General features: G+C 51.8%; 205 protein-coding genes, 4 tRNA genes, 1 other RNA gene, 1 pseudogene and 1 other annotated feature (1 of these 212 only partly in view). Of the genes and pseudogenes, 99 read left to right on the forward strand and 112 right to left on the reverse strand.

Annotated elements, in window-relative coordinates; translation table 11 throughout:
* Positions 1 to 20: 20 nt before the first annotated feature.
* Together mog and tal are read right to left on the reverse strand one after the other, a co-directional pair.
* A complete protein-coding gene (gene mog / locus RAHAQ2_RS18730; RefSeq protein ID WP_015698726.1) occupies positions 21 to 608 on the reverse strand; it encodes a molybdopterin adenylyltransferase in 588 nt (195 codons plus the stop codon).
* Between the two features lie 125 nt (positions 609 to 733).
* Positions 734 to 1,687 (reverse strand): transaldolase, encoded by a 954-nt coding sequence (gene tal, locus RAHAQ2_RS18735; protein ID WP_015698727.1) that lies wholly within the window; start codon positions 1,685 to 1,687, stop codon positions 734 to 736.
* A gap of 275 nt (positions 1,688 to 1,962) precedes the next feature.
* Here tal and RAHAQ2_RS18740 point away from each other — a divergent pair, with 275 nt between their 5' ends.
* Both RAHAQ2_RS18740 and yaaA read left to right on the forward strand, forming a co-directional pair.
* Positions 1,963 to 3,390 (forward strand): alanine/glycine:cation symporter family protein, encoded by a 1,428-nt coding sequence (locus RAHAQ2_RS18740; RefSeq protein WP_015698728.1) that lies wholly within the window; start codon positions 1,963 to 1,965, stop codon positions 3,388 to 3,390.
* Between the two features lie 112 nt (positions 3,391 to 3,502).
* Positions 3,503 to 4,276 (forward strand): peroxide stress protein YaaA, encoded by a 774-nt coding sequence (gene yaaA / locus RAHAQ2_RS18745; RefSeq protein ID WP_015698729.1) that lies wholly within the window; start codon positions 3,503 to 3,505, stop codon positions 4,274 to 4,276.
* A gap of 67 nt (positions 4,277 to 4,343) precedes the next feature.
* Here yaaA and thrC read toward each other — a convergent pair whose 3' ends face one another.
* The 5 genes from thrC to RAHAQ2_RS18765 form a co-directional block, all read right to left on the reverse strand.
* The gene (gene thrC / locus RAHAQ2_RS18750; RefSeq protein ID WP_015698730.1) at positions 4,344 to 5,633 is read right to left on the reverse strand and encodes a threonine synthase; all 1,290 of its coding nucleotides are present in this window, start codon (positions 5,631 to 5,633) and stop codon (positions 4,344 to 4,346) included.
* 24 nt (positions 5,634 to 5,657) lie between these two features.
* Positions 5,658 to 6,587, reverse strand: coding sequence for a homoserine kinase (gene thrB, locus RAHAQ2_RS18755; protein ID WP_015698731.1), 930 nt, complete (start codon positions 6,585 to 6,587; stop codon positions 5,658 to 5,660).
* Between the two features lies 1 nt (position 6,588).
* A complete protein-coding gene (gene thrA, locus RAHAQ2_RS18760; RefSeq protein ID WP_015698732.1) occupies positions 6,589 to 9,048 on the reverse strand; it encodes a bifunctional aspartate kinase/homoserine dehydrogenase I in 2,460 nt (819 codons plus the stop codon).
* Positions 9,049 to 9,082: 34 nt separating this feature from the next.
* Positions 9,083 to 9,199: a sequence feature (Thr leader region), on the reverse strand.
* On the reverse strand, positions 9,138 to 9,206 hold the full coding sequence (gene thrL / locus RAHAQ2_RS25165) for a thr operon leader peptide (protein WP_071823645.1): 69 nt from the start codon (positions 9,204 to 9,206) through the stop codon (positions 9,138 to 9,140). It overlaps the preceding feature by 62 nt.
* Before the next feature lie 216 nt (positions 9,207 to 9,422).
* Positions 9,423 to 10,109 carry a tRNA/rRNA methyltransferase gene (locus RAHAQ2_RS18765; RefSeq protein ID WP_015698733.1) on the reverse strand — a complete coding sequence of 229 codons (687 nt, stop codon included), beginning with the start codon at positions 10,107 to 10,109 and terminating at the stop codon, positions 9,423 to 9,425.
* Positions 10,110 to 10,775: 666 nt separating this feature from the next.
* Between RAHAQ2_RS18765 and arcA (RAHAQ2_RS18770) the strand changes: the two genes are divergently transcribed.
* Positions 10,776 to 11,492, forward strand: coding sequence for a two-component system response regulator ArcA (gene arcA / locus RAHAQ2_RS18770; RefSeq protein ID WP_013577079.1), 717 nt, complete (start codon positions 10,776 to 10,778; stop codon positions 11,490 to 11,492).
* A gap of 97 nt (positions 11,493 to 11,589) precedes the next feature.
* On the opposite strand, the gene creA is transcribed toward arcA (RAHAQ2_RS18770), so the two are convergent.
* The gene (creA, locus tag RAHAQ2_RS18775) at positions 11,590 to 12,072 is read right to left on the reverse strand and encodes a protein CreA (RefSeq protein ID WP_015698734.1); all 483 of its coding nucleotides are present in this window, start codon (positions 12,070 to 12,072) and stop codon (positions 11,590 to 11,592) included.
* Between the two features lie 208 nt (positions 12,073 to 12,280).
* On the opposite strand from creA, the gene robA reads away from it, so the two are divergent.
* Complete coding sequence (robA, locus tag RAHAQ2_RS18780; protein ID WP_015698735.1) at positions 12,281 to 13,144, forward strand: MDR efflux pump AcrAB transcriptional activator RobA; 864 nt, start codon at positions 12,281 to 12,283, stop codon at positions 13,142 to 13,144.
* A 12-nt stretch (positions 13,145 to 13,156) separates the two neighbouring features.
* On the opposite strand, the gene gpmB is transcribed toward robA, so the two are convergent.
* A complete protein-coding gene (gpmB, locus tag RAHAQ2_RS18785; RefSeq protein ID WP_015698736.1) occupies positions 13,157 to 13,804 on the reverse strand; it encodes a 2,3-diphosphoglycerate-dependent phosphoglycerate mutase GpmB in 648 nt (215 codons plus the stop codon).
* Between the two features lie 51 nt (positions 13,805 to 13,855).
* Between gpmB and yjjX the strand changes: the two genes are divergently transcribed.
* Entirely contained in the window at positions 13,856 to 14,389 is a 534-nt protein-coding gene (yjjX, locus tag RAHAQ2_RS18790) for an inosine/xanthosine triphosphatase (protein WP_015698737.1), read from the forward strand.
* Between the two features lie 23 nt (positions 14,390 to 14,412).
* On the opposite strand, the gene trpR is transcribed toward yjjX, so the two are convergent.
* Both trpR and sltY read right to left on the reverse strand, forming a co-directional pair.
* Positions 14,413 to 14,748 (reverse strand): trp operon repressor, encoded by a 336-nt coding sequence (gene trpR / locus RAHAQ2_RS18795; RefSeq protein ID WP_015698738.1) that lies wholly within the window; start codon positions 14,746 to 14,748, stop codon positions 14,413 to 14,415.
* Between the two features lie 56 nt (positions 14,749 to 14,804).
* On the reverse strand, positions 14,805 to 16,724 hold the full coding sequence (sltY, locus tag RAHAQ2_RS18800) for a murein transglycosylase (protein ID WP_193785530.1): 1,920 nt from the start codon (positions 16,722 to 16,724) through the stop codon (positions 14,805 to 14,807).
* 594 nt (positions 16,725 to 17,318) lie between these two features.
* Here sltY and RAHAQ2_RS18805 point away from each other — a divergent pair.
* The 3 genes from RAHAQ2_RS18805 to ettA all read left to right on the forward strand — a co-directional run bounded on the left by RAHAQ2_RS18805 (position 17,319) and on the right by ettA (position 22,930).
* Complete coding sequence (locus RAHAQ2_RS18805; RefSeq protein ID WP_015698740.1) at positions 17,319 to 20,057, forward strand: cation-transporting P-type ATPase; 2,739 nt, start codon at positions 17,319 to 17,321, stop codon at positions 20,055 to 20,057.
* Between the two features lie 321 nt (positions 20,058 to 20,378).
* Positions 20,379 to 21,059, forward strand: coding sequence for a transcriptional regulator RcsA (gene rcsA, locus RAHAQ2_RS18810; RefSeq protein WP_015698741.1), 681 nt, complete (start codon positions 20,379 to 20,381; stop codon positions 21,057 to 21,059).
* 203 nt (positions 21,060 to 21,262) lie between these two features.
* Positions 21,263 to 22,930 (forward strand): energy-dependent translational throttle protein EttA, encoded by a 1,668-nt coding sequence (ettA, locus tag RAHAQ2_RS18815; RefSeq protein WP_072010228.1) that lies wholly within the window; start codon positions 21,263 to 21,265, stop codon positions 22,928 to 22,930.
* Between the two features lie 64 nt (positions 22,931 to 22,994).
* On the opposite strand, the gene RAHAQ2_RS18820 is transcribed toward ettA, so the two are convergent.
* Positions 22,995 to 23,903, reverse strand: coding sequence for a LysR family transcriptional regulator (locus tag RAHAQ2_RS18820; protein WP_015698743.1), 909 nt, complete (start codon positions 23,901 to 23,903; stop codon positions 22,995 to 22,997).
* 99 nt (positions 23,904 to 24,002) lie between these two features.
* On the opposite strand from RAHAQ2_RS18820, the gene RAHAQ2_RS18825 reads away from it, so the two are divergent.
* Positions 24,003 to 25,004 carry a zinc-binding alcohol dehydrogenase family protein gene (locus RAHAQ2_RS18825; protein ID WP_015698744.1) on the forward strand — a complete coding sequence of 334 codons (1,002 nt, stop codon included), beginning with the start codon at positions 24,003 to 24,005 and terminating at the stop codon, positions 25,002 to 25,004.
* A gap of 82 nt (positions 25,005 to 25,086) precedes the next feature.
* On the opposite strand, the gene RAHAQ2_RS18830 is transcribed toward RAHAQ2_RS18825, so the two are convergent.
* From RAHAQ2_RS18830 to serB, 5 genes are all read right to left on the reverse strand, one after another.
* The gene (locus RAHAQ2_RS18830; protein WP_015698745.1) at positions 25,087 to 25,944 is read right to left on the reverse strand and encodes a DUF2950 domain-containing protein; all 858 of its coding nucleotides are present in this window, start codon (positions 25,942 to 25,944) and stop codon (positions 25,087 to 25,089) included.
* Between the two features lie 17 nt (positions 25,945 to 25,961).
* A complete protein-coding gene (locus tag RAHAQ2_RS18835; RefSeq protein ID WP_015698746.1) occupies positions 25,962 to 27,509 on the reverse strand; it encodes a DUF3300 domain-containing protein in 1,548 nt (515 codons plus the stop codon).
* 344 nt (positions 27,510 to 27,853) lie between these two features.
* On the reverse strand, positions 27,854 to 29,113 hold the full coding sequence (gene nadR, locus RAHAQ2_RS18840) for a multifunctional transcriptional regulator/nicotinamide-nucleotide adenylyltransferase/ribosylnicotinamide kinase NadR (protein WP_015698747.1): 1,260 nt from the start codon (positions 29,111 to 29,113) through the stop codon (positions 27,854 to 27,856).
* Between the two features lie 72 nt (positions 29,114 to 29,185).
* On the reverse strand, positions 29,186 to 30,568 hold the full coding sequence (gene radA, locus RAHAQ2_RS18845) for a DNA repair protein RadA (protein WP_015698748.1): 1,383 nt from the start codon (positions 30,566 to 30,568) through the stop codon (positions 29,186 to 29,188).
* Positions 30,569 to 30,588: 20 nt separating this feature from the next.
* Positions 30,589 to 31,557: a phosphoserine phosphatase gene (serB, locus tag RAHAQ2_RS18850; RefSeq protein WP_015698749.1), complete on the reverse strand. Its 969-nt coding sequence runs from the start codon at positions 31,555 to 31,557 to the stop codon at positions 30,589 to 30,591.
* A gap of 246 nt (positions 31,558 to 31,803) precedes the next feature.
* On the opposite strand from serB, the gene RAHAQ2_RS18855 reads away from it, so the two are divergent.
* Positions 31,804 to 32,592 carry a YtjB family periplasmic protein gene (locus RAHAQ2_RS18855; protein ID WP_015698750.1) on the forward strand — a complete coding sequence of 263 codons (789 nt, stop codon included), beginning with the start codon at positions 31,804 to 31,806 and terminating at the stop codon, positions 32,590 to 32,592.
* 1 nt (position 32,593) lies between these two features.
* On the opposite strand, the gene yjjJ is transcribed toward RAHAQ2_RS18855, so the two are convergent.
* The 15 genes from yjjJ to RAHAQ2_RS18930 form a co-directional block, all read right to left on the reverse strand.
* Positions 32,594 to 33,940: a type II toxin-antitoxin system HipA family toxin YjjJ gene (gene yjjJ, locus RAHAQ2_RS18860; RefSeq protein WP_015698751.1), complete on the reverse strand. Its 1,347-nt coding sequence runs from the start codon at positions 33,938 to 33,940 to the stop codon at positions 32,594 to 32,596.
* Between the two features lie 196 nt (positions 33,941 to 34,136).
* Complete coding sequence (gene deoD / locus RAHAQ2_RS18865; protein WP_015698752.1) at positions 34,137 to 34,856, reverse strand: purine-nucleoside phosphorylase; 720 nt, start codon at positions 34,854 to 34,856, stop codon at positions 34,137 to 34,139.
* An 83-nt stretch (positions 34,857 to 34,939) separates the two neighbouring features.
* Positions 34,940 to 36,163: a phosphopentomutase gene (deoB, locus tag RAHAQ2_RS18870; protein ID WP_015698753.1), complete on the reverse strand. Its 1,224-nt coding sequence runs from the start codon at positions 36,161 to 36,163 to the stop codon at positions 34,940 to 34,942.
* Positions 36,164 to 36,251: 88 nt separating this feature from the next.
* Complete coding sequence (gene deoA, locus RAHAQ2_RS18875) at positions 36,252 to 37,580, reverse strand: thymidine phosphorylase (protein WP_015698754.1); 1,329 nt, start codon at positions 37,578 to 37,580, stop codon at positions 36,252 to 36,254.
* Between the two features lie 90 nt (positions 37,581 to 37,670).
* Positions 37,671 to 38,450, reverse strand: coding sequence for a deoxyribose-phosphate aldolase (gene deoC / locus RAHAQ2_RS18880; protein ID WP_015698755.1), 780 nt, complete (start codon positions 38,448 to 38,450; stop codon positions 37,671 to 37,673).
* Between the two features lie 548 nt (positions 38,451 to 38,998).
* Complete coding sequence (locus tag RAHAQ2_RS18885) at positions 38,999 to 39,784, reverse strand: TatD family hydrolase (protein WP_015698757.1); 786 nt, start codon at positions 39,782 to 39,784, stop codon at positions 38,999 to 39,001.
* Positions 39,781 to 41,055, reverse strand: a complete 1,275-nt coding sequence (locus RAHAQ2_RS18890; RefSeq protein ID WP_148267140.1) for a patatin-like phospholipase family protein — start codon at positions 41,053 to 41,055, stop codon at positions 39,781 to 39,783. The genes RAHAQ2_RS18885 and RAHAQ2_RS18890 overlap by 4 nt, the downstream gene beginning before the upstream one ends.
* A gap of 170 nt (positions 41,056 to 41,225) precedes the next feature.
* Positions 41,226 to 41,387 (reverse strand): DUF1328 domain-containing protein, encoded by a 162-nt coding sequence (locus tag RAHAQ2_RS25175; protein WP_013577105.1) that lies wholly within the window; start codon positions 41,385 to 41,387, stop codon positions 41,226 to 41,228.
* 318 nt (positions 41,388 to 41,705) lie between these two features.
* A complete protein-coding gene (osmY, locus tag RAHAQ2_RS18895; RefSeq protein WP_015698759.1) occupies positions 41,706 to 42,299 on the reverse strand; it encodes a molecular chaperone OsmY in 594 nt (197 codons plus the stop codon).
* 424 nt (positions 42,300 to 42,723) lie between these two features.
* Entirely contained in the window at positions 42,724 to 45,279 is a 2,556-nt protein-coding gene (locus RAHAQ2_RS26150) for a PKD domain-containing protein (protein WP_015698761.1), read from the reverse strand.
* 411 nt (positions 45,280 to 45,690) lie between these two features.
* The gene (prfC, locus tag RAHAQ2_RS18910; RefSeq protein WP_015698762.1) at positions 45,691 to 47,280 is read right to left on the reverse strand and encodes a peptide chain release factor 3; all 1,590 of its coding nucleotides are present in this window, start codon (positions 47,278 to 47,280) and stop codon (positions 45,691 to 45,693) included.
* A gap of 160 nt (positions 47,281 to 47,440) precedes the next feature.
* Positions 47,441 to 48,700 carry a type II toxin-antitoxin system HipA family toxin gene (locus RAHAQ2_RS18915; protein ID WP_015698763.1) on the reverse strand — a complete coding sequence of 420 codons (1,260 nt, stop codon included), beginning with the start codon at positions 48,698 to 48,700 and terminating at the stop codon, positions 47,441 to 47,443.
* 2 nt (positions 48,701 to 48,702) lie between these two features.
* Positions 48,703 to 49,026 (reverse strand): helix-turn-helix domain-containing protein, encoded by a 324-nt coding sequence (locus tag RAHAQ2_RS18920; protein ID WP_015698764.1) that lies wholly within the window; start codon positions 49,024 to 49,026, stop codon positions 48,703 to 48,705.
* Between the two features lie 163 nt (positions 49,027 to 49,189).
* A complete protein-coding gene (rimI, locus tag RAHAQ2_RS18925; RefSeq protein ID WP_015698765.1) occupies positions 49,190 to 49,633 on the reverse strand; it encodes a ribosomal protein S18-alanine N-acetyltransferase in 444 nt (147 codons plus the stop codon).
* Complete coding sequence (locus RAHAQ2_RS18930) at positions 49,602 to 50,015, reverse strand: DNA polymerase III subunit psi (RefSeq protein ID WP_015698766.1); 414 nt, start codon at positions 50,013 to 50,015, stop codon at positions 49,602 to 49,604. Before RAHAQ2_RS18930 ends, rimI begins: the two co-directional genes overlap by 32 nt.
* 139 nt (positions 50,016 to 50,154) lie before the next feature.
* Here RAHAQ2_RS18930 and rsmC point away from each other — a divergent pair, with 139 nt between their 5' ends.
* Positions 50,155 to 51,201 (forward strand): 16S rRNA (guanine(1207)-N(2))-methyltransferase RsmC, encoded by a 1,047-nt coding sequence (rsmC, locus tag RAHAQ2_RS18935; protein WP_015698767.1) that lies wholly within the window; start codon positions 50,155 to 50,157, stop codon positions 51,199 to 51,201.
* Positions 51,202 to 51,205: 4 nt separating this feature from the next.
* Here the strand turns inward: rsmC and RAHAQ2_RS18940 are convergent, their stop codons facing one another.
* The gene (locus RAHAQ2_RS18940) at positions 51,206 to 52,198 is read right to left on the reverse strand and encodes an aldo/keto reductase (RefSeq protein ID WP_015698768.1); all 993 of its coding nucleotides are present in this window, start codon (positions 52,196 to 52,198) and stop codon (positions 51,206 to 51,208) included.
* A gap of 125 nt (positions 52,199 to 52,323) precedes the next feature.
* On the opposite strand from RAHAQ2_RS18940, the gene RAHAQ2_RS18945 reads away from it, so the two are divergent.
* From RAHAQ2_RS18945 to RAHAQ2_RS18960, 4 genes are all read left to right on the forward strand, one after another.
* Complete coding sequence (locus RAHAQ2_RS18945; protein WP_015698769.1) at positions 52,324 to 53,262, forward strand: LysR family transcriptional regulator; 939 nt, start codon at positions 52,324 to 52,326, stop codon at positions 53,260 to 53,262.
* A 194-nt stretch (positions 53,263 to 53,456) separates the two neighbouring features.
* A tRNA-Leu gene (locus tag RAHAQ2_RS18950) sits at positions 53,457 to 53,542 on the forward strand.
* 36 nt (positions 53,543 to 53,578) lie between these two features.
* Positions 53,579 to 53,664: transfer RNA gene (locus tag RAHAQ2_RS18955), tRNA-Leu, on the forward strand.
* Positions 53,665 to 53,705: 41 nt separating this feature from the next.
* Positions 53,706 to 53,792: transfer RNA gene (locus RAHAQ2_RS18960), tRNA-Leu, on the forward strand.
* A 114-nt stretch (positions 53,793 to 53,906) separates the two neighbouring features.
* On the opposite strand, the gene RAHAQ2_RS18965 is transcribed toward RAHAQ2_RS18960, so the two are convergent.
* Entirely contained in the window at positions 53,907 to 54,191 is a 285-nt protein-coding gene (locus RAHAQ2_RS18965; RefSeq protein ID WP_015698770.1) for a DUF1435 domain-containing protein, read from the reverse strand.
* A gap of 302 nt (positions 54,192 to 54,493) precedes the next feature.
* On the opposite strand from RAHAQ2_RS18965, the gene RAHAQ2_RS18970 reads away from it, so the two are divergent.
* Positions 54,494 to 55,588, forward strand: a complete 1,095-nt coding sequence (locus tag RAHAQ2_RS18970; protein ID WP_015698771.1) for a GGDEF domain-containing protein — start codon at positions 54,494 to 54,496, stop codon at positions 55,586 to 55,588.
* 602 nt (positions 55,589 to 56,190) lie between these two features.
* The gene (rhaT, locus tag RAHAQ2_RS18975; RefSeq protein ID WP_015698772.1) at positions 56,191 to 57,225 is read left to right on the forward strand and encodes an L-rhamnose/proton symporter RhaT; all 1,035 of its coding nucleotides are present in this window, start codon (positions 56,191 to 56,193) and stop codon (positions 57,223 to 57,225) included.
* A 28-nt stretch (positions 57,226 to 57,253) separates the two neighbouring features.
* On the opposite strand, the gene rhaR is transcribed toward rhaT, so the two are convergent.
* Both rhaR and rhaS read right to left on the reverse strand, forming a co-directional pair.
* The gene (rhaR, locus tag RAHAQ2_RS18980; RefSeq protein WP_015698773.1) at positions 57,254 to 58,126 is read right to left on the reverse strand and encodes an HTH-type transcriptional activator RhaR; all 873 of its coding nucleotides are present in this window, start codon (positions 58,124 to 58,126) and stop codon (positions 57,254 to 57,256) included.
* 84 nt (positions 58,127 to 58,210) lie between these two features.
* The gene (gene rhaS, locus RAHAQ2_RS18985; protein ID WP_015698774.1) at positions 58,211 to 59,038 is read right to left on the reverse strand and encodes an HTH-type transcriptional activator RhaS; all 828 of its coding nucleotides are present in this window, start codon (positions 59,036 to 59,038) and stop codon (positions 58,211 to 58,213) included.
* Positions 59,039 to 59,377: 339 nt separating this feature from the next.
* On the opposite strand from rhaS, the gene rhaB reads away from it, so the two are divergent.
* The 5 genes from rhaB to rhaM all read left to right on the forward strand — a co-directional run bounded on the left by rhaB (position 59,378) and on the right by rhaM (position 64,715).
* A complete protein-coding gene (gene rhaB, locus RAHAQ2_RS18990) occupies positions 59,378 to 60,862 on the forward strand; it encodes a rhamnulokinase (protein WP_015698775.1) in 1,485 nt (494 codons plus the stop codon).
* Positions 60,859 to 62,115: an L-rhamnose isomerase gene (locus RAHAQ2_RS18995; protein ID WP_015698776.1), complete on the forward strand. Its 1,257-nt coding sequence runs from the start codon at positions 60,859 to 60,861 to the stop codon at positions 62,113 to 62,115. Before rhaB ends, RAHAQ2_RS18995 begins: the two co-directional genes overlap by 4 nt.
* Positions 62,116 to 62,167: 52 nt before the next feature.
* Positions 62,168 to 62,992 carry a rhamnulose-1-phosphate aldolase gene (gene rhaD / locus RAHAQ2_RS19000; protein ID WP_015698777.1) on the forward strand — a complete coding sequence of 275 codons (825 nt, stop codon included), beginning with the start codon at positions 62,168 to 62,170 and terminating at the stop codon, positions 62,990 to 62,992.
* Positions 62,993 to 63,127: 135 nt separating this feature from the next.
* On the forward strand, positions 63,128 to 64,276 hold the full coding sequence (fucO, locus tag RAHAQ2_RS19005; protein WP_015698778.1) for a lactaldehyde reductase: 1,149 nt from the start codon (positions 63,128 to 63,130) through the stop codon (positions 64,274 to 64,276).
* Between the two features lie 124 nt (positions 64,277 to 64,400).
* The gene (gene rhaM, locus RAHAQ2_RS19010) at positions 64,401 to 64,715 is read left to right on the forward strand and encodes an L-rhamnose mutarotase (RefSeq protein WP_013577125.1); all 315 of its coding nucleotides are present in this window, start codon (positions 64,401 to 64,403) and stop codon (positions 64,713 to 64,715) included.
* On the opposite strand, the gene RAHAQ2_RS19015 is transcribed toward rhaM, so the two are convergent.
* The gene (locus RAHAQ2_RS19015) at positions 64,690 to 66,864 is read right to left on the reverse strand and encodes a YgiQ family radical SAM protein (RefSeq protein WP_015698779.1); all 2,175 of its coding nucleotides are present in this window, start codon (positions 66,862 to 66,864) and stop codon (positions 64,690 to 64,692) included. The genes rhaM and RAHAQ2_RS19015 overlap by 26 nt on opposite strands.
* 429 nt (positions 66,865 to 67,293) lie before the next feature.
* Between RAHAQ2_RS19015 and RAHAQ2_RS19020 the strand changes: the two genes are divergently transcribed.
* A complete protein-coding gene (locus RAHAQ2_RS19020; protein WP_037040402.1) occupies positions 67,294 to 68,769 on the forward strand; it encodes a SulP family inorganic anion transporter in 1,476 nt (491 codons plus the stop codon).
* A 72-nt stretch (positions 68,770 to 68,841) separates the two neighbouring features.
* Here the strand turns inward: RAHAQ2_RS19020 and RAHAQ2_RS19025 are convergent, their stop codons facing one another.
* From RAHAQ2_RS19025 to RAHAQ2_RS19035, 3 genes are all read right to left on the reverse strand, one after another.
* Entirely contained in the window at positions 68,842 to 70,494 is a 1,653-nt protein-coding gene (locus RAHAQ2_RS19025; RefSeq protein WP_015698781.1) for a dihydroxyacetone kinase subunit DhaK, read from the reverse strand.
* Between the two features lie 153 nt (positions 70,495 to 70,647).
* The gene (locus RAHAQ2_RS19030) at positions 70,648 to 72,015 is read right to left on the reverse strand and encodes an L-serine ammonia-lyase (protein ID WP_015698782.1); all 1,368 of its coding nucleotides are present in this window, start codon (positions 72,013 to 72,015) and stop codon (positions 70,648 to 70,650) included.
* A 102-nt stretch (positions 72,016 to 72,117) separates the two neighbouring features.
* A complete protein-coding gene (locus tag RAHAQ2_RS19035) occupies positions 72,118 to 73,401 on the reverse strand; it encodes an HAAAP family serine/threonine permease (RefSeq protein WP_015698783.1) in 1,284 nt (427 codons plus the stop codon).
* A 585-nt stretch (positions 73,402 to 73,986) separates the two neighbouring features.
* On the opposite strand from RAHAQ2_RS19035, the gene yfiR reads away from it, so the two are divergent.
* From yfiR to RAHAQ2_RS19055, 4 genes are all read left to right on the forward strand, one after another.
* Positions 73,987 to 74,574, forward strand: a complete 588-nt coding sequence (gene yfiR, locus RAHAQ2_RS19040) for a regulatory sequestration protein YfiR (protein ID WP_047605921.1) — start codon at positions 73,987 to 73,989, stop codon at positions 74,572 to 74,574.
* 2 nt (positions 74,575 to 74,576) lie between these two features.
* A complete protein-coding gene (dgcN, locus tag RAHAQ2_RS19045; RefSeq protein ID WP_015698785.1) occupies positions 74,577 to 75,857 on the forward strand; it encodes a diguanylate cyclase DgcN/YfiN in 1,281 nt (426 codons plus the stop codon).
* Between the two features lie 15 nt (positions 75,858 to 75,872).
* Positions 75,873 to 76,370, forward strand: a complete 498-nt coding sequence (gene yfiB, locus RAHAQ2_RS19050; RefSeq protein WP_015698786.1) for an outer membrane lipoprotein YfiB — start codon at positions 75,873 to 75,875, stop codon at positions 76,368 to 76,370.
* 133 nt (positions 76,371 to 76,503) lie between these two features.
* Positions 76,504 to 80,115, forward strand: coding sequence for an AAA domain-containing protein (locus RAHAQ2_RS19055; protein WP_015698787.1), 3,612 nt, complete (start codon positions 76,504 to 76,506; stop codon positions 80,113 to 80,115).
* Positions 80,116 to 80,120: 5 nt separating this feature from the next.
* On the opposite strand, the gene RAHAQ2_RS19060 is transcribed toward RAHAQ2_RS19055, so the two are convergent.
* Complete coding sequence (locus tag RAHAQ2_RS19060) at positions 80,121 to 80,993, reverse strand: LysR family transcriptional regulator (RefSeq protein WP_015698788.1); 873 nt, start codon at positions 80,991 to 80,993, stop codon at positions 80,121 to 80,123.
* Between the two features lie 102 nt (positions 80,994 to 81,095).
* Between RAHAQ2_RS19060 and budA the strand changes: the two genes are divergently transcribed.
* From budA to RAHAQ2_RS19080, 4 genes are all read left to right on the forward strand, one after another.
* Positions 81,096 to 81,878 carry an acetolactate decarboxylase gene (budA, locus tag RAHAQ2_RS19065; RefSeq protein WP_015698789.1) on the forward strand — a complete coding sequence of 261 codons (783 nt, stop codon included), beginning with the start codon at positions 81,096 to 81,098 and terminating at the stop codon, positions 81,876 to 81,878.
* A 27-nt stretch (positions 81,879 to 81,905) separates the two neighbouring features.
* Complete coding sequence (gene alsS, locus RAHAQ2_RS19070; RefSeq protein ID WP_015698790.1) at positions 81,906 to 83,582, forward strand: acetolactate synthase AlsS; 1,677 nt, start codon at positions 81,906 to 81,908, stop codon at positions 83,580 to 83,582.
* 222 nt (positions 83,583 to 83,804) lie between these two features.
* Entirely contained in the window at positions 83,805 to 85,229 is a 1,425-nt protein-coding gene (locus RAHAQ2_RS19075; protein ID WP_015698791.1) for a DNA cytosine methyltransferase, read from the forward strand.
* 5 nt (positions 85,230 to 85,234) lie between these two features.
* Positions 85,235 to 85,705, forward strand: coding sequence for a very short patch repair endonuclease (locus RAHAQ2_RS19080; protein WP_015698792.1), 471 nt, complete (start codon positions 85,235 to 85,237; stop codon positions 85,703 to 85,705).
* Positions 85,706 to 85,725: 20 nt separating this feature from the next.
* On the opposite strand, the gene RAHAQ2_RS19085 is transcribed toward RAHAQ2_RS19080, so the two are convergent.
* A complete protein-coding gene (locus RAHAQ2_RS19085) occupies positions 85,726 to 86,943 on the reverse strand; it encodes a type II restriction endonuclease (protein ID WP_015698793.1) in 1,218 nt (405 codons plus the stop codon).
* A gap of 470 nt (positions 86,944 to 87,413) precedes the next feature.
* Here RAHAQ2_RS19085 and RAHAQ2_RS19090 point away from each other — a divergent pair, with 470 nt between their 5' ends.
* The gene (locus tag RAHAQ2_RS19090) at positions 87,414 to 87,635 is read left to right on the forward strand and encodes a hypothetical protein (RefSeq protein WP_015698795.1); all 222 of its coding nucleotides are present in this window, start codon (positions 87,414 to 87,416) and stop codon (positions 87,633 to 87,635) included.
* A 126-nt stretch (positions 87,636 to 87,761) separates the two neighbouring features.
* Here the strand turns inward: RAHAQ2_RS19090 and tnpA are convergent, their stop codons facing one another.
* Positions 87,762 to 88,220, reverse strand: a complete 459-nt coding sequence (gene tnpA, locus RAHAQ2_RS19095; protein ID WP_014333746.1) for an IS200/IS605-like element IS1541D family transposase — start codon at positions 88,218 to 88,220, stop codon at positions 87,762 to 87,764.
* A gap of 193 nt (positions 88,221 to 88,413) precedes the next feature.
* Positions 88,414 to 89,550, reverse strand: a complete 1,137-nt coding sequence (locus RAHAQ2_RS19100) for a porin (RefSeq protein ID WP_015698796.1) — start codon at positions 89,548 to 89,550, stop codon at positions 88,414 to 88,416.
* Between the two features lie 630 nt (positions 89,551 to 90,180).
* Here RAHAQ2_RS19100 and RAHAQ2_RS19105 point away from each other — a divergent pair.
* Positions 90,181 to 90,516, forward strand: a complete 336-nt coding sequence (locus RAHAQ2_RS19105; protein ID WP_015698797.1) for a hypothetical protein — start codon at positions 90,181 to 90,183, stop codon at positions 90,514 to 90,516.
* Here RAHAQ2_RS19105 and RAHAQ2_RS19110 read toward each other — a convergent pair.
* Complete coding sequence (locus RAHAQ2_RS19110) at positions 90,494 to 91,414, reverse strand: alpha/beta hydrolase (RefSeq protein WP_015698798.1); 921 nt, start codon at positions 91,412 to 91,414, stop codon at positions 90,494 to 90,496. The genes RAHAQ2_RS19105 and RAHAQ2_RS19110 overlap by 23 nt on opposite strands.
* A gap of 249 nt (positions 91,415 to 91,663) precedes the next feature.
* On the opposite strand from RAHAQ2_RS19110, the gene RAHAQ2_RS26025 reads away from it, so the two are divergent.
* The 4 genes from RAHAQ2_RS26025 to RAHAQ2_RS19130 all read left to right on the forward strand — a co-directional run bounded on the left by RAHAQ2_RS26025 (position 91,664) and on the right by RAHAQ2_RS19130 (position 94,432).
* The gene (locus tag RAHAQ2_RS26025) at positions 91,664 to 91,807 is read left to right on the forward strand and encodes a hypothetical protein (RefSeq protein WP_231572374.1); all 144 of its coding nucleotides are present in this window, start codon (positions 91,664 to 91,666) and stop codon (positions 91,805 to 91,807) included.
* A gap of 254 nt (positions 91,808 to 92,061) precedes the next feature.
* The gene (locus RAHAQ2_RS19120; RefSeq protein WP_015698800.1) at positions 92,062 to 92,784 is read left to right on the forward strand and encodes a hypothetical protein; all 723 of its coding nucleotides are present in this window, start codon (positions 92,062 to 92,064) and stop codon (positions 92,782 to 92,784) included.
* A 2-nt stretch (positions 92,785 to 92,786) separates the two neighbouring features.
* Positions 92,787 to 93,413, forward strand: coding sequence for a hypothetical protein (locus RAHAQ2_RS19125; RefSeq protein WP_015698801.1), 627 nt, complete (start codon positions 92,787 to 92,789; stop codon positions 93,411 to 93,413).
* A 146-nt stretch (positions 93,414 to 93,559) separates the two neighbouring features.
* Positions 93,560 to 94,432, forward strand: coding sequence for a phosphorothioated DNA-binding restriction endonuclease (locus RAHAQ2_RS19130; protein ID WP_015698802.1), 873 nt, complete (start codon positions 93,560 to 93,562; stop codon positions 94,430 to 94,432).
* 527 nt (positions 94,433 to 94,959) lie between these two features.
* Here the strand turns inward: RAHAQ2_RS19130 and RAHAQ2_RS19135 are convergent.
* Entirely contained in the window at positions 94,960 to 95,589 is a 630-nt protein-coding gene (locus RAHAQ2_RS19135; protein WP_015698803.1) for a hypothetical protein, read from the reverse strand.
* A 435-nt stretch (positions 95,590 to 96,024) separates the two neighbouring features.
* Between RAHAQ2_RS19135 and RAHAQ2_RS19140 the strand changes: the two genes are divergently transcribed.
* On the forward strand, positions 96,025 to 96,825 hold the full coding sequence (locus RAHAQ2_RS19140) for a sce7726 family protein (RefSeq protein WP_015698804.1): 801 nt from the start codon (positions 96,025 to 96,027) through the stop codon (positions 96,823 to 96,825).
* 31 nt (positions 96,826 to 96,856) lie between these two features.
* Here the strand turns inward: RAHAQ2_RS19140 and RAHAQ2_RS19145 are convergent, their stop codons facing one another.
* The 4 genes from RAHAQ2_RS19145 to RAHAQ2_RS19155 all read right to left on the reverse strand — a co-directional run bounded on the left by RAHAQ2_RS19145 (position 96,857) and on the right by RAHAQ2_RS19155 (position 100,002).
* Positions 96,857 to 97,918: a beta family protein gene (locus RAHAQ2_RS19145; protein WP_015698805.1), complete on the reverse strand. Its 1,062-nt coding sequence runs from the start codon at positions 97,916 to 97,918 to the stop codon at positions 96,857 to 96,859.
* A gap of 1 nt (position 97,919) precedes the next feature.
* Positions 97,920 to 98,333: a protein gop gene (locus RAHAQ2_RS26030; RefSeq protein WP_015698806.1), complete on the reverse strand. Its 414-nt coding sequence runs from the start codon at positions 98,331 to 98,333 to the stop codon at positions 97,920 to 97,922.
* 868 nt (positions 98,334 to 99,201) lie between these two features.
* The gene (locus tag RAHAQ2_RS25190) at positions 99,202 to 99,378 is read right to left on the reverse strand and encodes an ogr/Delta-like zinc finger family protein (protein WP_015698808.1); all 177 of its coding nucleotides are present in this window, start codon (positions 99,376 to 99,378) and stop codon (positions 99,202 to 99,204) included.
* A 539-nt stretch (positions 99,379 to 99,917) separates the two neighbouring features.
* Positions 99,918 to 100,002, reverse strand: a tRNA-Leu gene (locus tag RAHAQ2_RS19155).
* Between the two features lie 218 nt (positions 100,003 to 100,220).
* Here RAHAQ2_RS19155 and ampH point away from each other — a divergent pair.
* Positions 100,221 to 101,360 (forward strand): D-alanyl-D-alanine-carboxypeptidase/endopeptidase AmpH, encoded by a 1,140-nt coding sequence (gene ampH, locus RAHAQ2_RS19160; protein WP_037040419.1) that lies wholly within the window; start codon positions 100,221 to 100,223, stop codon positions 101,358 to 101,360.
* Between the two features lie 79 nt (positions 101,361 to 101,439).
* Here ampH and lptG read toward each other — a convergent pair whose 3' ends face one another.
* Positions 101,440 to 102,510: an LPS export ABC transporter permease LptG gene (gene lptG, locus RAHAQ2_RS19165; RefSeq protein WP_015698810.1), complete on the reverse strand. Its 1,071-nt coding sequence runs from the start codon at positions 102,508 to 102,510 to the stop codon at positions 101,440 to 101,442.
* A complete protein-coding gene (lptF, locus tag RAHAQ2_RS19170) occupies positions 102,510 to 103,604 on the reverse strand; it encodes an LPS export ABC transporter permease LptF (protein WP_015698811.1) in 1,095 nt (364 codons plus the stop codon). The genes lptG and lptF overlap by 1 nt, the downstream gene beginning before the upstream one ends.
* A gap of 279 nt (positions 103,605 to 103,883) precedes the next feature.
* On the opposite strand from lptF, the gene pepA reads away from it, so the two are divergent.
* From pepA to RAHAQ2_RS19185, 3 genes are all read left to right on the forward strand, one after another.
* Positions 103,884 to 105,395, forward strand: a complete 1,512-nt coding sequence (gene pepA, locus RAHAQ2_RS19175) for a leucyl aminopeptidase (protein WP_015698812.1) — start codon at positions 103,884 to 103,886, stop codon at positions 105,393 to 105,395.
* Positions 105,396 to 105,511: 116 nt separating this feature from the next.
* Positions 105,512 to 105,997, forward strand: coding sequence for a DNA polymerase III subunit chi (locus tag RAHAQ2_RS19180; RefSeq protein ID WP_015698813.1), 486 nt, complete (start codon positions 105,512 to 105,514; stop codon positions 105,995 to 105,997).
* A complete protein-coding gene (locus tag RAHAQ2_RS19185; protein WP_015698814.1) occupies positions 105,990 to 108,845 on the forward strand; it encodes a valine--tRNA ligase in 2,856 nt (951 codons plus the stop codon). The genes RAHAQ2_RS19180 and RAHAQ2_RS19185 overlap by 8 nt, the downstream gene beginning before the upstream one ends.
* Before the next feature lie 85 nt (positions 108,846 to 108,930).
* On the opposite strand, the gene RAHAQ2_RS19190 is transcribed toward RAHAQ2_RS19185, so the two are convergent.
* Positions 108,931 to 109,962 carry a LysR family transcriptional regulator gene (locus tag RAHAQ2_RS19190; protein WP_231572372.1) on the reverse strand — a complete coding sequence of 344 codons (1,032 nt, stop codon included), beginning with the start codon at positions 109,960 to 109,962 and terminating at the stop codon, positions 108,931 to 108,933.
* A 602-nt stretch (positions 109,963 to 110,564) separates the two neighbouring features.
* On the opposite strand from RAHAQ2_RS19190, the gene RAHAQ2_RS19195 reads away from it, so the two are divergent.
* From RAHAQ2_RS19195 to RAHAQ2_RS19210, 4 genes are all read left to right on the forward strand, one after another.
* A complete protein-coding gene (locus RAHAQ2_RS19195; RefSeq protein ID WP_015698816.1) occupies positions 110,565 to 111,068 on the forward strand; it encodes a GNAT family N-acetyltransferase in 504 nt (167 codons plus the stop codon).
* A 44-nt stretch (positions 111,069 to 111,112) separates the two neighbouring features.
* Positions 111,113 to 111,853, forward strand: a complete 741-nt coding sequence (locus RAHAQ2_RS19200) for a MurR/RpiR family transcriptional regulator (RefSeq protein WP_015698817.1) — start codon at positions 111,113 to 111,115, stop codon at positions 111,851 to 111,853.
* Positions 111,854 to 112,000: 147 nt separating this feature from the next.
* Positions 112,001 to 113,533 (forward strand): PTS transporter subunit EIIC, encoded by a 1,533-nt coding sequence (locus RAHAQ2_RS19205; protein ID WP_015698818.1) that lies wholly within the window; start codon positions 112,001 to 112,003, stop codon positions 113,531 to 113,533.
* Between the two features lie 64 nt (positions 113,534 to 113,597).
* Positions 113,598 to 115,031: a 6-phospho-beta-glucosidase gene (locus tag RAHAQ2_RS19210; protein ID WP_015698819.1), complete on the forward strand. Its 1,434-nt coding sequence runs from the start codon at positions 113,598 to 113,600 to the stop codon at positions 115,029 to 115,031.
* Positions 115,032 to 115,069: 38 nt separating this feature from the next.
* Here RAHAQ2_RS19210 and RAHAQ2_RS19215 read toward each other — a convergent pair whose 3' ends face one another.
* From RAHAQ2_RS19215 to rraB, 3 genes are all read right to left on the reverse strand, one after another.
* Positions 115,070 to 116,629 carry a glycoside hydrolase family 43 protein gene (locus RAHAQ2_RS19215; protein WP_015698820.1) on the reverse strand — a complete coding sequence of 520 codons (1,560 nt, stop codon included), beginning with the start codon at positions 116,627 to 116,629 and terminating at the stop codon, positions 115,070 to 115,072.
* Positions 116,630 to 116,642: 13 nt separating this feature from the next.
* Positions 116,643 to 118,073, reverse strand: coding sequence for a glycoside-pentoside-hexuronide (GPH):cation symporter (locus RAHAQ2_RS19220; protein ID WP_015698821.1), 1,431 nt, complete (start codon positions 118,071 to 118,073; stop codon positions 116,643 to 116,645).
* A 199-nt stretch (positions 118,074 to 118,272) separates the two neighbouring features.
* A complete protein-coding gene (rraB, locus tag RAHAQ2_RS19225) occupies positions 118,273 to 118,698 on the reverse strand; it encodes a ribonuclease E inhibitor RraB (protein WP_015698822.1) in 426 nt (141 codons plus the stop codon).
* Positions 118,699 to 118,866: 168 nt separating this feature from the next.
* Here rraB and argF (RAHAQ2_RS19230) point away from each other — a divergent pair, with 168 nt between their 5' ends.
* Both argF (RAHAQ2_RS19230) and RAHAQ2_RS19235 read left to right on the forward strand, forming a co-directional pair.
* Positions 118,867 to 119,874 carry an ornithine carbamoyltransferase gene (gene argF / locus RAHAQ2_RS19230; RefSeq protein ID WP_015698823.1) on the forward strand — a complete coding sequence of 336 codons (1,008 nt, stop codon included), beginning with the start codon at positions 118,867 to 118,869 and terminating at the stop codon, positions 119,872 to 119,874.
* Between the two features lie 161 nt (positions 119,875 to 120,035).
* On the forward strand, positions 120,036 to 121,838 hold the full coding sequence (locus tag RAHAQ2_RS19235) for a sugar phosphorylase (protein ID WP_015698824.1): 1,803 nt from the start codon (positions 120,036 to 120,038) through the stop codon (positions 121,836 to 121,838).
* On the opposite strand, the gene RAHAQ2_RS19240 is transcribed toward RAHAQ2_RS19235, so the two are convergent.
* Positions 121,819 to 122,289: a NanQ anomerase/TabA/YiaL family protein gene (locus tag RAHAQ2_RS19240; RefSeq protein ID WP_015698825.1), complete on the reverse strand. Its 471-nt coding sequence runs from the start codon at positions 122,287 to 122,289 to the stop codon at positions 121,819 to 121,821. The two genes, RAHAQ2_RS19235 and RAHAQ2_RS19240, sit on opposite strands and share 20 nt — an antisense overlap.
* A 687-nt stretch (positions 122,290 to 122,976) precedes the next feature.
* On the opposite strand from RAHAQ2_RS19240, the gene arcA (RAHAQ2_RS19245) reads away from it, so the two are divergent.
* The 8 genes from arcA (RAHAQ2_RS19245) (at position 122,977) to ridA (ending at position 130,306) form a co-directional block, all read left to right on the forward strand.
* Positions 122,977 to 124,197 carry an arginine deiminase gene (gene arcA / locus RAHAQ2_RS19245; RefSeq protein ID WP_015698827.1) on the forward strand — a complete coding sequence of 407 codons (1,221 nt, stop codon included), beginning with the start codon at positions 122,977 to 122,979 and terminating at the stop codon, positions 124,195 to 124,197.
* 22 nt (positions 124,198 to 124,219) lie between these two features.
* Positions 124,220 to 125,131 carry a carbamate kinase gene (arcC, locus tag RAHAQ2_RS19250; protein WP_015698828.1) on the forward strand — a complete coding sequence of 304 codons (912 nt, stop codon included), beginning with the start codon at positions 124,220 to 124,222 and terminating at the stop codon, positions 125,129 to 125,131.
* A 36-nt stretch (positions 125,132 to 125,167) separates the two neighbouring features.
* The gene (argF, locus tag RAHAQ2_RS19255; RefSeq protein WP_015698829.1) at positions 125,168 to 126,175 is read left to right on the forward strand and encodes an ornithine carbamoyltransferase; all 1,008 of its coding nucleotides are present in this window, start codon (positions 125,168 to 125,170) and stop codon (positions 126,173 to 126,175) included.
* Positions 126,176 to 126,227: 52 nt separating this feature from the next.
* On the forward strand, positions 126,228 to 127,631 hold the full coding sequence (locus RAHAQ2_RS19260; RefSeq protein WP_015698830.1) for a YfcC family protein: 1,404 nt from the start codon (positions 126,228 to 126,230) through the stop codon (positions 127,629 to 127,631).
* Positions 127,632 to 127,692: 61 nt separating this feature from the next.
* On the forward strand, positions 127,693 to 128,199 hold the full coding sequence (locus RAHAQ2_RS19265) for an arginine repressor (protein WP_015698831.1): 507 nt from the start codon (positions 127,693 to 127,695) through the stop codon (positions 128,197 to 128,199).
* A gap of 245 nt (positions 128,200 to 128,444) precedes the next feature.
* Entirely contained in the window at positions 128,445 to 129,380 is a 936-nt protein-coding gene (gene pyrB / locus RAHAQ2_RS19270) for an aspartate carbamoyltransferase (protein WP_015698832.1), read from the forward strand.
* A gap of 19 nt (positions 129,381 to 129,399) precedes the next feature.
* Positions 129,400 to 129,864: an aspartate carbamoyltransferase regulatory subunit gene (gene pyrI / locus RAHAQ2_RS19275; RefSeq protein ID WP_015698833.1), complete on the forward strand. Its 465-nt coding sequence runs from the start codon at positions 129,400 to 129,402 to the stop codon at positions 129,862 to 129,864.
* Positions 129,865 to 129,919: 55 nt separating this feature from the next.
* A complete protein-coding gene (ridA, locus tag RAHAQ2_RS19280) occupies positions 129,920 to 130,306 on the forward strand; it encodes a 2-iminobutanoate/2-iminopropanoate deaminase (RefSeq protein WP_015698834.1) in 387 nt (128 codons plus the stop codon).
* Positions 130,307 to 130,413: 107 nt separating this feature from the next.
* On the opposite strand, the gene RAHAQ2_RS19285 is transcribed toward ridA, so the two are convergent.
* The 5 genes from RAHAQ2_RS19285 to RAHAQ2_RS19305 all read right to left on the reverse strand — a co-directional run bounded on the left by RAHAQ2_RS19285 (position 130,414) and on the right by RAHAQ2_RS19305 (position 137,699).
* Positions 130,414 to 131,445, reverse strand: a complete 1,032-nt coding sequence (locus RAHAQ2_RS19285; protein ID WP_015698835.1) for a hypothetical protein — start codon at positions 131,443 to 131,445, stop codon at positions 130,414 to 130,416.
* Between the two features lie 88 nt (positions 131,446 to 131,533).
* Entirely contained in the window at positions 131,534 to 132,589 is a 1,056-nt protein-coding gene (locus RAHAQ2_RS19290; protein ID WP_015698836.1) for a hypothetical protein, read from the reverse strand.
* Between the two features lie 89 nt (positions 132,590 to 132,678).
* Positions 132,679 to 133,728, reverse strand: a complete 1,050-nt coding sequence (locus RAHAQ2_RS19295) for a hypothetical protein (RefSeq protein ID WP_015698837.1) — start codon at positions 133,726 to 133,728, stop codon at positions 132,679 to 132,681.
* Positions 133,728 to 135,188 (reverse strand): hypothetical protein, encoded by a 1,461-nt coding sequence (locus RAHAQ2_RS19300; RefSeq protein WP_015698838.1) that lies wholly within the window; start codon positions 135,186 to 135,188, stop codon positions 133,728 to 133,730. Before RAHAQ2_RS19300 ends, RAHAQ2_RS19295 begins: the two co-directional genes overlap by 1 nt.
* A gap of 15 nt (positions 135,189 to 135,203) precedes the next feature.
* Entirely contained in the window at positions 135,204 to 137,699 is a 2,496-nt protein-coding gene (locus RAHAQ2_RS19305; RefSeq protein ID WP_015698839.1) for a type VI secretion system Vgr family protein, read from the reverse strand.
* 394 nt (positions 137,700 to 138,093) lie between these two features.
* Here RAHAQ2_RS19305 and RAHAQ2_RS19310 point away from each other — a divergent pair, with 394 nt between their 5' ends.
* The 5 genes from RAHAQ2_RS19310 to RAHAQ2_RS19330 all read left to right on the forward strand — a co-directional run bounded on the left by RAHAQ2_RS19310 (position 138,094) and on the right by RAHAQ2_RS19330 (position 143,163).
* A complete protein-coding gene (locus RAHAQ2_RS19310; RefSeq protein ID WP_015698840.1) occupies positions 138,094 to 139,545 on the forward strand; it encodes a circularly permuted type 2 ATP-grasp protein in 1,452 nt (483 codons plus the stop codon).
* Positions 139,539 to 140,480: an alpha-E domain-containing protein gene (locus RAHAQ2_RS19315; protein WP_015698841.1), complete on the forward strand. Its 942-nt coding sequence runs from the start codon at positions 139,539 to 139,541 to the stop codon at positions 140,478 to 140,480. The genes RAHAQ2_RS19310 and RAHAQ2_RS19315 overlap by 7 nt, the downstream gene beginning before the upstream one ends.
* A complete protein-coding gene (locus RAHAQ2_RS19320; RefSeq protein ID WP_015698842.1) occupies positions 140,480 to 141,274 on the forward strand; it encodes a transglutaminase family protein in 795 nt (264 codons plus the stop codon). Before RAHAQ2_RS19315 ends, RAHAQ2_RS19320 begins: the two co-directional genes overlap by 1 nt.
* 26 nt (positions 141,275 to 141,300) lie before the next feature.
* Positions 141,301 to 142,032: a proteasome-type protease gene (locus RAHAQ2_RS19325; protein WP_015698843.1), complete on the forward strand. Its 732-nt coding sequence runs from the start codon at positions 141,301 to 141,303 to the stop codon at positions 142,030 to 142,032.
* A 99-nt stretch (positions 142,033 to 142,131) separates the two neighbouring features.
* Entirely contained in the window at positions 142,132 to 143,163 is a 1,032-nt protein-coding gene (locus RAHAQ2_RS19330) for a LacI family DNA-binding transcriptional regulator (RefSeq protein WP_015698844.1), read from the forward strand.
* Positions 143,164 to 143,209: 46 nt separating this feature from the next.
* Here the strand turns inward: RAHAQ2_RS19330 and RAHAQ2_RS19335 are convergent, their stop codons facing one another.
* From RAHAQ2_RS19335 to uxaC, 15 genes are all read right to left on the reverse strand, one after another.
* Positions 143,210 to 144,220: an OmpG family monomeric porin gene (locus RAHAQ2_RS19335; RefSeq protein WP_015698845.1), complete on the reverse strand. Its 1,011-nt coding sequence runs from the start codon at positions 144,218 to 144,220 to the stop codon at positions 143,210 to 143,212.
* Between the two features lie 99 nt (positions 144,221 to 144,319).
* Positions 144,320 to 145,408 (reverse strand): ABC transporter ATP-binding protein, encoded by a 1,089-nt coding sequence (locus tag RAHAQ2_RS19340; protein ID WP_015698846.1) that lies wholly within the window; start codon positions 145,406 to 145,408, stop codon positions 144,320 to 144,322.
* Positions 145,409 to 145,417: 9 nt separating this feature from the next.
* On the reverse strand, positions 145,418 to 146,101 hold the full coding sequence (gene pgmB / locus RAHAQ2_RS19345; RefSeq protein ID WP_015698847.1) for a beta-phosphoglucomutase: 684 nt from the start codon (positions 146,099 to 146,101) through the stop codon (positions 145,418 to 145,420).
* Entirely contained in the window at positions 146,091 to 148,337 is a 2,247-nt protein-coding gene (locus RAHAQ2_RS19350; protein WP_015698848.1) for a glycoside hydrolase family 65 protein, read from the reverse strand. The genes pgmB and RAHAQ2_RS19350 overlap by 11 nt, the downstream gene beginning before the upstream one ends.
* A complete protein-coding gene (locus RAHAQ2_RS19355) occupies positions 148,334 to 149,392 on the reverse strand; it encodes a Gfo/Idh/MocA family protein (RefSeq protein ID WP_015698849.1) in 1,059 nt (352 codons plus the stop codon). Before RAHAQ2_RS19355 ends, RAHAQ2_RS19350 begins: the two co-directional genes overlap by 4 nt.
* A gap of 15 nt (positions 149,393 to 149,407) precedes the next feature.
* Positions 149,408 to 150,199, reverse strand: a complete 792-nt coding sequence (locus RAHAQ2_RS19360) for a sugar phosphate isomerase/epimerase family protein (protein ID WP_015698850.1) — start codon at positions 150,197 to 150,199, stop codon at positions 149,408 to 149,410.
* Between the two features lie 12 nt (positions 150,200 to 150,211).
* Positions 150,212 to 151,264, reverse strand: a complete 1,053-nt coding sequence (locus RAHAQ2_RS19365) for a D-guloside 3-dehydrogenase (protein WP_015698851.1) — start codon at positions 151,262 to 151,264, stop codon at positions 150,212 to 150,214.
* A gap of 44 nt (positions 151,265 to 151,308) precedes the next feature.
* Positions 151,309 to 152,154, reverse strand: coding sequence for a carbohydrate ABC transporter permease (locus RAHAQ2_RS19370; protein WP_015698852.1), 846 nt, complete (start codon positions 152,152 to 152,154; stop codon positions 151,309 to 151,311).
* Positions 152,141 to 153,022: a carbohydrate ABC transporter permease gene (locus tag RAHAQ2_RS19375; RefSeq protein WP_015698853.1), complete on the reverse strand. Its 882-nt coding sequence runs from the start codon at positions 153,020 to 153,022 to the stop codon at positions 152,141 to 152,143. The genes RAHAQ2_RS19370 and RAHAQ2_RS19375 overlap by 14 nt, the downstream gene beginning before the upstream one ends.
* A gap of 30 nt (positions 153,023 to 153,052) precedes the next feature.
* Complete coding sequence (locus RAHAQ2_RS19380) at positions 153,053 to 154,345, reverse strand: ABC transporter substrate-binding protein (RefSeq protein ID WP_193785531.1); 1,293 nt, start codon at positions 154,343 to 154,345, stop codon at positions 153,053 to 153,055.
* 105 nt (positions 154,346 to 154,450) lie between these two features.
* Positions 154,451 to 156,130, reverse strand: coding sequence for an alpha-amylase family glycosyl hydrolase (locus tag RAHAQ2_RS19385; RefSeq protein WP_015698855.1), 1,680 nt, complete (start codon positions 156,128 to 156,130; stop codon positions 154,451 to 154,453).
* Between the two features lie 189 nt (positions 156,131 to 156,319).
* The gene (locus tag RAHAQ2_RS19390; protein ID WP_015698856.1) at positions 156,320 to 156,874 is read right to left on the reverse strand and encodes a YgjV family protein; all 555 of its coding nucleotides are present in this window, start codon (positions 156,872 to 156,874) and stop codon (positions 156,320 to 156,322) included.
* Between the two features lie 96 nt (positions 156,875 to 156,970).
* Complete coding sequence (locus RAHAQ2_RS19395; protein ID WP_015698857.1) at positions 156,971 to 158,461, reverse strand: UxaA family hydrolase; 1,491 nt, start codon at positions 158,459 to 158,461, stop codon at positions 156,971 to 156,973.
* 10 nt (positions 158,462 to 158,471) lie between these two features.
* Positions 158,472 to 159,923 carry a tagaturonate reductase gene (locus tag RAHAQ2_RS19400; protein WP_015698858.1) on the reverse strand — a complete coding sequence of 484 codons (1,452 nt, stop codon included), beginning with the start codon at positions 159,921 to 159,923 and terminating at the stop codon, positions 158,472 to 158,474.
* Positions 159,924 to 160,066: 143 nt separating this feature from the next.
* A complete protein-coding gene (gene uxaC / locus RAHAQ2_RS19405) occupies positions 160,067 to 161,479 on the reverse strand; it encodes a glucuronate isomerase (protein WP_015698859.1) in 1,413 nt (470 codons plus the stop codon).
* Positions 161,480 to 162,463: 984 nt separating this feature from the next.
* Here uxaC and RAHAQ2_RS19410 point away from each other — a divergent pair.
* From RAHAQ2_RS19410 to RAHAQ2_RS19455, 10 genes are all read left to right on the forward strand, one after another.
* Positions 162,464 to 163,756, forward strand: coding sequence for an MFS transporter (locus RAHAQ2_RS19410; protein WP_015698861.1), 1,293 nt, complete (start codon positions 162,464 to 162,466; stop codon positions 163,754 to 163,756).
* A 190-nt stretch (positions 163,757 to 163,946) separates the two neighbouring features.
* Entirely contained in the window at positions 163,947 to 164,723 is a 777-nt protein-coding gene (gene exuR / locus RAHAQ2_RS19415) for a transcriptional regulator ExuR (RefSeq protein ID WP_015698862.1), read from the forward strand.
* A gap of 383 nt (positions 164,724 to 165,106) precedes the next feature.
* A complete protein-coding gene (locus RAHAQ2_RS19420; protein WP_015698863.1) occupies positions 165,107 to 165,790 on the forward strand; it encodes a DedA family protein in 684 nt (227 codons plus the stop codon).
* Positions 165,787 to 166,167, forward strand: a complete 381-nt coding sequence (gene mzrA / locus RAHAQ2_RS19425) for an EnvZ/OmpR regulon moderator MzrA (RefSeq protein ID WP_015698864.1) — start codon at positions 165,787 to 165,789, stop codon at positions 166,165 to 166,167. Before RAHAQ2_RS19420 ends, mzrA begins: the two co-directional genes overlap by 4 nt.
* A 134-nt stretch (positions 166,168 to 166,301) precedes the next feature.
* Positions 166,302 to 166,679 (forward strand): DUF1090 domain-containing protein, encoded by a 378-nt coding sequence (locus RAHAQ2_RS19430; protein ID WP_015698865.1) that lies wholly within the window; start codon positions 166,302 to 166,304, stop codon positions 166,677 to 166,679.
* 147 nt (positions 166,680 to 166,826) lie between these two features.
* Positions 166,827 to 167,129, forward strand: a complete 303-nt coding sequence (locus RAHAQ2_RS19435) for an ElaB/YgaM/YqjD family protein (RefSeq protein ID WP_013577208.1) — start codon at positions 166,827 to 166,829, stop codon at positions 167,127 to 167,129.
* Between the two features lie 2 nt (positions 167,130 to 167,131).
* Positions 167,132 to 167,539, forward strand: a complete 408-nt coding sequence (locus RAHAQ2_RS19440; RefSeq protein ID WP_015698866.1) for a phage holin family protein — start codon at positions 167,132 to 167,134, stop codon at positions 167,537 to 167,539.
* Positions 167,536 to 167,820 carry a YqjK-like family protein gene (locus tag RAHAQ2_RS19445; RefSeq protein WP_015698867.1) on the forward strand — a complete coding sequence of 95 codons (285 nt, stop codon included), beginning with the start codon at positions 167,536 to 167,538 and terminating at the stop codon, positions 167,818 to 167,820. The genes RAHAQ2_RS19440 and RAHAQ2_RS19445 overlap by 4 nt, the downstream gene beginning before the upstream one ends.
* A gap of 239 nt (positions 167,821 to 168,059) precedes the next feature.
* Positions 168,060 to 168,452 carry a DoxX family protein gene (locus tag RAHAQ2_RS19450; protein WP_015698868.1) on the forward strand — a complete coding sequence of 131 codons (393 nt, stop codon included), beginning with the start codon at positions 168,060 to 168,062 and terminating at the stop codon, positions 168,450 to 168,452.
* Positions 168,453 to 168,699: 247 nt separating this feature from the next.
* On the forward strand, positions 168,700 to 169,683 hold the full coding sequence (locus RAHAQ2_RS19455; RefSeq protein ID WP_015698869.1) for a glutathione S-transferase family protein: 984 nt from the start codon (positions 168,700 to 168,702) through the stop codon (positions 169,681 to 169,683).
* Positions 169,684 to 169,724: 41 nt separating this feature from the next.
* Here RAHAQ2_RS19455 and RAHAQ2_RS19460 read toward each other — a convergent pair whose 3' ends face one another.
* Positions 169,725 to 170,630 carry a LysR family transcriptional regulator gene (locus RAHAQ2_RS19460; RefSeq protein WP_015698870.1) on the reverse strand — a complete coding sequence of 302 codons (906 nt, stop codon included), beginning with the start codon at positions 170,628 to 170,630 and terminating at the stop codon, positions 169,725 to 169,727.
* Between the two features lie 110 nt (positions 170,631 to 170,740).
* On the opposite strand from RAHAQ2_RS19460, the gene RAHAQ2_RS19465 reads away from it, so the two are divergent.
* Entirely contained in the window at positions 170,741 to 171,445 is a 705-nt protein-coding gene (locus RAHAQ2_RS19465; RefSeq protein ID WP_015698871.1) for a pirin family protein, read from the forward strand.
* Between the two features lie 173 nt (positions 171,446 to 171,618).
* On the opposite strand, the gene rnpB is transcribed toward RAHAQ2_RS19465, so the two are convergent.
* Positions 171,619 to 171,997, reverse strand: an RNA gene (gene rnpB / locus RAHAQ2_RS24695) — RNase P RNA component class A.
* A 25-nt stretch (positions 171,998 to 172,022) separates the two neighbouring features.
* Entirely contained in the window at positions 172,023 to 172,892 is an 870-nt protein-coding gene (gene rsmI, locus RAHAQ2_RS19470; protein ID WP_015698872.1) for a 16S rRNA (cytidine(1402)-2'-O)-methyltransferase, read from the reverse strand.
* A 61-nt stretch (positions 172,893 to 172,953) separates the two neighbouring features.
* On the opposite strand from rsmI, the gene RAHAQ2_RS19475 reads away from it, so the two are divergent.
* The 4 genes from RAHAQ2_RS19475 to dolP all read left to right on the forward strand — a co-directional run bounded on the left by RAHAQ2_RS19475 (position 172,954) and on the right by dolP (position 176,630).
* Positions 172,954 to 174,990: a penicillin-binding protein activator gene (locus tag RAHAQ2_RS19475; protein ID WP_015698873.1), complete on the forward strand. Its 2,037-nt coding sequence runs from the start codon at positions 172,954 to 172,956 to the stop codon at positions 174,988 to 174,990.
* Between the two features lie 65 nt (positions 174,991 to 175,055).
* On the forward strand, positions 175,056 to 175,424 hold the full coding sequence (locus RAHAQ2_RS19480) for a YraN family protein (protein ID WP_015698874.1): 369 nt from the start codon (positions 175,056 to 175,058) through the stop codon (positions 175,422 to 175,424).
* A gap of 30 nt (positions 175,425 to 175,454) precedes the next feature.
* On the forward strand, positions 175,455 to 176,045 hold the full coding sequence (gene diaA / locus RAHAQ2_RS19485; RefSeq protein ID WP_013577230.1) for a DnaA initiator-associating protein DiaA: 591 nt from the start codon (positions 175,455 to 175,457) through the stop codon (positions 176,043 to 176,045).
* Between the two features lie 9 nt (positions 176,046 to 176,054).
* On the forward strand, positions 176,055 to 176,630 hold the full coding sequence (gene dolP / locus RAHAQ2_RS19490) for a division/outer membrane stress-associated lipid-binding lipoprotein (RefSeq protein WP_013577231.1): 576 nt from the start codon (positions 176,055 to 176,057) through the stop codon (positions 176,628 to 176,630).
* 64 nt (positions 176,631 to 176,694) lie between these two features.
* Here the strand turns inward: dolP and mtgA are convergent, their stop codons facing one another.
* Both mtgA and arcB read right to left on the reverse strand, forming a co-directional pair.
* A complete protein-coding gene (gene mtgA / locus RAHAQ2_RS19495; protein WP_015698875.1) occupies positions 176,695 to 177,417 on the reverse strand; it encodes a monofunctional biosynthetic peptidoglycan transglycosylase in 723 nt (240 codons plus the stop codon).
* A gap of 896 nt (positions 177,418 to 178,313) precedes the next feature.
* Positions 178,314 to 180,653 (reverse strand): aerobic respiration two-component sensor histidine kinase ArcB, encoded by a 2,340-nt coding sequence (gene arcB / locus RAHAQ2_RS19500; RefSeq protein WP_015698876.1) that lies wholly within the window; start codon positions 180,651 to 180,653, stop codon positions 178,314 to 178,316.
* 872 nt (positions 180,654 to 181,525) lie between these two features.
* Between arcB and gltB the strand changes: the two genes are divergently transcribed.
* Positions 181,526 to 185,983 (forward strand): glutamate synthase large subunit, encoded by a 4,458-nt coding sequence (gene gltB, locus RAHAQ2_RS19510; protein ID WP_015698877.1) that lies wholly within the window; start codon positions 181,526 to 181,528, stop codon positions 185,981 to 185,983.
* A 9-nt stretch (positions 185,984 to 185,992) separates the two neighbouring features.
* Positions 185,993 to 187,411 carry a glutamate synthase small subunit gene (locus RAHAQ2_RS19515; RefSeq protein ID WP_015698878.1) on the forward strand — a complete coding sequence of 473 codons (1,419 nt, stop codon included), beginning with the start codon at positions 185,993 to 185,995 and terminating at the stop codon, positions 187,409 to 187,411.
* A 188-nt stretch (positions 187,412 to 187,599) separates the two neighbouring features.
* Here RAHAQ2_RS19515 and sspB read toward each other — a convergent pair whose 3' ends face one another.
* The 5 genes from sspB to zapE form a co-directional block, all read right to left on the reverse strand.
* A complete protein-coding gene (gene sspB / locus RAHAQ2_RS19520) occupies positions 187,600 to 188,103 on the reverse strand; it encodes a ClpXP protease specificity-enhancing factor (protein WP_015698879.1) in 504 nt (167 codons plus the stop codon).
* A gap of 3 nt (positions 188,104 to 188,106) precedes the next feature.
* Positions 188,107 to 188,748 (reverse strand): stringent starvation protein SspA, encoded by a 642-nt coding sequence (gene sspA / locus RAHAQ2_RS19525; protein ID WP_015698880.1) that lies wholly within the window; start codon positions 188,746 to 188,748, stop codon positions 188,107 to 188,109.
* A 334-nt stretch (positions 188,749 to 189,082) separates the two neighbouring features.
* Positions 189,083 to 189,475: a 30S ribosomal protein S9 gene (gene rpsI / locus RAHAQ2_RS19530; RefSeq protein ID WP_015698881.1), complete on the reverse strand. Its 393-nt coding sequence runs from the start codon at positions 189,473 to 189,475 to the stop codon at positions 189,083 to 189,085.
* Positions 189,476 to 189,491: 16 nt separating this feature from the next.
* Positions 189,492 to 189,920: a 50S ribosomal protein L13 gene (rplM, locus tag RAHAQ2_RS19535; protein WP_013577239.1), complete on the reverse strand. Its 429-nt coding sequence runs from the start codon at positions 189,918 to 189,920 to the stop codon at positions 189,492 to 189,494.
* A 319-nt stretch (positions 189,921 to 190,239) separates the two neighbouring features.
* Positions 190,240 to 191,379, reverse strand: coding sequence for a cell division protein ZapE (zapE, locus tag RAHAQ2_RS19545; RefSeq protein WP_015698882.1), 1,140 nt, complete (start codon positions 191,377 to 191,379; stop codon positions 190,240 to 190,242).
* A 285-nt stretch (positions 191,380 to 191,664) separates the two neighbouring features.
* Here zapE and zapG point away from each other — a divergent pair, with 285 nt between their 5' ends.
* From zapG to degS, 3 genes are all read left to right on the forward strand, one after another.
* The gene (gene zapG / locus RAHAQ2_RS19550; protein WP_015698883.1) at positions 191,665 to 192,066 is read left to right on the forward strand and encodes a Z-ring associated protein ZapG; all 402 of its coding nucleotides are present in this window, start codon (positions 191,665 to 191,667) and stop codon (positions 192,064 to 192,066) included.
* Positions 192,067 to 192,220: 154 nt separating this feature from the next.
* Entirely contained in the window at positions 192,221 to 193,588 is a 1,368-nt protein-coding gene (gene degQ / locus RAHAQ2_RS19555; protein WP_015698884.1) for a serine endoprotease DegQ, read from the forward strand.
* An 87-nt stretch (positions 193,589 to 193,675) separates the two neighbouring features.
* Positions 193,676 to 194,743 carry an outer membrane-stress sensor serine endopeptidase DegS gene (gene degS / locus RAHAQ2_RS19560; protein ID WP_037040435.1) on the forward strand — a complete coding sequence of 356 codons (1,068 nt, stop codon included), beginning with the start codon at positions 193,676 to 193,678 and terminating at the stop codon, positions 194,741 to 194,743.
* A gap of 76 nt (positions 194,744 to 194,819) precedes the next feature.
* On the opposite strand, the gene murA is transcribed toward degS, so the two are convergent.
* The 7 genes from murA to mlaF form a co-directional block, all read right to left on the reverse strand.
* The gene (gene murA / locus RAHAQ2_RS19565; protein ID WP_015698886.1) at positions 194,820 to 196,079 is read right to left on the reverse strand and encodes a UDP-N-acetylglucosamine 1-carboxyvinyltransferase; all 1,260 of its coding nucleotides are present in this window, start codon (positions 196,077 to 196,079) and stop codon (positions 194,820 to 194,822) included.
* Positions 196,080 to 196,146: 67 nt separating this feature from the next.
* Entirely contained in the window at positions 196,147 to 196,401 is a 255-nt protein-coding gene (ibaG, locus tag RAHAQ2_RS19570) for a BolA family iron metabolism protein IbaG (RefSeq protein WP_013577246.1), read from the reverse strand.
* Positions 196,402 to 196,569: 168 nt separating this feature from the next.
* Positions 196,570 to 196,884, reverse strand: coding sequence for a lipid asymmetry maintenance protein MlaB (mlaB, locus tag RAHAQ2_RS19575; RefSeq protein ID WP_015698887.1), 315 nt, complete (start codon positions 196,882 to 196,884; stop codon positions 196,570 to 196,572).
* Positions 196,881 to 197,516, reverse strand: a complete 636-nt coding sequence (mlaC, locus tag RAHAQ2_RS19580; RefSeq protein WP_015698888.1) for a phospholipid-binding protein MlaC — start codon at positions 197,514 to 197,516, stop codon at positions 196,881 to 196,883. The genes mlaB and mlaC overlap by 4 nt, the downstream gene beginning before the upstream one ends.
* 41 nt (positions 197,517 to 197,557) lie before the next feature.
* A complete protein-coding gene (gene mlaD / locus RAHAQ2_RS19585) occupies positions 197,558 to 198,118 on the reverse strand; it encodes an outer membrane lipid asymmetry maintenance protein MlaD (RefSeq protein ID WP_015698889.1) in 561 nt (186 codons plus the stop codon).
* A 3-nt stretch (positions 198,119 to 198,121) separates the two neighbouring features.
* Complete coding sequence (gene mlaE, locus RAHAQ2_RS19590) at positions 198,122 to 198,904, reverse strand: lipid asymmetry maintenance ABC transporter permease subunit MlaE (RefSeq protein WP_015698890.1); 783 nt, start codon at positions 198,902 to 198,904, stop codon at positions 198,122 to 198,124.
* 15 nt (positions 198,905 to 198,919) lie between these two features.
* Positions 198,920 to 199,723 (reverse strand): phospholipid ABC transporter ATP-binding protein MlaF, encoded by an 804-nt coding sequence (gene mlaF / locus RAHAQ2_RS19595; RefSeq protein WP_015698891.1) that lies wholly within the window; start codon positions 199,721 to 199,723, stop codon positions 198,920 to 198,922.
* 307 nt (positions 199,724 to 200,030) lie between these two features.
* Here mlaF and RAHAQ2_RS19600 point away from each other — a divergent pair, with 307 nt between their 5' ends.
* The 11 genes from RAHAQ2_RS19600 to npr all read left to right on the forward strand — a co-directional run bounded on the left by RAHAQ2_RS19600 (position 200,031) and on the right by npr (position 208,037).
* The gene (locus RAHAQ2_RS19600) at positions 200,031 to 201,008 is read left to right on the forward strand and encodes a calcium/sodium antiporter (RefSeq protein WP_015698892.1); all 978 of its coding nucleotides are present in this window, start codon (positions 200,031 to 200,033) and stop codon (positions 201,006 to 201,008) included.
* A 19-nt stretch (positions 201,009 to 201,027) separates the two neighbouring features.
* A complete protein-coding gene (kdsD, locus tag RAHAQ2_RS19605; RefSeq protein ID WP_015698893.1) occupies positions 201,028 to 202,014 on the forward strand; it encodes an arabinose-5-phosphate isomerase KdsD in 987 nt (328 codons plus the stop codon).
* Positions 202,015 to 202,030: 16 nt separating this feature from the next.
* A complete protein-coding gene (gene kdsC, locus RAHAQ2_RS19610; protein ID WP_015698894.1) occupies positions 202,031 to 202,597 on the forward strand; it encodes a 3-deoxy-manno-octulosonate-8-phosphatase KdsC in 567 nt (188 codons plus the stop codon).
* Positions 202,594 to 203,163: an LPS export ABC transporter periplasmic protein LptC gene (gene lptC, locus RAHAQ2_RS19615; RefSeq protein WP_015698895.1), complete on the forward strand. Its 570-nt coding sequence runs from the start codon at positions 202,594 to 202,596 to the stop codon at positions 203,161 to 203,163. The genes kdsC and lptC overlap by 4 nt, the downstream gene beginning before the upstream one ends.
* Positions 203,141 to 203,698, forward strand: a complete 558-nt coding sequence (gene lptA, locus RAHAQ2_RS19620; protein ID WP_015698896.1) for a lipopolysaccharide ABC transporter substrate-binding protein LptA — start codon at positions 203,141 to 203,143, stop codon at positions 203,696 to 203,698. Before lptC ends, lptA begins: the two co-directional genes overlap by 23 nt.
* A gap of 6 nt (positions 203,699 to 203,704) precedes the next feature.
* Complete coding sequence (lptB, locus tag RAHAQ2_RS19625; protein ID WP_015698897.1) at positions 203,705 to 204,430, forward strand: LPS export ABC transporter ATP-binding protein; 726 nt, start codon at positions 203,705 to 203,707, stop codon at positions 204,428 to 204,430.
* Between the two features lie 101 nt (positions 204,431 to 204,531).
* Entirely contained in the window at positions 204,532 to 205,965 is a 1,434-nt protein-coding gene (rpoN, locus tag RAHAQ2_RS19630) for an RNA polymerase factor sigma-54 (RefSeq protein WP_015698898.1), read from the forward strand.
* Between the two features lie 23 nt (positions 205,966 to 205,988).
* Positions 205,989 to 206,276, forward strand: coding sequence for a ribosome hibernation promoting factor (gene hpf / locus RAHAQ2_RS19635; RefSeq protein ID WP_013577259.1), 288 nt, complete (start codon positions 205,989 to 205,991; stop codon positions 206,274 to 206,276).
* 98 nt (positions 206,277 to 206,374) lie between these two features.
* Positions 206,375 to 206,857, forward strand: a complete 483-nt coding sequence (gene ptsN / locus RAHAQ2_RS19640) for a PTS IIA-like nitrogen regulatory protein PtsN (RefSeq protein ID WP_173362074.1) — start codon at positions 206,375 to 206,377, stop codon at positions 206,855 to 206,857.
* A gap of 56 nt (positions 206,858 to 206,913) precedes the next feature.
* Positions 206,914 to 207,768 carry an RNase adapter RapZ gene (rapZ, locus tag RAHAQ2_RS19645; protein ID WP_013577261.1) on the forward strand — a complete coding sequence of 285 codons (855 nt, stop codon included), beginning with the start codon at positions 206,914 to 206,916 and terminating at the stop codon, positions 207,766 to 207,768.
* On the forward strand, positions 207,765 to 208,037 hold the full coding sequence (gene npr, locus RAHAQ2_RS19650) for a PTS phosphocarrier protein NPr (protein ID WP_013577262.1): 273 nt from the start codon (positions 207,765 to 207,767) through the stop codon (positions 208,035 to 208,037). The genes rapZ and npr overlap by 4 nt, the downstream gene beginning before the upstream one ends.
* Before the next feature lie 25 nt (positions 208,038 to 208,062).
* Here npr and RAHAQ2_RS19655 read toward each other — a convergent pair whose 3' ends face one another.
* The 9 genes from RAHAQ2_RS19655 to RAHAQ2_RS19695 form a co-directional block, all read right to left on the reverse strand.
* A complete protein-coding gene (locus tag RAHAQ2_RS19655) occupies positions 208,063 to 209,982 on the reverse strand; it encodes a BglG family transcription antiterminator (RefSeq protein WP_015698899.1) in 1,920 nt (639 codons plus the stop codon).
* A gap of 217 nt (positions 209,983 to 210,199) precedes the next feature.
* The gene (gene dagF, locus RAHAQ2_RS19660; protein ID WP_015698900.1) at positions 210,200 to 210,940 is read right to left on the reverse strand and encodes a 2-dehydro-3-deoxy-phosphogluconate aldolase; all 741 of its coding nucleotides are present in this window, start codon (positions 210,938 to 210,940) and stop codon (positions 210,200 to 210,202) included.
* Positions 210,937 to 212,064 (reverse strand): DgaE family pyridoxal phosphate-dependent ammonia lyase, encoded by a 1,128-nt coding sequence (locus RAHAQ2_RS19665; protein WP_015698901.1) that lies wholly within the window; start codon positions 212,062 to 212,064, stop codon positions 210,937 to 210,939. Before RAHAQ2_RS19665 ends, dagF begins: the two co-directional genes overlap by 4 nt.
* A complete protein-coding gene (locus RAHAQ2_RS19670; protein ID WP_015698902.1) occupies positions 212,054 to 213,187 on the reverse strand; it encodes an amidohydrolase/deacetylase family metallohydrolase in 1,134 nt (377 codons plus the stop codon). Before RAHAQ2_RS19670 ends, RAHAQ2_RS19665 begins: the two co-directional genes overlap by 11 nt.
* A gap of 69 nt (positions 213,188 to 213,256) precedes the next feature.
* Positions 213,257 to 213,904, reverse strand: a complete 648-nt coding sequence (locus RAHAQ2_RS19675) for a DUF4310 family protein (protein ID WP_015698903.1) — start codon at positions 213,902 to 213,904, stop codon at positions 213,257 to 213,259.
* Between the two features lie 12 nt (positions 213,905 to 213,916).
* Complete coding sequence (locus RAHAQ2_RS19680; protein ID WP_015698904.1) at positions 213,917 to 214,693, reverse strand: DUF4311 domain-containing protein; 777 nt, start codon at positions 214,691 to 214,693, stop codon at positions 213,917 to 213,919.
* Positions 214,694 to 214,725: 32 nt separating this feature from the next.
* Complete coding sequence (locus tag RAHAQ2_RS19685; protein ID WP_013577269.1) at positions 214,726 to 215,025, reverse strand: DUF4312 family protein; 300 nt, start codon at positions 215,023 to 215,025, stop codon at positions 214,726 to 214,728.
* Positions 215,025 to 215,390, reverse strand: coding sequence for an SFCGS family glycine-rich protein (locus RAHAQ2_RS19690; RefSeq protein ID WP_015698905.1), 366 nt, complete (start codon positions 215,388 to 215,390; stop codon positions 215,025 to 215,027). Before RAHAQ2_RS19690 ends, RAHAQ2_RS19685 begins: the two co-directional genes overlap by 1 nt.
* 35 nt (positions 215,391 to 215,425) lie before the next feature.
* Entirely contained in the window at positions 215,426 to 215,776 is a 351-nt protein-coding gene (locus tag RAHAQ2_RS19695; RefSeq protein ID WP_015698906.1) for a PRD domain-containing protein, read from the reverse strand.
* A 399-nt stretch (positions 215,777 to 216,175) separates the two neighbouring features.
* Here RAHAQ2_RS19695 and rnk point away from each other — a divergent pair, with 399 nt between their 5' ends.
* The 3 genes from rnk to RAHAQ2_RS19710 all read left to right on the forward strand — a co-directional run bounded on the left by rnk (position 216,176) and on the right by RAHAQ2_RS19710 (position 217,737).
* A complete protein-coding gene (rnk, locus tag RAHAQ2_RS19700) occupies positions 216,176 to 216,586 on the forward strand; it encodes a nucleoside diphosphate kinase regulator (protein WP_015698907.1) in 411 nt (136 codons plus the stop codon).
* Positions 216,587 to 217,183: 597 nt separating this feature from the next.
* Positions 217,184 to 217,534: a hypothetical protein gene (locus RAHAQ2_RS24680; RefSeq protein ID WP_238532045.1), complete on the forward strand. Its 351-nt coding sequence runs from the start codon at positions 217,184 to 217,186 to the stop codon at positions 217,532 to 217,534.
* Positions 217,531 to 217,737 carry a helix-turn-helix domain-containing protein gene (locus tag RAHAQ2_RS19710; protein ID WP_015698909.1) on the forward strand — a complete coding sequence of 69 codons (207 nt, stop codon included), beginning with the start codon at positions 217,531 to 217,533 and terminating at the stop codon, positions 217,735 to 217,737. Before RAHAQ2_RS24680 ends, RAHAQ2_RS19710 begins: the two co-directional genes overlap by 4 nt.
* 312 nt (positions 217,738 to 218,049) lie before the next feature.
* Here RAHAQ2_RS19710 and cybC read toward each other — a convergent pair whose 3' ends face one another.
* Entirely contained in the window at positions 218,050 to 218,436 is a 387-nt protein-coding gene (gene cybC, locus RAHAQ2_RS19715; RefSeq protein WP_015698910.1) for a cytochrome b562, read from the reverse strand.
* 147 nt (positions 218,437 to 218,583) lie between these two features.
* Entirely contained in the window at positions 218,584 to 219,924 is a 1,341-nt protein-coding gene (gene pmbA, locus RAHAQ2_RS19720; RefSeq protein WP_015698911.1) for a metalloprotease PmbA, read from the reverse strand.
* 226 nt (positions 219,925 to 220,150) lie between these two features.
* Here pmbA and yjgA point away from each other — a divergent pair, with 226 nt between their 5' ends.
* A complete protein-coding gene (yjgA, locus tag RAHAQ2_RS19725) occupies positions 220,151 to 220,702 on the forward strand; it encodes a ribosome biogenesis factor YjgA (RefSeq protein ID WP_015698912.1) in 552 nt (183 codons plus the stop codon).
* 52 nt (positions 220,703 to 220,754) lie between these two features.
* Here yjgA and RAHAQ2_RS19730 read toward each other — a convergent pair whose 3' ends face one another.
* The 3 genes from RAHAQ2_RS19730 to RAHAQ2_RS19740 form a co-directional block, all read right to left on the reverse strand.
* Positions 220,755 to 221,048, reverse strand: a complete 294-nt coding sequence (locus RAHAQ2_RS19730) for a barstar family protein (RefSeq protein WP_015698913.1) — start codon at positions 221,046 to 221,048, stop codon at positions 220,755 to 220,757.
* A gap of 5 nt (positions 221,049 to 221,053) precedes the next feature.
* On the reverse strand, positions 221,054 to 221,503 hold the full coding sequence (locus RAHAQ2_RS19735; protein WP_015698914.1) for a ribonuclease domain-containing protein: 450 nt from the start codon (positions 221,501 to 221,503) through the stop codon (positions 221,054 to 221,056).
* Between the two features lie 78 nt (positions 221,504 to 221,581).
* Positions 221,582 to 223,042 carry an NAD-dependent succinate-semialdehyde dehydrogenase gene (locus tag RAHAQ2_RS19740; RefSeq protein ID WP_015698915.1) on the reverse strand — a complete coding sequence of 487 codons (1,461 nt, stop codon included), beginning with the start codon at positions 223,040 to 223,042 and terminating at the stop codon, positions 221,582 to 221,584.
* Between the two features lie 413 nt (positions 223,043 to 223,455).
* On the opposite strand from RAHAQ2_RS19740, the gene RAHAQ2_RS19745 reads away from it, so the two are divergent.
* Positions 223,456 to 225,054 carry an APC family permease gene (locus tag RAHAQ2_RS19745; protein WP_015698916.1) on the forward strand — a complete coding sequence of 533 codons (1,599 nt, stop codon included), beginning with the start codon at positions 223,456 to 223,458 and terminating at the stop codon, positions 225,052 to 225,054.
* 152 nt (positions 225,055 to 225,206) lie between these two features.
* A pseudogene (locus tag RAHAQ2_RS19750) lies at positions 225,207 to 225,458 on the forward strand (DapH/DapD/GlmU-related protein); the annotation flags it as partial.
* Positions 225,459 to 225,465: 7 nt separating this feature from the next.
* On the opposite strand, the gene aaeB reads toward RAHAQ2_RS19750, so the two are convergent.
* From aaeB to aaeX, 3 genes are read right to left on the reverse strand one after another with little or no spacing between them, the layout of a single operon-like run.
* Positions 225,466 to 227,424 (reverse strand): p-hydroxybenzoic acid efflux pump subunit AaeB, encoded by a 1,959-nt coding sequence (gene aaeB / locus RAHAQ2_RS19755; protein WP_015698917.1) that lies wholly within the window; start codon positions 227,422 to 227,424, stop codon positions 225,466 to 225,468.
* A 10-nt stretch (positions 227,425 to 227,434) separates the two neighbouring features.
* Complete coding sequence (gene aaeA / locus RAHAQ2_RS19760) at positions 227,435 to 228,370, reverse strand: p-hydroxybenzoic acid efflux pump subunit AaeA (protein ID WP_015698918.1); 936 nt, start codon at positions 228,368 to 228,370, stop codon at positions 227,435 to 227,437.
* A gap of 7 nt (positions 228,371 to 228,377) precedes the next feature.
* Positions 228,378 to 228,581 carry a p-hydroxybenzoic acid efflux pump operon protein AaeX gene (gene aaeX / locus RAHAQ2_RS19765; RefSeq protein ID WP_015698919.1) on the reverse strand — a complete coding sequence of 68 codons (204 nt, stop codon included), beginning with the start codon at positions 228,579 to 228,581 and terminating at the stop codon, positions 228,378 to 228,380.
* Between the two features lie 273 nt (positions 228,582 to 228,854).
* Here aaeX and aaeR point away from each other — a divergent pair, with 273 nt between their 5' ends.
* Entirely contained in the window at positions 228,855 to 229,793 is a 939-nt protein-coding gene (gene aaeR / locus RAHAQ2_RS19770; RefSeq protein WP_015698920.1) for an HTH-type transcriptional activator AaeR, read from the forward strand.
* A gap of 46 nt (positions 229,794 to 229,839) precedes the next feature.
* Here the strand turns inward: aaeR and tldD are convergent, their stop codons facing one another.
* Positions 229,840 to 230,686: the 3' portion of a metalloprotease TldD gene (gene tldD, locus RAHAQ2_RS19775; RefSeq protein WP_015698921.1), read on the reverse strand. Its footprint extends 599 nt past the window's final position; only the last 847 of its 1,446 coding nucleotides appear in the window; its start codon lies beyond the right edge, outside the window; its stop codon occupies positions 229,840 to 229,842.

Consider the following 230,686-nt stretch of genomic DNA (forward strand, 5'->3'; position numbering starts at 1 on the left):
ATTTCAAAAAGGAACGGTATTCAGTTTTTTATCTCGCGGCGGGCACTTTTCGGCCGGAAAGCTGCTACCACATGCTCATGGGTTTCGATATAAGGTCCGTCGAGCAACTGGATGCAATAAGGCACGCTGGCAAAGATACCGGAAACTATCACTTTACCGTCGCTATCCTTCAGCCCTTCCAGCGTTTCCTGAATAGATTTCGGCTGGCCGGGTAAATTCAGGATTAAAGCCTGTTTGCGGATCACCCCAACCTGACGCGATAAAATTGCCGTCGGCACAAAGTGCAGGCTGATCTGGCGCATCTGTTCGCCAAAGCCGGGCATTTCACGATCGGCAACAGCCAGCGTGGCATCCGGCGTGACATCACGACGCGCGGGCCCGGTTCCCCCTGTGGTCAGCACCAGATGACAGCCGCTTTCATCAACCAGTTCACTGATCGCCTGTTCAATCAAAGGCTGCTCGTCCGGGATCAGTTTTTTTTCCAGTTTAAAGGGCGTAATGAGCGCTTTTTCCAGCCATTCTTCCAGCGCCGGAATACCCTTGTCCTGATAAACACCACTCGACGCGCGATCCGACACCGATACCAGACCAATCCGTAATGTATCCATGCTATTTCTCCACAGCATTTTCTTCGTAGTCACAGCACTCAGTATATCGGTAACCGGCCGGGGGTTTTATCACAGGTACAAAAAAAGCGGCTGATTAGCCGCTTTATGCTGAAACTGAGCGCTGATTACAGCAGATCAGAAATCATTTTTTCCAGTTTACCCTGGTCAACTGCAAACTTACGGATACCGTCGGCCAGTTTGTCGACAGCCATCGGATCCTGGTTGTGTTCCCAGTAGAACTGAGGTTCAGTCAGTGGCGCAGGACGTGGTTTGGTTTCACCCGAGAAGGACAGTTTACGTTCCAGCGGACCTTCGCTTTCTGCCAGCTCTTTGAGCAGCGCAGGGGCGATAGTCAGACGGTCACACCCCGCCAGTTCGATGATTTCGCCGATGTTACGGAAGCTTGCGCCCATCACGACGGTTTCGTAGCCGTGTTGTTTGTAGTATTCGTAGATTTCGGTCACAGACACAACGCCCGGATCTTCATTCGGCGCGAACTCTTTCTTATCGCCATTGGCTTTGTACCAGTCGAGGATACGGCCAACGAATGGAGAAATCAGGAACACACCTGCTTCTGCACAAGCGCGAGCCTGCGCGAAAGAGAACAGAAGGGTCAGGTTACAGTTGATGCCTTCTTTTTCCAGTTTTTCCGCAGCGCGGATACCCTGCCAGGTAGAAGCCAGTTTGATCAGGATACGGTCGTTGGTGATGCCCGCATCGTTATACAGTTTGATCAGGCGTTTGGCTTTGGCCACGCTCGCGTCAGTGTCGTAAGACAGACGGGCATCAACTTCTGTTGAAATGCGGCCCGGGACCAGTTTCAGAATTTCCAGACCGATGTTCACTGCCAGTTTGTCAGCTGCATCAGTAATCTGCTGGTCGTGATCGCTGCTCTGGTCACGTGCCCAGGCGATTGCTTCGTCGATCAATTTACGGTATTCAGGAATTTGCGCAGCGCTGAGGATCAGTGACGGGTTAGTGGTCGCATCCTGCGGCTGGTACAACTTCATTGCCGCGATATCTCCGGTGTCAGCTACAACCTGAGTCATTTGGCGTAGGGAAGTCAGTTTATCGGTCATTTGGGCATATCTCATCGTTTGGACGTTTTCGTATAGGCATTTTCATGCCTTGCCTTTGGCTGATGATAACATGCAAAAAGCCAGGCGCAAGGCGCATATCACGGCATGCTCGGCTACGAACATCTATGGATTTCTCACCTTCCAAAACACGCAAAATTAGCCAAAATGCATATGTCACCCGTTCGATAAAAAAGGTATGTTAGCCACCCAAAGTGGTCATTGCCCGCAAGCAAACAAATAAAAACGATGAAGGGCAAATCAACCAAGGACAATGCATGAACGACCTGCTGGATTTTTTCGACACCATTCTCTGGAGTTCCATCCTGATTTACCTGCTGTGCGGCACCGGCATTTATCTCACGTTCCGTCTTGGCTTCCTTCAGTTCCGTCATTTTGGCCACCTTTTCTCCGCCACACTGTATAAGCAAAAACACACCGCACGTGGCATTTCCCCGTGGCGTGCGCTGTGTCTCAGCCTTGCGTCGCGTATTGGTACCGGGAATCTCACCGGTGTCGCCATCGCCATTACGATCGGCGGCCCTGGCGCTATTTTCTGGATGTGGATTATTGCGGTTTTCAACATGGCGACAGCAATGATAGAAAACACGCTGGCGCAGGTTTACAAAGGCAATGCAGCCCATGAAAAATTTCGCGGCGGCCCGGCGTATTACATGGAGAAAGGGCTCGGAATGCGCTGGATGGGCATCCTGTTTTCCTTTCTGATGGTGATTTCCTGCGGCTTTATTTTCAGCGCATTGCAGGCCAACTCCATTGCTCAGGCGTCTTTCCATCTTCTGCATGTACCGGCGCTGTCCACCGCCTGCATTTTATCCGTGCTGGTCGCGATACTGATTTTTGGTGGTATACGCGCCATCACCTGGCTTTCAAAATGGCTGTTGCCACTGATGGCCTTCGCGTATCTGCTGCTGGCCATCTGGGTTATTGGTCATCACATTGAAAAGTTGCCACAAGTACTGCTGCTGGTATTCAAAAGCGCCTTTGGCTTACAGCAGGCCGCATCCGGCGCACTGGCATATGGCATAACGCAGGCCATCACACAGGGAATGCAGCGCGGCGCCTTTGCCAGCGAAGCCGGCGTTGGTTCTTCACCCAATGCCGCGGCGATGGCAGGGGTCAGCCATCCGGCAATGGCAGGGTTCAGTCAGATGTTCGCGGTATTCATTGATACCATGGTGATTTGTACCGCAACCGCGTTGATCATCCTGACGTCAGGATCCCTTGATCAACCTGACGCACCGATGGGCATCCGGCTGATACAGCAATCGATTATGCCGGTGACCGGGGGCTGGAGCCATGGGGTTCTGGCCATTCTGGTTTTCTCTTTTGCGTTTACGTCGATTGCCGGAAACTATGCCTACGCCGAAAACAATCTGAATTTCTTTCACCGTTCTTCGCCCGTTAAATTATTGATTTTCAGGTTGCTGGTTATCAGCATGGTGTTCTGCGGATGCCTGATGGAACTTCAGTTGTTGTGGAAACTGGCCGATATCGTCATGGCGCTGATGGCAATACTCAATCTCACCGCACTGTTGCTGCTTTCGGGCATCGCGGTCAGCGTGGTGAAAGATTATGAGCGTCAGCGACGGATGGGGAAAACGCCGGTGTTTAATCCTGATCACTACCCTGAATTACGCGGTCAGCTCCAGCCCGGCGTCTGGGATAAAAAAAGGCCTCCGCGCTGATTTCCTGCGCTTTTACCTATCGATATCATGCCTCCACCGCAGTGACTTTTTTGCTACAGTAAGGCAACAAAAATTCCTGAATTTGAACCGTCACTGACCAACGGACGAGACTATGTTAACCATTATTTCACCTGCCAAAACGCTCGATTACGAAAGCCCGCTTGCGACAACGCGCTATACCCAACCGGAGTTGCTGGATAAATCCAGTCAGTTGATCACCGTGGCGCGCAAAATGTCCCCTGCGCAGATCTCTTCACTGATGGGGATCAGCGATAAACTGGCGCATCTGAACGCAGAACGTTTCAATGACTGGCAGCCGGATTTCACCCCGGATAACGCCCGTCAGGCTTTGCTGGCCTTTAAAGGCGATGTGTATACCGGGCTGCAGGCGGAAGATTTCAGCGAAAAAGATTTTGATTTTGCCCAGAAACATCTGCGGATGTTGTCCGGCTTATATGGCCTGCTGCGCCCGCTGGATCTGATGATGCCTTACCGTCTGGAAATGGGTATCCGGCTGGAAAACCCGCAGGGTGCCAATCTGTACGCCTTCTGGGGAGATTTGCTGACAGAAAAACTCAACCTGCTACTCAGCGAACAAAAAAGCAACGTTCTGGTGAATCTGGCGTCCGATGAATACTTCAAAGCCGTGAAACCTAAACTGCTGGATGGCGAAATTATCAAGCCGGTATTCCTCGACGAGAAGAACGGCAAATACAAAGTCATCAGCTTCTACGCCAAAAAAGCGCGCGGCCTGATGAGCCGCTTTATCATCAAAGAACGTCTGGATAAACCGAAACAACTTCAGGATTTCAATCTTGAAGGCTATGCCTTTGATGAGTCACGCTCACAGGGTAATGAGCTGGTGTTTACCCGACCCGAACGCTGAATGACCTGATCTGCGGATATAAAAAAGCCCTCGCGAAGAGGGCTTTTGCCTGTCTGAAACACACGCTTTATTCAGGCAGCGCCATCAGGAATGCGCGGATTTCGCTGAAATCAGCCGGAAGGTTATGCGACAACAATGGCAGATCAGCGCGATCAGCCAGTTCTTTCGGCAAACCGATATCCTGATCCAGAATCGCTTCCACGCTTTCCTTGAATTTCGCCGGATGCGCCGTCCCGATGAACAGGCCGAATTCACCCGGTTGCAACTGATCGCGCAGCACACGGTAAGCAATCGCCGCGTGAGGTTCAGAGATATAACCGATATTTGCCAGCTCACGCATCGCATCTTCGGTGGTGTCATCGCTGACTGCGCCAAAGCCCAGATCTTTCAGTTGCCAGGTTTTACGACGATACAGTTCTTCCACGCGCGGCCAGTTGTTGGGCTGGCTGACATCCATGGCGTTCGACAGGGTCGCAACGGTTTTCTTCGGTTGCCACTCGCCGTCAGTGAGAAAACGCGGCACGGTGTCATTGGCGTTGGTCGCAGCAATAAAGCGTTTCACCGGCAGGCCGAGAGATTTCGCCAGCAGACCTGCCGTTAAATCACCAAAGTTACCGCTTGGCACGGAAACCACCAGCTGATTGCGCGCTTCCTGTGGAAGCTGGGCAACCGCTTCAAAGTAGTAACAAATCTGCGCCAGCAGGCGGCTGATATTGATGGAGTTCGCCGAGTTCAGTTTCAGCGCGTGTTTCAGTTCTTCATCATCGAACGCCTGTTTCACCAGCGCCTGACAGGCATCAAAGTCACCGTCGATGGCGACAGTATGAATGTTGCCACCCAGGGTGCAGAACAGTTTTTCCTGTAACGGACTGATTTTGCCGCGCGGGTACAGAATCACCACACGAACATTTTTCAGGCCGTGGAAGGCATGCGCTACTGCCGCGCCGGTATCACCGGACGTCGCGGTCAGAATGGTCACCGGCTGGTCGCCCGATACCTGAGTCAGGATCTGCGCCATGAAGCGGCCACCAAAATCTTTAAAGGCCAGAGTCGGACCGTGGAACAGCTCCAGGCAGGCAATGTCTTCTTCCACTTTGGCAACCGGTGCCGGGAAGGCAAAGGCATTTTTCACGCGCTGATATAACGCTTCTTCCGGAATTTCATCGCCGATGAAAGCAGAAAGAATACGGCTGCTGCGGGTGACGAAATCCAGTTCCAGCAAGCGGTCGATTTCAGTCAGTTCAAACTCAGGCAATTCCAGCGGGAAGAACAATCCCTGCTGTTTTCCAAGACCTTGTTTGACGGCCTGAGCAAAGCTGACCTGCTCGTTGTGATCCTTCAGGTTGTACAGTTTCATTAGTTATCCCAATAAATTATCGAGTTATGCCAATACCCGCGCGCCTGCGGTATCAAGACGGCAAATATGAACAAAGCCTTCGTCATTTTGCAGATAGTGCGTCTGCAACCAGTCAGCCATACGTTTCGCTGTCGCGCTGTCATTGCACACCGCAAACAGCGTCGGGCCGGAACCGGAAATCCCGCAAGCCAGTGCGCCAATTTCATCTGCGGCACTGCGCGCTTCGGCAAAGCCCGGCAGCAGACGGGTGCGGTAAGGTTCAGCAATCACATCTTTCATCAGTTTTGCAGCCAGCGCAGGTTGCTGAGTGTGGCAGGCATGAATAAAGCCCGCCAGATAACGTCCGTGGCTGATGCAATCCTGACGGCGATACTGCGCGGGTAAAATGGCACGCGCCTCGGCCGTCGACACTTTGATCCCCGGATACGCCATTACCCACAGCCAGTCGTCAAAACCTGGCACGTTCTGGCTGATGATATCGAGCTCTTCCAGCATCAGCTGAATGCCACCTAAATAGCATGGCGCCACATTATCGAAATGCACACTACCGGAAATGCGCCCTTCCAGCTCGCCCATCAGCAGCAGCATCTGGTTTTCATTCAGCGGCTTACCGCAAAATTCATTCATTGCCATCAGACCGGCGACCACCGAACAGGCGCTGGAACCCAGACCTGATCCGATCGGCATGTTTTTTTCCAGCGTCATCGCCACTGGCACTTCCCTGCCGATTTCCTGACAGAAACGCTGCCAGCACTGATAAACAATGTTGTCTTCCATGCGATCCGGCAGTTTAGACACAAACTTGCCTTCGTTTTTCAGGCTGAACGCTGTGGCCGCCTCAACGGAAACACAGTCGCCCAGCAACGAACCATCTAGCGGAGACACAGCCGCGCCCAGAACATCGAAGCCTACGCTGACATTCCCGATTGAAGCCGGGGCATACACCTTAACCATATTAAACTCCTAACTTCCATGACAGCGTTCTCAAAAGATCGGCAAACACACCTGCCGCCGTCACATCATTACCGGCACCGTAGCCACGCAGAACCAACGGCAACGGCTGATAATAGCGGCTGTAAAACGCCAGCGCATTCTCCCCATTTTTTACTTTATAAAGCGGGTCATTACCATCGACGGCATCGATTTTTACCTTGCACTGACCGTCTTCGATAGCACCGACGTAACGTAAAACTTTACCTGCTGCGGTGGCATCGGCAACACGCCGGGCAAATTCGGCATCCAGTTCCGGCAGACGCGCCACAAATTCATTCACACTGCCCTCTGAATTGAAGGACGGCGGCAAAACGGATTCCACATTGATATCCGTCAGTTCAAGTTTGTAACCGGCTTCGCGCGCCAGAATCAGCAACTTACGGGCGACGTCCATACCGGAAAGGTCATCACGCGGATCAGGTTCGGTATAGCCCATCTCTTTCGCCTGCAATGTTGCAGCAGATAACGACATCCCTTCATCCAGTTTCCCGAAGATGAAGGACAGCGAGCCGGACAAAATACCGGAGAAACGCAACAACTCATCCCCTGCATTCAGCAGGTTTTGCAGGTTCTCGATGACCGGTAAACCCGCGCCGACGTTGGTGTCGTAGAGGAATTTACGCCGGGAGCCATCCGCTGCTTTACGCAGTTGATAGTAATAATTCATCGACGAAGTATTGGCTTTTTTATTTGGCGTCACAACGTGGAAACCGTCGGCCAGGAAATCAGCGTACTGATCAGCGACTTCCTGACTGGAAGTACAGTCAACAATCACCGGATTCAGCAGATGATATTCTTTCACCAGACGGATCAGACGACCCAGATTCAGCGGCTCTTTCGCCGCACCCAGTTCATCACGCCAGGTTTCCAGCGCAATGCCGTGAACATTGGTCAGCAATGCGCGGGAGTTGGCGATACCGCACACGCGCAGATCAATATGTTTGGTTTTCAGCCACGCCTGCTGACGGCGGATCTGTTCGATCAACGCCCCGCCCACACCGCCGACGCCGATCAGGAAGACCTCGATAACCTGATCCGTGTTAAACAGCATCTGGTGACTGACCCGTACGCCGGTGGTCGCATCGTCGTTATTGACCACAACGGAGATGGATCGCTCGGAAGAGCCCTGGGCAATCGCCACGATATTGATATTGGCGCGCGCCAGTGCCGAGAAGAATTTCGCCGAGATACCGCGCAGGGTACGCATACCGTCACCGACCACAGAAATAACCGCCAGCTTCTCCATCACATCCAGCGGCTCAAGCAGACCGTCTTTCAGCTCGAGGTAGAACTCATCCTCCAGCGCCTTACGGGCGCGCTCCAGCTCGCTCTGCGGCACGCAGAAACTGATGCTGTATTCAGAAGATGACTGGGTGATCAGCACCACGGAAATACCCGAACGGGACATCACCGCAAACACGCGTGCCGCCATGCCGATCATCCCTTTCATTCCCGGACCGGAAACGTTGATCATCGCCATGTTATTCAGATTGGTGATGCCTTTCACCGGTGTGTTATCGCCGAGACTTTCGCTGCCAATCAGGGTACCGGGTGCCTGCGGGTTGGTGGTATTTTTAATCAGGCAAGGGATCTGGAACTGGGCAATCGGCAGGATGGTACGCGGATGAAGCACTTTCGCACCAAAGTACGACAGCTCCATCGCTTCCTGATAAGACATGGATTTCAGTAAGCGGGCGTCCGGCACAATGCGCGGATCACAGGTATACACGCCGTCAACATCCGTCCAGATCTCACAGCAGTCGGCGCGTAAACAGGCAGCCAGCACGGCGGCAGAATAATCGGAACCGTTACGTCCGAGCACCACCAGTTCGCCCTGTTCGTTACCGGCAGTGAAACCGGCCATCAGCACGATGTGATCGGCTGGAATAGCGCTGGCGGCGATACGGCGGGTGGATTCATTGATGTCCACGGTCGATTCGAGGTAATGCCCCTGAGCGAGCAGTTTTTCGACCGGGTTAATGACGGTCACGCCAAATCCTTTGGCAAGGAACACGGCTTCCATAATGGCGATAGAGAGCTTCTCGCCACGACAGATAATGGAGGCATTTACGCTGTCCGGGCATTGTCCCAGCAGCGCAATACCGTGCATCAGCTGTTTAAGCTGAGCGAATTCATGATCGACAAACGCTTTCACTTTTGGCAAATCAAAGCCCGGCTGCGCGGCAGCCAGACCGGTGATTAGCTGACCAAAAATGTTTTCCGCATCACTCATGATGGTCTGGATATCCTGCCCTGCGACCGTCCGTTCAATCATAGCGACCAGATAGTTGGTGATTTTGGCAGGTGCGGATAATACCGTCGCGACCTGTCCCTGACGTGCATTGCTTTCCATAATGTCCGCAACCCGCAAGAAGCGTTCTGCGTTTGCTACCGAGGTCCCGCCAAATTTCAACACTCGCATTTCTGGTTCTCTCCTGAAGCTCTCGTTTAAATGTAAAAAAAAAGCCCGCACTGGTTAGGTGCGGGCTTTTTTTCTTTTTCCTGTACGCGTCAGCCCGCCCCGTTACCTGTGGTATCGGTGGTGGTAATAATTGTTGTGTTCAGGCTGATGATTCGCATTTTTATTTTCTGTCTGTCTTTAGGTTTGTACTCTGTCTGCCTCTATTAGCTAAAGCATAAGGCACAATAAGTCAATTTTTTTCTGTTTTCAGCCGGTTAATCACGGACAGAATGAAATGGATAATTCTCTGCCTTTAAAACCAATTCCAGTGCAATCGGTAACTCTGTTCTCATCACACCGGATATCGAACTGTTGCGGTCAGGATTCCCCTCACATCATTGGGTCAGCTTTTTTTCGATGTCATGCAGCAAAGTATGCAGCATTGCCGCGTCGCGCTGCTGCAAAAGACCGAGGCGCTGATGCAGCCAGTCGGACAATTTTTGATCATCTTCTGCCCCGATATTTTCCAGTAATCGCCCGACCCGCGCACGCAATGCCAATAACTGACCTGCTTCGGCATTTTCAGGTTTCACTGCGGTCACCTGATTAAGCGTCGATAACTGATAACAGAACACCATCACGGCCTGCCCCAGATTCAGCGAAGGGTAATCCGCCACCATCGGTACACCGGTCAGCACGTCAGCCAGTGCCAGCTCTTCATTGGTCAGCCCGGAATCCTCACGGCCAAACACCAGCGCGGCATGATTCACCCACTGGCTTTTCTCTTCGAGCTGCTCCTGCACTTCCTGAGGCGTGCAGTAATAGTGAAATTTAGCCCGGCTGCGGGCCGTCGTCGCGACGGTAAAATCAATGTCAGCCAGGGCTTCCGCCAGTGTGTTGAAATGCAGCGCATTTTGCAGGATTTCCTGCGAACCATGTGCTACCCAGCCTGCTTCTGGCTTGAGATGCGCCTCGCTGTCCACAATACGCAAGGAAGCAAAGCCCATGGTTTTCATGGCACGGGCCGCCGCACCGACATTTTCCGGGCGAGCCGGTGACACTAAAATAATATGAAGTTGCATATCACGCCTTTGCAGGAAGGGGGAAGAATTTGTCGCCTGTATTTCAGCGATGAAATTTTATCCTTTTTCAGATCTATTCATCGCTTATATTCTTCACAAGAACTTAACAGCTGACCGGATGTATTCCTTTATTTTATCGGAAAAGCTTAACCGACAGGGAAAAAAGCTGCTGGTGCGGTTAAGCACATTACCTTAAAAAATTAGTCATTATTTTTCATATGGATATATAATAATGATACATACAAATTTTGCATTTATCTTTCGTTTCCTGAGGATTTGCTGAATCGTGTACAATAAAGGACGAAATGTGACGCAAGCGTGCATTCTTGTAAGTGTTTTTCACTGTTCTGTTACCGTGCTACAATTGAACTTGATATATGTCAACAAAGCGTAATTTTGTTGGGTGGTAATTTCGGCACTCGCTGTTATATTGCTGTTAATAGGGTTAGGATATGCGCCGCTTTAGGACCCCGTGGAACTGCAGAAAGTGGAATCCCTGACCAAGCTTGCGATGTTGTTGCCGTTGATGGAAATTGCATCGAGAACGCGTTTACGTACTTTAGTCATGTAACGAGTGAGATGGCCAATAAGGCATCATAATTCATTGGGATAACAAGGACTTCTGTACTCCTATTTTCTATTTGTTGGCAATCTTAGGTAGCAATCATGCAGACCCCTCACATTCTGATCGTCGAAGACGAGTTAGTGACACGTAATACGTTAAAGAGCATTTTTGAAGCAGAAGGCTACATGGTTCATGAAGCCAATGACGGCGCTGAAATGCACCACATCCTGTCCGAAAATGATATCAATCTGGTGATCATGGACATCAACCTGCCAGGCAAAAATGGCCTGCTGCTGGCACGCGAACTGCGTGAACAAGCCAGCGTTGCCTTGATGTTCCTGACCGGCCGCGACAACGAAGTTGATAAAATTTTGGGTCTTGAAATCGGCGCTGATGACTATATCACCAAGCCATTCAACCCGCGTGAACTAACCATCCGCGCACGCAATCTGCTGTCCCGCACGATGAACCTGGGTACTACCGGTGAAGAACGTCGTCTGGTTGAAAGCTACAAATTCAATGGCTGGGAACTCGATATCAACAGCCGTTCACTGATAAGCCCGCAGGGCGAACAATACAAATTACCGCGCAGTGAATTCCGCGCCATGCTGCATTTCTGTGAAAATCCGGGCAAAATCCAAACCCGTGGCGACTTGCTGAAGAAAATGACCGGCCGTGAGCTGAAACCTCATGACCGCACCGTTGACGTGACCATCCGTCGCATCCGTAAGCATTTCGAAGCGACGCCGGATACGCCGGAAATCATCGCCACTATCCATGGCGAAGGCTACCGTTTCTGCGGTGATCTGGAAGACTGATACAGAAGGTTGCCAACCGCTCTGTCGTCGAAGTGATAAAACGTCAAAGGCCAGCGAAAGCTGGCCTTTTCTTTTGATTGGGATCCCTCACTGAAACTCAGGGTTCAGCATGTCCCCACGGAATGATCGGCACCGCACTGAGTGCGTTTTTCGGTGAACCGTCCACGACTTTATCGGAATAGCTCAGGTAGATAAGCGCATTGCGTTTCTCATCATAAAAACGCACGACCTGAAGCTTTTTGAATACCAGAGAGGTACGTTTCTGGAAAACCACTGTGCCTTTGTCTTTCCCCTGCTTAATCTTATCGCTCAGATCGATAGGCCCTACCTGCTGACAGGAAATCGCCGCATCCGACGTATCTTCGGCCAGACCTAATCCGCCCTTGATTCCGCCGGTTTTGGCACGACTGATATAACAAGTTACATTTTTAATGTCAGGATCATCAAAGGCCTCGACCACAATTTTATGGTCCGGACCGAATAATTTGAAGACAGTATCTACCGATCCTACTTGCTCTGCATGGGCAACAGCGGAACAAAAAACAAACATCCCAAAAACAAAAATCCAACACTTATTCATTAAGTTACTCCACGTCATCAGCATGACGTTGTTTTCTAAAGAAACCCCACTCAGAACGTGTGCATTCACACTTTCGAAATGAAATACTCTGTAACACCTGTAAATAGCACAGATAGCCAAAAAATTCTTAAGAAGTCTTATCGGGAAAAAGTTGCTATTATGCCGCCCATCATTCTGTGCATTTATCTTAGTTCAACGAGGACGATCTATGGATCAAGCAGGAATCATTCGTGACCTTCTTAGCTGGTTAGAAACCCATTTAGACCAGCCCTTGTCACTCGACAATGTCGCAGCCAAGGCCGGCTATTCCAAGTGGCACCTGCAGCGCATGTTTAAAGACGTCACGAATAATGCCATTGGCGCTTATATTCGTGCCCGTCGTCTGTCGAAAGCGGCTGTCGCTTTACGCCTCACCAGTCGCCCGATTTTAGATATCGCCCTTCAGTACCGTTTTGACTCTCAACAAACGTTTACCCGGGCTTTCAAAAAACAGTTTGCCCAGACGCCAGCACTGTATCGCCGTGCTGAAGACTGGCATTCGTTTGGTATTTGCCCGCCTATCCGGTTGGGTGCATTCATTCTGCCGCAACCCGAGTATATCTCGCTGCCGGAACAGCATCTGCTCGGTATAACGCAAAGCTATTCATGTACGCTTGAGCAAATCACCACGTACCGCAACGAGATGCGTCGTCATTTCTGGCGCCAATATATTGGCGAGGTGAAAACGCTGCCACCTATTCTTTATGGCCTGCACCATTCGCGTCCAAGCCAGGAGAAAGATGACGAGCAGGAAGTCTTGTACACGACAGCGCTGGAAGCTCAGCATCTGCCGGAAAACGTTGAAGGTCAGCCTATTGTGTTGCAGCAAGGTGAATATGCCATGTTCCACTACAATGGCACGCCGGAGCACTTACAGGAATTTATTCTGACGTTGTACAGCACCTGTCTGCCGACATTGAAACTGACCCGCAGAAAGGGACAGGATATCGAACGCTTTTACACGAATGGCCGTGCTCCCGGCACCGCGCCAACCGAAATACAGTGTGATTACCTGATCCCAATCCGCCGCTAACGCCTTCTGGCGTTAGCGTTGCAACTCGTCTAACGCGGGCAGATCAAGATGTGATACATCGCCCGCCGTTTCCACAATCCAACCATTTGCCAGCCAGGCGCTTTGCTGGTGATCGACTCGCGACAATGAACAGTTACGCAGGCGCAGACGGCGTTCCGCATACGCAGGCAATCCGAGGATCGTACTGATCAGACAACCCAGCGCAATGCCGTGGCTGACCAGCAACGGTTTGCTTCCCGCCGGTAAATCCAGACAACTGTCGAGCGCGGCACGCATACGCACAGCCAGTTCAGTCATCGTTTCACCTTCGGGAATACGTCCTTTTGGTGAACCATCGACCATCTGTTTACGCCATATTTCTTCCTGCTCCGTCAGACCATCCAGAATACGTTCTTCCAGCACGCCCATGTGCAGTTCGCGCAAACGGGGCTCGTCGATCACTTCACACCCACAGGCATCCGCAATAATCTGCGCCGTGTGGCGGGTCCGCCCTAAATCACTGGTGATAACGTGAGTGATCCCTTCATTACGCACGCGCTCAGCAACCTGACGGGCCTGGTAAAGACCTTTGGCCGTCAGCGGGCTGTCTGACTGCCCCTGAATACGGCGGGCGGCGTTCCATTCTGTTTCGCCATGACGGACGAGATATACCTGTAACATGAGTGTTTTCCGTTATACTGCGTGAAATTTGCTAAAGGATGCTAAAACTCTATGTATCATGTTGTCGCTGCAACCACTAACCCGGCAAAAATCAAAGCTATCGCCATGGCTTTTGAAGACATTTTCGGCGCTGAGGCATTTCGCATTGAAGGCGTTGACGTCGACAGTGGCGTTCCCAATCAACCTATCGGCAGTAATGAAACCCGGACCGGTGCACGCCATCGTGTTATCGGCGCACGTCAGGTTCGTCCCGAAGCAGACTTCTGGGTCGGCGTGGAAGCGGGTATCGAAGACAATATGACATTCGCCTGGATGGTGATTGAGAATATGCACCAGCGCGGCGAATCACGTTCAGCCAGTTTAATGTTACCTGAAATTATTTTACAGGGGATCAACCAGGGCAGTGAATTGGGGGATGAGATGGAAAAACTGACGGGTATCGCAGAGGTGAAGCGTAAAGGCGGCGCCATCGGCATTTTTACCGCCGGGAAACTGACCCGCACCAGCGTCTATCATCAGGCACTGGTACTGGCTTTAGCACCTTTCCATAATCCGGTTTATCAAACCCGCACCCAGACCCATTGAAATTTCAGACTGAGACGGGTGCATCAGTCGCCCGTTTTGTCTGTCAGCAGTTGCCCGTTCAACCAATCCTTTAGCGCTGCCGGTGCTGTTTTCAGGCCATTCGATCCCCGGGTTATCGTGGCGATACCGGCACCCAGCTGGCTCTTCAGCTCACGCTGACTCATCTCTCCCCGCATCAGTTCCTGAATAATACGTACCCGCGTTCCCAGCGCCGCGCGCTCGTCGGGTGTCAGAAGCAGTTGCAGCAGATCCTGATGCAAATTTTCAGCAAAAGATTGCTGTAGCAGTGCCAGAAAGCACTGCCAGTCCTCATTGCCTTGTTGGGAAAGAGCAGGGTCAGTGATGGGTCGTTGAGTCATGAGTGGGCTGCCATACTATTAAACTAGTACAGCAGCTTATCATAAACGTTCCAGGATCAGTAACGCCTCTGCCATTCGGCATCCGTCAAAATTTTGGCCGGTTGATGTAAAAAATAGCGATAAAACGCATCATATGCCAACACATTTTTAACATATCGGCGAGTTTCGGAGAAAGGGATACTCTCAATGAACGCGACCGAATCCACCCTGCCCGCACTGTTACCCAGCCAGGTATTCACACGGGAAGGTCCGGCGTTGTAGGCGGCGCTGGATAAAATACGGTTGCGGCCAAACATCTGATAGACGTATTCCAGATAGCTGGTGCCGATCGTGATGTTCATTTGCGGATCCAGCAACTGAGCCGGATTGCTGTAGCCCTGCAAACCAAACATGTCCACAGTATGCTGCGCTGTCGCAGGCATTACCTGCATCAGACCTGACGCCCCTACCGGCGAACGGGCTTTCGGGTTCCATGCGCTTTCCTGACGGGCAATCGCCATTGCGTAGCTTTGCGTGATGCCCTTGTCATTAGTGGCACGGCGGAATTCATCGGGCCAGGCCAGCGGGAAACGTTCTTCGAGATAATCCCAAAGCTTGCCGGTAATGGTCGCCTGCACGCTGAGATCGGGCCATTTCTGCTCAAAAGCGTAACGCGCCAGTGCCGACTGCTGAGATTCAGAACGACTGCTGACCAGATAGCTCCATTCAGTGCGTGCAAGATTGTCCATCTGCCAGTACATCAGTTCACGAACGCGGGCGACTTCCGGCAATTTCGCCATGCTGGCATCAGGCTTCGCAGCCACAGAAATTTGCATCGGATAAGCAACATTCAGCTTTTGTGCCGCAGCCATCGGATAGAATCCGCGCCCCTTCATTAATGTGCGCAGCATCGCTTCACCCTGTGAGCGCTGACCGTTGTCGATCATGACTGACGCACGCCAGTACTGCCATTCATCTTCCTGCAGGGCATCCGGCGGCAAACGATCCAGCCACTGTCTCAGGCCCTGACGATCACCAGCGGCCAGTGCCATACGGATGCGACGTTCCACCAGCGTGGTGGAATGGCTGCGCAGAATGACGTTATCGCGCCATGCCGCCTGTTCCGGTGTGGCGTCGCTGCCCATATAGCGCCAGGCGACGGCTTCTTCCAGATCCAGACGTTCGCTGTCACTCATCTTTTGCAGACGCACAAGAACCGGGATCATCGAACGGGCATTTTCAGCATCATCACGGGCGATACGCGCAAAGGTAATACTGGTGGCATTGCGGGTAAAATCAGTCGGCCCGACGCTGCGCGCAAAGCTTTCGATGGTATTCGGGTTATTTTGTAAATCCAGCAGCGCATCGCGCATAGTCTGGTAATCCGGCGGTAACTGCTTCGCCAGGAAGTTCACCAGATTCGTATTGCCGGTTTTCATCGCCAGACCGATGCGTTGCAGCGTGGTCAATGCGGTCTGATTACCTGCGCCCTGCCAGACGGAGAACAGTTTGTCGCAGGTATTCGGCAACGAGGTGCCGGTCAACCAGATATCTTTCGCGCCATCAAAGGCTGCTTTCTGATCGCCGGTGGCCCATTTGGCATAATAGTAGTTGCAACGTGCAGCGACCGGTTTCGGCGGCTGCGGGCTGAAAGACAGCAAACTGTTCCAGTCCTGTCGACGCGCCAGTTCATTGACAAAGCGGGCCGGCAGGGAGCGCGCCGGCGGCAATGTCGGGTTCGCTTTTACAAACGCATTAACCTGCGCCGGCGTCGCGTCGCCCAGTTCCTGCGTCAGTTGCCGGTATTCCAGATAAGGATAAAGCGGATAATCTTCCAGCGTGGGCATCAACTCGCTGACAACATCCATCTGATTATTATCCCACGCCTGTTTAATCTGCATATAGTGCTGGCGTTGCGCGTCCAGCGAGTCAGCTTTCGCCACGCCCGATACTGTTACCAGCAACACGCTCATTGCCAGAGAGTGCCATTTGTCCACCTTGACCATACTTACCTTTATCCTCACGGGTTGTGCCGAAACTGTTTTGCATTCTGTAGACAGCCACTACGCTAATCGATTCATTTTTAAAATTGAAGCGATGCGGGGACAGCATCACAAACTTTACACAGTGTGGTGCAAGCGGCGGACAGTTACCAGACAGCGGCAGATCTATTTTCTGTCACAGAACGTAGCGGCGGGAATAATTTCTCAGGGTTTAATATCCGCAATTAAGTAGCGGGTATTATGGTGTAAGATGCCAATAGATAGCACCCTTACAATTTCAATCTAAATAACCACACTGACAAAACTAAAGCTTATTTACCTCAATTTACGGAGATATTTAATTCCTAAACAAAACCTAAATGAAACGTAATTAATACCGAAATTCCTAAATCATGCATTTCCTTGTTTTATATACATAAAAATTATTATCATGGATACAAAAAAGTATTTATTAGCTCAGATCAAACTTATTTCCGGATAAATAATTATGATCACACCCTATCGTAAAATTGTTTTTTGATATTCGCTATTTCGCCGTCAGGATTGAAATATTAATAGCAGTTCAGTTCATCGCTTATGGAAAAGTATATGACTCACTCAACTTCATCTGTAAAAACCAATGCCAGCCCTTCTTCTTCTGCCGCGCCAGAAAACAAAAACTGGTATCAGATTAGTGGTAACGACGCCCTGCAGCGTCTGGGAACCGGCGAAAATGGCCTGACCCGGCACGATGCCAGCGAGCGTCTGAAGAAATATGGCCCGAACGCCTTACCGGAAAAAGCCGCCAAAAGCGCACTGATGCGTTTTCTGGCACACTTCAATGATGTCCTGATTTATATCCTGCTCGCGGCTGCCATCGTGACCGGTGCCATGGGACACTGGGTCGATACGCTGGTGATTCTGGGCGTGGCCGTCATCAATGCGCTGATTGGTTTTTTGCAGGAAAACAGCGCCGAGAAATCGCTGAAAAGCATTCAGAATATGCTGTCAAGTCAGGCCGTTGTCATGCGTGACGGACAGGTACAAACCATCAATGCTGATCAGCTGGTGCCCGGCGATATCGTGCAGTTGCGCCCGGGTGACAAAATCCCGGCGGACTTGCGTATCATCAGCGCGCATAACCTACAGGTCGAAGAAGCCATTCTGACCGGCGAATCTACCGTGGTGGTCAAAAACGCCCAGATCATTAACGGTGAAGTCATGATCGGCGACCGCCATAACCTGTTGTTCTCCGGCACCATGATCAGCGGCGGTACCGCGACAGGTGTGGTTTATGCCACCGGTAAAGACACGGAGCTGGGCCACATCAATCAGATGATGTCGTCGATTACGCCACAGCGCACACCGCTGTTGCAGCAAATCGACAAACTGGGCAAAGGCATTTTTGCCCTGATTCTCCTGATGATGGCGTTCCTGTTTGTTTTCGCCTTCATCTTGCGCGACATGCCGCTGGGAGAACTGCTGCTGTCGCTGATTAGCCTGGCCGTGGCCTCCGTGCCGGAAGGTTTGCCGGCAATTATTTCCATTATCCTTTCTCTCGGCGTGCAGTCGATGGCGCGTAATCACGCCATTATCCGTAAGCTGCCGACGGTCGAAACACTCGGCTCAATGACAGTTATCTGCTCGGATAAAACCGGCACGCTGACCATGAATGAAATGACCGTGAAAGCCGTCATTCTGGCAGACCGTGCTTATCAGGTCGAAGGCGAAAGCTATCAGCCAAAAGGCCGGATCGTTGATGCACAAACACAGAAACAGATTGATGTCATCAATACCCCTGTACTCAACACCTTCATCACCGCCGTGGATTTATGTAACGACAGCCAGCTGATGCAGGACGATAAAGGCCACTGGGGCATAACCGGCGGCCCGACTTCCGGCGCGCTGAAAGTGCTGGCAGCAAAGTCAAACCTGAATACCGGTAAAGTCGAACCGCTGGATAAAATTCCGTTCGATTCCAAACATAAATACATGTCCACGTTGCAACGCATCAACGGCAAAACCCGGTTGTTCGTGACCGGCGCACCGGACGTACTGTTCTCTTTAGCCTCGTTTGAACTGACCGAAAACGGCGTACAGCCTTTCCGCCGTGAATACTGGGAAGAAGAGATGGCGCGCTATGCCCGTCAGGGTCTGCGCATGGTGGCTGCGGCACTGAAAGATGAGCCTGAAATCGACGGCGACCTGAACCACAATCATTTGCAAGAAGGTCTGATTTTTGCCGGTATCGCCGGCATGATGGATCCGCCGCGCCCGGAAGCGATTGACGCCATTGCCCAGTGCCAGCAGGCCGGGATCCGCGTGAAGATGATCACCGGCGACCATCAGGAAACCGCGATGGCCATCGGCAAAATGTTAGGGATTGGCAACAGCAGTGATTCCATCACCGGTTACCAGCTCGAGCATATGGATGATGCCGAACTGGCCGCTGCCGCCAGCCAGTATGATATTTTCGCCCGTACCAGCCCTGAGCATAAATTACGTCTGGTGAAAGCATTACAGGATACCGGCGAAGTGGTCGGGATGACCGGCGACGGAGTCAACGATGCGCCCGCGCTGAAACAGGCTGATGTCGGTATCGCCATGGGCATTAAAGGCACCGAAGTGACCAAAGAAGCCGCTGACATGGTGCTGACCGATGATAACTTCGCGACCATCGCCAGCGCGGTCAGGGAAGGTCGTCGCGTTTACGACAATCTCAAGAAAACCATTCTGTTTATTCTGCCGACCAACCTTGCGCAGGGGCTGCTGATTATCCTGGCGATTCTGGCCGGTGCGGTTATCCCGCTGACGCCGGTTCAGATCTTATGGATGAACATGGCGACGTCAACCACGCTGTCCTTCGGTCTGGCCTTTGAGCCGGGTGAGAAAGGTATGATGAGCCGCCGTCCGCGCGCACCGGGTCAGCACGTTCTCGACCTGCATGCTGTCTGGCGTATCGCCTTCGTGGGTATTCTGATTGCCTGCAGTGCCTTTGTGCTGGAAGCCTGGATGCAACCCCGTGGCTACAGCAGCGATTTGATCCGCACCGTGCTGTTACAGACGCTGGTCACCGCGCAGTGGGTATATATGTTTAACTGCCGCGTAATGGACCGTTTCCCGCTGACGCGCGAAGTGTTCGTCAATAAAGGTTTATGGATTGTATCCGGTGTCTTACTGCTCCTGCAGCTGGCGCTGATTTATCTGCCAGTCATGAACCAGCTGTTCGGTACCGTGCCGATGCCGCTGAAATTCTGGGGTATCACGCTGTTAGTCGGCGCGATGATCTTCGTGATTGTCGAAATCGAGAAATGGCTGGTTAACCGCTTCATCCGTAAGAAAGTTTGACGATTTAATCTGATGCCGGGTTACCTTCTGTAGCCCGGCGTTTTACGATAAAAAACGTCACAATTCTGAAACTTTAGTCTTTCCCGCACTCAATTCGTCTCAAAGATCTCACAAAACGTCCCAAAGCCCATTTTGCTGATTTACATCAATTCCTTACCCCCTTATTACTCTCTCCAGGGGTATCCCTTTTCACAGCAATGCCCGTTTTGCCAGTGACCGGCAATTTTTACGGGAATGCCCTATCGCTACACGATCAGTTTCATAAAAACGAGCTCTCTGGCTGTTTGCAGCCAAACAGAGGCCAACAGACAGGTAAACACAATGTCATCGCTCATTGTAGATAAATGCTATTACACACAGCTGGCATTGCATTCGCTATTGCAATTAAACGGACAAAACCAGAAAGACATTCTTTCGCTCAAGGACATCAACGAACTGCAAGCGACATGCAATTCCCTGACGCCTGAAATCATCTTCGTGAATGAAGATTGCTTTACGTCTGATGCACAATCAGGTCACGCCCTGCGGAAAGTGATCGACGCGCATCCCGGCACGCTTTTCTTTATTTTTATTTCCAAAGAAAATCTGAATTATCAGAACTATGTGCCGATCCGTAAAAACATCATTATTTTGTCCAAATCCATCAGGACAACCACGATTTATCAGCTGATCGCCCATAACCTGTTGCTGTCGCGCTCGGCAGAAGTGGAACAATTGCTGGATCTCACACCGGTCAGCCTGAGCCGGACTGAATCCAGTATCCTGAAAATGTGGATGTCGGGGCTGAACACGCAAAACATTTCCCAGCACCTGAATATCAAGCAAAAAACGGTGGCGTCACACAAAGGAAATATCAAGCGTAAAGTGAAAACTCAAAATAAACAGGCTATTTATCATGTTGTTAAACTCACCGATATTCTGACGTCCGGAATGTTTGTCGGCCGCACTCAGCCACTGCGCCCGACCAGCGAACCGGATGAATTCAGCGTTCCGTTCGGCTGATCTCTCCGCCCCCGGCTGCCCGCCAGCAACATTCTTGCCTTACTGTGAACCTGATGGTTGGGAACCCGACTGAAACACGCTAAACTTCGCAGTCGGAACCCTTATCAGTCATGCCGCAGTCAGGCGGGGCTGGCTTTAATTTGTCGCAGCGCCTGCCCTTCGCAGACAGCGCGCGGCCCGCAGAGAAAGAGGCTCAAAACAACGTGGCTCAATACGTATATTCCATGCATCGCCTCGGCAAAATCGTTCCGCCGAAGCGTCATATTCTTAAGAACATCTCCCTGAGTTTCTTCCCTGGCGCCAAAATCGGTGTTCTGGGTCTGAACGGTTCAGGTAAATCCACCCTGCTGCGCATCATGGCCGGTATCGATACCGACATCGAAGGTGAAGCACGTCCGCAGCCTGATCTGAAAATCGGTTACCTGCCGCAGGAACCGCAGCTGAACATGGAACACACCGTGCGTGAGTCCGTGGAAGAAGCCGTTTCTGAAGTCGTTGGCGCGTTAAAACGTCTCGATGAAGTCTATGCACTGTACGCAGAGCCGGAAGCTGATTTCGATAAACTGGCGGCCGAACAGGGCAAGCTGGAAGAGATCATTCAGGCACACGATGGCCACAACCTTAACAGTCAGCTCGAACGTGCCGCCGATGCGCTGCGTCTGCCAGACTGGGATGCGAAAGTCGCAAACCTGTCCGGTGGTGAACGCCGCCGTGTGGCACTGTGCCGCCTGCTGCTCGAAAAGCCCGACATGCTGCTGCTCGACGAACCGACCAACCACCTGGATGCCGAATCCGTGGCCTGGCTGGAACGTTTCCTGCACGACTTCGAAGGCACCGTTGTGGCGATCACCCATGACCGTTACTTCCTCGATAACGTGGCGGGCTGGATCCTCGAACTTGACCGCGGTGAAGGTATTCCGTGGGAAGGCAACTATTCCACCTGGCTGGAACAGAAAGACGCACGTCTGGCGCAGGAAGCCTCTTCCGAAGCCGCACGCCGTAAGTCTATCGAGAAGGAGCTGGAGTGGGTTCGTCAGGGTGCGAAAGGCCGCCAGTCTAAAGGCAAGGCCCGTCTGGCACGCTTTGAAGAGCTGAACAACACCGAATACCAGAAACGTAACGAAACCAACGAACTGTTCATTCCACCGGGTCCGCGCCTGGGTGACAAAGTTGTCGAGGTGAAAAACCTGAGCAAGTCTTACGGCGATCGCGTCCTGATCGACGACCTGTCCTTCTCCGTACCGAAAGGCGCGATCGTCGGGATTATCGGCCCGAACGGCGCCGGTAAATCCACGCTGTTTCGTATGATGTCAGGTCAGGAAGAAGCCAACAGCGGCACCATCGAGCTGGGCGATACCGTGAAACTGGCGTCTGTGGATCAGTTCCGTGATTCCATGGATAACAGCAAAACCGTATGGGAAGAAGTGTCCGGTGGTCAGGACATCATGCGCATCGGCACCACCGAAATGCCAAGCCGCGCCTATGTGGGCCGCTTCAACTTCAAAGGTGTTGATCAGGGCAAACGCGTTGGCGAACTGTCCGGTGGTGAACGTGGCCGTCTGCATCTGGCAAAACTGTTGCAGGTTGGCGGTAACATGTTGCTGCTCGATGAACCAACCAATGACCTCGACATCGAAACCCTGCGCGCACTGGAAAACGCCTTGCTGGAGTTCCCGGGCTGCGCGATGGTCATTTCCCATGACCGCTGGTTCCTCGACCGTATCGCGACCCACATCCTCGATTATCAGGATGAAGGTAAAGTTGAATTCTTCGAAGGTAACTTCACCGAGTACGAAGAATACAAAAAACGGACTTTAGGTGCCGAAGCGTTAGAGCCGAAGCGCATCAAGTACAAAAAGATGATCAAATAATCGTCTTTTACCTGAATATAAGGCCCGGAAACGGGCCTTTTTTATGCCTTCAATTCACGGAAATCTAACCTGCCAGCGCCTCGCTGTAGCTCTTCGCAAAGCCATATTCTTCCAGCATAAACTCAATAAAACAGGCCAGTGCCGGAGAATTCAGTTTTCGTCCCGGATAGACCAGGTACAAATCATTCCCTTCCGCTTCCCATTCCGGTAACACCCGCACCAGCGTGCCTTTCGCCACTTCGTCATGGCATAAAAATGCCGGTAGCAGCGTGATGCCTGCCCCTGCCAGCGCGCACTCCCGTGCATACAGCAGGTTGTCGGTGGTATGCGCCGAAGGCAGCAGCCAGCGATGCCAGGTCTCGCCGCGATGCAGTACCCATTCCGACCACGCCCGGTGCGCAATGCAGTGATGCGACGCCAGTTGCTGCGGCGACTCAAGAGCCGGATGCTGCGCCAGATAGTCCGGTGACGCCAGCAGATAGCGCGGGCTGTGCCCCAGCTCGCGGCCAATCAGCGAGGAATCCTGCGGCTTACCGGTACGCAGTGCGATATCAAACCCTTCCTGCACCAGATCCACCAGCGCATCGGAAACTGACACTTCCAGCGACACATCGGGATAACGCTTCTGAAACTCGACGTTCATACGCGCCAGCAACGTCGCGCCCAGCCCCGCCGGACTGGTGATCCGCAGCCGACCGCTCGGATTATCGCGTAAACGGCGGATCGCCAGTTCTGCCCGTTCGCTGGCCTGCAGCATTTCCTGACAGTGGATCAGGTAACGTTCACCGGCGAACGTCAGATTCAGTTGCCGCGTCGTGCGGTTAAGCAGGCGCAGACCGACGGATTTCTCCAGCTGGCTGATGCGATGACTGACGCTGGATTTTGGCAAACCGGCGCGGCTGGCGGCCTGAGTAAAACTGCCGCATTCTGCGACCAGCGCAAACAGCGCCATATCCTGCAACTGCTTAAACATGATTGTTCACCTCAGCCGAACACTTTGTTAGTTATTGTCCATCTTATCAGCTTCTGTCATGAGGACTAGACTGTCTGTAAACTTCATGGAGAAATCGATATGTCCGTTAACGCTATTGCAGTAAACCCGAAAAATCCGGCCCGTTTTATTGCTGTTGAATTGCCACAACCCGTTGCCCAGGATTACGACCTGCTGGTGGAAGTGAAAGCCGTGTCGGTCAATCCGGTCGATACCAAAGTGCACAAAGGCGTGCAGAAAAGCGGTCTGGACGCGCCAAAAGTGCTGGGCTGGGATGCCAGCGGCATCGTTAAATCCGTGGGCAGCGCGGTGAAAAATTTCAAAGCCGGTGATGAAGTCTGGTATGCCGGAGATATCACCCGTTCCGGCAGCAACGCGACTGAACAACTGATCGACTCACGCATTGTGTCCGTTAAACCGCAAAGCCTGAACTGGGCGCAAGCCGCCGCCATGCCGCTGACCACGCTGACCGCCTGGGAAGCCCTGTTCGAGCATCTCAACATTCAGGATGCCGCAGCGGACAAAACCCTGCTGATCATCGGCGGTGCCGGTGGTGTGGGTTCACTTGCCATCCCGTTCGCGTCATTGCGCAGCAAGGTGAAAGTTATCGCCACCGCTTCGCGTCCTGAATCAGCGCAATGGTGTCTGGATCGCGGTGCGGATCTGACCGTGAATTACAAAGATCTGAAAGGTGAACTGGCGAAACACGATATCAGACAGGTAGATTTCATTCTGTGCCTGAACGATACCGACGGGCACTGGGAGGCAATCGCTGATCTGATCGCGCCAATGGGTCATATCTGTACCATCGTTGAAAACGAACATCCGCTGGATATGAATAAACTGAAGCTGAAAAGTGCCGCGCTGCACTGGGAACTGATGTACACCCGCAGCATGTTTACCACGCCGGATATTGCCGAACAGGGCAAAATTCTTAAGCAGGTCGCCGCGCTGGTCGATGAAGGCAAAGTGCAGACCACGCTCAGCGAAACCCTGCATGGTCTGACCGTGGAAAGCATCGAAGCCGCTCACGCCAGGGTGCTCGACGGGCATATGCAGGGCAAAGTCGTCGTCGCCTTCTAAATACGCTGCCGCTTAAAAACAAAAGCCCCGTCATTTTCATGGCGGGGCTTTTACATTCACGTATCTCATTCACCTATTACTGCTATTCCCCATCGTCCACTTTTTGCCATTTGGCATCGGGGTCAAACGCCGTGATCGCTTTTGCGGCGGCGTCGGTATGCTCACCTAAATCCTGCTGATACACCTCGCCCTGCTGATTGATCATAAAGCTGGTCACGCCGGTATGGCCGTAAACCGCCGGCCAGGCGATCAGCGCAAAACCTTTGGTCATCTTGCCATTTTCGATGTAACTGTACGCACCGCCGCTGGCGTTTGCGCCCTGCGCGGTGAGGATGCGGTAAAAGTACCCGTGATAATCCGATCCCGGATGATCGTTGCCAAAGGCCGGACCTAACGGGCTGGGCGCTTCTCCCTCCTTCACCGGCCAGTACAGACCGTCATGCTGGCCCGGCATACTGATAAAGCGCTGAGCGTATTGTCCGGTAGACTGCTGATATTCGTGCTGCGCATCGGCGTAGGCAGAAACCGCCTGAATGGCGGAAAGCTCATTGCGGCCAATAGTGCGGGTTTCGATTTCAGCGGCACCGGCAGCCATATCAAATGACCAGCCCTGCGCCGTGTGTTTCAGCGGGATCGGCAACTGCCAGTTTTCGGACCCCACATTCAGGTGTGCGGTGTCGCCATGTTCTGCGATGTTATGGCTGATATGCCAGTCACGCAGAAAACGCGCCACCTCGTCCGGATCTACATCTTCTGGCGGCAGATACACCTGCCAGTCATTCCCAAGCAGTTTTTGCAGCGACGCATCATCATGCGCTTCAATGGCTTTTACCAGTGCCTGCGCGGCAAGTTCCGGGGTGGCAAACGTCTGCTGCGCGAAACCGGTTAAAGGCAGCAACAGCAGGCCGGTTGAAATCAAAAAATGACGCAATCTCTTCATGACTTTTCCTCGTCAGTCTAGCGACGGTGTAAATGAGCGGGTTCTGCACTGGCAGGGCGTGACCGCTGGACATTCTGCATATGCTCGCGGCTCTGACTGCCCCGCGCTTGCTGCTGTTGCCATGACGGCCCGCGGCTTGAGTTCCCGCTGAATGCCGTGCTGCGTGATGCATTCAGATTCTGCCGCTGATGTTGGTTCAGGTTAGATTGCTGGACCGGCTGGCGATTCGCCTTGTGCTGAGACAGTGGCTGATGCTGCGGCAACTGGCGCTCCGTGACATTATGCGAAGCTGAATGCTCCCTCATACCGGCGGCAGGCGCTGCATGTTGAAGATCCCGCGGCTGAGAATGAACCTGCGGTGTGTTCTGATGCTGACTCATCACCGATGCCGCCTGCTGACGGCGCTGCTCCAGATTTTGATTCTGCACACCGCCGTTATTACGGCCGACCGCGTTATTGTCGAAACCACGATAGTTATTACGCTGCGCCGCATTATTCAGTACCCGGCTCTGCGTCGCGCCATTGAGGTTCGCACTGCGGTTTGGCAAACCGGCATTGAACGCCGGATTATGCTGCCAGCCAGCGGTATTGGCGTTGCCCGGATGATTCAGCGCATTGTTATTATTGCCGGAAATGCGGTTGTAATTGTTGACGTTCACGTTGACATAATTATTTTGTGAACCGCCGTGATGATCATAATCATCGTGATGATGATCGTCGTCATCCCAGTCGATACCCCCGAAAATGGCGTAAGTCGCTGCCACACCGACACCAAACCCGATGCCCGATGCCACGCCGCTGACAAACTGCTGCCCCGGAGGCGGTGGCAAATACACCGGCGGATAGGCCGGTGTCGGCCATGCGCCATACACGACATTCGGGTTGTAACTCGGCACATACACCACCTGCGGATCAGCGGATTCAATCACGATGGTTTGCTGCGCAGGGGCACTTTTCACCACCGCGGTTGAGCTGCTTTGCGCCGCCGCTTTGGGTTTGACTGTCACGGTCTGCTGCGGCGTACTTTTCAGCGCCCCGCTGTTTTGCGCCACCTGCCGGAATTTCTGCACGGTGTTCATCACCTCATCCGGTTGCGCCAGAAACGCGTTACCCAGATTCTGCACCCACGCCGGATCTTCCCCCATCAGCGCCAGCAATTGCGGGAAAGCCACCAGCGATTTTACGCTCGGATCCCACGGCTCATTCGCAACCTGAGCAACGGCGGCATCGCCCTGACTTTGCGGATGGTCGCGTGACCATTGCACTGCCTGAATGACATTCATCGGATAGGTAGAGGCCATCAGCACCTGCGAAAGCAGGCTGTCAGGATAGAGCGCCACGGGCGCGACCCACTGATCGAGCTGAGCCTGCGTAAACGCCGGTGGCGTTACCGCAGCCACAGGGGCTGCCGCAGGAGGTGGAACGGCGACAGGCGCAGTCTGCGTCGTGGTTTCGGCCTGACTGCTGACCGGAAGCCAGCCTTGCATGAACAACACGCTGGCCAGAGCGAATGCTCCCGCGCCGCATAATACTGCGATACCCCAGGGCTTGAATGATAAATTCATTCGGATCACCTTAGAAAGCCTCAGCGGAATGAGAGGCAGATTGAATGAGTATAATCGGATAAATAAAACTCAACGGCTGCCACTGTATTTTTATTCCACTGATGAAATTTACACATAAAATGCGCAATAAAATTTGAAGAAGAATGAAATACACTCAATCACATGAATAAAATAGATATTTTATTTTAAGGCGTTACAAACTGAATTAATAAAATCACGAAATGAGATAATCAGATGAATTCATTAATAATTATGATGCATATAAAAAAATAAAGCATTTATAGTATGAATATTAAAAAGCGCATATCCCGGAGAATACACGCTTTTTAACGACTGCTTTTTGATCAACGCAATGGTGGCCCATTCAACCGGCTGGTATCCGCCGCCAGCATGTTTTGTACCAGCTCCACGCATTCCAGAAAACGCTGATCGTAATCGGAGGACTCCACGTGAACATATTCCACGTTGTTCTGATTCAGCATTTCGATTAACAGATTCTGAAAAGACATCCGGTCAGACGTACTGCCCAGACTGCGCAGACCATCCGCAACCCACGGTGTATTATTTTCCAGCAAGATAACCAGATCAAACCGGTATTCATCCATCAGCGCCTGCACGAACGGATGCTCGCGCCCTTCGTATTTTTTACAGAAGGCCTGCGTTGTCAGAAAGTCGGTATCAATAAACGCCACTTTATTGGCATATTTCACCGCGAAATCAATGTACTGCGCCTGTCCGAGGGCAATTTTATCGTAATCTGAATATTGCAGCGCCATTTCGTCGCCGCCCAGGTGCGAGAACACATAATCACGGCCATATTCCCAGGCACTGGTGGTGTTGAAGATATTGGCTAATTTATTCACCAGCGTGGATTTCCCGCTGGACTCGCCGCCCAGAATCGCCACCGTGCGTACGAAAAACGGTTTAACCTCAGTCGGAATGTAATCCCAGTAACGGAATGGATCCTGACGGATCTGGCGGCCACTGATATTCATAAATGAACGTTTCGGGTCGATCAGCACCGTTTCAATACCGAGATGCTCGCGGTACTGCGGCGCATCCGCTTCTTCGCTGGAATAAATAGTATTCGGTTCAATGCCTTTCTGGTTCATGAACTCTTTAATGCCACGCCCCCAGACATCCCAGCCGTGCGGATACGGCTCCATCCCCTCTTCGTTAAAGGCATGAATGCGGATATTTTTCTGATATTTGAAGGTCTGTAATAACCAGCGCAGCCGGTCACTGACCGTAGGCTGCTGTGACATTGAGCTGTTCTCAAACAGCTCGCGATCACGCGGTTCGTCATAGCCCATGATGATATGCAACTCATCGACCTGACTGCAGGCGCGCTGGATCAGATAAATGTGGCCGGTGTGCAGCGGATAAAACTTACCGAACACCACGCCAATATTCTTCTCGCGACGGGGAAACTCAAGATCCAGGAAGCGGTGTAACGCTTCCAGCTTTTGGGCGCTGGGACTTTTTATCTTTGCATTCAACAACTGGCTGAGATAACCCTTGGTCATCCCGCTGGCTTCGGCCACCTGTTGCAGCGTGCGTCCCTGTTGTTTTATCGCGGTTTTTAGATAGTCGAACTGTGACATGCCTTGTCCTCAGGTTTTCTGTACTAAACAAAAAATAGCATAAAGACACTGAGCAGCGACAGCAGTTAAGCGTTACAAATCGTCGAGGATCGCCAGCGCATCAGCCAGCTTTTTGACGCCAAAAACCTGCATACCGGCAGGCAACTTTTTCGGCACGTTGGCATGCGGCACAATGGCGCGTTTGAAACCGTGCTTTGCCGCTTCGGTAATCCGCTCCTGACCACTCGGCACCGGGCGGATTTCCCCCGCCAGCCCGACTTCACCGAACACCACCAAATCCTGTGGCAACGGACGGTCACGCAGGCTGGAGACCAGCGACAGCAGCAGCGCCAGATCGGCACTGGTTTCGGTGACTTTCACGCCACCGACCACGTTCACAAAGACATCCTGATCCGCCATCTGCAAGCCGCCATGACGGTGCAGCACAGCCAGTAATATGGCCAGACGATTCTGCTCAAGACCGACCGCCACACGACGCGGGTTACCCATCATCGACTGATCGACCAGCGCCTGAACCTCAACCAGCAGCGGGCGCGTCCCTTCCCACAACACCATCACGGAGCTACCGGAGGTGATTTCATCCCCACGGCTGAGAAAAATTGCCGACGGATTGCTGACTTCACGCAGTCCCTGTTCGGTCATGGCGAATACGCCCAGTTCGTTCACGGCACCAAAGCGGTTTTTGTGGCTGCGCAGCGTACGGAAACGCGAATCGGCATCGCCGTCGAGCAGCACGGAACAGTCAATACAATGTTCGAGCACTTTCGGCCCCGCCAGCGAACCGTCTTTAGTGACATGACCGACCATGACGATCGCCACACCGCGCGTTTTAGCGAAACGCGTCAGATAGGCCGCTGTTTCACGCACTTGCGCGACCGTACCCGGTGACGACTGGATATCCGCCATGTGCATCACCTGAATGGAGTCGATCACCATCAGTTTCGGCTGTTCAATATCTGCAATTTCGCAAATCCGTTCGATGCTGGTTTCCGATAACATATTCATGTTAGCCGTCGGTAAACTCAGACGGTGTGCGCGCATCGCAACCTGTTGCAGCGATTCTTCCCCGGTGACATACAGGGTTTTCATGTTTTCGCTGAGATGACAGAGAATTTGCAACAGCAACGTACTTTTACCGGCACCGGGGTTACCGCCAATCAGAATCGCACTGCCCGGCACCACGCCGCCGCCTAATACGCGGTCGAATTCTTTAAAACCGGTGCTGAAACGCGGCAGTTCATCAAGGCTGATATCAGAAAGTTTCTGCACGCGGCTGACCCCCGCATCACCGGCGTAACCGGTGAGACGTTCGTTACGCGCCACAGTCGGGGAAGCGGCCAAACGGATTTCAGTAATGCTGTTCCAGGCCTGACAGGCACTACACTGCCCTTGCCAGCGCGGATAATCTGCGCCACATTCATTACACACAAATGCACGTTTTGCTGCTTTGGCCACAACTTACCTCTTTGTTTTTTTTACCAGGATTGACTGCCGCTGAGAATACACAGAACGCCAAGAAGATCGGCGTGACGGATGCATACTGCGGCCTGTTCGTAGACTTTTGGCTTGGCGTGATAAGCAATGCCCATGCCCGCGACTGCCATCATTTTCAGGTCATTCGCACCATCACCGATGGCGACGGTCTGCTCGTGAGAAATGCCCAGTTTTTCTGCCAGTTTCAGCAGGGTATCGGCTTTATATTGTGCATCCACAATCGGCCCGATCACCCGACCGGTCAGTTTACCGTCACGGATTTCCAGTTCGTTCGCGGCCACATCCACCAGATTCAGCTGGTCACGCAAATATTCGGCGTAATAGGTGAAACCGCCGGACGCAATTGCCACGTGCCAGCCCGCTTCCTGCAAACGCTGAACCATTACGGTCAGCCCCGGCATCAGCGGCAGGGTTTCACGCACCTGCTGCAGAATGCTGGCATCCGCGTCTTTCAGGGTGGCGACGCGCTGACGCAGGCTGGCGGAGAAATCCAGCTCACCACGCATGGCGCGTTCAGTGACGTCAGCTACCTGCTCACCGACGCCAGCCAGTTTGGCTATTTCATCGATGCATTCAATCTCAATCGCGGTAGAATCCATGTCCATGACCAGCAGGCCCGGTGCACGCAGATACGGCACTTTCCCCAGCTGAGCGACATCAAATTCAAAGGATTCGGCGAGAAGCTGTGCATCAGCGGTGAGTGAACCGGCCAGACGCACCACCTGATAACCTTCAACTGCCCAGGCGCTGACAATCACCAGGGCGCGGCCTAACCGGCGCTGGAACAGCGTAATGCTCGTTTTGTCCAGTTTTCTGCCATACAGTAGCCAGCCGGTGTGTCCTGCCCGGTAATCCAGCGGCATGACTTCGTCACCGCTCAATGAAAGGGGAAGTCCCGGCCATTTGTGGATCTCCGCAGGAAGATCGCAATAGGTCAGACTGTTTGGCATGATGGCTCCTGTAGGGCGTTATGGTATTAGGAAAACAAATATCACTATTTACCCAAAATCATTCGAGTTGCATCAAGGCGGCAACTGAATGAATCTCCGGGAGCTGACACAGGTCAGTGACCGGAGTGAATGAAGGCAGCCAACGCAGAGGCAGCTTGAAGGATGCAGGGTAAAATGAGGCATCAAGCTACCTTATCGTGGCGTCTTCTGGCAACATAAAGTCATCGAAATACGCAAGGAAACAGAATGGCCAGGGCCAAACTTAAATTTCGCCTGCACCGCGCAGCTATCGTATTGATAAGTCTGGCATTATTAGTCATTCTGATGCAAGGCGCATCCTATTTCAGTCTGGGACACCAACTGGCCCGTTCAACGCAGGTGGAACAACTTGCCCAGACGCTCGCCAGACAGGTGGCGTTTTCCCTCGCGCCATTGATGGACAGCGACAATGATGGCGCTGATATCGCACAAATTTCCACTATTTTGAGTCAGCTTACCGATGGCAGTCGCATTCTCGACGCCAGCGTTTATCAGTCTGACGGCTCTCTGGTCGCGCACGCGGGCGAACAGGTGCCGGTGCGGGATCGTCTGTCGCTGGATGGTAAACGGGCGGGCAGCTACTTCAATCATCAGATTGTGGTGCCGATCGAAGACAAAAACGGCCCGAGCGGATTTTTACGTATCACGCTGGACACGCACGTGCTGGCCACAGAATCCAAGCAGGTGGATAACACCACCAATCTGCTGCGGCTGATGATGCTCGCCGCGCTGGGCGTCGGTATTATTCTGGCCCGCACGCTGTTGCAAGGCCGCCGTTCGCGCTGGCAGCAATCGCCGTTCCTGCTAACCGCCAGCAAACCGGTAAAAGAAGATGATGAGCAGGAAGACGAGCCGGACGAGTTCGGTCCACCGCCGGTGCTCAACATTCCTGAGCCGGAATCCGACGTCGTGGCAGCCAAACCGGCGACCGAAGCGCAAACCAAAGAAGCCGCACAGGCTGCTTACCGCAGCCTGAAACGCAGCCGCCCGAAGTGATTCAGGCCAGTCGCTGAATAATGGCTGTTAAGCCGTCCATCTGAGCCAGCATACCACTGGCCAGATGGCGGAACTCAGCACTGATGTCCCTGTCGTTTTCCACCTTCCGCCAGAACACCCTCGCCCATGCCTGCGCATTCACCCACTTTTCTTTCGACACTAAAGGATCAAGCGTGAGTGACACGGCTTCGCGGCGCATCGCACCGGCATTGGTCGGTGCAAAGGCCATCGGTAGCATGTCATAGACTGGCGATATCGACAGCGCTTGTTTTAAAGGATCGATGGCCGGATCGATGAAGGACAGGTTTCCCTGATGCATGTCGCTGTTAGCAATCAGTTTACCAAAGGCATAGAGTTGCTCTATTCGGCCAAGCGTCTGAACGGTAATAATCTTGTTCCGCTGCAGCTGTTGTCCGGTCAGAAACCAGTTTCTGCTTCCCCCGCCGAATTCGGCCGAGACCGCTTCCAGCGACACCAGCCCGCGACGACCTCGCGCCCCTACCCGGTCAAATCGCTCTACCTCGAGGAAAACTTCGCCCTTCTTGCCGGTAAAGATTTCGGACGCCGCAGCCGGAATGCCCGCATCTTGCAGTACGCGCAGCGCATGGCTTTCGGCACGCAATAAATCTCCCCAGCGACGGGCATTTTCGTTGACTGGCGGCGCAGAGAATTTCACTAAAACCTGTGAAGCCTCGCGGTCTGTATGTTCTGCGTAGCAACTGAATTTAGGTTGCTCGCCGCCCGCAGATGAACCGACCTCTTCACCGGCCAGACTCCTCTGTGCCAGCCGCTCATAGACCTGATTTTTATCTTCACGGGGAACGGGAATATCTTCCGGCTGGTGAAACCATCGCTGATAGGCCATTTCACCGATAACAAAATTACCCACTGTTTCATTGCCCGCTCTCGCCAGCGCGATCAGTGTCTGAGATTCGGTCCATCTTTTAATATCATCGGAAAAATGTAGCGAGGCATTAATATCACGCCCCCACGCACGACCTAAAAACCCTTGCGGTCGCATATCCGTGATGAACCAGGGTAAACCGTCGTAAATCAGCGACTGACCATTGGTCATTTCGACCGCACAGCTTTCCCCAGGCCAGATGGAATACAGCGTTCCAACCTTTTCTGCATTTCCTGTCTCATTAATCTGATAAAGCGGAAAGCACCACTGATTGTCCAGCGGACGCGGCAGAATGTAACGGGTCGCGCGACTTTTCCCGATTTTGACGATTTCAGGAAGTTTAGTCAGCCGCCTTGAGAGCGTTGACTGGTTGATGTGCAGGAGTTCAGTGATCTCTTTCGCCGTCAGGCTGCCCTGACGCAGCAAATCCACAAGTTCAGACATGAGCGGCTCAGTAATGAATAGAAAAACGCATAGCTAATAGCATAGCTGAATAGCGAGAATGTTGATATCAAGATATCTTGATATCAAAGAGATGAAGATATTGCGAAGTTAAAAATAGAGAAACTACTCCCTTAAAACGCATAGCAAAACGGGCACCCATCGGTGCCCGTTTTAGTCTCTGCAATATCTGCAAAATTTATTCTTTATCGCCCAGCAGAACGGATTCCAGCGCGATTTCAATCATGTCATTGAAGGTCGTCTGACGTTCAGCGGCAGTGGTTTGCTCATGCGTACGGATATGGTCGGAAACGGTACAGATAGTCAGTGCTTTCGCACCGAATTCTGCTGCCACACCGTAAATACCGGCGGCTTCCATTTCGACACCCAGAATGCCGTATTTTTCCATCACGTCAAACATCTGCGGGTCCGGCGTGTAGAACAGGTCAGCGGAGAAGATGTTGCCTACGCGCGCGTTGATGCCTTTGGCTTTCGCCGCGTCAGCCGCGTTGCGCACCATGTCGTAATCAGCGATAGCCGCGTAATCGTGGTCTTTGAAACGCATGCGGTTCACTTTGGAATCGGTGCAGGCACCCATGCCGATCACGATGTCGCGCAGTTTGATGTCTGCACGCACTGCGCCGCAAGAACCGACACGGATGATTTTCTTCACGCCGAATTCAGTGATCAGTTCTTTAGCATAAATGGAGCAGGAAGGAATGCCCATGCCGTGACCCATCACAGAGATTTTGCGGCCTTTGTAAGTGCCGGTGAACCCCAGCATACCACGCACGTCGTTCACCTGTTTAACGTCCTGCAGGAAAGTTTCCGCGATGTGCCTGGCGCGCAGCGGGTCGCCCGGCATCAGCACGACGTCAGCGAAGTCGCCCATTTCAGCATTAATGTGTGGAGTTGCCATCTTCTTATTCCTTAATCAGCGAGGTGTCATATTCATTATAAAAAACGCGGCCAGTATAAAAGACTGGCCGCGTAAGAAAAGTATCAGAGCATGGATTTGCCGTAATCCATCGGTGACAGGTCGAAGTATTTAGCGACTGTCTGGCCGATGTCTGCGAAGGTGTCACGGTGGCCTAATGAACCCGGTTTTACTTTCGGGCCATAGATTAAGACCGGAATGTGCTCACGGGTATGATCCGTGCCGCGCCAGGTCGGGTCGCAACCGTGGTCAGCGGTGAAGATAATAATGTCATCTTCTTTCACCAGCTCCAGCAATTCCGGCATGCGGCGGTCGAACAATTCCAGTGCGGCGGCGTAGCCCGGCACATCACGGCGGTGGCCGTAAGAGGAATCGAAATCAACAAAGTTGGTGAAGACGATAGTTTTATCACCGGCTTCTTTCATCTCTTTGATGGTGGCGTCAAACAGCGCGTCCAGGCCGGTGGCTTTCACTTTTTTAGTGATGCCGACCTGGGCGTAGATATCTGCGATTTTACCGACAGACACCACATGGCCGTTTTTCTCATCAACCAGCTTTTTCAGGATGGTCGGCGCCGGTGGCTCAACCGCTAAATCGTGACGGTTACCGGTACGCTCGAAGTTGCCAGCTTTGTCACCGATGAACGGACGGGCAATCACGCGGCCGATGTTATAGCCGCCTTCAGTCAGTTCTTCACGGGCGATTTCACACAGTTCATACAGGCGATCCAGCCCGAAGGTTTCTTCGTGACAGGCAATCTGGAAGACGGAGTCGGCTGAAGTGTAGAAAATCGGCTTGCCGGTTTTCATGTGCTCCTCGCCCAAATCGTCCAGCACGACGGTACCGGAAGAATGGCAGTTACCGAGATAGCCCGGCAGGTTGGCGCGTTCAACCAGTTTATCGAGCAGCTCCTGCGGGAAACTGTTGGTAGTGTCGCTGAAATAGCCCCAGTCAAACAGCACAGGCACACCGGCAATTTCCCAGTGGCCTGACGGGGTATCTTTACCGGAAGACAGTTCGCTGGCGTAAGCATACGCACCGGTAATTTCAGAATCACCGTCCATGCCGTCAGGAATTTTACCGGTAGATCCTTCAGCGGCTTTCGCCAGCCCCAGACGGGTCAGGTTAGGCAGATTCAGTGGACCTTTACGACCTTTGTCCGCATCACCACGCGCACAGGCAGCCGCGATATGGCCCAATGTGTCAGAACCGGCATCGCCAAAGCGTTCGGCATCTTCACTGGCACCGATACCGAATGAGTCTAACACCATGATAAATGTACGTTTCATTTTGCTCTCCTGCGAATGGTTACGCATTGGGTCACGCGGAACTGCCGCGCACCTGATCAATCTTAAATGGGGGTGTTATGGCCTGAAATCAAGCGTTACCGCCGATCCGGCGGTAAACCACCGGCGTGCTTTCCGGCGCGTTGTCGCTCAGGACAATGGCCGCACGCACTTCCTGCGCCGCCTGCTGCCAGGCCGCTTCACTGTTCGCGTGGATCATCGCCAGTGGCTGACGGGTATCCACCTGCTGGCCCAGTTGCGCCATGTGAGTCAGACCGACGCTGTAGTCGATAGCATCGCTGGCGCGGCGACGTCCGCCACCCAGTGAAACCACAGCCATGCCCAGTGCACGGGTGTCCATCGCGCTGACAATCCCGTTGCCTTCGGCGTAAACCGGTTTGCTCAGCGTAGCCTGCTGCAGATAACGATCGTAATTCTCGATGAAATCGGTCGGGCCTTTCTGGGCGGCAATCATGCGGCCAAACACTTCTGCGGCTTTGCCGTTATCCAGCACGGCCTGCAACTGGCGGCGGGCATCGGCGTCATCTTTAGCCAGTCCGCCGGACAGCAGCATTTCAACACACAGCGCCATTGTCACTTCCAGCAGACGCGGATTACGGTATTCGCCGGTCAGGAAGCGCACGGCTTCACGCACTTCCACCGCATTCCCTGCGCTGGATGCCAGCACCTGATTCATGTCGGTCAGCAGCGCGGTGGTTTTACAACCTGCACCATTCGCCACATCGACAATCGCCTGCGCCAGATCTTCTGACAGCGAGTAAGTCGGCATGAATGCGCCGGAACCGACCTTGACGTCCATCACTAATGCATCCAGGCCTTCGGCCAGCTTTTTAGCGAGAATCGAAGCGGTGATCAGCGGAATAGAATCGACGGTTGCGGTGATATCACGTGTCGCATAGAAACGTTTATCCGCCGGTGCCAGCGAGCTGGTCTGGCCGATAATTGCCACGCCGACATCCTGAATGATGCTGCGAAAACGGCTGTCATCCGGGAAAATATCAAAGCCCGGGATAGCTTCAAGTTTATCGAGCGTACCGCCGGTATGGCCGAGGCCACGGCCGGAAATCATCGGGACATAACCGCCGCATGCCGCCACCATCGGGCCAAGCATCAGTGAGGTCACGTCACCCACGCCACCGGTAGAATGTTTATCTACAACCGGACCGTTCAGGCTGAGGCTTTTCCAGTCGAGCACGGTCCCTGAATCACGCATCGCCATGGTCAGCGAAACACGTTCATTCATGGTCATGTCATTGAAATAAATGGTCATTGCCAGCGCGGCAATCTGGCCTTCTGAAACCTGACTGTCACGAATGCCATTAATGAAGAAACGAATTTCCTCGTCACTTAAAGGCTGACCGTCACGTTTTTTACGAATAATTTCTTGTGCGAGAAACAAGGTATCCCCCTGCCTGAGCTGAACGCTAAAGGTGGATGCGGATACCGGACGCTGTAAAACAGCGTCACGGCATCGGCATAACAACAGTGATTAGTAGCTGCTGGTGGCTTTCTGGCCAGCATGACCGAGAGTGGTGAGCAGGCTTGCCAGCAGGCTGGATGCGCCGAAACGAAAATGACGTGCGTCAGCCCATTCGCGACCCAGCAGGCGATCAGCCAGCGCCAGATATTGTGCGGCGTCTTCTGCGGTTTTCACGCCACCGGCCGGTTTGAAACCGACGGTTTTGCCCACGCCCATATCTGCAATCACGCTCATCATCAGCTCAGCGCTGTGCAGCGTGGCGTTTTCAGGCACTTTACCTGTGGAGGTTTTGATGAAGTCAGCCCCGGCTTTAATCGCAATTTCAGACGCTTTACGGATCAGTGCATCTTGCTTAAGTTCACCGGTTTCGATGATCACTTTCAGCAAAACGTTGGCGGCAGCACAGGCTTCTTTGCACTGTTTCACCATCTCAAAACCAATTTGCTCGTTACCGGCAATCAGCGCGCGGTACGGGAATACCACGTCCACTTCATCGGCACCGTAAGCAATGGCCGCGCGGGTTTCTGCCAGCGCAATCTCAAGATCGTCATTGCCGTGCGGGAAGTTGGTCACGGTCGCAATGCGGATGTCCGGCGTACCTTGCTCACGCAGGGTTTTGCGGGCCACAGGGATAAAACGAGGATAAATACAGACTGCAGCAGTATTACCTGCCGGGCTTTTCGCCTGGTGACAAAGCGCGATCACTTTCGCATCAGTGTCGTCTTCGTTCAGGGTGGTTAAATCCATCAGGTTCAGCGCACGTTGCGCTGCGGCGGTTAAATCGGTCATATAACTCTCCAACAATTTTCAATTCCAGCGACCGGCCAGAACTGAGCATACAGTCATGAATTTTTTCCCGCGGTTAACGCCGGGAAAAGAATTCTGCACGGTTGGCGAGCGGACTTGGTTCCTTGAAGATAGCGTGCGTAAGCGGCGTGTAATGGCTTACGCGGCAACTGAGATCCTTCTCACCGCGCTTGGATTGGCTGACGCCAATTCATTGTGACTATTTGAACACGTCACATCAGGTTCCTGTGTGCAGTATTTCACACAAAATGAAAACCGTTTGCAACGTTGCTTAGAAAAATGAGATTAAAATCACACTTTCTGGCCTTTATGCTCAGTATTCGACCCTTATAAGAGTGTATACCCGAATCATGACAAACGGAGTTCGGGTGCTTACACTGCGATCACCCACCGGTGATCTTGTGAGTAATGTTATAATAATAACATTATAAAGAGAAATGAAATCGGGATAAGACCAAAACCCTTTTTGAAAAGGCTTAAAAACGCCATGTTAAATGTTATTTAAATCACAAAAGTAAGTTTATGACGGTTTACAGCAAAGGGAGATTAAAGATGCGGCGGGTATTATCGAGCAACGCGTCGGCAATCTGTTCCGGCGTTTCACTGCGCAGGCTGCACAAAATATCGAACACAGTCGCCGCCCGTTCCGGGCGATTAGGCTGGCCCTGAAAACCTTGCAGAGGCATATCCGGCGCATCGGTTTCCAGCAGCAAAGAGGAAAGGGGTAATTCTGCCATCACATGACGGGTTTTCTGCGCGCGCTCATAGCTGATGGTGCCGCCCACGCCTATCGCAAAACCCAGTTTGATAAACGCCTGGGCCTGAGAAAGACTGCCTGCAAACCCGTGAACGACTCCGGTTGCCGGCAGTTTTGCCTGACGCAGCATCGCCGCCAGCTGATCGTGGCTGCGCCGTGAATGCAGGATCACCGGTAGCGTTTCACGTTTTGCCAGTGCGAACTGCGCTTTCAGCAACCGTTGTTGTTGCTCAAATAGCGGCTCTTCCATGTATAAATCCAGACCGATTTCCCCGACTGCCACCAGATACGGATCCCGCTGGCTGAGCAGCGAATCCAGTAATTCCACGCAACTGTCTGTATGTTCTGCAATATAAAGGGGATGCAACCCCAGTGCGGCGTGCAATGGCGGGAATTTTTTTGCCAGCGAGAGAATGCCGCGAAAACGTTCAGACGTGACGGCAGGAACAATAATCTGCCGCACGCCAGCCTGTCCGGCGAGGCGCAGACTTTCGGTTTCCGCCCCTGTAAACGGTGGAAAATCGAAATGGCAGTGCGTATCGATGAAGGTGTAACTCACAACTTATCCCCCTCACTGGACGGGTAATTCTCAGATAATGCGGGACTTTCCGGCGGTGGCATGTCTGAAGAGGAACGTGGCGGTGGCGACGAACTGACTACGCTGTCTTTAAACGCAGCCGGGCGAACCACACCCCCGTCGGCGACCATGTCCGTCAGCACTGCGGGATCGAGAATAATTTGTTCCACCGTGCTGGCAGAGGCCGCCAATGGGATCACATTCTCAGGCTCGTCCTGCGGCACAATGATCCGCTGCGGACGTCGCGTCACGCGCGGTTCGATCAGCGGATAAGGACGCTCGTTTTCACGCGGCAACAGCCAGTGCGCGGCGGCAGACAGAAAATACCGTCCGCAGCGGCGGCCAAGATGATAGTCCTGATTTAGCGCAGGCAGACGGCTGCCGAGCGCATGGCTGGCCAGCGGTTTTGGGGGGAAAATTTCGAAAATACGCACATCATCCGGCGGATTCTCAATAAATTGCTGAATGCGGTGATAGCTTTCTTCGTGATGCTGCATCATGCGCACCAGTTGTTGCAGGCTGCTTTCGCTCAGCCATTGCTCCATCCGCTTCATCCATTGCGGCGTATAGAACATCGCCGAAGGCACGGTACGGATGACCACAATGGTATCTGCACCACGGCGGTATGCTTCTTCAACAGGGATCGCATCGCTGATGCCGCCGTCCTGATAGCTGATGCCATCCAGATCCACGCCCAGGCGGTAAAAACCCGGAATAGCGCTGGAAGCTTTGATCACCGGCAGCCAGTTTTCCCGCGTCGGTGAAAAATAACTGGCGGTGTAGTCATCGCTGCGGCAGGCACACATCAGGAATTCACGGCCATTGATGAGCAGTTTTTCTGCGCTTTCCATCGCCAGCGGCATGTTTTTGGCGGTTTCTTCGACCAGCCAGTCGAGATCGATAAGATGTCCGCCACGCACAAACCGCAGCGGGTTAAAAAAATCAGGACTGGTGGTATAGCGGGTGATTACCCGTCGCGCATAACCGGGCTGCCCGCAGACAAAAGCAGAGAGATTTTGCGCCCCCGCAGAGGTGCCCAGATATAAATCAAAGGGATTGAAACGCGCGCGCTGAAACTCATCCAGCACACCGGCCGTAAAAATGCCTCTCTGCCCCCCGCCTTCGCACACCAGGGCAATCTTCCCCGGCGTATAGGGTTTGTACGCCAGCGGTTCTATATTCCCCAGCGTGACAGGTATTCTGTATCCCAACGCATCGTCCTCACGCAAATGGCCCCAAGCGGTGGCCTTCATTTCTGAGCATACCTCGTCTTCCTGCTTTGCGTGGATTTCTTGCCAAAATCGGGCGACAAAATCGTTACGTCCTGTTAACGGCCAGATTGCATACATAAAAGAATCGCCCCCTTCAGTGAAGGGGGCGATGTCATTAATTAACACATTTTGGCATCACGAATGTGATGCGGTCAGAGCCGCTTACGACCGGTAAACAAGCTGACCAGAAACAGAATAATACCGACTACGAAGACGATTTTTGCAGCCCAGGCAGCTGTACCCGCCAAACCACCGAAACCGAGAGCCGCCGCGATCAACGCGATGATTAGAAAAATAATGCCCCAACGAAACATAAGCTTCTCCTTTACCCTATTTTCACTTTGCCATTTTAAAAGGTTGTGCCCCGCTTCAGGCCGGACTCACTGTGACGTATTTGCCTTCATACGCTTTATTAACCGGCAGCAAGCCGGTAAGAAAAAATGATTACTTAATAAAGGTAGTCGAAAAATGAAAGTGTTAGCGTTTCCGACACGATATTTTTTCTGACTGCAGGCAAATCTCGCCCATCCCGTATCTTCTGCGGTCACATAAATATAGTTATGCGTTATTCAGAAAATGCAGCGCCCTGCCGGTGGAAAGGCGCCACGTACAACGGATATAGCAGATGATCGTTACGGTGCGACTTTCAGGTCATTTTTGACGCTTTTCACGCCATCAACGGTTTTCGCAACGCTTTCAGCACGGTCAGACTGTGCCTGATCTTTTACTGCACCGGAGAGCTGTACCACGCCGTCGGTAGTTTCGACTTTCACGTTACGTGATGGGACGATGTCATCCGCCAGCAATTTGGCTTTTACAGAAGCCGTGGTCGCGCTGTCACCGGCATAGCCTTTGACGCTTTGATCTTTGCTGTCTTTGGTATGCAATTTGTCGCTGACGGATTTAACCCCTTCAACTTTGGTTGCTGCGGCAACAGCCTGCTCGGCTTCAGCCTGCGAACCGACAAAGCCGCTCAGCGTGACCACGCCGGAATTCGTGGTGACAGAAATGTCGCTGCTTTTAATGGCTTTATCATCTACCAGAGCACTTTTCACTTTTGCCGTGATGGCGCTGTCGCCCATGTAGTTATCAACTTTCTTCATGGAACTATCGATTTTTGCACCTGCGCTATCTGTAGTAGTCGTTGCTGCCAGCGCGCTACCGCTCATCAGTGCGGTACCCAGAACTACGGCCATCATTGAATAGGCAAATTTAGAATTTTTCATCGATTTCTTCCTTTCGGTTTATGAGCCTTAATTACGGCTCTGCACGCCACATTCTTGGTGACGCCTTCTAACAAATTGTATTGCTGCTGTTTTTACTTTCCTTGTAGCAGAGTACATCGTTTTATTCTGGCTTTTAATCGCCATTCGACATAACTCTCTGTTACGTGATATCAAAGCAGTGCTTTAAGCCACTCCGTCCTGAACACACATTTAATATAGTCAAGAATGTCCAGATTAGTAGGGAGATCGTCGAATATGGCCTCTAATGCAGACAAGTCCGAAGGTTTACGCCAAAATTTGCGCAAAATATCGGCACATTGATCACAAAAAATAAGATCGGGGAAGACATCAGATAAAAAAATGGCTCCCTTCACAGGAGCCATTTGAGAATTATTGCGTTAAAAATCAGTCTTCAGTTATGGAATTACTGTTTATCCCACGCATCCTGCCAGTTCGTGCCGGTCGCAGGTGCATATGCCCAGGCCGCCTGACTACACCAACCGGAGTACGGGAAAGGCTTGCATTGATAGATACCACCATCACTGCCTAAGACCCTGGTGCCCGCTACGTATTTTTCGCTGCTTTGCGGATAAACATATTCATAATCCCCTGCCGCAGTTTTGGCTTTCACCAGAATGGTGGTGGTGGCGGTGTCCGCTAAACCGGTGTTATCGGTGACGGTCACGTCGACAGTGAAGCGCGTATCGACGGTCACATCCGGTGCGGTGATCACTTCCGTATTGGACGCCGCTCCCTGAGCCGGTGCCACTGGCAATCCTGCCGGATTCGTCCACTGATAATGTAAGTCAGCCGGCAGCGAATCAGGATCGGTGACTTTTGCTGTCAGGGTCAGCGATTCGCCAGAATTTACGGTATACGTAGGGTCGATTGATATTGAGGGTGCAACGGGTTTAGACGCATCAATCACATTCACACTGGTTTGCGCTGTGGTGCTGCCTTCGCCGTCACTTACGGTCAGCGAGAAGGTATATACCGCATTGGTCACCGGTTGCGCCACGTTGAATGTCGCTTTTGCCGAGTCGCTGTTTTGCAGCGTCACTGCCGGCCCGGAAACTTGCTTCCACTGATACGTCAGGGTATCGCCTTCTTTATCCGTGCTGGCTGAACCGTCGAGCGTGATGACGGAGGTTCCGCTGACTTGCTGAGCAATACCGGCATTAGCCACCGGCGGCGTATTGGTTTCTACCGGCGCCGGTGAACCGCTGGTGATTGGCGCAAAGATTTGACTGTAAGCGTACATCGGAGCCTGTTCCGGCGTCATACCACTGTGTTCCGCCGAAACTTGCCCTGAAATACCCGGCTGGTCACGGGCCACAGACCACGCACCGATCATACCCAGGCCATAATCTTTCGCCTGCTGGTAGACCAGACGTGCATCGGAAAGATAGAACACTTCACCCTGCACATCGTTATAGCCAATCATCGGCGTTGTTCCCAGCATGGCGTAAACCTGTGCGGCACTCTTCTCAGGGTATAAACCTTTCACCTGAGTGAACAGATTATCAATGGCGGACGTAGCACATTTACCGTGAATATTCTGACCTTCAGTGTTGGCCGACTGACATTGAGCGTTGCCGTAATCCATCGCCATCACGTTAATCCCGGTCAGCACGACGCCCTGATCTTTGGCATCCTGCAACACTTCCATCCCTTCGTGAGTTAAACCGGTTGGCAGAACGGGCAGGGTATACCAGATACCGATGTGACGGCCTTCGGCAGCCCAGCGATCCTGCACTAATTTGACAGCAGCATTACGGCGCTGAACAGATTCTTTATCAGCCAGCCAGTTGCCTTCGATATCGAAGTCAAGCACCTGCAGGTTCAGGTTTTCGACAATGTCATAATAATGCTGTTGCAGGTCATTCACGTTATTACAGGCTGCGGCCAGAGGGGCATTGTTCGCACCGCCGATCGACACCATAATATCGCCGCCCGCTTCACGTAGTGCTTTGATTTTGCTGTACTGTGCGTAATTGGTCACGCTGTAAGCGGTCCCCCATGTCGGCACACAGGTATTGGCGTCTTTAGCGACCATAAAGGCCATGGTGAAATGATTAACGTTCTGGTTTTTCGCCAAACCCACCAGGTCAGGCTGCATATTTAAGGTGAAATCAACGTATGGCGCATAGAACTGTGCAGGCCATGGATTTTTCGGCACGCCAACACGTTCTTTGGTGCCGGTCCAGTCCATATAGACAGCCCACGGTGAAATATCATCAGGTTTCACTTTCTGAACTATTACAGCAGACTGGTAATTCTTACCGTTATATTTCACTAAGGAATTAGCAGGATATAATGTATTAATATTTAACGCTGGTGCGTTATCAATTTGTTCCTGTGAATAGGTTTGTACCGCCCCTGACGGTTTCCACGGACGGCCATTATTTCCCTGAGGATTCTGATTGGCAGGAAGGGACGGATCATTATTTACGGTATAGAACAGCGCTTCATACATGACGCCGTCTTTCTGAACTTTATCACCCTGATTATAGGTAGCGCTGCTGCTCCAGTTCGGCGTCGGCGCATAAACTACCCACGGATTATTTTCTGCCGGCGCGAAACTGTGTGCAGGTGTTGCTTTTGACGTTTTGTACGTCATACCATTTGCCAGAACAATATCACCCGTTAAATAATCATGGCTGCTGTCATAATCGGCATAATGATCCTGCGTACCGTCACCGGCAATTTCACACACAGTAGGATTGCCATACTGGCTCATTTCCGTGGCGGTTGCGCTGCGCACTTTACGCCATGGATTTGCACCCTGATCTTGCTCCGCCGTGCCCGGGCAATTTGTTGCACCGACCCACCAGACATTTGAGTAAACACTGCCGTCAAAAATGACTTCAAAGGTGTCACCGCCTTCCTGTCCGTTCCACGCTTCAAGGGCAAAAGCGCTGGCCGAGGCCATCGTCAGACCGGCAACACACAGCATCTGTGTGATTTTATTCATTTTCATAACTACATTCCTTATATATATATCATTGCACGGCGGGATATTCATTGGATACATATATGTTTCATGAGAAAACATATTTGAAACCATGTTAAATTAAGATTTTTATTATCACCCTATAAAAATAAAGCATGAATTAATTGCGATGCATATTAAATAAATATGGAGTGATTGGGTTCCCGCGTATAATGACATATCTATTCAGAAACAGACCAACCTAAAATTAACTAATCGTACTAATAATTACAATTAAGTTCATTTAATAAGTCAGCTATATTTTTTACTGCAAAATATACAAATATATAATAAGCATTTCGCTTTACAGAAATAAATTAATATATAATTTATTAATACTTCATTAAGAAACAATAAAAAAGGCGACATAAGCGTCGCCTTTTCAGAAACAGGAATGAATTAATGTTCGCGGGTTTTACGGAATTTCACTTCAGGGTAACGCTCTGAAGCCAGATTCAGGTTCACCATAGTGGGGGCGATATACGCTAAGTTATCACCGCCATCCAGTGCGAGGTTGGTTTCGTTCTTACGTTTAAATTCTTCGAATTTCTTCACGTCGCTACACTCCACCCAGCGGGCAGTCGAGACGTTCACAGATTCGTAAATTGCTTCCACGTTGTATTCGCTTTTCAGACGCGCCACGACCACTTCAAACTGCAGCACGCCGACCGCACCGACGATCAAATCGTTGTTGGCAATCGGACGGAAGACCTGTACTGCGCCTTCTTCTGAAAGCTGTACCAGACCTTTCAGCAGCTGTTTCTGTTTCAGCGGGTCACGCAGGCGGATACGACGGAACAGTTCAGGGGCGAAGTTAGGAATGCCGGTGAACTTCATGTTCTCACCCTGAGTAAAGGTGTCGCCAATCTGAATCGTGCCGTGGTTATGCAGACCAATGATATCGCCCGGATAGGCTTCTTCAACATGAGAGCGATCACCGGCCATAAAGGTCAGCGCATCGGAAATCACCACGTCTTTACCGGTACGTACCTGACGCAGCTTCATGCCTTTTTCATATTTGCCGGATACCACACGCATGAACGCCACGCGGTCGCGGTGTTTCGGATCCATGTTGGCCTGAATTTTAAACACGAAACCCGTGAATTTTTCATCATCCGCTTTCACTTCGCGCAGGTCAGTTTTACGTGGCATCGGCGCAGGCGCCCAATCCACCAGACCATCAAGCATATGGTCGACACCAAAGTTACCGAGCGCGGTACCAAAGAATACCGGCGTCAGTTCTCCTTGCAGGAACGCTTCGTGATCAAATTCATGCGATGCACCCTGCACCAGTTCCAGCTCATCACGCAGTTGCGCAGCCAGATCTTCGCCCACGGCAGCATCCAGATCAGGATTATTCAGGCCTTTGACCACCCGAACTTCCTGAATGGTGTGACCTTTACCGGTCTGATACAGATACACTTCGTCTTTATAAAGGTGATAAACCCCTTTGAACAATTTACCGCAGCCGATCGGCCAGGTAATCGGAGAACAGGCGATCTTCAGCTCGCGCTCCACTTCGTCCATCACTTCCATCGGGTCACGGATATCACGGTCAAGTTTGTTCATGAAAGTCAGGATCGGCGTATCGCGCAGACGGGTCACTTCCATCAGCTTACGGGTACGATCCTCGACACCTTTTGCGGCGTCGATCACCATCAGACAGCAGTCAACGGCAGTCAGGGTACGGTAGGTATCTTCGGAGAAGTCTTCGTGCCCAGGGGTATCGAGCAGGTTAACCAGACACTGTTTGTACGGGAACTGCATCACGGATGTGGTAATGGAAATACCACGTTGTTTTTCCATTTCCATCCAGTCGGATTTGGCGTGATGGCTGGAGCCACGGCCTTTTACGGTACCGGCGGTTTGAATGGCCTGTCCGAATAACAGAACTTTTTCGGTAATGGTGGTTTTACCAGCATCGGGGTGAGAGATGATGGCAAATGTGCGGCGCTTAGCCACTTCAAGGGCGTATTCACTTGGAGACATGTTTTTCACGTTTCTGCGGTTGGTCCGCCCTGCATAGGATTTCACACCACGTCAGAGGTGACGTCAGGCAAAGCGGTAATAAAAGTTATAGCCGGCTATTTTCACTGATTTAGACGGGATGGGCAATCAATGGTTTCTTTGTGTTCTGTTCAAGAAAATCTCAAAGCCTGAAGTCGGTGGACAACGAGGCCCAGTGGCGTCTTAAAATGACTTTATGCGCATCAGCCATAGGCAGAGAATCAAGCCTGTCTGACCATTCTTTGCGTGCAATGTTAAGCACATCATTCAGATGTACTTTTATCGCAGGCCAGGAGACGCCAATACGATTAGCCCATTTTTCAAAAGTGGAGAAATCGATAACAGCCCAGCGTTTTTCTTTGGCCATATTCAGTGCCACGCCGTCTTCATCCTGCATATACATTCGTGTACTCACAATGTCATAAGCAGGAGAAAGTCTGGCGTTCAGTCCGTCCGGATAAATGACTGACCAGTTTTTTAAATGTGCATCACCATTCCCCAGCAGAATATTGACCAGTAACCGGCGCGCCATTTGCTGCACATCAGATAACCCTGCAGACGCCACGCGGGCGAGCAGAACCGCGATTTGCTCATAGTTATGGCGTACGTATTTGTCATGAGCATACACCTCAAAGATTTGCGCGAAGTCTTCTGTATGGATGCGACCAGACACGCCCCGGTCAAAACGTTTGATGCTAAAAGCAAAAGGTTCATCAGGCAGACGAATGTCAGGTAAATTTTCGATGGCAGAAAGTCCGACCAGTTTGATTTCCGGCACATCGATGCCAACGCTTGCCGCCAGCGTCATTGCGGTGAATTCGTTTTCAGCGAGAAAAGGATGTACGACAGAAGGTGTTTTTATAATCCAGCTATCTTCTCCAACCTCTGTACTCACATTAAATCTCCCTCCTTCCATTAATGCGGAAAATTTCATCTGCACTCCCGCAAGCGAAAACTTATCAGCCCGTTGGCGAACATCAATCTGGACAGGTTCTAATCTGCCTTCACGAGATGCCTTAACCCAGTCGGGCAATTCGCCTAATGCGACTGCCCTGGCAGAAAGTGCACCGGGAAGATTCTTAGCGGTATAAGCCAGCAAAGGAAATTCAGAATCACGATGGATCTTGAGCGCCTGAGCCATCCATTCCCGCAAAGTCCCTTCGGGAAGCAAATTGGAAAGTACAGGCGGAAGTCGCAGGGTTGAACCCAAGGGAGACTGCAAATATGTTGAGCGCATTTTTTGCGCCAGTGTAAAGACGGGTCTCTCACTTTCCGCCAATGCTGCATATTCAGGATCAAAAGTGAGAATATTTCGGTTCCCTGAATAATGCGCGACGACACCTATGCGTTGCTCATGAATATACAACGTCAGCGCTTCAACAGACGCGGTCCGGAGACTCATCTTCAATCCTCCAGATCACGCAATATATCCTGCCACTCGTTATGCCCGCGGTCTGCATTCTCATCAGCGGGTTTATTGCTTCCGTCAAAAGGTGAATGAAGTATTTCCTCTACTTTCGCCACCTGTTTTAAGGGCACCAATATTAATTCAAGATCCATCCCTTCAAGAATGCGCAGTAATGTCGATAGACGTGGGTCACCGCCAGCTTCAATACGCTGGTATTGCTGCTGGGACATACCGATCCGCATCAGCATGTCTTTCTGACTCAGATCCAGTTGCAACCGTCGTTGTTTAAGCAGTTCAGGAAGTTGTTTGAGGGTTTTCATCAGGTTTCTCGCTACGTCGCCTCACAACACACTAGTTGTTATTTCCCATAAAAACAACTCAAGTATTGTTTCAAACTTCAAAAAACAACTCATTAGTTGTAATGAAACTCAATTACAATAAATGCGTTGTAATCCCGAAGGCTTTACAACTCATACGTTGTTTTTAGCCCAGCGGCAACGCCATCATAATGGCATCTTCGCGGCCTTGTGCGGCGGGATAGTAATTACGGCGAATGGAGAGTTCATTAAAACCAAGGCTTTCATAGAGCGCGATCGCTTTGGCGTTGGAAGCACGGACTTCAAGCCATAACGTAAAAACATCTTTCTGCTCAAGTTGTTGTATCACCTCTTCCAGCAACATGCGGCCTAAGCCCTGTCGCTGAAAAGCCGGATCGATAGCGATATTAAACAGTGTGGCTTCATCGAGCACGATTTGGGTGATGGCAAAACCCGCCATCACCTCGCCCTGCATGATTTTGAGGTTCAGATAGCGCTCGCCCTGATTGCTGGCAAGCGTTTTTTCAGTCCATGGAAAGGCATGACTGGCTTGTTCGATGGCGAATGCACGGGGAAGATCAGCGGGCGTCAGGATAGAAATGTTGTTCATTTTCACAGATCTGCTGCCAGAGCGCACGTTTGGCGCCGGCGTCTTGATAGAGTTCGGCCAGGGCCGGACTGGAGAGCTGCGGGCCAGCGAGAGTCAGCGGTTCGCTTAACCCCAGCCGCCAGATATTGCAGCGGGTATCTTCAGGTAACATGGCGACCTGTTCTGGCGTCAGGCGGTAAACCTGTGATTCTGTTAGCGCCAGGCTGCGTAAAACATCCCTGACCAGCGGATCATCTTCTGCTGGCGGAACGGCGGCGACAATCAACAATTGGGTTTGTGCAGGCAGACTGACCGCCACTTCGCCTTGTAATACCGCAGGCCGGCGCAACGTCCACTGGGTAATGCCCAGCTGTTGTAACAATGTATCTCGTCTGGATGCCATGCCTGATCCCTGCGGGTTGAAGTACAAAAAGCCCGGCTATGCTAGCAAACACATCGAACATGCGCCAATAAACCTCGAATACTCAATCAGGGGCGAAAAGTATATAATCGCGGGCCAAACCCTGAGGAGCCTTATCCTGATGTCTGCATTAACTCCGGCCAGTGAAGTCATACTGCGCCATAGCGAAGAATTTGAAGGCCGCCGCGTCCTGTTCGCCGGTGACTTACAAGACAGCCTGCCTGCTGAAATTGACGCCGAAGAAGTCCGCGTCCACACCAATATGTATCACCACTGGCAGATGCTCAGCAAAGCGCTGGGAGAAAACGTTCAGTTTGGCTTAGTCGCTGATGCTGAATTCATCGCGCCGTGCGATGTGCTCGTCTATTACTGGCCGAAGAGCAAACTGGAAGCAAAATTCCAGCTGTTCAACTTACTGTCACACCTGCCGGTCGGCATTGATGTGTTTGTCATCGGTGAAAACCGCAGTGGCGTTCGCAGTGCGGAAACCACGCTGGAAGGCCTGTGCGAACTGAGCAAAATCGACAGCGCACGCCGTTGCGGTTTGTATCATGGTCGTCTGGAAAAACAGCCTGAGTTTGATGCTGACGGCTGGTGGGATCAGTACATGGTCGAAGAAGTGACCATTAAAACCCTGCCGGGCGTATTCAGCCGTGAAGGTCTGGACAGCGGAAGCCTGTTGCTGATCAACAGTTTCGAAGAGCCGGTGAAAGGTAAAGTGCTGGATGTCGCCTGCGGTTCCGGCGTGCTGGCTTCTGTGCTGGCCATGTACTCGCCGAAGATGAAAATCACGCTGAGTGATGTGAGCGCGGCCGCTATCGAAGCCAGCCGCGCCACGCTGGCGGCGAACGATCTGCCAGGCGAAGTCATCGCCAGCAATGTCTATTCCGACATTGCCGGACGTTTCGATATGATCATCTCCAACCCGCCATTCCACGAAGGTCTGCAAACCAGCCTGACGGCAGCGGAGCAACTGATCCGTGGTGCGGTAAGCCATCTGAATATCGGCGGCGAACTGCGTATTGTGGCGAATGCCTTCCTGCCTTACGCCGCCCTGCTTGATGACACCTTTGGCAGCCACGAAGTGCTGGCACAAAATGGCCGCTTCAAGGTGTACCGGGCCGTACGTGGACGTCCACCGCGCGATCTGAAAAAGAAAAAACGTTAATCAGTCAGACGCTGAGGAAACGCATCAGTTCCGCGTTGTAGCGATCACCCGCTGCCACGCGGAAAGGAAATACTGCTTCGATCGCCGCGATTTCGGCTTCACTCAGGGAGACATCAAGCGCGGCGATGTTTTCCTCAAGATAATGACGATGTTTAGTGCCAGGGATCGGCACGATGTTATCGCTTTGCGATAATACCCACGCCAGCGCAAGCTGCGAAGGCTTCACCCCTTTTTCTTGCGCCAGTTCGCTGATTTTCTCCGCCAGTTGCAGATTTTTCGCGAAGTTGTCACCCTGAAAACGCGGGCTTTCGCGGCGGTAATCATCCAAATCCAGATCGTCCACTGAACGGATTTGTCCGGTCAGAAAACCCCGACCCAGCGGACTGTAAGGCACAAAACCAATCCCCAGACGTTCGCAGGCCGGTAAAATATCGGCTTCCACATCCCGCGACCAGAGTGAATATTCAGTTTGCAGCGCCGTGACCGGATGCACGTTATGCGCCCGCTCCAGAATGCTCACCGGCACTTCGCTCAGTCCGATATAACGGATCTTGCCTTCGCGCACCAGATCAGACAGCGCGCCGATCGTTTCTTCGACCGGCACCGTCGGATCCGGACGATGCTGATAATAGAGATCGATAACATCGGTCCCCAGACGCTTCAGACTGCCTTCTACCGATTTGCGGACATAGTCCGGATGGCCGTTGGTGCCACGTACCTGCGGGTTGGACGGATCACGCACAATGCCGAATTTGGTGGCTAAAAAAACCTGATTGCGACGCCCTTTCAGGAAACGACCCAGCAGTTCTTCATTGGTATGCGGGCCGTACATATCGGCGGTATCCAGCATTGTGACGCCCAGTTCCAGCGCGCGCTCAAGCGTTGCCATCGATTCTTTATCATCCAGACCGGTGGTATAGAAGTCGCTCATGCCCATGCAACCCAGCCCAAGCGCTGACACCATCGGACCATTTTTACCCAGCTGACGTTGTTTCATCGGTTTTTCCTTATGACACAGAGAGAAGAAGTAACGGGATAAAGTGTGGTTGTTCTTTCAGGAAAGATAAATCAGCAAAAACGTGCAACACTGTTCATAAATTGCAAACAATCACCGGGAACGTTATGGATCAAATTCAGGCGATGAAAATCTTCATCCGCATTGCTGAACTGGAAAGTTTCAGCCGGGCGGCGGAAGACCTAAATGTGCCACGCGCCACGGTCAGTACCACCCTGAAACGTCTGGAACAACGACTGGGTGTCCGCCTGTTTCTGCGCACGACGCGGCAGGTCAAAATCACCGACGAAGGCAAAATCTATTATCAACGCTGCCTGCAATTGATTTCGGCGCTGGAAGAATCTGACGCCCTGTTTGCACATCACAAAAACCAGCCCGCTGGCATTGTCCGCATCGACATGCCGCATTCTCTGGCGCGCGTGATGGTGATCCCCGCGCTGCAGGCGTTTTACCAGCGCTATCCGCAAATAACCCTGAGCCTCAGCGCCAATGACAACGCCATCAATCTGCTCGATCAGGGAGTAGATTGTGTGGTGCGCGCATGGCCATCAGAAGATGACAATCTGCAGTCGCGCCATCTGGCGGATTTGAAACAAATCACCTGCGCCTCTCCCGGCTATTTAGCGAAATTTGGTACGCCGCAGTCGCCGGAAGATCTCGCCGGGCATCAGGCAGTGGGCTATTTCTTTGCCCACCAGCGGGCAGATTCACATCTGGAATTCGTGACTGCCGGAAAGAGGGAAAAGCATCAACTCGCCAGCACACTGACCGTCAGTGGCGCTGACGCGTATGTCGCCGCCGCAAAAGCGGGCTTTGGGCTGATTCAGGCATCGGAACTGGCAATGGGGCAGGAACTGGCCAGGGGAGAACTGGTGGAAGTGCTGCATCAGCACCTTCCGCCGCCGATGCCGTTGTACATCATGTATCCGCCCGGCCGCTTCCTGGCACCGAGGATCCGCGTGCTGCTGGACTGGCTGATCTCGCTGTTTTCCAGCCCTGCCGGCCCGGTGAGTCAGAACCCCATTATTGGAAAAATCGTTGATTAAACCATCGATTAACCTGACGACGCTCTGAGACATTGAACCATTCACCATGAATATGCTCTTTTTTACATCAAACGTCCGAAATGGGGGAAATAACTATTGACGCCTGTGGGAAAATCTCTAGAATTCGCCCCCGTGGTTGTGTTACTTGCTGATGACATTCCGATGAATGCGTCAACACAGTAATCAATTGGAACGCGATGGTGGCGGAATTGGTAGACGCGCTAGCTTCAGGTGTTAGTGTCCTTTGGATGTGAGGGTTCGAGTCCCTCCCTTCGCACCAATACAATCACAAGATTTATATTGCACGGCACGGTACGCGATGGTGGCGGAATTGGTAGACGCGCTAGCTTCAGGTGTTAGTGTCCTTCGGATGTGAGGGTTCGAGTCCCTCCCTTCGCACCACTCCGGCAAATATAAATCAGCAGTAAGCAGAAATCATCTGTGCGAAGGTGGCGGAATTGGTAGACGCGCTAGCTTCAGGTGTTAGTGTCCTTACGGACGTGAGGGTTCAAGTCCCTCTCTTCGCACCACGTGATTCTGTTCCTCAGATTTTCCTTCCTGCAATATCTCTTTCAGTTTCAAAAAATAAAAAAGACCCGCAGCTTTGCTGTGCTTCCTGTTTTTCATATCAGTAACTCCTTGTATTACAAAAAAATAAAATTCAACGTTACCGCAGCCAGACTGCCTGCCAGCGCCATAAATGAGGGCAGCAACATATAGTGTCGTAATGTGCGGTGGAAAAGCATGCCCAGCGTGACCAGCATCGCAACGACGATAAGCACACGTAACTGATCGAGCGACATATGCGTCAGGGCAAGCAGCGGCATCAATGCGCAAGGCAACAATACACCCCAACCGCTGGTGAGACGTTTGCCAAACATCCATACAACCGCCCAGATGCCACATGCCATGACAATTGCCGGTATCATAACCTTGCTCCAAACGCTGATAATGAGAACCAATATCATATAGGATTTTTTCTCATTTACCACCTATTTGCTCTCACACCCTTCGTTTGGGTGACACCCGACGGCAAAAGTGCTAGTTTTGGGGCGGTTAAACCAAATCAGTAAAGCCTCAACTTACACAGTCACTATAAAAACGACATTTATTGCATTCTAATAATTACATATTAGTACTATTAGCCTGCCTGCATGGAAGCATTATGCGGTATAGGGCAATAAGACACTTTATCTATTCAGAACAACACACGCTAAATAGAGTAAATTTGATGATATCTCATTCCTATGATGAGCTGCTTAAAAGCAAACATCGGCTGGCGATGTTGCTATTCTTTTTTTTAAACAGTGCGACTGCATTATTTTCTTTGGCTTACCCGCCCGAGAACTCAGCCTCAGCGCCATTTCCGCTGGTACTGATTTTTGTGCTTTGCTTTTCAGGGCTGATATTTTCTTTTTTCAGCAAGAAAAATTACTCGGCCCATCTGAATATGTGTTCCGTCGCTGTTGGCCTGCTATGGGCCTGGCAAATAGCCTTACGCTTTGAAGAAACCAGTCATGTAGATAAAAATTATCTTTTAATCAGCTTACTCAGTATATTATTTATCAGTGCCATTGCTTTATCAGATAATTTCCTGGCTTTTTGTCTGCATGCAGTACCTTCCACTATTTGCGTCATTGTTTTGGACGACTTTCAACATGTCGGCCGTATCCTCTTCTCCGTTTCATTGCCGCTGATCGGTCTGTGGTTGCATCATCTGATGCTCAGGCGCAGTGACGAGTTCACGCGCCGGATGGTGTCCAATCTCTACAGCGAACGGGAAAAATTCAGCGATCTGAGCATGCTGGATCCGCTGACCGGCCTATATAACCGCCGGGGATTGCAGAATAAGCTGGAAACGCTGTTTAATCAGGCCTCGGGGCACTACGTTATGCTGCTCGATATCGACCATTTCAAAGCCTATAACGACAATTATGGCCACACGATGGGCGATCAGGCTCTGGTGCGTGTCTCTGCCGCTATCCGCGATGCGGTACGCTCGCGGGATGTGGTTGTCCGTTATGGCGGAGAAGAATTTCTGGTACTGATGTCCAACGTTCAACAGGAACATGCGGTCCGCATGGCTGAGCGTATCCAGAATAAAGTCCTTGGGCTGAATATTCCGCATTTGTTTAATGCTGAGGTCTCCACCCACGTCACGGTAAGTGCCGGGCTGGCGGCGCTGGAGGAAGGTGACTTTATTCAGGCTTTAGGTAAAGCCGATAGCTCGCTCTATAACGCAAAAAATAGTGGTCGAAATAAAATATTTTATGCATGGGAACAAAGCAGAGAGATTCAGCAAACCGCCAAAGAAAAAATAGCCTGACGATGATTTTTATATCACATTAATCACACCCTATTTATTGTTATTAATTCTTGCGAACAATGTTCAGGTTTTTCCCGGTTCGTCATAAACAAAGCCTGCCATTCAGTTTCACTGCATAATCATTCAACTTTCAGCCAGATTAATGGTTCTGGCTGAAAGTAAACAAACTTGTTTACTATAATGAATGTGACTCATCCCTGTTACTTTTCATGTTATTCGATCTATTTAAATAAGCCCTGCACGCGTCCGCTTCGCCCCGAAATAATGACAGATAAAAATAATCCTAAAAGACATTTCCCGCTCTTTTCCCGCCTGCTCTCAACCTCTTCTTCAAACCTCTTCTCTTTGTCTCTAAAAAGTCTCTAAAAATGCGCTAGTTTGTTGATTTAATGTAATTATTAATTCCATTATTGGATTTGTGAACTGACTCATGTTCATCTTCCGGCGAGTGCCAGCGCTGATTTCCCGGTGGCACTGACCGGAAGGCCCCACTAGAGGACGCTTCTTACACTATCGCCACCCGCTGTCCATGTTTCTGAAGGATCAGTTAACAACAGCGCTTTTGCTTATCTCATCACTCTACATAATAAAAGGTCCAGTGTATGAACAGTTCGATAGTGTTAGGGATTATCTGGCATCTGATAGGAGCGGCCAGCGCAGCTTGCTTCTATGCGCCATTCAAACAAGTTAAACATTGGTCATGGGAAACCATGTGGTCGCTTGGCGGCTTCTTTTCCTGGATCATTTTGCCATGGGCGGTCAGCTACGTGCTGTTGCCTGATTTCTGGGCCTATTACGGTTCATTCAGCTTTGCGACCCTGCTGCCTATTTTCCTGTTTGGCGCCATGTGGGGCATCGGTAACATCAACTATGGCCTGACTATGCGCTATCTCGGCATGTCGATGGGGATAGGCATCGCCATCGGCATTACCCTGATTATCGGGACGCTGATGACGCCTGTCTTGCAGGGCAAAATGGGCATGCTGTTTGGCACATCAGGCGGCCAGCTCACCCTGCTCGGCGTATTTGTTGCGGTCATTGGTGTAGCCATTGTCAGCTATGCGGGCTTCCTGAAAGAAAAAGCCTTGGGCATTAAAGCGGAAGAGTTCAATCTGCGCAAAGGGCTGATTCTGGCTGTGATGTGCGGGATCTTCTCCGCAGGGATGTCTTTCGCCATGAGCGCTGCGGTGCCAATGCATGAAGCGGCGCGCGGGCTTGGGATTGATCCGTTGTACGTTGCCCTGCCAAGTTATGTGGTGATCATGGGCGGTGGCGCAGTCGTTAACCTCGGTTTCTGCTTTATCCGTCTGGCAACACGTAAAACCATCTCTTTGCGCGCCGATCTGTCGGTGGCGAAATCCCTGCTGCTTACAAATGCGGTCTTCTCCATTATTGGCGGCGTAATGTGGTACCTGCAGTTCTTCTTCTATGCCTGGGGACATGCCAGCATTCCGGCAGAATATGATTACATGAGCTGGATGCTGCATATGAGTTTCTACGTATTGTGCGGGGGTATCGTCGGTCTGGTGCTGAAAGAATGGCTCGGCGTAGGCAAAAAACCGGTGCGTGTTCTTTGTATCGGTGCGCTGGTGATTATTCTGGCGGCAAACATTGTCGGTCTGGGTATGGCACTGTAAGCGCTAGGTGTCTCAATGACGGCAGAACTTATTCTGCCGTCATTGAGGATAAAAGGATCTTACCGGCCTGCTGTGTAAAACGCTGCCGGTAGTCACGCGGCGAAACACCACTTGCACGACTGAACACCACAGAAAAATAGTTACTGTCATCGAAGCCGCATTCAGCGGCCACATCACTGATTGTCATGTTGCCATAACGCAGCAAACTCATCGCCCGGCAAAGCCTCAGCTGACGTAAATAATGGGTCACACTCATGCCGGTATGCTGTTTGAACAGCGAACGTAAAGCACGCGGATTAAGCTGATGTTGCAGACAAAACGTTTCAAGGTGGAAGGGGGCAGCGATATTTGCCCGCAGGGCCATCAGCAATAAATCCAGCTGATGCGCATCCGGTAATGCGCCACTGTCCGGCCGCTGACGAAAACGCAGTAACAACAATGCCAGTTGCATCAGCAGGGCTTCACTCAACTGAATCGAAAGCGGCTCCGATTTCATACACTCTTTAGCAAGCTCATCCACTTTATCGCGCAAAACCGACATGCCAAGCGTACTCAGCCGCCAGTAACGTTGTTCCTGGCTGACATTCTCGCCCGGTAATAATTGCGACCAGTCGGCCGCCAGCCCGAAACGCTCACGGCAAAACAGCACATTATCCAGTGCCAGTTCGTTGACTGACTCATAGCTATGCCGGTCCCGTGAATTAATATAAAACAGGTCACCGCAGGTGATGGGATAAGGGATATCGTTCCAGACATGCAGACCATTACCGCGCCAGACAATGACAAGTTCATCAAAATCATGGTCATGACTCGGAAAGTCGGCCTGGGGATGGCGCTCAGCCACCACCACCGAATTCATCCTGGTCAGGAAGAAGTCATTTTTACTCAATTTCAATGACATAGCTGCATTCTCAATCCCGTTTGACGACAAAATAAACGAGGCAGTTCGCAGGTAAGAATACCCGAAACTGCAAGAGGTGCCGTTTTAACGCAACTGATCACGCATGAGTTTTGGCGACACCGAAAACTCCCGACGAAACTGTGTCGAGAAGTGGTTACTGTCACTGAACCCGCAGGCATAGGCGATATCGGTAATACTTTGATCACTATGATGTAAACGACGTCGCGCTTCCAGCAACCTCAGCCGGTTAAGATACCGCTGTGGCGTCATGCCGGTGTAATGCTTCATCTGACGATGTAATGTTCGCAGCGCCAGCGAGAAACGTTCTGCAGCTTCGGTCCAGTTGACGTCCTCACTGTAATGCGACTGAAGCCATTGCAAAAGTTGATTGACCCTGTTTTCCGAGGTATCTCGCAATTGTGGCTGGAAACAGTCCTGGTAAAGCAGGATCAGCAGTTGTAAAAACAGACTCTCACGGGTCGCGATGTGTTCCATTTCCACACTCTCTGGCAGCGCTTCAAGTTGTGTGATGCAGTTCAGCACCTGCTGGAGCACGCACGGGCTGAGTTGCCAGTGGATCTGCGACTGATAATGATGTTCCTGAGGAAGGAAGTGGCCGACGTCCTGAATGAAGCGGAACGCCTTAGGCGAGCGGAACAACACATTGGTCAGACGCAGATTATCGACATTTTCAAACAAATGATGATCGCTGGCACGCACGAAACAGACCGTACCGGCCGTCAGTGTGTAAGGGTTGTCATTAAAGATATGCACACCTGATCCGCTTTCCACCAGCATAATTTCGTGGAAATCATGGTAGTGCTCCGGGAATACATCTTGCGGAAGCCGCCGCTCAACCGTCACGGTCAGCTCAGGTGCCGCAAAATAATCATCACCTCTCAGTAACGTCATGTATCACCTCCGGTTCAAAATCCTTGTGCGTCGGGAAACAACCCTACCCTGCGCCTGACGTTCCTGCCTTCAAACCACGGCAGTAAAAGCGTCATAAACGGTCATATTTCAAAGATTCCCCCCGTCGTGATGCAGATCTGCGGCAAAGATCACAATCGCTTATTCCGCTTATACAGACGCGGCAAAACCCTGTTTCAGCCAGCTTTGAACCGTTATGTGATCTGCCTCGCATCTACCTTTTTAATGCTGCCATCCCGCCAAAACCGGTGGCAATCACCGGAAGGTGCCCTTCAGGCGTCTCCCCTACACTGGCCACATATTCAATAAGGAATGGCCGCTATGAGAACTCACCATCTTGCCGCTATTGACCTCGGCGCTTCCAGCGGCCGGGTGATGCTGGCGACGTTTACCCGTCAGGATCCCGATCCGGCAGCGACGCTGACACTGAAAGAAATCCACCGTTTTCCTAATAATCTGATCCGCGTTGATGGCCACGATACCTGGGACCTTGATGCGCTGGAGAAACACATTCTTGAAGGGTTGAATCGCCTCGATGCGTCCGGCGTTCCGCTTGACGGTATCGGGATTGATACCTGGGGCGTGGATTATGTCCTGCTTGATGCACAGGGTCAGCGGGTTGGCTTGCCGGTTGCTTACCGTGACAACCGCACGGAAGGGGTGATGGCGCGGATGGAACAGCAGTTTGGCCGCGAGAATGTGTATCAGAAAACCGGCATTCAGTTCATGCCGTTTAACACACTTTATCAGTTGCGTGCGCTGAGCGAACAACAGCCAGAAATCGTCAGTAAAGCCGCACACATGCTGATGATCCCGGATTATTTCCTCTATCGCCTCACTGGCAAAATGAACTGGGAATACACCAATGCCAGCACTACGCAGATGCTCAGTCTCGCCACCGGTGACTGGGATGAAGATTTGCTGAAACTGGCAGGTGTACCACGCCGCTGGTTGCAAAAACCCACCCAGCCGGGTAACTCCCCGGGGCTGTGGCAAAGCCCGCGCGGACGCAGCGTGCCGGTATTCAGCGTCGCGACACACGACACCGCCAGCGCGGTGGTGGCCGCCCCGCTCACCAGTTCCCGCAGCGCCTATCTCAGTTCGGGCACCTGGTCGCTGATGGGCATTGAAAGCCCGCAAGCCTTTAACCATGCTCAGGCACTGCACGACAACATCACTAACGAAGGCGGCATTAACGGCAGCTATCGGGTATTGAGAAATATCATGGGGTTGTGGCTGTTCCAGCGGGTTTGCCGCGAACTGAATATCCAGGATTTACCGTCATTAATCACGCTGGCTAAAAATGTCACGCCGTTCACTTATCTGATTAACCCGAACGAAGATCGTTTTATCAATCCCCCTTCCATGGTGGATGCCATTCGTGATGCCTGCCGTCAGGCGGGTGATCAGGTGCCGGAGTCGCCAGCTGAACTGGCGCGTTGTATTTTCGACAGCCTTGCCATGTTGTATCGCAAAATCGCCTTACAACTGGCTGATTTACAAGGCATGCCGCTGGAAGATATCCACATCGTCGGCGGCGGCAGCCAGAACCAGTTCCTGAACCAGCTTTGTGCTGATGTCTGTCAGGTCAGCGTCAGCGCAGGTCCGGTGGAGGCATCAACGCTGGGCAATATCGGCGTTCAGCTGATGGCGCTGAACGCCGTCAAAGATACCGCTGAATTTCGTCGCATTGTTGCCACGAATTTTGAGCAACACCATTACATTCCCCGTATTCACGCGGATTTCGCTATTCACTGGCGCCGTTTTCAGGCGCTCTGTCACGCCAATGAGGAACTCGCAGTATGACTTCATCTATCGATCAAGCATGGACACTTGCCAAAGAACGCTTTGCACAGCTGGGTATTGATGCCGAAGCTGCAATCAAACAACTTGATACCCTGCCCGTTTCTATCCATTGCTGGCAGGGCGATGATGTCGCGGGCTTCGAAAACCCTGAAGGCAGCCTGACCGGCGGTATTCAGGCAACCGGTAATTATCCCGGCAAAGCGCGCAACGCTCAGCAACTTCGTGCGGACTTAGAACTGGCGATCTCCATGATCCCCGGTCCTAACCGGCTGAATCTGCATGCGATCTATCTGGAGTCCGATAAGCCCGTTGCCCGTAACGAAATCGAACCTAAGCACTTCACCGGCTGGGTTGACTGGGCGAAGAAAAACAAGCTGGGTCTGGATTTCAACCCGTCTTGTTTCTCACACCCGATGAGCGCAGACGGCTTCACACTGTCACACGCGAACCCGGAAATCCGCCAGTTCTGGATTGAACATTGTCAGGCCAGCCGCCGTGTCTCCGCCTCATTTGGCCGCGCGCTGGGCACGCCGTCAGTGATGAATATCTGGGTGCCGGACGGCATGAAAGACATCACCGTAGACCGTCTGGCACCGCGCCAGCGCCTGATGAGCGCCCTCGATGAAGTGATTTCTGAGAAGTTTGATATCACCGAACACATCGATGCCGTTGAAAGCAAACTGTTCGGCATCGGTTCTGAAAGCTACACCGTCGGCTCAAACGAATTCTATCTCGGTTATGCTGCCAGCCGCGGCACCGCCCTGTGCCTCGATGCTGGTCACTTCCACCCGACCGAAGTGATCTCCGACAAAATCTCTGCTGCGATGCTGTATGTGCCGCGCCTGCTGCTGCACGTCAGCCGTCCGGTACGCTGGGACAGTGACCACGTGGTTCTGCTGGACGACGAAACGCAGGCCATCGCCAGTGAAATCGTTCGCCATGACCTGTTCAACCGCGTGCATATCGGTCTGGACTTCTTTGATGCCTCGATCAACCGCATCGCTGCCTGGGTTATCGGCACCCGCAATATGAAAAAAGCCCTGCTGAAAGCCCTGCTCGAACCGACCGATTTACTGAAAAAACTGGAAGCCGAAGGCGATTACACCGCACGTCTGGCTTTGCTGGAAGAGCAAAAATCCCTGCCATGGCAGGCCGTGTGGGACATGTATTGTCAGCGTCACGATGTACCGGTTGGCGGTCAGTGGCTGGATACCGTCCGTCATTATGAAACCAGCGTGCTGGCAAAACGTTAATTGCCGCTGAACACAACAGAAACGCATTCACCTTATTCGCAGGAAAGAACCGATGAAAACATTATTTAGCTCGTGGTTTGTGCAAGGCATGGTCAAAGCGACCACCGATATGTGGCTGAAAGGCTGGGATGAGCGCAACGGCGGCAACGTCAGCATGCGCCTGTTACCGGAAGACGTCGCACCTTATAAAAATGACTTTTACGCGCAGCCACGCCAGGTTGAACTGACTCAGCATGCGCCGGATCTGGCCAACGAATACTTCATCGTGACCGGTTCCGGTAAGTTTTTCCGCAACGTGCAATTAGCCCCGTCAGAAGCGCTGACCGTTATTCAGCTTGATGACAAAGGCGCCAGCTACAAAATTCTGTGGGGCCTGACCGCAGGCGGCTTACCCACCTCGGAACTGGCTTCACATCTGCAATCTCATGCTGTGCGTAAACGTGTCACCAACGGACAGGATCGCGTGATCATGCACTGCCATGCGACCAACCTGATCGCGCTGACTTACGTACTTGAGCTCGACAGCGCCAAGATCACCCGCAAACTGTGGGAATGCAGCACCGAATGTCTGGTGGTCTTCCCCGACGGGGTGGGGATTGTACCGTGGATGGTGCCGGGTACCGATGGTATCGGTGCAGCCACTTCCGACCGGATGCAGCATCACAGCCTGGTGCTTTGGGCGTTCCACGGTATCTTCGGTTGCGGCCCGACGCTGGATGACGCTTTTGGCCTGATCGACACCGCTGAAAAATCAGCTGAGATCCTGGTGAAAGTAATTTCCATGGGAGGGATGAAACAAACTATCCAGACCGAAGAACTGATTGCCCTTGGCAAACGTTTTGACGTCACACCTTTCGAGGCCGCGTTAAAAGCCTGATCAGGCATTTTATGCGCCTGACATCATAAATCCTGCACGGGGAACAGCGGATGTTTCCCGTAGCAGAAATGGCAAAGACCCCGGAGCGGCGCACAGCAGAACACCTATTTTACTTACTCTATAGAGGGAATTTTTATGAGTTTTATGTTGGCACTTCCTAAAATCAGCCTCCACGGTCAGGGCGCAATCGAAGATATGGTTGCGATGCTGGCGACTAAACAACACGGCAAAGCGCTTATCGTCACCGACGGCCAGTTAATCGAACTGGGTCTGCTCGACAGCTTATTCTCCGCACTCAAACAGGCCGGACTGCCTTACGCCATTTACGGCGGCGTGGTGCCGAATCCAACCTCCGCCCACGTTGATGAAGGTTTCCGTCTGTATCAGGAAAACCACTGCGATTATCTGATCGCTTTCGGTGGCGGCAGCCCGATTGATACCGCCAAGGGCATCAAAATTCTGACCGCCAATCCGGGGCCTGCCACGCTGTATTCCGGTGTCGGCAAAGTCACCAAACCGGGTGTCTTCCTGGTGGCGATTAATACCACAGCGGGCACAGCCGCAGAACTCACCAGCAATGCGGTGATCATCGACAGCCAGCGTCAGGTGAAAGAAGTGATCATCGACGCCAATCTGATCCCGGATATTGCGGTGGATGACCCGGCGGTTATGCTCAAAATCCCGGCCAGCGTCACCGCCGCGACCGGCATGGATGCGCTGACCCACGCCATCGAAGCCTACGTTTCCCTCGGGGCGCATCCGCTGACCGATCCGACCGCGCTCGCCGCGATTTCAACTATCACGCAATGGCTGCCAAAAGCCGTCGATCACGGCGATGATATCGAAGCCCGCGAGAAAATGGCGCAGGGACAATATCTGGCCGGAATGGCCTTTAACAGCGCAGGTTTGGGGCTGGTTCACGCACTGGCGCATCAGCCTGGCGCGACACATAATCTGCCGCACGGCGTCTGTAATGCCATTTTGCTGCCAGTCGTCGAAGAGTTTAACCGCGCGAGTGCACCTCACCGCTTTGCCGATATTGCCCGCGCGATGGGCGTGCATACGCAAGGTATCAGCGAAACGCAGGCCAGCATGGCGGCCATCGACGCTATCCGCAAATTATCCACCCGCGTGGGGATCCCTTCGGGTTTCAAAGAACTGGGCATTTCAGAAGCGGATATCGAAGGCTGGCTGGATAAAGCGCTGGCTGACCCGTGTGCGCCTTGCAACCCGCGCACCGCAACCCGTGAAGAAGTGCGCGAGTTGTATCTGAAAGCAATGTAGTTTCTTTGCTCCCCCACTGAAAGGGGAGAGCTAAAACAAACACGAAAACAGCTCGGTCTGCTCCCTCCCCTTCGCAGGGGGAGGAGCTTTCCCTCTCCCCCCGATAATCTAACCGGAGAAAAACATGATCCGTAAATCCTTCGTGATGCAGGTTAATGCGAATGCCCACGATGAATATCAGCGCCGTCATTCGCCAATCTGGCCGGAACTGGCGGAAACCCTGAAAGCCCACGGTGCGCATCACTACAGCATTTTTCTCGATGAAAAACGTAATCTGCTGTTTGGCTATGTGGAAATAGAATCAGAAGAAAGATGGAACGCGGTGGCAAAAACGGAAATTTGCCAGAAATGGTGGAAGCATATGGCAGACGTAATGCCTGCCAATGCCGATAACAGCCCGGTCAGCAACGACCTTAAACCGGTCTTTTACCTCGATTAACCCTCTGCCCGGAGGGTTTTCCTTTTCCGGCAGCCGGATTTTGCGCTTTAGCGGGGGTAAAACGCGTAGTGGCCGGTTTCGTTTTGCCTGAACCTGACGCCGCAAACTTCGGATCAAAACCGTCCGGCGGCACCAGACAATCAGGCCGGATGCCAATCAGACGGCGCATGCCCATCGCGGTCAGCGCCTCGCGGATCACCGGCCAGTTCAGCGGATCGTGATAACGCAGCAACGCTTTATGCAAGCGCCGCTGACGATCGCCTTTCGGCACCACGACGTCTTCACTTTTATAATCCACTTTGCCGAGCGGATTCTTGCCGCTGTAATACATGGTGGTGGCGCTGGCGAGCGGCGACGGATAGAAGTTCTGCACCTGATCCAGCCGGAAACGGTTTTTCTTCAGCCACAGCGCCAGATTGATCATGTCTTCGGTACGTGTCCCCGGATGCGCGGAGATAAAGTATGGGATCAGATACTGCTCTTTCCCGGCCTGTTTCGAATAGCTGTCGAAAAGCTCCTTGAACCGGTAATAACTGCCCATTCCCGGTTTCATCATTTTGGACAGCGGTCCGGTTTCGGTATGTTCCGGCGCGATCTTCAGATAACCGCCCACATGATGTTCGGCCAGCTCTTTGATATAACGCGGATCTTCTACCGCCAGATCATAACGGACACCCGAAGCGATCAGGATTTTCTTGATCCCCTTCAGGCTGCGCGTACGGCGATAAAGGTTGATCGTCGGCTCATGGTTAGTGTCCATATGCGTACAGATTTCCGGATACACACAGGACGCGCGGCGACAACTCTGTTCCGCCTTCGGCGACTGACAGCGCAGCATATACATGTTGGCAGTCGGCCCCCCAAGATCGGAAATCACCCCGGTGAATCCCGGCACATTGTCGCGGATCTCTTCTATTTCGCGGACGATCGACGCTTCGGAACGGCTCTGAATGATCCGCCCTTCATGCTCAGTGATCGAACAAAACGCGCAACCGCCGTAACAGCCACGCATGATATTGATCGAGAAACGGATCATGTCATACGCCGGAATGGTCGCTTTACCGTAAGACGGATGGGGTACGCGCTGGAACGGCAGACCAAATACTTCGTCCATTTCTTCGGTAGACAGCGGGATCGCCGGTGGATTGATCCACACATAGCGGTCGCCGTGTTTTTGCATCAGGGCACGCGCACAGCCAGGATTGGTTTCGTGATGCAAAATGCGCGAGGTATGCGCGTAAAGCACTTTATCGGCCTTCACTTTTTCAAATGACGGCAGCAGAACGTAGGTTTTCTCCCACGGTTTCGGCTTTGGCGCGCGCACCGTTACCGGCTGCGGGGCATCCGGCGCAGGCAACTCTCCTTCCGAACACGGCAGATCTTCGCCATACGGGTTCATGATCGGCTCAATGCGCCCCGGTTTATCAAGACGTGTGGAATCGACCCCGCTCCAGCCCGTCAGTGCCGTTTTGCGCATCACGGCGGTGTTGCGCACATCGTGAATATCAGTGATGGATTCGCCCGCCGCCAGACGGTGCGCCACTTCCACCAGCGGCCTTTCGCCGTTGCCGTAAATCAGCATGTCGGCTTTGGAATCCACCAGCACCGAACGGCGCACGGTATCGGACCAGTAATCGTAATGTGCGATACGCCGCAGGCTGGCTTCGATACCGCCGAGCAAAACCGGGACATCGCTGTAGGCTTCTTTACAGCGCTGGGTGTAGACCAGCGTGGCGCGATCGGGACGTTTACCGCCCACATTGCCCGGCGTATAAGCATCGTCATGGCGCAATTTCCGGTCGGCGGTATAGCGGTTAATCATCGAATCCATGTTGCCGGCGGTCACGCCGTAAAACAGATTCGGCTTCCCGAGCCGCATGAAGTCTTCTTTGCGGGTCCAGTCCGGCTGCGCGATGATCCCGACGCGAAACCCTTGCGCTTCCAGCATACGGCCGATGATCGCCATGCCGAAACTCGGATGATCGACATACGCATCGCCGGTCACCACGATCACGTCACAACTGTCCCAGCCAAGTTCATCCATTTCCGCCCGGCTCATCGGGAAAAACGGTGCCGTGCCGTAACATTCGGCCCAGTAGCGCGGATAAGAAAACAGGGTGCGATCGGGTTGGATCAGGCTGATTGGCATAAAGAGTTTTCGCTGAAAGAAGAGGAGTTTTGCTTAAGCACGGCTAATGCATCGTGATTTCGCAGCCAGAAAATCAAGGCCGGAGATTATACTTGGACGAAAAAACGGCTGCTGAGACGAATGAGTTTGTCATGCGTCAGATCAAGCTTTTCAGACCGTAAATCCCGTTTTCCGTGATCACCGCCCCAACACTCTAAGATTTTCCTTATGCGGAATTGCCGACTACCATGTTAGAAAGTGCATCAGAAAGCTTCAAACCGTAACTAAAGAATTTCTAACTTTAGACGTTGACCGCCACCGGGCCATCGCGCGTTTTTCGCCGCCCCCTGACAGAGAGAAGCCTATTGTGACCGCATTACTCCCACGCCCCGTCCTAACCCCTTCATACGCAGTGGAGACCGCTTCATGACGATGAAATCCTCTGAAAATCTGAACATGAATTTTCTGCGTTACGATATCCCGGCCGGGATTGTCGTGTTTCTGGTTGCGCTGCCGCTGAGTCTTGGCATTGCTCAGGCCAGCGGATTACCGCCTTTTGTCGGTCTGCTGACCGGCGTTATCGGCGGCGTGATCGTCACCCTGCTCAGCCCGTCGCGTTTTGCGGTCAGCGGACCGGCTGCCGGGCTGGTGACGATCGTGGTTGGCGCGATGGAAACGCTCGGATCCTTTTCCTCTCTGTTGCTGGCGCTGATGCTGGCAGGCATTCTGCAAATCGTCTTCGGGATCATTAAAGCCGGACGCTTTGTCTCGCTGATCCCCGGCTCGGTGATCCAGGGCATGCTGGCGGCGATCGGTATTTTGCTGATCATGCAGCAGATCCCGGTCGCACTGGGTTATCAGGGAGAAGACGGATTACGCGGCATTTTCAGCGATCCGGCCTTCAGTTTGTCGCCCACGGCGTTGATCGTCCCGGCTGTCGCCTTGTTGATTTTGTGGCTGTGGACGACGCCACCGTTTAAGCGTATCAGGCTGATGACTTATGTGCCCGGCCCGCTGGTGGCGGTATTGTGGGGAAGCCTGGCGGTGATATTCGGTGACCGCATCGTGCCGGATTCGATGCAGGCCATGCCGCGTATTGCGCTGCCGAAATTCGACAGCGTAGATGAAGTGACCTCGCAGCTGGAAAAACCGAACTGGAGCGCGTGGAATAATCCGCAGATTTATGTGATTGCCGCGACGCTGGCGCTGGTCGCCAGCCTGGAAACGCTGCTCAGCCAGGAAGCGCTGAAGAAGCTGAAAGAGCAAACGCCCGCGCCCTCGCCCAATAAAGAAATGCGTGCGCAAGGGATCGGGAATCTGATCAGCGGGTTTCTCGGCGGCATGCCGATCACCGCAGTGATCGTGCGCAGTTCGGTGAACGTGAACACCGGCGCGCGCAGTAAGGTGTCGATCCTGCTTCACGGCGTGTTACTGCTCTTATGCGGCATGTTTTTCAGCGATATGCTCAATACTATTCCGCTGGCCTGCCTGGCTGCGGTGCTGCTGTATACCGGCTACAAACTGGCCTCACCGGCACTTTTCATGACCCAGTGGCGGCTTGGCCTGCCGCAGTTTTTGCCGTTTATCGCCACGCTGGCGGGTATTCTGCTCTTCGGTATGCTGGCCGGGATCGGCATCGGGTTGCTCGCGCAATTGCTGTCGAGCACCTACAAAAGTCATCACAATGCAATGCAGCTTACGCGCGACGAAAATCATTATGTGATGCGTTTTCACCAGAACCTGACGTTCCTGCATAACCCGCGTTTGCAGAGCCTGCTGGCGGAGATCCCCGATAACAGCGTGGTCCGCGTCGAACGTGATAACGTCGGTTATATCGACCCCGATGTGAAAGCGGTGCTGTCAGATTTTGTGGCAAAAGCCCCGGACCGCAATATTACGCTGCATCGCTGGCCGGTCGGACACTGATTTCAGACGGCGGAGAACAACAAAAAGGCCTGCCGGTTTCCCGCAGGCCTTTCTTTTTTGCTGACATCAATCTTATTTTTTCGCCAGCGCCTCAAACACTTTTTCAACGGCCACCGCACCGGGATCTTTCACCCCTTTCAGGCTGTTGCTGCTCAGATAAGAAGAACGCCCGGCGTTAGCTTTTTTCATGCCGGCCGTGTCTTTGGCCCCTTTGGCTGCCGCTTTAGCCGCCCCTTTCAACGCCTCTTTTTTGCCAAGGGCTTCCAGCGCCGGTTGCAGTGCGTCGATCATCGTGCGATCGCCAAGATCGGCCCCGCCGTAATGTTTCATGCGTTCGAGACCGGACAGCAGGGCTTTCGGTAACTTCTCGCCTTCGGCAACCTTCTTACCGGCAGCGGTAAAGAAGATCGACATCAGCACGCCGCTGGATCCGCCCATGACGGTCGCCAGACGATCGCCGACCACGCCCAGAAGATCGGCCACATTGTTCAGCGGTAATTTTTTGCTTTTGTTCTCTTTCTGGATATCACGCGCACCGGTGGCAAACGTTGAACCGGTATCGCCGTCCCCGACTTTGGCATCGAGCTTATTCAGTTCGTCTTCCAGATCAGAAAGTGTCTGGGTAATGGTTTCAACGATTTTGCCGACCTGCGCGTTAGACGAGGCTTTTACCGTTTTCTTATCACTGATTTTCTTGCCTTTTTTGGTCGGCAGTTTTTCCAGCTTCACCAGAGGCTGCCAGCCGGACGCTTCCACTTCTGCCAGTAACGCCTCTTCAATGCCGCCTTTAAGGGCAATCACCGACAGCGAGAACCCTTTCATATCCAGCGCGCTGACCAGCGATGCCGGGCCAATCAGATAACGGATCGAACTGCCGAGCGCCGAATGCACCAGTTCTTTGGTGATTTGATTCATCTCGAGCGGAGAAACGCCGCCGAGATTATTGATAAGCACCGCCAGCTTGTCGCTTTTCTTCACATGTTCCGCAAGTTTACTGACCAGCGTATCCACCACTTTTTTGCTGTTCTGGGTTTTCATGGTCGACACACCCGGTTCGCCGTGAATGCCTAAGCCCAGCTCAACGTGGCCCGATTCGATACGTTGTTCTTCTTCATCTTCACCGCCACCCGGCAGGCTGCAACCCGCCGCCGCGACACCGATACTGGCTGTGGCATCAATCGCCTGCCGGGTGATTTTGGTGACATCTTTCAGGGATTTTCCCTGCTCAGCCGCGTAACCGGCAATTTTATGCACCAGCGCCGTACCGGCAATGCCGCGCGGCTGCTTGTTGTCCGGCAGGGAAATGTCGTCGGAGACCATCACCAGCTCCACGTCATAGCCCATACCTTTCGCTTTCTCAGCCGCCAGACCAAAGTTCAGACGGTCGCCGGTGTAGTTTTTGACGATCAGCAGACAGCCCGCTTTGCCAGTGACCGCCACAATCGCGTTCAGCACGGCGTCTACGCTCGGAGAAGCAAACACTTCGCCGCACACCGCCGCCGTAAGCATGCCTTTGCCGACAAACCCCACGTGCGCCGGTTCATGACCCGAGCCCCCCCCTGAAATCAGCGCGACCTTTTTCTTATCCCAGTCACGCCGCACGACAACGCGAATTGCCGGATCGACGTCCAGTTTTGCCAGGTTTTTGTAGGGAGAGGTCAGGATCACCCCTTCGATAACATCGTTAATCAGAGTCTTGCGGTCATTCATAAAGAATTTAGACATACCGAACCTTTCCTTTTAACTGTTTTAACTGTTTTCCAGGTGAAAAAAGAGCTTCTACGCAGTATAGATAACCCAAAACATAACACAGGGAAAAGTCACGAAGGGGGCGGGAAAGGCGGTTTCCCGCCTTTTAGGAAATGATGAGAAAAGAAATCAATTGCAGGCGAGAACCTTGATAGCCAGACCGCCTGTCGAGGTTTCACGGTATTTCGAGTTCATGTCCTTGCCGGTTTCGTACATGGTTTCGATGACTTTATCGAGACACACGCGCGGTTCGCTGGTACGGCGTAATGCCATACGCGACGCATTGACCGCTTTCACCGCCGAAATCGCGTTACGCTCGATGCATGGCACCTGAACCTGTCCGGCCAGCGGATCGCAGGTCAGCCCGAGATGATGTTCCATCGCGATTTCTGCCGCCATAAACACCTGCGCGGTGCTGCCGCCCAGCAGTTCGGTCAGACCTGCCGCCGCCATAGAACAGGCCACGCCCACTTCGCCCTGGCACCCGACTTCCGCGCCTGAAATCGAAGCATTCATTTTGAACAGAATGCCCACCGCGCCGGAAGCCAGGAAGAAACGGCTGTAAGAATCAGGGCTGATCGGTCGGATAAACTGATCGTAATACGTCAGCACGGCAGGAATGATGCCACACGCGCCGTTGGTCGGTGCAGTGACCACGCGGCCGCCTGCCGCGTTTTCTTCGTTAACCGCCATCGCGTACATGTTGATCCAGTCAACAACGCCCATCGGATCGACATTGTTCTTATCCTGCGTCACCAGAATGCGGCGCAGCGCGGCGGCACGGCGGTTGATTTTCATCGGTCCCGGCAGCAAACCTTCGGTATGAATGCCGCGCGTTATGCCTTCGCTCATCACATTCCAGATGGCCGCAAAGTGATCGCTGATTTCTGTACGTGTATGCCCCGCCAGTTCGTTTTGCAGCATCAGTGCCGACAACGACAGGCCGGTATCCGTACAGTGTTTTTGCAAATCACTGGCCGAACGGAACGGATACGGACGCACCACCGGATTTTCGTCCTGCATACCAAATTTGCTGGCTTCAACAATAAAGCCACCGCCGATCGAGTAATAGGTTTGGGTATACAGCAGTTCATCGCCGCTGAAGGCACTGATTGTCATGCCATTTTCATGCAACGGCAGATTACCGGAATGGAAATTCATGCCTGAACCGGCCGGGAAATCGACTTCTTTTATGCCCTTGCCCAGCATCAGACGTCCGGTATTTTCTACCTGACGGATAAACGCCGGGATCGCATCGATATCCACGTCATCCGGCATATTGCCCGCCAGCCCCATAATAATGGCCAGATCAGTGTGGTGACCTTTACCGGTCAGTGATAATGAACCATAAACATCGACCGCCACGCGGGTCGTTTGGGTTATATGGCCTGAAGAAATAAGTTCATCAGTGAATATTTTCCCGGCTTTCATCGGGCCAACAGTATGTGAACTGGATGGACCAATACCAATTTTGAAAATATCGAAGACGCTGATCACGGTGGATACTCCAAGTGAAATTATTTACGGGCGGAATAAACAGAAAACGGGAGAGAAGTGAGCGGGATTTTCCCGCTCACTTTATTTCAGAAATTTTAATTATTAGCCCATCAGGCTGAATACAATCGCTGACATTGCAATCAGACCCATAATAACAATGAAGACGTTACTGATATGGCCGCTGTATTTTTTCATCGCCGGTACTTTACGGATGGCATACATTGGCATCAGGAATAACAGCATCGCAATAATCGGACCGCCCAGCGTTTCGATCATGCCCAGAATACTTGGATTCAGGGTCGCCACTAACCAGGTGGTTAATAACATGAAGATACCGGTATAACGGTTCAGCGTTGGCAGGGCAATTTTTTTGCCTTTGCTGCGCAGAGATTTAATCACCATGCCGTTAAAACCTTCGCGCGCCCCCAGATAATGGCCGAGGAAAGATTTGGTAATGGCAATAAAGGCAATAAACGGTGCAATATATTCAATGACCGGGTTAGAGAAGTGATTCGCTAAATAAGACAGAATAGACACGTTTTGCGCTTTGGCTTCCATCAGGTCGGCCGGAGACAGGCTCAGGACGCAGCTGAAGACAAAGAACATCACCGTGATCACCATCATGATGTGGCTAAACGCCAGAATGCGCGAACATTTTTTCTCAGCGTCATCCCCGTATTCTTTGCGTTTTGCCACCGCAAAAGAGGAGATAATTGGCGAGTGGTTGAATGAGAACACCATCACCGGGATCACCAGCCACAGCGTCATCAGCATACCGTGACCCACGCCGTTACCGGACAGCGAGGCGTTTTCAAACACTGACGTATTCCAGTTAGGAATAAGGTAAAGCGCCAGCGCCATCAGCACCGCGACAAACGGGAACACCAGAATACTCATCGCCTTCACGATAATATCCTGACCAAAATGCACCAGTGTCATTAACCCGAGGATCAGGATCAGTGACAGCAACGCACGCGGTGGCGCATTCATATGCATCTGGTGAGTAATAAAACTCTCAACCGTATTGGTGATGGCCACGCTATAAACCAGCAAAATAGGATAAATGGCGAAGAAATACAGCAGCGTAATTAATTTACCGGCTGTAATACCAAAATGTTCCTCCACGACTTCTGTAATATCTTCACCGGCATTTTTACCCGATAAAACAAAACGGGTTAATCCGCGGTGAGCGAAGAACGTCATTGGAAAGGCGAGAATCGCCATAATAATTAACGGAATTAACCCGCCAATACCGGCATTAATAGGAAGAAAAAGAACACCCGCACCAATTGCCGTTCCATATAAACCTAACATCCACATGGTGTCAGTTTTACGCCAGGAACTTATTGATTTTTCAGACAGCGTCCCGATTGTTGTATTATCCATGATTCCTCAGTACCTATATTATAAAAATAATTCCGTTTTCCCCAGGAATGGTTGATGTTTTTTACTTCACCCGTCATCGAAAAAACCATCCTGACGGTTAAAACATACCATTAATGCGGGCATGATACCTATCAGCAGCATAAAAATCTGACTAACGGTGTGGCTTTGAGATCATGGTCACGAATATTGATAAAATGCCGTCTATTATTCCTTTAAATTCAAATCTATTAACATTTCCTGCAAATTAAATTCATCAAACGGTGATTACGGTAACATTTATTTTTTGTGATATTTTGTTATGACCGTGATTATTATTTTAATAACGGTTGAAATACCGCCAACATGTATTATTTATCGACGGTCTCACGCCTGTGGCTGCACAAAAATCGACCATGAATTAACCGCGCAATCCATTAGATTTTCTTCACTATTTGTAGTTCCCCTGACTTCTGTAAAAAAATCGACACAAAAGACGTGTTGTTTCAGGGGGGAAAATTTTTTATTGACGCTTTCAGAAATGATGCCGATAAAGTTATTCTTATTCCGGTGAAACAATTTCAACCGGAAGAAACACAGAGCGACGCAATGGAAAAAGCCCGATCACCTTTTTACCTGTTAGTGAAGATACGTGTCGGCCATTTTCTTAAGGCTGCATATGGCTTCGCGCTGCTGATGGTGCTTCTGATCGCTCCGTTAAAACCGGTCATCGCCGAAACCAGCGAGACGTCACCCGACGCCGCCGTCGCGCAGACCGTTAACGGCATCCTCAGTTATTCGCGCTGGCCCGACAAAACCAGCTCGTCTTCTTTAACGCTTTGCATCATCCAGCCGGTTAAATACGCAGCCTTACTCACGCCCGATGGCAGCGCTTTTGCCGGCAGACCGCTCAAGGTGATGACGTTGCCTTTTGACAGCCCGCTGCTGACCTCACAATGCGATGCCATTTATTCCGGCAGCACCACGGCGGAGCAGCAGAACGATTTGCATCAGCGTCTGGAAGGCCATGCCATTTTAACCCTCAGTGAGCAGGACGATGCCTGTGCATTACTGAACGCATTTTGTCTGGTGATCACGCCCCTTCATACCGGATTCAAACTGAATCTGGACACGCTGTCCCGCAGCGGTGTGCGGGTTAATCCCGCCGTATTACAACTTGCCAGGGAAAAGGAGTAGCCATGGAAAATCAAATTCCTGTTCCTGACACAGAACAGCCGCGCCAGCGCCCGACGCTGAGCGCCGCACTGAACAGAATCCATGTGATTGTGATTTTGACTGCGATCGGCCTTGCCGGCTTTTTACTGATCTTGCTGGCCCTGATCGCCCTGCGTTCGCATGCCGAAAATAATCTGCAACTGACCGCGCGTGCTATCAGCTACACCACCGAAGCTGCGCTGGTGTTTAACGATCCTGCCGCCGCGCACGAGTCGCTGGAGTTCATCGCCAAAAGAGGCGATTTCACGCAGGCTAAAATTCTGACGCCTGCCGGTGCGACGTTCACCGAATGGCAGCGGCCGGTGAACAGCAACTGGGACAAGCTCGGTCAGTTCGTCGGCCACCTGGCTTTCCCGGAGCCTGTCACGATGCCGGTGAATCATTCCGGTTCGCTCATCGGTACCGTCTGGCTCGCCGGTAACGGCGGAAGTCTGATTGGTTTCCTGCTGGAAACGGTGCTGAGCCTGATCGGCTGTCTGGTGCTGACGGCTCTGGTCGCGCTGTATTTTTCCCGCCGGATGCAAAAAGGCATTGTCGATGCCCTCGGCCACATTACGCGCGTCACTCACGATGTCAGCGCCAACCGTTCGTTCAGTTTGCGCGTGCCTTCCGCGCCGATTGTCGAGCTGCACACACTGAGTCAGGACTTCAACAGCCTGCTGACTGAGCTGGAAGCCTGGGAAAACCATATGCGCAACGAGAACGTCTCGCTGACCCAAAAAGCGTTGCACGATGGTTTGACCGGCCTGCATAATCGCGCGTTTTTCATTGATACGCTTAATCAATGCTTTAACCCGATGCGCCCGGCGCTGTCACTGGCGTTGCTGTTTATTGATGTCGATAACTTTAAAGAGATCAATGACTCACTCGGTCATGCTGCCGGAGACCGTGTGCTGATGGTGCTTGGCGAACGGCTGGCGAAAACGCTGCGAAAAGGCGATGTGCTGGCGCGCCTGGGCGGTGATGAATTTGCCATCCTGCTTGAACCGATGGTGTCCACCGCAGAGGCCGTGGCGTTTGCCGAACGCATTGTTGAAATCATGAAAACCCCTGTCATCCTGCTCAATAACAAGACGCTGGATGTTTCTCTCAGTATCGGTATCGCGCTGTCGCCTTCTCAGGCCAGCAACGCGAAAGAGTTACTGGATAAGGCCGATGAGGCCATGTACCGTTCGAAAAAAATTTCCGGCAGTTGCTGGCATGTCTCTTCAGGCATGCCGCTTCCTGTCGTGATGAAAGACTAAAAGGAATTAATGAGTATGAAGACCTGCAATACTTTCAAAACCTGGTTTAAACTCGCCGCCATGGGGCTGTGCATTCTGCTGCTCGCCGCCTGTCAGAGCAAACCGGCGGGCTTGACGCCGGAACAGATCGCCGTACTGCAAAAAAACGGCTTCTCGCAGACAGAAGCGGGCTGGGAACTGGGACTGGATGCCAAAGTGCTGTTTGGCAATAATCAGGCGACGCTTTCGCCAGAGAGTAAGCAGTCGGTGGAAAAACTGGCCGGTGAACTGCTGCATGTTGGTCTGAACAAAGTCAATCTCGACGGCCATACCGATAACTACGGCGACGCCGGTTACAACAATGATCTGTCGCTGCGACGCGCCAACACGGTAGCCGCCGCCTTTGCCGATGCGGGAATGCCGCGCACCAATATCCATACCCGCGGATTAGGTCAGAGCCAGCCGGTCGCCAGCAATAAAACCCAGGCCGGACGCGCCCAGAACCGCCGCGTGTCTGTGATTATTGTGGTGTAAATAACACTGAATTGAGTAACAGACTGGTACGCCTCAACGCTGAGGCGTATTATTCCTTCATCCCCCTCTCACTATCCTATTGATTCTGGTGCAATAGCCCATCATTAGCTCATTTTCAGGACAGTTTTCAGCAATGGAAGATACATCATTAAAAGTATTGCAGGCCTGGCAGGAATATATCAAATACAGCGGCATGGAAAAAAGTAAAATCCCGGCTGACAACCTTCACGAATACCAGCAAATATACCTTACTGACCGGAATGTTCGTGATGATGATGACGGAATACGCATTACACTTTCGTCTAATACCCTTGAGCTTCTGAAACAAAAATACATTAAGTATGATAAGAAAGGGAAAGTAGAGAGTACAACACCGGTACACTTCCTCTTCCCGATCATCCGCTACAGTGAATTCAGCAATAACAAAAAAACCACGAAATACCTCCCTTTATTTTCCTTTCAGCTGAATCCTGAATTATTCATACAGGAAGGCCAGCAAACTGTTTTAATCCCGGTTAAGGATGGCACCCGTGTTTCCCCGCTGTTGTCCGCATTCAAAGAATTACTGGGATTTGATATCAGCGAACTGGGCGAAAACCGCCATATGATGAGCCTGATCAGCGCCCTGAATGAACAAAAATATAATTCATTCCTGGAGGCATTTGCGGGTCTGAAGATGTGGATTGAAGAGAAACTGGTTGGGACTAAATGGCGAAATGCCAGACTGGAAACGGGATTCAATGCCCTGATCTGCGAATTGCATAATGAAGACTTTAATACACAGCGCGACGGTAAAGATTTCACCTGTTTAACGTCCCGTAATGACCTGTCCGCCTTTCCTTTGCTGCAACAATATTTATGTCAGCAGGATGAGCCACTCAATAATGAAGAAATAAATAAAGTGGTCACGTTGGGGTTATTTGAAAAAAAATACCCTTTGGGGCGCGGGCAAATGCAGGCATTACAATCGGTTCAGAAAAACCTGCCCCTCGTGGCAGTTCAGGGCGCGCCGGGAACCGGTAAAACCACGTTATTCAAATCATTAATTGCGCAAAAAGTGGTTGAGCGCGCCCTGGCTATTATTGACGGCAATGATCGTAATCTGGGCATGCTCATCACCTCGACGGCCATTAAAGCGGTAGAAAATGTCATTGATGATTTACGCGATGATGATGTTGTAAAAGGTCTCGACTGGTTGTATTTCCAGGCCGGTTCAAAAGAAAAAGTCCAGTCTGAAGTCATGCGCATCGATAAGTTGTTAAAAACTTATGAGCAGCAATCTGCCGATGCCCGTGCGCGCGGATCCGCTGAACAGCGTCTGTGCCAGAACCGGGAAATGATTAACCATTGTTATACGCACTATCACACCAGGAAAAATGCGCTTCAGCAGGCCATCTCTGCGTGCGGCGACCCGACGACCCGGTTGCATGATCTCGACGCGATCCTGAAAAGTGAGCAGGACGCTTTTGCCCTGCAGGCGGAGTCTGTCGGGATCCCGGTCACTTCATTTAACGCTGTCCATCTCACCGCGGTTGCCCGTTTTCTTCATGATGAACAAAAGAATCATGCGCAGAAACTGGAAGCCTGGGAACAGGCCAATATCCGCGCCCGGTACTGGCTTTCAGTCTGGCCAGTCAGTTTTGATCTGACGGCACTCACCCGGTTTATGCAGGGAACCCTTCCGGATTTGCTCGAAGATATTTACGGTGATTATCCCCGTTCAGGCATCGCCGCTTTCCTGACGCGCTTTTTCTCCGGAAAACGAAATGCCCGACGCGAAAAAGCCCAGGCCATGAATCTCACGGAGTTCACGGCGTTAGGTCTCAATGATTTATCTCATCAGCAAATGGCCGATTTACTGCATTACAGTCGCGAACTGAGGAATAAAAAAGAGGATTTAGCCCACTTGCAGATATTGCAAGGCCCCGAACCGGAGGCTGACAGGATCCCGAAACTGAAAAGTCTGCATGAGCAACTGGGCCGTTTACAGGCTCTGGAACGTCATATTTTAGAGACCAGAGAGAGGGCGCGCGCCTTCGCACAAGATTATCCGGAAGGAGACTGGCCGGATATCCTGAGGTTGCGTTTTATCCGGCAACATCGCGCCATGTTTGAAGATGCCGTCGCATTCCTGTGGCAGGAGCAGTTAACCCGCAAAACCGAGCTCACAGAAATCCTGACCGTGTGGAGAGACTTATTAACCCGCACCCGTTCGCCCCATTACTTCACTTACAGAAATGCCCGTCAGGAAGAGTTTTATCGTCTGCTTTCACTGGCTTATCCGGTCATCGCCACGACATTAGCCTCAGCGTATAAACCGGCCGGTTATGAAAACCTCGGGGATTTCGAGAAAGTAAAACCTTACCATCTGACGTTATGTGATGAGGCGGGCATGGTGTCAGTCGAAACACTGGTTCCTCTGCTGAGCCGCAGTGAGCAGGCCATTATTGTGGGTGACCCCGCACAAATCGAGCCAATCAGAACCCTGTCGGAAGGGGTGCAAAACCAGCTACGGGAACAACACTTCGGCGATGACGACCTGCTTTATGATCGCATGTCACCGATGTTAGTCACCGCCTATCACCGTGCAGCGGGAACCTCCTCAGGCTCGGTCAATGACATAGGTAACGGCATCGTGCTTGATGAGCATCGGCGCTGCCAGCCACCGATTGCCGCCTTGTTTACTCAGCTTGCCGGTTATGAGGGCATTTCTGTGGAAACCGCACCGCCTTCTGAAGCGGTTGCCAGTGCCTTTGCGGCGATGGACAGTCACCATTTGATGTTTTACAGCGTGGAGGGCAAAAAGGGTCCCGGTGCAAATACCAATCTGGACGAGGTTGAAGCGATTGATGACCTGCTGACGAAGCTGGAAAGCGCCGGTTATGACCTGACGAAAGATGTCGGCATTATCACCCCTTACGCCAATCAGAAGAACCTGCTGATCCAAAAAATGGGCAACCGCCTGGGGCACTATGATTCCCTGCGAATTGGGTCGGTTCATCAATTCCAGGGAACCGGGTTTGAAGTCATCATTTACAGTCCGGTGATCCACTCGCCACGAGACAATGACAAGTTCCAGAACAATAAGCCCAACCTGCTCAACGTCGCGGTTTCCCGGGCCAAACAACAATTTATTGTGGTGGGTAATTATGATCGTCTGATTGCGGCGGGCCGGTATCTGAAAACGCTGGCTGAAGTATGTGCTAATGATTTCATTCTTGAACTGGGAAGCCAGCACCCTAAGTTTAGCGAACTGAGCCAGAGCCCGGCGGTGGAAACCTATTACCGGGATTGTGAGCATATTGATGCTTTCCATGCTGCCACTCAACAATGTCAGCAGGAGTTGATTGTTGTGTCGCCCTGGCTTCGTTTTAACCGTGAAGGTGAAAATCCTCAGCTCAGTTTGTTAACTGCGGCGCGTCAGCGGGGAATCGATGTCAAAGTCTATTATGGTTACGATCATGCGAAATATGGTTTTGAGCGGGACGGTGATCCTCTGCTGATTGAGCAATATATTCAGTCTCTTGGCAGAGAAAACGTGATCCGGATAAACGAAGGCACTCACGAAAAACTGCTGCTGGTGGATAACCACTATGCGCTGGTGGGAAGCTGGAACTGGTTATCACACGGCTATCACCAGATTTGTCGCCTTCAGGGAAATCTCAGCCAAAACATTCGCAGAGAGGTCAGCGTTAAATTACGCGATCCGGCTTTTGTTCTGGCCCAGAAAGATTCTCTGCTTTGACCTTTTTACAACAACCCCACCATATGCAGCGCCGCCTTGCAGTTATCTGTTCTGCGCCAGGCGAGCGCGATTTGTGTCGTTAAGGTCTGCCCTGCCAGGGGCAGACAACGCACGTTGGTTTCATCAATTTTACTCAGTGACGCCGGCACCAGCGCGTAACCAAATCCTGTCGCCACCATACTCAGCGCCGAGGTAATTTGCGGGCACTGCTGCCCGTAGCGCGGCGAAAATCCCGCCTCTTTACACGCCTGGGTCACGGCATCATAAAGCCCCGGCGATAAATCGCGGGGAAAGGTGATCAGCGTATCGTGGCGCAGCGCCGCCAGCCGGACTTCTTTCCCCTGACTGAGCGGATGCTTTTTCGGTAACGCCACCATCATTTCCTCAATATCCAGCACCTTAAAACTGAACTCTTTGCTGCGCTCACAAGGCAGACGGATAAACGCCGCATCCAGCGCGCCCTCGCTCATCGCAGTCATCAGCCCGGCCATATCTTTTTCCTGCGGCTCCAGCACCATGCCCGGATACTTGTCACGAAAACGATGCAGCAGCTCAAACACCTGCGGATTGAAGGCCGTTGAGGTGGCAAAGCCGATACGCAGCGTACCGTTCAAACCCCGCGCCACCGCGCGGGTCCGTTCAAAGGCGGCATCGGTCAGTTTGATAATGGTTTGCGCCTCGTCGTACAGCACTTTTCCGGCTTCGGTCAGCTCGACGCCACGGGTCAGACGTTTGAGTAAAGGGGTGCCGATTTCATGTTCAAGCCGCTGGATTTGCTGGCTCAGAGGAGGCTGGGATATTCCCAGCAGTTCGGCAGCACGGGTGAAGTGGCCCGCCTCTGCTACCGCGACAAAATAGCGCAGATGACGAAGTTCCATATCAAAAACGTCTCAAAGTAAACACCTCCTCATATTGGAACTCAGGACGGAATGGCGTCAACCTTTAGTTAGCATTGTTAACTATTCGAACGGAGTTCCTGCATGAAAAGCCATTCTGAGTCCTGTTCCTGCGTCGCCGATATTGCCCGCACGGCGACAGCGTTTAAACATCATCATCCTGACCGCGTGCTTTATCAGTCGTCACTGATGAGTGCCTTGCTGAGCGGCGTGTATGAAGGGGATACCACGATGGCGGACCTGCTGAAACACGGCGATTTTGGCCTCGGCACCTTTAACCATCTCGACGGCGAACTGATCGCATTTAACAGCAACATCTTCCAGTTGCGTGGCGACGGCAGCGCCCGCCGTGCGCAACCGGAACAAAAAACACCCTTCGCCGTCATGACATTCTTTAACCCGACGAATGAATACGTCATTGATCGCCCGCACAGTCGCGAAGAAATCCACGCCGTCATCGACAACGCCGTCGCCAGCCAGAACACCTTCTGCGCATTGCGCATTGATGGTGAGTTCAGCCGCGTCGAGACCCGTACCGTGCCGGAACAGCACCGCCCTTATAAACCGATGCTCGAAGCCATCGAAGCGCAGCCAACGTTTCATATTGAGAACAATCAGGGCGTGCTGATTGGCTTTCTGACGCCTGCGTATATGCAGGGCATCAACGTGGCGGGTTATCACGAACATTTCATCAATCAGGCACGCAGCAGCGGCGGCCATGTGCTGGATTATCAGGTTGAGTGCGGCGTACTGACCTTCGGCACGGTTGAGAAGCTGTTGATCGATTTTCCGCAGGACAGCGATTTCCTGCATGCCAACTTATGCCCTGACGATTTAAATGATGCGATTCAGTCCGTTGAAAGTTAACAACCCGCAGATAAAAGGAATAAAACCATGAAAAATTCAGACAGCCAAAGCGAATGGAAATGCGGTGCGGACCTGGTCGTCGCGCAGCTTGAAGCCCAGGGCGTCAGACACGTATTCGGCATTCCCGGCGCAAAAATCGACCGTGTATTCGATTCGCTGATCGATTCCCCCATCAAAACTATTCCGGTGCGCCACGAAGCCAACGCCGCCTTTATGGCCGGTGCCGTTGGTCGCCTGACCGGTAAAGCGGGTGTCGCGCTGGTCACCTCCGGTCCCGGCTGCTCGAACCTGATCACCGGCGTCGCCACCGCGACCTCCGAAGGCGATCCGCTGGTGGCGCTCGGCGGCGCGGTAAAACGTGCCGACCATGTCAAACAGGTGCACCAGACCATGGACACCGTCGCGATGTTCCGCCCGGTCACCAAGTATTCTGCCGAAGTCACCTCGTCTTCCGCGCTGGCCGAAGTGCTGGCAAACGGTTTTCGCGCCGCCGAGTTTGGCCGTCCGGGTGCGGCATTTATCAGCCTGCCGATGGATATCGTCAACGAACCGGCCCACGGCAAACTCCTGACCTCGCAACCGCCGGTACTCGGCAGCGCGCCGCACGACGCGATATTGCAGGTCGCACAGTTACTGAAACAGGCCAAAAATCCGGTGCTGCTGCTCGGCCTGATGGCCAGCCAGCCACGCAATGCCGAAGCCATCCGTCGCCTGCTGCACAAAAGCGATCTGCCGGTCACCAGCACCTATCAGGCGGCAGGCGTTATCGATCAGGCTTCGTTCCATCGCTTCGCCGGCCGCGTCGGTTTGTTCAACAATCAGGCCGGGGACCGCCTGCTGCGCAACGCGGATCTGGTCATCACCATCGGTTACAGCCCGGTCGAGTATGAACCGGTGCAATGGAGCAACGGCAGCGCCGAACTGGTACATATCGACGTGATGCCCGCCGAAACCGACAGCGACTATCTGCCGGACGTCGAACTGGTGGGCGACATCGCGGATACGCTGGATCTGCTGACAGCGCAAATCCAGCAGCGCATCGACCTGAGCGCATCCTCCGTCGCCATTCTCGAGGATCGCCGCCAGCAACGTGAACTGCTGGCCCAGAAAGGCCGCAGCCTGAATCAGTTTGCGATCCACCCGCTGCGCCTGGTGCGTGCGATGCAGGACATCGTCAACAGCGACGTCACCCTGTGCGTCGACATGGGCAGTTTCCATATCTGGATCGCCCGTTATCTTTACAGCTTCCGCGCACGTCAGGTGCTGATTTCCAACGGCCAGCAAACCATGGGCGTCGCGCTGCCGTGGGCGATTGGCGCTGCGCTGGTCGATCCCGGCCGCAAAGTGGTGTCCGTTTCTGGCGACGGCGGCTTTATGCAATCAAGCATGGAACTGGAAACCGCCGTCCGTCTGGGCGTCAATCTGCTGCACATCATCTGGGTCGATGAGGCCTACAACATGGTGGCGATCCAGGAAGAGAAAAAATACCAGCGCACCTCCGGCATTCAGTTCGGCCCGATTGATTTCAAAGCCTACGCCGACGCCTTCGGCGCCAAAGGTTTTGCCGTCACCTCCGCCGAAACGCTGGAAAGCACCCTCCGCGCCGCCATGGACGTACAAGGCCCCGCCGTCGTCGCCGTGCCGGTGGATTACAGTGATAACGCGTTATTGATGGGGCAACTGGAGATGGGGCGGATTTTTTAGAGGGTGCCATTGGGTTCGAAGCGCTAGTTACAGCTTTTACATTTCAGAATTGCGAGATATCCTGGGAAGTAAATGCCACGCATTAAGAGACAGGGCTTTTCTGGGTTGCTAAATTAAGTCAGCCCAGAAAAATACTGTACAGATATACATATTTTCATTTTGCCTCTGGGTCAAACGAGTGATAAAGTGTCACTCATTCTTCCCTAAAAACGAAACTGTGAAATGAAAACCACTGACACTTCAACTATAGAACAAATCAAAAAAGCAGAAGAAGGCATGAAGATTCAGCTTGAAAGTGATAAATCACTGGTACGCCGTTTGCTGGAAATATATGACCAAAAGGCTATTGCTGAGACGCTGCGCGAGTATAACAACGACTGGTCGCGTGAATCCTTAAATCGCTGGCTTAACGGTAAAGCGACTCAACGCCCACTTACCGAATGTGAAATTATTACGCTGAAAAGCATGCTTCCAAAACCACCTAAATCTCATCCGGATTATAAATTCCGCTTTATTGACCTGTTTGCCGGGATCGGCGGTATCCGCAAAGGATTCGAGGACATTGGTGGTAAATGTGTCTTCACCAGTGAATGGAACAAAGATGCCGTTCGTACATACAAGGCAAACTGGTATAGCGACCCATATGAACACGTATTTAATTCAGATATCAGAGAAATCACGCTGAGTGACAATCAGGAAATCGACGTTGAAGAAGCTTACCAAAACATCGATAAACAAATTCCTGACCACGACGTACTCTTGGCTGGCTTCCCGTGTCAGCCATTCTCACTTGCTGGTGTGTCAAAGAAGAATTCTTTGGGCAAAGCCCATGGTTTCGAATGTGAGGCTCAGGGTACTTTGTTCTTTGATGTGGCCCGAATTATCGTAGCGAAGCAGCCATCCATTTTCGTGCTTGAGAACGTTAAAAACCTCAAAAGTCACGACAAAGGAAAAACGTTTAAAGTCATTATGGAAACACTTGATGAACTGGGTTACGACGTCGCCGACGCTGATATCACGGGTTCCAGCGATCCGAAAATTATCGATGGGAAACATTTCCTTCCTCAGCATCGTGAACGAATTGTATTGGTTGGATTTCGCCGTTCGCTGAACATTAGTAAAGATTTTACTCTTAAAAACATCAGTCAATTTTTTCCCCAGGAGCGCATCACCTTTAAGCAACTCCTTCAGACCGAATACGATAAAAAGTACATTCTCACCCCGCTTCTCTGGAAGTATTTATACAATTATGCCAAGAAGCATCAGGCCAAGGGGAACGGTTTTGGTTTTGGTTTAGTTGATCCTGAAAATCCAACTGTAGTTGCAAGAACACTCTCTGCCCGTTACCACAAAGATGGTTCTGAAATCTTAATTGACCGGGGCTGGGATAGAGAATTGGGAGAAACTGAATTTGATAATCCTGAAAATCAAATCAACAGACCACGTCGTCTGACGCCGAGAGAATGTGCACGCCTTATGGGATTCGAGCAGCCGGGAAAAGAGTCTTTCCGTATCCCTGTCTCTGACACACAAGCATACCGACAATTCGGTAACTCGGTTGTAGTCCCTGTCTTTGCGGCAGTTGCAAAATTACTCGCCCCCTACATTGCGAAGGCTGTTGAACTTAAATCTGATAAGGCAGCTTAACTCCAATGGCTGATGTCCACGATTCAAAGACGCGAAGCAAGAATATGCGAGCAATTAAGAATCGTGGCACAGCCATTGAAAAAAAAGTTGCGGATTTACTTATTGAAGCTGGTTTCAGCTTCCGGGAACAAGTTCAGGATTTACCAGGAAAACCAGACTTTGTCGTAGATGACTACAAAGCGGTTATCTTTGTACATGGTTGTTTCTGGCATCATCATAATTGCTATCTTTTCAAAACCCCTGCAACCAGAACTGATTTTTGGATGAACAAAATTCAAAATAATGTGAGAAATGATCAAAGAGTTATGCAAGATCTATCAGATAATGGATGGCGTATTTTAATTGTATGGGAATGTAGTTTAAGAGGGCGCAAAAAATTGCCACATAATGATATCATTGAACGAATTGAAGAATGGTTATGTAACTCCACAAAAACCTCTTACATCGATACAAAGGGAATATTCACATTGCCATAAGTAGCAATGTGAACATCTAATTATATTTGATAAATAACTTTAGTTCCCTCAATAAAATCTTCGAGAGTAACAAGCTCCATCCTAATATCTTTCGGATATTTTTCATGAAGAGGTTTTGGAACAACCAAAATAATACCAGCCTCTTTCATTTCATTAAACTGATTTACTGAGACGCCCTCTTGTAAAGTAAATAGATGTACCTTTTTTATTTTATCAGCCTCATTAATTGCCTGCCTCCATCTATCTTTACAGGTGGTTTTGACAGCAAGCATTCTCAGTTTTTCTTCTGGATAGTTGAAATCATGGTAAGCCTGTCCTGAAGGGAATATAAAATCAGGTTTTTTATTACCTTCAGTAACACATTGCGTTGAAAAATCAAGCAAATTATTATCTTTGAAGATAACCTCAAGGTGGAGTTCCAGGGACTTACCCGCTCTGGATTTCCTACGATTACTAACAGAATTAGCAAGGGCTATAAATTCATTTACACTATTAAAACCATCTTTTATTTTGTGAAGAACATGAAATTCTTCAATATGAAGAAAAAGAGAAAACTCCGCCTTCCTTCTCTCGAGAACAAGAGAGTCGGGGGTGGTTGATTTAAACTTAAATAAATTAGGGAGATAAGAAATTATCTCACTCCCGGAAGGAAACGTCGTAGCCCAACCATCAGGAATTTTAAATTTCTTATTGGTTTTATTTTCCTGAATGGCAGTTACACCGCCAAATACACTATCTCCAGAATTAAAAACTGATATACCAGGAAGAATCTCACCAGTTATTGTCTCTAATAAATCCTCTTCTTCTATAGAGCGACAAATCCATGCTTCAAGATACATACAGTCTGCAAGTTCGGTTTGCTTTTTAAAAGCCAGAATGAGTAATGAACCTGTATTTTCAGGGTCTTGAATAGGACTTTTCTTCCCGCCCCAGGAAGTTATTCTTGATTCATTTCTACCTTTTTTCTGTTGTTTGGCCAACTTACTATTATAATAAATGGCATTAACAGTTTGCTCTTCGATATCATGTGAAACTATTTTGGCAGACAATGGTATACTCGGGTTATCGCAATCCACTCTATTTATTGAAGGGAATAATGTATCTCGAGTAATTTTTGGAATATAAATCCCGACCTGATGGCCTCCCGTAGCACCAGTATCATTAGCAGATAAGCGTTTCATATAGATAACCCATTCAGGGTTTCCCTTTTCACTTATGAACTCGTCTAAAGTTTTCAAGTTAAGCCTCTTATCTCTTATAACTTTTACAAATTTTTGAATAGTGAGAACTTTAACTTAATCTTTCATACGAGGCTATTGTCATACATAAAAAGCGATCCTCTTTCCAAATATGAAAGCAAGTCACTGTAAATTCATCCAGACCATTTCCTTAGCATCCTGTGAAGGATAAGCTCTCTTCGCTGCGGCAAAACCCGCAGTCAGAATTAGCGTTCTGTCCCAGTTTGGTTCCATCAACTCTATGAAAATAGAGAAAATATGGTACGGTCTGCATTCACCCAAATTATGGTGGCTCAGACAGTGGCTTCTCACGAAGCACCGGATTCCAGACTGGCCGGAACGCTAACGCTGTTTGAGCTACCACCATGGGATTAGCGTCTCTGGAGGTAGTTAATCAACTATCAGCTGGAGTACTAAAATGGAATTTTCTAACACTGCTTTTACTAATACCTCCGCACCGGAGGCCCACAATGCCTAACCTTTACGACAATACCCCGCTGGAACTGGAAGAGATCGTCGATCACTGCCGTGCGTTGTCTTATGCCATTGTGACGCTGGATAATCCGCAGGCGAAAGATCTGCTGAGCTATATTCTGTGTGAACGGCTGGAGGTGCTGTATCAGACGCTGGAAATGCCGATTAGCGAGGATGATGTGGTGAGCGTTGAAGTTGCGGAAGCACTGGCGCACTGAACCGATTGGCTGAGGTAATAAATATCCTCCGGCATAGCCGGAGGTTTTTCATATGCGCCTGTAAGGCTCTGTTACCAGCCGCGCCCTAACAGGCGCATAGCAATCTGACATTTGCATCCAAATTCGTTACTTACCGCCCGTAAACGGGCTCCCTGGATACGGGATTGATAACTGTTCCCCTAGTTTATCCTGCTCCAGTTGGTGCTTTATGTATTCCTGGATCTTCGATGTATTTTTACCCACTGTATCTACATAATACCCTCGGCACCAAAACTCCCTGTTCCTGTATTTGAATTTAAGATCACCAAATTGTTCATATAGCATCAGACTACTTTTGCCCTTCAGATACCCCATGAAGCTCGATACACTCATCTTCGGCGGGATTTCCACAAGCATATGGATGTGATCTGCACAGCATTCTGCTTCCAGAATGTGCACATTTTTCCATTCACACAGTTTTCTTAAAATACTCCCTACTGCACGGCGTTTCTCGCCGTAGAAGACCTGCCTTCGGTATTTAGGCGCGAAAACTATGTGATATTTACAGTTCCATCGGGTGTGCGCTAAGCTCTTTTCGTCCCCCATTGGGACCCCCTTTTGATTTCTTGTTTGACCAATGCAGTTGCCAGACCGCAAGGTGTTTTAACAAATCAAAAGGGGTTTTTATATCCGGCTCAAAGCTGGAAGCTTTACGGAACCCCCAGCCTAGCTGGGGGTTTTCTATAGACAAAAAAGCCAGCGCAAATGCGCTGGCCTGATGATCCACGAGGCGTGTGGATTAGAAATCGTAGAAAACGGTGACCCAGGTCTGGTCCGGTTCGTTGTCGGTAGAGTGCGCCAGTGTGCGTTCCACATAAACAGACAAGCCGTAACCGATGGTGGTACCCGCGCCCAGATAAACGTGGTTCGCGTGATATTCTTCGCCACCTTTCAGTTGCAGGGAATCGGCCGCAACGTATGGCTGAATAGATTTCAGGAACGGCTTGTCGATATTGAAGGTATAACCGACGAACCCTTCCACCCCGTAACCGCTGCCTGCAAAGTAATGATCGACAGGATTTTCACGGGTGCTTGGCACGAAATCTTTGTAATAACTGCCGGTCCCGACGATATACCAGTTATTGGGCTGCCAGGTTAAAGCCGTACCAGACAACTGCTGATGATAATCTTTTTCGTTATATTGATTATCTTTGACCGTTGCATCAGTCAGGCTATAAGCCGCGCTCCAGACTAAATCTTTGGTGAGTTTATAATCAAAACCTAAACCGCCGCCATTATTACGACGATAATGTTGATTATCGCCCGCCTGGATTTCATCTTCCGGCAATAAGTAGTTGGCATATAACGTTACCGGGCCAAAATCGTTGGTATATTTCAGGCTGTTTTTTGGCTTATTCGCACCATCATAACTGCCGTTAATACCAATACCGGTACCGCCCGCATGACCATCGTTATCCCAGACGTCACTTTTAATCCCGACAACGGAATAATAAATGCCGTACTGGTGGCCGTAGGTTAGTGTCCCGTAACGATCATCTTTAAAGCCCGCATATAACTGACGCTGGGTATCACGCTGACCGCCTTCCGGATAATGATCATTCATACCCAGCAGGTTCGCCATGTCCACACCCAGCTCGTAGTAAGCGATGACGGAGGTGTCTTGCGTCAGTTTATAATCACCACGGAAGCGGAAACGGGTACCGCCATCATGTCCATTTTTATAATAACCCGGCTCCGGGCCGTTATTGAAAATCCACTCAGGACGGATACTCCCGCCTACCTGTAAACTCAGCGGTGCCAGCAAAGCATTACTCTGAGGATTTTTATCTAAAACAGTAATCTCGGCCTGAGCGCTGGCAGATAATGCCGACAGCACAACGCCGCCAATTAAGATTGACGCTTTTAAATTGCTCATTATTACCCTGTCTTTATTATTTATGTGATGTGTGTGCGGTCTTGCGCCGCGTATAAATAATTAACATAGGTATGACGGGGGGCAAAGTGAAAATTCAGAAAGTTCCCTATAAGAGAAAAATATGCTTAGTGCAGACATTGAACAAATAAATTTTTAAATGTAACTCAGGGAAACAATTTTTGTATTATAGATTAAATAGCCACCAACCTGATGATCAATTCATCAATCGTAAACTATCAGGATGCCAAAGTTGAAATATTTAATAACAATTACACCAGCAAAATAGCATCAATAAGTAAACCACGCCAGCGTGACAATTACATTACGTGACAACCACCCGCATTCATTACTTTTAATTTTAGCTATTTTCAGCATCGCCAGAATAATATCCGGCAAATACTGTTATTAATTAACCGATTTCAATTTTTATCTCATGAATATCATTCTGGCGGTTAATATCCCCGATGCTCTGAGTGGATTTTGCGAGACGCCTTCCAGATCTGACAACAAACCACTGTAAATATAAACAGGTTATTTCTTTGGCGCACGAACAGGCATAGAGTTCTCTGGCAGCGGCAATCACCTCGCCAGTACCGGAGGCCTCGACTCACTGACAATGGAATGACTTGTATGACTGATTCTGATAACCACACCGCGTTTACTACCAACTCCATCTCTGTCTTTCGCTCGCTTATCGCCGGGCTGGATTTCAGTCACTTTGATGATGCACAACTGTATGACCTGAATGCGCTGGCATCAGAATCCGCAGGCGGCTTATGTCAGGGGCTGTTGTGCATAAGCGAAGGGCTGGAGAACAGCGAGATATTGCTCCCGGAAGGGATTGCACAGGTCAGCGATTTTCTGAAAGCTTCCGCTCACCTGATCCCTGTGCTTTTTGAATTATGCGAGCAGGCAAACAGCGGGCTCGCAAAAACCAAAAAGTTTACGGTGTATCCGATGAACTGACACGCACGGCGATATCCTGCATCACATTCCGCGCTGTCTGGCTGATTCCACCAAGCTGGAAAAAACCGTGGATCACGCCGAGATAGCGCTGTGCAGTGCAATTCACGCCCTGCTCTGTCAGCCGGGAGAACAGCGCCTCGCCTTCGTCGCATAACGGATCGTATTCCGCTGTGATGATATGAACCGGCGGCAGCCCTGAAAAATCATCGCGCCATAACGGGCTGACTTCAGGATGCATGAAGTCAGTTTGCGGAAAATAAGCGTCGAATCCGCTGAGCAGCGTGTCGCTGGTCAGCACGTAATCATCGCCATTGCGCTTGTGGCTGTCAGATGACGCTGTCGCATCCAGCATCGGGTAAATCAGTACCAGCAGATGCGGCAGCCACTGCCCGGCATTTCGCAGGCGCAGAGCGGTGATCAGGGCAAGATGTCCGCCCGCACTGTCGCCCATCAGCGTTATCCGGCCGCGCGCGATGCCAAGCCTTTCAGCATTCTGCCAGATAAGATTTGCCGCCTGTTCTGCATCGTCATGTGCGGCGGGATAGGTGTGTTCAGGCGCCAGGCGATACTGAACTGCAATCACCCGGCAACCGCTGTAAAAAGCGAGCTGACGCAGCTGATTGTCATGCGTGGCAAATCCACCGCTGACAAAACAGCCGCCGTGATAATAGATAACGGCAGGTAATGCGCCATGCGCTTCCAGCGGCGAGTAAACGCGTAACAACATACCGTCGATAACCACATCGTCAACCTCTACGCGTTGCTCAATATCACCGGCCAAAACTGTGCTGGCGATATATCCGGCACGACGCTCAGCAAAAGTCTGACGGCGTGATGAAGGACGGCCTGCCGTGATGAAGTCATTAACAAGTTCAGCGATTGCGGGTTCCAGTGCCATGGGGAATTTTCCTGATTTGGGGTGTTTAGACGTCACTAAGATGATGACAGGCTACGATATTTTCCCGCAGTAAGTCGATCGGTAATAACGTTCAGTTTTCGGATATCACTCTAAAAAACGATTATCTTTTATACACCCCCTGGTTACCCTTGCCTTTCTTTAAAGCAGGGTTGTAAATTACCGGTCCACAACCATTATCAGCTTCAGCTTACACGGCTGGAATCCCGGCAACCCGGAGTTGATATTTCGGTGCTCAGGTTCAGCGGCAGCGAGGCCATCAGCGATATTCTGCGCTATGAGATTGAATTCACCAGCGCGTTGAAAAACATTCCCGCTCAGCACATCATCAATTATTCCTCCCTGTTCCTGATGTATCCCGACGGCAAGCAATGAGAGTCTGTTAATCCGCCGGGCCGCCTGGCAGAACATCAGCCTGTACCTCAACGCCGACCGCGTGCTGCAGTCGGCGCTCTATCTGACCCTCAGCCGTCAGGTGAAACGGGTGAACGTGCGGTTCTGGCAGGCGACAACGTGGTGTTGGGACTACGGGAGGGTAATCTTGATGACATGCCGGAGCAGGAGACGATGAAACTGGGCAGGATCCGGGATAAGAAAAATAACAAATTTAATTAACAAAGGAGTGCCAAATGCTAAATGCCATTCTGGAAGGAAAAGCGGGCAGGATAATGCTCAATGGCAGTGAACCACAAAGCTGGCGAACCGTTTTTCAGTCTTATGAGGATTTACTCACAGCAGCAATCTGGAGCCGCGTTAGCTATTTATCTCCGGCAGCAATGGATCTGTTTTTTTCAGCGATGCTGGGAATTAACCGGGACAGTTGGGGAAAATTTACATCCATCACCTTCTGGCCCAAATATGTTTTCCCTGATCCTGCTGATGAGAAGATGCAACCCTTTCTTTCAGGAGACGAACGATTTGCCGAACCCGATCTCGTGATCGCTTTTGAGCATACGGCGCTGATCATTGAAGTCAAACCACCGGCTGGCGGCAGGCAATATCTACAGCAATGGCGGAAAGAGCTCTACACCTATCTGGCAGATGACAACGCCAAAGAAAGCGTTCATTTTCTGGCGCTGGGCAATTTACCGGCAACTACAGAGAACTGGTTTCAGGAATTAAAAACACAGTTCCCGCAGGTCGAGTTTCATGGCATGGAATGGCGCAGGGTCCGGGAGGTTTTCCAGTACGCAGAGTGGGAAGCGCCACAGGATAAACGCATCGTCGCTGATTGCCTGAAGGCCCTTGCGCTCTATGGCATCCGGGAACCTTTGCTCCCCTGGCAACGATTTCATCAATTTCTGGCAGCTACACCACTCTCCTCTGATTTCTCATTTTTGAAGGAACAATAATCATGCACGATCCCTTTGCTCAGGTCCGGCAAGCCCACCGCATCTGCGGGGCGTATTACCAGCATATACTTCCGATGATCAACGAAGTCGCGCAGAAAATGGAGGCATCGTTTCTGCTGTGGGACACCTGGAGTTTCAACAAGCCGCCGCGCCGCGGAGCCAATCCGCTGGAAAACTGGAAATGGGACTTCCTGCCGATGATGGACGTTTCGTTTGTATTCAGTAAACAGCAACAACCCAATACGCCGATGGCAGCGACCGACTATGTGCTGGACTTTAAGCTGGTGACAGACAGCGAACTGGAATGTGACCAGCGCGTGTTGCAATACGGTGAAGATGACGAACCACCAGCCACAGGATTGAAAACCCCGGCGGAAGAAGCCAAAAGCTATCTGACTGTGTATCTCTTTTCTGCGGTGAACGATGACGCCACTTACGCGTCAGCCGAAGACCTGTGGTGGAACTATGACGGATATCCTGAGACGGGTTCAAAGATCCAGTTATCGGATGATAAGAGCATCAAAGGCATCGGATTTTCTGTACCGCTGGCGGAGATTGCTGATGATGGTGGGGTGAATTGGCTGGTTGATAAGATTTCAGAGCACAGGGAATGCCTCATGGGAAGCTGAGATCCAGTGACAGCCCGCGCGCGATCCCGTTGATCCGGGGTCGCGATATTTTCGTGATACCTCGGATTATTTTTACCTGGCTTTCATTGAATTACCTATTCTTTGCGAGCATGATCGCAATATCTTCAACCTGTTAACCTTCGGCTATGACCCCACGTAAAGCACTGCAAACAGCAATTTCCAATGTGGCAGTCTGGCGCAACGGCGACCAGTGCGCGCCGCATAAACCTCTGCTGTTGCTTTATGTTCTGTCGCAATACCTGAACGGTCATTCCCGACTCTTCGACTACGGGCAAGAGATCCACGAGCCGTTGACGAAATTGCTGGCGGACTTCGGCCCTAAACGGCGCGACTACTATCCTAATATGCCTTTCTGGCGGTTGAGGACTGACGGGTTCTGGACGCTGGAAAATACTGAAGGCTGTAAGCCACGCAAGGGCAATATTCAACCAACAAAACGTGAGCTGATTGAGAATCATGTATCGGGTGGTTTTGACGAAAGCAGCTACCAGATCCTTCGTGAAGCGCCGGAAATGATTAACAAGCTGGCGCAACAGATCATGGCAGAGCGCTTTCCGGAAAGTCTGCAGATACTTCTCGCAGACCGTCTGGGGTTTGATTTTACGTCACTGATGAAAGCGCGCGATCCGCGTTTCAGGGAGATTGTTCTTCGGGCATATCACTCGCGCTGCGCAATATGTGGCTACGATTTGCGGCTGGATGGCGCACTCGTAGGACTGGAGGCGGCGCATATCCGCTGGAAACAATACGGCGGGCCATGCGAAGTGAATAACGGACTGGCCCTTTGTTCCCTGCATCATTCCGCCTTTGATATGGGAGCGATAGGAATAGACGAACATATGACTATCCGTATTTCCGGTGGCGTAAACCGCAGCCCGGTTGTCGATCACCTTTTCTGGCAGCGTGACGGCAAACAACTTTATTTGCCGCAGGATAAAGTTTACTGGCCAGCGGAAAGGTTTATTGAATGGCATCAGAGTCAGGTGTTTAAGAGTTGAGGGTTTTCGAATCGGCTAACAGAAAACCGTTAGAAATGTTTTTTTATACGCTGGCATGGCAGATAGAAACCACGTTTCACCTACCCCATGCATGGAGATTTTATACTAATGGTGCGAAGGCCGGACTCGAATAAAAATTTCAAGCCATTGAAATTAAAATAAAAAAACATAAAAAATAATTTATTGACCACCAAAATGACCACCAGATTTGATATCAGAACTAACTATGTAATTTTCCTCTGTGGCGACTAAGGTTTACCAGTCGTTGAGATAAATAATTAATAGCTTCGTTTAACAGTTCAAATATTGAACGTGTCATACTGTAATAGTCAAAGTAACGATAGTTCAAACTGGCATTCCTCAAAAATCAGGTTTCAGAATTATGATATTCTCAGTTTAAAATTCCATACCACCTTAAATATTAGAAATAATTTTTTAAAGAGTGCCACTACAAATAACTAAAATTTATGAAACCAATTAAAGTGAATAAAAAACCAAAAAAATTAACTCATCATAACGTGAATATATTATTCTAAAATCAGAAAATAAACAGGCCTATAGCCTCCACCCAAAAATCGACCAAAGTACCCGTTGTTATCTGAATAGGTTATCTTATTTAACTCAGATATAACTTCAATACACTCCTGCCATATTAATGGTTTACATATAGCATCTATCAAGCAAGGTATATCATCTTTATTAATTATATTAATATCACTGCAAAACTCATTCATCTCAAGTATCTCATTGCTGTTTGCCCTACAAAAAAACTCAGCATCATTAATAGGATGCTTACTATTACTCAAATCAAACCAAACATAACTATCTTCATTCGAGAGATTCATAATAGAATCAACGGAAATAAATCCTGAAATAGTAGCCACACCGTATTTTCGTGCATGGAGTGCATAACGTAAAATGTTCTTGTTTACTTTTCCGGAGACATAGCCATTTTTTCCACAGAGTTTTGGTCGTCTAGCAAACATTGCCAAAACTTTAACACGACCTGATAAGTTCTGAGCTAAAGATATATTGTTTCCTTCTCTAGTTCTCCAAAAATAGATAGGTACTATCCTTGAATTATTTTTGGCCAATACCCCAATCACAGCTGGTATAAGTGAATATTCCGCTGTCCGCTCCGAGAAAAAGCTTGCCATACCACACCACCTTATTATTAGGATGCAATAAATGCCATAGTATCTTCCAGTACGATCGTTACACTGTATATCCGACCAAAAACCATACCTTTCAAAATTAAGAATAGTACTTTTAGCCTTTAAATTACATATTTTATAATAGCAATATAATCAAGATAATGTAAATGTCCACATAAACTTAAGCCCTTAAAATTCCGGACAATCATAACCCGATAAATAACCACAAGAATTAGGTGATTTTAGTTCACTCGGTTAATATTTATTAATATCGTTGAATGTGATTTCTTCACGCAGCAAAACATCTAATTTAAGCTTTAGAGATCATACCTATCTATTCTATAGCTCATTGTAATTAATAGCATTAATTAAATATAAATGGATAGCGATGGTTTTGTTTGCTATAATAAAAAAAGTATTTTACCAGGTCGATACAAGATGTCTGATTTATTGAGAGAACAAGATATTAAAGTAGCCTTGATTAATTGGCTATATAATAAAGGTTTATTAGAGAATGCCACACTCATTAATGAGATGGTGGTCGCTAATTGGAGCCGTCGTGTTGATTTAGCTATAGCCAACGGGCACCTACAAGCATTTGAAATAAAAAGCGATTTTGACACTCTTAAAAGATTGGATGGCCAGTTAGCTACATTTACATCTCGTTTCGAAAAGGTTACCGTGGTTTGCTCTTCGCGCTTCACTTATGAAGTAACAAAGAAAGTACAACCCGACGTTGGCATTATAGAGTTTTCAAATACTATTCGAGGTGTTAAATTCAAGGTAGTTCAACGGGGTAGGCTCTCTAATATTAATAATAAGAGAGTATTCTTAGGTTTCTTATTAAAAAAAGAACTCGCAAAAATTTTATTAGAAAACGAGATATACACTCAAAATGGTTCAAGTAGATCTTATCTTGAAAATTTAGCTGAGAATATATCATTAGCGAAAATCCGAGACTTTACCTTAAGAGCCATCAAGACTCGCTATCAAGAAACATCTGATAGTTATGTAGGCATGCTAATCCAAAATAAAAAAATAACAAACCAAGATCTTAATTTATTAAGTAAAGCTAAAAAAAAGAAGGAGCTCGAGAGCATCTACTTAAATGTATTATCTAATTCTAGTACTCAATCTAACTTGAGTTTCCATAAAATTGACGTTGAGGATTTCATAAATAAGCATGGCGGTGACATCAATGTCATCCCCCAGAATGTACTGAAAAGAGTTATAAAATAGGGGATCTCTCCCCTTACTTTACACATCAAATTCAAAATATATCATCATCTTCAGATATATATTTTAGCGCATTTGACAAATCTATTTGCTTCGTTATATGTAAATTTACTCGTACCGCAATCCATTTAGCAGGACTTCCCATTCCCGATATCTCACCAAGAGAAGCATTCCGTATCATTTCTGCTCCCCATGAATCATCCTCTTGATAATTTGGGTATGAACTAAGGATCGCCCTAGCTGCATCGATATATCCTTTTGAGTCAATGCCTGGTCTTCTTTCAAAATACCATGCATCATCCAATGCCACATCAATTCTAGGAACATATCTTCCTCCAACCTCGTCGTATACAACGGAGTGGATAGAACCATGATCACCATAGATAGCTACGCTTTGTCCGCCAATGGCTTGATGAAAGTCTCTTTCAATTATATCAATAAAACCACTCTGGCCATCTGCACGACAAAAACTAGTAACAGAATTTGGGAAACTAGTTGTTAGCACACTTATTATAGCCTCAGGAATCTCAGTTCTTATTTGATTAATTGCACTTATTGCAGCGGATGTTGCGATCGAAATATTACCCCTAATATAACTCAAATCAATAAAGACAAGTGCATTTTCTGGTCTATCAAGAGAGATTAATGAACTAAGTACTTTATTAATATCAGTATTCAGATTACGAATTCTGAATGCTATTGATCCACGCTCTCTTTCCAATATTTTGGCTTGAAGAGAAATATCTCTCAATCTTGCAGAGTCAGGCATCTGTACAATAGGAACAATACTTTCGCTCTGTGAACAAAAATCGATCCATTTTTTAAAGTTACTATCTGGTGATAATAATTCAAAACTTGAGTTACAGTGATGCTTATTTTCTTGTGTGACATCCAAAATGAATGGATTACCATCCATTGCTTCTATTGTTTTATCTAAGGAGACCTGTATTTCATCCGATCTTGGCCATTTACCTAAAGTTATTACAGGTAATATTTTTTCTTTCTTATCACTAGCAACTTTACTTAAACCTAGAATTTCTGCCGCACGCGTCCTGAGTGCAGGATAATACGAGTAATCATCAAAATTTACTTTCATTTCACACCCCTCCCAAATCACTAGAGTCTTGTTTTCCTAAAGCTCGCGGTATTGCATTTATCTGTGGATTTTGTGTTGCAAGATATGCAGCTATACCTTCCATTTTTTCTTTTTGTTCAGAGATTGAGGCTAGTTCTATAATCAATTTTTGATTCTTTTCTGATAACTCCCTGCTCAACTTATTGTTGTTTTCGAGTATATCCCTAGTAATTATATCCTTTGCTTCCATCGCCTCTTTATTAGTTTTAATTATCATTCGAATACTGCGCTGTGTAAGGTAGCCTATTATTAGTACAGTAAACCAGCCGGCACTAACAAGAAACCACTGAGATATACTTTGGTTTCTAATATAACTTGTTGCTATAGCTATAAATAGACTTATTAGACCAACAATTCCATAGACATGATTTATCATTCGACCACTCTCTTTTTCCTAAGATTGTCAAACTTACCTTTATAAGAATATTACATATTTAAGCTTAATGTGCATACTTTCTTCCCTGTATAACCATGAAATGATAAAATCATTAAAATCAATAGTTTAAATTCATGATGGTCTACTCTTGAGTTAAACAAATCTGACTCACCCTTGAATACTTTCATAATTGAAATATAACCTTGCTAACTAGTTACTATGCGATCTCCATACCCTTATCTGACTATTTCTCGCATGTACCTCACAGACTCCTAGAAAACTCATGTAGGTGGGGAACTTTTGATATGTATGTAGCACATGATAAATCATGCTCCTATCTGGACACATAGCACTTTAGTTTACTAACTGAATAGATGACTATCTCTAGTTATCACATAATCTATTTCTAAGCTGCAGAACCCTTCTGATATATAGTAACAATACTTTAAACCGTAGAATGCCATTAAATATCCAATGTTTTAAATTAATAATCTGCTTCTTGGGTTTTTCTGATAAGTAATCCAGAACTTTAGTTTCAAAGGATTCCCGCCAATCAGATATCATTTGGGTATCGCTCCACCTCGGCGCGCGCAATTCTCCCCGCCTGCCCGCTGCTGACTTAGCTCACTGGTTTTAATGCATGAAGTAAAACCTCTGAAAGCCCGTGTAGCAAGGGTTTTGAACCCTTTTGAGCACGCCGGATTGCATGCAAAACCATGCACCCTATGCATGCAGAGCTTACAAGGACAGGCTAGCCAGAGAAAAGGCTGTCAGGAGGGACGGTTTTGCACCGTATTAATGAAAAATGCCGCCTTCTGCGAAAGCGGCACTTGAGATTATTTTTTGGGAATTGAAAGCGAGCTGAAATTTATATTTTCCGCTTCAGATTTTCTCTTTTGACGATTTTACTGACACTTTCATTTGTTTTAAATGCGCATGAGCACTCCAGCCTGGTGCACTGATAATAAGACTCCTTTGTCTGTTCGGTGATATAACGGCTTGTGCGAATGTGAGAAACAGAGCTGCAAAGCGGGCAGCGCATCATTTGCTCTTACCCCTTATTTGACTCGATACGCTGTGAGAGTTTTTGAGCCAGTAACTGCCTTGGCAGTCGACTTTGTACCAATGCCATATAAATACTTGGTAGCGCAGGAGAATGCATACATGCCGAACTGACCAATCCAACCGCCAGACAATCGCTTTACCAATTTCACTGCTGATGTTTTTAGAGGGTTCAACTAGTTACCCGTTTGGGTTTCCTGATAACTAATGTGGATAAGGCCCGCACTTTCCGTTTTACAACACGAACAAATATGAGATTCGATGTTCCCTGAAGTACCAGAGATCTGCGGCTTAACAGAATGAAGCCGGTTTTACCGATGATGAATGACACATGTGCAGGGGAGAGATAACCAATCCGATATTACTAACTATGTTTTATCGAATTCGGGAGACAGCTAATCGAAGCAGGATAGAACACATAATGAAGTTGATTTAAATGCTGAAAAGCGGGGCAAAGCCTTGCGGGGACTGAATTTCACCCATAAAAAAAGCCACCTGCAGGTGACTTAATTTACATACTATTGGTGCCGAAGGCCGGACTCGAACCGGCACACCTTGCGGCGGTTGATTTTGAATCAACTGCGTCTACCGATTTCGCCACTTCGGCACTGAAAGTAGTATGCGGAAAACGTGGGCATTATACCCAGCCCAGCCGGTCACGCAATAGTTATCCCGCCTTGTTCGGTTTAAGTGTTGAAAAAACAGTCATACTCCGCAACACAGTGAGGATTTGCTGACAAAAATCTTCCGTTTGCCCACGTTTTTCCAATGCCGTTTCTCAAACTTCGCATTAGTATACAAATCACGAATAGTCTTGCCCTGTTGATGGATACCAGCTTGTTGAAAAAACTCTCACTTTCGCTCCTCGCGCTGGCCTTCGCCAGTACGCCTTTATGGAGCCACGCGCAGCAGAATGCGCGTCTGGCGTCGCAGGTCGTGGATGACCATGCAGAACACATCTTTTACGGCAGCGGCGCGATGGGAATGGCGCTGGTTGTCGTTGATAACAATCAGCAGGTTTTCCGCAGTTTCGGGGAAACCCGTCCCGGTTCCGATATCCGTCCGCGTGAAGATTCCGTGGTGCGTATCGCCTCGCTGACCAAGCTGATTACCAGTGAAGTGCTGGTGAAAATGGCGCAGCAGGGCAAAGTCAGCATTAATGATCCGCTGCGTAAATATGCTCCGGCCGGTGCCCGCGTTCCTGCTTACAGCGGCACAAATCCGATCACCCTGTTGAATCTTGCCACCCACACCAGCGGTCTGCCGCGTGAGCAGCCGGGTGGTGCGGCGAACCGTGCCGTCTTCACCTGGCCGACCAAAAGTGATCGCTGGAGCTGGCTGAGTGTCGCGAAAATGACCGTGCCGCCGGGTGCCCGCGCCTCTTACTCCAATCTGGCGTTTGACCTGCTATCTGATGCCTTGTCGAAAGCCGCTAATCAGCCTTATACCCAGTTGCTGCGCGAGCAAATCACTCAGCCGCTGGGCATGGTCGATACCACGCTGACGCCTGACGCCAGCCAGTGTTCACGGCTGATGGAAGGTCTGCGTCCGAGCCCGTGTATTAACACGATAGCAGCAGCGGGCAGCGGTGGGCTGTATTCCACGCCTGCGGATATGGGCCGCTGGATGCGTCAGTTCCTCGGGCAGCGCACCACGACCGCCGATATGGCGCAGAAGATGTATTACAAGCGCACGGATCTGGTGTCACTCAAAGGGATGGATGTGCCGGGCATGGCGGACTCGCTGGGAATGGGCTGGGTCACGATGGCACCGACCCCATTGCTGCCACGTATCATTCAGAAAACCGGCGGCGGCGGTGGCTTTATCACGTATGTCGCGATGGTGCCGCAGCGCGGTGTGGGTGTGTTCGTGGTGGTTACCCGCAGCGAGCTGACTAAGTTTAAAAATATGAGTGATGGCGTGAATAGTCTGGTGGCTGATCTGGTACGCAACAACGAGATCTGACGGTTCAGTCTCTGTAGTAAGACGAAAAAAAAGCAGGCGCCTGTAAAGAGCCTGCTTTTTGTTTATCTGTACTGGTGTTTTAGCGTTTTTTCAGCAGCAAGAACATGCTGATGACGAAGAACAGTCCGCTCGGCAGCAATGCGCCCAGAATCGGCGGAATGTTATAAACCAGGCTTAACGGGCCGAAGATCTGGTCAAGCACGTAGAACAGAAAACCGAAGCAAATACCGGTCACCACACGCACGCCCATCGGTACGCTGCGCAAAGGTCCGAAGATGAATGACAGCGCCATCAGCATCATCACCGCAACGGACAGTGGTGAGAAGATTTTACTCCACATATTCAGCTGGTAACGTTTGGCTTCCTGTCCGCTCTGCTTCAGGTATTTCACATAGTTGTGCAGGCCGCTGATCGACAATGCATCAGGGTCGAGCGCAACCACACCGAGTTTGTCCGGCGTCAGATTGGTTTTCCATACGCCGGTCAGCGTCTGCGAACCGGTGATTTGCAGTTTATCCGTCAGGTCAGATTCATCCACCTGAGAGAGTTTCCACTCGCCATTATCAAAGGTCGCGGAGGATGCATAACGCACTGACTGCAGTTTATTCTCTTCATCGAAATGATAGATGTTGACGCCGGTCAGCTCTTTTTCACCCGCCACGCGTTCGATGTAAATAAAATCGTGACCGTCTTTTGCCCACAAGCCGTTTTGCGTGGAAAGCAGTGAACCACCGTACATCTGTTGCGCGCGGTAGTTACGGGCCATTTGCTCGCCCTGCGGCGCAACCCATTCACCAATCGCCATGGTCAGCAGCACCAGCGGGATCGCGGTTTTCATCACCGAAGCGGCAATCTGCATACGGGTAAAGCCGGAAGCCTGCATCACCACCAGCTCACTGCGTGTTGCCAGCGTGCCGAGGCCCAGCAATGCGCCCAGCAACGCCGCCATCGGGAAGAAGATTTCGATATCCTTCGGTACGCTCAGCAGCGTGTATAAACCTGCCCCGGCGGCGGAATACCCGCCCTGCCCGACTTTACGCAGCTGATCGACAAATTTGATGATGCCGGAGAGTGACACCAGCATGAACAGCGTCATCATGATGGTGTTGAAAATAGTGCGACCAATGTAACGGTCTAATACGCCAAACATCAGGCAGCTCCTCTCAGACGCGCGCGGATCTTGCGAACCGGCAAGGTATCCCATGCATTAAGCACCAGCGCCAGTGCGAAATAGAGCAGGTTGGTTCCCCACATCCAGAGCATCGGATCCAGCTTACCTTTGGCTCCGTTGGAGCGCAGCGAGGTTTGCAGCAGGAAGAAAATCAGATACAGCAGGATCGCCGGCAACATACTGAGTACGCGCCCCTGACGAGGGTTCACCACGCTGAGCGGAACCACCAGCAACGCCATAATAAAGACTGAAACGATCAGCGTTAAACGCCAGTTCATCTCTGCCCGCGCTTCCGGTTCGTTGGAATTCCAGAGTTGCGTCATGGTCATCTGATCCGACTGATTCGGATCAAGCTGCACAGTCTGATGGCCGATAACCGCCAGATAATCGGTGAAGTCCGTGACACGGAAATCACGCAACAGCGCCGTGCCTTCATAACGGGTGCCTTTATCCAGCATCACCTGCTGAGAACCGTCCGCACGCTGTAACATATGCCCTTTATCCGCCACCACGACAGAAGGTCGCTGGTTACCGTTCGGGCGCAACTGCGCCAGGAACACATTGTGGAATTCTTTCCCTTTTACGCTGCCAACAAACAGAACCGCATTGCCGTTCTGGGCTTGCTGGAACTGGCCTTCAACCATCGCGGCCATGCTCGGGTTGGCTTTCGCCTCCGCCAGCACTTCATCCTGATGTTTGGAGGACCACGGGCTGAGCCAGATCGCGTTCACACCGGCAAAGAGTGACGTAAATAATGCCAGAATCAGCGCAGCGATGACCAGTGACCGTTTTCCCAAACCGCAGGCGTGCATAACCGTGATTTCACTGTCGGTATAAAGTTTACCGAGCGTCATCAGCAGGCCGAGGAACAGACTGAGCGGCAGAATAAGCTGCGCCATTTCCGGAACGCCAAGGCCCAGAAGTGAGAGGACTAAATTTGTTGGGATATCGCCATCGACCGCTGCTCCGAGCACTCTGACCAGCTTCTGACAGAAGAAGATGAGAAGCAAAATGAACAGAATGGCAAATTGGCTCTTGAAGGTTTCCCTAACCAGATATCTAATGATGATCACGCTTAATACGCCTGTGAAAACTTGTCTTTTTGAAGGAAAATCGCTAGTTTCATCGCTAATCCGTCATTTATTCTCATCATATGGCAACCTTCGCAGCTAAAATAGTATTACAACACCGAGAATTGGGGTGTCCTATAGGAACTTGCTTATAGCCGCCAAAATAAAAAACTAACGCCGTTTAAGGTTAACACAGGTCGTTAACACAATGACGGGAGAGTGTCTCCGGCGACTCATTCTAGCCGTACCTCCCGCCCTTGTCTTTAAGATTCAGGAGAGTGCATGGAGTTCAGCGTAAAAAGCGGTAGCCCGGAAAAACAACGCAGTGCCTGTATTGTAGTCGGCGTTTTCGAACCTCGCCGCCTGTCACCGATTGCCGAACAACTCGATAAAATCAGTGATGGCTACATCAGCGCCCTGCTTCGCCGTGGCGAACTTGAAGGCAAAGTGGGCCAGACCCTCTTACTGCATCATGTACCGAATATTCTTTCAGAACGCATTTTGCTGATTGGTTGCGGCAAAGAACGCGAGCTGGATGAGCGCCAGTACAAGCAGGTGATCCAGAAAACCATTAACACCCTGAACGACACCGGTTCTATGGAAGCCGTTTGCTTCCTCACCGAGCTGCACGTTAAAGGGCGTAATACTTACTGGAAAGTGCGTCAGGCGGTCGAAACCTCCAAAGAATCGCTTTACACCTTCGATCAGCTCAAAAGCAATAAAACCGAGCCGCGCCGTCCGCTGCGTAAAATGGTATTCAATGTGCCGACCCGCCGTGAACTGACCAGCGGTGAGCGCGCCATTCAACACGGTCTGGCGGTAGCAGCCGGTATCAAGGCCGCGAAAGATCTCGGCAATATGCCACCGAACATCTGTAACGCTGCCTATCTGGCGTCACAGGCCCGTCAGCTGGCAGATGCGTTCAGCACCAACATCACGACCCGCGTTATCGGCGAGCAGCAGATGAAAGAGCTGGGAATGAATGCGTATCTGGCGGTGGGTCAGGGTTCGAAAAACGAATCGCTGATGTCGGTGATGGAATATAAAGGAAATCCTAACCCGGACGCTAAGCCTATCGTGCTTGTGGGTAAAGGTCTGACCTTCGATTCCGGCGGTATTTCCATTAAACCCGCTGCGGATATGGACGAAATGAAGTACGACATGTGTGGCGCCGCCGCCGTTTACGGTGCGATGCGTGTGGTGGCTGAACTGAATCTGCCGCTGAACGTGATTGGCGTGCTGGCAGGCTGTGAAAACATGCCTGGCGGTCAGGCATTCCGTCCGGGCGACATTCTGACCACCATGTCCGGCCAGACTGTCGAAGTGCTCAATACCGACGCCGAAGGCCGTCTGGTGCTGTGCGATGCGCTGACCTACGTTGAGCGTTTCGATCCTGAGCTGGTGATTGACGTCGCCACGCTGACCGGTGCCTGCGTGATTGCCCTGGGTCATCACATCACCGGTTTGCTGTCGAATCACAATCCGCTGGCGCATGAACTGATCGGCGCGTCCGAACAGGCGGGCGACCGCGCATGGCGTCTGCCACTGGCTGATGAGTATCAGGAACAGCTGGATTCTAATTTTGCGGATATGGCAAACATCGGTGGCCGTCCGGGCGGTGCGATCACCGCCGGTTGCTTCCTGTCGCGTTTCACCCGCAAATACAGCTGGGCACATCTGGATATCGCCGGTACCGCATGGCGTTCAGGTAAGAACAAAGGCGCGACCGGCCGTCCGGTTGCGCTGCTGTCACAGTTCCTGCTCAACCGTGCAGGGCTGGATGGCGATGAGTGATTCCTGCGCTAAATAAGATATAATCTTCACTATCAGGGGCTGGTTCGCCAGACCTTTCACAGGCGGGCGCACCAGTTGCGCCCCTGTTTTTTTCTCAGCAGCACAGTGAACTCATCATGAAACAGGCAACCTTCTTTCTTCTCGATGCGCCGGACGCCAGTGGCAAGCTCAGCTCGCACGAAGCACTGGCCTGTCAGGTCGCCGCTGAACGTTACCGGATGGGCAAACGTGTTCTGCTGGCCTGTGAAGACCAAAAACAGGCTGAACGTCTGGACGAAGCGCTCTGGCAACGCGATCCTGCCCATTTTGTACCACATAATCTGGCCGGTGAAGGCCCGCGTTTTGGTGCGCCGGTAGAATTATGCTGGCCGGGGAAACGCGGCAATGCCCCGCGCGACCTGCTCATTAGTCTGCTGCCTGAGTTTGCAGATTTTGCTACTGCTTTCCATGAAGTGGTAGACTTCGTTCCTTACGAAGATTCCCTTAAACAACTTGCGCGCGAACGCTACAAAGCCTATCGCAGCGTGGGTTTCTCTTTGACGACGGCCACGCCGCCCTCAGTCACCACATCGACCGACGAAAATACAAAGCGAAATGGATAAGACATATAACCCGCAAGACATCGAGCAGCCGCTTTACGAGCACTGGGAACAGCAGGGCTATTTCAAGCCACATGGTGATACCCGTAAAGAAAGCTTTGCCATCATGATCCCGCCGCCGAACGTCACCGGCAGCTTGCACATGGGTCATGCTTTCCAGCAAACCATCATGGATGCCATGATCCGCTATCAGCGCATGCAGGGAAAAAATACCCTGTGGCAGGCGGGGACTGACCATGCGGGTATCGCAACGCAGATGGTGGTTGAGCGTAAAATCGCCGCTGAAGAAGGCAAAACCCGTCACGACTACGGCCGCGAAGCGTTTATTAATAAAATCTGGGACTGGAAAGCAGAATCCGGCGGCACCATTACCCGCCAGATGCGCCGCCTGGGTGATTCCGTGGACTGGGAGCGTGAGCGCTTCACCATGGACGAAGGCCTGTCTGACGCCGTGCGCGAAGTGTTCGTTCGTCTGTACAAAGAAGATCTGATTTACCGCGGCAAACGTCTGGTGAACTGGGATCCGAAGCTGCGCACCGCGATTTCAGATCTTGAAGTTGAGAACCGCGAATCCAAAGGTTCCATGTGGCACCTGCGTTATCCGCTGGCTGACGGCGCGAAAACCGCTGAAGGCAAAGATTATCTGGTGGTCGCGACGACACGTCCGGAAACCGTGCTCGGTGATACCGGCGTGGCCGTTAACCCGGAAGATCCGCGTTACCGGGATCTGATCGGCAAAGAGATCATTCTGCCGCTGGTAGGTCGTCGTATCCCGATTGTTGCCGATGAACACGCCGATATGCAAAAAGGCACCGGCTGCGTGAAGATCACCCCTGCGCATGACTTTAACGACTATGAAGTCGGTAAACGTCATGGCCTGCCGATGATCAACATCCTGACGTTCGATGGCGATATCCGCCAGACCGCTGAAATCTTTGATACCAACGGCGAAGAAACTGACGCCTGCAGCAACGAGATCCCTGAGCAGTTCCGTGGTCTTGAGCGCTTTGCCGCGCGTAAAGCCGTGGTCGCCGCCTTCGACGAAGCCGGTCTGCTGGAAGAAATCAAACCTCACGATCTGACGGTGCCTTACGGTGACCGTGGCGGCGTGGTGATTGAGCCAATGCTGACTGACCAGTGGTACGTGCGTACTGCGCCGCTGGCGAAAGTTGCGGTGGAAGCCGTTGAGCAAGGCGATATTCAGTTCGTGCCGAAGCAATACGAGAACATGTACTTCAGCTGGATGCGTGACATTCAGGACTGGTGTATTTCCCGTCAGCTGTGGTGGGGACACCGTATTCCGGCGTGGTATGACGCTGAAGGCAACGTATTTGTGGGCCGCGACGAAGCGGAAGTGCGCAGCGAGAATAACCTGAGCGCAGACGTTGTGCTGACGCAGGACGAAGACGTACTCGACACCTGGTTCTCTTCCGGTTTGTGGACATTCTCCACGCTGGGCTGGCCAGAACAGACGCCTGACCTCAAAGCCTTCCACCCTTCAAGTGTGGTCGTCAGCGGCTTCGACATCATTTTCTTCTGGATCGCGCGCATGATCATGATGACCATGCACTTCGTGAAAGACGAGAACGGCAAGCCGCAGGTTCCGTTCCACACCGTTTACATGACGGGGCTTATCCGCGACGACGAAGGGCAGAAAATGTCCAAGTCCAAAGGTAACGTTATCGATCCGCTGGATATGATCGACGGTATCTCGCTGGAAGACTTGCTGGAAAAACGTACCGGCAACATGATGCAGCCGCAACTGGCAGAGAAAATCCGCAAGCGCACCGAGAAGCAATTCCCGAACGGCATCGAACCGCACGGCACCGACGCCCTGCGCTTCACGCTGGCCGCGCTGGCATCTACCGGCCGTGACATCAACTGGGATATGAAGCGTCTTGAAGGCTACCGCAACTTCTGTAACAAGCTGTGGAACGCCAGCCGCTTCGTGCTGATGAACACCGAAGATCAGGATTGCGGCCTGAACGGCGGCGAACTTGAGCTGTCACTGGCGGACCGCTGGATCCTCGCGGAATATAACCGCACCGTGAAATCTTACCGTGAAGCGATGGATAACTACCGCTTCGATCTGGCTGCCAGCATTCTGTATGAATTCACCTGGAACCAGTTCTGCGACTGGTATCTGGAGCTGACCAAGCCGGTGATGAACGGGGGTAATGAAGCGCAACTGCGCGGCACCCGTCATACGCTGGTGGAAGTACTGGAAGGTCTGCTGCGTCTTGCGCACCCGATCATTCCGTTCATTACCGAAACCATCTGGCAGCGCGTGAAATCCCTGAAAGGCATTACTGCGGAAACCATCATGCTGCAGCCTTTCCCGGAATTTGATGCAGCGAAAGCGGATGAACTGGCGCTGGCCGATCTCGAGTGGATCAAGCAGGCGATCATCGCTATCCGTAACGTGCGTGCCGAAATGAACCTGTCTCCGGCCAGGCCGCTGGAACTGCTGCTGCGCGGCGCGAGTGCGGATGCACAACGTCGTGTGGAACAGAACCTGAGCTTCATTAAATCTCTGGCGCGTCTGGAATCCATCACCATTCTGGCTGCTGGCGATAAAGGCCCGGTCTCTGTCACTAAGCTGGTCGAAGGTGCGGAACTGCTGATCCCGATGGCCGGTCTGATTGATAAAGATGCCGAACTGGCACGTCTGGACAAAGAGATGGCGAAACTGGACGGCGAAATTGCTTCCATCGAAGGCAAGCTGTCTAACGAAGGTTTTGTGGCACGTGCGCCGGAAGCGGTGGTTGCCAAAGAGCGTGAACGTCTGACCGCCTGTGGTGAAGCGAAAGTGAAACTGGCAGAACAAAAAGCCACGATTGCTGCGCTGTAATCTCAGCCAGAAGTCAGCGTTAAAACCTATATAAATGCCAGTCAGGGAAACCTGACTGGCATTTTTTATTCGCGTAACGGCCTGATTAAGACTGGGAGTTCTTCTGTAAGTCCTGCAAAAATACATCGGCCGCTTTTCTCACCAGCAAAGAGAAAAACTGGTTATTCAGCGCGGCTTTATTGTAGATCATATAGACAGGCTGAGACGGAAAATCAAATTCCAAATTAATCTTTTGAATATCAAAGGAATTTTTCATTTTCTGATAGAAACGTTCCGAAATGAAAGCCAGCATATCGGATGATTCAACCATCGAAATAATAGAGAGTTGTGAAGGACTGATAAATCGACATTTCCTGTCGAATTGCAGCAGCGTATTAATACTCAACCTGTTAGACAAAAGACTGGCACTCTCAGAATCCACAAAAATATGACTCTCTTGCGCAACCTGCTCCCGTGTCACACTGCCGCTCAGGCGTGGGTGTGAACGGCGACAAATCATCACCGGTGCTTCACTGGCAATATGCTGGCTTACCCGGGAATGGCTTATATGAGGATGAGCATCGAAGATGATGTCAGCCTTACGGAAAATAAGTGCTTCTTCCATTTCGGCAATTGAATTATCGCTGCTGCTATGCACTATCTCGCAGTCGGGTGCAATTTCGTCCAGCACCTTACGTATCACGTTAAGCGTAAACATAGAAATATAGGACGAGCAGTGAACGACAATGCGGGTTGGCTGAGAATCAAAGGAGATATTCTGCAGTTTCGCTACTAAATTGTCATAAGCCTCTGCCAGCCCTTCATGTATCCCAACGGCAACGGTGGTAGGTGCCAGCGCCTTACCATCCCTGATGAACAACGCATCGTTATAATGAACCCGCAAGCGCCCCAGCGCCTGACTGACAGCGGAAGGTGTGATGCCAAGAGCATCCGCAGCTTTGGTTCCGCTACGATGAATGAAAACGGCCTCAAACGTCGTCAATAAATTGAGATCAAAATTTTTCACCATCTTAAAACGATCGGTGAGTATGTTCTCTTTCATGCTGTCGAGCCCTCTGACCTCTGATGAGTCACGGAAATTCGTATTCTCACCTTCAATCATAGTCAAGATACTCAATGTTGGTCTCCTTACCTGTAAGTAAATTGAATGTGTTTTATTTATACAAAAAAAGCGATTTTATTCATTAAAATCAATTAAAAGAGATAATTACACAATTATAAATCGGAATATAAAAACGAAAGTATTAAACATTCTTATTGTACCGAAATCAACTTTACTGAACTATACCTTTAAGAAATTGAAATTAAAATACACTCCTCTTTGGCAAAAATAGAAATTTTATATAAATTCACGATGATTCATACAGATACACATTGATTTAATATTACTAAATAGTACATTCAGCATTTAAAAAGATAATTACCCCGACAGCGATAAATAATGCGCCTCAATGCTAATGACAAGCTAAAGTGGCTTTTACTCTCTCTTTTCGGATTAGCCGGAAATAAAGACGGCAGCGAACTGTCACCCGGAACCCCTGACCGTTTTCATAAAAATAAAGAAACAGGCGTGGGATGACTGCTGCGGCAATGAAAAAAATTCTCATCTGAGATAAGTAAAAATCACCTGGGAAACGCCTGCAGCGTTGCATCGGCACGCCCTAAGATGGTATTAAAACGGTCTGTTTGATTGCCTGTTATTGAAACTGAGTGAGTAACATGATGACCTCCCTTCCTGTCAGCGTGCAGGTGCGCCCGATACGCCTTGAAGATAATGCTGCCATCGCCAACGTGATCCGACACGTTTCTGCCGAATTTGGCCTGACTGCAGATAAAGGCTATACCGTGGCAGATCCGAATCTGGATCACCTGTATGAAACCTACAGTCAGCCACGCTGTGCTTACTGGGTGGTGGAACTTGACGGCGTTGTCGCGGGCGGCGGCGGCGTCGCCCCCTTATCCGGTGCAGATAACGATTTGTGTGAATTGCAGAAGATGTATTTTATGCCGGCACTGCGCGGTCAGGGGCTGGCAAAACGACTGGCCTTGCAGGCCATTGAACATGCGCGCCAGCAGGGCTTCGCCCGCTGCTATCTGGAAACCACCGCCAGTCTGACACAGGCGATTGCGCTGTATGAGCGTCTGGGTTTCCACCACATTGACTGCGCGCTCGGCAACACCGGCCATGTCGATTGTGAAGTGACGATGTTAAAACACCTCTGACACCGTTTTCGTTCTTTATTCGCTCTTTGCAAACAGGCATCTGAATGTTCACACATAAAGCCATTTCAGCATTAAACGAACTGGAACTGACGGTCTATAACTACATCGTCAAAAACGGCGATAAAGTGATGTACATGACCATTCGTGAACTGGCAGATGCCGCAGGTGTCTCAACCACGACAGTTTTGCGCTTCTGCAAAAAGATGGATTGCGAGGGTTATTCCGAATTTCGTATCCGTTTTAAACTGTTTTTAGAACATGAAGAAAAGCCGCCAGTGTCATTTGGCATCAGTGAGATCATCAGTTATTTCAAAAGCATTAATAACAGTGAGTTTGATGAATTATTAGAACTCGCCGCCCGCCAGATTGCTAATGCGCAGCGTATTATATTTGTGGGTGTGGGAACCTCAGGTTCATTAGGGAAATACAGCGCACGCTTTTTCTCTAATGTAGGGAAATTCAGTACCTTTATTGATGACCCTTATTTCCCCATCAACAGCGACATGTATAAAGACGCCATCGCCATTATTCTTTCCGTCTCGGGTGAAACGGAAGAAGTGCTGCGTTTTGCGACCCAGTTCAGTCAGCATAACTGCAAAATCATCAGCCTGACTAACAGCGAGACCTCAACGCTGGCGCGGATGGCAGACCTCAACATCTCTTATCACATGCCGCAAGTCGTCCTCGAAGGGCAATATAATATTACCACGCAGATCCCGGTACTTTATATTATCGAGACCATCGGAAAGAAATTACCGTTAATAAAACGTGACTCAGCGCAATGAAAAAACAGGGTGTTTTTAATAAGTAACAAATCACCCGGTTTGATTTTTGTTATATCGTGACAATACCCTTTCTTTTGCTACACTCCTGCCAGCGAGTAAAAAAATAAAAAAACTCACCTCTGTATTCCCGCAGGAGAATAATAAACAATGGCTATTGATTACGCTCAGACCGCTCAGGATATTGTTAAATATATTGGCGGCGATAATAATGTGATTAGCATCACACATTGCGCCACACGTTTACGCTTTGTTCTGAAAGATAATAAAGCCGTCGATAAAGAAGAATTAAAACGCGTGAAGGGGGTTATTACCGTTATAGAGGCTGGCGGACAGATGCAGGTGGTGATCGGCAACCACGTGAGCGACGCGTACAAGCAGGTGCTGAAACTGATCCAGATTGATGAAAATGCGCCGGTCTCAGCGCCTGATGTCGGCATTGTCAGCCGCGTGATGGACGTTATCTCCAGCATCTTTACGCCTTTCCTTTATCAGCTTGCTGCCTGCGGTATCTTACAGGGGATTATTTCTTTCCTGGCCGCCATCGGGATTATGGACGCCAACAGCGGCACTTACCGCATTCTGAATTTTGTGTCGTGGACAGCCTTTACCTTCCTGCCGGTGATGATTGCCTTCACCGCCGCGAAAAAATTCAACGTCAATCCTTTCACTGCGGTCATTACGGCCTGTGCGCTGATCAGCCCCGACTACATGAATATGCTGACGGCCTTCAAGATCACGTCGGTCAACTCCGCCGACCCGGCCATGCAGCAACTGATGCGTGAAGCGGTCAGTAATCCAGACATCGCCAATATTTTACAGAATGTGGTCGGTATTCCGGTTTCTTCACCGACACTGGATTTCCTCGGCATTCCGGTGAAATACCTGAGCTATACCGCGTCTGTTATCCCGATCATTCTGATGGTCTGGGCGATGTCATACATCGAGCGCTTCTTTAATAAAGTGCTGCCGATTGTTATCCGCAACCTGTTCACGCCCATGTTCTGTATCGCCATTATGGTGCCGATGACCCTGCTGGTCTTTGGCCCGGTCGGTAACCTGATTGGTGGCGCAATTGGCGGGGTTTATAACACTCTCTATCACCTCAGCCCGACCATTGCCGGTTTTGTGGTGGGCGCTTTCTGGCAGCCACTGGTCACGCTGGGGGTTCACTGGGGCATTACGCCGGTCACCGTCGGCAACTACGCCACGCTGGGGTACGACACTTTTACCGGCCTGCAGGCTTCTGCCGTCTTCGCGATGACCGGCAGCATGTTTGGCGTATACCTGAAAACCCGCAGCCGCGAAATGAAAGGCATCTCATTGTCTGCTGGCGTTACCGGCCTGTTCGGTATCACTGAACCTGCGATTTACGGCGTGGCGCTGCGTCTGAAAAAACCTTTCCTGTGCAGTTGCGTTGCAGGTGGCATCGGCGGCGCGATTGCCGGTTCCTTTAACGCCGTGTCGTGGAGCTACTGCCTGCCGGGTATCGCCGTGCTGCCAGTGTTCTTCAAAGAAGGCCACATGCCGCAGTTCCTCGGTTTCCTGCTGTCGATTACCGTTGCGTTTGTCCTCGGCGCACTGTTCACCTGGCTGGTCGGTTTCAAAGATGAGCCCGATGTCGCGGTAACTAAAAACGTGCAGGCAGAAACGCCACGCGCCACACAGGCTGAAATGAATTAAATCACATATGACGATCTACGGGGCAGCAGCAGTCTGCCCTCATCAGATATCCAGGGAGAAACAAATGAGCCATCAGTTACCAAAAGATTTCTTATGGGGCGGCGCGGTCGCGGCGCATCAGGTTGAAGGCGGCTGGAATAAAGGCGGCAAAGGCATCAGTATCTGCGACGTCCTTTCCGGCGGTGCCCACGGCGTTGACCGCGTGATCACCGACGGCGTACTTGAGGGTTACCGTTATCCGAACCACGAAGCCGTCGATTTCTACTCGCACTACAAAGAAGACATCGCGTTATTCGCCGAAATGGGTTTCAGATGCTTTCGCACCTCCATTGCCTGGACGCGCATTTTTCCGAATGGCGACGAATTACAGCCAAACGAAGCCGGCCTGCAATTTTACGACGACATGTTTGATGAGTTGCTCAAACACAATATCGAGCCGGTCATCACCCTCTCCCACTTCGAGATGCCGTGGCATCTGGTGAAAGAATATGGCGGCTGGAAAAACCGTCAGGTGGTGGATTTCTTTGTACGCTTCAGCCAGGTGGTGATGGAACGCTACAAAGGCAAAGTGAAATACTGGATGACGTTCAATGAGATCAATAACCAGCGTAACTGGAAATATCCGCTGTTCGGTTATTGCTGCTCCGGCGTGGTATTCACCGAACAGGAAAATCCGGAAGAAACGATGTATCAGGTACTGCATCATCAGTTTGTGGCCAGCGCCAAAGTGGTGAAACTCGGCCATGACATCAACCCTGATTTCCAGATTGGCTGCATGATCGCCATGGTGCCGCTGTATCCGTTCTCCTGCCATCCGGATGATGTGATGTATTCCGTTGAGGCGATGCACGAACGCTTCCTGTTCAGCGACGTGCATATGCGCGGTTATTACCCGGCCTATGCCCTGAAAGAGTGGGAACGCCGTGGCTTCGACATCAAAATGGAAGACGGCGATTTGCAGGCGCTGCGTGACGGCTGCGCGGATTACATCGGCCTGAGCTATTACATGAGCAACGCCATTTCCGCGCACAATCCGAGTGATGATAACGGCTTGTCCGGCTTTGCAGGCAGCGTGCCGAATCCGCACGTGAAAGCCTCCGACTGGGGCTGGCAGATTGATCCGGTCGGCCTGCGTTACACACTGAATATCTTGTACGAGCGTTATCAGAAACCGCTGTTTATTGTCGAAAATGGCTTTGGTGCGATTGATAAAGCGGGCGACGATGGCGTTATTCATGACGATTACCGCATCGCCTATCTGAAAGCGCACATTGAGCAGATGAAAAAAGCCGTACTGGAAGACGGTGTGGATCTGATGGGCTATACGCCGTGGGGCTGCATCGACTGCGTGTCGTTTACTACCGGTCAGTACAGCAAACGGTATGGCTTCATTCACGTCGATAAAAACGATGACGGCAGCGGCACGATGGCGCGCTCGAAAAAAGAGAGTTTCGGCTGGTATCAGAAAGTGATTGAGAGTAACGGGGACGTGCTTTAAGAAGTTGACAGCCAGCTCCCGTGAGCTGGCTTTATGGGTTATCGGGCGCTCATCAGGAAATATGAAAACTCGCCGTATCCCGTATCAGAATTCACTTCAGACGCCGCCGAATAAATGCCGGTTTTCGCCCCCACCCATTTCCCTGCAGAAATGGCTAACGGGGGTGCAACAGCTTTCCAGTCTTCGGTTTCGACCTGTCTGAAAAAGAAATGGCAGACGCCACGTTGCAATACCTCTGCCCTGATGAACACCGCTTCATGGCGCATGAGCGTCGCCAGCACGGTTCTTTTCTGGCTCAGAACGCCTTTATCGCTCATCCATCCGAAATCAAACACCAGCACCCACCCGCCTTCCTGCTGGCACACCGAAACCGCACCGTATCTTTCTCCATACATTATCAAACCGCTCTGCTCACCGTCGTGGTTAAAATGCGGATCCAAACGTGTGGTCACCGTGAATTCAGGCGCCGGGAATTTCTGCAAAAGCAGTTGCGGCGTGTCATATAAAGACCGTGCGCCAAAAGGACGGCAGGCCAGTTTCAGACCCGCCGGCGATGGAATAATCCAGTCACGTTGCGGGTTAGCCTGCCACTGCCATTGCAGACCGAAGCGCCCTTGTGCAAAACTGTCCGACGTTTGCGGATCGCATCGCAACCCGTGCGAAGATACCGCAGGTTTAACATACCTGGATACCGGCTGCCCCAGTCCTTCAGCATTGATTTCTTCGCCAATTTCCGGCCAGCCGTCGTGATTCCAGCGCATAGGCTGCAAGTGCATTATCCGACCATTGTGGGCGGCATCCTGAAAATGAACAAACCAGCATTCGCCGTTTTTCAGTTCCACCCAGCCGCCCTGGTGCGGACCGTTCACTTTCGAGGTGCCCTGATGTAAAACGTCGCGGGCCTCAAACGGGCCGCTCATCTGGCGAGAGCGCAATACGGTCTGCCAGCCACTTTCGACGCCTCCGGCAGGCGCAAAGATATAATACCAGCCATTACGCCGGTAGACTTTTGGCCCCTCAATGGTCGGATGGGAAACTGCACCATCAAAAATGATCTTGCCCTGGTCAAGCAATGATGTTGCGTCAGGAGCCATTTCGCAAAGCTGTAACTGATGTTTGATCTCAGAACGGCTATAGGCAAACGCATGAATCAGCCATGCGCGCCCGTCCTCATCCCAGAACGGACAAGGGTCGATCCAGCCCTTCACCGCTTTAATACAATGCGGCTCGCTCCAGTCTTTTGCCGGATCTTCGGCGTAAGACATAAAAATGCCTTCATCGGGCATGCTGTAAAATACCCAGAACAACCCGTTGTGATAACGAATACTCGGCGCCCAGATCCCTTTGCCGGGTTGCATGCTGTCGTAGACCGGATAGTTAATCCGCTGCACAACATGGTTAATAATTTTCCAGTTCACCAGATCGGTTGAATGAAGCACGGGCAGGCCAGGAATATGATTAAAACTCGAGGCCACCATGTAAATATCATCGCCCACACAAACAATATCCGGGTCTGAATAATCTGCATGCAAAACAGGATTCTGATAATGCCCGTCACCCAAATCTGCACGCCAGCCAGAACGGTTAGTCATCTCCATATCGAACTCCTCCTTATTTAACAAATATCACCGGAGCCGGATTACCGACTTCATTTTCCTGCTCGCGGGCAATATCCCCGCTGCGTTTCGCCAGATCAGTCTGGATATGGTTCATCGTGGCATCATCGAGCTTGTAGAAACGGGCCAGGAAATAGAGGATCAGATACGATACTGAAGGCCCAACGGTCAGCAGGCCAATGATGCCGGTAGTTGCCAGCGCAGTCTGTGTTTCTGCACCCGCATGATAGCCAAACCAGCCCAGTGAAAAGCCAACAAATGCCCCCGCAAAGGCCATACCCAGTTTTAACGCGAACAGATTGCCGGAGAAAGACAGCCCGGTGATCCGCCGGCCTGTTTTCCACTCACCATAATCCGCCGCATTCGCCATCATGTTCCATTTAAACGGCTGGTACATCTGGTGTAAAAAACCAATGATGAAATACAGCGGGAAAATAACCGGCAGGAATTTCGGCGGGACAAAAAACATCACTACACCCGCAAGAACCAGCAGCAGATTGATATTCTTAAACATCGTCAGCGTGCTAAACCGTTTGGCAAAGTACCCCGCCGCTATTGCCCCAAATATCGTGCCGACTACGCTGGTCGTGATAAACGTACTTTTCATCGCCGTGCCACTGACCAGACTCTGCCCCTTATCCAGCATCAGATACGTCGCGTAATACAATGTCGCGGAACTGCGCATCACCCCAGCCATACTGGAGAAAAAGGTGATGATGGCGACAATACGCCACTGATCGTTCGACAGCAGATTTTTCAAATCGCTGAGCACGGATACCTGACGGGTATCCTCCGCCGTGATCCGTTCTTTGGTGAAACAAAAACAGAACACCAGCATACAAACAGCAATCACGCCCATTACCGCCATCGTCGCCTGGTAACCGACCTGCAGATTTTCTTTACCGAAATAATCCACCAGCCACAACGTGCCGACAGAAACCAGTAAACCAGCCAGAGATGAAATCGTGAACCGATAGGATTGCGCAGACAGCCGGTCTTTATCATCCGTGGTAATCACGCCGCCCAGTGCGCAGTACGGAATATTGATAAAGGTGTAACACAGCATCAGCAATGAATAAGTAATGTAGGCGTAAAGCAGTTTTCCGGAATGACCGAAATCAGGCGTGGTGAAGGTCATTACTGCCAGCACGGCATAAGGAATGGCAAACCAAATCAGCCACGGGCGAAAATGCCCCCAGCGGGTTTGCACGCGGTCCGCGACAATGCCGGTTAGCGGATCGCTGACGGCATCCAGAATGCGCGTAACCAGAAACATTACTCCGACAGCGGCGGCGGAGAGCCCGTAGATATCGGTATAAAAGTACGTCAGAAACATCGTGACGGAGGAATAAACGATCCCGCAAGCGGCGTCACCCATACCAAAACCGAGTTTTTCTAGAACAGACAATTTCTTTACGGCTGCCATAATCTGGCTCCAAGTCATGAGGTAGAATATCTTTCAGAATTGGTATGTTAACTTTTGGCAGGTGTATTGAATTTAACCATATTTTGCATATGGTTTATGAAATTTACCAAACGAGAGGCTTCTCACAAAGGAAGGGGTTGAGCAGAAATAAAAAAGGCCGCTTCATTCAGCAGCCCTTTTGTTTCAGATTCAGAAAGAATTAATGACGTTTTCCGTCATCATCTTCATCAACAAAATCTTCGTCTTCGCCGTCTTCACCTTCTTCGTCGTCATCGCCTTCGAAGTAAGTGCCCCAGCCGTCATAGCTGACGCCGTTGGCTTCGGCCAGGTTCATCAGTTGCTCAACCTGCGTGTCGATCAGTTCCGCTTTCAACGCGATTTCACTGATGACGTCGCAACACATCACAACAGAGCCGTCTTCCACTTCCAGCTCTTCAGCATCAGTGACTTCATAACCCAGTTTGAAAGCTTCGACTGCCGCTTTCTCCAGAACTTCAAATTTCTCTGAAGATAAATGGTGTTCGATAGTGTAAAGCGCGTCAGGATCACTGCCATCATCCAGCAGTTCTTCGATGATTAAGCGAGTCTCTTCACGTTGTTCTTCCAGCAATTCACGGTTTGCCATATCTCTGTCCTCAATCAATGTGACGTTTGTACGCTATTTTCACACACCGCAGGGCGCGTCTCCACTATAAACGACAAAGTTTTTACTGTGGGGTTGTATTTGCATATTCATACAGTTAAATTGAATTTAAATTCAATCCGAAATGCTTACGCGCTATGGAGCGACATCATGAGTTTGTTGAGTAAACGTCATTTTCTCAGGTTACTGGATTTTACCCCGTCAGAGATTTCGTCACTGCTGAAACTCTCCGCAGAATTAAAAGCCGCTAAGAAGAACGGCACCGAAAAAGCCAGCCTGCAAGGCAAAAACATCGCGCTCATCTTCGAAAAAGACTCTACCCGCACCCGATGCTCTTTCGAAGTTGCCGCCTACGATCAGGGGGCAAAAGTCACCTATCTCGGCCCAAGTGGCAGCCAGATCGGCCATAAAGAATCGATGAAAGATACCGCCCGCGTCCTCGGGCGGATGTACGACGGTATTCAGTATCGCGGTTACGGGCAGGATAAAGTGGAAATCCTGGCGCAATACGCCGGTGTACCGGTATGGAATGGCTTAACCAACGAATTCCACCCGACGCAGTTACTGGCTGATCTGCTGACCATGCAGGAACACCTGCCGGGCAAACCGCTGAAAGGTATGCGCCTGGCCTATCTGGGGGACACCCGTAATAATATGGGGAATTCCCTGCTGGAGGCCGCGGCGTTATGTGGCCTGGATTTGCGCCTTGTCGCACCTTCGGCCTGCTGGCCGGAAGCGGAACTGGTCGCCACCTGTGAGCATCTGGCGAAAGAAAATGGCGGCAGCATCACCCTGACCGAAGATATCGCGACCGGTGTGAAAGATGCCGACTTCCTTTACACCGACGTCTGGGTTTCCATGGGTGAGCCAAAAGAAGTCTGGAAAGAGCGCATTAACCTGCTGCGTCATTATCAGGTAAACAGCGCGATGCTGGCGCTGACCGGCAACCCGCAGGTGAAATTCCTGCACTGCCTGCCGGCATTTCATGATGACCAGACCACGCTTGGTAAACAAATGGCGGAGGAGTACGGCCTGCACGGCGGCATGGAAGTCACCGATGACGTCTTTGAATCGAGCCACAGCGTGGTGTTCGATCAGGCGGAAAACCGTCTGCACACCATCAAAGCGGTGATGGTGGCCACCCTCGGTCACGACTGATTCTCTCCCGGCGTGCAGCAAGGATAAACTTCCTGTACGCCGCAATCTTTACATCATTTTGCACTTTATCCCGCCCGTTCCCGCCAGAAGCCCGCATTTTCAGCTAACCTTTTTAGAGTGCTTTCATCAAAAAAAACAAAAATGCAGAAGAAGGAACCGATATGAGCTCAGTTAATCTTGAGTATGTCCTGCGCCTCGAAAGCCTGTTAAGCAGGATTTACCCCAGGGAACACATCGCCGACCTGCTGAAAAAAATCCTGCATCTCGCCGACAAATGGAATTACGGCAAACACCGCAACACCCGTTGGGTGGATGGCACCAATATTTATCTGATTACTTATGGCGATAATATCCGTCACGGCGAGCAACCGCCGCTGGCGACGCTCAATCACTTTGCTAACACCTATCTGCGCGACATCATCAGCGACATCCATATTCTGCCGATGTATCCGTACAGCTCGGATGACGGCTTCAGCGTCATTGACTACCGGCGGATCGATGAACATCTCGGCGGCTGGTCAGATATTCATCACCTTTCGGCTAATTTCAACCTGATGTTTGACTGCGTGATCAACCATATTTCCCGCTCAAGCGAATGGATGAAAGGCTATTTGCATGACGATCCGTATTACAAAGATTACTTTATTGCCGCCAATCCCGAGCTCGATTACAGCCGCGTTGTGCGCCCGCGCGCTTCACCGCTGCTCTCGCCATTTATCAAAACCAACGGCACCGAGCTGTATCTGTGGACGACGTTCAGTGAAGATCAGGTCGATATTAATTTCAAAAATCCGCAGGTCCTGCTGGAAAGCATCGATGTGCTGTTGCAGTACGCCGCCAGCGGCGGGCAGTCGATCCGCCTTGATGCGATTGGCTATATCTGGAAGGAAGCCGGGACGCGCTGTATTCACATGCCGCAGGCGCATAACATCATTAAAGTCTGGCGCACCATTCTCGATGAAGTGATCCCCGGCACGCGGATCATCACTGAAACCAACGTTCCGCATCACGAAAATATCAGTTATTTCGGCGAAGGCGACGAGGCACACATGGTGTATCAGTTCCCGCTGCCGCCGCTGACCTTGCACGCCTTTTTGCGTCAGGATACCACCACGCTCACTCAATGGGCGCAGAGCCTGAATGCCGAAGCCCGTTATCCTGACACCACCTATTTCAACTTCCTTGCCAGCCACGACGGCATAGGTTTACGTCCGACCGAAACCTTCCTGACCGATGACGAACGTAAATACATGGCGCAGGAAACGCTGCGCAAGGAAGGCCGCGTGTCCTATAAAGACAACGGTGACGGCACGCATTCCCCGTATGAACTGAACATAAATTACCTGAGCGCGCTGACTGAACCGGAAGATGATACTGAGCTGAAAGCCCGTAAGTTTCTGGCGGCACAGGCGCTGCTGCTGTCGTTTATCGGCGTCCCGGCGATTTATATTCACAGCCTGTTGGGCAGCGAAAACGATCTTGAGGGTATGCATCAGTCCGGGATCAACCGCCGTATCAACCGTAAAAAACTGGATCTGATGACCATTGAAGCGGAACTGGAAAAAAAAGACGGCTTACGTGCCCGCATTTTTTATGGATTACAGGCACTTATCAGACACCGCCGCGAGCACCCGGCCTTTTCACCACAGGCGGGTCAGCGCGTGTTTGATCTGGGTAAATCGCTGTTTGCGATGGAACGCTATGATCCGAAAACCGAAGACCGGATCAGCTGCATATTCAATATCAGCGATCATTCGCAGATGCTGAAGCTGGCGGTCGAAGGGAAAGATCTGATTGGCGGAGAAGTGTTTAACGGCCAGATGCGTCTCCGGCCGTGGCAGGTGGTGTGGATCAAACACAAACTCAAAGCGCCAGAACGTCTCGGCAGGCTGCGTCGCTGGCGCATGAAGCTGATCAAGCGCACAAAGCGCTACACAATCAGCATTAAGCGGACAATGCGCTGACGTTCATTTTCACCACCGCTTTACGCACATTGGCCGGTTCGCCGACGGCGCACAGCGGTTTATGCACTTCGCCCGGATAAAACACCACGAAATCGCCGGTCTGCATGATCATGGTTTTTTCCTGCTCACCGGCAGCCAGAAACGCGATGTCTTTGTCTTCCAGCCAGTCGGTATCGACATATCCTGCCGGTAAGTTGCTGAATGTCATGCCTTCGGTGCCGTTCAGCACAATCTGGATATCCAGATTACGTGCGTGAAACTCGGCGCGGCGTTCGGCCAGCGGTGCCGTCGAATCATTGGAAATCAGCACAAATACGTCATCGCCACGGATATCGTGTTTGCCCAGCGGCGTCTGTGGCGTGATGTGTTGTTTAACGTATTCAATGGCATCGCGCAGTTCAGCGGGCAGATAAGGGACGAGATGCAGCGCGTGGATGTTTCCTGTGATCATCATAACCTCGGGTTTGTAATGCATGAGTGAAACAGCGTTTCATAAATACTAATCCTGTTTGCTGTCCGGTGGCCAGAGCGGGATCAAAATTTTGACTTCACGGGGAATATTTTGCGACAGAACGTTATCCGCGACCGGAGAAACAATGATTATGCAGCCGGATTGCATAAACCCTGAAAATGCATTCAGTGCTGCACTTTCATCCTGTTGGTCTTACGGACTATTTCTAAAAACTCACCAACAGATCACAAATTTAATTAAACCAAAAACCACCGAAATTAATCATAGTTATTTAATGTCTGAGAGAATTTATAAATCTTTAATCATAAAAAAAGACATTCTATGCAGAGCGAAAATAAACCCTTTATTTTTGAGTCAATTAGAACTGCGTTAATATCATCTCATTCGGTCATTTACTGTCAGGCCAAATAAATACGCTGATATTTCGTTAATTATTCACTTTACTGAGCCCGCTAATAAATAAAACAATGACGCTTATCAATCAACAGATAACCTCTGTCATCCATTTATTCTGATGCGATCTGAATCACATATTAAATGCCTAAGCGGAATATTATTCATTTCGTTGCGGGCACATACCATTTCAGGTTGAATAAATTATTTATTCTCCCCGTCATTCATTTGCCCAAAACATTATTTGCTCTTCTTTTTACAAAAGGGATAAATATGAAACGGCATTATGTAGGATCCGAAATAGGCCAACTTCGCAGTGTAATGCTTCACCGGCCAAATTTAAGTTTACAGCGACTCACCCCCTCGAATTGCCAGGAGTTATTATTCGATGACGTGCTTTCCGTTGAGCGCGCCGGGAAAGAACATGACGTTTTCAGCGAGACCTTGCGCCAGCAAGGGGTGGAAGTTTTATTGCTGACTGACCTGCTGACAGAAACCCTCGATAACCGCGAGGCCAAAGACTGGCTGCTCAGCCGGCAGATCTCGGATTACCGGCTGGGGCCGCAATTTGCCGAAGAAATTCGGGGCTGGCTGGCCGATCTTCCTCACCGGCAAACGGCCCGGTTTATGAGTGGCGGATTAACATACAGTGAAATTCCCGATACTTTTCATAATATGGTCACGGATACGCATCAGCTAAATGACTTTGTGATTAAGCCTTTACCCAATCATTTATTTACCCGTGACACTTCCTGCTGGATATATAACGGCGTATCGGTCAATCCGATGGCAAAAGAAGCACGTAAACGGGAAACCAATAATTTACGTGCCATATATCGCTGGCATCCGCACTTTACCGATAACGAATTTATTACTTACTTTGGCAACGACGAATTTAATTACGACCACGCCACGCTGGAAGGCGGCGATGTTTTAGTCATTGGCCGTGGCGCAGTATTAATAGGTTTATCGGAACGCACGACTCCGCAAGGTGTGGAATTCCTCGCACGTTCACTGTTCAAACATCAGCAGGCCACCAAAGTGATTGTGCTGCAATTACCGAAACACCGCTCCTGCATGCACCTTGATACTGTCATGACACATATCGATCTGGACACTTTCTCGGTGTATCCGGAAGTGGTGCGCGACACCACTTTGTGCTGGACGCTCACCGACAATGGTCACGGCGGCCTGCGCCGCACCGAAGAGCCGCAGTTCGTCCGGGCAATCGGCAAAGCGCTGGGCATTGACGACATCAAACTCATCACCACCGGCGGCGACAGTTTTGAAGCCGAACGCGAACAGTGGAATGACGCCAATAACGTGCTGACCGTGCGTCCCGGCGTGGTCATCGGCTACGAGCGCAACACCCGGACTAACGAAAAATACGACAAGGCCGGGATCACCGTGCTCCCCATTCCGGGCGATGAACTGGGCAGAGGCCGCGGCGGCGCGCGCTGCATGAGTTGCCCGCTTGAACGCGACGACATCTGATCATCTATACCGGGAAAATTTCATGAACAAACCTGTTCTGGTTGTCGCCCTTGGCGGCAATGCATTGTTGCGCCGTGGCGAACCGCTCGAAGCCGAACTGCAGCGCAACAACATCCGTCTGGCGGCCGAAACGCTGGCTGCGCTATGCCTGAAATGGCGCGTCGTGCTGGTGCACGGCAACGGTCCGCAGGTCGGATTACTGGCGCTGCAAAACAGCGCGTATCCGGCCGTCGCCCCCTACCCGCTCGATATTCTGGTGGCACAAACACAGGGGATGATCGGCTATCTGCTGCAACAGGCGCTGAAAAATTGCCTGCCTGAAGGCCGCGTCTGCACTCTGCTGACACAGGTGGAAGTCAGCCTGCGGGATCCGGCATTTGGCAACCCGACAAAATACATCGGTCCGGTCTACACGCAGGCGCAATCGGCGGATCTGGCTGCCGAAAAAGGCTGGGCGATGAAACCTGACGGACCGCATTTCCGCCGCGTGGTCGCCTCTCCTCAGCCGCAGCGCATCCTCGAGATTGATGCCATCCGTGCCTTACTGGAAAAGCACTATCTGGTCATCTGTAACGGCGGCGGCGGTGTGCCGGTTCATCAGACCGCCGACGGGCTGGAAGGCGTGGAAGCCGTGATAGACAAAGACCTTTCGGCGGCGCTGCTGGCGCGTCAGTTACAGGCCGACGCACTGCTGATCCTGACCGATGCCGATGCGGTGTACCTCGGCTGGGGCACGCCAGAGCAACGTCCGCTGCATCAAATCACCACACGGGATCTCGCGGGTATGACTTTCGACGCAGGCTCCATGGGGCCGAAAGTTAATGCGGCCTGCCAGTTTGTCGATGCCTGCCACGGGCTGGCGGGGATCGGCGCTCTGCAAGAGGGTGAGGCCATTCTGGCCGGTCTGAAAGGCACCTGTATCCGCGCGGAATAACCCGCATTCTCCTCTCATTATTTCAGGATAATCATTATGTCTGGCACATTGAAAAATCGTCATTTCCTTAAACTGCTCGACTTCACGCCGGAAGAAATTCAGCAACTGATCAAGCTGGCGCGGGCACTGAAAAACGATAAGCAAACAGGTCAGGAACGTCCCTGTCTGCACGGAAAAAATATTGCGCTGATCTTTGAGAAAACCTCCACCCGCACACGTTGTGCATTTGAGGTGGCCGCTTTCGATCAGGGGGCGCACGTCACCTACCTCGGCCCTGGCGGCAGCCAGATCGGGCACAAAGAATCCATGAAAGACACCGCCCGCGTGCTGGGGCGAATGTACGACGGCATCGAATACCGGGGTTTTGCACAGAAGATTGTGGAGGAACTGGCGGAATTCTCCGGCGTACCGGTATGGAACGGGCTGACCGACGAGTTTCATCCGACCCAGATCCTCGCCGACCTGATGACCATGCTTGAGCATTCGCCGGGGAAAAATCTCTGCCAGATCAGCTTCGCTTATCTGGGTGATGCCCGAAACAATATGGGCAATTCCCTGATGGTCGGCGCAGCGAAAATGGGGATGGATATCCGTCTGGTGGCGCCAAAATCCTTCTGGCCGGAAGAGGCCCTGGTCACTCTCTGCCGTGATATCGCCCGCACGACGGGGGCCCGCATTCTGCTCACGGAACACGTTGATGAGGGCGTAAAAGGCGTCGATTTCCTTTACACCGATGTCTGGGTGTCGATGGGCGAAGCGAAAAGCGCCTGGGCAGAACGTATCAGCCTGATGAGCCCGTATCAGGTTAATGCTGCCGTCCTCCGCGCCACCGGCAATCCTGACGTCAAATTCATGCACTGCCTGCCCGCATTTCATAACGCAGAAACCACACTCGGCAAAGAACTGGAAATCACTTACGGCATGCAAGGGCTGGAAGTGACGGATGACGTTTTTGAGTCCGCGCATTCCATTGTGTTTGATGAAGCCGAAAACCGTATGCACACCATAAAAGCGGTCATGGTCGCCACGCTTGGCGATGACTAAGCCCTTTGCGTGAAGGTGTTTTACCTTCACGCTTTTCTTAAGGATTACGTTCATGCGTACATTCAAATTTCCTTCTGCCTACACCATTCTCTTTATTCTCATCGCTCTGGTCGCCGGTCTGAGCTGGGTCATCCCCGCCGGTCAGTACGACATGGCGATGAATGCCGGGCTGGGTAAAGATGTCCCGGTCGCCGGTACTTATCATCCGGTCAGCGGCAACCCGCAGGGGCTGGTGGATATTTTCCTCGCGCCCGTTGATGGTCTGTATAACCACACCACCGGTCAGGCTGGCGCAATTGATGTCGCCTTATTTATTCTCATCATTGGCGGTTTCCTGGGGATCGTGACCAAAACCGGCGCAATTGACGCCGGGATTGAACGGGTCACCGTCCGTCTGAAGGACAAAGAAGAGTGGATGATCCCGATCCTGATGGCCCTGTTCGCCGCTGGTGGCACTATTTACGGCATGGCCGAAGAATCGTTGCCGTTTTACACCCTGCTGGTGCCGGTCATGATGGCTGCCCGTTTCGATCCGCTGGTGGCCGCCGCTACCGTACTGCTGGGCGCCGGGATTGGCACGCTCGGTTCGACAATCAATCCTTTCGCCACGGTGATTGCCGCCAATGCCGCCGGGATCCCGTTTACTCACGGCATCGGTCTGCGCGTCGCCATCCTGATCATCGGCTGGCTGATCTGCGTGATCTGGGTGATGCGCTATGCCCGTAAAGTGCGCCGCGATCCCTCGCTTTCCATCGTCGCCGATCAGTGGGAAAGCAACCGTGCCCATTTTCTCGGCAACCGCAGCGAAGAACTGCTGCCTTTTACCGGCGTGCGCAAAATCATCCTGCTGATCTTCGCGCTGGCTTTTGTGGTGATGATTTATGGCGTATCGGTAAAGGGCTGGTGGATGGGGGAAATTTCCGGCGTTTTCCTTGCCGCAGCGATCCTCACAGGTCTGATTGCCCGCATGAGTGAGGAAGAACTGACTTCAACATTCATTGATGGCGCACGCGACCTGCTTGGCGTGGCGCTGATCATCGGCATTGCCCGTGGCATCGTAGTGATCATGGATAACGGCATGATTACTCATACTATTTTGCACAGCGCCGAAGGTATGGTTTCCGGGTTGTCCAGCATGCTGTTCATCAATGTCATGTTCCTGCTTGAAGTGGTGCTGTCATTTCTGGTGCCCTCGTCATCCGGTCTGGCGGTGATGACCATGCCGATCATGGCGCCTCTCGCCGATTTCGCTCACGTCGGGCGTGAACTGGTGGTGACCGCTTATCAGTCGGCATCCGGGCTGGTGAATCTGGTCACGCCGACCTCCGCCGTGGTCATGGGCGGTCTGGCGATCGCGCGGGTGCCCTATATCCGCTGGCTGAAGTGGGTTGCGCCATTGATGGGGATTTTACTGGTATTGCTGATGTTCGCGTTAAGTCTCGGTTCTTTGATTTAAGTCTTTGTAGAAAATGATTTTTTTGCCATGTTGACGTCCTTTATTTACCGGAAATATGACCATGAAAAGAACATTACCTACACTTGAAAAAGAACATCAGCAACTGATCCTCTGCCATCAGCTTATTGCCAGCCGACATTTTTCATCACAGGAGGAACTGCGTCAGGAACTCCAGCGCGCGGGATACAAAAATATCGGTCAGTCCACCATTTCACAGTTGCTGAAAACGCTGGGTGTCGTGAAGGTGCAGAACGCCAAAGGCAAAAAGATTTACGCCCTGAATGAGCAGTCTCAGTTCACTCCCGATGCCCAAAGGCCGGTAAACGAAATGGTCACCGATGTGGATCATAATCCTCAGTTTGTGGTGGTGCATGTCATGCCGGGATATGGTCGCGCCGTGGGCAGGATAATCGATCATCACCGGTTGCCGGAGGTTCTCGGGGTGATTGCCTCGAGTACTACCGTATTGGTGGCTCCCCGGGAAACGACGGAACTGGACAGGGTATGCAGGATAATCAGGCGCATACTGGCGATTAAAGAAAACCACGGCAGCAACCGTTTGCCTTAGGCCATTTTTCCGCTTGATGTCGTCAATCACCCGCGTATAATGCGCCACAATTTGTCGGGAGAACCCATGAACAATCGCCAGGTTTTGTGCTCAGATGATCGACCAAACACCGTGCCATCAGGCAGCCCGCTGCCGTTGTTCTTCCGTGGTATTACCGTTTTACTGAAAGCCCCTCATTGAGGGGCTTTTTTTTGTCCGGAATTTGAGCGCCACACTTTTTACGCGTAAAGAACAGGAGAATGACTATGGCCAATCCGCTGTATCAGAAAGATATCATTTCCATCAACGATCTCAGCCGCGAAGAGCTGGAACTGGTACTCGATACCGCTGCCAGCCTGAAAGCCAACCCGCAGCCTGAATTGCTGAAACACAAAGTGATCGCCAGTTGTTTCTTCGAAGCCTCAACCCGCACACGCCTGTCATTTGAAACGTCAATGCATCGTCTGGGTGCCTCGGTGGTGGGTTTCTCCGACAGCAGCAACACGTCGCTCGGTAAAAAAGGCGAAACGCTGGCCGATACCATTTCGGTTATCAGCACCTACGTCGATGCGATTGTGATGCGCCATCCGCAGGAAGGTGCGGCGCGTCTGGCGACCGAGTTCTCCGGCGGTATTCCGGTACTGAACGCCGGTGACGGTGCAAACCAGCACCCGACGCAAACCTTGCTGGATCTGTTCACCATTCAGGAAACGCAGGGGCGTCTCGACAACATCAAAATCGCCATGGTCGGCGACCTGAAATATGGCCGCACGGTGCATTCCCTGGCGCAGGCACTGGCGAAATTTAACGGCAACCGCTTTTACTTTATCGCACCGGACGCGCTGGCGATGCCGGGATATATCCTGGCGTTACTGGAAGAAAAAGGCATCGAATACAGCCTGCACAGCAGCATTGATGAAGTGGTCTCTGAAATCGACATTCTGTACATGACCCGCGTGCAGAAAGAGCGTCTGGATCCGTCGGAATACGCCAACGTGAAAGCGCAGTTTGTCCTGCGGGCTGCCGATCTGACCCATGCTCAGCCGCACCTGAAAGTGCTCCACCCGCTGCCGCGTATCGACGAAATCACGCCGGATGTCGATAAAACGCCTTATGCCTGGTATTTCCAGCAGGCCGGTAACGGCATTTTTGCGCGTCAGGCTTTGCTGGCGCTGGTTCTGAACGCAGACACTGCACAGTAAACTTGAGGAGAAAAAAATTATGACACACGACAACAAACTTCAGGTTGAAGCCATCAAATGCGGTACGGTCATCGACCATATCCCGGCGCAGGTCGGCTTTAAATTATTGTCTCTGTTCAAATTTACCCAAACGGAGCAGCGCGTGACCGTCGGCCTGAACCTGCCTTCAGGCGAGCTGGGTCGTAAAGACATCATCAAAATTGAAAACACCTTTCTGACCGACGAACAGGTCAATCAGCTGGCAGTGTATGCCCCGCGTGCAACGGTAAACCGCATCGACAATTATGACGTGGTGAAAAAACTGATGCCAACGCTGCCGAACCGTATCGTCGGCGTTCTGCGCTGCCCGAACGGCAACTGCATCAGCCGTTTTGAACCGGTGGATTCCAGCTTCGCGGTGAAACAACGTGCGGACGGTGTGCATCTGAAATGCAAATACTGCGAGAAAGAGTTTGAGCATCAGGTGGTGCTGAACAATGATTAAGCCTTTATACTGAGGGATAATTTTTTATTCACCTTAACTCAAATCAGGAGACATTATGTCCCGCGAAATCAGCACTGAAAACGCCCCTGCCGCTATCGGTCCTTATGTTCAGGGCGTGGATCTGGGCAGCATGATCATCACTTCCGGCCAGATCCCTGTGGATCCTAAAACCGGCTCTGTGGCAGACGACATTTCGGCACAAGCGCGTCAGTCACTGGAAAACGTTCAGGCGATCGTGGAAGCCGCTGGCCTGAAAGTGTCAGACATTGTGAAAACCACCGTTTTCGTGAAAGATCTGAATGACTTCGCCACCGTTAACGCCACGTACGAAGCGTTCTTCACTGAACACAACGCGCCGTTCCCGGCGCGTTCTTGCGTTGAAGTGGCCCGTCTGCCAAAAGACGTAAAAATCGAAATCGAAGCCATCGCCGTCCGCCGTTAATTCGCGTCAGTGATGCACCAGACCAGCCTGCGGGCTGGTTTTTTTGCCGAAAATCAACACCTGATAATAACTCTACTTAACATCATTGCGGATGTGAGCAGCTTTTCTTAGCTCTCCTCCCGCTCCAGCAGTGACCAAAGCGTACGATGAAGCTTGCCTTCTTGATCTTCATATTCCGGCAGGGCTTGTCCGTGTTTGACATGAGCATAACGCAAACTGCCGTCGATAAAAGTGCCCCAGCGGCCGGTGTACGGGCTGGTTTCGCCGCTGTATGCAGTAAGTCGGACGGGTTCCACCTGGCGTAATAACTTCTCTTTCTCCGGCCAGTTGTACAATTCCTCCGGTAATCCTTTCGGGAAAAAACCTTCCGATGGCACATCGATAAATTCGCCTTCAACCCGACGGATAAGAGTCCAACCGGTTTTTGCCCACTGAGATTCTCTCCAGCTATATCTTGGTTTACCTGTTTCCACGTCTAGCTTGTCTGTACGTTTAATTCCTTGCACTGCTTCTGGTGGTTCGCCAAAATTAGCAGCAATAAATCTTGCTGAAGAAAAATCTGCATCCGGCAAGTAAATTCCTGTTTCGATAGGAATATCATCAATTTCAATCCTTACTGCTGGATCAAGTTTATATTCGGGGATTTGAGATGGTAGGTCTTCCAAGGCATAGCACCCCCGGCCGTTGTAAGTTAAATTACCTTCATCCCACGTCCCACTCAATGTTGTTGATAGTTGACGGTCAAGTTTTTTAGCCACAGATTCAAGAGCAGAAATTTTTTCTATTTCACCTTCAGTCATCCATCCATTCCAAAACTCAACAATACCTTTGCTAATATTGCTCATAGCATGACCGATATCGAATGCTTTGATGTCGCTATGAGTTCGTAGAATATAAGCTTTCATATAACGTTCTTTCATGGGTCTGATATTAGGCATCACGCGCGATTCCCATACTATATCAGCCTGCTGCCATTGGGGAAGCTTACGGGTATTAAGCGGCATTTCACGTTTATATCTTGCCAGTGCTTCTTCATGCGCATCAATGTAGGCAATAATGGCGTCACGGGTTTCGGCATAATGTTCTGCTGAGATAAATTTTTCTAAAAAGTAACATTCCTGCGGATGTAAAATTCCCATTATTCTTTTCCTTTTGGATTTATCCGTCACGTCCTTATCAAAAACAGTAACCGGTTTAATCAAAACCGGTTACTCGCCCAAAAGTCATTCAGCTATTTATAAAAACGCTGCCCTTATCATCCCGCTCCAGCAGTGACCAAAGCGTACGATGACGCTTGCCTTCTTGATCTTCATATTCCGGCAGGGCTTGTCCGTGTTTGACATGAGCATAACGCAAACTGCCGTCGATAAAAGTGCCCCAGCGGCCGGTGTACGGGCTGGTTTCGCCGCTGTACGCGGTGATTCGGGTGGGTTCCGCCTGGCGTAATAACTTCTCTTTCTCCGGCCAGTTGTACAATTCTTCGGGTGATCCTTTCGGGAAAAATCCGTCCACCGGCACATTGATAAATTCGCCTCCAACCCGGCGGATAAGAGTCCAACCGGTTTCGGTCCATTCAATATCTTCCCAGTTGTAATCTTTTTCACCCGTTTCTGGGTCGGACCAGTTACTGCGTCTGATGCCCTGAGATGCAAGAACCGGCTGCCCAAAGTCCTCGGAAATAAACCGGGCTGCTGCAAATTTAATATCCGGAAGATAGAAGCCTGTTTGTTCGGGATTCTGTCCTATTTCTATTCTTACGGAAGGATCAAGTTTATAACAAGGTATTTTTGCTGGGAGTTCAATGTTTGAATATAATATTCCGCAGCCGGTATAGGTCAAATCCCCGTCATCCCATGCCCCTCTCAGCGTCATTGATAATCGCCTGTCAAGTTTTTTAGCCACAGATTCAAGAGCAGAAATTTTTTCTATTTCATCTTCGGCCATCCATCCATTCCAAAAGTCCACAATACCTTTTTGAATATATCCCATTGCATTGCCCATTCTAAATGCTTCTGGGTTATTATGACTACGTTGGATATATCGTTTACTGAAGTGCTCCCTTAAATCACGAATATTTGGCATTACACGAGTTTCCCATACGACATCAGCCTGTTGCCATTGAGGGAGTTTGCGGGCATTGAGAGGCATCTCCCGTTTATATCTTGCCAGTGCTTCCTCATGTGCATCGATATAAGCAATAATGGCATCACGGGTTTCGGCATAATGTTCTGCTGAGATAAATTTTTCTAAAAAGTAACATTCCTGCGGATGTAAAATACCCATTATTCTTTTCCTTTTGGATTTATCCGTCACTTCCTTATCAAAAACAGTAACCGGTTTAAATCAAAACCGGTTACTCGCACAAAAGTCATTCAGCTGTTTATCAAAACGCTGCCCTTATCATCCCGCTCCAGCAATGACCAAAGCGTGCGATGAAGCTTGCCTTTTTTATCTTCATATTCCGGCAGGGTTTGTCCATGTTTCACATGAACATAATGCAAACTGCCGTCGATAAAGGTGCCCCAGCGGCCAGTGTGCGGACTGATTTCGCCGCTGTACGCGGTGATTCGGGTGGGTTCCGCCTGCCGCAATAACTTCTCTTTCTCCGGCCAGTTGTACAATTCTTCCGGTAATCCTTTCGGGAAAAATCCGTCCGGCGGAACGTTGATAAATTCGCCTTCAACCCGGCGGATAAGGGTCCAGCCGGTTTTTGCCCACTGAGACTCGAGCCAGCAATATTCCTTTTCACCTGTTTCTGAATCCACCCAGTTACTGCGTTTGGTACCTTGCCTTGCAGAGGCCGGTTGACCATAATCTTCAGGAATAAATCTTGCAGGTGCAAAATTAATATCCGGCAAATAGAATCCTGTTTGGGTTGGAACGTCACCGGACTCAATACGTACAGATTGATCTAATTCATAACGAGGAGTTTTTTTAGGCAACTCAGATTTATCGTACATTGTATGTATATACGTCAAATCCCCCTCTTCCCATGCACCTCTCAGCGAATCAGAAAGTCTACTTTCTAATTTTGATGCAATAGTTTCTAACTGGGAAATAACTAGGATTTCTTCTTCAGTCATCCATCCATTCCAAAACTCAACAATACCTTTGCTAATATTGCTCATAGCATGACCAATATCGAATGCTTTGATGTCGCTATGAGTTCGTAGAATATAAGCTTTAATGTAACGTTCTTTCATTGGCCTGATATTAGGCATAACGCGTGTTTCCCACACTACATCGGCCTGTTGCCACTGAGGAAGTTTTCGGCTACTCAGTGGCATTTCATGTTTATATCTTGCCAGTGCTTCCTCATGGGCATCGATATAGGCAATGATGGCGTCACGGGTTTCGGCATAATGTTCTGCTGAGATGAATTTTTCTAAAAAGTAACATTCCTGCGGATGTAAAATACCCATTATTCTTTTCCTTTTGGTTCGTACCAGCTGTTTTTATTCTCTAGCTTCGGTAGCCCCAGATAAGGGCTGACCGGATCACCGGCTACATCACCATAGCCCCAGCCGGTTTTCCGCCGCTCACCGGTAAACTCTTTTTTAAGCTGCGACGGGTCCAGTACGATTTGTACCGCTCCGCCTTCCAGCGAATATTCTTTGGCATTCTCATTAATTTGTGTTGCAGCGCGACCTTCCCAGACCTTAAGTGGTTGCCCCGGCGGGACGGTGTAAACGACATATTCTCCGTTTTCATTCCAGCTTTTCCATACGGCAAAGTTTTTACGCCAGCCACTTTTCGACGTCAGCTTTTCAAACTCTGCCTTATGCATCCAGCAAATACTGTTGTCTGAAGAATTAGGGTCAATTATCCGGTAAATCACTTCCCCTGGCGGAATTTCAGTAGCAGTCATTGTAGAGTCGAAGGTATTAAATTTTCCTTTCAATACATCATTCGATGAATTTTTTCGCAAATCAGGCCATCCTTTGGTGATCTGATCAAATTGAACACTTGAAAGATTTCGTAATGGTTCATACTTTAGTTCACTAACCCCAATATCCACCCAATCCGGTTTTTCCTGCTTAAACATCTCCACTTCTTTAGCCGCCCGTTCACCGCCGTAAAGGTGTACGTTGGTGCCCACATGCGCGCGGTAGGCATTGTCACCTTCAACACGCAGGCGGTTTGCCAGTTTTTCCAGTAAATCCGTGACGGGGGCGAAGGCTTTACTTAGCATCCGGTCCGCGTTGCGACGTACTGCCATCAGCATGTTCCACAACGCGGCTACGGGTTGCTTTAACGATGCCGGGCCCCAGGCCGTGACTTTATCGAGAAGTTTTTTGGTGACGGAGAGGAGTTCATCAAAAACACTTAACAGATCGAAGACATCCAGGCTGTCGATCACGCCGCGTAATTTCTCCTCGAGGAAACGGTAAGGGTTATAAATTTTCAGATACTTCAGCGCGCTGCGCGTGGCGGGCATATTCAGAAAATCGTTCAATAAGCCGATGGCGCCTTCAAGCGCACGGTAAAGCTGGCCGGGGTTGTTTAGCTGATCCAGATGACTTTTGCGCAAATACAAAAACAGGACTTTAAATCCGCCCTTGCACAGCGACCCTAACACCGGGAAGCAGCCGATCAACGTCAGGCACAACGCGACCCATGCCCAGGTATCGCTGTCGTCTTCATTAATTTTTTTGCAGTTCGCCACCAGATCGCGGATATCGCAGAGCTGATCCACAAACGGGATCATGGAAATCACCGTCCCCGTGACGACCTGTCCGGTGGTCTGTTCGGTATTGAAGTCTCCCTGCAGGGTTTCCCAAATCCATTGGCCTGCGGCCTCAACTTTTCTTTGCCCGCTGCAGACCCAGCTGTCAGGCGGCGGGGTGAAAAATGCCAGCGCCCTGGCGAAATCGTCATCCATTGGTGATTGTCCCTGTTATTTCGTTAAAAGGCTGTCCGTTGCCGCATCAAGCGAGGTGTAGCGTTCCCAGTCCGGATCCGGTAAAGGGTCGGGCAAAACGTATTCCACACTGGCTGATTCAAACGGGACATTTTTGTGCAATGCATATCCCTGTTCATCAAGCTGGCCAGCCAGTACCGAACCGCTTTCAAATGTGATGTGGTAATCCGCGTTGGCTATGGCATTTAAGTCGTGATCCCTGAAATCCAGCGCCAGGTCGTATTTTCCGCCTCCAGGCAAATAGGGCATATTCAGCCGTACAGGGTTCGCCACCGTCAGCACCGTGTGCGGCGTTTTCCTGAAATATTCACCGGCCGTGCCGTACTCAATTTTGCCGTCCTGCAGGATGAGATAACTGCCGCCGCCTATCAGCGTGATGCGCTTTTTCGCGCTGAACAGGATGTCGCCGTCCACCGCCGTGATGCTCACTTTTTTGCCCGCCGCCAGTTGCATGCGGTTGTTCTGCGCCTGAACGTCGACCTTACCCTCGCTGGCCTTCAGGCTCATTTCGCCCTTCAGGGCAAAGAGGCCCATTTTCTCACCGGTGTTGACGGTCAGGTTCTTAATCACCCCGATATCCACGTTTTTACCGGCGTTCAGTATCATGTTTTGGGTCGCCGCCAGCTGCATATGTTCGCCGCTGGTCAGCGCAATCCCTTGTGGCGCGCTGGCCAGCACCACCTGATTTATCGGCTTCAGCCGTTCGCTGAACATGGCGATTTGCGCCGCGATGTCGGCCTCCAGCGCTTTGGCCTCCGCGGCGGCCTGGCTGAGGGCTTTCACCTGCCCCTGCAGGTAGTCGATTTCAGCCATCGCCGCGCGGTTATCCGGCACCTGGCCCTGCGCCTGCGGCTGGGCGTCCGCGCTGAGAAAGACGCCCTTACCACCGCGCAGGACGCCGTGTTCATCGGTGCGCAGCTCAAAACCTTCACCGCGCGGCGCGTTTTGCGCATCGACGATATGCCCGCTATTCAGCTGGGTCTTGCCGTATTCGGTGGCGAGTTTGATGTGCTCCTCACCGCGCCGGTCCTCCATCTGCAGCGTGTTATCTGACGGCGTGCGCAGAACGTTGCGGGTGTGGTTCCGTTCGGTCACGTGGTCGGGATGTTCAGCGTCGTGCAGCGCGGCGGCGATATACGGCCGGTCAGGGTCGCCGCCGTCAAAGGCAATCGCCACTTCGGTGCCGTCGGTCAGCGGCATATGCCAGCCGTAGCCGTCGCCGCCGTAGGGTTTAGCGAGGCGTACCCACAGGTACGCATAACCGGCATCCGCCGACGCACGGTCGCCGTCAATCCGTACGCGGTAACGCCCCTGATTATCCAGCCACGCGTAGATGTCACCCCGGGTCGGGCTTTCCACCCGCGCCGGTATCGTGCCGCTGAGCACCGGCCGCGCCGGCGGTTCGGGGCGGAAGCCAATCGTTTCGCGATACGCCATGCCCCAGATATTGAGGTGGAAGTGTTCGGTGCGCGAGCCTTTGGCGACGATGCGGGTAATCAGGATACCGTCCGGCAGGTCGCTGAACGGATAGTTCTGCAACTCCAGCACCTGACCCGGCGCCAGCGCGCTGCCGGTGGTGCGGGCGAATATCCGGCACTGATGGTTCAGCCTGCGTTCGTGGCGGATGCGGGCGTAAAACGCGCCGGTTTCGGCGGCGGCGTCGATATCCTCACCGGCCTCGCGGTAGGGTCCGGCGTACAGGTAGCTTTCGCCGGTCACCGGCGCGGCGCTGCGCACCTGCGCGCTGACGTCCAGCGGCGTGGTCGCCTCGCGGTAGTTGTAATCGCGTTTGAAGATTTTGCCGGTCACCGCGTTCCAGTGGATTTTCAGCCCCCAGACGCTTTCGGCGTGGCCGTCGCTCATCCCCGACGGCTCGCAGTACGGCAGCGTGACGCCAAACCGGTACTGCTCCGGCCCGTCGCCGAACAGCACTTTCTCACACGTCAGGCGGGTATCCGCCTCAAAGCGGAACCAGATACCCACTTCGGCCAGAATGCGTTTTATAAACTGCAGGTCGGTCTCGCCCCACTGGGTGATAAGCTCGCGGTCGGGGTAGGCGTGGCTGAGGCGAAACTCAAAATCCTGCCCCTCCAGCCCGTGTTTGCGCAGGATAAATTCCACCACGTCGGGCACCGACTGGTTCTGAAAAATAAAGCTGTTGGTGCTGTTTTCCAGCAGCCGCAGGCGCGGCACCAGCTCAAGGCGGTACAGGGTTTCGTCGGCGGAGGTGGAGAGGCGCTGAAAGTCACGGATAACGCCGTACACGGCGCGTTCCGGCTGGAAAGGCGTGCCCATAGTGAAGCTGGCGAACTGGCGCAGCATCTGCGCGGCATCGATATCCGGTGCGGGGGAGGTGACGTCAACGGTGTAGGAAAAGGTCTCGCTGAGCTGTTCTTCGCCGCGAAAATTCAGCACGTCCAAAGCGTACGGGCTGTTCCAGATAGCAAGAGAATAACGGGAAAGTGTGTCCATTCCGGTCCCTGGTTGGCATGTGAAAAGCATCCTGCTTTTCGGGGTGTGAGGAAACTGTATTCACATGGTGAAATTGTGGGAATTTTGTATCAGGATCCGGAGAATGCGAATGTGATGATGCACAGAAATACTAAACATAATTAATGTATCCATAAGTTTTTTTTGTTGTTTTCATATCATCAATGGCGATTGCCTCATCAACGATCATACTTACAGTAACCTAATCATTTCTGCCCTCTTTTCACTCAACTTGAAAGCGCGCTGCACCCGAACAGGGCAGACCGGCCCCTTTTCCCCTGATTTTCAGCCTGTTTTGCACGCTGGCACACTTTATGCCTGATCTTCATTGTTATTGAACGATTCAATTGCAGCCTGTCCAGTTTGTGAGGTGATGATGATCAAGATTGACCTTTCCGATTCACCCTTTTTTGATGAGATGTTAATGGCTGAAGGCAAGCATCGCAGCCATTATCAGGCCTACTGGCAATGGTTGCAGCAAGCCGATCAACAGGCAGTCCAGCGCAAAAAAGAGGAAGCTGCGCTGTTGTTTCACCGGGTGGGGATTACCTTTAATGTTTATGGCGAAGATGACGGCGCGGAACGGCTGATCCCGTTCGACAGTGTACCGCGCATTATTCCGGCCAGCGAATGGCAGATGCTTGATCGCGGGATCCGTCAGCGGGTTCAGGCGCTGAATGCTTTTCTGCATGATATTTACCATGACCAGAAGATCCTCAGGGCAGGGATCGTGCCCGCCGAACAGGTGCTGGCCAACGATCAGTATCAACCGTGCATGCAGGGCATCGACCTTCACCGCGATACCTATGCCCACATTGCCGGCACCGACATGGTGCGCGGCGGCAATGGCGAATACTACGTGCTGGAAGACAACCTGCGCACGCCGTCCGGTGTGTCTTACATGATGGAAAACCGCAAAATGATGATGCGGTTATATCCCGAATTGTTTGCCGAGCAGCGTATCGCGCCGGTTTCCCGTTACCCTTCTCATTTACTGCAAACCCTGCGTGAAAGCACAACCGTCAACGATCCGACTGTCGTGGTACTGACGCCCGGCCGCTTTAACAGCGCGTATTTCGAGCACAGTTTCCTGGCGCAACAAATGGGCGTGGAACTGGTGGAAAGCGTTGATCTGTTCGTGAAAGACGGCGCGGTGTTTATGCGTACCACCGCCGGCCCCTGCAAGATTGACGTGATCTACCGGCGTATCGACGATGCGTTCCTCGATCCGCTGGCGTTCCGCGCCGATTCCATGCTCGGGGTGCCCGGTTTGCTTTCGGTGTATCGATCCGGTGGTGTGGTACTGGCCAATGCGATCGGCACCGGCGTGGCAGATGACAAATCGATCTACCCGTATGTACCGGAGATGATCCGCTACTACCTGGCCGAAGATCCGATCCTCAATAACGTGCCGACGTGGCAATGCCGCAAGGAAAGCGATCTGTCTTTCGTGCTGGCGAATCTGGAAAAAATGGTGGTGAAAGAGGTTCACGGCGCAGGCGGTTACGGCATGCTGATTGGCCCGACGGCCAGCAAGGCGGAAATTCAACGCTTCCGTGAATTGCTGCGCACCCGTCCGGAAAACTACATCGCACAGGAAACACTGGCGCTTTCCACCTGCCCGACCTTTGTCGGTAACGGGCTGGCACCGCGTCATATCGACCTGCGGCCCTTTGCCCTGACCGGCGCGGAAATCCGGCTGGTACCGGGCGGATTAACCCGTGTGGCGCTGGCTGAAGGCTCGCTGGTAGTCAATTCATCTCAGGGCGGCGGAACCAAAGACACCTGGGTGCTGGAAGAAAATCCGACGGAGGATGACGCATGCTAAGCAGAACAGCCAGCGAACTGTACTGGATGGCGCGTTATCTGGAACGCGCCGAGAATATTGCACGCCTGCTGGACGTGACCAACAAGCTGTCGATGATGTCGATTCGTGACGTCAACGCACGTGATGAAAACAATGACTTACTGGTGCCGCTGACCATGACCGGTACGCGGACGTTATTTAACGAGCACTATCCGCAGGAGTCCATGGGCAATCTGCTCAACTTCTTCGCACTGGACAGTTTCAACCACGGCAGCATTTTCAGTTGCCTGCAAATGGCCTGGAATAATGCCCATGCGGTGCGCGGCAGCCTGTCTTCCGAAGTCTGGGAAAGCATCAATGCCACCTGGATCGAGATGAAACTGATCCGCCGTCAGGGCGTCGGTTCTGCCGGTGCGGACGCTTTCTTCGACTGGGTCAAGGAGCGCTCACATCTGTTCCGCGGTGCGATGTTCGGCACATTACTGCGCAGCGATGCACTGAACTTTATCCGCCTCGGCACCATGCTTGAGCGTGCGGACAGCACCGCCCGTCTGCTGGATGCCAAAAATCAGTTACTGAATGCCGACGAAGATCCGGTGCGCGAATACTACCGGATGGATACCCTGCTGCGCGCCGTCAGCGCCCGCGAGGCGTTCCACACGCTTTACAAGCAGCAACTCAGCCAGAAACATATTGCTGAGTTGCTGGTCCTGCGCCGCGAGTTACCGCGATCCTTGCTTTCCTGTGTCGAAATCATGGCTGAACAGCTGGAGGAAATCGGCGGCAGCGCAGGCAATCTGCCACGCCGCCGTGTCCACACCCTTCATGCTCAGCTACGTTTCACCGAAATGGACGAGATCGTGGAGATGGGTCTCAGCCCCTGGTTAATGCAGTTCCTGGATCAGACCAATGCCATCGCTGAGAGCATTCATCAAACCTATCTGGAGGCTCAATAATGAAACTGAATGTCACGCATCAGACGCATTACAGCTATGCGCAACAGGTTAAGCACAGCACGCAATACCTGCGCCTCACCCCGCAGGATTCCAGCCATCAGAAGATTTTGTCATGGGATCTGACTTTGCCGGAATACGCCACCCGCACGCTGGATGCCTACGGCAATGTGCTGCATGTCCTGACGCTCGATCAGCCCCATCAGGCGATCACCATTGAAGCCAACGGCGTGGTCGAGATTGAAGACAATACGGAAGACGATAATTGCGGGCATCTCTCGCCGCTGGTGTTTTTGCGCACCAGCCCGCTGACGCTCGCGGATGGCGCGATCCGTGATTTCGCCAGCCGTTATTACCGGCCACAGGCGCAGCATGAAAGTCTGTGCAGCCTGATGGGCGAACTGCTGCTGAAAATGCCTTACAACCCCGGCAGCACCACGGTAAAAGACAGCGCCTCACAAGCCTTTTCGGCACAAACTGGCGTATGTCAGGATCACACTCACGTTTTCCTCGCCTGTTGCCGCAGCCTGGGCATTCCGGCGCGTTACGTCAGCGGCTATCTTTACTCAGAAGACTCCGCGCACGTGGCCATGCATGCGTGGGCGGAAGCCTGGCTCGATGACCGCTGGCAGAGCTTTGATGTCACCAACAACACCTGTAAACCGAATCAGCATTTGAAACTGGCTATCGGCATAGATTATCTTGATGCATGCCCGGTCCGCGGTATCCGGTTGGGCGGAGGAAGCGAAGACATGCGCACTGTCGCGGCCGTTGCCATGCTTGACGTGCCGCAATGATCCTGAATACCTGAGGAAACCTTTTTATGACTTACTGTGTGGCCATGCGCTTGTCCTCTGGCCTGGTGTTTGTTTCAGACTCACGCACCAATGCCGGAGTGGACCATATTTCCACCTTCCGTAAACTGCATGTGTTTCATCAAAGCGATGAACGCGTGCTGGTGATCCAGAGCGCCGGAAATCTGGCGACCACACAGAGTATTATCAGTTTGCTGCATCGCCGCTGCGCAGACGATGAACGGGAAAACCTGCTGAACGTGAAGTCGCTTTACGATGCCGCCAGCCTGCTGGGTGAAACGGTGCGTGAAGTGATTGGGCGGGACAGCGGCGCAAATCAGGGCGGCAATACGGATTTCAGTTGCAATCTGTTGCTCGGCGGCCAGATTAAGGGCGAGGGACTGCGGCTGTTCCACATTTATCCGCAGGGGAATTTCATCGAAGCCACGCATGACACGCCCTATTTCCAGATTGGTGAAAGTAAGTACGGCAAGCCGATTATCGATCGCGTGCTGAGCTACGACACCGCGCTGGATCAGGCGATGCAATGTGCGCTGATTTCGATGGACTCTACACTGCGCAGTAATCTGTCCGTCGGCCTGCCGCTGAATGTGATGACCTATCCGACAGACAGTTTCAGCGCCGCGCAACAGCACCGGATCACCGAAACGCACCCGTATTTCGACATGATCCGTAAAGGCTGGGGCGAAGGTCTGCTGAGTATTTTTGCGCAATTACCGCCGCTGAAATTAGACGAGTAATAATCTGCCACATCAGGTCTGCGGAAAATGGACAACCTCAGACCTGCCCCGTATTATCAATATCCCGTCCTTAATACGGATATTTGAGGTGTATATATTGTGGCAGTCACTATTTATGATATTGCCCGTCTGGCAAAAGTGTCTAAATCTACCGTTTCCAGAGTTATCACCAACCAAACCAATATTTCGCCAGATGCCCGTGAGCGTGTGCTGGATGCCATCCGCACACTGAATTATCAGCCAAGCAAACTGGCACGGGCGCTGACATCCAAAGGTTTTGATGCAATTTTAGTGATTTCCACCCGTTCGACCAAAACAACCGCCGGTAACCCCTTCTTCTCCGAAATATTGCAATCCATTGCCCTGAGAGCGGAAGAAGAGGGTTTTGACGTTATTTTGCAGACGTCCAAAAATAGTGAAGAAGACCTGCAAAAGTGTGTCGCCAAAATAACGGAAAAAATGGTGAAAGGCGTGATGATGCTCAGTTCACCTGCCGATGAATATATCCTGGAGCAACTGGATAATTATCAGGTTCCGGTGATGGTGATTGGCAATATTGAAGGAACGTATCAGCACGTCTTCTCCGTCGATACCGATAATTTTCAGGACAGCTACCGGCTGACAGAACATCTTATTTCGCTCGGTCATCAGGATATTGCCTGCCTGCACGCGCCGCTGGATTACCACGTTTCCATTGACCGCCTTGCCGGCTATAAACGCGCCATGCAGGATGCCGGTCTGCCTGTGCACCCCGACCTGATGATTGACGGCGGTTACACCACGGAAAGCGCTTACCTGGCGGCGGCGACATTGTTGCAAAAGGCGCATCCGCCGACGGCGGTTTTTGCCACCGATGCCGTGAAAGTCATGAGCATTTACCGGGCGGCCCATGAGCAGAAAAAGGCCATTCCTGACGAAATTTCCATCACCGGCTACAGCAGCGATAATATTTCGCCCCTCCTTTCTCCGGGGCTGACCGGCATTGAAATTCCTATCCGTGAATTAGGCTGGCAGGGTTGCGGTTTATTGTTCGATAAAATTTTCGACCGTCCCTGCGCGCATTCCCGCACGCTGGTGCCGACACAGCTGGTGGTCAATCATTCCGCCATCAAGATCACCGACGGAAAATAAGAGAACCCCAACCGGAAAAACGGCCTCCGGTTGGGGATCAGAGGCATCAGAAAGAATAGGTCACACCGACACCGGTATAATGGAATTTGGTCTTCGCATTGGCGCTGGCATCGGTATTATCGTGCAGCTGCAATTCATAGGCATATTCCAGTGAGATGGCAAAACCGTTGGGTAAAGGCTGATTGATTAACAACCCGAATCGCGTATCGGTTTCCCCTTCACGCTCACCCCGGTCATCATTGTAATAATAAGTATCCAGCGTCCGGCGGGCATACGGCGTCAGGACCGTTTTACCGCTGGTAAACAGATCCACACTCAGCGGCAAATAGACGCGGGCTTCCTGTTTGGCAAATTCTCCGCGCTGGCTGTCACCGGTATTCCATCCGCGATCTAAATAATAACTGACCTGCAGCGCAATATCGTCGGTGAAGCTGTATTTCAGTCCGGTCTCACCTTCAAATTCTTTATTCAGATAACCGTTATTATCCATATTATTGTAATAATTATATAAAGCCATCCAGCCGTTATATTTTAATGCCGGGCTGAGCGACACGGACCAGTCTGGCTGAACGGTATAACGCTGGGTATGATAAGATTTATCGTCTTTCTTCTTATCGTCATTATATTGCCACTGATAGTTCCTGAAACCGAGCATCAGTCCCAGGGCATAATCTGCGTTATCCACAAACTGATAATGGGCATCGAATTCAACCTGATTAAACCAGTCACTTCGGGTATCTTCAGAGTAATCGACGTTATGGTCTTCCTGATAAAATGCACCGTAGAAATTCCACTTTCCTTTGCTGAAGTTAACAAACACCGTCGGTTCATAAGCGCCGTCTTTATCGCCCTGACCTTCTGTGTTCTCGGTTTCCTGCATGGCGCCGATCTGCACCTTCCAGGGTTCGGCAGGTAACGCAGCGTTGCCGATCGGTACCGGCGTCAGCATTTCCGGTGAATTATGATCTTCATTTTTATTAATACTTTCGCTCTCAGCAGAAAATGCAGACGAGCAGACTGCGCCGCATAATAATGCGGCAGCCACTTTTATTTTCATTATAATAATTCCTTTTACAGTAGGGACAGATGGATATTAAAACAACGGATAACCTCTTTTAAAATTCGCCTTATTGAGACACGTTAATGAAACACCTTATTAATTCGCGGTAATAACCTCCTCGGTTTCACAATCAAAGAAATGACATTTATTCATATCAAAGCGCAGGGATAATAATTGCCCGGCCTGATAATCAGTATTAGCGTTTGAACGGCAGACAAATTCATGACCGCCAATCGAGCAATACAGCATAAATTCGGCGCCGGTCAGTTCAGCCACCGTAATTCGCGCGTCAAAATGGGCGTTCTGCTGATCCGCACCGGCAATATCTTCAGGGCGGATCCCGAGTACCAGCGGTTTACGTTGATAACTCCGCGCATTCAGTATCGCCAGTTTGTCTTCAGGCACCGGAATACGCAGGCTTTCCGTCACGAAAAAGTTGCCATCCAGCGCGCCACGGATGAAGTTCATCGCAGGCGATCCAATAAAACCGGCCACAAACATATTTTGCGGATGGTTATAGACCGTTTTAGGTGCACCAACCTGCTGAATAACGCCGTCTTTCATCACCACAATTCGCGTTGCCATGGTCATGGCTTCGGTCTGATCATGAGTGACATAAATCATCGTCGTATTGAGTTTATGGTGCAGCTTGCTGATTTCAGCGCGCATCTGTACCCGCAGCTTGGCATCGAGATTGGACAACGGTTCGTCCATTAAAAAGACTTTGGCATCACGCACAATCGCACGCCCGAGTGCGACGCGCTGACGCTGGCCGCCGGATAACGCCCCCGGCCGTCGCGCCAGATACTCATTCAGTCCGAGGATCTGTGCCGCATATTCCACGCGCTGGCTGATTTCCTCCGGCGCAATCTTTCTCAGTTTCAGGCCAAACGCCATGTTGTCGTACACGGACATATGCGGATAAAGCGCATAGTTCTGAAATACCATGGCGATCTCACGATCTTTCGGCGCGACGTCGTTCATGCGCACGCCGTCGATCAGCAGGTCGCCGGAAGAAATTTCCTCCAGCCCGGCGATCATACGCAGGGTGGTCGATTTTCCGCAGCCGGATGGCCCGACAAACACGATAAATTCTTTATCCGCGATCTCCAGATTGAAATCCTTTACCACGTGAACCTGTTTGTCGTAAATTTTCTGAATGTGTTGCAGTGAAATCTGAGCCATAATTTTTCCTTAAATGTCAGCCTGATGGCGCAACCATTGTTGCCTGATAACTGCCCACGACAATCCTTCTGTAGAATCCAGACGGTGATTAGCCCCTTCCAGCGTGGCGCCAATACCTATTGAGAAAATGCCCCCGGCACGCAGGGCATCAATGCCCGCCTGCGCATCCTCAATCCCTGCGGCATGTTGCGGCGCGATATTCAGCGCCTCGCAAACGTTGAGGAAAATTTCCGGATGCGGTTTGGAATGCGTGATACGGCGGGTGTCCGCGACATAATCGAAAGCCTGCGCCAGTCCCAGCGCCCTCAGCACCTGCGGGGCATTTTGTGAAACGGAAGCCAGACCGGTGAGCACGCCCTCTTCACGCAAGGTGTGCAGCAATTCGCTAATCCCCGGCAAAATGTCCGCCGTGGTCAGCCCGGCGAGTAATCCGACATAATCGGCATTTTTCTCCGCCGCCATGGCGTCACATTCTGCCTGGGTAAAAGTCCCGGATTTTCCGCCCGCAGCGAGGATCTTCAACAGCGATTCCTGACGACTGACGCCTTTGAGTTGCTCATTAAACGCCGCATCAATGGGGATCCCGATGCGCTGCGCCAGCCGTTGCCAGGCCATAAAATGCAGATGTGCGGTATCAACCACCACACCGTCGAGGTCAAAAATAACGGCACGCGGCAGAGGTTCAGTTTTCATCATGAGATCCTTTCAGAATGAGGTTTTCCGTAAACGTATAAGAGACGCCGTTGATCCAAACCTTCAGCGGCTGATCATCGGTTTTGCTGAGGGTAAATTGCCGGGGTTCGAGAGATACCGTCAGACGCGTTCCGCGCCAGTGCAGAGGAAACCGCAACCGCGTCCAGCCCTGCGGCAGCGACGGCCGGAAATGCAGTTCACCCGACTGATAATCCAGCCCCGCAAACCCCATCAGCGCTCCCGTCCAGATGGCGGCAGTGGCCGCCGCATGGATGCCGTCGTCCGAGGAATGAGGTTCATCACCCAGATCAATGCGGCACGCTTCACGGTAAAATTGCAGCGCCTGGTCGGCCTGCCGGGTCCGGGCGGCAACAATCGCATGCACTGATTTACTCAGCGAAGAGTCATGAATCGTACGCGGTTCATAAAAACTGAGATTAGCGGCCTGGCATTGTGGCGTGAACTGTGCGGGCAGCAGTTGCATGAGCATCACCACATCGGCCTGTTTCAGGATCTGCATCTCGTTGATTTCCGCGCGGGAATAGTCCAGCAAAATGGCCTGAGTTCCCTGGCGGGATTTATAGGCTTTCAGGTCGCATTGCGGTTTACTGAGGAAGGTATCATCCTGCGCGATCACGCCCTGCGCATCGGGCTGCGGCAGATACAGATGCGTCAGAAAATCTTCCGCCTGCGCGAAGAATGCAGCGTCCTCATGATTAAATTCATGCAGATACCGGCAGGCTTCCTGAATGTTGTACTGCGCCATATAATTGGTAAACGCATTATTATCAACATGTTCGGTGTATTCATCCGGCCCGATGACGTTGAGAATCGACAGCCGGTCGCCACGCCATACAGCGCGGCTCATCCAGAACAGCGCTGTCTCTTTCAGCAACGCCAGCCCCATTTGTTGCATAAATTCAGCGTCGTGCGTGGCCTGAAAATAGCCCACCGTGGCATAGGCGATATCCGCCACCAGATGATGCTCGGCCACTGCCGAGGCCACCCGCTGCCGCTGACCGGTACGGATATTGATCGCCGCGAATTCCGGCGTTTCTTCTTCGCCGCTGAACGCACTTTCCCACGGGAACAATGCGCCCTGATAACCGCTGCGCCGGGCTTTTTCCTGCGCCTGCGCCAGATTCAGATAGCGGTACTCCAGGAGTTTTCGCGCCTGTTCAGGCGCATTCAGCAGCGCAAAAGGCAGGATAAATATTTCGGTATCCCAGAACACATGCCCTTTGTAGCCTTCGCCGGTCAGTCCTTTCGCCGCCACACTGGCACGCGCGTCATGCGCCGGGATCATCAGCTTCAGGTGATACAACGCAAAATCCAGTGCGCGCTGATCTTGCGGATCATCAGTCTCCACACAGACCCGCGCTGCCTGCCAGTAATGCTGCCAGTGGCGGGTATTTTCCATCAGCAGATGGCCGTAGCCCTGCTGCGCGCAGGCAGAAAGCGACGCCAGACAACGTGACGACCAGTCACTTTCCGGCAGAAAATCCGCGTCGAGCGAGGTGGCAATCCAGCTGAATTTCTCCAGCGTAACCGCTTCACCGGCCGATAACGGCAGGCTGATATGTTGCAGTAACTGGCGGTTTTTGGCTGAAAAGCTGCTGCTGGCGCGGGCGGGGAACAGGCACTGGCTGGTGATGATCGCCTGCTGCTGCCCGTCGGTCGTCTCATACCAACCCTGTAAAATGTTTTGATCGAAAACCCGCACCGAACGCTCGTTCAGATGCTGCCGGCCGCTGTTGGTGAGCGTTGCATCAATGCCGGTACTCACGCACAGGTGCGCCTCCGCATCCAGCGCGGTGACGGTTAAACGACTCGCCACCAGCGCCAGCGGAGAAAGCGCCACAAAACGGCGGGTTTCGATTTTGAACCGCTGACCGGCGGGCGACTGCCAGACCAGTTCGCGATAAAGCTCACCGTTCATGGTGCGCAGTTCACGCTGATAGGAAACCAGCGTGCCGGAAAGCAGCGATAAACTTTCGCCGTCCAGCTCAATGCGCATGCCCGTAATATCCGGCAGATTCACCAGCTCGGTGACTTCCGTCGCATTCGCGCGGTGATAAAACCCCGCGACAAACATGCCCCGCTGCTGGTCGGTATAGGCTTCCTCGTGACAACCCCGGATGCCAATCCGGCCATTGCCGCAGGCATGCAGGCTGGCGTACTTATTCAGACGATGGGGTGAAAACGGTGCTTCGTGCAGGATCTGAGGCTGAATCATAAAAATACGCTCTCCCCGCTCTCTGCCGACTGATAGACAGCCGCCACCAGTTGCTGGATGCGGTATCCCTGTTCAGCATCCGCCAGACTGACCGTTTCCCCGCGAACCGCCGCCACAAATGCCTGAACGCTGCGCACATGGCGCTGATCGTCGGCAACCTCCCGGTGGAATAACCTCACCAGTTCGCCCTTTTCATCGGTATACACTTGTGCAGGAAACAGCGTGGCACCGGCTTTATCACCGCAAAACTCAACGTTCATGACCGACTGGGGCTGTATGTTCAGCGCAAACGACGTTTCCAGACGCAGCAACCCGCCGTTGCAGAACTCAATAGCGGCAAATACCGAATCTTCCACGCTGTATTTCTGCGGGTCCCAGCTTCCAAACTGCCCTTCACTTTTGCGGTTGCCGATTTTCTGAAACATCTGCGCAGTGACTTTGCGCACCGCCGGAAAGCCGAGCACGTACATGGCGGCATCCAGCATATGAATGCCGATGTCGATCAGCGGCCCGCCGCCGGACTGGGTTTTATCGATGAAATTTCCCCAGCCGGGCACGCCGCAGCGGCGCAGTGCGCGCGCGGTGGTGACATACACATCACCCAGTTCACCTTCATCCACTTTCTGACGTAAAATGCGCGCATCGTCGGCGAAACGGTGATGAAAATCATAGGCCAGAAGCCGTCCGGCCTGTTCTGCCGCCTGCCACATTTCCAGCGCCTGTGCGGCGCTCATGGCAGGCGGTTTTTCACAGAACACATGACAGCCGTGCTGCAATGCCGTGATCACCTGCTGATGATGGAACAGGTTGGGCGTACAGATGCTGACGATGTCGGGCCGTTCAGCCTGCAGCATCTTCTCCAGCGAGGTACAGGCACGGGCGATACCATTACGCCCGGCAAATGCCTGAGCGCGCGCCCTATCACAGTCCACGACCGCCACCAGTTCAAGCCCCGGAATCTGGCGGTAACAGGCCGCATGGACCTTTTCCGCCACCTGACCGGCACCGACCAGCGCCACTTTCAGCGTTCCTGCCGTACTCGTTATAAATTCCATTTTGCGGCCTGTCAGTCAGAGTAAATTGCGAAGATAGGTCAGTGAATCCTGATAAGCCTGTGCCGGATTTTCTGCCCGCACACGGCATTCGTAGACGATATAGCCGTCATAGCCATCTTCTTTCAGTTGCTGAAATGCGCGGCCAAAATCAATACTGCCGCTGCCCGGCTGGTAACGATGATTGTCAGCAATGTGTACGTGGCCGAGCAGATCCCGTTGCTGATGGAACGCGGCGCTAAGGCAGTCTTCCTCAATGCTCATATGGTAAAAATCGCCGATGATTTTGACGTGCTCAAGCGCGCCCTCTTCGATATAACGGCGTGCCTCCGCCAGCGTGTTTATCATGTGATCCTGATAGCGGTTCAGCGGCTCCAGATACACCGTTGTGCCGGTGCGTTTGGCCACATTTTCCAGCTCCAGCAAGGATGCGCTGACCGCCAGACGGTCGCCCGCCTGAGTGCGCGGTGAAGTCATCGGCGGCAGACGGTAGGTAAACATTCCCCAGGCGGCGGGCACGATGATCCCTTTACCGCCGACCTGCGAAAGGGCTTCCAGAATCGCCGTGATTTGCTGCAATCCGTTCAGACGACGCTCTTCGATGAAATCACCGATCCAACCCTCATAGCCGCCGCAGGCAGTGATCACCGGCAGGCCAGTTTGGGCGATAGCGGCTTTCACTTCGTCGAGATGATTCACCAGCAATTTGCCGTCTATTTCAAAGCCGTCGAAACCCATTTCCTTGATAAATTTGAATTTCTCCAGAATATTTTCTGGGAAGAACGCCTGATTTTGTGTACCGATTTTCATGTCTAAGTCCTTTTAGAAAGTGATGCCGAGCTTGATGCTCTGATCAGGATGTTGATCGACGTATTTCATGTAGCTTTCTGCACTGTTGCTGAATGTGACCACCGGGTCGATCAGGTCTTCACAGTTCAGGTAGCCGTTCATCAGCAGTTCCCAGCAGGACTCTTCGATGCGTTTACGGCTCCAGCGGGGATAATCAGGATTGGGTTCGCTGCATGCGCGGGAAAAGACGATTTTGGCATTGTTAAAGTGAGCTTCCCGCCCGAGGTTAAAGCCTTCGGCGAAAGGTTTGGCAAAGGCAACGTAAGAAATAATGCCGCCGTAAGCGATACCGCGCAGCGCTGCCTGCAGGGCCTGAGCGTTGCCGCTGGTTTCGATAATGACGTCAGCACCCAGCTTGCCGGTGAGCTTTTTAATCTCCAGTCCGATGTCCGTGCCGATCGGATTAAACACTGCATCCGCGCCGTTTTTCAGCGCAATCTCCCCGCGTTTTTCCAGCGGATCGACGCCAATCACGATGCTGGCACCGGCCTTTTTCGCCAGTTGCACGGCGATTTGCCCGATGGCACCCAGCCCGACAATCACCACAAAATCACCCACGCGGACATTGCCGTCGCGCACACCGCTCATGGCAAACTGTGCCGGGTCATAACAGACGGCGTTTTTCCATGAGGCACCGGCAGGCATTTTGCGTAATTTGTAATTGTTCACGGCGTTGACGATCACCGTTTCGCTCAGCGGTCCGTAGGTACAAACCTCATCGCCCAGCGCGTAATCCGTCACCTCACAGCCCTTTTCGCAGACGGTGCCCACCACCATGTTGCCGAGCTGGAATTCGCCGAACACAATACCGCGCGGCGCATCCGCCGGACGGGGTACAAACATGCCCCATTCAGCAGAGAATTCCTCGTCGATAAACGGGCTGACGCCGCGGAAATCCACCACTTCGGTGCCGTGTTTCGGTGCGCCAAATTTCACGCGAATTTTGACTTCATACGCTGCGACCGGGCGGTCCTCATAATCCATCAGTTCAGCCACACGTGGCTGGGTTGCAACCAGTTTTTTCATCGGATATTCCTTCATCTTTCATCAGTCAGTGTGAGTTTTTTACGTCAGCCTTTTACGCCGCCGTCGGTAAGATTGCCTTTAATAAACCGTTCCGAAAGCGCATACATCAGCACCACCGGCAGCGCGGTCACCAGCGAGGCGGCCATCATTCTTCCCCAGACATAATCCGGCGTACTGAACAGCGTATTCAGGCCGACAGGCAGGGTGAAATTGGCCGAGCTGGAAAGGAAAATAGAGGCGAAGAGATAGTCGTTCCACGCCACCATAAAGCAATACACAAATACCGAAATGATGCCCGAGATCGCCAGCGGCACGGTGATGTAGAAGATGATTTGCAGCCGGTTGAGGCCGTCCATCATCGCCGCTTCTTCAATGTCGTGAGGAATGGTGTCGAAGTAACTTTTCAGCATGAACACCGCGGTCGGTAAAGTCTGGACCACCATGGTGATCACCAGCGCGGTAGTCGTATCGTAGAGTCCCAGCGCCGAAATAATTTTAAACAGCGGCACCACCAGCAAAATGCCGGAAAACATATAGACGGTATAAAAGCTGGCGTTAATCGTGACGCGCCCTTTAAAACGCAGCCGCGACAACGCATAAGCGCCAAGAATGCCGAAGAACACGGCGATCACCGACGCCAGCACCGACACGGTCAGGCTGTTTTTAAAATAACTGAGGAACGGGAAAATCTGCGGATTGAAAATATCCACGTAATGATGGAAATCCCATTCCTGCGGGAACAACGTCGGATGACGGGAAATCGCCTCTTTACTGCTTTTGAACGAGGTCATCAGCATGATGAAAAAAGGAAATAACATCGCGCCAAGAAAAATCAGCAGGCTGGCATAAAAGCCCGCTTTGCCCAGGATCTTGCGGTTAGTTGCTGCCATTGATATTCACCCGTTTTCTGGCAAGAAGGATCACGATAAAGATCAGGGCAAACAGCACCATGGATATGGCGGCGGCTTTCCCTAAATCGTTAAAGGCAAAGGCGGTTTTATAGAGATACACACCCAGAATGTTGACCTTGTTGGTCAGCAGGTAGACGTCGGCAAACATGTAGAACATCCAGATCGCGCGCAGCGTGACCACCGTTGCCAGTACCGGCATGATGGCGGGCAGCGTGACGATGCGAAATTTCTGCCAGGCATTGGCGCCGTCCATACCTGCGGCTTCGTACAGCGATTTATCGACGGTCTGCAAAATCGCCAGAAACGAAATAAACGCGTAGGGGAAGTAGCGCCAGATGGCGAACAGCACCACCAGAACGAAGCTGCTGACCGGATTGTCGAACCACAGCGGGGCATCGTCGAACAGGTGCAGCATGTCAGCACCGATCACATTCACAATGCCGTAGCCGTTGTTGAACATGTATTTCCAGGCGAATACCAGCGAAATGGAAGGCGTGACGTAGGACAATATCACCAGCGATCGCGCCGTTTTGCGAAAGCGGAACTCACGGTTAAAAAACAGCGCGACGCCCAGCCCCAGCCCGGTACTGCCCGCGACGACCAGCGCGGTGTACCAGAACGTCACCCACAGCGAATGATAAAAGCCCGGATCACTGAGGATGCTGAGGTAGTTATCCAGCCCGACAAACCGGTTATCGAGACGCGGATTCAGCGGGATTTGCAGAAAGCTGATCTGGATATTCGACAGCATCGGATAGGCCACCAGCAGCCCCAGCAAAAAGATGCTGGGGGCGAGCAGAAGCAGCGCAAAACGACCGTCAGAATGGTTAAATTTACGTGATTTCATGATCTTCCCTGAGAATTCAGGCTCCTGCGTTTAGCGTTTTTGCATCACTGCTTCGATACGCTTTTGCCCTTCCGCCAGCGACTGCTGTGGATCTTTCTTCCCGACGGTCACACCATTGAGCATTTCGCTGAGTACCGCAGAACCTGTGATATCGCCCATGGCCGCGAAGTTTTTCTCCCCGACGGAACCAAACACCTGCACGTTGGCAAACTCGTTCACCAGCATTTGCGGCAGCGTGCCGAACGCTTTGATCACCGGGTTGTTTTGCCAGGTGGCGTTACCCGTCACACCTTTGGTCACCGGCAGCGCGGCACCCGGCGACATCAGCACCCATGCTGTCGCGTTATCCGGTTTTTCGAGGAAGCTCACCCACTGTTCAGCGGCCTCACGTTCAGGCGTATCCAGCCCGTTGGAGATGGTCAGTGAGGTGATGGTGCCGTAAACGGCTTTGGATTTTTCGGTCGGCACGGCAAATCCGAGGTCGTCAGCTTTGCCTTCGCCGTATACCGCAGGAAGAATATAAGTGGAGTAAATCGCCATCGGCACCGTGCCGTTCATAAAGGCGTCTTTAATTTCCATGACGTCATTGGAGCCGGGCATGGAGAAAGTGGCGAGCTGACGGTAATAATCCAGTGCCTGCTGCATTTCCGGCGTATTAACTGTGATTTGTCCCTCAGCATTAAATACGTTGGCATCGTTGGAGAGCGCGAACTGCGAGAAAGCCTGTTCGGTCAGAACACTTTCTGCAGTCGGTAAGGCGATACCGTATTTTTTCTGCGCGGGATGATTAAATGCCGTGGCAATGCGGGTGACGTCCTGCCAGTTTTGCGGCGCAGAGAATCCGGCGTCGGCCAGTTGTGATTTGTTGTACCAGATCCCCTGTATCCAGCCGTGGATCGGCACGCCGGTATAATGCTGGCCCTCTTCCGTGCGCACGATGCGCAATACACCGGGATAGAACTGGTCTGCACCCATGCCGTCGATCACCTGACTGATGGCATCACGGTCGATCAGCTGTTCCTTATCCATCACTTTGGCGTAATCATGACTGACTTCGATAACGGCTGGCAGTGCACCGGTACGGGCCAGCGTAATCACTTTGGTGTTGTAGGCGTCTTCTTCCACCGGCACCGGTTTGATGGTGATCTGCGGATTTTCCTTTTCAAATTGCGCGATCAGCTGATTAATCACCACCTGACGTTCCTGCTCAACCGAAGAGTGCATAAATTCAATGGTGATCTGTTTCTCTTTGGCATCCTCACAGGCCGATAAACATAATGTGGATAATAATAACGGGGTTATAAGGATATATTTTCTTTTCATTGTTATATTCATGAACATCTCCTTTGCTAATTTATAGCCAGCCGGAATCTCTGGCCTGTGAAATATCACACCCTTTAAATACTAAGCATTAAAATGACGATTAATTTAATGACGTAACCAGATATACTGATAAGGCTTTAATGTTATTTCCCCGTCACATTCCAGTGAATGATGATAAGGTAAGACCTGATAACCCCCTGAAGGGAGAGAGGCCTGAATATGTTTAGCGGAAAGGTTAAACAGGCACATTATTTCTTCGTTACCCTGTCCGCGGATAAAGGCAAACACGCTTTCATGACATTCTATAATGTGCATCGGGGCGGAAGGGTGAAATGCCGCTTGTTCAGTTCTGCAGGTAATTAATTTTTTCAGTTCACTAAATACCCGCGCACGTAATGAATCAGGTTCAGACAATATCTGTTCAATTTCCGTGACATCATATTTCTGCCGGTTAATTGCCCGGTTATGCCCGGCGCTTTCTACCCCGTGAATATCGTTACGCGAACCGAGAATACTTTGAATATACACCGCAGGAACACCGGGGAATGCCAGCAAAATAGCGTGTGCCAGCATGAAGCGTTGCAGACGGATATCGTCGTCGTCCGCCTGCCGGTTCAGCGCATCCATATAGGTGACGTTAACTTCATACGGGCTGGTGCTGCCATCCGGATTATTTTTATACGACACCCGCGCGCCCTCCTGTTGCAGCGCATCCACCAGCCGGAGGATCTCCGGTTCCGGCAATAATCCGCGTAACGGATTCAGACCGATACCGTCGTGCGAAGCAAAGAAATTAAAGAAGGTGGTCGCAGGCGTACAAGCGCCAAGACCGGCGGCCCAGCGTTTCAGCGTTTCGCCGTTTTCACTGTGAATGGCGTGCAGAACCAGCGGCGGCAGCGGGAACTGATAAACCATCTGCGCCTCGTCAGCACCGTTACCGAAGTAACTGATATTGTCCTGATGCGGCACATTGGTTTCAGTAATAATCACGGTACCGGGTGAAACATAATCCACCACGGCGCGGAATAACTTCACCAGTAAATGTGTTTTGGGCAGATGAATACAGGAGGTGCCGGGTTCCTTCCACATGTAGCCAACCGCATCGAGACGCACATATTCAGCCCCTTCCGACAAGTATTTCAGCAACACGTCCAGCATGTCACGCAGTACGTCAGGATGTGCAAAGTTCAGGTCGATCTGATCTGCGCTGAAGGTGGTCCAGACATGACGGGTTTCGCCATTTTCACAGCGGAAAGGCGTTAACAGCGGTGACCTCCGGGGGCGGGTCACCGCAGATAAGTCACTGTTTTCATCCAGGCTAATAAAATAGTTTTCATATTTCGGATTGCCCGCCAGATATTGTTTAAACCATTCACTGCTCGCGGAAATATGATTACAGACATAATCAAACATCAGCCGTGAAGACTGGCCAAGCTTACGGATATCTTTCCAGTCCCCCGCCAGCGGATTGACCTGCTGATAATCAATCACCGAGAAACCGTCATCCGACGAATAAGGATAAAATGGCAGAAGGTGTACAATATTAAAAACATCCGCCAGATGCCGCTGATAAAAACCATCGAATACTGAAAGTGTTTTTTCTGCTTTATGAGTGAACTGATCAGCATAGGTGATCAATACCACATCTTTTTCATCCCATCCCTGTTTGGCAGTATAGGCAATCTGATTTCTGGCAACTTCAATGCGTGTCATCAGATCATCTAAGAATACCGGTGACAGTTTCCCTGCATATATCTCTTTCAGTAATCCCTGAATAGCGTCCATGATTTTCCTTTTTCCCTTTTCTGTGGGACCGCTCCCACGAAAGCGAAAACTACTCCTGAGCCTGGAAATTGTCAACGAGGTAAACAGGCGGAAGGAATCAATACAGGGGGAAACGGAGAATTATTATTGCGATCTGTGAGCAGATTCAAAATAAGCGGACTAAGCGAATAACGGATAAAAAAGCAGGGATTATCCCTGCTCATCCATTTTCTGCACTATCTTCTTCTCGACCGCAAACGGATCGATGCCGCGCAGTTGCAGGCGGCGGAAGCGAATGATGTTAAAACCGTTCATCACCAGAAAACTGCCTTCGATCAGTGAGCCGCCAATCGAACCAAGCCAGATGTTATGTGCCACCCAGCAACACGTTGAGCACCACATAATACAGCGGGTTGTCAGTCCGCTGGTGCGGAACAGCGCCCAGGTACTGACAACGGTCGCGCCGACCGGTAAGAGTTCCATCCAGTGATGGGCGCGGCTTAGCCCCAGTACCAGGGTCAGGACGATGAAAATCACCATAATCCACGCGTTACGGGTACGCAGGGAAATCAGTGTACGCAGAGAATTCAGTAAGGCGCTCATGCCAGCGGGCGCAGCCCCCATCATCAGGAAATGCACACCGATAATGGCGCTGTAGGCAGAAAGCTGTTGTTTGAAGCGGCGGTCGCTGCGGTTGAAAAACATTGTGATGCCGACCATGAAGGCCACAACACCAACTGACTGGGCAAACCAGTAATACGTCATTTATCAGGGGTCTCATACGTGGAATTCTTGCGCTGCAAAAGCAAACGGCGCTTCATAACTGAAACGCCGTTTCATCCTAACGATAAACCTGACCGGTTACAATGTGACACCACTTTTAAAGATGGCTAATTCGCGGAAATCATTAAGTTCGTTTTTGGCTTTGCGGCCATCGGCGATCGCAACGATCAAATCCACAAATTCACCCAGCAGCTGATCCATACTGACATCATGGATCAGACGTCCGGCATCGAAGTCGATCCAGTGCGGTTTTTTCGCAGCCAGTTCACTGTTGGTTGCCAGTTTCACTGTCGGCACAAAACCGCCATAAGGCGTACCACGCCCGGTACTGAACAGCACCATGTGGCAGCCTGCCCCCGCCAGCGCACTGGTGGCAACGGCGTCGTTGCCCGGCGCGCTGAGCAGGTTCAGCCCCGGCGTAGTCAGGCGTTCACCGTATTTCAGCACGTCCATCACCGGGCTTTGCCCGGCTTTTTGTGTACAGCCCAGCGATTTTTCTTCCAGCGTAGTAATACCACCGGCTTTGTTACCCGGCGACGGGTTCTCGTAAATCGGCTGATTGTGTTCGATGAAGTACTGTTTGAAATCATTCACCATGTGAACGGTTTTCTCAAATGTACTTTCATCGCGGCAACGGCTCATCAGAATACGTTCTGCGCCAAACATTTCAGGCACTTCGGTCAGCACGGAAGTGCCGCCGTTAGCGATCACGTAGTCGGAGAAACGCCCCAGCAGCGGGTTGGCGGTGATCCCGGACAATCCGTCGGATCCACCGCATTCCAGCCCGAATTTCAGTTCGCTGAGTTTACCGGGAACACGTTTATCGTCACGCATGACGGCATACAGTTCACGCAGGCGTTCCAGACCGGCTTCCACTTCGTCGTCGAATTTTTGCAGCGTCATGAAACGCACGCGCTCTTCATCCACTTCGCCCAGCGTTTCACGGAACACGTCAACCTGATTGTTTTCACAACCGAGGCCGATCACCAGCACCGCACCGGCGTTCGGATGGCGCACCATATTTTGCAGCATAGTCCGCGTGTTCACATGGTCATCGCCCAGTTGCGAACAACCGAACGGATGCGTGAACAGGTAAACGCCGTCGATGCCTTCCGCGTCATTGGTTTCTTTGAGGAAACGTGACTGGATCTGACGGGCAATACCGTTGACGCAACCGACGGTCGGGATCAGCCACAGTTCATTGCGGATCCCCACCTGGCCGTTTTTGCGACGGAAAATCTGCACATCGCGATCCGCCATCTGTTCCGGCAGGCTGGCGAAATCCGGCTGATACTCATACTCGTCCAGATCGCTGAGATTGGTTTTGCCGTTTTGCGAATGAATGTGCATACCCGGCTCAATCGCCGTCAGCGCATGACCGATCGGCAAACCGTATTTAACGATGTTCTCCCCCGCCGCAATCGGGCGGAGGGCAAACTTGTGGCCACGGACAACAGGCTGAGCCAGAACAACGGAATACCCGCCTGCTTCGACCTGCTCCCCCGCGTCGATATCGCGCAATGCGACGGCGACGTTATCAGCAGTATGAATTTGAATGATACTTTGCATAGTTGCTCTCTTAGCTGTAAGCCGCCAACGCATCACGCATGCCACGGTCTTCAATCGACTGTAACTGTTCAGTCACTTTAGCCGTCAGACCCGGCACGGTATTCAGGTCACGTCCCCAGTGTTCTTCATCCGCCAGCACGGTTTCGACCAGCCCGGCCAACGGCAGGCTGCCATTACGTACGTTGCTCCACAGTTCGGAGAAACGGCTCAGCCAGTGTGCATCGTCCTGCAGGGGATAAACTTCACCGTTACGTTCGCCACGGTAAAACGCCAGCAATGCTGCCAGCGCAAAGGTCAGGCGCGGAGGCAGAAGCTGATTCTTTTCCTGACTCGCCAGCAGTTGCGGCAGAATGCGGGTGCGGTATTTGGTCATGCCGTTAAGGGCAATCGACAGCAACTGATGCTGAATGAACGGGTTGCGAAAACGGCTAAGCACCGCCTGCGCAAAGGACGTCAGTTCATCCTGTGGCAGATCCAGCACCGGCGAGATTTCCTCGGCGATCGCCAGTTCCACAAAGCGACTGATTTGCGCATCATTCATGGATTCACCCACGGTGTTCAGCCCTGACAGGAAGGCCACCGGCACCAGCGCGGTGTGTGCGCCGTTAAGTATCGCGACTTTGCGTTCTTTATACGGTTTGATGTCGTCAACCAGACGAATATTCAGCGGCAGTTTGTCCAGACGCAGTTCCTGAGCGAGACTTTTTGGCCCCTGGATCACAAACAGATAGAAGTGTTCGGCGCTGTCGAAGAAGCTGTCCTGATAACCGAGCTCTTCCTGCAGGCTGTCGACTTCACTGCGCGGATAACCGGTGACGATGCGGTCAACCAGCGTTGAACAGAAGGTGTTGCTGTTTTCCAGCCACTGGGTGAATGCCGCAGGCAATGCCCACTGTTGTGCGTAACGCAACACCAGTTCCTGCAACGCTTCACCATTGTAATCGATCAGTTCGCATGGCAGCAGAACCCAGCCTTTATCAGCCGCACCGGAGAAATGGGTGAAACGCTCGAACAGCAAACGGGTCAGTTTGGCCGGGAAGCTGGCCGGAGGCGCGTCTTCAAGACGATCGCTTTCTACATAACTGATACCGGCTTCGGTGGTGTTGGAAAACACGAAGCGGATATTCGGGTCGCGGGCCAGCGCCAGGTACTCATCAAACTGATGATAAATATTAATTTCGCGGTTAACGGAGCGGATGATTCGGGTATCACGCACCGTTTCCCCCTGCTCGTTCAGGCCGCTGATAATGGTGGTATACAGACCATCCTGCGTGCTGAGTGAGGGCGGGAAGTCGGTATCAATCGGGCGAATGACCACGATCCCGGCATCCAGATCGGTATGCTCATTCAGCAGGTCGATTTGCCAGTCGACAAACGCCCGCAGGAAGTTACCTTCACCGAATTGAATAATTTTGTCCGGATGTTGACGGCCAGGGAAGTCACGGCGATTTAACCTTTGCATCTCACATTCACCTTAATTTGCTCAGACTCCGGTCTTTGAGGGCGGGAAAATTGCCCCGTGGCCGTCGTTCTCTGTTGGGATAGTTGTTTGTTATTTCAGTGTTTATTTTCAGGAGCGCAGGGACCTGCGCTCCGTCGTACTTTTTAGTTCAGTTCAATCTGGAAATACTGTTTCGCGTTATCGAAACAGATGTTTTTTACCATGTTGCCCAGCAGTTCAATGTCTGCCGGTGCTTCGCCCTCTTCCACCCAGCGACCGATCATCTGGCACAGAATGCGACGGAAGTATTCATGACGCGTATAGGATAAGAAGCTGCGGCTGTCGGTCAGCATGCCGACGAAACGGCTGAGCAAGCCCAGGTTGGCAAGCTGAGTCATCTGACGTTGCATCCCGTCTTTCTGGTCGTTAAACCACCAGCCGGAACCGAACTGCATTTTGCCCGGCATCCCTTCACCCTGGAAATTACCGACCATAGTGCCAATCACTTCGTTATCACGCGGGTTCAGGCAATACAGGATGGTTTTTGGCAAACCACCGGCCAGACCTTGCGCGCCCAACAGTTTGGAGAGCGGTTCGGCCAGCGGCTGGTCGTTGATGGAGTCAAAACCCACGTCTGCGCCAATCAGCTGGAACATACGGGTGTTGTTATTGCGCAGCGCGCCAATGTGATACTGCTGTACCCATTCACGACGTTGATATTCAGAAGCCAGATACAGCAGAACGCCGGTTTTGAACTGAGCAATTTCCTGCGCAGTTGGCGTTTCACCGCTCAGGCGACGGGACAGAATGCCGTCCAGCGTCGCGTCATCCGCTTCACCGTAAACCACCACATCCAGCGCGTGGTCCGACACTTTGCAACCGTGCGCCGCAAAGTGATCCATACGTTTTTTCAGGGCATCACGCAGATCGCTGAAACGGGTTATGGACACATCTGCCGCGGCTTCGAGTTTCTTCATGTAATCCACGAAGGTTGCCGCTTCAATGTTGAAGGCTTTGTCCGGGCGCCAGCTTGGCAGCACTTTAATGTCAAAACCGGCATCTTGTGCGACCGCTTTATGATGTTCCAGAGAATCGATCGGGTCATCGGTGGTGCCGACCATTTTCACGTTCATCTGTTTCATGATGCCACGGGCAGAGAATGCATCCTGCGCCAGCAATTCATTACCGCGTTCCCAGATTTCGCCTGCGGTAGACGGAGAAAGCAGTTTTCCGGTGATACCGAACGGACGGCGCAGCTCAAGGTGCGTCCAGTGGTACAGCGGGTTACCGATCGTGTGAGGAACCGTCGCAGCCCAGGCATCAAATTTTTCACGGTCACTGGCATCGCCGGTACACATACGCTCAGGCACACCGTTGGTACGCATCGCGCGCCATTTGTAGTGATCGCCTTTCAGCCAGATGTCATACAGGTTTTTAAATTTATAGTCCTGCGCAATCAGCTCAGGTGGCAAATGGCAGTGGTAGTCAAAAATGGGCTCATCTTTCGCATAGTCGTGATACAGGCGACGTGCGAATTCTGTGTCGAGAAGAAAGTCTTCCGTTAAAAACTGCGCCATCTTAAGTTCCTCATCATGAATTCTGTAGAGTTGTCACTCAATGGTGCGAAGTTATCACACCAATTTAAGCTATCGTCCAGTACTTTTTAATGCACTAAAGCCATTAAAACGCCTGATTTCATTCCAAAAAAACAAACTAATTCTCTGTAAAATAATGATTTTAGCCTCATCCGTTGCTGGTGCTTATTATCCTCACAATTAGAGTGTCATTTTGTGATGTCACTCAAACTTTAAATCTGTATGACAAGTTAATTCGTACTCAATGTGACAAAAGACCCGTTGTCGCTTTATTTCGGCTTTATTACGCCTTTCACCCCGTCCCGCCATCTGCTCTGCCAGGGCGGATCGCCGCACTGCAAGGCACAGGCGATCGGTTCGTTCATCCGTTGTACAGAGCATCTCTCATAAGCAAACAAATAAGGTCGTTCATTAACTGTTCGTTTTAAATGTGATCGTTTCGTAAAGTTGTCACACCAATTACGTTTCAATATTCAGGTTGTCATTGTTAATCCTTCACGGAAAAGTGTGAAGCGGATCAACTTAAAAGCACTTTTTATTGTAAAATCAAGTAAATAAGTCTGTAGTTAAAAAACTTAAGTAACCACACAATTTAAATGTGGTTTTGTGATGTCATTCAAATTTTAAATCTGTATGACAAGTTATCTTTGCTTCGCCCGGACAAGAGCGTCAGAGATTACCTGCCACGTCCTTTCGCTGTTGCCCGGGCAAAACACTTCCCGGGCGCAACCCGCCCCACGGCGAAGCAGTAATTCTGGTGTTCAGGACGTTCATCGGATTCTTACGCACAGATAACTATAAAGAAGTGCGTAATAACACGGGCAGCTCCCAGTGAAATCATCTGGCGGCGACGTTCCCGAAAATACTTTAAGGAAAGCCAGAACTCCATGCTTGTTCAGGTGGTGCGAAATACGCCCTGACAGCCTGACGCTGTCATCGCCGGATTATTTACTGGGAGAGAGTTAAATGGGTAAGATTAAAGGGTTACGCTGGTACATGATCGCCCTGGTCACATGCGGCACTGTATTAGGTTATCTGACACGTAACGCCATTGCGGCTGCAGCGCCAACGCTGATGAGCCAGTTAAACATCACCACACAGCAATATTCATATATTATCGCCGCCTATTCCGCCTGCTACACCCTGATGCAGCCGGTAGCCGGTTACGTTCTCGACGTCATGGGCACCAAAGTCGGTTACGCGATGTTCGCTATTATGTGGGCCATCTTCTGTATGGCGACGGCGCTGGCAAGCAGTTGGGGCGGCCTGGCCATTGCCCGCGGTGCCGTGGGTATGGCAGAAGCCGCCATGATCCCTGCCGGCCTGAAAGCCAGCAGCGAATGGTTCCCGGCAAAAGAACGTTCTATTGCCGTCGGTTACTTCAACGTGGGTTCATCTATTGGCGGGATGATTGCGCCGCCGCTGGTCGTCTGGTGTATCGTGATGCACAGCTGGCAACTGGCCTTCATCATTACCGGTGCGATGAGCCTGATCTGGGCGCTGGGCTGGCTGGTCTTCTACAAGCATCCTAAAGATCAGAAAAAACTCAGCAATGAAGAACGTGATTACATTCTGGAAGGTCAGGAAGCACAGCATCAGACCAACAACGGCAAGAAAATGTCTGCCTGGGAAATCCTGCGCAACCGTCAGTTCTGGGGCATCGCGCTGCCACGTTTCCTGGCAGAACCTGCCTGGGGGACGTTCAACGCCTGGATCCCGCTGTTCATGTTCAAGGTGTATGGCTTTAACCTGAAAGAAATCGCAATGTTTGCCTGGATGCCGATGCTGTTTGCGGATCTCGGCTGTATCCTGGGCGGCTATCTGCCACCGTTATTCCAGAAGTACTTCAAAGTGAACCTGATCGTTTCCCGTAAAATGGTCGTGACCATGGGTGCGGTTCTGATGATTGGCCCTGGCATGATTGGTCTGTTCACCAGCCCTTACGCCGCGATTGCTTTATTGTGTGTCGGCGGTTTTGCTCATCAGTCACTGTCCGGAGCGCTGATCACCCTGTCTTCCGATGTGTTTGGTCGTAACGAAGTGGCGACTGCCAACGGGCTGACCGGTATGGCAGCCTGGATGGCAAGTACCATGTTTGCTCTGGTGGTCGGTGCGCTGGCCGATACTATCGGTTTCAGTCCGCTGTTTGCTGCTCTTGCGGTCTTCGACCTGCTCGGCGCCATCATCATCTGGACCGTCTTGCAGAACCGTTCTGCAGTAGAACCTGTCCCGGCCCCGCTGAAAACCGCAAAAGCCTGAGATCCTGTTCGTCAGCCCGGTAAGTCTCTTTACCGGGCTTTGCATTTTTCTGACATTTCTTCCCTGCCTTTGTGGCCAATGCACGGTGCATCAACCTTTCGTAAAACGTATACTGGCACTTGTATAATAAGTTCACAGGTCTGTCCGACACTCACTTCTTACAGGTTTCACTACTTTAAAGAGCACTCATATGGAATCCACAGACACCAGACGCCTCTATCAACAACTGGCTGCCACGCTCAAGGAACGCATCGAAACAGGCTTATATCCGGTGGGTGAGAAGCTACCCGCCGAACGTCTGATTTCAGATGAAATGGATGTCAGCCGCACGGTCGTGCGTGAAGCGATTATCATGCTGGAAGTTGAAGGTTATGTGGAAGTCCGTAAAGGGTCGGGAATTCATGTGATGTCAAATCAGCAGCGCCACCTTGTTGTGCCCGATAGTGGCAGCGAGTTTGGCACCGCCGGTCCGTTTGAGCTGTTACAGGCACGTCAGCTGATTGAAAGTAACATCGCTGAATTCGCCGCCACCCAGGTCACGAAGCAGGACATTATGCGTCTGATGGAAATTCAGGAGCACGCACGTCAGGAAGACCGTTTCCGCGATTCAGAATGGGATTTGAAATTCCACGTACAGGTCGCACAGGCCACGCAAAACAATGCGCTGGCGACCATCGTTGAGAAGATGTGGAGCCAGCGTTTGCATAATCCTTACTGGCGCAAACTGCATGAACACATCGATGAGAAGTCCATTGAGAGCTGGTGCGAGGAACACGATCTGATTTTGAAAGCGCTGATCCGCCGTGATCCGCACGCCGCTAAACTGGCGATGTGGCAACATCTGGAAAACACCAAACAAATGCTTTTCCGCGCCACCAGCGATGATTTCGAGTTTAACGTAGACCGTTATCTTTATTCAGAAAACCCGGTTGTTCATCTCGACCCGCCGCTCCTCAATTCTAAATAAATTCCCCTTAAGGCAGGTTAATTCCCCGAACCTGCCTTTTTACTGCCTCTGCTTTTTCCCCGCCAGTCCTGTCAGGCACTGTCGAGTAGTGTCAGCCAATGTAAAACCTTTTTCCATAACGTGCTTCAGACTTAAATGATCAGTCTCAACGCGCTATATTTACCTGTCTGAGTTATTGTTATTTTGTTACAGTTAGACCACTTTTTTTACCCGTTCAGGCCGCGTGAAACAGGCTATGAGACGCGTAAACCCCCGAACAATTCATGACCAGAAAGCCCGCCAGGGAAGAGGCGACCTTATCAGCAAAACAGGCAGCGTCGAGACGATTTCTCCGCTGATGTTTTTCGCTGACCCACTGAAAATGATGGAGTTTTACAACACCGATGGAAATTATCAGTTCGCTTATCGATGCCCTCTGGCAGCAAGATTATAAAACCCTGGCTAATCCACAATTAGTCTGGGCTTTGTACCTGATTTTATTCATGATTATTTTTCTGGAAAACGGTTTGTTGCCTGCGGCTTTTTTGCCGGGCGACAGCCTGTTGATCCTTGTTGGCGTTTTGATCGCCAAAGATGCCATGAATTTCCCTTTAACCATTTTCCTGCTGACCAGCGCCGCCAGCCTCGGTTGCTGGCTGAGTTATGCTCAGGGGAAATGGCTGGGCAACACCCGGATAGTACAAAGCTGGCTGGCGCATTTACCCGTGCATTATCATGAACGTGCGCATGCGCTATTCCACAAGCACGGTCTTTCCGCTTTGTTAGTCGGCCGTTTTCTGGCCTTTGTGCGCACCCTGCTGCCTACGATTGCCGGTCTTTCAGGCCTGAGCAACAGCCGTTTTCAGTTTTTCAACTGGGTCAGCGGATTATTGTGGATCCTGATCCTGACCTCGCTGGGGTATTTCCTCGGTAAAACCCCGCTGTTTCTGAAATACGAAGATCAGGTGATGAATTGCCTGATGCTGCTCCCTGTTTTGCTGCTGGTCGGGGGTCTGGTCGGTTCGATTGTCGTGCTGTGGCGCAAAAAAAGCGCAGACCGCCAGAACAAAGGCAAAAACGCATCATGAACCGCAGATTGCTCAAACGTTCATTTATCTGGCCTCTGTTGATCATACTGGTGGCTGTCGCCATGATCGGGCTGACGGTATCACGCCTGCCGGCACAGGCCGGTACGCTGCAAATCCGCCCTGCGAGAGCAGGTGTGGCATTACCCGATGGTTTTTATGTTTATCAGGGACTGAGCCAGCACGGCATCCACATCAAAAGCATTACGCCGCTAGACAATGCGTTGGTGGTCCAGCTAGACACTGCCTCACAACGCAAGATGGCCGAAACCGTATTGCAGGACATTTTGCCTGCCGGATTCGTTATCCAGTACTACGAACCGCCACATGCTAAGGCCTGGATAGCTAAATCGGATCGTGACCCTCTCAGGTTTGGATAAGGCAATACGAAGGCTTTGCCTCATATCACCACACATTCAGTGATGATATTATTTAAACGCGAGTTATTCACCAGTCCCATCTACAAAGGGAATTAAGTGTCACACTCACTTAAACGTCAAAAGGAAACCCGACGATGAAAATGACTTTATCTGCCCTCACTCTTGTTCCTGCATTGCTGTTCACCACTGCCGCTTTTGCCGCACCTCAGCCGGAAAGTTGTGTGACCAGGCAACAGGAAATCCAGAAACAGATCGACGAAGCCCGGGCGCATAAAAACCAGAACCGCGTTGACGGCCTGGAGAAAGCATTACATGAAAATAAAGCGCATTGCACCGATGCGGGTCTGAAAGCAGACAACCAGAAACGTGTGGAAGAGAAACGTGAAAAAGTTGCCGAACGTGAGCAGGAGCTAAAAGAAGCTCAGGCGAACGGTGATCACGACAAAATCATCAGGAAACAGCAAAAACTGGAAGAAGCAAAGTCTGAGCTAAAAGAGGCTGAAGGCCATTAACCGCTTTTCAGTCTGACAGATTTTGCCTCACACCCTGGCGGGTTCTCAGCGATCTTGCCTTTTGAAACAGACAATTCGCATTTGCGATCACCTGAATATCCGCTATGTTAAAAGTTCGAATCAGTTAACGTATGGAGTGACTTACACATGGCTAGTAATACATCAGAACAACTGCGCGCTGAACTCAAGTCATTGGCAGATACCCTGGAAGAAGTTCTCCAGACCTCTACCGATAAGCCGAAAGCTGAACTCGATAAACTGCGTGGTAAAGCAGAATCCCTGCTCAAAGATACCCGCGAGCGTCTGAGTGATACAGGCGACAAAATTGCCTACCAGACCAAAGAAATTGCCGGCAAAGCCGATGATTACGTGCATGAAAAACCCTGGACGGGCGTCGGTATTGGTGCCGCCGTCGGTGTTGTGATTGGCGTTCTGTTAGCCCGCCGCTGATTATGGCTGAACCAATCAAACCTGCGCCACAAGGACCGGGTAAAGGGCTGTTTGACATCGTTTCCCGTATCGCCACCGTGGTGGTGAGCATTGTTGAAACGCGTGTCCGGCTGGCCGTGGTTGAGCTGGAAGAGGAAAAGGCCAATATTTTCCAATTGCTGCTCATGGCTGGCATTACCCTGATATTTACCGCCTTTGGTCTGATGAGTTTGCTGGTTGTTTTATTCTGGGCCATTGACCCGGCCTATCGTCTTACGGCGATAGCAACCACGACCGGCGTGTTGCTGCTTCTGGCGGTGATCCTGGGCGCGATGACGCTGGCGAAAGCCAAACGTTCAACACTGCTTAGCCTCACCCGTAAGCAACTGGACATCGATCGTGCCCTGCTGGAAAAGGATGACGAGCGATGAGCATTCCGAACCGTGCTGTCGAAAAAGTCAGGTTGCTGCGCAAAATTGAGCGTCAGCGAGGCGAGCTTTCTCAGGCCGGTTCTGACTGGCTGGATGCCACCGAGAAAGCGGATCACTACTGGGTAAAACTCGTGGAAATGCGTAAATATCTGGTCGTCGGCTCAAGCCTGCTGGCCGTTTACGGTATCCGCCATCCCAGCGCAGTCATTCGCTGGTCACGACGTGCTTTCGGCATCTGGGGCACCGTGAAATTGTTCCGTAAAACCATCGGCAATAAATAGCGCCCCCCCCTTCTGCAAAAAGGGCTGATTGGAAAACAATCAGCCCTTTTCTTTTTGAATAACAATCCGCTGGCTGTTCAATTTATTTGAATCATTCAGACAGATTTACTTGCTAACATAACTTATTCATCCGACTTATTATCTCGTCATCAACTGATGCGGTAACGGCAGGAAATATTTTCCGTCCGGACCGATAACACTTTTAACCCAATTTGGGCACATTACTTTCGGAGTCGAAGATGAACAAGTTACACGACACAGCTTTACTGGTTGCCCGTATCCTGATGCCCGTTCTGTTTATTGTTGCAGGCTGGGGCAAAATTAACGGTTATACCGCGACTGCGGGTTACATGGCTTCCATGGGCGTGCCAAGCTTCTTCCTGCCACTGACGATCTTATTAGAGTTTGGCGGCGGTCTGGCAATCTTGTTCGGCTTCTTTACCCGCACCACCGCGCTGATCACGGCAATCTTCACTATCCTGACGGCGCTGATCTTCCACACTGATTTTGCACAGGGCGTGAACCAAATGATGTTCATGAAAAACCTGTCTATCGCGGGGGGTTTCTTCGTCCTGTTTGCTTCCGGCCCGGGCGCATTCAGCATCGACCGCCTGATCAAGAAAAACTGGTAATTGCTCCGACACCAGGGAGCAACAGCTCAGCTATAATTCAATAAGACACTATGTCAGACCTGCAGGGCGATGTGATTTATCACCTCGCCCTTTTTTATGACTTATCTGTAAATCTCCCCTAAATCATTCGAGTTGCATCAAGGCGGCAACTGAGCAAATCCCCGGGAGCATACAATGGTATGTGACTGGGGTTTGAGAAGGCAGCCAACGCAGAGGCAGCTCGAAGGATGATGGGGAAGGAGGAAAAATGGGGCAATTAGTCAATGGCGTTTGGCAGGACACCTGGTACGACACCAGATCAACCGGCGGTCATTTCAAACGTTCAGCAGCACAGTTTCGCAACTGGATAACGCCTGACGGCGCGCCAGGCGAGCACGGCGTTGGCGGCTTTACCGCAGAACGTGACCGTTATCACCTGTATGTTTCACTGGCCTGCCCGTGGGCGCACCGTACCTTGCTGATGCGTACCCTGAAAGGGCTGGAAGATATTATTCCGGTATCTGTCGTGCATCCGCTGATGCTGGAACACGGCTGGACGTTTGGCACCGATTTCCCGGCTGCGACGGGCGACGATTTGTATCATCTGAATTATGCTTATGAAATCTATCTGCGCGCGCAGAATGATTATACTGGCCGCGTCACCGTGCCAATCCTGTGGGATAAAAAGCAGCAGACCATCGTCAGCAATGAATCCGCCGATATCATCCGCATGTTCAACAGCGCGTTTGATGCCGTGGGGGCCAAAGCCGGGGATTATTATCCCGAGGCGTTACGCGCAAAGATTGATGAGATTAATGAGTGGGTGTATCCGCAGATTAACAATGGCGTGTATAAGGCGGGTTTTGCGACATCTCAGGACGCCTACGACGAAGCGGTTGACGGCGTGTTTACCGCGCTGGCACGCGCCGAGGAATTGCTGAGCAAGCACCGCTATCTGACCGGCAATCAGCTGACTGAAGCCGACCTGCGTTTGTGGACCACGCTGGTACGCTTTGATCCGGTGTACGTCACCCACTTCAAATGCGACCGCTACCGCATCAGCGATTATCCGAACCTGTATGGTTTCCTGCGCGATATCTACCAGATGCCGGGCATTCGTGAAACGGTGAACTTCGCGCATATCCGCAATCACTATTTCCGCAGCCACGCGACCATCAACCCGTATGGCATTATTTCCACCGGACCGGCGCAGAATTTAGAGTCTGAGCATGGCCGGGATACCCGTTTTTGATTTCGTTCTGCACCTTCCCCTTTCACAAGGGGAAGGACACATTACTTCACTTCCCGCGTTGCCAGTAGCTTAGGAATTTCACGCAGGAACCAGGCTTTCGCCTCGCCCATACTGTCGCGACGCCACGCCATAATAATATCGATTTCACGGTTATATTCCGCACTAACGACCCGCAATCGTCCTTCCTCGATATCTTTCTCGACCATCGGATAAGGCATCGTCGCCACGCCTAAGCCCGCCAGCAACGCTTTACGTTTCTCTTCAAGGGTACTGACCGTCAGGCGCTGCTGTTTATCCAGTAACTGAACGGTTAACACCGGACGCTCACGGGCAGTATCCGCCACGGCAATTCCGCGGTATTTAACCCGGCTGACTTCAGACAGCGGTTCGGCTTCAAGATGGATCGGGTGATCCGGCGCGGCCACGTAAATGCTGACCAGCTTATACAGCTTGCGGCTGTTAATTTCGGTGGAAGAGCGGAAATGCATATCCGGCGCGATCACAATATCCGCCCGGCCTTGCTCAAGACGTTCCCACGCGCCAGCCAGCACTTCGGTTAACAGGGAAACCTGGGTGTTGGCTTTCAGCGCCAGCTTTTCAATCAGCGGGAACAACTGCGCGGCAGGGGATAATGCTTCACAAACGATGGTGATATGCGTTTCCCAACCGCGGGCCAGTGCTTCGGCATCCACCGTTAGTTTGTCTGCGGCTTCCAGCAACACACGCCCGCGTTCTAGCAACATCCGGCCAACATTAGTGAATTTTGTCCGATGACCTGAACGGTCAAATAACACCACATCCAGCTCTTCTTCCAGTTTCTGCATGGTGTAGCTCAGTGCAGACGGGACGCGGCCCAGCTCATCGGCAGCAGCGGCAAAACTGCCCCTGCGGTCAATCGCATCCATGACCCGTAATGCTTCCAGTGTGAGTGCGCGATCCTTAGCCATTCTCTTCTCTTTCAGGAAATTTGAATATGGCGACCAGATTAACTGGCTAACAATCACACGTCCAGACGCTTACCATTTATACATCGAAATTTTTAAGAGAGGCCACCGCCATGATTACCAGCAGAACGGCAAAAGAGTGCGGTACCGCTGACTTTGGCTGGCTCCAGGCACGGTATACATTTTCCTTTGGCCATTACTTTGATCCCAAGCTGATGGGTTATGCGTCCCTGCGCGTCCTGAATCAGGAAGTGCTGGCTCCCGGCGCCAGTTTCCAGCCGCGCACTTATCCGCGCGTGGATGTGCTGAATCTGGTGTTACAGGGTTCGGCGGAATACCGCGACAGCGAAGGCAACAGTATCGCAGTCAGCGCCGGTGAGGCGGCATTGCTGTCGACGCAGGCGAATGTCAGTTACAGCGAGCTGAACACCAGCACGACTCAGCCACTGACGAGGATGCAACTGTGGCTGGATGCCTGTCCTGCACAAGAGAATCCGCTGACGCAGAAAATGACGCTGCCGGAGACGACGCATTTCCTGCTGGCTTCACCGGACGGGGAAAAGGGTAGCCTGCAACTGCGGCAAAACGTGTGGATCTACCAACTGAACCTGGCGGCGGGTGAGAAAATTACCCTGCCGGTTCGCGGACCACGCGCGTATTTGCAATCTATTCACGGGCAGATTCATGCACAGGGCTCGCTCAACCACGCATCGCAAAAACTGGCCTGCGGCGACGGCGCGTTTATCCATCAGGAAAACAGCCTGACCGTTTCTGCCAGCACGCCATTACGGGCACTGCTGATTGATATGCCGGTGTAGAACGTCCCCTAAATCATTTAAATTGCAGGAAGGCGGCAAACGCATGAATCCCGATGAGCTTACTGAAGTAAGCGATTCGGGTGATTAAGAGCAGCCAACGCGTCGGCAGTTTGAATGGTGACGGGGAAAAGGTGAAAGCCCGCGTAGTTAACACTACGCGGGCTTTCTTTTGACGAGGGAGTTGACCGTTAAGCCGGGTTCTGTCGTGGACAGTCATTCGTCTAGGCCAGCAATCGCTCACTGGCTCAAGCAGCCTACCCGGGTTCAGTACGGGCCGTACCATGTGAACCCCTATTTGGCCTTGCTCCGGGTGGAGTTTACCTTGCCACGAACTGTTGCCAGCCGCGCGGTGCGCTCTTACCGCACCCTTTCACCCTTACCTGATCCCGCTTGCGCGGGCCATCGGCGGTTTGCTCTCTGTTGCACTTGTCGTAAGCTCGCGCTTCCCAGGCGTTACCTGGCACCCTGCCCTATGGAGCCCGGACTTTCCTCCCCTCCTTCTGTCTCCCCCGAAAGGGACGGCAAAGAAGCGGCGACTGTCTGGTCAACTCCGCGGCGGATAATAGGGTATTACGCCCTATTTGTCACCCTCTTGCTCATCAAGCGCGTATTTATACAACGCATTCTTCTTCACACCGTGGATCTCAGCGGCCAGCGCGGCGGCTTTTTTCAGTGGCAGCTCTTTTTGCAGCAACGCCAGTGTACGCAGGGCTTCCGCCGGTAGGGCTTCGGTATCGATCTTATGACCTTCAACGATCAGCACCATTTCGCCGCGTCTGCGCGTTTCGACTTCCTGCACCCACGCCAGCAGTTCGCCCACCGGCGCACCGTGAATATTTTCCCAGGTTTTGGTCAGCTCACGCGCCAGCACGACATAACGCTGCGGTCCCCAGACGTCGACCATATCCTGCAAGCTGTCCAGCAGGCGGTGCGTGGATTCATAGAAGATCAACGTGCGCGGTTCTTCGATCAGTGCCTGCAATGTATCTTTGCGGGATTTGGTTTTGGCGGGCAGAAACCCTTCGTAACAGAAACGGTCTGAAGGCAAACCGGCGGCACAAAGCGCAGTGATCGCCGCACAGGCACCGGGTAACGGCACCACACGGATACCGGCTTCGCGGCAGCGGCGCACAAGGTGATAGCCGGGATCATTGATCAGCGGCGTACCGGCATCCGAGACCAGCGCAATGGTCTGGCCTTCCTGCAATTTCGCCAGTAAATGCTCGGCTTTCTGCTGTTCGTTGTGGTCATGCAGCGGGTACATTTTTGCGCTGATCGCGAAATGTTGCAGCAGCAATCCGGTATGGCGGGTATCTTCTGCAGCAATCAAATCTACACTGTTCAGTACGGCCAGCGCGCGTTGGGTAATATCCCCTAAATTGCCAATTGGCGTCGGTACGATATACAGCGTTGAGGCAGAAATATCTGCTTGATCGTCTTGATTCATTGTTTCATCCGGATTGCCGATTTAATATTGAGCATCTTAAAAAAACATCACTGGAAACTGAATGCCTTCCTCAATGACCTTTCGTACCCGTTCGGGACGTTTACTCCCTGCCATTATCGTGGCGATGCTTCTCGCCAGCTGTTCAGGTCAGGCGCCGCAGGCACCGACAGAAAGTGTCCAGGGTGCAGCTTCCGGCAGCTCTGACTATTATTTGCAGCAGGCGCAGCAAAGCGGTGATGATAACAAGGCTGACTGGCAATTGCTTGCAGTGCGTGCCCTGATACGCGAAGGCAAAGCGCCTCAGGCGGCGGAACAGCTGGCTAAAGTGCCGCAAAATCTGACTGCCGCCCAAACCGTCGAACAGCAACTGACCCGTGCAGAAGTGCAGGTAGCGCTGAAAAATTATCCGGCAGCGGCCAGCAGCCTGAGCCAGTTGGATCCCCACAATCTGACCAACGATCAGAGAGCCCGGTATTATCAGGCGCAAATCGATGCCAGTCAGGGCCGTGTCAGCCTTGGCGTGATCCGCGCCTATATCGCACAGGAGCCACTGTTACAAGGCCAGCCGCATCAGGACAACATTGACCGCACCTGGATGGCGCTGACGCAGATGTCCGCGCAGGACGTCAACAGTATCGTGATCAATGCGGATGAAAATACGTTGCAGGGATGGCTGGATTTACTCAGCGTCTGGCAAAGTAACAAACAGGATCCTGATCTGCTGAAAGCCGGGATTAAAGACTGGCAGCGCCGCTATCCGGTGAATCCGGCGGCGAAAAGCCTGCCGACTCAGCTCAATAATGTGCTGACCTTTCAGCCTGCCTCAACCGGCAAAATTGCGCTATTTCTGCCAATGAGCGGCCCGGCACAGGTTTACGGGAATGCCATTCAGCAAGGCTTTACTGCCGCCATGAACGGTCAGGCCAGCCAGCCAGCTCCGCAGGCAGCACCGGCTGTTCCTGAGGCACAACAACAAGATCCGGCAGACCCGAACGCCGTCGTCAGCACATCCGCACCGGATGCCAGCGCGCAAAACACCCCGCCGCAAACCGATCCTTCTCAGGCTCAGCCCGCCGCCACACCGGCCCCTGCGCCGGTCGCCAGCAGCACTGCGCAGGTGAAAGTGTATGACACCAATGGTCAACCTCTGGCTACGCTTCTGACACAAGCTCAGCAGGATGGCGCAACGCTGGTTGTCGGCCCGCTGCTGAAAGATCAGGTGAACGAACTCTCTTCTGACCAGACCCCGCTGAATGTTTTAGCGCTGAATCAGCCAGAAACTGAGAAAAACAGCCCGAATATCTGTTACTTTGCGCTCTCGCCGGAAGACGAGGCACAGGATGCCGCGCGTCACATGTGGTCTGAGCAGAAACGTATGCCACTGTTGCTGGTGCCGCGTGGCAACTTCGGCGATCGTATCGCGCAGGCTTTTGCCAACGAATGGCAGAAACTGGGCGGGCAGACCGTGCTCAAGCAAAGTCTCGGTTCAGGCAGTGAATTGCGCTCTTCTATCGGCAGCGGTATCCGCCTGACCGGTACGCCGGTCACCGCCAGTGATGCATCCGCGCCGGCACAAGCGCAGGGGGTCACGATTGGTGGCATTACCATCCCTGCGCCGCCGACAGATGCACAAATTACGCAAGGCAGCACAGGTGGCGCCGTGGATTCCGTCTACGTTGTCGCGACACAAAGTGAACTGACGCTGATTAAGCCGATGCTGGATCTTGCCGTTAGTGGCCGTTCACATCCGTCAGTCTATGCAAGTTCCCGCAGCTATCAGGCAGGTGCAGGGCCGGACTACCGTCTCGAAATGGAAGGCGTGCAGTTTAGCGATATTCCGTTGCTGGCAGGCGGCAACCCGGCGCTGATGCAGCAGGCAGCCGCGAAATTTGGTAACGACTATTCGCTGGTTCGTCTCTATGCGATGGGGATCGATGCCTGGGATCTGGCAAATCATTTCTCCCAGATGCGCACATTGCCTGGCTTCCAGGTTTCCGGCAGCACCGGCGAGTTGAGCGCCAACAGCAACTGTGTGATCCACCGTAAATTGCCATGGCTGCAATACCGTCAGGGCTCGCTGGTGCCAGTTTCTTCTTAAGAGAAAACTGAAACAGCATGACAGAGATCGGAATTCTCAATCATTACAGGTACAAGGACGTACTGATGAAACCTTTTTTGTCAAAGACGCGGGCGTGTGGCGATAAATACGAAGCATTTGCACGACGCTATCTCGAGAAAGCCGGGTTAACCTTCGTGGCGGCTAATGTGGCCTGCCGCACAGGTGAAATTGACCTGATCATGCGTGACCAGCAAACCTGGGTGTTTGTTGAAGTCCGTTACCGGCGCAACGCCAGTTTTGGTGGCGCGGCGGCCAGCGTAACGTTTCAAAAACAGCAGCGCCTGTTACGCGCTGCGTCTTTCTGGCTTGCAGGAAAGAATGCAAGCTTTGACACATCATCTTGCCGTTTTGATGTTTTTGCCATCACCGGAAGCCAGATAGAATGGCTGCGTGATGCCTTCAATGCGGAATAAATATTACGACGACTGACTGGACGAAAACCCGTGCTGGATAGAATCAAAGTCTGCTTTACAGAAAGTATCCAAACTCAGATTGCGGCGGCAGAAGCCTTGCCTGACGCGATTTCACGCGCCGCGATGACGCTGGTGCAATCGCTGCTCAATGGCAATAAAATTCTGTGCTGCGGTAACGGCACCTCTGCGGCAAATGCGCAGCATTTTTCCGCCAGTCTGATTAATCGTTTTGAAACTGAACGTCCGAGCCTTCCTGCAATCTCATTATGTGCAGATAACATTGTGCTGACTGCGATTGCCAACGATCGTCTGCATGAAGAAATTTATGCTAAACAGGTGCGCGCCTTAGGTCAGGCGGGTGATGTTCTGCTGGCCATTTCTACCCGCGGCAACAGCCGTGATATTGTCAAAGCCGTTGAAGCAGCGGTAACCCGTGATATGACCATTGTCGCATTAACAGGTTATGACGGCGGCGAGCTGGCGGGATTACTGGGGCCTCATGATGTTGAGATCCGCATTCCCTCTCATCGCAGCGCCCGCATTCAGGAAATGCATATGCTCACAGTTAACTGTCTCTGTGACCTGATAGATAACACGCTGTTCCCACACCAGGACGATTAAGGAGATCCCATGAAGGCGAGTCCTCTCTTTGCAGTATTGTTAAGCGCCCTTCTGTTACAAGGCTGTGTCGCCGCTGCGGTAGTTGGTGCGGCTGGCGTCGCAACGAAAACAACGACTGACCCACGTACGGTCGGTACTCAGGTTGATGACAGCACGCTGGAAGCCCGTGTCTCTAACGCGGTGAGCAAAGATAAACAACTAAAAGACGAAGCCCGTATCGTGGCGACCGCGTATCAGGGCAAAGTCCTGTTAACCGGTCAGGCACCAACGGCTGATATGGCCTCACGCGCAAAACAAATTGCGATGGGTGTCGAAGGCGCAACGGAAGTGTATAACGAAATCCGTACCGGTAAGCCGGTAAGCATGGGCACAGCATCAATGGATACGTGGATCACCACCAAAGTCCGTTCTCAGTTGCTGACCAGTGATTCGGTTAAATCATCTAACGTCAAAGTCACCACCGAAAACGGCGAAGTCTTCCTGCTGGGTCTGGTGACACAGGAAGAAGGTAAATCTGCGGCGGGGATTGCGGCAGGCGTCAGCGGCGTTAAACACGTCACGACGGCATTTACCTACGTCAAATAACGCACTGCGTTATCACTGAAAAGGACAGCTCAGGCTGTCCTTTTTTCTTCAAATCCTGCGTAATTTAATGAAGTTTATGCGCTTGCAGGAAAGACTCACCGCCGAGCTGGCTCATCTGACGCAGGATCCATTGCTGACGGCGGATAACGTAGGCAGAAGGCGCATTCACCTTAAACAGATGCGGATTCGGCAACACCGCCGCCAGTAATGCAGCCTGAGACGCCGTCAGGCGACTGGCAGGCTTATGAAAGAAATGCTGCGCAGCCTGCTCGACGCCAAAGACGCCGTCGCCAAACTCCACGATATTCAGATACACCGTCAAAATACGACGTTTTGTCCATACGGTTTCAATGCCCACCGTCAGCCCGGCCTCCAGCCCTTTACGCACCCAACTGCGGCCATCCCACAGAAACAGGTTTTTGGCGGTTTGCTGGGATAACGTCGAAGCACCACGCATTTTTCCGCCGTCTTTATCCAGCACAGACTGAATAGCATCGACATCAAATCCCCAATGAGTCGGGAATTTCTGATCTTCCGCCGCCATCACCGCGAGCGCCATTGGTGAGGAAATCTCACTCATTGGCACCCAGTCCGAATGTGCACCATAACCAAAGTCACCGGTCAGCCACGCGGACATCTGGCGCTCCACCATCACGGCAGAAAAAGGCACGGGCAAAAAAGAAAAAAGAAGAATGCCCGCTATCCATAAGCAAAGTAACAGTATAGCTGCGCGTTTCAGCCATAAAAGCGGCGTACGCAACAGGCCCTTTCGAGTCGTTTTATTCATTTGGCGCTTTCCACAACACATCCGACCATCTAATCAATCTCAATAATAATCTGCAAAATCAGGCTAGCGAAATGCTGCACGATATTGCTAACAATTGAACAATAACAATGAAACTTTTGCTTACATTCAGGACGAGAAACTCCGATTAAACCACTGCCATCAAGGAGTTCCGGTCAACGGCCTGAAACGCTTACTTTTTTCATCGCCACTAATTTTTAAACCAGAAAGTAAAATTTTTGTAAACGAATCAACAAAAAATACGTAAGTAATTTTTATGATTTAGATTGACAGAAATGAATAGATTCTCATCAATTACTGCATGAGAAGCTAACGCACTAAGTCAAATCCAACCGCCGTCATGTATAAAAAATCAGCAGGGCGGATGTCTTTTTAGCAGATAAAAAACGCATAAACCTAAGTGAAATTTTTTCATTTAAAATAAATTTTAGATCTCTTTTGGCTTCGGAGAGGCTATCGCGCTTAAATTTATATTTAAACCTTTAATTACAGTGACTTACCATCAATCGTGCATTTTATAGAACCGGTTTCATAGAGGAAAATGTCGCAAATTGACCGGCAAAACAGCCTGCTATTGTTCACTTCCATAAGCAAAATTGCATGTCGCCAATACAACATCAACATGCTTCATTTGTATTCTGCAAAAAATCCTGCGATAAAGGCTTGATGTTTTGTATAGACAAAGACTAATCTACATCACAGTTTTTAATGAATGTTGTAACAGTTCTGCTTATATTTGTTATGTTGATTGCTACAGGATGTATTAGACTTTAAACCTGAATTCCAAGACCTGCGAAAACCGAACCCTAAAAACTATCGTGGGTTACCTCTTTCCCTGGTGTTGGCGCAGTATTCGCGCACCCCGGCCTCGGTCGGGGTTATTTTTTTTCAGCGTTTGCCGTCCAGTCACGTAATACTTTGATGTCATTGCGCCATTCGGCCTTCAGCTCATCAATCCATTCCTGAACGTTATCCCACCAGGCCGGCAGTGTCGGCGTCTGGATCTGTTGCGCCAGTTGCTGTAAATGTTTCAGGCCCACAGAACCCGCCGCGCCTTTGATTTTGTGGCCTTCCTCGGCAATCCCTTTCTGATCGCGCGCCGTCATGTTGGAATCAAGCACCGCCAGATAGCCCGGCATCATTTTTTCAAACATATCCGCACTCTGATAAATCAGTTTCGCCCCAACCAGGTCGATGTACTGCTCAAGCATGGCGGTATCAAGCAACGATTCGCTGTCTTTCATCACTACAGGTTCCTTTTCCAAAACGGAAATTTCAGGCTGATGATCCCAGAACTGCTGAATCATCGCAGTCAGCGCGGAAACAGACAGCGGCTTACTCAGCACGTCATCCATTCCCGCATCCAGATACTCTTTCTTGTCTTTCAGCACGTTGGCTGTCAGGGCAATCAGCGGCGGCAGATGTTGTCCGGCGTAATCGGTGCGCAGCTTGCGGGCGATATCCAGCCCTGTCATGTCCGGCAACTGGATATCCAGCAGCACCAGATCGAATTCGTCAGGATCAAACATCTCCAGCGCATCATGGCCGTTCATCGCCACTTCAACGCTGTTGCCTAACTTCTCCAGCACCGAACGTGCCACAATCACGTTCAGCTCAATATCCTCGACCAGCAGCACATGCAGCGCCGGTAATGGCATGTCTTCTTCGTCACTGGCCAGATCAACCGGTGCATCCAGCGTCGGTGCCCGTACGGTGAGCGTAAAGCAGGAACCCTGGCCCGGCACGCTGCTGACGGTGATATCGCCCCCCATCGCCTGCGCCAGACGTTTTGACACCGCCAGCCCGATACCTGTACCGGTCGCCGGTTTACCGCCGTTCTGATCTTTCACCTGATAATACATGGCGAAGATTTTGTCCTGTTCATCCTGTGGGATCCCCAGACCGGAATCGCGCACGACAAACCGCAGCATATCGTTCGGCTCATAATGCACGGTCAGCACAATCTCACCTTCGCGGGTGAATTTAACGGCGTTGCCGATCAGGTTCCATAAAATCTGGCGCAGACGGGTGCCGTCCGTCGTAATGCTGCGCGGCAACGGCAGATCAGGTTCCATGATAAATTTCAGCCCTTTCGGCTGAGCCAGCAGGCCGGAGAGATTTTCAAGGTCAGTCAGGAATTCGGTGAAATCCACCGGCTGGTTATCGAGCTGTACTTTGCGGCGCTCAATTTTGTCCATTTCAATAATATCGTTGAAGATATTGCCGAGGGTGATCGCGCTGACATGAATGGTTTTCAGGTAGCTGTGCTGTTCTTTGTCCAGTTCAGTGTCGAGCAGAATACGGCTCAGCCCGACGATGCCATTAAGCGGCGTACGCAGCTCGTGGCTGATCGTTGAGATAAAGGTGGTCTTCTCACGGCTGGCGTTCTCTAACGCGTCCTGATAACGCTTACGCTCGGTGATATCACGTCCGAAGCCCATCAGTCCGTGTCGCTTACCGATGCGGTCATAGAACGGCACTTTACGCAACTCAAAGCAGGCTTTGCGTCCGTCCGGATAGACCAGCCATTGTTCGTAGGTCAGGGAAACGTTGTGACGGAAAACCTTCTCGTCGGTTTCGACCACTTTCTCGGCGATATCCGGGCTATAAACATCGTTGGGAGTCAGGCCGATCAGCTGCTTTTCACTTTTGCCGGTCAGCAGTTCCATGGCACGGTTACAGCCGGAGAATTCTTTGTCTTCGTTGCGGTAATACACCAGGTCCGGCGAGGCATCGAGGAAAGAGCGTAATAATGCAGATTGCTGGCTCAGTTCGATCTGCGCCTGTTCGCGGTGCTGCATTTCGAGTTTCAGCTTATCGACCACTGTCAGACGTGCTTCTTCCGCTTTCACACGGTCTGCGATTTCCTGATTCAGCTGCGTGATGTTGTCTTTGAGTTGCTGATTCAGTTCGAGGTCACGGTGGCGCATTTCTTCCAGTTTATCGACCAGACGCGCTAAACGCTGACGCGACTCTTCAAGCTGTTCAACCACCACCGACAGGAAGTAAACCGCCCAGGGCGTAATCAGCAAACCAAAGAAAATGGAACGAACGACGTCGATACTCTCAACCTGCCCGCGCAGGAGCATGGTGACCGCCATCTGGACAATCATTGCCAGCACCACCAGCGCAGACGCCAGCAGCAGTGAGAATCTCACCAGCCCCAGCTTGACCATCAGATCGACATAATACTGCGCTAAAACCCGGATTTGCTTCATAACGTTTCCCTTAAAACGAAGTCGTCTGAATCATACCGCAAAACCTCCCCGGCGTGATGGCGGGGGATAAATTGAGCGTGAAGTTTGCGAGATGCACCTTGCAGGGGCTTGTCATGGTGCAATGCAGGAAATCAGGGCAGAGTTATTGACTATTATCTGCGGTGATATTATTAATATCGGCCGGCTTTATCAGGCTGCACACGTTGCCAACTGCCGCCCGGCTAACATTTTTTCCTTTTATCCTCCGAATATCTTTCCTCCCGGCGCATTTTGCACAGGCATAACTATTCATTATTACTGCAAATAAAGTCATTCGTGGCAGTATGAATAATTCTTATTACAAACCCCGGACTCACACATTATTACTGTCAGGTTAAAAACAGTGACAAACCGCATGTGCACTGTCTTTTCCAGTATAAAATACTGGTAATTACGCCCCTGCCAGCACGGTGCGGAGATCTTACGCTTTCCCCATAGTGAGTCAGCTCACACTTTATGTGCATGACCCCATCGAAAATATGCTAACAAAAACACCATAAAATATATATATTTCAATCAATTAAACCTCTTTATATCACTTTTAATATAACTTAAATCGCCATTTGACCTGTCTGTGCTTTCTCGCTAAGTTGGGAGTCCGCTGGAAGCAATCTCGACGGGTGAGCAACTCGTCATATTTATGCAGTAATTGAAGACTCCCTCATTAAAACAAGTCAACCACCACTTGTGAGAACCATCACGAGAGGCCTTTGACGGAGATGTCCGGGCAATCAACGCACCGCAAGAGTGCGCGAAATTGCGGGCAAACCTCTGTGTATAAGCCCGCTCGCGATTGGTGTGAGAGTCTCGCAGAGCCTGGGGAGGTTCACGTAATGTTGTACGATAAATCCCAAGAGAGGGACAACTGTGGTTTCGGCCTGATCGCCCATATAGAAGGCGAACCTAGCCATAAGGTCGTGCGTACTGCGATCCACGCACTGGCCCGTATGCAACACCGTGGCGCGATCCTTGCTGACGGCAAGACCGGCGACGGCTGCGGCCTTCATTTACAGAAACCTGACCGCTTCTTCCGCATGATTGCCGAAGAGCGCGGCTGGCGGCTGGCGAAAAACTACGCCGTTGGCATGCTGTTCCTCAGTAAAGATGAAAAAGAAGCTGAGGCAAGCCGCCGCATTGTTGAAGAAGAGTTGCAAAACGAGACGCTGTCCGTGGTGGGCTGGCGTGACGTTCCGACCAATCCGGACGTACTCGGTGAAATCGCGCTTTCCTCCCTGCCCCGCATCGAACAAATTTTTGTTAACGCGCCTGCCGGATGGCGTCCGCGTGACATGGAGCGTCGCCTGTATATGGCGCGCCGCCGCATTGAGAAACGCATTCAGGATAAAGACTTCTATGTGTGCAGTTTCTCCAACGTGGTCACGATCTATAAAGGCCTGTGTATGCCTGCGGATCTGCCACGCTTCTATTTAGATCTGGCCGACCTGCGTCTGGAATCGGCCATCTGCCTGTTCCACCAGCGTTTCTCGACCAACACCGTCCCACGCTGGCAGCTGGCTCAGCCTTTCCGTTATCTGGCGCATAACGGTGAAATCAACACCATCACCGGTAACCGCCAGTGGGCGCGCGCCCGTGCGTATAAATTCAAAACGCCGCTGATCCCCGATCTGCAAGATGCTTCACCTTTCGTGAATGAAACCGGTTCGGATTCCAGTTCGCTGGACAACATGCTGGAACTGTTCCTGGCAGGCGGGATGGATTTGCTGCGCGCCATGCGTTTGCTGGTACCGCCAGCCTGGCAGCAAAACCCGGATATGGACGACGACCTGCGCGCGTTCTTCGATTTTAACTCCATGCACATGGAGCCGTGGGACGGCCCGGCCGGTATCGTGATGTCAGATGGCCGTTACGCCGCCTGTAATCTTGACCGTAACGGTTTGCGCCCTGCGCGTTATGTCATCACCAAAGACAAGCTGATCACCTGTGCCTCCGAAGTCGGCATCTGGGATTACCAGCCTGATGAAGTGGTCGAAAAAGGCCGCGTCGGACCGGGCGAGCTGATGGTGATCGACACCCGCAGTGGCAAGATCCACCACTCCGCCGAAACCGACAACGATCTGAAAGGCCGCCATCCTTATAAACAATGGATGGAGAAAAACGTTCAGCGTCTGGTGCCGTTTGAAGACCTGCCGGAAGATCAGGTGGGCAGCCGCGAGCTGGAAGACAATCTGCTGGAGACGTTCCAGAAGCAGTTCGGCTATAGCAGCGAAGAACTCGATCAGATCATCCGCGTCTTAGGTGAAAACGGTCAGGAAGCTGTCGGTTCCATGGGCGATGACACACCATTTGCCGTGCTCTCCAGCCGTCCGCGTATCGTGTATGACTACTTCCGTCAGCAGTTTGCGCAGGTGACCAACCCGCCAATCGATCCGCTGCGTGAAGCCCACGTGATGTCTCTGGCGACCAGCATTGGCCGCGAGATGAACGTGTTCTGCGAAGCAGAAGGTCAGGCTCACCGCCTGAGCTTCAAATCGCCAATCCTGCTGTGGTCTGATTTTAAACAACTGACCACGCTCGACAGCAAACACTATCGCGCAGAAACGCTGGATATTACGTACGATCCGACCGAACAAAATATGGAGCAGTTCGTACAGAAACTCTGTGACGAAGGCGAACAGAAAGTGCGTAGCGGTGCGGTTCTGCTGGTGCTGTCTGACCGCAATATCGCCCCGAACCGTCTGCCATTGCCTGCGCCAATGGCCGTCGGTGCGTTGCAGTTGCGTCTGGTTGAGAAAAGCCTGCGCTGCGATGCCAACATCATTGTTGAAACTGCCAGCGCCCGTGACCCGCACCATTTCGCCGTGCTGATTGGTTTCGGTGCCACAGCGGTTTATCCGTATCTGGCCTACGAAACACTGGCAAAACTGGTCGACTCTCAGGTCATCGAGAAGAAATACCGTGAAGTGATGCTGAATTACCGTAACGGCATCAACAAAGGGCTGTACAAGATCATGTCCAAAATGGGCATCTCAACCGTCGCCTCTTACCGTTGCTCGAAACTGTTTGAGGCAGTCGGTCTGGCGAAGGATCTGTGCAATACCTGCTTCAACGGCGTCGTCAGCCGTATCGGCGGTGCCGGTTACAGCGACTTCGAACAGGACTTGCTGAATCTGTCCAAACGCGCATGGCTGAAACGCAAAACGTTGGATCAGGGCGGCCTGCTGAAATTTGTCCACGGTGGCGAATACCATTCCTATAATCCGGACGTGGTCACTACCCTGCAAACCGCCGTGAACAGCGGTGATTACGACGATTATAAGAAATACGCCAAACTGGTTAACGAACGTCCGGTGGCCACACTGCGTGATTTGCTGAAAGTCACGCCAAAAGGCCAGCCGATCCCTGTTGATCAGGTTGAACCGGCGGAAGGTTTATTTACCCGTTTCGATACCGCAGCGATGTCTATCGGCGCACTGAGCCCGGAAGCGCACGAATCTCTGGCCGAAGCGATGAACAGCATCGGCGGACGTTCTAACTCCGGCGAAGGCGGCGAAGATCCGGCGCGTTACGGCACCAATAAAGTGTCCCGTATCAAGCAAGTTGCATCGGGTCGTTTCGGTGTGACACCGGCGTATCTGGTGAATGCTGACGTTATTCAGATTAAAGTGGCCCAGGGTGCAAAACCAGGCGAAGGCGGCCAGTTGCCGGGTGACAAAGTGACGCCGTATATCGCGAAACTGCGTTATTCCGTGCCGGGCGTGACCCTGATTTCTCCACCGCCGCACCACGATATTTATTCCATCGAGGATCTGGCGCAGCTGATTTTCGATCTGAAACAGGTCAACCCGAAAGCCATGATTTCGGTGAAACTGGTTTCTGAACCGGGCGTCGGCACGATCGCGGTCGGCGTGGCAAAAGCTTACGCAGATCTCATCACAATCGCCGGCTATGATGGCGGCACCGGCGCAAGCCCGCTGTCTTCAGTGAAGTATGCCGGTTGTCCGTGGGAACTGGGTCTGGTGGAAACCCAACAGGCGCTGGTGGCAAACGGCCTGCGTCACAAAATCCGCTTGCAGGTGGATGGCGGCCTGAAAACCGGCCTCGACATCATTAAGGCCGCGATTCTGGGCGCAGAAAGCTTCGGCTTCGGCACCGGCCCGATGGTGGCGCTGGGTTGTAAATACCTGCGTATCTGCCACCTGAACAACTGCGCAACGGGCGTGGCTACTCAGGATGAAAAACTGCGTCGCAACCATTATCACGGACTGCCGGAACGCGTGACGAACTACTTCAGGTTCATCACCCAGGAAACCCGTGAAATCATGGCCGAACTGGGCATCAGCCAACTGGTGGACCTGATTGGCCGTACCGACCTGCTGACCGAGCTGGACGGCTTCACCGCCAAGCAAAACAATCTCGACCTTTCTGCGATACTGGCAACGGCCACGCCGCATGAAGGTAAATCGGTGTACTGCACAGAAAGCAACCCGGCATTCGATAAGGGTCAGCTGAATAAAGACATTCTGGAACAGGCATCACCGCACATCGATTCGAAGCAGAGCAAAGCGTTCTACTTTGATATCCGCAACACTGACCGTTCCGTGGGTGCCATGTTGTCCGGTGCGATTGCAGAAAAACACGGTGATCAGGGCATGGCCGCAGATCCGGTGCGGATTAACTTCAATGGCACCGCTGGCCAGAGCTTCGGCGTCTGGAACGCAGGTGGCGTAGATTTAATGCTGACCGGCGATGCGAACGACTACGTCGGCAAAGGTATGGCCGGTGGCCGTATTGCCATTCGTCCGCCAATCGGTTCTGCGTTCCGCAGCCACGAAGCCAGCATCATCGGTAACACCTGTCTGTATGGCGCAACCGGCGGCAAAATGTTTGCTGCAGGCCGCGCGGGTGAACGTTTCGCGGTACGTAACTCCGGTGCCATCACGGTGGTAGAAGGCATCGGCGATAACGGTTGTGAATATATGACCGGCGGCATTGTGTGCGTACTCGGCCGTACCGGCGTGAACTTCGGCGCAGGTATGACCGGCGGTTTCGCTTATGTTCTTGATGAAGATGGCGAATTCCGCAAACGTGTTAACCCGGAACTGGTTGAAGTGCTGGAAGTGGCCGATCTGGCTATCCATGAAGAGCATCTGCGCGGTTTGATCATCGAACACGTACAGTTGACCGCATCGACCCGTGGTGAAGAGATTTTGGCGAACTGGCCGGAATGGGCGCCTAAATTTGCCCTGGTAAAACCGAAGTCCAGTGATGTCAAAGCATTGTTGGGTCACCGTAGTCGTTCCGCAGCTGAGCTGCGGGTACAAGCGCAGTAAGAGGTTAAGATGAGTCAAAACGTTTATCAATTTGTCGACTTACAGCGTGTTGATCCGCCTAAGAAAGCGCTGAAGATCCGCAAAATTGAGTTTGTGGAAATTTACGAGCCGTTCTCAGCAACTCAGGCCGCATCACAGGCAGACCGCTGTCTGTCCTGCGGTAACCCTTACTGCGAATGGAAATGTCCGGTACATAACTATATTCCGAACTGGCTGAAGCTGGCGAACGAAGGCCGTATCATGGAAGCGGCAGATCTCGCGCACCAGACCAACAGCCTGCCGGAAGTCTGCGGGCGCGTTTGCCCGCAGGACAGACTCTGCGAAGGTTCCTGCACCCTCAACGATGAGTTCGGTGCAGTGACCATCGGTAACATCGAACGTTACATCAACGATAAAGCGATCGAGATGGGCTGGCGTCCGGATATGTCTCACGTGCAGCCCACCGGCAAACGTGTGGCCATCATCGGCGCAGGTCCGGCAGGTCTGGCTTGTGCTGACGTCCTGACCCGTAACGGCGTGAAAGCGGTAGTTTACGATCGCCATCCTGAAATCGGCGGCCTGCTGACTTTCGGTATTCCGGCCTTCAAGCTGGAAAAATCGGTGATGACCAAACGTCGCGAAATCTTCACGGAGATGGGTATCGAGTTCCAGCTCAATACTGAAGTCGGCAAAGACATCACCATTGATGCATTGCTGGCGGAATACGACTCTGTGTTCCTCGGCGTTGGGACCTATCAGTCGATGCGCGGTGGACTGGCAAATGAAGATGCGCCGGGCGTGTACGATGCCCTGCCGTTCCTCATCGCTAACACCAAGCAGTTGATGGGTTATGCCGACAGCCAGGAAGAGCCTTACGTGACGATGGATAAGAAACGCGTCGTGGTGCTGGGCGGTGGTGATACTGCGATGGACTGCGTGCGTACCTCGATTCGTCAGGGTGCAACGCATGTAACCTGTGCGTACCGTCGTGATGAAGAGAACATGCCGGGCTCACGTCGTGAAGTGAAGAATGCGCGCGAAGAAGGCGTTGATTTCAAATTCAACCTGCAACCGCTGAGCATCGAACTGAACGATTCAGGTCGCGTGTGTGGTGTGCGTATGGCGCGTACTGAACTCGGCGCGCCGGATGCCCATGGCCGCCGTCGTGCAGAAATTGTAGCCGGTTCTGAACATGTGATGGAAGCCGATGCCGTGGTGATGGCGTTTGGTTTCCGCCCTCACAAAATGGAATGGCTGGCAGCCCATGACGTTGAGCTGGACACCCAGGGACGTATCGTTGCCCCTGAAGGCAGCGACAACGCCTTCCAGACCAGCAACCCGAAAATCTTCGCCGGTGGCGATGCAGTTCGCGGTTCTGATCTGGTGGTGACAGCGATTGCCGAAGGCCGTAAGGCCGCAGAAGGCATCATGAACTTCCTCGAAGTCTGATCCGGTCTGCCGTAAAAACGGGGCTGCCAGCGATGGCAGCCCCGTTGTTTTTTTAGCCAAACGTAATCTGAAACGCCATAGCTTTTGCAATCTGCACTGGCGAACGGAGGCGGCTGCGTATTTAAGGCAATAAAAAACCCCGCGTAACAACGCAGGGTTTAAGCACGAAACCGGACTGAGTCGGGTTGTTATTTCACAACGCGCAATGCCGGGCGACCACCGCGTGGCGGCGTCGGCGGCTCATCATTCGGATTCTCTTCAGCCACATCCGGCAAATCGCCATCAATGACTGACATAGTCGGTTCTGTCGGTTCTGCCTGCTCATCAGCGCTCAGATCACCATCAAAGGCACCTTCGGCTTCATAAGCAGGTTCAGGTTCGAACATCGTACCGGCACCGTTTTCACGGGCATAAATCGCCAGAACCGCAGCAATTGGTACAAACACGTTACGCGGTACGCCACCAAAACGGGCATTAAAGCGTACATCATCGTTACCCAGTTCGAGATTGCCGACAGCACGCGGCGCAACGTTCAGAACAATTTGTCCGTCACGCGCAAACTCCATCGGCACCATCACGCCAGGCATCGTCACGTCAACCACCAGATGCGGGGTTAACTGGTTGTCGAGCAACCAGTCATAAAAAGCCCGCAGCAGATAGGGGCGACGTGGAGACATGTCGGTCATCTCCATACCTTAACCTCGGGTATGCAAACGCATTTCGCGCTCTGCTTCGGTCAGGGAAGCCAGGAAAGCATCACGTTCGAAGACGCGGGTCATATAGCCTTTCAGCTCTTTAGAACCGGTACCCGCCAGCTCAATGCCCAGCTCTGGCAAACGCCACAGCAGCGGAGCCAGGTAGCAATCGACCAGGCTGAACTCTTCGCTTTTGAAGTAAGGCATGTATGAGAAGATTGGCGCAATCGCCAACAGCTCTTCACGCAGTTGCTTACGCGCAGCATCGGCTTCACTTGCAGAACCTTGCTCGATTTGACGCATCAGAGAATACCAGTCATTTTCGATGCGGTGCATCATCAGACGGCTCTCACCACGGGCAACCGGATAAACCGGCATCAGCGGCGGATGCGGGAAACGCTCATCAAGATATTCCATGATGATGCGGGATTCGAACAGGGTCAGTTCACGATCAACCAGCGTCGGTACAGTGCGGTAAGGGTTGAGGTCAATAAGATCCTGCGGCAGGTGATCCATCTCAACCTGCTCGATCTCGACACTGACACCTTTCTCCGCCAGTACGATACGTACCTGATGGCTAAAAATGTCGGTCGGGCCGGAAAACAGCGTCATTACCGAACGTTTGTTGGCAGCGACAGCCATGAAAACCTCCAAGTTTATCTAGAATATTACAGCGAGTTATCGCCAGCCTGCAGTTTTTGTCCCGTAGTTTCATAGACAACCATCGGCAAGGCGAACCCAGCCAGGAAGCGCGGCAACGTCAACTGCTCGGCGAACAGGTACAAAAGTGTGTGATAGTTTACCAGATTTTACGCAGGCTGTGGGGCACGGTGAAACGATTTCATGGGGAATTGTGTGTCAGGAGATCATTTCCCCCGCAATTACGGAACAAAAGGCATAAAAAAACCCGGTGAAACACCGGGTTTTTGACGCTGATTTTCGTGCCGAAGCACTGTGCTGCAGAAGCAGCAGAAAATTAACGTTTGGAGAACTGAGGACGACGACGTGCTTTACGCAGACCGACTTTCTTACGTTCAACCTGACGAGCATCACGAGTAACGAAACCAGCTTTACGCAGTTCGCCACGAAGATTTTCGTCATATTCCATCAGTGCACGGGTAATACCGTGACGGATAGCACCAGCTTGACCGGAGATACCACCACCTTTAACGGTGATGTACAGGTCGAATTTCTCAACCATGCCGACCAGTTCCAGTGGTTGACGAACTACCATGCGGGCAGTTTCACGACCAAAGTACTGTTCCAGGCTACGCTGGTTAATTACGATGTTACCACTACCCGGTTTGATGAAAACACGAGCGGCGGAGCTTTTGCGGCGACCAGTGCCGTAGTATTGATTTTCAGCCATTGCCTATAATCCCGAATTAAATGTCAAGAACTTGCGGTTGTTGCGCCGCATGAGTGTGCTCGTTACCCGCGTAAACTTTCATTTTACGGTACATTGCACGACCCAACGGGCCCTTTGGCAACATGCCTTTAACCGCGAGCTCGATCACGCGTTCAGGACGGCGAGCGATCATCTCTTCAAAGGTCGCTTGCTTGATACCACCGATGTGACCGGTGTGATGGTAATAAATCTTGTCATTACGCTTGTTGCCAGTGACAGCAACTTTTTCTGCGTTCAGAACGATGATGTAATCACCAGTATCAACGTGCGGAGTGTATTCCGCTTTATGTTTGCCACGCAGACGGCGGGCCAGTTCAGTGGCCAGGCGACCTAAGGTCTTGCCGGTAGCGTCAACTACGAACCAGTCACGTTGTACGGTTTCCGGTTTAGCTGTAAAAGTTTTCATTAAAAGCTTACCCAATTAAAGTTACACGTTGGCGAACACCCGAACGCTTACTTGTTTATAAAATAAGTATTTGAGGTTCACACGACCATCGTCCAGCAAACCTACCCCTTCGAATAGCCAATGCTGGCACTTATAAAGTTTCGGGAAAAAAACTTTGTAGTAACGTGGGGTCGCAAGATTATAGAGAAGTCTCCTGCAAAGATCGAACCCTTTTTCGACAAAAAGGAAGATTTCCCTCAACACCTTCTGAGGGTTCGCCATGCAGGCTTTACTGCGTCTTCTTATACCACAGACTGAACAAATAATAATCAGTTAAAAATCACGGCAGGTGCGCCCGCCTGAGGTATTCCTCGCTCTGCATCTCCTGCAGACGCGAGAGACAACGCTGATATTCGAATTTCAGCCGTTCGCCCTGATAGATTTCAAACATCGGCACGGCGGCAGAAATCACCAGTTTTACATGGCGCTCATAGAATTCATCGACCAGCGCCAGAAAACGCCGGGCAGCGTTCTCACTGTCTGCCCCCATCACCGGCACATTGTGCAGCAGTACGCTGTGATAGATTTTCGACAGCGCAATATAATCGAGCTGGCTGCGCGCCTCTTCACATAAGGTATGGAATTCCACCGCCAGTACGCCGTCAACGGCGGCAATGGCCTGCAACGGACGATGATTCACTTCCAGTAACGGTCTTTCACCTGCCTCCGCGCCGCTGTGATTGCCGGTCAGTTTTCCCAGCATAGAATGCATCGCGTCAGCAGTTTCAGATCCGGCAGGCGTCAGCCATAAATTGGCTTGTGTCAGCGTACGCAGACGGTAGTCAATGCCAGCATCCACATTCAGCACATCGCAATATTCTTTAATCAGATCAATCGCGGGCAGGAAACGCGCACGTTGCAGGCCGTTACGGTACAGCAAGTCCGGCGGAATGTTCGACGTGGCAATCAACGTAATCCCGCGGGCAAACAGCGCCTGCAGCAACGTTGCCAGCAGCATCGCATCGGTGATATCCGAAACAAAGAACTCGTCGAAACAGAGTACGTCTGTTTCCGCTTTGAAGCGGTCAGCAATCACTTCCAGCGGATCTTGCTGTCCCTGGAGCTGCGCCAGTTCTTCATGGACGCGCAACATAAAGCGGTGAAAATGCAGGCGAAGTTTACGCTCACCGGGCAGACTGTGAAAAAACAAATCCATCAGCCAGGTTTTGCCGCGCCCCACTCCGCCCCACATATACAGCCCCTGAACCGGTCGCAACGGGGTTTTCTGCGGGCTTTTTGCAAACAAACGGCCCAGCAATCCGCCACGACTGGCTGTCTGAGGTATTGTTGCAGGCTGTGCGGACAACGCCTGATAGATCACATCAAGCTGTGCGACAGCCTGTTTCTGAACGGTATCCGCCTGGAACTCACCGGCATCCACAGCGTTCTGATAAATGAAAAGGGGTGATTGAGATTGCATCTTCGTTAACGTCCCTGAGAAAAAAATTTTATGTTTTTCACGTCGTTTAGCTGCTTTTTTGCTGTGGGTTCGCCGCTTTTCCCGGCTGTCTGTGTATGAAAAAACCAACAGACGGCAGCGATTTTCCCCGCAGGATTCCACTCTGACAAGGTTAACGGTTATAGTGGAGCTATTGCATGACGAATGCGTGTGACAATTACGTTAAAACCATTGTGTAAAAAAGTTAAGTCATAAAAGTTACGTGAAAAAGCCCTGCGGGACAACGAAGTCAAAATAGGAGTCATTATGACCTGGGAGTATGCACTCATTGGATTAGTGGTCGGTATCGCGATTGGTGCGGTAGCGATGCGCTTTGGTAATCGTAAATTACGTGATCAACAAGTCATGAAAAACGAACTGGAGAAAAGCAAAGCCGAACTCGACGAATACCGTCAGGAGCTGGTGGGGCATTTTGCCCGCAGCGCAGAGTTGCTCGATAATATGGCGACCGATTACCGTCAGCTTTATCAGCACATGGCTAAAAGCTCCAATAATTTGCTGCCCGATATGCCTGAGCAGGATAATCCGTTCAGCTACCGCCTGACCGGTTCTGAAGCCGATAACGATCAGGTACCGGTACAAATGCCACGTGATTATTCTGATGGCGCGTCCGGTCTGCTGCGTGGCGAGCGTCCGGTTCGTAAATAACAGACGCCCCTGACCTGCATGACAATCGTGATGCAGGTAAATTTACGGCACATGTCCTGTACGTGTGCCGTTCTCCAGACCCTTCCCGTGTTGTAAATCACCGTTCTATTGTCCATAACTGACGTCCATTACAGAAAGCGAGAGAGTTATCGTGATGAAGAAAAAGTCATTTTTGCTCAGTGTGTTAGCTGTTAGCCTTGGATTAACTTTCGCTTCTGCGCCTATGGCGAATGCTGCTTTACCTACGGAAGTTCAGGGACAACCTTTGCCAAGTCTGGCACCGATGCTGGAAAAAGTGTTGCCTGCCGTCGTGGGCGTTCAGGTTTCCGGTACCCAGCCGCCAAGTGCGGATGTACCACCAGAATACAAATTCTTCTTCGGTCAACAGGATCAGGAACCCAGTCCGGGGCCGCAACCTTTTGAAGGGCTAGGTTCAGGCGTGATTATCGATGCCGCCAAAGGCTACGTGCTCACCAACAATCATGTGGTGAACAATGCAGATAAAATCAACGTTCAGCTGAACGATGGCCGTGAATATAAAGCCAGGCTCATCGGCAAAGACGATCAGTCCGATATCGCGGTGATCCAGCTGATTGATGCTAAAAATCTGACACAAATTACCATGGCCGATTCCGATAACCTGCGTGTAGGTGATTTTGCCGTCGCCGTGGGCAACCCGTTTGGGCTCGGCCAGACCGTGACCTCCGGCATCGTTTCTGCTCTTGGTCGCAGCGGCCTGAACCTTGAGGGGCTGGAAAACTTTATTCAGACCGATGCATCGATTAACCGCGGTAACTCCGGCGGCGCCCTGCTCGATCTGAAAGGTGAGCTGATTGGGATTAACACCGCCATCATATCCTCTCAGGGTGGCAGTGTCGGTATCGGTTTTGCCATCCCGGCGAACATGGCGAAGAATCTCAGCCATCAGTTGATTGAGTTCGGCGAAGTGAAACGCGGCCTGCTGGGGATCCGCGGCAGCGAAATGACGCCGGAACTGGCGCAGGCATTCAAACTTGACAGCCAGCGTGGCGCTTTCGTCAATGAAGTGTTGCCGGATTCTGCGGCGGCGAAAGCCGGTATTAAACCGGGCGACGTACTGATTTCCCTCCAGGGTAAAACATTGAGCAGCTTTGCTGAGTTACGCGCAAAAGTCGGCTCCGCCGGTCCGGGTGTCACCATGCAGATTGGTTTGCTGCGCGAGGGTAAACCGATGACTGTCAACGTCACGTTGGATAAAAGTCCGGCGGTGGAAGTCAGCATTGAGAAACTCAATCCGGCCTTGCAGGGTGTCACGCTCAGTGATCCGGCGGATAAAAACGCCAAAGGTGTGCATGTCGATGACGTGAAAAAAGGCACGCCTGCTGACCAAATCGGCCTGGAAAAAGATGATGTGATTATCGGTGTAAACCGTGTGCCGCTCGAAAATCTGGCCGCCTTCCGCAAAATACTGGAAAGCAAACCGGACCTGATCGCGCTGAGCATCTTGCGTAAAGGACAAAATATCTACTTATTCATGCCGTAAAGCGTTGAAAATCGGACGCAGGTGCTGCTGCGTCCGATTAACTCATGCTATTCTTCCCTCACTTTTTATCTCGCACCCTATACACCCATGTTTGTTAAGCTATTGAGATCCGCTGTTATCGGCCTGATTGTTGCTGGCATTTTGCTGGCGGCGGTACCTATGTTGCGTAAAAACATCACAGAACCGTTATTTGACCGAAACTTCACCCAGAACAGCGAAGAACCCGTCAGCTATAACTCAGGCGTCCGTCATGCTGCTCCGGCAGTGGTGAACGTTTATAACCGCAACATGGGTAACAGTTCACAAAACGAACTGGCCATCCGCACACTGGGTTCCGGTGTGATCATGAACGACAATGGTTATATCCTCACCAACAAACATGTGATCAATAATGCCGATCAGATCATCGTCGCATTACAGGATGGCCGCGTATTTGAAGCCTTGCTGGTCGGCTCTGACAGCCTGACTGACCTGGCCGTGCTGAAAATCAACGCCGGAAATCTGCCGGTGATCCCGATTAATCCACATCGTACTCCGCATGTCGGTGATGTTGTGATGGCGATTGGTAACCCGTATAACCTCGGTCAGACGGTCACGCAGGGCATTATCAGCGCCACCGGTCGCATTGGCCTCAGTCCGTCAGGACGCCAGAATTTTCTGCAAACCGATGCGTCGATCAACCAGGGAAACTCCGGCGGTGCACTGGTGAATTCACTGGGTGAGCTGATGGGGATTAACACATTGTCCTTTGACCAAAGCAATGATGGCGCCACGCCGGAAGGTATTGGTTTTGCCATCCCGACCGCGCTGGCGACAAAAGTCATGGGCAAGCTGATTCGTGATGGTCGGGTTATTCGTGGTTATATCGGTATCAGCGGGCGCGAGGTTTCTCCTCTGCACGGGCCGAACAGCGGACTTGATCATATTCAGGGGATTGTGGTGAACGAAGTCACGCCAAATGGCCCGGCGGCAAATGCTGGCATACAGGTCAGAGACGTGATTGTTAACGTCAATAACAAACCGGCTATTTCCGCTATTGAGACAATGGATCAGGTCGCAGAAGTACGTCCGGGAACAGTTATTCCGGTGGAGATCATGCGTAATGGGCAGAAGCTGACCTTACAGGTCACCGTGCAGGAATATCCCGATCACTGACAACTGCTGAATACAGAAACGAAAAAGCCGGAAAGGTTTCCCCTTCCGGCTTTTTTATTGCATCAGGCGTTACGCATCACTCGCCTTTAAAGCGCTCGATTTTCGCACCCAGCTGACGCAGTTTATCTTCGATACGCTCGTAGCCACGATCGATGTGATAAATACGGTCAACCACGGTCACACCCTCGGCAATACAACCCGCCAGAACCAGACTTGCGGAAGCCCGTAAATCGGTCGCCATCACCTGAGCGCCGGACAGTTTTTCAACGCCATGGCAAATCAGGGTGCTGCCTTCGATTTCCGCGTGTGCCCCCATACGAATCAGCTCAGGAATATGCATGAAACGGTTTTCGAAGATGGTTTCGGTGATAACACCGGTACCTTCTGCCACCAGATTCAGCAAGCTGAACTGCGCCTGCATGTCAGTCGGGAAGCCCGGATGTGGCGCGGTACGGAAGTTGACCGCTTTAGCGCGTTTACCCTGCATGTCGAGGCTGATCCAGTCTTCGCCCACTTCGATATCGGCACCGGCTTCACGCAGTTTTGCCAGTACGGCATCCAGCGTATCAGGACGGGCTTCGCGGCAGGTAATCTTGCCACCAGAAATCGCCGCCGCCACCAGGAAGGTGCCGGTTTCAATACGATCAGGAACCACACGGTAAACACCGCCACCCAGACGTGCGACGCCTTCGATGGTGATTTTATCGGTGCCCGCACCGGTAATTTTTGCGCCCAGCGTATTCAGGAAATTCGCGGTATCGACGATTTCCGGCTCACGGGCGGCGTTTTCAATAATGGTGGTGCCTTCAGCCAATGTCGCTGCGCTCATGATGGTAACGGTCGCGCCCACGCTGACTTTATCCATCACGATGTGCGCGCCTTTCAGGCGACCATCGACAGAAGCTTTCACATAACCTTCTTCCAGAACAATGGTCGCGCCCAGCTGTTCCAGACCGGTAATGTGCAGGTCAACGGGACGAGCGCCGATAGCACAGCCGCCCGGCAAGGAGACTTCACCGCGACCGAAACGCGCCACCAGCGGGCCAAGCGCCCAGATGGAAGCACGCATGGTTTTCACCAGGTCATACGGCGCACAAAACTCATTCACCGCGCTGGCGTCCACGAAAACAGAACCGTTGCGTTCGATTTTGGTGCCCAACTGGCTCAGGAGTTTGATGGTGGTGTCGATATCTTTCAGGTGAGGAACGTTCTGGAGTTCAACAGGTTCTTCAGCAAGCAGTGCGGCAAACAAAATAGGAAGTGCGGCATTTTTTGCACCAGAGATAGTAACTTCACCGCTCAGGCGAGTCCCACCCTGTACACGAAATTTATCCATTATGACTGCTCTCTATTGATTAAAACGACAAGTCAGATATGAGGAAGCTGCCGGAACTCCGGCAGTCTTATAAACCGCTCAGTTTACGGTCACGCGCCCATTCTTCAGGGGTATAAGCCTTGATAGACAGTGCGTGGATTCGATTGTCGGCGATGTATTCCATCAGCGGTGCGTAAACGGTCTGCTGTTTTTTCACGCGGCTCATGCCATCAAACATCGCACCAACGACAATGGCCTGAAAATGACTGCCATCGCCAGTAATGTGGGCTTCGTCCAGCGCCAATGCGTTCATCAGCACGTCTTTAATTTCACTCGTTTCCATAGGGATCTATTCTTCTGAATAATCATAACAGCCCGATATCTTATAGGGATCGGCGCAATTCTTAAACCACGAAAAAGCCCCTGACGAAGAGTTTCGCACAGGGGCTTTATGGACATTCAGGTAACTATCCACCTCCCGCGGCCTAACTCACGGGAACTGCTCAACTATTTATTCAACAGAGCAGCCCGTAGTGTCCGACGGAATAATGTCCTGAAGGTTATACAAGGCAATCAGTGTTCTCAGCCTGTCAGTGATGCCCGCAATGGTCAGCGTGATCCCCTGCTGACTGGCTTCCTCGCGTAAATGCACCAGGAAAGCCAGGCCAGAAGAATCCACACGCTCCAGCCCGGAGACATCCAGACAGGTCACGCCGGGCATCAGCTTTTTGCGTACATCCCAGAATGCTACCAGCGTTTCGCGATCTAACTCACCGTGCAACATCAGTCGCGGCGGCTGCGATTCCCAGCGCAGGGCGTCACTCATTGTTGTTTATCCAGCGTGATCGGCTGAGCAGCGGCTTGTTTCAGACGCGCAGTCAGACCATCAATACCTTTCTGGCGCAAGATATCTGCCCACTCGTTCTGTTTGGTCGAAATCATGCTGACGCCTTCGGCGATCATGTCATAAGCCTGCCATTCACCCGTGCGGCTGTTTTTACGCCACTGGAAATCCAGACGAACCGGAGGACGGCCATTCGGATCGGTAATCGTGACACGAATAGCAATGATGTCTTTACCCGCGTAGGACTGCTCAGGCTGCACCGTATAGCTCTGACCGTTGTACATCGCCAGTGCCTGGCCGTAAGCCTGTTGCAGGTATTCAGAGAACGCGGCAAAGTAAGCCTCGCGTTGTGCAGGCGTCGCCTGTTGGTAATAGCGACCTAACACCAGCGCACCCGCGTATTTGATTTGCACATACGGCAGCAATTCTTCACGAACAATCTGGCGCAGATAGTTAGGATCCTGCTTGATTTTCGGCTGTTCGGTTTTAAGGCGGGTGAAGGTTTTGTTCGCCGCTTCATTCATCACGCTGTAAGGATTGGTTTTGTCCACGGCGGCATTCGCCAGCGGAGCCATAACCACCAGCAGAGCAGCGATCACTAAACGTTTAAACATACTTATTTCCTCTTTTGTGGAGAATCCGTGATGGCAAATTATTAATGGGCAACCGGCTGTGGCGCCGTATTAGCGTCCGGTGCAGCAGTCCCTTCAGGCGCTGCAGGAGCCGCCGTTGCGTCAGGGTCAGCCTTGCCGTCACCACTCTTATAAAGGAACTGGCCAATCAGGTCTTCGAGAACCAGCGCTGATTTAGTGTCCTGAATAACGCCACCGTTCTTAAGGATAGTCGTTCCCATTTCAGGGTCTTCAAAACCAATATTCAATGCCAAAAATTGCTCGCCCAGCAGACCAGACGTGCGGATCGCCAGCGTACTGGTGCTCGGGATCTGGTTGTATTTCTGGTCGATATCCATTTCTACCCGTGGAGAATAATTTTTATCAAGCGTTATGCTGCTGACGCGGCCGATCACCACGCCGCCGACTTTGACCGGCGAACCACTTTTCAGGCCACCGATATTGTCGAAGTCCGCAGAAATACGGTAAGTCGGGTCGGAGCCGATGGAGCGGATGTCGGCCACTTTAAGACACAGGAAGATCACCGCAATCAATGCGATGATTAAAAACGCGCCTACCCAGATTTCACTCTTTTTCGTTTGCATGGTTTAATTTCCAAACATCAGTGCTGTCAGCACAAAATCCAATCCCAGCACCGCCAGTGACGAATGCACCACAGTACGTGTCGTTGCCCGGCTAATCCCTTCGGACGTCGGTATCGCATCATAGCCATTGAACAACGCAATCCAGGTCACGGTGATAGCGAAAACAAGGCTTTTAATCAGGCAGTTAAGCAGGTCAGTCCGCCAGTCTACGGCAGTTTGCATGGCTGACCAGAAGAAACCGCTGTCAATGCCTTTCCAGTCAACACCCACCAGCGAACCACCCCAAATTCCGACGGCAACGAAAATCGCCGTCAGCAAAGGCATGGAAATCAGACCGGCCCAGAAACGCGGTGCCACAACGCGGCGCAGCGGATCGATAGCCATCATCTCCAGGCTGGAAATTTGCTCGGTGGCTTTCATCAGTCCCAGTTCAGCGGTCAGCGCGGAACCCGCACGACCGGCGAACAGCAGAGCAGTCACCACCGGCCCAAGTTCACGCAGTAAAGAGAGCGCCACCATCATACCGAGGCTGGCCTCAGCGCTGTAGGTGGTTAAAATCAGATACCCCTGCAAGCCAAGCACCATGCCGATAAACAAACCGGAAACGAGGATAATCAGCAGGGACAGTACGCCAACGCTGTAAAGCTGCTTGATCAGCAGCGGCCATTGTTTGGCAAATTGCGGCTTACCGACCAATGCCCGAAAGAGCATCAGTCCGGCACGACCAAAAGACGCACAGGTATTTATCCCGCGACGTCCGACTGAGGCGAGTGCCTTAGTTAACATAAGCAGATAACTCCATCATCCGAGCAACTCGGTTTTGTAATCACCGGCCGGGAAACGGAAAGGCACCGGTCCATCGGCAATACCGTCAAGGAACTGACGAACACGCGGATCAGGATTATTTTGCAGCTCCTCAGGTGTGCCTTCGGCAATCACATGCTGCGCGGCCACAATATAGGCGTAATCAGCAATACTTAGCACTTCAGGCACGTCATGGGAAACCACAATGCACGTCACACCCAGCGCATGGTTCAGTTCATCAATGAGTTTGACCAGAACGCCCATGGTGATCGGATCCTGTCCCACAAAAGGCTCATCGAACATGATCAGTTCAGGGTCGAGGGCAATCGCACGCGCCAGTGCGACACGTCTTGCCATACCGCCAGACAATTCAGCAGGCATCAGGTCACCGGCACCGCGTAACCCGACCGCTTCCAGTTTCATGGTCACCGTACTGCGCAGTAATTCTTCCGGTAATTGGCTGTGTTCACGCAGCGGGAACGCCACATTTTCGAACACAGTCAGGTCAGTAAACAATGCACCGGACTGAAACAACATACTCATTTTCTTGCGCGATTCGTACAATTTGCGACGGGACAATGTCGGAATGTTGTCGCCATCGAACCAGATTTCACCGCTGTCGGGCGTAAGTTGTCCGCCAATCAGACGCAGCAAGGTGGTTTTACCGATCCCCGAAGGCCCCATGATTGCAGTGACTTTGCCACGCGGCACTGTCATATTTATCTCTTCGAAAATGGGACGATCGCCGCGCACAAAACTCATGCCTTTGATCTCAACCAGATTCGATTCGCTTTGACTCATTCAGTTTTTCCCTTCGGAATGCTTTCGCTAAGAATACGTCTGACACGCACAGGGTATCGTATAACTTTGGTATTTTTACAAAAACTTACCCCGGTTTCGTTACCAAAGTTGCCATCGATTTACTTTTCTGCCACAGACGGTCAAAATCAACGAATTACCATTTTAAAATAAAAGCCTTCATCGTCTAACATACAGGAACCCGCTGGCATTGTTTTCAGACAAAATGTTGCCTTAGCTCATGTTGACGAAGGAATCGCCTGCCCGCATGGGCAACGAACCTCGTATTATACCCAATAAAGGATGTTTCATGCTTCTCGCTATCGTACTGATGATTGTCGGCTTGTTACTGTTAGTTTATGCCGCTGATCGTCTGGTGTACGGAGCCGCAGTGCTGGCACGCTCGTTGGGCATCTCCCCGCTGGTGATTGGTATGACTGTCGTCGGTGTCGGAATATCCCTCCCTGAACTGGTCGTTTCCACTACCGCCGCCATCAACGATCAGATGGATTTGGCCGTCGGAAACGCAATTGGTTCGAATATCATTAATATTCTTCTGATTTTGGGCGGTGCCGCCCTGATTCATCCACTTTCCGTTCGTTCTGATATATTACGCCGCGAACTCCCCTTATTGTTACTGGTCACAGCGCTGTGTGGTTTTCTGCTAAGTGACGGAGAACTGAGCCGGTTTGATGGCGTTTTGCTGCTGGCCAGTGCAGGCGTGTTCATGATGCTGGTGATAAAAATCGCCCGCGCCGCCGAAAAAGAAGGGCTGGATACGCTGACCTACGAACAAATGTCCGAACTTCCGCAAGACAGCAGTAATACGGTCGCTTTTTTGTGGCTGGCGCTGGGCTTTATCATCATGCCGCTGGCATCGGGCATGATCGTGGATAACAGTACCGTCATCGCGCGTTATCTGGGTGTCAGCGAACTGGTGATTGGCCTGACGGTCATTGCTATCGGCACCAGTCTGCCGGAACTGGCGACCTTTATCGCCGGCGCAATTAAAGGCGAAGATGACATTGCGCTGGGTAATATCATCGGCGCAAACATTTTTAATACCTGCCTGGTGCTGGGATTACCCGCGCTGGTAGCACCAGGTTCGTTCAACCCGGACGCGTTTCATCGCGATTATTGGGTCATGCTGGCGGTCAGCGTGGTGCTTTCCGGGCTATGCCTGATGCGCAAACACCGTATCGGCCATGTAGCCGGTGCATTATTGCTGTGTGGATTTATCGCCTATATGGCAATGCTGTTCCTGTTACCGGACAGCATTGCCTTCTGAACTCTGTCAGGGACCAACTATGGCTAATGATACCTTCGCTCCCGGTTTTGATTTTCAGGCCGTCGGACGTGATGTGCTGAAAACAGAACGTGAAGGACTTGAGCAGTTAGATCAATACATTAATGGTGATTTTACCCGCGCCTGCGAAAAAATCTTCGCCTGCAGCGGCAAAGTCATCGTCATGGGCATGGGCAAATCCGGCCACATCGGCCGCAAGATGGCCGCCACCTTTGCCAGTACCGGCACACCGGCATTCTTTGTGCATCCCGGCGAAGCCAGCCACGGTGATCTGGGCATGGTGTCGAAGCAGGATGTCGTCATTCTGATTTCCAATTCCGGTGAAGCCCATGAAATTCTGGGGCTGATTCCGGTGCTCAAACGCCTGAGCATTACACTCATCTGCATGACGTCTAACCCTGAAAGCACGATGGGAAAAGCGGCGGATGTTCACCTTTGTGTAAAAGTGCCGAAAGAAGCCTGCCCGCTGGGGCTGGCACCGACCAGCAGCACCACCGCAGTGCTGGTCATGGGCGATGCGCTGGCCGTTGCGCTGCTGGAAGCGCGTGGCTTCACACCGGAGGATTTTGCGTTGTCGCATCCTGGCGGAGCACTGGGTCGCAAGCTGTTACTGCGCGTCAGCGATATCATGCACACCGGAGATGAAATTCCGCACGTCAGTCGTGAGGCCTCGTTGCGGGATGCGTTGCTGGAAATTACCCGTAAAAATCTGGGCATGACAGTTATCTGCAACGATTTGATGAAAATCGAAGGGATTTTTACCGATGGCGATTTACGACGCATCTTTGATATGGGCGTCAACATCAATACGGCGTCGATCGCGGACGTGATGACGACAGGTGGTATCCGCGTGCGTCCTTCACTGCTGGCGGTGGATGCGCTGAATTTAATGCAGGACAAACACATCACTTGCGTGATGGTTGCTGATGGTGACCAGTTGCTGGGTGTGTTACATATGCACGATATGCTGCGCGCTGGCGTAGTTTAATTGAGGAATTTCCTGAATGAGTAATAGCGCAGCCCTGGTGGAAACCTGCTACGGTCCGGTCAGTACGCAAGTACTTGAACGGGCGAAAGCAATCCGCCTGCTGATTTGCGATGTCGACGGCGTCATGTCTGATGGCCTGATCTATATGGGAAATCAGGGAGAAGAGCTGAAAAGTTTCAACGTTCGCGACGGTTACGGTATCCGCTGTCTGCTGACATCTGACATTGAAGTCGCGATTATTACAGGCCGCAATGCGAAATTACTGGAAGATCGCGCTAAAACCCTGGGCATACGCCACTTGTATCAGGGGCAATCGGATAAGCTTTTGGCCTTCCGCGAACTGTTAGATACACTGTCTCTGCGGGCCGAAGAAGTGGCATACATTGGTGATGACCTGATTGACTGGCCGGTGATGGCCGAAGTGGGTCTCTCTGTGGCGGTTCAGGATGCACATCCTGTTCTGTTACCCAAAGCGCATTATGTTACCCGTATCGCGGGTGGACGTGGTGCAGTCCGCGAACTGTGTGATTTGATTCTGCTGGCGCAGGGTAAGCTGGAGGACGCCAAAGGGCTGTCGATATGAGTAAAGCAAAACTTTGGGTTATTCTGGCGCTGACCGCCATCGTTCTGGTACTGATTGGCTGGTCATTATCTGACAACAGCGATGATGCTCCGCAGGCGGTCAACGATCAGGATCCGACTTACCAGACTTCCCACACTGTTACGATGGTGTATGACCCGATGGGCAGCCTGACGTATAAACTGGTTTCAGATCAGGTAAAATATTACACCGCTGATCAGGTGTCATGGTTTACCAATCCGGTCGCGACCATGTATGACAAGAATAAAGTAGCCACCTGGGTATTGCGTTCTGATAAAGCGAAACTGACTCAGGATAAAATGCTCTATCTGTATGGGCATGTGCAGGCCGACAGCCTGACACCTGAGACATCACAGCTGCAAAGAATCAAAACGGACAATGCACGGGTTAACCTGACGACACAGGACGTTGCCTCAGACGATGAAGTGACGCTTTATGGTACAGGTTTTACATCTAACGGCATGAAAATGCGTGGTAATCTGCGTGATAAAACAGCAGAGCTGATCGAAAAGGTAACGACCTCTTATGAAATTCAAAGCAAAAAATAAAATCCGTGATCTCCTGATCGTCAGCTCATTGTTAGCCGTCAGCGTTCCGGCTTTTGCCTTAAAAGACGACACAACGAAGCCGATCACCATTGACTCTGCAAACCAGGCCCTCGACGTCAACACCAATACCGCGACCTTTACCGGCAATGTGGTGGTCAATCAGGGCACGATTCAGGTTAAAGCCGATAAAGTTGTCGTCATCCGCCCGCAAGGCGTTTCCGGTAAAGAAGTGGTAGAAGGTTACGGCAACCCGGTGACGTTCTACCAGATGCAGGATAACGGTAAGCCGGTTAAAGGCCACGCACAGAAAGTCCGCTACGAAGTGGAAAATGACCTCGTCACGCTGACCGGCAACGCTTACCTTGAGCAACTGGACAGCAATGTGAAAGGCGACCGTATCACCTATCTGGTACAGAAACAGCAAATGGAAGCCTTTAGTGATAAAGGTAACCGTGTGACGACCGTTCTGGTACCTTCGCAGTTGCAACAAAAAACGCCTGCAGCGGGCGGCCAGCCGACCAAAAAGAGTAACTGATATTTTATGGCTAAATTAATCGCAGAGAATCTGGCAAAAGCATACAAAGGCCGTAAGGTCGTTGAAGATGTCAGCCTGATGGTCAACTCGGGTGAAATCGTCGGGTTATTAGGACCAAACGGTGCGGGTAAAACCACCACCTTTTACATGGTCGTGGGGATCGTCCAGCGCGATGCGGGCCGCATTATTGTTGATGATGAAGACATCAGCCTGCTGCCACTGCATACCCGCGCCCGTCGCGGCATTGGCTATCTTCCACAGGAAGCCTCTATTTTCCGTCGTCTCAGCGTATTTGATAACCTGATGGCGGTGCTGCAGATCCGTGATGATCTGACCAAAGACCAGCGTAATGACCGCGCGAATGAATTAATGGAAGAGTTCCATATTTCTCATTTGCGCGATAACCTCGGGCAGTCACTGTCCGGTGGTGAACGCCGTCGTGTGGAGATTGCCCGTGCGCTGGCAGCAAACCCTAAATTCATCCTGCTGGATGAACCGTTCGCCGGGGTTGACCCGATTTCCGTTATCGACATCAAAAAAATCATTGAGCATTTACGTGACAGCGGCCTCGGCGTACTGATCACTGACCATAACGTTCGCGAAACTCTCGATGTTTGTGAACGCGCGTATATCGTCAGTCAGGGGAAATTGATCGCCCACGGCACGCCAGCCGACATTCTTGCTGATGAACAAGTTAAACGTGTTTATCTTGGTGAAGAATTCCGTCTGTGATCTGTGCCGCCGGAACCGTGCCTGTTTCAACTTACACTGAAACAGGCCGTCTCTGACAGAAGTGTTGCCGTTTTCACTCATCAACGGAATTAAGCCAAGATATGAAGCAAGGTTTGCAACTCAGACTCAGCCAACAACTGGCAATGACTCCCCAGCTACAACAGGCTATCCGCTTGTTGCAACTGTCCACGCTTGAGCTCCAGCAGGAGATCCAACTCGCGCTGGAGAGCAACCCTCTGTTGGAACAAACCGACCTTCATGAAGAAATCGACGCGGTAGAAGCCACCGACAGCGAGGGGTTAGATACCCGGGAAGCCCTCGAGCAAAAAGATATGCCGGAGGAATTGCCACTCGATGCGACCTGGGATGAAATTTACACCGCAGGCACACCGTCCGGAACCGGTAACGATTACAGCGACGACGAACTGCCCATTTATCAGGGTGAAACGACCCAGACACTTCAGGATTACCTGATGTGGCAGGTCGAGCTGACGCCGTTTTCTGAGACCGATGCCGCCATTGCCACCTCGATTGTCGATGCGGTGGATGATACCGGTTACCTGACCGTCTCCCTTGACGACATTCTCGAAAGCGTCGGTGATGAAAACGTCACCATGGACGAAGTCGAAGCCGTGCTTAAGCGCGTTCAGCGTTTTGATCCCGTAGGTGTGGCCGCGCGTGACCTGCGCGATTGCCTGCTGATCCAGCTTTCCCAATATGCGACTGACACGCCTTTCATCACCGAAGCCCGTCTTATCATCAGCGAACATCTCGATTTGCTGGCGAACCATGATTTCCGCGCACTTATGCGATCAACCCGCTTAAAAGAAGATACACTCAAAGGAGCGATGCTCCTGATCCAGTCTCTTGATCCGCGTCCGGGCCAGTCGATCAATACCGGCGAATCCGAATACGTGATCCCGGATGTGCTGGTGCGTAAAGTGTCAGGGGTCTGGACGGTAGAACTCAATTCCGACAGCATTCCGCGTCTGAAGATTAACCAGCAGTACGCCGCGATGGGGAATTCCGCACGCAGCGACAGTGACGGGCAATTTATCCGCAGCAATCTGCAGGAAGCCAAATGGTTAATCAAAAGTCTGGAAAGCCGTAACGACACGCTGTTGAAAGTGACGCGCTGCATCGTTGAGCAGCAGCAGGCGTTCTTTGAGCTGGGTGAAGAATTTATGAAACCTATGGTGTTGGCCGATATTGCCAGCGCTGTGGAGATGCATGAATCGACGATTTCACGTGTGACGACGCAGAAGTTCCTGCACAGCCCGCGTGGTATTTTCGAACTGAAGTATTTCTTCTCCAGCCATGTCAGTACAGACAGCGGCGGCGAGGCATCGTCAACCGCGATCCGGGCGCTGGTGAAGAAATTAATCGCAGCGGAGAATCCTGTAAAACCGCTCAGCGACAGCAAGTTAGCAACCCTGCTTTCCGATCAGGGAATTATGGTTGCACGCCGGACTGTCGCCAAATACCGAGAGTCTTTGTCCATCCCGCCCTCAAACCAACGTAAACAGTTAGTTTGACCTCAACAGAGAAGGAAGACATTATGCAGCTCAACATTACCGGACATCACATTGAGATCACGGATCCCCTGAGAGAATTCATCACATCGAAGCTGGCTAAGCTTGAGCAGTATTTCGACAGGATTAATCAGGTGTATGTGGTGTTGAGCGTGGAAAAGGTGCAGAAAGTAGCGGAAGCCACTTTGCATGTGAACGGAGGCGAATTACATGCCACCTCGGAACATCAGGATATGTACGCAGCGATTGACGGACTGGTTGATAAACTGGCCCGACAGCTGAATAAACATAAAGACAAACTGAAACAGCACTGACATTCATGTAGCCAACCCTGTGCTACAAACCTTCGGGCATCGGCTTGTGACCTTCGGGAAACGAGCCGATATAGCTTTAAGGGTGAAACAGCGCAAAAGTGAAAGATGACATGATTAACGATACTGCAATGCAATTAACGTCGGTGCTTAATGCCGAATGCACCAAAAGCGGCGTTCATTGCGCCAGCAAAAAACGCGCTCTGGAAATCATCAGTGAGCTGGCCGCCAAACAATTAAACTTGTCGCCGCAGGTGATTTTCGATGCCATTTTGACCCGTGAACGCATGGGGAGCACCGGGATCGGTGCCGGGATCGCCATCCCGCACGGTAAATTGGAAGAAGACACTTTACGTGCCGTCGGCGTGTTCATTCAGCTTGAACAGCCGATTGCTTTTGACGCCATCGATAATCAGCCGGTAGATTTACTTTTTGCCTTGCTGGTACCGGCAGATCAATGTAAAACCCATTTACATACATTATCTTTGGTCGCTAAGAAATTAGCTGATAAAACAGTCTGTCGCCGTCTGCGTGGTGCACAAAGCGACGAAGAACTGTTCCAGATAATGACTGAAAACGAATAAATTGCTGATTCCCGGTACGGTGCCGGGAAAATGAATTCTGCCAGGGGAGTGACACCATGGTGCTGATGATTGTCAGCGGCCGTTCCGGTTCCGGGAAGTCGGTTGCCCTACGGGCATTGGAAGACATGGGTTTTTACTGTGTGGACAATCTGCCGGTAGTGTTATTGCCGCAGCTTGCCCAGACCCTTGTTGAACGTAATACCTCAGCGGCCGTCAGCATTGACGTCCGTAACATGCCGGAAACACCGGAAGTTTATGAGTATGCGATGTCACAACTGCCGGAGAGTTTCTCACCGCAGCTGTTATTCCTTGATGCCGACCGCAATACTCTGATCCGCCGCTACAGCGACACCCGTCGTCTGCACCCGCTTTCCAGCAAAAATCTGTCCCTCGAAAGTGCCATTGATGAAGAAGCCGATCTGCTCGAGCCGCTGCGTTCGTCTGCGGATCTGATTATCGACACCTCCGAAATGTCCGTTCATGAACTGGCTGAAATGCTGCGTACCCGTCTGCTGGGTAAACGCGAGCGCGAACTGACCATGGTATTCGAATCCTTCGGCTTCAAACACGGCATTCCGATTGATGCGGATTACGTCTTCGACGTGCGTTTCCTGCCGAACCCGCACTGGGATCCGAAACTGCGTCCGATGACCGGCCTGGATAAGCCGGTGGCGGCGTTCCTTGACCGTCATACTGAAGTGCACAACTTTATTTACCAGACCCGCAGCTACCTCGAACAATGGCTGCCGATGCTGGAAACGAACAATCGCAGCTATCTGACCGTCGCCATTGGCTGTACCGGCGGTAAACACCGTTCGGTGTATATCGCAGAGCAACTGGCCGACTATTTCCGTTCCCGCGGGAAAAATGTGCAATCCCGCCATCGCACGCTGGAAAAACGCAAATCATGACGGTGAAACAAACGGTAGAAATCAAAAACCGGTTAGGTATGCATGCCCGCCCGGCGATGAAGTTATTTGAACTGGTGCAGAGCTTTGAATCAGAAGTGATGCTGCGCAACGACACGGGCATTGAAGCGGAAGCCAGCAGTGTCATCGCGCTGCTGATGCTCGACTCTCCCAAAGGTCAGAAAATCGAAATCGAAGCCACCGGCCCCGATGAAGAACAGGCACTCACCGCCGTCGTAAATCTGATTAATTCAGGTTTTGATGAGGACTGATAATTAACGCACTATTTGAGCCGTATTAAATGCGGCTTAAACAGTCGATTGCAATGGCCTTGAAGCTTTCAAAATTCTCACTGCTCAGCAAACGGCTCATTGAGCGTTCCCGCACAAACGTCACGAACAAATCATAAATCGCCATCGCCTCTTCATAATCTGCTTTGCTGATTGCCAGCAGGAAAATCACGTGCGCGGTCTCACCTTCTCCCCAGGCAATGCCCTGCGGCGAGAGCAATGTTATCACCACAGTTTTCTTCGCCAGCAGCCCCAGCGAGTGCGGCAGCGCAATGCCTTCGCCCAGCATGGTCGAGACTATCTCTTCGCGTTCCACCACCGACGGATAAAACGCCTGATCGACATAGCCTTCAGCCTCCAGTTGCGAGCACACATGGCGGAATAATTCCGCCTGCGTCATCGGTTCATTGATGATCATGAAGTGTTTTTCGTCGAAGAATTTTTCCAGCATATAAGGTCGTGTGCGGTCGACCAGCACCAGTTTGCCGAGCTGCTCCATCTGGTATTCCGTCGGGAACGGCGACAGCACCACCACCGGTTTATTCTTCTCGCTGATGCGGGCGTTGGAGATAATAAAATCTTCGTCGATGTATTCCAGTTGCTCATAATCACGCAACGTCACAATCTGTTTCATCACCAGTTGCGGATACTTGCGGTTAATCTGCGCCTGAATCATGCGGATGGTCGAATTGCCGGTGTCGCATACCAGCATCACCTGCGGATGCCGCTGGTAGCCGATGTTGTAATGCCGCTCCAGTCCTACGCCGATATGCAACACCAGAAAACCAATTTCGTTTTCGCTGAGCGTATACGGCGTGTACTTCCCCCAGCTCGACACCGCCGCCAGCGTGACGTCATACGCCATCGGATAATGCTGTTTGATGTTATTCAGCAGCGGATTGGGGATATTAATCTGATATTTCACCCGCGTAATCATGGTCTTGATGTGCGTCAGCAGATCAGCGCGCAGCTGCTTATCGCCTTGTAAATCATAGTTATAATGCGAGTTGATATACGAAAGGATGTAATCGACCAGCGATTCGTCATCATCCGCGTTAATGTCCGTCGGCAGGATTTGCTGTACGCGACGCGCGGCGATATTGACCCGCAGATAAGCTTCTTCAGAGGCCGGAATTTCCTTGCCTACCAGACTTTTCAGCTCCGCCGCCAGCCTCACAGAAACCTGTTTCACCGCCGGGTCGCCGTCTTCGGCCTCAAAATCCGTTAACGGATAACCACCGGTAATACGCTTAATAGCCACCGCGCAATAGAGAATCAGATACTGCTCGCCTTCATCGGTCAGTTGAATAGAAGACTGCGTCAGCAACTGATGCATAAAGCGCGTCAGCGGCACCAGCGCTTCCGGTTCCAAGCTTTCCGCCTTCAGCAGTGGATTGGTCTGTTCTTCGGCATCGAGCTGGAACAATAAGTCGGTCAGGCAGGCACGGATTGCCAGCTCCGCGCCAAACAGCTTCATGCCGTAGCGCGGCTTGGTTTCGATATTCAGGTGATAGCGGGCCAGATGCTCCCTCACCTCAGCCATATCATTTTGCAGGGTTCCCCGGCTGACAAACCATTCATCGGCCAGATCTTCCAGCTTGAATGAAAAAGCTGAGGTCAAAAAGCGGATCAGCAACGTCTTCACCCGTTCTGCGGCCGTACGCGGCGTCGGATTCGGTTTTCGTTGCGTCGATTGCTGTAGCGTTGAGAAAAGCGTTTGATCGTCAATCCGCAGCTGATACCCGCTGCCACGACTGTGTACGAAGGTCGCGCCATAGCCTGCGATGATTTCATTAAGCGCAGTGATATCCGCACGCACCGTCCGCGTCGACACCGACAGACGTTTAGCCAGTTCATCCTGAGGCAGCGTTTCGGTTTGCAGCGCATCAAACAGTTGCGCCAGACGTTGATTAGGAAATCTCACCATTGTTCTTCCATATTATTCCGGCTACGGCGCAATCGCCCTTTGCGACGAACTGCCGATCGCCTCAGCGTCATCGATGAACGTCAGTTTGCCGGTTTCAGCAGATACCTTGAATCAGGAGATGTTATCGCTTCATTGATTCGTTGCGTAAATATATTTGCCATCCGGTAACAACATCAGTGTGCCCGGACGGCGTGCGATGCAGGAAAGGTCAGAACTTTCAGCCCACCAGCTTTTTAACGCTGGACAGCAGCGTTCTCACATCGTCAGGACGGGTGTTGCCCGACGCGCTGTCGATGATCGAACTGTAGATATGCGGGATGATTTTGGTGACACCCGCCGCCAGTGCGATTTCCATAATCGGCTCAAAGTTTTCCAGATCGATACCGCCGGTCGGCTCCAGCCAGAAATCCTGCTCCGCACAGGCACGGGCCACGGCGGCGAATTCGTCACGGGTTTTCAGGCCGCCCATCGGGAAATATTTCACCGAGCTGCCGCCCATGTCTTTCAGCAGCGCAATCGCCGTTTCCACCGGCACAATGGCATCGCTGGCCGCAGAACTCAGCGGCCCGGTATTGATCTTCACAAAGCCCGCTTTGCCGGTCGGAGAAATCAGACCGTTGACCACGCTGTCGTTTTGCCCGAGCAGCGCACGGCTGGTGCCGACGCCGGTAAACACCTGATTAACGTGCTGCGGCTGAACCTGTGCAGAAATCTGGCTGACCATCAGCGACTGACGCGGATCGCCTGCGCCTAACCCGACGGACAAGGCGTTTTCAATCAGCGCCGCATATTCCTTCATATCCGCTACCGCGCTGGTCACATCCGCGTAATTTTTTGACAGCACACCGACCAGCACGTGGCCCTCTGCGGCGTCGTAAATCTCACGGGCATTGCCTTTAGAACCGGCCAGCACGTTCAGGCACACGCGGTCACGGTAGAAATTCGGGGTCAGCTTCATGCTTTGTCTCCGCTGAAAAGGTGTTTAAAACGCTGTGCGACGATGACGAGCTGCGGCGGCGTCACGCTGCGCACATCGACTTCAATCTTGCCTTCGTTGGCGCGGTAGCCACGGAAATAAATGGCGATATCGCCGTTCTTCATGGCGTCCACAATGGCTTTGGTTTTCCAGCCGAGCACGGCTTCATCGAAAGTAATTTCCGTGCGGGCGATATCACGTCCTGCACTGTCCCAGACCACACGACCGGTCACGCCGTTGATCTCATTCAGGCTGGCGATGAATGGCGTCATCTTGTCGACCATTTCCTGCCCGGTGGTTTTCGGCAAGGTAATGTAGCTTTCAATCGCCTGCGTCAGGCCGAGAATGCCTTCTTTGCCGACTTTCATCGCACGACCAATGCCGCCGGATTGCAGTTTCACCCATTCGACGTAGTGTTTCTTGCCGAGCACCAGACCGCTGGTCGGCCCTTCAATGGCTTTGGCACCGCTGTAAATCACCAGATCCGCACCCGTTTCGTAATAGCAGGTCAGATCTTCTTCTGCGGCGGCATCAACAATGAGCGGCACGTTATGTGCACGCGCCACTTCTGCGGCTTCGGCCACCGACAAAATACTTTTCTGCACCGAGTGATGTGATTTGATGTACAGAATGGCCGCCGTGCGCGGCGTGATGCAGGCCGCGAGCTGTGCGGCGGAACACTCATTGGCGTAGCCGGCTTCCACCACCTTGCCGCCGCCCATCGTCACCATCGTCGCGACCGGCGCACCGTAATTCACGTTGTGGCCTTTTGGCAAAACGATGTCGTGCGGGATTTCCAGCGGCGCGGCGTGCAGGTTTTCCAGCAGCCAGGCGTCATCTTTGACGATCACTGCCGCGACAGATTGCGCGATCCCGGCCGAGGCGCAGGAGACCACCACCGCGCTTTCGACGTTAAGCAATTTCGCGATGTAAGCACCGGTTTTGTTCACCAGATCTTTCATCTCAAAGTAATGGTTCAGCCCGGTATTCACCACCGCCGCCACTTCCTCGCGCGGGGTAGAAACCCCCAAAGCCGTCATACGACCTGATGCGTTAATGACCTGTTTTAAATCATATTTTTCATACAAAGATGGTTCAGAAGACATGAGCAGATTTCCCTTCTTCGGTTAACAGGATGACGCCCGCGACCACGGCGGCCAGAGGCACCAGCAAACTTTCGCCCTTCGCGGACTTTCCTTCGGAATCGATAAACACCTGCGGCGTCTGACGGCGTTCAAACAGCGTCAGGTCAGCGTCTGCACCCACGTCCAGACGCCCTTTGGCAGGCAGACGCAGCGTATCGGCGGCGTGCGAGGTAACGCAGTCAATCACCTGCGGCAAGGTCATGCCGACACTAAAGAACTTCGACATCACGGTCGCCAGGCTGTGAACCGGCCCGTTCAGGCGATTGCGGCAGTAAATATCGGAGCTGATGGTGTGCGGCAAAATGCCCTGTTTAATCGCCAGTCCCGCAACGTCGAAGCTGAAACTCGCGGTGCCGTGACCGACATCCAGCCGCACGCCACGACTCAGCGCACGCTTAACGGAATCGCGCAGCACACCTTGTGGCGAGAGAATGCGGTTCGGCTTGCCGTTATAACAGTGAGTAATAATGTCGCCGGAAGTCAGTAAATCCGCGATTTCATCCAGATCCGGCGGGTTATTGCCGATATGCACCATCAGCGGCAGATTGTTGTTTTCCTGCTGAATTTCTTTAGCGCGCACCAGCGGTTTGATGCCATTCTGGCCGACCACGCTGCTGCTCATACGGGCTTTGATACCAATAATAAAACCGGGATTTCGCGCGATGGCGTCTCGCACGCCGACCTTATCGATCTGCGTCATATCCGCCAGTTCGTTCTGCGTGACAATGCCGGTGCGGGCGATATTCAGAAACGCGTAGACGTTGGTTTTCGCCTCACGGGTGATCTGATAAAAATCGTCAACGTCATTGGCACCGGTGCTGCCGGCATCCGCCACGGTGGTAACACCGCAGGCGACACCAATCAGATCGGCTTCGTCATGATAAATCGGCGATTTTGGGTAACAGTGAACATGGGCGTCGATCCAGCCCGCGCTGGCGTAAACCTTGCCCTGAAGATCGAGAGTCCGGCGGGCGGTGGCATCGGAAGCCAGCGTGCCAATGGCGGCGAATTTGCCGTCGTGAATTGCAATATCCGTCAGGCTGCCGTCTGCGCGTAATGCCTGGCGGATGAGTAAGTCATACATACGACGTTCTCCATAATCTCGGGTGTCAGGAGTGTTCCTGACACCCATTTACTGCTTATGTACTGCTTCTTACAGTGAAACCGGGAAGAGGGCGCCCAGCACCATCGCACCGAGAATGGCACCCCCGGTAATCGGCTTCTGCCACAGATAAAAAGCCAGCGCGCCAATCAGTGAGCCCAGACCGATAGGAATCGATGCGGCCATTGCAGAGAGAATAATCAGCGGCCCGAGGAAGCGACCGGAGGCATTACCCGCGCCCATCATCACGTCAGCGCCGTAGGTGGAGTTGCTCTGATTGATGGTGAATTTACGCGCCAGAATGATGATGTAACCGACGGCTAACCCGAAGATCAGGCCGGTCACCAGCGAGGCGGCAAAGTTCGCCACCGGGAAGATAATCCCCGCGCCGAGCAGCATGGCCGGTACCCCCAGACCGATACCGGTTTGGATCGCGCCACCGATATCGAGGATCCCCACCAGCGAACCCTCAATGATGCGGGCAAACAGGAAGCTGGCACCGAAGGCCGCCACTGCGCCGTACACGCCGGTATCCATGCCGGAACGCAGCATCGACACAAAGGCCACTTCGTTAAACGCACCGATGCCGTACAGGTAATACATGTGTGTTCCGGCAAAAACACCGGAGGACAGCAGTCCGACAAAGATCGGGAACGACCACTCGGCGTACCAGAAACCACGTTTGGCTTGTTCTTCCATTGTCATGCTCCCTTACTTACCGCTGAGTGAATTGTGAATGCCGTTCAGCCATGTCGGAACGTCCAGCATGAATGACTGCAACAGTTTGACGTCGAAACCACGGAAGAAACCGCTGAGAACAAACAGCGCGACAATCGCCGCCATCATCACTTTGGTGACGTGGTTCCAGCCGCTCTCTTCGACGCCTTTACCAATCAGAATACCCAGTACCAGACCCGGTACGGCGTTCCCCATGATCATCTGCGCCAGACCGCCAAAAATGGTGGCCCAGAAACCGGAACGACGTCCTGCATCGATCGCCGCCAGCCAGAAAATTACCGGCATCACGGTGTTCACCAGCAGGTTAGCCGCAGGCACCAGCACTTTAATGGCCGTGACCTGCAATGCCGCCGGGACCGCAGACGCGGTGGTGTTGAGGAAGGCGACCACAATCATGCCGATGATGCCGCCCGCAATCGCCATCTTGCGCGGGTCGTGCAGGGTTTCAGCCACATTGCGGTTTTTGAACATCAGGGCAGCGGTGGCCCAGTGAGGAATGATGCGGTGGTCAACGTCCTGCGTGAAAGAACCTGCCGCCACGGAAGAAGCCCAGGCGTTGAAGAAGAAACCCAGACCGAATGAGAAATGCGAAGCCGGATCGCCTTCACAGGAGTTTAATTCCCCGAGCGTACGAAAAGCCCCCATTCCTTGCACGGTAGGCGCATGGAACATACGTGCGGCACCCGCACCTACGCCCACGCCAACCAGCCCGCCGATAATAAGCGACTTAAATAAAATAATTAAAAACATCAGTATATCCTTGTCATTTATAGCTAACGTTTTTATTTCGTGACAAAAACTACCTGTTCCGTATTAATAACAGTCAGGTTGACGGTAATGTCTAACGCCACGTAATAACTCTTTCTTTCCCTGGCCAGAAAAAAGAACAGAAACTTTTCTCTTTTAACCGACTCCTCTGCCTTTATTACCTTGACGTCCTGCGGTTCAATGCGCAGCAAGACATTATTAGCAGACGATTGGAGAACCGTTCTCTGAACCTGACTCAGTGCGGAAGAAAAGGCGGCAGCCTTATTTTCGCCCTTTCCTTCAACCCGGACTGTCGTGGTTAATTGTTGCTTCATTACGCCTGACCATACTTCTTGTTATAAGCTTCAACCAGACGCTGACCCAGTTCTTCTTTATCCATAAATCCGAACCCTAATACCAGGCAGCCTTCGTTAATTGCCGTGATACCTTCATCCACTGAACGCATCCCGTATTTGGCTTTATATCCGTATTTGTTTTGTGCGGTAATCGCACCTGCGCCGCCACTGCCGCAGAAGGAAATACCTAAGCTGGCACCCTCTGCTTTCATCACGTCGCCGAGTTTCATATCTGCTGCCATGCCAGGGACAACAATGGCTTTGCCGCCAGCCGCTTCCACGCCTGCTGCCACTTTCTGGCCTTTGCCTAAACGGTCGCCAATCACAACTAATACTTGTCCCATAATTCACACCTCCAGATTAATTAAATTCTAAAAATTTATTTCGGTTCGTTGTCTCTTGCGACTTCAAAATGCACCGAGAGCAAATACGCTTCCTCAATCGGTAAATTCCCGAACCAGCTGACTACCTCTTCTGCCATTTGCATCGACTCGGCAGAAATTTCATCAAATAAATCTTTTTCGACTTCAGGCAACGGCTCGCCGGTCATTGAGCGTAATACCATGGCTTTAACGTGTGACGTTAACATCTGTAACTGAACATCTGTGGTGTAGATATTCCTGGCGCGTTGCATCGTCTGAATATCTTTTAATACTTGCTCTGTTATCACCGCGGCATCTTTCAATTCAATCCGCCCGGTTCCTTTCACAGATGCGCTTGCGTTATTCACTCGCGGTTACCTCTCTCCTTGTCTGACTCACTATTTTCAGCCGTTTATTTCTTCTGTCTTTACCCTAACCCCGCGTAGATTTCCTGTGTAGTGGGTCTTTTTCCAGTTCGAAGTGGAAATACGATGCGCTGAGCAGATCCAATTCGCAAAACGAAAAGTTAAGCCGCCATATCACTGAATATTGCAGGGTGTAGCAGCGTATTACACTGGTAATCGGAATTTTCGCAATGCGGATTAATTCCCACACAATGCTTTCATTTCCGCCTGAGAATGCCTAGTATCAAAGAACACATGCAAATTACCGACACCCCCGCGCTTACCCGCGGGGGTGTTATTTTTTGCCGACCGGCACCCCACCCGCATGAAGCGGGTGATGCAAAAGGAACCACGGAGAATGTTATGAGTAAACCGACCCTGATCATCAACGAACTTGACGCAGAACGCCTGGATACGCTGCTGGCACAACCGGCCTTTGCCAACAGCCCGGTCGCCGATGCACTGAACGAAGAGTTAGATCGGGCAGAGATTTTGCCGCCTGAGCAAATCCCCGCCGACGTGGTCACGATGAACAGCAAGGTGCGCTTTACAGAAGGTAAAGACGGCGAAGAACACATCCGCACACTGGTGTATCCGGCAGCATTGCAGGACAGCAACGAGCAATTATCGGTGATGGCTCCGCTCGGGGCTGCGCTGCTGGGGCTGCGCGTGGGCGAAAGCATTACGTGGGAAATGCCCAATGGTGCTGAGAGTGACATTACCGTGCTGGAGTTGTTGTTTCAGCCGGAGGCGGCGGGAGAGTTGAGACGTTAAGGGTTTTCTTTTGCAGAGGCCGCTGCACTGCTTTACTAAAGACCGAGAACATTTCGGTTTCTCACGTGCGGTGATCGCTTAACGCGCAGCGCCGAAACCGCCCAAGAGGGAGAAGTGCTTTCTCCCTCTTGGATCTCCCTCCGCTTTTTTACTGCGCGCTGTCGCTGGCGGCTATGTTTCAGGTATCACTGCGACAGGCTGGAAATCTTGCCGCTTTGCGGTGCCTTCTCTCGGTCTTCGAGCCATAGGTCTCGAAGCCGCTCCGTTCAGCAAGATTTCTGAATCGCCCGCAACTTCTTAAATTCAAATGCGTTTATGAATCGCCCGTGGCATTTTAAATTCAAAATTTCTCTGTTTTTTCTGATTCGGCTCAGGGAAATGCAACGCTTTGCAAATCTCGAAACTCTCTGGAAGCAGTATCTCAACAATGGCATTTGCCCATTTAAATGACCGGGATATTTCCACTATCATTTTGTTGTTGCGGCAAAATCCGCAACCGGGTTTCGCACCCCGTAATCTTCAAGTAATGACTATTACTTCAAGAAGGCTTGCAAAATGACTACCTGCCACAATGCCAACGTTATCCCTGATTCATATTTGCTGACAGACAGTTGCCGTCTGCTGGCGAATGCATTGGTGAATCCGAAGAATAAAGATTCTCAGTTTCGGCTTTCCCTGATTATGAAAAATCAACTCGCAAGTCTGGAGCGCGCTTTATTGCAGCCTGTTCCAGAAAATTGGAAGGATTTGAACAAACCCGCCAACGACGATTTATTTGATTTCGCCGAACTGGAGTCAGATGAACTTTGTGATCAGTGCATCGCGCTGAACTTCGCATTACTGACGCTGCATGATGAGAAGATCAAAGATATCCTCGCGTTTATCTTATGGGAACGAATTGAAAAGTTGCGCTGGTCTCTGAACGCCCCTTGCGAGGTAAGCGTATGAAAAAGGATTGGCATCAGGCTGACATCATCGCGGCAATTAAAAAGAAGGGTACAACCATGGCAGCCGTTTCGCGGCATGCAGGCTTAAGCTCTTCAACACTATCAAATGCATTAACCCGTAAATGGCCGAAAGGTGAACGTTTGATAGCAGAAGCCATCGGGGTGAAAGCAGAAGTGATCTGGCCAAGCCGGTATCTGACATAACAAACCGGTTTTGAATTTAAGATCCCACGGGCGATTCAGAAATCTTGCTGAGTGAGAGGTTGCAGACCTTAGGCTGCAATCCCGAAAGGAAGGCACCGCGCAGCGGCAAGATTTCCAGCCTGTCGCGGTGGTATCTGAAACATAGCCAGCGAGCGGAGCGCGCAGTTCAAGACGTGGAGATTCCAAAGAGGGCTCGTCTTAGCCCTCTTTGGTCGGTTTCGGCGCGAAAGACCGAGTGATCACCGCGTTTGAAAAACCGAAATTTTCACCGCTTTCAGCATTGAGAATGCCTCTCAGACACCCGCCATCTGCTTACTTAAACTTCTTGTGGTTCTCATTCCTTGTCGCCTTAAACCCTTCAGCTTCTTTCTTCGCTTCATCAATCTTTCCGGCTTTCGCCAGTTCTGACGCCTTATCAATCTGCCCGATCAGCGTATCCAGCCCTTTGTGGAAATCCTGCATTTCAGGGCTGTCAGGCGCTTTACCTTTGAGTTTCGGTGGCGTGGCTTTTTTCGCGTCTTCGGCAGCCGCTTTCATGTTTGCCAGCCCCGTGGTCAGCTCAGTCTGATCGTTGGTTTTCAATACTTTGCCGTAGTTATCAGCAATGGTGTCCATGTCCGTTTCTAAATCCGCCGCCAGTGCTGCCGTGCTGCTGCCCAGCATGGCTATCACCGCTAACGCCATCAGTTGTTTACGCATGATCTTTCTCTCTATTGTTATTTGTTTATTAGATAAAACGACATTGCTTGTAAGGCTTTATAAAAATAGGCTGAGAGAGAGGAAAACGGCATGAATTTTTTGTAAAGAATTAAAGCAGCGATCGGGCGACCACTGCTTTAAGGAAGATTATTCGCCAGCGATTTTCATTGCCGGTAACAGTACGGAACCGCACTGGATATTGCTGCGGGTTTCGATATCGCTGCCAATGGCCACCATATTGCGCCACATGTCTTTCAGATTACCGGCAATGGTGATTTCGCTTACCGGATACTGAATTTCGCCATTCTCGACCCAGAAACCGGCCGCGCCACGGGAGTAATCGCCGGTGACGCCGCTGACGCCCTGCCCCATCAGTTCGGTGACGACCAGGCCTTTGTCGAGTTTACGCAGCATTCCGGCGAAATCATCACCCTGACCGGCAATGCGCCAGTTGTGGATGCCGCCCGCGTGCCCGGTGGTTTGCAGGCCGAGTTTACGGGCGGAATAACAGGTCATCAGCCAGTTTTGCAGCACGCCGTCTTTGACGATATCACGACGCTCGGTGCGCACACCTTCGCTGTCGAATGGCGTAGAAGCCAGTCCCTGCAGCAGGTGCGGATGTTCTTCAATGGTCAGCCAGTCCGGCAGAATTTGCTTGCCGAGGCTGTCGAGCAGGAAAGATGACTTACGGTAAATGCTGCCGCCGCTGATCGCGCCCACCAGATGCCCGAACAGACCGGTCGCCACTTCGGAAGCAAACAATACCGGTGCCTGCATGGTGGGTAATTTTCGCGGAGCCAGACGTGACAAAGTACGGCGGGCGCACTCTGCGCCGACCCATTCAGGGTCTTTCAGATCACTCATTTTGCGGGCGATGGAATACGCATAGTCGCGCTCCATGTCGCCTTCGTGCTCAGCAATGACTGATGCAGAAATGGAATGGCGTGTTGAGCAATAGCTCTGCAACATGCCATGGCTGTTGCCGAAAACACGGATACCGTAATGGCTGTTGAAACTGCCGCCTTCGGTATTGGTAATACGTTTATCCGCCTGCAACGCCGCCTGTTCAGCACGGGCGGCCAGTTCAATACTGCGATCAGGATCCAGCTCTTCCGGATGGAATAAATCCAGATCCGGCGCGTCAAACGCCAGCATCTCTTTGTCTGCCACACCCGCAAACGGATCCGGCGAGGTGTAACGGGCGATATCCAGCGCCGCCTGCACGGTGCGGGAGATAGCGTCCGGGCTTAAATCGGTAGAAGACGCGCTGCCTTTACGGTTCTGATAATAAACGGTAATACCCAGCGCGCCGTCGCTGTTGAATTCCACGTTTTCGACTTCGCCAAAACGGGTACTGACGCCGATACCGGTGGTTTTGCTGACCGCGACTTCCGCGGCATCTGAACCCGCTTTCGCCAGTTCCAGCGCCTGAGATACGGCCTGTTCCAGGGTTTTACGCTGCTGCGCAACTTGATTCACTACGTTCATCGGCATGCCATCGCTTATGAGATTAAGGGTTTGTTCTACACAGGTATTCAGAAACTAATACCTTTGAGTCTAACAGAGACTCACCATAATTTCGCATTCACTCCGGCGTTGTTATGCCCAAAGTTGCAACAGAACATGGATGTATGCGGCATAACCCTGCATAATGCCGCCGAAGCAATAAAGCACAATCAAACTGACAGGATTACCTCGTTAAGAGGAAGCGCCCATGACAAAGAAAATTGACGACTGGCACGACGACGTTCCCGACACTAACGAGAACGACGACGATGATGAAATCATCTGGGTCAGTAAAAGTGAAATCAAACGTGACGCCGAGGCGCTGAAAGATCTCGGTGCAGAAATGGTTGAGCTGGGTAAAAACTCGCTGGACAAACTGCCACTGGACGACGATCTGCGCGCAGCGATCGACTTAGCGCAGAAGATCAAGAAAGAAGGCCGCCGCCGTCAGTTACAGCTGATCGGTAAAATGCTGCGTTCCCGCGATGTCGAACCGATCCAGACCGCGCTGGATAAGCTGAAAAACCGCCATAACCAGCAGGTTTCGCTGTTCCATAAACTGGAAATGCTGCGTGACCGTCTGGTCGAAGAAGGTGATGATGCGATCCCGCCGGTACTGGAGTTATATCCGGAAGCTGACCGCCAGCAATTGCGCGCGCTGATCCGTAACGCACAGAAAGAGAAAGCCGCTAACAAGCCGCCGAAATCTTACCGCCAGATTTTCCAGTATCTGCGCGAACTGGCTGAAGGTCAGGACTAAAAAAACAAAAACCCGCCTTTTTACTTAACAGAAAATGGCGGGTTTTTTCTTTTTAGCTTTTGGCTTTTACCGCAGGTTTCTCCAGCTGATTCAGCCGCAGCTCGCCTTCCAGCTCTTCTTCCGCTTCTTCAAACAACAGAATCAGTGCACCGAAACGACGTTTACGGCTGGTATTCAGATTAATGAAATCTATCTCAACCGGCAGTGCTATCCCGCCCGTTACCTCATCCCAGAGTGCGTCCAGATTCGCGCCAAAGCTGTCGCTCAGTTTAAACTGACGGACAAACTCGCGGTAGAATGCGGGTAAATCCGGGATGTGATTAAAATCGAAGCTCACTTTATTCATCGACATTACTCCACCCGAACGAAGTTCTGATAATGGTCTTTACTGACATAAATCAGCCCGTCGCTGGCAAACAACACGCGGTCAGCACCGCGACGCCCGCAGCGATAGTTAATATCCGCTTCACGCCATACCCTTTTGTACGCCGAAGGCAAACGTCCTTCCCGGTTTGAGAAGCGATCACCACCGATGGCTTTGCCTGGCAATACATCACATAAATTCCCGGAACGTGCATCCCAGCCCGCTTCGCGCGCCTGTTTCTTGGTGAGGTAATTTTCAGGCAGTTTATGATTCTGGCGCAAATAGCCGATCACCGTTTGTTCATCGGTGCCCGCAACTATTGTGCCCTGATTATATGTCGTTTTCGCGACACCCTGCCCCGCGACCCCGCACAGCCCGAAAATCACGGCGGCTGCCATCATCAGATTACGCGCACGCCGCCCGTTAAATGCCTTCATTGACGCCCTTTGTGTTTAGCCAGAATGAAACTGTTTCTGTTTTATTGTTTCTTAAAAAATAACGTCTGGAAAGCTGACTTACAGATTCCCTAAATGCAGTGTTTTCACCTGCAAATATTCTTCCAGCCCCAGCACCGAACCTTCGCGCCCCAGGCCGGATTCTTTTACGCCGCCAAACGGCGCGGCTTCGTTGGAAATCGCACATTCGTTAATGCCGATCATCCCGCTTTCAATAGCATCCGCAACGCGGAAAATACGTTGCAAATTCTGGCTGTAAAAATACGCCGCCAGGCCGAAAGGTGTGTCATTGGCGCGTTTAATCACTTCCTCTTCCGTTTTGAAACGGAAACAGGCCGCCAGCGGACCGAAGGTTTCTTCATGCGCGACTTTCATGTCATCAGTGGCATCAATAATGACCGTCGGCTGGAAGAAGTTGCCGCCAAGTTTGTGGCGCTGGCCGCCCTCCATCAGGCGTCCGCCTTTCTCCAGCGCGTCCTTGACGTGCTCTTCGACTTTCTCCAGTCCTTTGATATCAATCAGCGGCCCGACAATCACGCCTTCGTCCATGCCGTTGCCGACTTTCAGCTTGCGCACTTCTTCCACCAGCCGCGAGGTAAACGCCTCGTACACGCCGTCCTGCACATAAATGCGGTTGATGCACACACAGACCTGACCGGTATTACGGAATTTACAGGTGATCGCGCCCTTCACGGCAGCCTCAATGTCGGCATCGTCAAACACGATGTACGGAGCATTGCCGCCGAGTTCCATCGATACTTTTTTCATGGTGTCGGCGCTGTTACGCACCAGCGTTTTGCCGATTTCCGTCGAGCCGGTAAAGGAGACTTTACGTACCGCATCGCTCGCCATAATCACTTCACTGATAGCCCCGGTGTCACCGGCCACGCCGTTGATCACGCCGTCCGGCACACCCGCATCCTGCGCCAGTTGCAACAAGGCAAACGCCGACAGCGGCGTGTTACTGGCCGGTTTAATCAGGCCGGTACAACCTGCCGCCAGCGCCGGTCCAAGTTTGCGGGTCAGCATCGCCAGCGGGAAATTCCACGGCGTGATCGCCGCCACCACACCGACGGGTTCGCGGGTCGCCAGAATGCGTGAGCCGGATTTGGCCGGAGGAATGATTTCGCCGTTGGCGCGTTTGGCTTCTTCGCTAAACCATTGCAGGTAACTGGCGGCGTAATCGACTTCGCCCAGCGCCTCTTTCAGCGGCTTGCCCTGTTCGGCGACCATCAGTTCGCCGAGGAATTGTTTGTTTTCCAGCATCAGCTCATACCAGCGATGCAGAATTTCAGAACGCGCTTTTGCCGTGGTTTTGCGCCATTCAGGGAACGCGTCACTGGCCGCCTTCACGGCAGCTTCCGTTTCTGCTTTACCGGCTTTTGCCACTTTAGCCACCACCTCGCCGGTGGCCGGATTCAGCACATCAAACGTTTCTCTGGCTTCGAGCCATTTACCCCCGGCAAAATAGCCGGTCCTGAACAAATGATGGGCGGAAAGTTTTTCAAGGTGGGCAGACATAAGGGATCCTCCTGATTTATGCCGTTCAACACGGGATATGGCAGTAAGTATAGACTCTAAAAAGGAAGGCGAAGGCACAGGGCATTTAGCGTTCTGTGCTTGTAACATTCAGTTACACCAGGCTTTTCTGCTGAGATTAGCCAAAACCTCCGCATAACCATGAGGCGTCAGCTGCACCCCGCAGGTGCATGGCGTGACCTTCCCGGTGTGTTTTTGCGCCATCAGATAGCATGCAAACCATAAGCAGAGTGTGATTTCCGCCGTCAGGGACAGAATGTGATGCAAATCACATGACTGGCATGGTTCCTGCTCAATACCTTCCGACCGCGCAATTCCTGCGCCGGTGCAAATTCCCTTTTTGGCAGTGAAGGTTTCTGCCGTCTTCCCAACTCTTCAACCCTAAAGAGGATCCTATGACTCAGGGGACGTTGAAAAAGAAATTAGGACTGGTGGATCTGACATTACTTGGTGTCGGCTCCATGATCGGTTCAGGATGGCTTTATGCGGCACTGACCAGTTCCGGTTATGCGGGCGGATTAACCGGCTGGGCATGGCTGCTCGGCGCAGTGATGGTGCTGCTGATTGGGCTGGTATTTGCCGAGCTTGCCGCCGCCATTCCGCGTGCCGGGGGTTTTGTCCGCTATCCGAATTACACGCACGGTAATGTGGTGGGTTTTGTTATCGGCGTGAGTTCGCTGCTGGCGTACACCAGTACTGCTGGCGTGGAAGTGGAAGCCGTGCGTCAGTATGCGATGTACTGGTGGCCCGCGCTGGGCCAGACCGACGGCAGCCCGACCGGCCTCGGCTTTGTGATGCAAATCGTTCTGCTGGTGGGTTTCTTCCTGCTGAACTACTGGAGCGTCAGTTTCTTCGGACGCATCAACACCATTATTACGACCTTCAAATTCATCGTCCCGCTGATGGTGATTGTGACGCTGTTCGGCTATTTCCACGGCGGTAACCTGAGCGTACCGGGCACCGCACCGGGCGGCGTGCACGGTATCTTCTCGTCGCTGACCGGCGCTGGCATTGTGTTTGCGTATCTCGGTTTCCGTCAGGCGGTGGATTTCGCCAGCGAGGCGAAAAACCCGCAGCGCAATATCCCGATCGCCATCATGCTGGCCATTGGCATCAGCTTCGTGATCTACATTCTGTTGCAGTTCGCCTTTATGGGCGCGGTGCCCGCCGACATCCTCAGCGCACATGGCTGGGTCGGGCTGAAAACGATCTTCCAGTCGCCGTATGCCGATCTGGCGCGCAGTTTGGGCATTACGTGGCTGATTAACCTGATCCTGATCGACGCCGTCATTTCTCCGGCAGGGACCGGGAATATCTATCTCGCCGGGGCTTCCCGCGTGCTGTTTGCCTGGGCGAAGAACGGCCATCTGTTCTCAATTTTCGCGAAAGTCGATCCGAAATCCGGCGTACCGCGCGGCGCACTCTGGCTGTCGCTGATTCTGGCCATTGCCTGGACGCTGCCGTCTGAATTTCAGGTCTGGGGCGGGCTGATCGGTGCCGTGACGTCCGCGACCGTGTTCACCTATATGCCCGGTCCGGTCAACGCCGGTGTTATGCGCTCACGGTTACCAAATCTGCCACGTCCGTTCCGGTTGCCGGTGTTTGGCCTGCTCAGCCCGCTGGCGTTTGTCGCCAGTACTCTGCTGATTTACTGGAGCGGCTGGTCGGTGAACGAATTGCTGATTCCGATCCTGGTCATTGCGTGGGTAGCGTACGTTTTGTTCGGCAAGAAAGATCAGCATTTCAAACGTGATGTGCAGAGCGCGTGGTGGCTGCTGGCTTATTACATCGCTATTTTCATTCTCTCTTACTTCGGCACCTACGGCGGAACGGGTGCGATTTCCAGCCCGCTGGACATGGTACTGGTCGTGGTCGTGACGCTGGTTTGCTATTACTGGGGTGTGGCTTCCGGGCATGAAAAACTGGAAATCCCGCAGGATGACGAGGAAGACGACACACCGGTCAGCCCGCGCCGCGAGACCCGTGTCGCATAGTTGATGCAATAAAATTGTCGTACGTTCACATCCCATTTCTTTGTCAGTAGACTGCGGGTTTTACTCCGCCATTCTCTGACAAAGGAACACGGTATGTCGACGCGCGAAAAGATGAATAAGGGTGAGTTGTATACGGACATGGGCGAAGGATCGCCGGACATCCCATCGATCCTGACATCCGCATCACCGGACAGCAATTCTCGCTGCCGGTTGTCATTGAAGATAATGTCTGGCTGGGCACCGGCGTGATAGTCAATCCGGGTGTGACCATTGGGCGTAACAGCGTGATTGGGACTGGCAGTGTGGTGACCAAATCCATTCCCCCGGATGTGGTCGCGGCAGGTGTACCCTGCCGCGTATTACGTCCGATCACCGCCAGCGACCGTGAGGCTTTCCTGAAATAGCCGCCGGTCAGGCAAGGAACGCATGCTGATAACGGTGCAGCATCTCGGTCAGACGCCGCACCGGCTCAGTGACTTTCAGCGGTGCGTCGTACTCAACCAGTTTTTCCTGATATTCGCCCAGCTCTTTCAGTAAACGCTGATAGTAATAGGTGCGTTTGCCTTCGCCTGAGGACGACACCACATGATCGGCGGTGTTACGTATTTTCTTGTGGAACGCTGACAGCTCGTCATTCACCGGCACTTCGGCCAGTTTCATGCGCTGGTGGGCGATAATCAGCATCAGCGCCAGACGGTATTTGCCGATGTCATTCGGGAACATCACCAGCAACTGGTTCAGCTGATGATAAAGCGCCGGAAGGTGGTTTTCACGACGCCGGTATGCTTTGGTGGTCAGCGCCGATACCGCGCTGCTCATGAAGCGGTTAAGCAGCGTACGGCCGGTTTTCTCACGGGATTTATCCCGCACAATCAGTAACACCGCCATCGCGATAACCGTACCGATCGCCTGCCCCATCGCGTTATCCAGAAACGACGTGACGTTAAATACCATCGGATTGCTGAGCACCAGAATATTAATGGTGCCCGCCAGCAATCCGAGCATACCGAGACGACGCTTGGTCACTTCGATACCGATAAAGAAAGTGAAGATCCCCAGCATCAGACACAGCAGGAACAGACTCTGCTGCGTCGCGGGCATAATCAGCATAAACATCATCGAACCGACCGGGATCGCCAGCAACATGCCGATGATGAAATCCATAGCCATGCCTTTCGGATTTGGCGTACGCATCGCCAGCGAGGTCACCACAGCAATGATAATCACGCAGCCGCTGGCCGACGTCCAGCCTGTCCACAACCACATCAGGCAGCCGATAGCTGTTGCAGTGAAGGTTCGCAGGCCGTTGACCAGCGCATGATGACGTTCAGCCGAAACAGGCCGCACGACCACTTCACCGTCGAGCACACCGCTTTCAATGACGCTGATACTGCTGTTGGTCTGGATGCCTTTTATCAGCAACAGCGCACGGGTGCCGGCACCGGTCCAGGCGCTGACCGTCATGAGCACGTTGTCGCTGTGCATGCCGGTAATTATCTGGCGCAACTGTTTCAGCCTGCGGTGTACATCCGCCACGGTTTCAGCAGGTTCAGCGAACAACGCTTTCAGGTCAGGCGAAATCCGCTCCGGTGAGTTTTGTAAAATCAGATAGGTTTCACACGCCTGCGTGATCATGCTCAGCGAGGTGCTGTGCAGCGCTTTCAGGCGACGATTGCATCGCTGCCAGCGTGAAGACTCCATCATCAGGCTGCCACGCATACCGTTCAGCGCAGTGGTGCTTTTTACCAGGTTATTCCAGGAATTATCGATGTCTTCCTTCGTCCCGCTGTTCACGCAAATCCGCATCAGCGCAAACTGATCCAACATCAGCTGACTGACGGCGCGGTCGATATCTTTTTTAATGGAACGGGGAGAGAACAGTAAGTCAGCGACGATGGCACAGCAAATCCCGATAACGATTTCACTGCAACGCTCAACCGCAAACTGCGGCGTTTGCAGGGGGGAACTGGCAGACGTCACCACGATAATCAGTGCGGTATAACCGGCCAGACCCAGCGCATACGAGTTCTCAATACGCACCAGCGATGACCACCAGGTGCACACGCCCGCCCAGATGCAACACAGCAACAGCATAACGACCGGCGCGCGGGCGGTGGCAATCACGATCACCAGCGCCGCGATACAGCCGATAAAAGTGCCGATAACACGCAGAAAACCACGATGACGAATAGCACCGGCAAAGGGTTCTCCCCCCGCGGCCAGCGCAGGGCCGGACGTCACGATGGCGGCGGTCATGGCCGACCAGCGCGGAGTTTCGAGTTGCAGATAAAAGCCGAGAACCAGTGCGCCGAGGATCGCGAACGTTAGCTTGCAGGCAAAACGCACACGCGGGATAAGTACGCTATTCATCTTTCCGGCCTTAACCAAACTCTCTCAGACGATGCAGGAGGCGAAGGAACGGGGATCCTTCATCTTGTTTACGGTCATGGCTGCCGGTAATCACCACCGTCGCCGTGGTACCTGCCGGATAAGGATGTTGCTGATCTTCAGCATCAAGCAGGATTTTCACCGGCACACGCTGCGCCAGACGCACCCATTCGAGGTTGCTGTCGATAGTCGCCAGACCGTTGGTCGCCGCAGAAGAGGAACTGTTAGTCACCGCGGCCGCTACGCTGTCGACCGTACCGTGCATGATGCGGTTGCTGCCGAGCGGCGTGATTTCCGCACGATCACCTTTTTTCAGCCCGGACAGTTTGGTTTCTTCCAGATAGGCCAGAATATAGAAGGAATTTTTCTTCACCAGCGCCACGGCGGTCGAACCACGGTTGATGTAGTTGCCCGGATGGACGGTCAGGTTAGTGACCCAGCCGTCGGCAGGTGCAACAACCACGGTACGTTCCAGATCCAGTATCGCCAGATCCCGTGCAGCCTGCGCTTTCGCCATCTGATGTTGAGCGGTTTGCAGCACGTTATTTGCCTGATCGATTTCTTCCTGCGACATGGCCTGAACGCCCAGTTTCACACGGCGTCCGGCTTCGCGTTTTTTCTCAGAAACCAGCGCCTGGTAATACGCGACGTCAGCACTCGCTTCGTCCAGCGCCTGCTGGTAGCGCGGCTGGTCGATTTTGAACAGCACCTGCCCTTTCTTCACCAGTTGGTTATCAACCACCGGCACATCGGTAATCAGACCGGTGACATCGGGCGCGATAGACACCACGTCAGCGGTAAATTTGGCATCACGGGTCCATGGAGATTCTGTATAGAACGCCCAGGCTTTGAAGATTGCGATGACAGCCAGCACGACAAGAATCAACGTTATTGTGTAACGTATTATTTTTATGGAGAAATTTTTCACAACGCCCTCAGACGAACATGCAGGAGATCAGGTAGAAAAGACAGCAGTACAACGCTGTGTTGAACAACGCCGGGTGCCAGACAAAGTCATAAATTCCGGTGGGTTGCAATACGCGCCGCAGCAGGAAAAACACCACCAGAGCCAGCAATATTTCAAAAAACACCGGAGGAAACGACAATCCGAAAATCACCATTACCGGAAGCAAACTCATCAAAAATTCCTTACATTATTACGACGGACAAACACATATCGTCCCGCGCACGCATCATGGGTTATTTTAGGCAACGGCACGCGACCCGGAGAAAAATAATTCAACGGGAGCAGAGCAATGAAGCCGCAGAGTTGCCAGGGGAGTGTGCGAAGGTAAGCATGATGTCAGGAAAACTGAAACCTGAGCTTTATCGCCCGGAAGGGTATATTAGCGTGCTTATTATCAACGGATCAACGTTCTGTGATCTAAATCACTTTTAAGCCAGAGTTAACAATGGACCGATTAAAACGCATGTCGATCTTTGCTCAGGTGGTGGAAAGCGGCTCGTTCACGGCGGCCGCACGACGCCTCGACATGAGCGTTTCCGCCATCAGTCAGACGATTTCAAAGCTGGAAAATGATTTACAAATCAAACTGCTAAACCGCAGCACCCGCAGTCTTGGCCTGACAGAAGCCGGTAAGATTTACTATCAGGGCTGCCGGAAAATGTTGCACGATGTGCGTGAAGTGCATGAACAATTGTATTCCTTCAACAATACCCCGACCGGCACATTACGCATCGGCAGCTCATCGACAATGGCACAAAATGTTCTTGCTGCCATGACCGCAGAAATGCTCACCGAATACCCCGGCCTCACGGTGAATCTGGTAACCGGCATTCCTGCACCGGATCTCATCGCTGACGGGCTGGATCTGGTGATCCGCGTCGGCGCGTTGCAGGATTCCAGTCTGTTCAGCACCCGTTTAGGCTCAATGCCGATGGTGGTGTGCGCGGCGCGCAGTTATCTGGCGCAACACGGCACGCCGGAGAAACCCGCCGATATGGTGAATTTTTCCTGGCTGGAATACAGCGTCCGCCCGGACAGTGAATTCGAACTCATCGCCCCCGAAGGTATTTCGACCCGCATTACGCCACAGGGCCGTTTCGTCACCAACGATTCGCAGACCATGATCCGCTGGCTGAAAGCCGGTGTCGGTATCGCGTATGTGCCGCTGATGTGGGTGATTGAGGAGATCAATGCCGGTGAGGTGGAAATTCTGTTCAGACGCTATCAGTCTGATCCGCGCCCGGTTTATGCGCTGTATACCGAAAAAGACAAACTCCCGCTGAAGGTGCAGGTCTGCATTGATTATCTGACGGATTATTTCAAACGGGTGAGTAAGGTGTATCAGGGTTACAGGCAGGGAAAGAAAATCACGCAGTGGAATTAACCCTCCCCTTATGAAAGAGGAGGAATAACACCGAAATAATCTTCTGCTACGCAGTGCCGCCGACGGTGAGATTATCCAGTTTCAGGGTTGGCTGACCGACCCCGACCGGCAGACTCTGGCCTTCTTTACCACATACGCCGACGCCTTTATCGAGCGCCAGATCGTTGCCGACCATGGAAATCTGTTGCATCGCTTCAATGCCCGAGCCGATTAGCGTCGCGCCTTTCACCGGTTTGGTGATGCGGCCTTTTTCGATCAGATATGCTTCGGACGTAGAGAATACGAATTTACCCGAGGTGATATCCACCTGACCGCCGCCGAAGTTTGGCGCATACAGGCCAAACTCTACACTGCTGATGATCTCTTCCGGCGTGGATTTGCCGCCGAGCATATAGGTGTTGGTCATACGCGGCATCGGCAGGTGTGCGTAAGATTCGCGGCGGCCGTTGCCGGTCGGCGCAACACCCATCAGGCGCGCATTCAGTTTGTCCTGCATATAACCTTTCAGCACGCCATTTTCGATCAGCATGTTGTACTGACCCGGCACACCTTCATCATCAATCGCCAGCGAACCGCGCAGATTCGGGATCGTACCGTCATCCACCACGGTGCAGAGTTCAGACGCCACCTGTTTGCCCATCTGACCGCTAAATACAGAAGTCCCGCGACGGTTAAAGTCACCTTCCAGACCGTGGCCTACCGCCTCGTGCAACAGCACGCCCGGCCAGCCCGCGCCCAGAACCACCGGCATGCCGCCCGCAGGCGCCGCCACTGCGGTCAGATTCAGTAATGCCATACGCACGGCATCACGGGCAAAAGCTTCCGCACGCACTTCACCGTTAACGGTTTCGAGGAAGTAGTCATAACCGACACGACCGCCGCCGCCACTTGAG

Source organism: Rahnella aquatilis CIP 78.65 = ATCC 33071 (assembly GCF_000241955.1).
GTDB lineage: Bacteria > Pseudomonadota > Gammaproteobacteria > Enterobacterales > Enterobacteriaceae > Rahnella > Rahnella aquatilis.

Bases quoted from the DNA above. Each gene is read 5' to 3' on its own strand.
- RAHAQ2_RS19105 (WP_015698797.1), top strand. From the start codon at position 90,181: ATGACTGATTCTGATAACCACACCGCGTTTACTACCAACTCCATCTCT.
- aaeR (WP_015698920.1), top strand. From the start codon at position 228,855: ATGGACCGATTAAAACGCATGTCGATCTTTGCTCAGGTGGTGGAAAGC.
- deoB (WP_015698753.1), bottom strand. From the start codon at position 36,163: ATGAAACGTACATTTATCATGGTGTTAGACTCATTCGGTATCGGTGCC.
- RAHAQ2_RS25175 (WP_013577105.1), bottom strand. From the start codon at position 41,387: ATGTTTCGTTGGGGCATTATTTTTCTAATCATCGCGTTGATCGCGGCG.
- cybC (WP_015698910.1), bottom strand. From the start codon at position 218,436: ATGCGTAAACAACTGATGGCGTTAGCGGTGATAGCCATGCTGGGCAGC.
- dagF (WP_015698900.1), bottom strand. From the start codon at position 210,940: ATGAAGCTGACCCCGAATTTCTACCGTGACCGCGTGTGCCTGAACGTG.
- kdsC (WP_015698894.1), top strand. From the start codon at position 202,031: ATGAGTAATAGCGCAGCCCTGGTGGAAACCTGCTACGGTCCGGTCAGT.
- RAHAQ2_RS19305 (WP_015698839.1), bottom strand. From the start codon at position 137,699: ATGGACACACTTTCCCGTTATTCTCTTGCTATCTGGAACAGCCCGTAC.
- yfiR (WP_047605921.1), top strand. From the start codon at position 73,987: ATGGAAAAAGCCCGATCACCTTTTTACCTGTTAGTGAAGATACGTGTC.
- argF (WP_015698829.1), top strand. From the start codon at position 125,168: ATGTCTGGCACATTGAAAAATCGTCATTTCCTTAAACTGCTCGACTTC.
- RAHAQ2_RS19400 (WP_015698858.1), bottom strand. From the start codon at position 159,923: ATGCAAAGGTTAAATCGCCGTGACTTCCCTGGCCGTCAACATCCGGAC.
- RAHAQ2_RS19475 (WP_015698873.1), top strand. From the start codon at position 172,954: ATGCCTTCCTCAATGACCTTTCGTACCCGTTCGGGACGTTTACTCCCT.
- argF (WP_015698823.1), top strand. From the start codon at position 118,867: ATGAGTTTGTTGAGTAAACGTCATTTTCTCAGGTTACTGGATTTTACC.
- RAHAQ2_RS19670 (WP_015698902.1), bottom strand. From the start codon at position 213,187: ATGTATGACTTACTCATCCGCCAGGCATTACGCGCAGACGGCAGCCTG.
- RAHAQ2_RS19135 (WP_015698803.1), bottom strand. From the start codon at position 95,589: ATGGCAAGCTTTTTCTCGGAGCGGACAGCGGAATATTCACTTATACCA.
- RAHAQ2_RS19090 (WP_015698795.1), top strand. From the start codon at position 87,414: ATGCCTAACCTTTACGACAATACCCCGCTGGAACTGGAAGAGATCGTC.
- rpoN (WP_015698898.1), top strand. From the start codon at position 204,532: ATGAAGCAAGGTTTGCAACTCAGACTCAGCCAACAACTGGCAATGACT.
- pyrB (WP_015698832.1), top strand. From the start codon at position 128,445: ATGGCCAATCCGCTGTATCAGAAAGATATCATTTCCATCAACGATCTC.
- RAHAQ2_RS19185 (WP_015698814.1), top strand. From the start codon at position 105,990: ATGGATAAGACATATAACCCGCAAGACATCGAGCAGCCGCTTTACGAG.
- sspB (WP_015698879.1), bottom strand. From the start codon at position 188,103: ATGGAGATGACCGACATGTCTCCACGTCGCCCCTATCTGCTGCGGGCT.
- budA (WP_015698789.1), top strand. From the start codon at position 81,096: ATGAAAAGCCATTCTGAGTCCTGTTCCTGCGTCGCCGATATTGCCCGC.
- pgmB (WP_015698847.1), bottom strand. From the start codon at position 146,101: ATGAAAACTGAACCTCTGCCGCGTGCCGTTATTTTTGACCTCGACGGT.
- RAHAQ2_RS19365 (WP_015698851.1), bottom strand. From the start codon at position 151,264: ATGAAAAAACTGGTTGCAACCCAGCCACGTGTGGCTGAACTGATGGAT.
- murA (WP_015698886.1), bottom strand. From the start codon at position 196,079: ATGGATAAATTTCGTGTACAGGGTGGGACTCGCCTGAGCGGTGAAGTT.
- RAHAQ2_RS19455 (WP_015698869.1), top strand. From the start codon at position 168,700: ATGGGGCAATTAGTCAATGGCGTTTGGCAGGACACCTGGTACGACACC.
- RAHAQ2_RS19430 (WP_015698865.1), top strand. From the start codon at position 166,302: ATGAAAATGACTTTATCTGCCCTCACTCTTGTTCCTGCATTGCTGTTC.
- sspA (WP_015698880.1), bottom strand. From the start codon at position 188,748: ATGGCTGTCGCTGCCAACAAACGTTCGGTAATGACGCTGTTTTCCGGC.
- yfiB (WP_015698786.1), top strand. From the start codon at position 75,873: ATGAAGACCTGCAATACTTTCAAAACCTGGTTTAAACTCGCCGCCATG.
- arcB (WP_015698876.1), bottom strand. From the start codon at position 180,653: ATGAAGCAAATCCGGGTTTTAGCGCAGTATTATGTCGATCTGATGGTC.
- serB (WP_015698749.1), bottom strand. From the start codon at position 31,557: ATGCCAAACAGTCTGACCTATTGCGATCTTCCTGCGGAGATCCACAAA.
- trpR (WP_015698738.1), bottom strand. From the start codon at position 14,748: ATGACTCAACGACCCATCACTGACCCTGCTCTTTCCCAACAAGGCAAT.
- RAHAQ2_RS19075 (WP_015698791.1), top strand. From the start codon at position 83,805: ATGAAAACCACTGACACTTCAACTATAGAACAAATCAAAAAAGCAGAA.
- npr (WP_013577262.1), top strand. From the start codon at position 207,765: ATGACGGTGAAACAAACGGTAGAAATCAAAAACCGGTTAGGTATGCAT.
- RAHAQ2_RS19450 (WP_015698868.1), top strand. From the start codon at position 168,060: ATGAACAAGTTACACGACACAGCTTTACTGGTTGCCCGTATCCTGATG.
- degQ (WP_015698884.1), top strand. From the start codon at position 192,221: ATGAAGAAAAAGTCATTTTTGCTCAGTGTGTTAGCTGTTAGCCTTGGA.
- exuR (WP_015698862.1), top strand. From the start codon at position 163,947: ATGGAATCCACAGACACCAGACGCCTCTATCAACAACTGGCTGCCACG.
- RAHAQ2_RS19680 (WP_015698904.1), bottom strand. From the start codon at position 214,693: ATGTTTTTAATTATTTTATTTAAGTCGCTTATTATCGGCGGGCTGGTT.
- arcC (WP_015698828.1), top strand. From the start codon at position 124,220: ATGAACAAACCTGTTCTGGTTGTCGCCCTTGGCGGCAATGCATTGTTG.
- pyrI (WP_015698833.1), top strand. From the start codon at position 129,400: ATGACACACGACAACAAACTTCAGGTTGAAGCCATCAAATGCGGTACG.
- rimI (WP_015698765.1), bottom strand. From the start codon at position 49,633: ATGAACAACATTTCTATCCTGACGCCCGCTGATCTTCCCCGTGCATTC.
- RAHAQ2_RS19480 (WP_015698874.1), top strand. From the start codon at position 175,056: ATGAAACCTTTTTTGTCAAAGACGCGGGCGTGTGGCGATAAATACGAA.
- uxaC (WP_015698859.1), bottom strand. From the start codon at position 161,479: ATGGCGCAGTTTTTAACGGAAGACTTTCTTCTCGACACAGAATTCGCA.
- RAHAQ2_RS19380 (WP_193785531.1), bottom strand. From the start codon at position 154,345: ATGAAAAGAAAATATATCCTTATAACCCCGTTATTATTATCCACATTA.
- yjjJ (WP_015698751.1), bottom strand. From the start codon at position 33,940: ATGTCTGAACTTGTGGATTTGCTGCGTCAGGGCAGCCTGACGGCGAAA.
- mzrA (WP_015698864.1), top strand. From the start codon at position 165,787: ATGAACCGCAGATTGCTCAAACGTTCATTTATCTGGCCTCTGTTGATC.
- RAHAQ2_RS18970 (WP_015698771.1), top strand. From the start codon at position 54,494: ATGATATCTCATTCCTATGATGAGCTGCTTAAAAGCAAACATCGGCTG.
- RAHAQ2_RS19320 (WP_015698842.1), top strand. From the start codon at position 140,480: ATGAAACTGAATGTCACGCATCAGACGCATTACAGCTATGCGCAACAG.
- RAHAQ2_RS18825 (WP_015698744.1), top strand. From the start codon at position 24,003: ATGTCCGTTAACGCTATTGCAGTAAACCCGAAAAATCCGGCCCGTTTT.
- RAHAQ2_RS19340 (WP_015698846.1), bottom strand. From the start codon at position 145,408: ATGGCTCAGATTTCACTGCAACACATTCAGAAAATTTACGACAAACAG.
- rhaM (WP_013577125.1), top strand. From the start codon at position 64,401: ATGATCCGTAAATCCTTCGTGATGCAGGTTAATGCGAATGCCCACGAT.
- RAHAQ2_RS19145 (WP_015698805.1), bottom strand. From the start codon at position 97,918: ATGAAAGTAAATTTTGATGATTACTCGTATTATCCTGCACTCAGGACG.
- RAHAQ2_RS19285 (WP_015698835.1), bottom strand. From the start codon at position 131,445: ATGGGAATTTTACATCCGCAGGAATGTTACTTTTTAGAAAAATTTATC.
- RAHAQ2_RS19370 (WP_015698852.1), bottom strand. From the start codon at position 152,154: ATGGCAGCAACTAACCGCAAGATCCTGGGCAAAGCGGGCTTTTATGCC.
- RAHAQ2_RS19325 (WP_015698843.1), top strand. From the start codon at position 141,301: ATGACTTACTGTGTGGCCATGCGCTTGTCCTCTGGCCTGGTGTTTGTT.
- arcA (WP_013577079.1), top strand. From the start codon at position 10,776: ATGCAGACCCCTCACATTCTGATCGTCGAAGACGAGTTAGTGACACGT.
- RAHAQ2_RS19130 (WP_015698802.1), top strand. From the start codon at position 93,560: ATGACCCCACGTAAAGCACTGCAAACAGCAATTTCCAATGTGGCAGTC.
- RAHAQ2_RS19315 (WP_015698841.1), top strand. From the start codon at position 139,539: ATGCTAAGCAGAACAGCCAGCGAACTGTACTGGATGGCGCGTTATCTG.
- RAHAQ2_RS19180 (WP_015698813.1), top strand. From the start codon at position 105,512: ATGAAACAGGCAACCTTCTTTCTTCTCGATGCGCCGGACGCCAGTGGC.
- mlaF (WP_015698891.1), bottom strand. From the start codon at position 199,723: ATGAGTCAAAGCGAATCGAATCTGGTTGAGATCAAAGGCATGAGTTTT.
- tal (WP_015698727.1), bottom strand. From the start codon at position 1,687: ATGACCGATAAACTGACTTCCCTACGCCAAATGACTCAGGTTGTAGCT.
- RAHAQ2_RS18835 (WP_015698746.1), bottom strand. From the start codon at position 27,509: ATGAATTTATCATTCAAGCCCTGGGGTATCGCAGTATTATGCGGCGCG.
- creA (WP_015698734.1), bottom strand. From the start codon at position 12,072: ATGAATAAGTGTTGGATTTTTGTTTTTGGGATGTTTGTTTTTTGTTCC.
- RAHAQ2_RS19730 (WP_015698913.1), bottom strand. From the start codon at position 221,048: ATGAATAAAGTGAGCTTCGATTTTAATCACATCCCGGATTTACCCGCA.
- rhaS (WP_015698774.1), bottom strand. From the start codon at position 59,038: ATGACGTTACTGAGAGGTGATGATTATTTTGCGGCACCTGAGCTGACC.
- RAHAQ2_RS18830 (WP_015698745.1), bottom strand. From the start codon at position 25,944: ATGAAGAGATTGCGTCATTTTTTGATTTCAACCGGCCTGCTGTTGCTG.
- ampH (WP_037040419.1), top strand. From the start codon at position 100,221: ATGGATACCAGCTTGTTGAAAAAACTCTCACTTTCGCTCCTCGCGCTG.
- RAHAQ2_RS19035 (WP_015698783.1), bottom strand. From the start codon at position 73,401: ATGGATAATACAACAATCGGGACGCTGTCTGAAAAATCAATAAGTTCC.
- deoC (WP_015698755.1), bottom strand. From the start codon at position 38,450: ATGACCGATTTAACCGCCGCAGCGCAACGTGCGCTGAACCTGATGGAT.
- RAHAQ2_RS19360 (WP_015698850.1), bottom strand. From the start codon at position 150,199: ATGAAAATCGGTACACAAAATCAGGCGTTCTTCCCAGAAAATATTCTG.
- mlaB (WP_015698887.1), bottom strand. From the start codon at position 196,884: ATGAGTGACGCCCTGCGCTGGGAATCGCAGCCGCCGCGACTGATGTTG.
- RAHAQ2_RS19460 (WP_015698870.1), bottom strand. From the start codon at position 170,630: ATGGCTAAGGATCGCGCACTCACACTGGAAGCATTACGGGTCATGGAT.
- RAHAQ2_RS19735 (WP_015698914.1), bottom strand. From the start codon at position 221,503: ATGAAGGCATTTAACGGGCGGCGTGCGCGTAATCTGATGATGGCAGCC.
- zapG (WP_015698883.1), top strand. From the start codon at position 191,665: ATGACCTGGGAGTATGCACTCATTGGATTAGTGGTCGGTATCGCGATT.
- rpsI (WP_015698881.1), bottom strand. From the start codon at position 189,475: ATGGCTGAAAATCAATACTACGGCACTGGTCGCCGCAAAAGCTCCGCC.
- RAHAQ2_RS19375 (WP_015698853.1), bottom strand. From the start codon at position 153,022: ATGAAATCACGTAAATTTAACCATTCTGACGGTCGTTTTGCGCTGCTT.
- mlaE (WP_015698890.1), bottom strand. From the start codon at position 198,904: ATGTTAACTAAGGCACTCGCCTCAGTCGGACGTCGCGGGATAAATACC.
- RAHAQ2_RS25190 (WP_015698808.1), bottom strand. From the start codon at position 99,378: ATGATGCGCTGCCCGCTTTGCAGCTCTGTTTCTCACATTCGCACAAGC.
- rapZ (WP_013577261.1), top strand. From the start codon at position 206,914: ATGGTGCTGATGATTGTCAGCGGCCGTTCCGGTTCCGGGAAGTCGGTT.
- RAHAQ2_RS19350 (WP_015698848.1), bottom strand. From the start codon at position 148,337: ATGATTCAGCCTCAGATCCTGCACGAAGCACCGTTTTCACCCCATCGT.
- RAHAQ2_RS18820 (WP_015698743.1), bottom strand. From the start codon at position 23,903: ATGTTTAAGCAGTTGCAGGATATGGCGCTGTTTGCGCTGGTCGCAGAA.
- ibaG (WP_013577246.1), bottom strand. From the start codon at position 196,401: ATGGAAACGAGTGAAATTAAAGACGTGCTGATGAACGCATTGGCGCTG.
- RAHAQ2_RS18995 (WP_015698776.1), top strand. From the start codon at position 60,859: ATGACTTCATCTATCGATCAAGCATGGACACTTGCCAAAGAACGCTTT.
- prfC (WP_015698762.1), bottom strand. From the start codon at position 47,280: ATGTCTCCAAGTGAATACGCCCTTGAAGTGGCTAAGCGCCGCACATTT.
- RAHAQ2_RS26150 (WP_015698761.1), bottom strand. From the start codon at position 45,279: ATGAAAATGAATAAAATCACACAGATGCTGTGTGTTGCCGGTCTGACG.
- rplM (WP_013577239.1), bottom strand. From the start codon at position 189,920: ATGAAAACTTTTACAGCTAAACCGGAAACCGTACAACGTGACTGGTTC.
- RAHAQ2_RS19355 (WP_015698849.1), bottom strand. From the start codon at position 149,392: ATGGAATTTATAACGAGTACGGCAGGAACGCTGAAAGTGGCGCTGGTC.
- RAHAQ2_RS19300 (WP_015698838.1), bottom strand. From the start codon at position 135,188: ATGGATGACGATTTCGCCAGGGCGCTGGCATTTTTCACCCCGCCGCCT.
- nadR (WP_015698747.1), bottom strand. From the start codon at position 29,113: ATGTCACAGTTCGACTATCTAAAAACCGCGATAAAACAACAGGGACGC.
- RAHAQ2_RS18740 (WP_015698728.1), top strand. From the start codon at position 1,963: ATGAACGACCTGCTGGATTTTTTCGACACCATTCTCTGGAGTTCCATC.
- RAHAQ2_RS19420 (WP_015698863.1), top strand. From the start codon at position 165,107: ATGGAAATTATCAGTTCGCTTATCGATGCCCTCTGGCAGCAAGATTAT.
- osmY (WP_015698759.1), bottom strand. From the start codon at position 42,299: ATGAAAAATTCTAAATTTGCCTATTCAATGATGGCCGTAGTTCTGGGT.
- lptB (WP_015698897.1), top strand. From the start codon at position 203,705: ATGGCTAAATTAATCGCAGAGAATCTGGCAAAAGCATACAAAGGCCGT.
- mlaC (WP_015698888.1), bottom strand. From the start codon at position 197,516: ATGTTTAAACGTTTAGTGATCGCTGCTCTGCTGGTGGTTATGGCTCCG.
- deoD (WP_015698752.1), bottom strand. From the start codon at position 34,856: ATGGCAACTCCACACATTAATGCTGAAATGGGCGACTTCGCTGACGTC.
- tnpA (WP_014333746.1), bottom strand. From the start codon at position 88,220: ATGGGGGACGAAAAGAGCTTAGCGCACACCCGATGGAACTGTAAATAT.
- zapE (WP_015698882.1), bottom strand. From the start codon at position 191,379: ATGCAATCTCAATCACCCCTTTTCATTTATCAGAACGCTGTGGATGCC.
- RAHAQ2_RS18920 (WP_015698764.1), bottom strand. From the start codon at position 49,026: ATGAAAACCCTCAAACAACTTCCTGAACTGCTTAAACAACGACGGTTG.
- arcA (WP_015698827.1), top strand. From the start codon at position 122,977: ATGAAACGGCATTATGTAGGATCCGAAATAGGCCAACTTCGCAGTGTA.
- dgcN (WP_015698785.1), top strand. From the start codon at position 74,577: ATGGAAAATCAAATTCCTGTTCCTGACACAGAACAGCCGCGCCAGCGC.
- RAHAQ2_RS18915 (WP_015698763.1), bottom strand. From the start codon at position 48,700: ATGAGTCTCCGGACCGCGTCTGTTGAAGCGCTGACGTTGTATATTCAT.
- RAHAQ2_RS18965 (WP_015698770.1), bottom strand. From the start codon at position 54,191: ATGATACCGGCAATTGTCATGGCATGTGGCATCTGGGCGGTTGTATGG.
- RAHAQ2_RS18765 (WP_015698733.1), bottom strand. From the start codon at position 10,109: ATGCAACTTCATATTATTTTAGTGTCACCGGCTCGCCCGGAAAATGTC.
- pepA (WP_015698812.1), top strand. From the start codon at position 103,884: ATGGAGTTCAGCGTAAAAAGCGGTAGCCCGGAAAAACAACGCAGTGCC.
- rsmC (WP_015698767.1), top strand. From the start codon at position 50,155: ATGTCTGCATTAACTCCGGCCAGTGAAGTCATACTGCGCCATAGCGAA.
- pmbA (WP_015698911.1), bottom strand. From the start codon at position 219,924: ATGAACGTAGTGAATCAAGTTGCGCAGCAGCGTAAAACCCTGGAACAG.
- RAHAQ2_RS19690 (WP_015698905.1), bottom strand. From the start codon at position 215,390: ATGGGACAAGTATTAGTTGTGATTGGCGACCGTTTAGGCAAAGGCCAG.
- thrC (WP_015698730.1), bottom strand. From the start codon at position 5,633: ATGAAACTGTACAACCTGAAGGATCACAACGAGCAGGTCAGCTTTGCT.
- gltB (WP_015698877.1), top strand. From the start codon at position 181,526: ATGTTGTACGATAAATCCCAAGAGAGGGACAACTGTGGTTTCGGCCTG.
- kdsD (WP_015698893.1), top strand. From the start codon at position 201,028: ATGGCTAATGATACCTTCGCTCCCGGTTTTGATTTTCAGGCCGTCGGA.
- RAHAQ2_RS19205 (WP_015698818.1), top strand. From the start codon at position 112,001: ATGGCTATTGATTACGCTCAGACCGCTCAGGATATTGTTAAATATATT.
- RAHAQ2_RS19055 (WP_015698787.1), top strand. From the start codon at position 76,504: ATGGAAGATACATCATTAAAAGTATTGCAGGCCTGGCAGGAATATATC.
- degS (WP_037040435.1), top strand. From the start codon at position 193,676: ATGTTTGTTAAGCTATTGAGATCCGCTGTTATCGGCCTGATTGTTGCT.
- RAHAQ2_RS19235 (WP_015698824.1), top strand. From the start codon at position 120,036: ATGAGCTCAGTTAATCTTGAGTATGTCCTGCGCCTCGAAAGCCTGTTA.
- hpf (WP_013577259.1), top strand. From the start codon at position 205,989: ATGCAGCTCAACATTACCGGACATCACATTGAGATCACGGATCCCCTG.
- lptC (WP_015698895.1), top strand. From the start codon at position 202,594: ATGAGTAAAGCAAAACTTTGGGTTATTCTGGCGCTGACCGCCATCGTT.
- RAHAQ2_RS19745 (WP_015698916.1), top strand. From the start codon at position 223,456: ATGACTCAGGGGACGTTGAAAAAGAAATTAGGACTGGTGGATCTGACA.
- RAHAQ2_RS19125 (WP_015698801.1), top strand. From the start codon at position 92,787: ATGCACGATCCCTTTGCTCAGGTCCGGCAAGCCCACCGCATCTGCGGG.
- RAHAQ2_RS18805 (WP_015698740.1), top strand. From the start codon at position 17,319: ATGACTCACTCAACTTCATCTGTAAAAACCAATGCCAGCCCTTCTTCT.
- RAHAQ2_RS19410 (WP_015698861.1), top strand. From the start codon at position 162,464: ATGGGTAAGATTAAAGGGTTACGCTGGTACATGATCGCCCTGGTCACA.
- fucO (WP_015698778.1), top strand. From the start codon at position 63,128: ATGAGTTTTATGTTGGCACTTCCTAAAATCAGCCTCCACGGTCAGGGC.
- aaeX (WP_015698919.1), bottom strand. From the start codon at position 228,581: ATGAGTTTGCTTCCGGTAATGGTGATTTTCGGATTGTCGTTTCCTCCG.
- yaaA (WP_015698729.1), top strand. From the start codon at position 3,503: ATGTTAACCATTATTTCACCTGCCAAAACGCTCGATTACGAAAGCCCG.
- RAHAQ2_RS18945 (WP_015698769.1), top strand. From the start codon at position 52,324: ATGGATCAAATTCAGGCGATGAAAATCTTCATCCGCATTGCTGAACTG.
- rhaT (WP_015698772.1), top strand. From the start codon at position 56,191: ATGAACAGTTCGATAGTGTTAGGGATTATCTGGCATCTGATAGGAGCG.
- mog (WP_015698726.1), bottom strand. From the start codon at position 608: ATGGATACATTACGGATTGGTCTGGTATCGGTGTCGGATCGCGCGTCG.
- yjjX (WP_015698737.1), top strand. From the start codon at position 13,856: ATGTATCATGTTGTCGCTGCAACCACTAACCCGGCAAAAATCAAAGCT.
- rcsA (WP_015698741.1), top strand. From the start codon at position 20,379: ATGTCATCGCTCATTGTAGATAAATGCTATTACACACAGCTGGCATTG.
- RAHAQ2_RS19025 (WP_015698781.1), bottom strand. From the start codon at position 70,494: ATGTCTAAATTCTTTATGAATGACCGCAAGACTCTGATTAACGATGTT.
- RAHAQ2_RS18940 (WP_015698768.1), bottom strand. From the start codon at position 52,198: ATGAAACAACGTCAGCTGGGTAAAAATGGTCCGATGGTGTCAGCGCTT.
- RAHAQ2_RS19665 (WP_015698901.1), bottom strand. From the start codon at position 212,064: ATGTCTTCTGAACCATCTTTGTATGAAAAATATGATTTAAAACAGGTC.
- RAHAQ2_RS19215 (WP_015698820.1), bottom strand. From the start codon at position 116,629: ATGGAGATGACTAACCGTTCTGGCTGGCGTGCAGATTTGGGTGACGGG.
- RAHAQ2_RS19435 (WP_013577208.1), top strand. From the start codon at position 166,827: ATGGCTAGTAATACATCAGAACAACTGCGCGCTGAACTCAAGTCATTG.
- RAHAQ2_RS19080 (WP_015698792.1), top strand. From the start codon at position 85,235: ATGGCTGATGTCCACGATTCAAAGACGCGAAGCAAGAATATGCGAGCA.
- RAHAQ2_RS19110 (WP_015698798.1), bottom strand. From the start codon at position 91,414: ATGGCACTGGAACCCGCAATCGCTGAACTTGTTAATGACTTCATCACG.
- RAHAQ2_RS19685 (WP_013577269.1), bottom strand. From the start codon at position 215,025: ATGAAGCAACAATTAACCACGACAGTCCGGGTTGAAGGAAAGGGCGAA.
- RAHAQ2_RS19195 (WP_015698816.1), top strand. From the start codon at position 110,565: ATGATGACCTCCCTTCCTGTCAGCGTGCAGGTGCGCCCGATACGCCTT.
- rhaR (WP_015698773.1), bottom strand. From the start codon at position 58,126: ATGTCATTGAAATTGAGTAAAAATGACTTCTTCCTGACCAGGATGAAT.
- RAHAQ2_RS19390 (WP_015698856.1), bottom strand. From the start codon at position 156,874: ATGACGTATTACTGGTTTGCCCAGTCAGTTGGTGTTGTGGCCTTCATG.
- RAHAQ2_RS19675 (WP_015698903.1), bottom strand. From the start codon at position 213,904: ATGGAAGAACAAGCCAAACGTGGTTTCTGGTACGCCGAGTGGTCGTTC.
- mtgA (WP_015698875.1), bottom strand. From the start codon at position 177,417: ATGAATAAAACGACTCGAAAGGGCCTGTTGCGTACGCCGCTTTTATGG.
- RAHAQ2_RS19240 (WP_015698825.1), bottom strand. From the start codon at position 122,289: ATGATCACAGGAAACATCCACGCGCTGCATCTCGTCCCTTATCTGCCC.
- rraB (WP_015698822.1), bottom strand. From the start codon at position 118,698: ATGGCAAACCGTGAATTGCTGGAAGAACAACGTGAAGAGACTCGCTTA.
- RAHAQ2_RS18855 (WP_015698750.1), top strand. From the start codon at position 31,804: ATGGCCAGGGCCAAACTTAAATTTCGCCTGCACCGCGCAGCTATCGTA.
- RAHAQ2_RS19265 (WP_015698831.1), top strand. From the start codon at position 127,693: ATGAAAAGAACATTACCTACACTTGAAAAAGAACATCAGCAACTGATC.
- RAHAQ2_RS18930 (WP_015698766.1), bottom strand. From the start codon at position 50,015: ATGGCATCCAGACGAGATACATTGTTACAACAGCTGGGCATTACCCAG.
- RAHAQ2_RS19465 (WP_015698871.1), top strand. From the start codon at position 170,741: ATGATTACCAGCAGAACGGCAAAAGAGTGCGGTACCGCTGACTTTGGC.
- RAHAQ2_RS19100 (WP_015698796.1), bottom strand. From the start codon at position 89,550: ATGAGCAATTTAAAAGCGTCAATCTTAATTGGCGGCGTTGTGCTGTCG.
- rnk (WP_015698907.1), top strand. From the start codon at position 216,176: ATGAGTAAACCGACCCTGATCATCAACGAACTTGACGCAGAACGCCTG.
- RAHAQ2_RS19335 (WP_015698845.1), bottom strand. From the start codon at position 144,220: ATGAAAATAAAAGTGGCTGCCGCATTATTATGCGGCGCAGTCTGCTCG.
- RAHAQ2_RS19120 (WP_015698800.1), top strand. From the start codon at position 92,062: ATGCTAAATGCCATTCTGGAAGGAAAAGCGGGCAGGATAATGCTCAAT.
- ridA (WP_015698834.1), top strand. From the start codon at position 129,920: ATGTCCCGCGAAATCAGCACTGAAAACGCCCCTGCCGCTATCGGTCCT.
- RAHAQ2_RS19295 (WP_015698837.1), bottom strand. From the start codon at position 133,728: ATGGGTATTTTACATCCGCAGGAATGTTACTTTTTAGAAAAATTCATC.
- RAHAQ2_RS19395 (WP_015698857.1), bottom strand. From the start codon at position 158,461: ATGCAAAGTATCATTCAAATTCATACTGCTGATAACGTCGCCGTCGCA.
- RAHAQ2_RS26030 (WP_015698806.1), bottom strand. From the start codon at position 98,333: ATGATAAATCATGTCTATGGAATTGTTGGTCTAATAAGTCTATTTATA.
- RAHAQ2_RS19385 (WP_015698855.1), bottom strand. From the start codon at position 156,130: ATGGACGCTATTCAGGGATTACTGAAAGAGATATATGCAGGGAAACTG.
- RAHAQ2_RS19655 (WP_015698899.1), bottom strand. From the start codon at position 209,982: ATGGTGAGATTTCCTAATCAACGTCTGGCGCAACTGTTTGATGCGCTG.
- RAHAQ2_RS19210 (WP_015698819.1), top strand. From the start codon at position 113,598: ATGAGCCATCAGTTACCAAAAGATTTCTTATGGGGCGGCGCGGTCGCG.
- mlaD (WP_015698889.1), bottom strand. From the start codon at position 198,118: ATGCAAACGAAAAAGAGTGAAATCTGGGTAGGCGCGTTTTTAATCATC.
- thrA (WP_015698732.1), bottom strand. From the start codon at position 9,048: ATGCGAGTGTTGAAATTTGGCGGGACCTCGGTAGCAAACGCAGAACGC.
- RAHAQ2_RS19200 (WP_015698817.1), top strand. From the start codon at position 111,113: ATGTTCACACATAAAGCCATTTCAGCATTAAACGAACTGGAACTGACG.
- RAHAQ2_RS19710 (WP_015698909.1), top strand. From the start codon at position 217,531: ATGAAAAAGGATTGGCATCAGGCTGACATCATCGCGGCAATTAAAAAG.
- thrB (WP_015698731.1), bottom strand. From the start codon at position 6,587: ATGGTTAAGGTGTATGCCCCGGCTTCAATCGGGAATGTCAGCGTAGGC.
- RAHAQ2_RS19740 (WP_015698915.1), bottom strand. From the start codon at position 223,042: ATGTCTGCCCACCTTGAAAAACTTTCCGCCCATCATTTGTTCAGGACC.
- RAHAQ2_RS19515 (WP_015698878.1), top strand. From the start codon at position 185,993: ATGAGTCAAAACGTTTATCAATTTGTCGACTTACAGCGTGTTGATCCG.
- rhaD (WP_015698777.1), top strand. From the start codon at position 62,168: ATGAAAACATTATTTAGCTCGTGGTTTGTGCAAGGCATGGTCAAAGCG.
- dolP (WP_013577231.1), top strand. From the start codon at position 176,055: ATGAAGGCGAGTCCTCTCTTTGCAGTATTGTTAAGCGCCCTTCTGTTA.
- RAHAQ2_RS18890 (WP_148267140.1), bottom strand. From the start codon at position 41,055: ATGAAGGCCACCGCTTGGGGCCATTTGCGTGAGGACGATGCGTTGGGA.
- RAHAQ2_RS19600 (WP_015698892.1), top strand. From the start codon at position 200,031: ATGCTTCTCGCTATCGTACTGATGATTGTCGGCTTGTTACTGTTAGTT.
- RAHAQ2_RS19220 (WP_015698821.1), bottom strand. From the start codon at position 118,073: ATGGCAGCCGTAAAGAAATTGTCTGTTCTAGAAAAACTCGGTTTTGGT.
- rhaB (WP_015698775.1), top strand. From the start codon at position 59,378: ATGAGAACTCACCATCTTGCCGCTATTGACCTCGGCGCTTCCAGCGGC.
- robA (WP_015698735.1), top strand. From the start codon at position 12,281: ATGGATCAAGCAGGAATCATTCGTGACCTTCTTAGCTGGTTAGAAACC.
- gpmB (WP_015698736.1), bottom strand. From the start codon at position 13,804: ATGTTACAGGTATATCTCGTCCGTCATGGCGAAACAGAATGGAACGCC.
- RAHAQ2_RS19310 (WP_015698840.1), top strand. From the start codon at position 138,094: ATGATCAAGATTGACCTTTCCGATTCACCCTTTTTTGATGAGATGTTA.
- RAHAQ2_RS19445 (WP_015698867.1), top strand. From the start codon at position 167,536: ATGAGCATTCCGAACCGTGCTGTCGAAAAAGTCAGGTTGCTGCGCAAA.
- yjgA (WP_015698912.1), top strand. From the start codon at position 220,151: ATGACAAAGAAAATTGACGACTGGCACGACGACGTTCCCGACACTAAC.
- rsmI (WP_015698872.1), bottom strand. From the start codon at position 172,892: ATGAATCAAGACGATCAAGCAGATATTTCTGCCTCAACGCTGTATATC.
- RAHAQ2_RS19260 (WP_015698830.1), top strand. From the start codon at position 126,228: ATGCGTACATTCAAATTTCCTTCTGCCTACACCATTCTCTTTATTCTC.
- RAHAQ2_RS19060 (WP_015698788.1), bottom strand. From the start codon at position 80,993: ATGGAACTTCGTCATCTGCGCTATTTTGTCGCGGTAGCAGAGGCGGGC.
- RAHAQ2_RS19140 (WP_015698804.1), top strand. From the start codon at position 96,025: ATGTCTGATTTATTGAGAGAACAAGATATTAAAGTAGCCTTGATTAAT.
- lptG (WP_015698810.1), bottom strand. From the start codon at position 102,510: ATGTTTGGCGTATTAGACCGTTACATTGGTCGCACTATTTTCAACACC.
- alsS (WP_015698790.1), top strand. From the start codon at position 81,906: ATGAAAAATTCAGACAGCCAAAGCGAATGGAAATGCGGTGCGGACCTG.
- RAHAQ2_RS19290 (WP_015698836.1), bottom strand. From the start codon at position 132,589: ATGGGTATTTTACATCCGCAGGAATGTTACTTTTTAGAAAAATTTATC.
- RAHAQ2_RS19015 (WP_015698779.1), bottom strand. From the start codon at position 66,864: ATGCCAATCAGCCTGATCCAACCCGATCGCACCCTGTTTTCTTATCCG.
- lptA (WP_015698896.1), top strand. From the start codon at position 203,141: ATGAAATTCAAAGCAAAAAATAAAATCCGTGATCTCCTGATCGTCAGC.
- RAHAQ2_RS19440 (WP_015698866.1), top strand. From the start codon at position 167,132: ATGGCTGAACCAATCAAACCTGCGCCACAAGGACCGGGTAAAGGGCTG.
- aaeB (WP_015698917.1), bottom strand. From the start codon at position 227,424: ATGAATAGCGTACTTATCCCGCGTGTGCGTTTTGCCTGCAAGCTAACG.